Source organism: Bacillus sp. FSL L8-0193 (assembly GCF_037976065.1).
Taxonomy (GTDB): domain Bacteria; phylum Bacillota; class Bacilli; order Bacillales; family Bacillaceae; genus Bacillus; species Bacillus paralicheniformis.
On record NZ_CP150261.1, the window covers coordinates 480857 to 711542 of the forward strand.

209 protein-coding genes, 11 tRNA genes, 3 rRNA genes, 5 pseudogenes and 1 riboswitch (2 of these 229 cut by a window edge) are annotated in these 230686 nt (G+C 45.8%); of the genes and pseudogenes, 157 read left to right on the forward strand and 71 right to left on the reverse strand.

The window, feature by feature from the left end; translation table 11 throughout:
- Positions 1–210: the 5' portion of a helix-turn-helix domain-containing GNAT family N-acetyltransferase gene (locus MHH76_RS02430; RefSeq protein WP_043054056.1), read on the reverse strand. It extends 708 nt beyond the left edge of the window; 210 of the gene's 918 nt are visible here — the first part of the coding sequence; the start codon lies at positions 208–210; the stop codon falls past the left edge of the window.
- Positions 211–482: 272 nt separating this feature from the next.
- Here MHH76_RS02430 and MHH76_RS02435 point away from each other — a divergent pair, with 272 nt between their 5' ends.
- The gene (locus MHH76_RS02435; protein WP_035337226.1) at positions 483–2555 is read left to right on the forward strand and encodes a beta-galactosidase; all 2073 of its coding nucleotides are present in this window, start codon (positions 483–485) and stop codon (positions 2553–2555) included.
- 6 nt (positions 2556–2561) lie between these two features.
- On the opposite strand, the gene MHH76_RS02440 is transcribed toward MHH76_RS02435, so the two are convergent.
- The 4 genes from MHH76_RS02440 to MHH76_RS02455 all read right to left on the reverse strand — a co-directional run bounded on the left by MHH76_RS02440 (position 2562) and on the right by MHH76_RS02455 (position 6165).
- A complete protein-coding gene (locus tag MHH76_RS02440; protein WP_023855642.1) occupies positions 2562–2720 on the reverse strand; it encodes a hypothetical protein in 159 nt (52 codons plus the stop codon).
- Positions 2721–2796: 76 nt separating this feature from the next.
- Positions 2797–3942, reverse strand: a complete 1146-nt coding sequence (locus MHH76_RS02445; protein ID WP_023855641.1) for a phytase — start codon at positions 3940–3942, stop codon at positions 2797–2799.
- Between the two features lie 179 nt (positions 3943–4121).
- On the reverse strand, positions 4122–4580 hold the full coding sequence (locus MHH76_RS02450) for a GyrI-like domain-containing protein (protein ID WP_023855640.1): 459 nt from the start codon (positions 4578–4580) through the stop codon (positions 4122–4124).
- Positions 4581–4674: 94 nt separating this feature from the next.
- On the reverse strand, positions 4675–6165 hold the full coding sequence (locus MHH76_RS02455) for a peptide MFS transporter (RefSeq protein ID WP_023855639.1): 1491 nt from the start codon (positions 6163–6165) through the stop codon (positions 4675–4677).
- A gap of 290 nt (positions 6166–6455) precedes the next feature.
- Here MHH76_RS02455 and MHH76_RS02460 point away from each other — a divergent pair, with 290 nt between their 5' ends.
- Complete coding sequence (locus MHH76_RS02460) at positions 6456–8192, forward strand: right-handed parallel beta-helix repeat-containing protein (RefSeq protein ID WP_023855638.1); 1737 nt, start codon at positions 6456–6458, stop codon at positions 8190–8192.
- A gap of 22 nt (positions 8193–8214) precedes the next feature.
- Here the strand turns inward: MHH76_RS02460 and MHH76_RS02465 are convergent, their stop codons facing one another.
- Entirely contained in the window at positions 8215–8433 is a 219-nt protein-coding gene (locus MHH76_RS02465) for a hypothetical protein (RefSeq protein ID WP_023855637.1), read from the reverse strand.
- Between the two features lie 124 nt (positions 8434–8557).
- Between MHH76_RS02465 and MHH76_RS02470 the strand changes: the two genes are divergently transcribed.
- Genes MHH76_RS02470 through MHH76_RS02485 form a run of 4 tightly spaced genes read left to right on the forward strand, consistent with a single transcriptional unit; the run spans position 8558 to position 13323 of the window.
- Positions 8558–10201: a spore germination protein gene (locus MHH76_RS02470; RefSeq protein ID WP_023855636.1), complete on the forward strand. Its 1644-nt coding sequence runs from the start codon at positions 8558–8560 to the stop codon at positions 10199–10201.
- Complete coding sequence (locus MHH76_RS02475) at positions 10185–11408, forward strand: Ger(x)C family spore germination protein (protein ID WP_043054057.1); 1224 nt, start codon at positions 10185–10187, stop codon at positions 11406–11408. Before MHH76_RS02470 ends, MHH76_RS02475 begins: the two co-directional genes overlap by 17 nt.
- 24 nt (positions 11409–11432) lie before the next feature.
- Positions 11433–12539 (forward strand): GerAB/ArcD/ProY family transporter, encoded by a 1107-nt coding sequence (locus tag MHH76_RS02480; protein ID WP_035337219.1) that lies wholly within the window; start codon positions 11433–11435, stop codon positions 12537–12539.
- Between the two features lie 55 nt (positions 12540–12594).
- A complete protein-coding gene (locus tag MHH76_RS02485; RefSeq protein ID WP_035337217.1) occupies positions 12595–13323 on the forward strand; it encodes a MerR family transcriptional regulator in 729 nt (242 codons plus the stop codon).
- A gap of 32 nt (positions 13324–13355) precedes the next feature.
- Here the strand turns inward: MHH76_RS02485 and MHH76_RS02490 are convergent, their stop codons facing one another.
- Entirely contained in the window at positions 13356–14039 is a 684-nt protein-coding gene (locus MHH76_RS02490) for an ABC transporter ATP-binding protein (RefSeq protein ID WP_035337215.1), read from the reverse strand.
- A gap of 15 nt (positions 14040–14054) precedes the next feature.
- Complete coding sequence (locus MHH76_RS02495) at positions 14055–15494, reverse strand: ABC transporter permease (RefSeq protein WP_035337214.1); 1440 nt, start codon at positions 15492–15494, stop codon at positions 14055–14057.
- A gap of 217 nt (positions 15495–15711) precedes the next feature.
- Here MHH76_RS02495 and MHH76_RS02500 point away from each other — a divergent pair, with 217 nt between their 5' ends.
- Together MHH76_RS02500 and MHH76_RS02505 are read left to right on the forward strand one after the other, a co-directional pair.
- Positions 15712–16398 carry a response regulator transcription factor gene (locus tag MHH76_RS02500; protein WP_025810143.1) on the forward strand — a complete coding sequence of 229 codons (687 nt, stop codon included), beginning with the start codon at positions 15712–15714 and terminating at the stop codon, positions 16396–16398.
- Complete coding sequence (locus MHH76_RS02505) at positions 16388–17815, forward strand: HAMP domain-containing sensor histidine kinase (protein ID WP_035337212.1); 1428 nt, start codon at positions 16388–16390, stop codon at positions 17813–17815. Before MHH76_RS02500 ends, MHH76_RS02505 begins: the two co-directional genes overlap by 11 nt.
- A 32-nt stretch (positions 17816–17847) precedes the next feature.
- Here the strand turns inward: MHH76_RS02505 and MHH76_RS02510 are convergent, their stop codons facing one another.
- Positions 17848–19566, reverse strand: coding sequence for a methyl-accepting chemotaxis protein (locus MHH76_RS02510; protein WP_035337209.1), 1719 nt, complete (start codon positions 19564–19566; stop codon positions 17848–17850).
- Between the two features lie 135 nt (positions 19567–19701).
- On the reverse strand, positions 19702–21063 hold the full coding sequence (locus MHH76_RS02515; protein ID WP_020450169.1) for an aspartate kinase: 1362 nt from the start codon (positions 21061–21063) through the stop codon (positions 19702–19704).
- Between the two features lie 277 nt (positions 21064–21340).
- Between MHH76_RS02515 and MHH76_RS02520 the strand changes: the two genes are divergently transcribed.
- The 4 genes from MHH76_RS02520 to MHH76_RS02535 are packed head-to-tail and all read left to right on the forward strand — an operon-like array spanning position 21341 to position 24948.
- A complete protein-coding gene (locus MHH76_RS02520) occupies positions 21341–22294 on the forward strand; it encodes an ABC transporter permease (RefSeq protein ID WP_026580546.1) in 954 nt (317 codons plus the stop codon).
- A complete protein-coding gene (locus MHH76_RS02525) occupies positions 22284–23228 on the forward strand; it encodes an iron chelate uptake ABC transporter family permease subunit (protein ID WP_020450171.1) in 945 nt (314 codons plus the stop codon). Before MHH76_RS02520 ends, MHH76_RS02525 begins: the two co-directional genes overlap by 11 nt.
- The gene (locus MHH76_RS02530; protein ID WP_020450172.1) at positions 23228–23986 is read left to right on the forward strand and encodes an ABC transporter ATP-binding protein; all 759 of its coding nucleotides are present in this window, start codon (positions 23228–23230) and stop codon (positions 23984–23986) included. Before MHH76_RS02525 ends, MHH76_RS02530 begins: the two co-directional genes overlap by 1 nt.
- Before the next feature lie 14 nt (positions 23987–24000).
- On the forward strand, positions 24001–24948 hold the full coding sequence (locus MHH76_RS02535) for a siderophore ABC transporter substrate-binding protein (RefSeq protein WP_035337207.1): 948 nt from the start codon (positions 24001–24003) through the stop codon (positions 24946–24948).
- A 181-nt stretch (positions 24949–25129) separates the two neighbouring features.
- Here the strand turns inward: MHH76_RS02535 and MHH76_RS02540 are convergent, their stop codons facing one another.
- From MHH76_RS02540 to MHH76_RS02560, 5 genes are all read right to left on the reverse strand, one after another.
- Positions 25130–26551, reverse strand: a complete 1422-nt coding sequence (locus MHH76_RS02540) for an MDR family MFS transporter (protein ID WP_026580547.1) — start codon at positions 26549–26551, stop codon at positions 25130–25132.
- Between the two features lie 11 nt (positions 26552–26562).
- Positions 26563–27450, reverse strand: coding sequence for a TetR/AcrR family transcriptional regulator (locus MHH76_RS02545; protein ID WP_020450175.1), 888 nt, complete (start codon positions 27448–27450; stop codon positions 26563–26565).
- 94 nt (positions 27451–27544) lie between these two features.
- Positions 27545–28387: an isocitrate lyase/phosphoenolpyruvate mutase family protein gene (locus MHH76_RS02550; protein ID WP_020450176.1), complete on the reverse strand. Its 843-nt coding sequence runs from the start codon at positions 28385–28387 to the stop codon at positions 27545–27547.
- Positions 28388–28497: 110 nt separating this feature from the next.
- Positions 28498–29235, reverse strand: coding sequence for an NADPH-dependent oxidoreductase (locus MHH76_RS02555; RefSeq protein ID WP_020450177.1), 738 nt, complete (start codon positions 29233–29235; stop codon positions 28498–28500).
- 18 nt (positions 29236–29253) lie between these two features.
- Entirely contained in the window at positions 29254–29541 is a 288-nt protein-coding gene (locus MHH76_RS02560) for a putative quinol monooxygenase (RefSeq protein ID WP_020450178.1), read from the reverse strand.
- A 177-nt stretch (positions 29542–29718) separates the two neighbouring features.
- Here MHH76_RS02560 and MHH76_RS02565 point away from each other — a divergent pair, with 177 nt between their 5' ends.
- On the forward strand, positions 29719–30015 hold the full coding sequence (locus MHH76_RS02565; protein ID WP_020450179.1) for a metalloregulator ArsR/SmtB family transcription factor: 297 nt from the start codon (positions 29719–29721) through the stop codon (positions 30013–30015).
- A 64-nt stretch (positions 30016–30079) separates the two neighbouring features.
- Here the strand turns inward: MHH76_RS02565 and MHH76_RS02570 are convergent, their stop codons facing one another.
- Positions 30080–31510 (reverse strand): PLP-dependent aminotransferase family protein, encoded by a 1431-nt coding sequence (locus MHH76_RS02570; protein WP_039073208.1) that lies wholly within the window; start codon positions 31508–31510, stop codon positions 30080–30082.
- Between the two features lie 103 nt (positions 31511–31613).
- Between MHH76_RS02570 and gabT the strand changes: the two genes are divergently transcribed.
- Genes gabT through gabD form a run of 3 tightly spaced genes read left to right on the forward strand, consistent with a single transcriptional unit; the run spans position 31614 to position 35721 of the window.
- Positions 31614–32927, forward strand: coding sequence for a 4-aminobutyrate--2-oxoglutarate transaminase (gene gabT / locus MHH76_RS02575; RefSeq protein WP_039073209.1), 1314 nt, complete (start codon positions 31614–31616; stop codon positions 32925–32927).
- Between the two features lie 33 nt (positions 32928–32960).
- Positions 32961–34352 carry an APC family permease gene (locus tag MHH76_RS02580; RefSeq protein WP_043054059.1) on the forward strand — a complete coding sequence of 464 codons (1392 nt, stop codon included), beginning with the start codon at positions 32961–32963 and terminating at the stop codon, positions 34350–34352.
- Complete coding sequence (gene gabD / locus MHH76_RS02585) at positions 34327–35721, forward strand: succinate-semialdehyde dehydrogenase (protein ID WP_043054060.1); 1395 nt, start codon at positions 34327–34329, stop codon at positions 35719–35721. Before MHH76_RS02580 ends, gabD begins: the two co-directional genes overlap by 26 nt.
- A 44-nt stretch (positions 35722–35765) precedes the next feature.
- Here gabD and MHH76_RS02590 read toward each other — a convergent pair whose 3' ends face one another.
- Positions 35766–36650 (reverse strand): EamA family transporter, encoded by an 885-nt coding sequence (locus MHH76_RS02590; RefSeq protein ID WP_026580556.1) that lies wholly within the window; start codon positions 36648–36650, stop codon positions 35766–35768.
- 162 nt (positions 36651–36812) lie between these two features.
- On the opposite strand from MHH76_RS02590, the gene MHH76_RS02595 reads away from it, so the two are divergent.
- Positions 36813–37304: a hypothetical protein gene (locus MHH76_RS02595; protein WP_026580557.1), complete on the forward strand. Its 492-nt coding sequence runs from the start codon at positions 36813–36815 to the stop codon at positions 37302–37304.
- Between the two features lie 47 nt (positions 37305–37351).
- Here MHH76_RS02595 and MHH76_RS02600 read toward each other — a convergent pair whose 3' ends face one another.
- From MHH76_RS02600 to MHH76_RS02610, 3 genes are read right to left on the reverse strand one after another with little or no spacing between them, the layout of a single operon-like run.
- A complete protein-coding gene (locus MHH76_RS02600) occupies positions 37352–37996 on the reverse strand; it encodes a DUF1775 domain-containing protein (protein WP_026580558.1) in 645 nt (214 codons plus the stop codon).
- 2 nt (positions 37997–37998) lie between these two features.
- Complete coding sequence (locus MHH76_RS02605) at positions 37999–39645, reverse strand: copper resistance protein CopC (protein WP_075213483.1); 1647 nt, start codon at positions 39643–39645, stop codon at positions 37999–38001.
- Between the two features lie 19 nt (positions 39646–39664).
- Positions 39665–40237: a DeoR family transcriptional regulator gene (locus MHH76_RS02610; RefSeq protein WP_039073212.1), complete on the reverse strand. Its 573-nt coding sequence runs from the start codon at positions 40235–40237 to the stop codon at positions 39665–39667.
- 261 nt (positions 40238–40498) lie between these two features.
- Between MHH76_RS02610 and nirB (MHH76_RS02615) the strand changes: the two genes are divergently transcribed.
- The 5 genes from nirB (MHH76_RS02615) (at position 40499) to cobA (ending at position 49420) form a co-directional block, all read left to right on the forward strand.
- A complete protein-coding gene (gene nirB, locus MHH76_RS02615) occupies positions 40499–42802 on the forward strand; it encodes a nitrite reductase large subunit NirB (RefSeq protein WP_043054061.1) in 2304 nt (767 codons plus the stop codon).
- A gap of 1 nt (position 42803) precedes the next feature.
- Positions 42804–44963: a nitrate reductase gene (locus tag MHH76_RS02620; protein WP_035337190.1), complete on the forward strand. Its 2160-nt coding sequence runs from the start codon at positions 42804–42806 to the stop codon at positions 44961–44963.
- Between the two features lie 113 nt (positions 44964–45076).
- A complete protein-coding gene (nirB, locus tag MHH76_RS02625) occupies positions 45077–47497 on the forward strand; it encodes a nitrite reductase large subunit NirB (RefSeq protein WP_035337188.1) in 2421 nt (806 codons plus the stop codon).
- A gap of 30 nt (positions 47498–47527) precedes the next feature.
- Positions 47528–47848, forward strand: a complete 321-nt coding sequence (gene nirD / locus MHH76_RS02630; RefSeq protein ID WP_020450192.1) for a nitrite reductase small subunit NirD — start codon at positions 47528–47530, stop codon at positions 47846–47848.
- Positions 47849–47959: 111 nt separating this feature from the next.
- Positions 47960–49420: a uroporphyrinogen-III C-methyltransferase gene (cobA, locus tag MHH76_RS02635; protein ID WP_043054062.1), complete on the forward strand. Its 1461-nt coding sequence runs from the start codon at positions 47960–47962 to the stop codon at positions 49418–49420.
- 25 nt (positions 49421–49445) lie between these two features.
- On the opposite strand, the gene MHH76_RS02640 is transcribed toward cobA, so the two are convergent.
- Complete coding sequence (locus tag MHH76_RS02640) at positions 49446–50126, reverse strand: GntR family transcriptional regulator (protein WP_039073216.1); 681 nt, start codon at positions 50124–50126, stop codon at positions 49446–49448.
- Between the two features lie 227 nt (positions 50127–50353).
- Here MHH76_RS02640 and MHH76_RS02645 point away from each other — a divergent pair, with 227 nt between their 5' ends.
- The 22 genes from MHH76_RS02645 (at position 50354) to MHH76_RS02750 (ending at position 73156) form a co-directional block, all read left to right on the forward strand.
- Positions 50354–51994, forward strand: a complete 1641-nt coding sequence (locus MHH76_RS02645; protein ID WP_023857919.1) for a DASS family sodium-coupled anion symporter — start codon at positions 50354–50356, stop codon at positions 51992–51994.
- A 145-nt stretch (positions 51995–52139) separates the two neighbouring features.
- Positions 52140–52535: a 3-hydroxyacyl-ACP dehydratase FabZ family protein gene (locus MHH76_RS02650; RefSeq protein WP_023857918.1), complete on the forward strand. Its 396-nt coding sequence runs from the start codon at positions 52140–52142 to the stop codon at positions 52533–52535.
- Between the two features lie 15 nt (positions 52536–52550).
- Complete coding sequence (gene tsaA / locus MHH76_RS02655) at positions 52551–53015, forward strand: tRNA (N6-threonylcarbamoyladenosine(37)-N6)-methyltransferase TrmO (protein ID WP_023857917.1); 465 nt, start codon at positions 52551–52553, stop codon at positions 53013–53015.
- 170 nt (positions 53016–53185) lie between these two features.
- The gene (locus MHH76_RS02660) at positions 53186–55237 is read left to right on the forward strand and encodes a BglG family transcription antiterminator (protein ID WP_043054542.1); all 2052 of its coding nucleotides are present in this window, start codon (positions 53186–53188) and stop codon (positions 55235–55237) included.
- Between the two features lie 16 nt (positions 55238–55253).
- Positions 55254–55535, forward strand: a complete 282-nt coding sequence (locus tag MHH76_RS02665) for a PTS sugar transporter subunit IIB (protein WP_043054063.1) — start codon at positions 55254–55256, stop codon at positions 55533–55535.
- Between the two features lie 23 nt (positions 55536–55558).
- Positions 55559–56932, forward strand: a complete 1374-nt coding sequence (locus MHH76_RS02670) for a PTS ascorbate transporter subunit IIC (protein ID WP_026580565.1) — start codon at positions 55559–55561, stop codon at positions 56930–56932.
- A gap of 14 nt (positions 56933–56946) precedes the next feature.
- Positions 56947–57789, forward strand: coding sequence for a transketolase (locus tag MHH76_RS02675; protein ID WP_043054065.1), 843 nt, complete (start codon positions 56947–56949; stop codon positions 57787–57789).
- Positions 57786–58739: a transketolase family protein gene (locus MHH76_RS02680; RefSeq protein WP_026580567.1), complete on the forward strand. Its 954-nt coding sequence runs from the start codon at positions 57786–57788 to the stop codon at positions 58737–58739. The genes MHH76_RS02675 and MHH76_RS02680 overlap by 4 nt, the downstream gene beginning before the upstream one ends.
- 73 nt (positions 58740–58812) lie before the next feature.
- Positions 58813–59568, forward strand: a complete 756-nt coding sequence (locus MHH76_RS02685) for a Cof-type HAD-IIB family hydrolase (RefSeq protein ID WP_020450202.1) — start codon at positions 58813–58815, stop codon at positions 59566–59568.
- Positions 59569–59856: 288 nt separating this feature from the next.
- Positions 59857–60618, forward strand: coding sequence for a 5-oxoprolinase subunit PxpA (pxpA, locus tag MHH76_RS02690; protein WP_023857912.1), 762 nt, complete (start codon positions 59857–59859; stop codon positions 60616–60618).
- 24 nt (positions 60619–60642) lie between these two features.
- Entirely contained in the window at positions 60643–61854 is a 1212-nt protein-coding gene (locus MHH76_RS02695; protein ID WP_025810105.1) for an NRAMP family divalent metal transporter, read from the forward strand.
- On the forward strand, positions 61851–62651 hold the full coding sequence (locus MHH76_RS02700; protein WP_257419528.1) for a putative hydro-lyase: 801 nt from the start codon (positions 61851–61853) through the stop codon (positions 62649–62651). The genes MHH76_RS02695 and MHH76_RS02700 overlap by 4 nt, the downstream gene beginning before the upstream one ends.
- A gap of 76 nt (positions 62652–62727) precedes the next feature.
- On the forward strand, positions 62728–63462 hold the full coding sequence (gene pxpB, locus MHH76_RS02705) for a 5-oxoprolinase subunit PxpB (protein ID WP_025810103.1): 735 nt from the start codon (positions 62728–62730) through the stop codon (positions 63460–63462).
- A complete protein-coding gene (locus tag MHH76_RS02710) occupies positions 63459–64472 on the forward strand; it encodes a biotin-dependent carboxyltransferase family protein (RefSeq protein ID WP_043054066.1) in 1014 nt (337 codons plus the stop codon). Before pxpB ends, MHH76_RS02710 begins: the two co-directional genes overlap by 4 nt.
- A gap of 31 nt (positions 64473–64503) precedes the next feature.
- Positions 64504–65253 carry an IclR family transcriptional regulator gene (locus MHH76_RS02715; protein ID WP_023857908.1) on the forward strand — a complete coding sequence of 250 codons (750 nt, stop codon included), beginning with the start codon at positions 64504–64506 and terminating at the stop codon, positions 65251–65253.
- Positions 65254–65341: 88 nt separating this feature from the next.
- Positions 65342–65980 (forward strand): GDSL-type esterase/lipase family protein, encoded by a 639-nt coding sequence (locus tag MHH76_RS02720; RefSeq protein ID WP_020450209.1) that lies wholly within the window; start codon positions 65342–65344, stop codon positions 65978–65980.
- Positions 65981–66251: 271 nt separating this feature from the next.
- On the forward strand, positions 66252–67676 hold the full coding sequence (locus tag MHH76_RS02725) for a PTS mannitol transporter subunit IICB (protein ID WP_023857906.1): 1425 nt from the start codon (positions 66252–66254) through the stop codon (positions 67674–67676).
- A gap of 66 nt (positions 67677–67742) precedes the next feature.
- Complete coding sequence (locus MHH76_RS02730) at positions 67743–68183, forward strand: PTS sugar transporter subunit IIA (RefSeq protein ID WP_023857905.1); 441 nt, start codon at positions 67743–67745, stop codon at positions 68181–68183.
- On the forward strand, positions 68180–69319 hold the full coding sequence (locus MHH76_RS02735; RefSeq protein WP_039073224.1) for a mannitol-1-phosphate 5-dehydrogenase: 1140 nt from the start codon (positions 68180–68182) through the stop codon (positions 69317–69319). Before MHH76_RS02730 ends, MHH76_RS02735 begins: the two co-directional genes overlap by 4 nt.
- Positions 69320–69578: 259 nt before the next feature.
- Positions 69579–71657, forward strand: coding sequence for a BglG family transcription antiterminator (locus MHH76_RS02740; protein WP_023857902.1), 2079 nt, complete (start codon positions 69579–69581; stop codon positions 71655–71657).
- 110 nt (positions 71658–71767) lie between these two features.
- Positions 71768–72637, forward strand: a complete 870-nt coding sequence (locus MHH76_RS02745; protein ID WP_043054067.1) for an SDR family oxidoreductase — start codon at positions 71768–71770, stop codon at positions 72635–72637.
- Positions 72638–72652: 15 nt separating this feature from the next.
- A complete protein-coding gene (locus MHH76_RS02750; protein ID WP_020450216.1) occupies positions 72653–73156 on the forward strand; it encodes a D-lyxose/D-mannose family sugar isomerase in 504 nt (167 codons plus the stop codon).
- 16 nt (positions 73157–73172) lie between these two features.
- On the opposite strand, the gene MHH76_RS02755 is transcribed toward MHH76_RS02750, so the two are convergent.
- Positions 73173–73556 (reverse strand): DUF2283 domain-containing protein, encoded by a 384-nt coding sequence (locus tag MHH76_RS02755; RefSeq protein WP_025810091.1) that lies wholly within the window; start codon positions 73554–73556, stop codon positions 73173–73175.
- A gap of 84 nt (positions 73557–73640) precedes the next feature.
- Here MHH76_RS02755 and MHH76_RS02760 point away from each other — a divergent pair, with 84 nt between their 5' ends.
- The 3 genes from MHH76_RS02760 (at position 73641) to MHH76_RS02770 (ending at position 76430) form a co-directional block, all read left to right on the forward strand.
- The gene (locus tag MHH76_RS02760; protein WP_023857899.1) at positions 73641–74063 is read left to right on the forward strand and encodes a pyridoxamine 5'-phosphate oxidase family protein; all 423 of its coding nucleotides are present in this window, start codon (positions 73641–73643) and stop codon (positions 74061–74063) included.
- A gap of 451 nt (positions 74064–74514) precedes the next feature.
- Positions 74515–75324 (forward strand): lipid II flippase Amj family protein, encoded by an 810-nt coding sequence (locus MHH76_RS02765; protein WP_026580574.1) that lies wholly within the window; start codon positions 74515–74517, stop codon positions 75322–75324.
- 164 nt (positions 75325–75488) lie between these two features.
- On the forward strand, positions 75489–76430 hold the full coding sequence (locus MHH76_RS02770) for an LCP family protein (protein WP_023857897.1): 942 nt from the start codon (positions 75489–75491) through the stop codon (positions 76428–76430).
- Positions 76431–76461: 31 nt separating this feature from the next.
- Here the strand turns inward: MHH76_RS02770 and MHH76_RS02775 are convergent, their stop codons facing one another.
- Positions 76462–76755, reverse strand: coding sequence for a DUF3817 domain-containing protein (locus MHH76_RS02775; RefSeq protein WP_031305229.1), 294 nt, complete (start codon positions 76753–76755; stop codon positions 76462–76464).
- An 84-nt stretch (positions 76756–76839) separates the two neighbouring features.
- The gene (locus MHH76_RS02780; RefSeq protein ID WP_020450223.1) at positions 76840–77250 is read right to left on the reverse strand and encodes a carboxymuconolactone decarboxylase family protein; all 411 of its coding nucleotides are present in this window, start codon (positions 77248–77250) and stop codon (positions 76840–76842) included.
- A gap of 117 nt (positions 77251–77367) precedes the next feature.
- On the opposite strand from MHH76_RS02780, the gene MHH76_RS02785 reads away from it, so the two are divergent.
- Both MHH76_RS02785 and MHH76_RS02790 read left to right on the forward strand, forming a co-directional pair.
- On the forward strand, positions 77368–77796 hold the full coding sequence (locus tag MHH76_RS02785) for an Lrp/AsnC family transcriptional regulator (protein ID WP_023857895.1): 429 nt from the start codon (positions 77368–77370) through the stop codon (positions 77794–77796).
- A gap of 70 nt (positions 77797–77866) precedes the next feature.
- Positions 77867–80050: a DNA topoisomerase III gene (locus tag MHH76_RS02790; RefSeq protein ID WP_023857894.1), complete on the forward strand. Its 2184-nt coding sequence runs from the start codon at positions 77867–77869 to the stop codon at positions 80048–80050.
- A gap of 158 nt (positions 80051–80208) precedes the next feature.
- Here MHH76_RS02790 and MHH76_RS02795 read toward each other — a convergent pair whose 3' ends face one another.
- The 3 genes from MHH76_RS02795 to MHH76_RS02805 are packed head-to-tail and all read right to left on the reverse strand — an operon-like array spanning position 80209 to position 83577.
- Positions 80209–81126, reverse strand: coding sequence for a prephenate dehydrogenase dimerization domain-containing protein (locus MHH76_RS02795; protein ID WP_043054068.1), 918 nt, complete (start codon positions 81124–81126; stop codon positions 80209–80211).
- Complete coding sequence (gene pabB / locus MHH76_RS02800; protein ID WP_043054069.1) at positions 81123–83219, reverse strand: aminodeoxychorismate synthase component I; 2097 nt, start codon at positions 83217–83219, stop codon at positions 81123–81125. The genes MHH76_RS02795 and pabB overlap by 4 nt, the downstream gene beginning before the upstream one ends.
- Positions 83188–83577 (reverse strand): chorismate mutase family protein, encoded by a 390-nt coding sequence (locus tag MHH76_RS02805; protein ID WP_025810086.1) that lies wholly within the window; start codon positions 83575–83577, stop codon positions 83188–83190. The genes pabB and MHH76_RS02805 overlap by 32 nt, the downstream gene beginning before the upstream one ends.
- Before the next feature lie 996 nt (positions 83578–84573).
- On the opposite strand from MHH76_RS02805, the gene MHH76_RS02810 reads away from it, so the two are divergent.
- Both MHH76_RS02810 and MHH76_RS02815 read left to right on the forward strand, forming a co-directional pair.
- Complete coding sequence (locus tag MHH76_RS02810; RefSeq protein WP_035337173.1) at positions 84574–86295, forward strand: pyruvate oxidase; 1722 nt, start codon at positions 84574–84576, stop codon at positions 86293–86295.
- A gap of 138 nt (positions 86296–86433) precedes the next feature.
- Positions 86434–87039, forward strand: a pseudogene (locus tag MHH76_RS02815) (lytic polysaccharide monooxygenase); the annotation flags it as partial.
- 119 nt (positions 87040–87158) lie between these two features.
- Here the strand turns inward: MHH76_RS02815 and MHH76_RS02820 are convergent.
- The 5 genes from MHH76_RS02820 to aspA form a co-directional block, all read right to left on the reverse strand.
- Complete coding sequence (locus tag MHH76_RS02820; protein ID WP_020450232.1) at positions 87159–87410, reverse strand: hypothetical protein; 252 nt, start codon at positions 87408–87410, stop codon at positions 87159–87161.
- A 71-nt stretch (positions 87411–87481) separates the two neighbouring features.
- On the reverse strand, positions 87482–88033 hold the full coding sequence (locus tag MHH76_RS02825; protein ID WP_020450233.1) for a GNAT family protein: 552 nt from the start codon (positions 88031–88033) through the stop codon (positions 87482–87484).
- 53 nt (positions 88034–88086) lie between these two features.
- Positions 88087–89367 (reverse strand): Nramp family divalent metal transporter, encoded by a 1281-nt coding sequence (locus MHH76_RS02830; RefSeq protein WP_020450234.1) that lies wholly within the window; start codon positions 89365–89367, stop codon positions 88087–88089.
- Positions 89368–89549: 182 nt separating this feature from the next.
- Positions 89550–89810, reverse strand: coding sequence for a GlsB/YeaQ/YmgE family stress response membrane protein (locus MHH76_RS02835; RefSeq protein ID WP_020450235.1), 261 nt, complete (start codon positions 89808–89810; stop codon positions 89550–89552).
- A 94-nt stretch (positions 89811–89904) separates the two neighbouring features.
- Entirely contained in the window at positions 89905–91326 is a 1422-nt protein-coding gene (aspA, locus tag MHH76_RS02840; protein ID WP_043054070.1) for an aspartate ammonia-lyase, read from the reverse strand.
- Between the two features lie 306 nt (positions 91327–91632).
- Here aspA and MHH76_RS02845 point away from each other — a divergent pair, with 306 nt between their 5' ends.
- Positions 91633–92847 carry a macrolide family glycosyltransferase gene (locus MHH76_RS02845; RefSeq protein WP_043054071.1) on the forward strand — a complete coding sequence of 405 codons (1215 nt, stop codon included), beginning with the start codon at positions 91633–91635 and terminating at the stop codon, positions 92845–92847.
- On the opposite strand, the gene MHH76_RS02850 is transcribed toward MHH76_RS02845, so the two are convergent.
- On the reverse strand, positions 92844–93290 hold the full coding sequence (locus tag MHH76_RS02850) for a DUF2188 domain-containing protein (RefSeq protein ID WP_043054072.1): 447 nt from the start codon (positions 93288–93290) through the stop codon (positions 92844–92846). The genes MHH76_RS02845 and MHH76_RS02850 overlap by 4 nt on opposite strands.
- A 118-nt stretch (positions 93291–93408) precedes the next feature.
- Between MHH76_RS02850 and MHH76_RS02855 the strand changes: the two genes are divergently transcribed.
- Complete coding sequence (locus tag MHH76_RS02855; protein ID WP_023857886.1) at positions 93409–94230, forward strand: EcsC family protein; 822 nt, start codon at positions 93409–93411, stop codon at positions 94228–94230.
- Positions 94231–94273: 43 nt separating this feature from the next.
- Here MHH76_RS02855 and MHH76_RS02860 read toward each other — a convergent pair whose 3' ends face one another.
- Complete coding sequence (locus MHH76_RS02860) at positions 94274–95563, reverse strand: Na+/H+ antiporter NhaC family protein (protein WP_043054073.1); 1290 nt, start codon at positions 95561–95563, stop codon at positions 94274–94276.
- 128 nt (positions 95564–95691) lie between these two features.
- On the opposite strand from MHH76_RS02860, the pseudogene MHH76_RS02865 reads away from it, so the two are divergent.
- From MHH76_RS02865 to MHH76_RS02905, 9 genes and pseudogenes are all read left to right on the forward strand, one after another.
- A pseudogene (locus tag MHH76_RS02865) lies at positions 95692–96009 on the forward strand (cupin domain-containing protein); the annotation flags it as partial.
- A 33-nt stretch (positions 96010–96042) separates the two neighbouring features.
- A pseudogene (locus MHH76_RS02870) lies at positions 96043–96381 on the forward strand (YdbC family protein); the annotation flags it as partial.
- A gap of 101 nt (positions 96382–96482) precedes the next feature.
- A complete protein-coding gene (gsiB, locus tag MHH76_RS02875; protein WP_023857883.1) occupies positions 96483–96923 on the forward strand; it encodes a glucose starvation-inducible protein GsiB in 441 nt (146 codons plus the stop codon).
- 389 nt (positions 96924–97312) lie between these two features.
- The gene (locus tag MHH76_RS02880; protein WP_339223963.1) at positions 97313–98353 is read left to right on the forward strand and encodes an AI-2E family transporter; all 1041 of its coding nucleotides are present in this window, start codon (positions 97313–97315) and stop codon (positions 98351–98353) included.
- 69 nt (positions 98354–98422) lie between these two features.
- Positions 98423–98564, forward strand: a riboswitch (cyclic di-AMP (ydaO/yuaA leader).
- A 73-nt stretch (positions 98565–98637) separates the two neighbouring features.
- Positions 98638–99882, forward strand: coding sequence for a dicarboxylate/amino acid:cation symporter (locus MHH76_RS02885; RefSeq protein WP_043054076.1), 1245 nt, complete (start codon positions 98638–98640; stop codon positions 99880–99882).
- A 69-nt stretch (positions 99883–99951) separates the two neighbouring features.
- Positions 99952–100878, forward strand: coding sequence for an ABC transporter ATP-binding protein (locus MHH76_RS02890; RefSeq protein WP_043054077.1), 927 nt, complete (start codon positions 99952–99954; stop codon positions 100876–100878).
- Positions 100871–101638: an ABC transporter permease gene (locus MHH76_RS02895; protein WP_023857879.1), complete on the forward strand. Its 768-nt coding sequence runs from the start codon at positions 100871–100873 to the stop codon at positions 101636–101638. Before MHH76_RS02890 ends, MHH76_RS02895 begins: the two co-directional genes overlap by 8 nt.
- 121 nt (positions 101639–101759) lie before the next feature.
- On the forward strand, positions 101760–102098 hold the full coding sequence (locus tag MHH76_RS02900; RefSeq protein ID WP_023857878.1) for a hypothetical protein: 339 nt from the start codon (positions 101760–101762) through the stop codon (positions 102096–102098).
- 124 nt (positions 102099–102222) lie between these two features.
- Positions 102223–103371 carry an acyl-CoA dehydrogenase family protein gene (locus MHH76_RS02905; RefSeq protein WP_026580583.1) on the forward strand — a complete coding sequence of 383 codons (1149 nt, stop codon included), beginning with the start codon at positions 102223–102225 and terminating at the stop codon, positions 103369–103371.
- Between the two features lie 36 nt (positions 103372–103407).
- On the opposite strand, the gene fbpB is transcribed toward MHH76_RS02905, so the two are convergent.
- From fbpB to MHH76_RS02920, 3 genes are all read right to left on the reverse strand, one after another.
- The gene (gene fbpB / locus MHH76_RS02910; protein ID WP_023857876.1) at positions 103408–103563 is read right to left on the reverse strand and encodes a Fur-regulated basic protein FbpB; all 156 of its coding nucleotides are present in this window, start codon (positions 103561–103563) and stop codon (positions 103408–103410) included.
- A gap of 2 nt (positions 103564–103565) precedes the next feature.
- The gene (gene fbpA, locus MHH76_RS02915; RefSeq protein ID WP_023857875.1) at positions 103566–103724 is read right to left on the reverse strand and encodes a Fur-regulated basic protein FbpA; all 159 of its coding nucleotides are present in this window, start codon (positions 103722–103724) and stop codon (positions 103566–103568) included.
- Between the two features lie 413 nt (positions 103725–104137).
- Positions 104138–104458, reverse strand: coding sequence for a thioredoxin family protein (locus MHH76_RS02920; RefSeq protein WP_003179104.1), 321 nt, complete (start codon positions 104456–104458; stop codon positions 104138–104140).
- 160 nt (positions 104459–104618) lie between these two features.
- On the opposite strand from MHH76_RS02920, the gene MHH76_RS02925 reads away from it, so the two are divergent.
- The 6 genes from MHH76_RS02925 to MHH76_RS02950 all read left to right on the forward strand — a co-directional run bounded on the left by MHH76_RS02925 (position 104619) and on the right by MHH76_RS02950 (position 111843).
- Complete coding sequence (locus MHH76_RS02925; protein ID WP_043054078.1) at positions 104619–105704, forward strand: D-alanine--D-alanine ligase; 1086 nt, start codon at positions 104619–104621, stop codon at positions 105702–105704.
- A gap of 116 nt (positions 105705–105820) precedes the next feature.
- The gene (gene murF, locus MHH76_RS02930) at positions 105821–107191 is read left to right on the forward strand and encodes a UDP-N-acetylmuramoyl-tripeptide--D-alanyl-D-alanine ligase (RefSeq protein WP_043054079.1); all 1371 of its coding nucleotides are present in this window, start codon (positions 105821–105823) and stop codon (positions 107189–107191) included.
- A gap of 65 nt (positions 107192–107256) precedes the next feature.
- Positions 107257–107967 (forward strand): alpha/beta fold hydrolase, encoded by a 711-nt coding sequence (locus tag MHH76_RS02935; protein ID WP_023857871.1) that lies wholly within the window; start codon positions 107257–107259, stop codon positions 107965–107967.
- Positions 107968–108313: 346 nt separating this feature from the next.
- Positions 108314–109777 carry a DEAD/DEAH box helicase gene (locus MHH76_RS02940; RefSeq protein WP_023857870.1) on the forward strand — a complete coding sequence of 488 codons (1464 nt, stop codon included), beginning with the start codon at positions 108314–108316 and terminating at the stop codon, positions 109775–109777.
- Positions 109778–109889: 112 nt separating this feature from the next.
- A complete protein-coding gene (locus MHH76_RS02945; protein ID WP_035337159.1) occupies positions 109890–110369 on the forward strand; it encodes a PH domain-containing protein in 480 nt (159 codons plus the stop codon).
- On the forward strand, positions 110359–111843 hold the full coding sequence (locus MHH76_RS02950) for a PH domain-containing protein (RefSeq protein ID WP_043054080.1): 1485 nt from the start codon (positions 110359–110361) through the stop codon (positions 111841–111843). Before MHH76_RS02945 ends, MHH76_RS02950 begins: the two co-directional genes overlap by 11 nt.
- Here the strand turns inward: MHH76_RS02950 and MHH76_RS02955 are convergent.
- Entirely contained in the window at positions 111840–112439 is a 600-nt protein-coding gene (locus MHH76_RS02955; protein WP_020450255.1) for a rhomboid family intramembrane serine protease, read from the reverse strand. The two genes, MHH76_RS02950 and MHH76_RS02955, sit on opposite strands and share 4 nt — an antisense overlap.
- Positions 112440–112782: 343 nt before the next feature.
- Between MHH76_RS02955 and MHH76_RS02960 the strand changes: the two genes are divergently transcribed.
- From MHH76_RS02960 to MHH76_RS03020, 13 genes are all read left to right on the forward strand, one after another.
- Positions 112783–113742: an outer membrane lipoprotein carrier protein LolA gene (locus MHH76_RS02960; protein ID WP_165395380.1), complete on the forward strand. Its 960-nt coding sequence runs from the start codon at positions 112783–112785 to the stop codon at positions 113740–113742.
- 225 nt (positions 113743–113967) lie between these two features.
- Entirely contained in the window at positions 113968–115137 is a 1170-nt protein-coding gene (gene alr, locus MHH76_RS02965) for an alanine racemase (RefSeq protein WP_023857864.1), read from the forward strand.
- A 111-nt stretch (positions 115138–115248) separates the two neighbouring features.
- Positions 115249–115530, forward strand: coding sequence for a hypothetical protein (locus MHH76_RS02970; protein WP_006638778.1), 282 nt, complete (start codon positions 115249–115251; stop codon positions 115528–115530).
- A 4-nt stretch (positions 115531–115534) separates the two neighbouring features.
- The gene (gene ndoA / locus MHH76_RS02975; RefSeq protein WP_003179128.1) at positions 115535–115885 is read left to right on the forward strand and encodes a type II toxin-antitoxin system endoribonuclease NdoA; all 351 of its coding nucleotides are present in this window, start codon (positions 115535–115537) and stop codon (positions 115883–115885) included.
- A 117-nt stretch (positions 115886–116002) separates the two neighbouring features.
- Positions 116003–116830 (forward strand): RsbT co-antagonist protein RsbRA, encoded by an 828-nt coding sequence (locus MHH76_RS02980; protein WP_023857863.1) that lies wholly within the window; start codon positions 116003–116005, stop codon positions 116828–116830.
- A 3-nt stretch (positions 116831–116833) separates the two neighbouring features.
- Entirely contained in the window at positions 116834–117199 is a 366-nt protein-coding gene (locus tag MHH76_RS02985) for an STAS domain-containing protein (RefSeq protein ID WP_031305225.1), read from the forward strand.
- 2 nt (positions 117200–117201) lie between these two features.
- Positions 117202–117603, forward strand: a complete 402-nt coding sequence (locus MHH76_RS02990) for an anti-sigma regulatory factor (RefSeq protein WP_023857861.1) — start codon at positions 117202–117204, stop codon at positions 117601–117603.
- Positions 117604–117613: 10 nt separating this feature from the next.
- The gene (locus MHH76_RS02995) at positions 117614–118621 is read left to right on the forward strand and encodes a PP2C family protein-serine/threonine phosphatase (protein ID WP_020450261.1); all 1008 of its coding nucleotides are present in this window, start codon (positions 117614–117616) and stop codon (positions 118619–118621) included.
- Between the two features lie 58 nt (positions 118622–118679).
- Positions 118680–119006, forward strand: a complete 327-nt coding sequence (locus MHH76_RS03000; protein WP_020450262.1) for an anti-sigma factor antagonist — start codon at positions 118680–118682, stop codon at positions 119004–119006.
- On the forward strand, positions 119006–119488 hold the full coding sequence (rsbW, locus tag MHH76_RS03005) for an anti-sigma B factor RsbW (RefSeq protein WP_020450263.1): 483 nt from the start codon (positions 119006–119008) through the stop codon (positions 119486–119488). The genes MHH76_RS03000 and rsbW overlap by 1 nt, the downstream gene beginning before the upstream one ends.
- On the forward strand, positions 119454–120245 hold the full coding sequence (gene sigB / locus MHH76_RS03010) for an RNA polymerase sigma factor SigB (RefSeq protein ID WP_339224555.1): 792 nt from the start codon (positions 119454–119456) through the stop codon (positions 120243–120245). Before rsbW ends, sigB begins: the two co-directional genes overlap by 35 nt.
- Positions 120242–120841: a PP2C family serine/threonine-protein phosphatase gene (locus tag MHH76_RS03015; RefSeq protein ID WP_023857857.1), complete on the forward strand. Its 600-nt coding sequence runs from the start codon at positions 120242–120244 to the stop codon at positions 120839–120841. The genes sigB and MHH76_RS03015 overlap by 4 nt, the downstream gene beginning before the upstream one ends.
- A 77-nt stretch (positions 120842–120918) precedes the next feature.
- Positions 120919–123081: a Tex family protein gene (locus MHH76_RS03020; protein ID WP_043054081.1), complete on the forward strand. Its 2163-nt coding sequence runs from the start codon at positions 120919–120921 to the stop codon at positions 123079–123081.
- A 41-nt stretch (positions 123082–123122) separates the two neighbouring features.
- Here MHH76_RS03020 and MHH76_RS03025 read toward each other — a convergent pair whose 3' ends face one another.
- A complete protein-coding gene (locus MHH76_RS03025; protein ID WP_020450267.1) occupies positions 123123–123680 on the reverse strand; it encodes a TetR/AcrR family transcriptional regulator in 558 nt (185 codons plus the stop codon).
- A gap of 153 nt (positions 123681–123833) precedes the next feature.
- On the opposite strand from MHH76_RS03025, the gene MHH76_RS03030 reads away from it, so the two are divergent.
- Both MHH76_RS03030 and MHH76_RS03035 read left to right on the forward strand, forming a co-directional pair.
- On the forward strand, positions 123834–124457 hold the full coding sequence (locus MHH76_RS03030) for a GNAT family N-acetyltransferase (protein WP_023857855.1): 624 nt from the start codon (positions 123834–123836) through the stop codon (positions 124455–124457).
- 140 nt (positions 124458–124597) lie between these two features.
- A complete protein-coding gene (locus MHH76_RS03035; protein ID WP_043054082.1) occupies positions 124598–127717 on the forward strand; it encodes an MMPL family transporter in 3120 nt (1039 codons plus the stop codon).
- A 166-nt stretch (positions 127718–127883) separates the two neighbouring features.
- Here MHH76_RS03035 and cmpA read toward each other — a convergent pair whose 3' ends face one another.
- The gene (cmpA, locus tag MHH76_RS03040) at positions 127884–127994 is read right to left on the reverse strand and encodes a cortex morphogenetic protein CmpA (protein WP_023857852.1); all 111 of its coding nucleotides are present in this window, start codon (positions 127992–127994) and stop codon (positions 127884–127886) included.
- A 111-nt stretch (positions 127995–128105) separates the two neighbouring features.
- Here cmpA and MHH76_RS03045 point away from each other — a divergent pair, with 111 nt between their 5' ends.
- The 8 genes from MHH76_RS03045 to MHH76_RS03080 all read left to right on the forward strand — a co-directional run bounded on the left by MHH76_RS03045 (position 128106) and on the right by MHH76_RS03080 (position 129321).
- Entirely contained in the window at positions 128106–128567 is a 462-nt protein-coding gene (locus tag MHH76_RS03045) for a SprT family protein (RefSeq protein ID WP_043054083.1), read from the forward strand.
- 116 nt (positions 128568–128683) lie between these two features.
- A tRNA-Asn gene (locus tag MHH76_RS03050) sits at positions 128684–128758 on the forward strand.
- A 2-nt stretch (positions 128759–128760) separates the two neighbouring features.
- Positions 128761–128851, forward strand: a tRNA-Ser gene (locus MHH76_RS03055).
- 28 nt (positions 128852–128879) lie between these two features.
- Positions 128880–128951: transfer RNA gene (locus tag MHH76_RS03060), tRNA-Glu, on the forward strand.
- A 12-nt stretch (positions 128952–128963) separates the two neighbouring features.
- A tRNA-Gln gene (locus tag MHH76_RS03065) sits at positions 128964–129038 on the forward strand.
- Positions 129039–129046: 8 nt separating this feature from the next.
- Positions 129047–129122: transfer RNA gene (locus tag MHH76_RS03070), tRNA-Lys, on the forward strand.
- A gap of 12 nt (positions 129123–129134) precedes the next feature.
- Positions 129135–129217, forward strand: a tRNA-Leu gene (locus MHH76_RS03075).
- Between the two features lie 20 nt (positions 129218–129237).
- Positions 129238–129321: transfer RNA gene (locus MHH76_RS03080), tRNA-Leu, on the forward strand.
- Positions 129322–129543: 222 nt separating this feature from the next.
- On the opposite strand, the gene MHH76_RS03085 is transcribed toward MHH76_RS03080, so the two are convergent.
- From MHH76_RS03085 to MHH76_RS03095, 3 genes are read right to left on the reverse strand one after another with little or no spacing between them, the layout of a single operon-like run.
- Entirely contained in the window at positions 129544–130074 is a 531-nt protein-coding gene (locus tag MHH76_RS03085; protein WP_043054084.1) for a hypothetical protein, read from the reverse strand.
- 5 nt (positions 130075–130079) lie between these two features.
- Positions 130080–130886 carry an SAR2788 family putative toxin gene (locus MHH76_RS03090; protein ID WP_052500248.1) on the reverse strand — a complete coding sequence of 269 codons (807 nt, stop codon included), beginning with the start codon at positions 130884–130886 and terminating at the stop codon, positions 130080–130082.
- On the reverse strand, positions 130887–131780 hold the full coding sequence (locus tag MHH76_RS03095; protein WP_230459155.1) for a S8 family serine peptidase: 894 nt from the start codon (positions 131778–131780) through the stop codon (positions 130887–130889).
- Between the two features lie 112 nt (positions 131781–131892).
- On the opposite strand from MHH76_RS03095, the gene MHH76_RS03100 reads away from it, so the two are divergent.
- From MHH76_RS03100 to MHH76_RS03110, 3 genes are all read left to right on the forward strand, one after another.
- On the forward strand, positions 131893–132165 hold the full coding sequence (locus MHH76_RS03100) for a hypothetical protein (protein ID WP_043054085.1): 273 nt from the start codon (positions 131893–131895) through the stop codon (positions 132163–132165).
- A 255-nt stretch (positions 132166–132420) separates the two neighbouring features.
- Positions 132421–133464, forward strand: coding sequence for a PIN domain-containing protein (locus MHH76_RS03105; RefSeq protein ID WP_043054086.1), 1044 nt, complete (start codon positions 132421–132423; stop codon positions 133462–133464).
- 708 nt (positions 133465–134172) lie between these two features.
- Positions 134173–134814, forward strand: coding sequence for a glycoside hydrolase family 11 protein (locus tag MHH76_RS03110; RefSeq protein WP_023857845.1), 642 nt, complete (start codon positions 134173–134175; stop codon positions 134812–134814).
- A 1011-nt stretch (positions 134815–135825) separates the two neighbouring features.
- Here the strand turns inward: MHH76_RS03110 and MHH76_RS03115 are convergent.
- Entirely contained in the window at positions 135826–136854 is a 1029-nt protein-coding gene (locus MHH76_RS03115) for a fatty acid desaturase (RefSeq protein ID WP_043054087.1), read from the reverse strand.
- A 620-nt stretch (positions 136855–137474) separates the two neighbouring features.
- On the opposite strand from MHH76_RS03115, the gene cspC reads away from it, so the two are divergent.
- Entirely contained in the window at positions 137475–137678 is a 204-nt protein-coding gene (gene cspC, locus MHH76_RS03120) for a cold shock protein CspC (protein WP_003179166.1), read from the forward strand.
- 253 nt (positions 137679–137931) lie between these two features.
- Here the strand turns inward: cspC and MHH76_RS03125 are convergent, their stop codons facing one another.
- Positions 137932–138918: a zinc-dependent alcohol dehydrogenase family protein gene (locus MHH76_RS03125; protein WP_035337134.1), complete on the reverse strand. Its 987-nt coding sequence runs from the start codon at positions 138916–138918 to the stop codon at positions 137932–137934.
- 452 nt (positions 138919–139370) lie between these two features.
- On the opposite strand from MHH76_RS03125, the gene MHH76_RS03130 reads away from it, so the two are divergent.
- The gene (locus MHH76_RS03130; protein WP_035337132.1) at positions 139371–140756 is read left to right on the forward strand and encodes a PLP-dependent aminotransferase family protein; all 1386 of its coding nucleotides are present in this window, start codon (positions 139371–139373) and stop codon (positions 140754–140756) included.
- 97 nt (positions 140757–140853) lie between these two features.
- Complete coding sequence (locus MHH76_RS03135) at positions 140854–142149, forward strand: MFS transporter (protein ID WP_339224558.1); 1296 nt, start codon at positions 140854–140856, stop codon at positions 142147–142149.
- A gap of 620 nt (positions 142150–142769) precedes the next feature.
- On the opposite strand, the gene MHH76_RS03140 is transcribed toward MHH76_RS03135, so the two are convergent.
- Together MHH76_RS03140 and MHH76_RS03145 are read right to left on the reverse strand one after the other, a co-directional pair.
- Entirely contained in the window at positions 142770–143423 is a 654-nt protein-coding gene (locus MHH76_RS03140) for a hypothetical protein (RefSeq protein WP_035337128.1), read from the reverse strand.
- Positions 143424–143997: 574 nt separating this feature from the next.
- Positions 143998–144612 (reverse strand): YitT family protein, encoded by a 615-nt coding sequence (locus tag MHH76_RS03145; protein ID WP_035337126.1) that lies wholly within the window; start codon positions 144610–144612, stop codon positions 143998–144000.
- A 109-nt stretch (positions 144613–144721) separates the two neighbouring features.
- On the opposite strand from MHH76_RS03145, the gene MHH76_RS03150 reads away from it, so the two are divergent.
- From MHH76_RS03150 to MHH76_RS03160, 3 genes are read left to right on the forward strand one after another with little or no spacing between them, the layout of a single operon-like run.
- Complete coding sequence (locus MHH76_RS03150) at positions 144722–145174, forward strand: MarR family transcriptional regulator (RefSeq protein WP_035337124.1); 453 nt, start codon at positions 144722–144724, stop codon at positions 145172–145174.
- A gap of 25 nt (positions 145175–145199) precedes the next feature.
- Complete coding sequence (locus tag MHH76_RS03155) at positions 145200–145718, forward strand: GNAT family N-acetyltransferase (RefSeq protein ID WP_020450286.1); 519 nt, start codon at positions 145200–145202, stop codon at positions 145716–145718.
- Between the two features lie 22 nt (positions 145719–145740).
- Positions 145741–146358 carry an FMN-binding negative transcriptional regulator gene (locus MHH76_RS03160; RefSeq protein WP_035337122.1) on the forward strand — a complete coding sequence of 206 codons (618 nt, stop codon included), beginning with the start codon at positions 145741–145743 and terminating at the stop codon, positions 146356–146358.
- Between the two features lie 268 nt (positions 146359–146626).
- On the opposite strand, the gene MHH76_RS03165 is transcribed toward MHH76_RS03160, so the two are convergent.
- Positions 146627–147541, reverse strand: coding sequence for an arginase family protein (locus MHH76_RS03165; RefSeq protein WP_035337120.1), 915 nt, complete (start codon positions 147539–147541; stop codon positions 146627–146629).
- 105 nt (positions 147542–147646) lie between these two features.
- On the opposite strand from MHH76_RS03165, the gene MHH76_RS03170 reads away from it, so the two are divergent.
- Together MHH76_RS03170 and MHH76_RS03175 are read left to right on the forward strand one after the other, a co-directional pair.
- Positions 147647–147982 (forward strand): helix-turn-helix domain-containing protein, encoded by a 336-nt coding sequence (locus MHH76_RS03170; RefSeq protein WP_020450289.1) that lies wholly within the window; start codon positions 147647–147649, stop codon positions 147980–147982.
- Between the two features lie 314 nt (positions 147983–148296).
- Positions 148297–149169: a YitT family protein gene (locus MHH76_RS03175; RefSeq protein ID WP_025810048.1), complete on the forward strand. Its 873-nt coding sequence runs from the start codon at positions 148297–148299 to the stop codon at positions 149167–149169.
- Between the two features lie 121 nt (positions 149170–149290).
- Here the strand turns inward: MHH76_RS03175 and MHH76_RS03180 are convergent, their stop codons facing one another.
- The gene (locus tag MHH76_RS03180) at positions 149291–150403 is read right to left on the reverse strand and encodes a Gfo/Idh/MocA family oxidoreductase (RefSeq protein ID WP_023857829.1); all 1113 of its coding nucleotides are present in this window, start codon (positions 150401–150403) and stop codon (positions 149291–149293) included.
- A gap of 110 nt (positions 150404–150513) precedes the next feature.
- Between MHH76_RS03180 and MHH76_RS03185 the strand changes: the two genes are divergently transcribed.
- Positions 150514–151380: a LysR family transcriptional regulator gene (locus tag MHH76_RS03185; protein WP_023857828.1), complete on the forward strand. Its 867-nt coding sequence runs from the start codon at positions 150514–150516 to the stop codon at positions 151378–151380.
- Between the two features lie 364 nt (positions 151381–151744).
- Here the strand turns inward: MHH76_RS03185 and MHH76_RS03190 are convergent, their stop codons facing one another.
- A complete protein-coding gene (locus MHH76_RS03190; RefSeq protein ID WP_023857827.1) occupies positions 151745–152317 on the reverse strand; it encodes an alpha/beta hydrolase in 573 nt (190 codons plus the stop codon).
- Between the two features lie 83 nt (positions 152318–152400).
- Positions 152401–152730 carry a winged helix-turn-helix transcriptional regulator gene (locus MHH76_RS03195; protein WP_023857826.1) on the reverse strand — a complete coding sequence of 110 codons (330 nt, stop codon included), beginning with the start codon at positions 152728–152730 and terminating at the stop codon, positions 152401–152403.
- A gap of 163 nt (positions 152731–152893) precedes the next feature.
- Between MHH76_RS03195 and MHH76_RS03200 the strand changes: the two genes are divergently transcribed.
- Complete coding sequence (locus MHH76_RS03200; RefSeq protein WP_020450299.1) at positions 152894–153115, forward strand: hypothetical protein; 222 nt, start codon at positions 152894–152896, stop codon at positions 153113–153115.
- A gap of 174 nt (positions 153116–153289) precedes the next feature.
- Positions 153290–154516 (forward strand): MFS transporter, encoded by a 1227-nt coding sequence (locus MHH76_RS03205; RefSeq protein ID WP_023857824.1) that lies wholly within the window; start codon positions 153290–153292, stop codon positions 154514–154516.
- A gap of 97 nt (positions 154517–154613) precedes the next feature.
- Here the strand turns inward: MHH76_RS03205 and MHH76_RS03210 are convergent, their stop codons facing one another.
- Together MHH76_RS03210 and MHH76_RS03215 are read right to left on the reverse strand one after the other, a co-directional pair.
- Positions 154614–155396 (reverse strand): cyclase family protein, encoded by a 783-nt coding sequence (locus MHH76_RS03210; RefSeq protein ID WP_020450301.1) that lies wholly within the window; start codon positions 155394–155396, stop codon positions 154614–154616.
- A 129-nt stretch (positions 155397–155525) separates the two neighbouring features.
- Positions 155526–156908: pseudogene (locus MHH76_RS03215) on the reverse strand (amino acid permease).
- Between the two features lie 601 nt (positions 156909–157509).
- On the opposite strand from MHH76_RS03215, the gene MHH76_RS03220 reads away from it, so the two are divergent.
- Together MHH76_RS03220 and MHH76_RS03225 are read left to right on the forward strand one after the other, a co-directional pair.
- Entirely contained in the window at positions 157510–158142 is a 633-nt protein-coding gene (locus tag MHH76_RS03220; protein ID WP_020450305.1) for a DUF2306 domain-containing protein, read from the forward strand.
- 228 nt (positions 158143–158370) lie between these two features.
- A complete protein-coding gene (locus tag MHH76_RS03225; RefSeq protein ID WP_020450306.1) occupies positions 158371–158730 on the forward strand; it encodes a putative zinc-binding protein in 360 nt (119 codons plus the stop codon).
- 134 nt (positions 158731–158864) lie between these two features.
- Here MHH76_RS03225 and MHH76_RS03230 read toward each other — a convergent pair whose 3' ends face one another.
- Both MHH76_RS03230 and MHH76_RS03235 read right to left on the reverse strand, forming a co-directional pair.
- The gene (locus tag MHH76_RS03230; protein WP_052500250.1) at positions 158865–159689 is read right to left on the reverse strand and encodes an alpha/beta hydrolase; all 825 of its coding nucleotides are present in this window, start codon (positions 159687–159689) and stop codon (positions 158865–158867) included.
- A gap of 132 nt (positions 159690–159821) precedes the next feature.
- A complete protein-coding gene (locus tag MHH76_RS03235) occupies positions 159822–160085 on the reverse strand; it encodes a CD3324 family protein (protein ID WP_020450308.1) in 264 nt (87 codons plus the stop codon).
- A gap of 344 nt (positions 160086–160429) precedes the next feature.
- Between MHH76_RS03235 and MHH76_RS03240 the strand changes: the two genes are divergently transcribed.
- From MHH76_RS03240 to MHH76_RS03250, 3 genes are all read left to right on the forward strand, one after another.
- The gene (locus tag MHH76_RS03240; protein WP_020450310.1) at positions 160430–160927 is read left to right on the forward strand and encodes an RNA polymerase sigma factor; all 498 of its coding nucleotides are present in this window, start codon (positions 160430–160432) and stop codon (positions 160925–160927) included.
- Complete coding sequence (locus MHH76_RS03245; RefSeq protein WP_020450311.1) at positions 160927–161787, forward strand: DUF3298 and DUF4163 domain-containing protein; 861 nt, start codon at positions 160927–160929, stop codon at positions 161785–161787. Before MHH76_RS03240 ends, MHH76_RS03245 begins: the two co-directional genes overlap by 1 nt.
- Positions 161788–162015: 228 nt before the next feature.
- On the forward strand, positions 162016–163911 hold the full coding sequence (locus MHH76_RS03250; protein WP_023857818.1) for an acyltransferase family protein: 1896 nt from the start codon (positions 162016–162018) through the stop codon (positions 163909–163911).
- A 23-nt stretch (positions 163912–163934) separates the two neighbouring features.
- Here the strand turns inward: MHH76_RS03250 and MHH76_RS03255 are convergent, their stop codons facing one another.
- Positions 163935–164384, reverse strand: coding sequence for an NUDIX hydrolase (locus MHH76_RS03255; RefSeq protein ID WP_023857817.1), 450 nt, complete (start codon positions 164382–164384; stop codon positions 163935–163937).
- 197 nt (positions 164385–164581) lie between these two features.
- Between MHH76_RS03255 and MHH76_RS03260 the strand changes: the two genes are divergently transcribed.
- Positions 164582–165787 (forward strand): Bcr/CflA family efflux MFS transporter, encoded by a 1206-nt coding sequence (locus MHH76_RS03260; RefSeq protein ID WP_023857816.1) that lies wholly within the window; start codon positions 164582–164584, stop codon positions 165785–165787.
- Positions 165788–165825: 38 nt separating this feature from the next.
- On the opposite strand, the gene MHH76_RS03265 is transcribed toward MHH76_RS03260, so the two are convergent.
- From MHH76_RS03265 to MHH76_RS03275, 3 genes and pseudogenes are all read right to left on the reverse strand, one after another.
- Entirely contained in the window at positions 165826–166998 is a 1173-nt protein-coding gene (locus MHH76_RS03265) for an iron-containing alcohol dehydrogenase (RefSeq protein ID WP_023857815.1), read from the reverse strand.
- A 203-nt stretch (positions 166999–167201) separates the two neighbouring features.
- A complete protein-coding gene (locus tag MHH76_RS03270) occupies positions 167202–168281 on the reverse strand; it encodes a response regulator (RefSeq protein ID WP_308442921.1) in 1080 nt (359 codons plus the stop codon).
- 45 nt (positions 168282–168326) lie between these two features.
- A pseudogene (locus tag MHH76_RS03275) lies at positions 168327–169949 on the reverse strand (sensor histidine kinase); the annotation flags it as partial.
- Between the two features lie 493 nt (positions 169950–170442).
- Here MHH76_RS03275 and MHH76_RS03280 point away from each other — a divergent pair.
- From MHH76_RS03280 to tsaD, 16 genes are all read left to right on the forward strand, one after another.
- Entirely contained in the window at positions 170443–171525 is a 1083-nt protein-coding gene (locus tag MHH76_RS03280) for a response regulator (protein ID WP_023857813.1), read from the forward strand.
- Between the two features lie 286 nt (positions 171526–171811).
- Positions 171812–177724 carry a SpaA isopeptide-forming pilin-related protein gene (locus MHH76_RS03285; protein ID WP_043054089.1) on the forward strand — a complete coding sequence of 1971 codons (5913 nt, stop codon included), beginning with the start codon at positions 171812–171814 and terminating at the stop codon, positions 177722–177724.
- Positions 177725–177822: 98 nt separating this feature from the next.
- A complete protein-coding gene (locus tag MHH76_RS03290) occupies positions 177823–178455 on the forward strand; it encodes a class A sortase (RefSeq protein ID WP_020450319.1) in 633 nt (210 codons plus the stop codon).
- 569 nt (positions 178456–179024) lie between these two features.
- Complete coding sequence (locus MHH76_RS03295) at positions 179025–180446, forward strand: sugar porter family MFS transporter (RefSeq protein ID WP_023857810.1); 1422 nt, start codon at positions 179025–179027, stop codon at positions 180444–180446.
- A gap of 607 nt (positions 180447–181053) precedes the next feature.
- Positions 181054–181130 (forward strand) — tRNA-Arg (locus MHH76_RS03300).
- 12 nt (positions 181131–181142) lie between these two features.
- A tRNA-Gly gene (locus MHH76_RS03305) sits at positions 181143–181216 on the forward strand.
- 99 nt (positions 181217–181315) lie between these two features.
- A 16S ribosomal RNA gene (locus MHH76_RS03310) occupies positions 181316–182865 on the forward strand.
- Between the two features lie 171 nt (positions 182866–183036).
- A 23S ribosomal RNA gene (locus MHH76_RS03315) occupies positions 183037–185966 on the forward strand.
- Positions 185967–186099: 133 nt separating this feature from the next.
- Positions 186100–186215: ribosomal RNA gene (gene rrf / locus MHH76_RS03320) — 5S ribosomal RNA — on the forward strand.
- The 16S, 23S and 5S rRNA genes sit together here with 4 tRNA genes alongside, the layout of an rRNA operon.
- A 12-nt stretch (positions 186216–186227) precedes the next feature.
- Positions 186228–186304: transfer RNA gene (locus MHH76_RS03325), tRNA-Met, on the forward strand.
- A 36-nt stretch (positions 186305–186340) separates the two neighbouring features.
- Positions 186341–186417 (forward strand) — tRNA-Asp (locus tag MHH76_RS03330).
- Positions 186418–186613: 196 nt separating this feature from the next.
- A complete protein-coding gene (gene thiL / locus MHH76_RS03335; protein ID WP_023855530.1) occupies positions 186614–187588 on the forward strand; it encodes a thiamine-phosphate kinase in 975 nt (324 codons plus the stop codon).
- Between the two features lie 17 nt (positions 187589–187605).
- Positions 187606–188082: a tRNA (adenosine(37)-N6)-threonylcarbamoyltransferase complex ATPase subunit type 1 TsaE gene (gene tsaE, locus MHH76_RS03340; RefSeq protein ID WP_043054090.1), complete on the forward strand. Its 477-nt coding sequence runs from the start codon at positions 187606–187608 to the stop codon at positions 188080–188082.
- Complete coding sequence (tsaB, locus tag MHH76_RS03345; RefSeq protein ID WP_020450324.1) at positions 188063–188752, forward strand: tRNA (adenosine(37)-N6)-threonylcarbamoyltransferase complex dimerization subunit type 1 TsaB; 690 nt, start codon at positions 188063–188065, stop codon at positions 188750–188752. The genes tsaE and tsaB overlap by 20 nt, the downstream gene beginning before the upstream one ends.
- Before the next feature lie 12 nt (positions 188753–188764).
- Entirely contained in the window at positions 188765–189223 is a 459-nt protein-coding gene (rimI, locus tag MHH76_RS03350) for a ribosomal protein S18-alanine N-acetyltransferase (protein WP_023855532.1), read from the forward strand.
- On the forward strand, positions 189213–190238 hold the full coding sequence (tsaD, locus tag MHH76_RS03355) for a tRNA (adenosine(37)-N6)-threonylcarbamoyltransferase complex transferase subunit TsaD (protein ID WP_026578976.1): 1026 nt from the start codon (positions 189213–189215) through the stop codon (positions 190236–190238). The genes rimI and tsaD overlap by 11 nt, the downstream gene beginning before the upstream one ends.
- 239 nt (positions 190239–190477) lie before the next feature.
- On the opposite strand, the gene MHH76_RS03360 is transcribed toward tsaD, so the two are convergent.
- Positions 190478–192403: an ABC-F family ATP-binding cassette domain-containing protein gene (locus MHH76_RS03360; protein WP_020450327.1), complete on the reverse strand. Its 1926-nt coding sequence runs from the start codon at positions 192401–192403 to the stop codon at positions 190478–190480.
- A 146-nt stretch (positions 192404–192549) separates the two neighbouring features.
- Between MHH76_RS03360 and moaC the strand changes: the two genes are divergently transcribed.
- From moaC to tatC, 4 genes are read left to right on the forward strand one after another with little or no spacing between them, the layout of a single operon-like run.
- Entirely contained in the window at positions 192550–193056 is a 507-nt protein-coding gene (gene moaC, locus MHH76_RS03365) for a cyclic pyranopterin monophosphate synthase MoaC (RefSeq protein WP_020450328.1), read from the forward strand.
- Between the two features lie 3 nt (positions 193057–193059).
- Positions 193060–193704, forward strand: a complete 645-nt coding sequence (locus MHH76_RS03370) for a redox-sensing transcriptional repressor Rex (RefSeq protein WP_020450329.1) — start codon at positions 193060–193062, stop codon at positions 193702–193704.
- 38 nt (positions 193705–193742) lie between these two features.
- Positions 193743–193916 (forward strand): twin-arginine translocase TatA/TatE family subunit, encoded by a 174-nt coding sequence (locus tag MHH76_RS03375; RefSeq protein ID WP_020450330.1) that lies wholly within the window; start codon positions 193743–193745, stop codon positions 193914–193916.
- A 6-nt stretch (positions 193917–193922) separates the two neighbouring features.
- The gene (gene tatC, locus MHH76_RS03380; RefSeq protein WP_020450331.1) at positions 193923–194699 is read left to right on the forward strand and encodes a twin-arginine translocase subunit TatC; all 777 of its coding nucleotides are present in this window, start codon (positions 193923–193925) and stop codon (positions 194697–194699) included.
- 44 nt (positions 194700–194743) lie between these two features.
- Here the strand turns inward: tatC and MHH76_RS03385 are convergent, their stop codons facing one another.
- Positions 194744–194935 carry a YdiK family protein gene (locus tag MHH76_RS03385; protein ID WP_023855536.1) on the reverse strand — a complete coding sequence of 64 codons (192 nt, stop codon included), beginning with the start codon at positions 194933–194935 and terminating at the stop codon, positions 194744–194746.
- Positions 194935–195669 carry a CPBP family intramembrane glutamic endopeptidase gene (locus MHH76_RS03390; RefSeq protein ID WP_020450333.1) on the reverse strand — a complete coding sequence of 245 codons (735 nt, stop codon included), beginning with the start codon at positions 195667–195669 and terminating at the stop codon, positions 194935–194937. Before MHH76_RS03390 ends, MHH76_RS03385 begins: the two co-directional genes overlap by 1 nt.
- 225 nt (positions 195670–195894) lie before the next feature.
- Here MHH76_RS03390 and groES point away from each other — a divergent pair, with 225 nt between their 5' ends.
- From groES to MHH76_RS03415, 5 genes are all read left to right on the forward strand, one after another.
- Entirely contained in the window at positions 195895–196179 is a 285-nt protein-coding gene (gene groES, locus MHH76_RS03395) for a co-chaperone GroES (RefSeq protein WP_003179248.1), read from the forward strand.
- Between the two features lie 44 nt (positions 196180–196223).
- Complete coding sequence (gene groL / locus MHH76_RS03400; protein ID WP_020450334.1) at positions 196224–197858, forward strand: chaperonin GroEL; 1635 nt, start codon at positions 196224–196226, stop codon at positions 197856–197858.
- Positions 197859–198285: 427 nt separating this feature from the next.
- On the forward strand, positions 198286–198495 hold the full coding sequence (locus MHH76_RS03405) for a hypothetical protein (protein ID WP_026578971.1): 210 nt from the start codon (positions 198286–198288) through the stop codon (positions 198493–198495).
- A 142-nt stretch (positions 198496–198637) separates the two neighbouring features.
- Positions 198638–199555 carry a VanW family protein gene (locus MHH76_RS03410; RefSeq protein WP_020450369.1) on the forward strand — a complete coding sequence of 306 codons (918 nt, stop codon included), beginning with the start codon at positions 198638–198640 and terminating at the stop codon, positions 199553–199555.
- A 116-nt stretch (positions 199556–199671) separates the two neighbouring features.
- On the forward strand, positions 199672–200121 hold the full coding sequence (locus MHH76_RS03415) for a YfmQ family protein (RefSeq protein WP_020450370.1): 450 nt from the start codon (positions 199672–199674) through the stop codon (positions 200119–200121).
- 25 nt (positions 200122–200146) lie between these two features.
- Here MHH76_RS03415 and MHH76_RS03420 read toward each other — a convergent pair whose 3' ends face one another.
- Positions 200147–200413: a hypothetical protein gene (locus MHH76_RS03420; protein ID WP_025811980.1), complete on the reverse strand. Its 267-nt coding sequence runs from the start codon at positions 200411–200413 to the stop codon at positions 200147–200149.
- A 97-nt stretch (positions 200414–200510) separates the two neighbouring features.
- Here MHH76_RS03420 and MHH76_RS03425 point away from each other — a divergent pair, with 97 nt between their 5' ends.
- Complete coding sequence (locus tag MHH76_RS03425) at positions 200511–200972, forward strand: GNAT family N-acetyltransferase (protein ID WP_035337107.1); 462 nt, start codon at positions 200511–200513, stop codon at positions 200970–200972.
- 68 nt (positions 200973–201040) lie between these two features.
- Here MHH76_RS03425 and MHH76_RS03430 read toward each other — a convergent pair whose 3' ends face one another.
- Positions 201041–201715, reverse strand: a complete 675-nt coding sequence (locus MHH76_RS03430) for an SOS response-associated peptidase (RefSeq protein WP_035337105.1) — start codon at positions 201713–201715, stop codon at positions 201041–201043.
- A gap of 39 nt (positions 201716–201754) precedes the next feature.
- Positions 201755–201985: a hypothetical protein gene (locus tag MHH76_RS03435; RefSeq protein ID WP_020450373.1), complete on the reverse strand. Its 231-nt coding sequence runs from the start codon at positions 201983–201985 to the stop codon at positions 201755–201757.
- A 160-nt stretch (positions 201986–202145) separates the two neighbouring features.
- On the opposite strand from MHH76_RS03435, the gene MHH76_RS03440 reads away from it, so the two are divergent.
- Positions 202146–202760, forward strand: a complete 615-nt coding sequence (locus MHH76_RS03440) for a TetR/AcrR family transcriptional regulator (RefSeq protein WP_020450374.1) — start codon at positions 202146–202148, stop codon at positions 202758–202760.
- A 15-nt stretch (positions 202761–202775) separates the two neighbouring features.
- Positions 202776–205400 (forward strand): phosphoenolpyruvate synthase, encoded by a 2625-nt coding sequence (gene ppsA, locus MHH76_RS03445; protein ID WP_043054130.1) that lies wholly within the window; start codon positions 202776–202778, stop codon positions 205398–205400.
- Positions 205401–205426: 26 nt separating this feature from the next.
- Here the strand turns inward: ppsA and MHH76_RS03450 are convergent, their stop codons facing one another.
- The 3 genes from MHH76_RS03450 to MHH76_RS03460 form a co-directional block, all read right to left on the reverse strand.
- Entirely contained in the window at positions 205427–205711 is a 285-nt protein-coding gene (locus MHH76_RS03450; protein ID WP_020450376.1) for a hypothetical protein, read from the reverse strand.
- 65 nt (positions 205712–205776) lie between these two features.
- Positions 205777–206139, reverse strand: a complete 363-nt coding sequence (locus MHH76_RS03455) for a DUF488 family protein (RefSeq protein ID WP_020450377.1) — start codon at positions 206137–206139, stop codon at positions 205777–205779.
- Positions 206140–206222: 83 nt separating this feature from the next.
- Positions 206223–206987 (reverse strand): SDR family NAD(P)-dependent oxidoreductase, encoded by a 765-nt coding sequence (locus MHH76_RS03460; protein WP_043054131.1) that lies wholly within the window; start codon positions 206985–206987, stop codon positions 206223–206225.
- Positions 206988–207140: 153 nt separating this feature from the next.
- On the opposite strand from MHH76_RS03460, the gene MHH76_RS03465 reads away from it, so the two are divergent.
- The gene (locus MHH76_RS03465) at positions 207141–208616 is read left to right on the forward strand and encodes a carboxylesterase/lipase family protein (protein WP_020450379.1); all 1476 of its coding nucleotides are present in this window, start codon (positions 207141–207143) and stop codon (positions 208614–208616) included.
- Positions 208617–208636: 20 nt separating this feature from the next.
- Here MHH76_RS03465 and MHH76_RS03470 read toward each other — a convergent pair whose 3' ends face one another.
- Complete coding sequence (locus MHH76_RS03470; protein WP_020450380.1) at positions 208637–209914, reverse strand: MFS transporter; 1278 nt, start codon at positions 209912–209914, stop codon at positions 208637–208639.
- 369 nt (positions 209915–210283) lie between these two features.
- Between MHH76_RS03470 and MHH76_RS03475 the strand changes: the two genes are divergently transcribed.
- The 5 genes from MHH76_RS03475 to MHH76_RS03495 all read left to right on the forward strand — a co-directional run bounded on the left by MHH76_RS03475 (position 210284) and on the right by MHH76_RS03495 (position 215079).
- A complete protein-coding gene (locus MHH76_RS03475; RefSeq protein WP_020450381.1) occupies positions 210284–210964 on the forward strand; it encodes a PspA/IM30 family protein in 681 nt (226 codons plus the stop codon).
- Between the two features lie 35 nt (positions 210965–210999).
- Positions 211000–212025, forward strand: coding sequence for a TFIIB-type zinc ribbon-containing protein (locus tag MHH76_RS03480; RefSeq protein ID WP_020450382.1), 1026 nt, complete (start codon positions 211000–211002; stop codon positions 212023–212025).
- The gene (locus tag MHH76_RS03485) at positions 212025–212792 is read left to right on the forward strand and encodes a TPM domain-containing protein (RefSeq protein ID WP_025811966.1); all 768 of its coding nucleotides are present in this window, start codon (positions 212025–212027) and stop codon (positions 212790–212792) included. The genes MHH76_RS03480 and MHH76_RS03485 overlap by 1 nt, the downstream gene beginning before the upstream one ends.
- A gap of 20 nt (positions 212793–212812) precedes the next feature.
- Complete coding sequence (locus MHH76_RS03490) at positions 212813–213787, forward strand: SPFH domain-containing protein (protein ID WP_020450384.1); 975 nt, start codon at positions 212813–212815, stop codon at positions 213785–213787.
- A gap of 236 nt (positions 213788–214023) precedes the next feature.
- The gene (locus tag MHH76_RS03495) at positions 214024–215079 is read left to right on the forward strand and encodes an LLM class flavin-dependent oxidoreductase (protein WP_020450385.1); all 1056 of its coding nucleotides are present in this window, start codon (positions 214024–214026) and stop codon (positions 215077–215079) included.
- A gap of 35 nt (positions 215080–215114) precedes the next feature.
- Here MHH76_RS03495 and MHH76_RS03500 read toward each other — a convergent pair whose 3' ends face one another.
- Complete coding sequence (locus MHH76_RS03500) at positions 215115–215942, reverse strand: TrmB family transcriptional regulator (RefSeq protein ID WP_020450386.1); 828 nt, start codon at positions 215940–215942, stop codon at positions 215115–215117.
- Between the two features lie 147 nt (positions 215943–216089).
- Between MHH76_RS03500 and MHH76_RS03505 the strand changes: the two genes are divergently transcribed.
- The 4 genes from MHH76_RS03505 to ftsW all read left to right on the forward strand — a co-directional run bounded on the left by MHH76_RS03505 (position 216090) and on the right by ftsW (position 219872).
- The gene (locus MHH76_RS03505; RefSeq protein ID WP_020450387.1) at positions 216090–216722 is read left to right on the forward strand and encodes a homoserine/threonine efflux transporter; all 633 of its coding nucleotides are present in this window, start codon (positions 216090–216092) and stop codon (positions 216720–216722) included.
- Positions 216723–216915: 193 nt separating this feature from the next.
- The gene (locus tag MHH76_RS03510; protein ID WP_020450388.1) at positions 216916–217560 is read left to right on the forward strand and encodes a helix-turn-helix domain-containing protein; all 645 of its coding nucleotides are present in this window, start codon (positions 216916–216918) and stop codon (positions 217558–217560) included.
- A gap of 15 nt (positions 217561–217575) precedes the next feature.
- Positions 217576–218733, forward strand: a complete 1158-nt coding sequence (rodA, locus tag MHH76_RS03515; RefSeq protein WP_020450389.1) for a rod shape-determining protein RodA — start codon at positions 217576–217578, stop codon at positions 218731–218733.
- On the forward strand, positions 218730–219872 hold the full coding sequence (gene ftsW / locus MHH76_RS03520; RefSeq protein WP_020450390.1) for a putative lipid II flippase FtsW: 1143 nt from the start codon (positions 218730–218732) through the stop codon (positions 219870–219872). The genes rodA and ftsW overlap by 4 nt, the downstream gene beginning before the upstream one ends.
- A 666-nt stretch (positions 219873–220538) precedes the next feature.
- Here the strand turns inward: ftsW and MHH76_RS03525 are convergent.
- Positions 220539–220964 carry a VOC family protein gene (locus MHH76_RS03525; RefSeq protein WP_020450393.1) on the reverse strand — a complete coding sequence of 142 codons (426 nt, stop codon included), beginning with the start codon at positions 220962–220964 and terminating at the stop codon, positions 220539–220541.
- A gap of 94 nt (positions 220965–221058) precedes the next feature.
- Between MHH76_RS03525 and MHH76_RS03530 the strand changes: the two genes are divergently transcribed.
- The 8 genes from MHH76_RS03530 to MHH76_RS03565 all read left to right on the forward strand — a co-directional run.
- Complete coding sequence (locus tag MHH76_RS03530) at positions 221059–222006, forward strand: YafY family protein (RefSeq protein WP_020450394.1); 948 nt, start codon at positions 221059–221061, stop codon at positions 222004–222006.
- Positions 222007–222298: 292 nt separating this feature from the next.
- Entirely contained in the window at positions 222299–222976 is a 678-nt protein-coding gene (locus tag MHH76_RS03535) for a DUF3298 and DUF4163 domain-containing protein (RefSeq protein WP_020450395.1), read from the forward strand.
- A gap of 148 nt (positions 222977–223124) precedes the next feature.
- On the forward strand, positions 223125–224417 hold the full coding sequence (locus MHH76_RS03540; protein WP_339224002.1) for a polysaccharide deacetylase family protein: 1293 nt from the start codon (positions 223125–223127) through the stop codon (positions 224415–224417).
- Between the two features lie 130 nt (positions 224418–224547).
- Positions 224548–226086 (forward strand): alpha-amylase, encoded by a 1539-nt coding sequence (gene amyS / locus MHH76_RS03545; RefSeq protein ID WP_268441541.1) that lies wholly within the window; start codon positions 224548–224550, stop codon positions 226084–226086.
- Between the two features lie 167 nt (positions 226087–226253).
- The gene (locus MHH76_RS03550) at positions 226254–227204 is read left to right on the forward strand and encodes a LacI family DNA-binding transcriptional regulator (protein ID WP_020450398.1); all 951 of its coding nucleotides are present in this window, start codon (positions 226254–226256) and stop codon (positions 227202–227204) included.
- Positions 227205–227319: 115 nt separating this feature from the next.
- Positions 227320–229083, forward strand: coding sequence for a glycoside hydrolase family 13 protein (locus tag MHH76_RS03555; protein ID WP_043054132.1), 1764 nt, complete (start codon positions 227320–227322; stop codon positions 229081–229083).
- 94 nt (positions 229084–229177) lie between these two features.
- Positions 229178–230431: an extracellular solute-binding protein gene (locus tag MHH76_RS03560; protein ID WP_026578955.1), complete on the forward strand. Its 1254-nt coding sequence runs from the start codon at positions 229178–229180 to the stop codon at positions 230429–230431.
- 41 nt (positions 230432–230472) lie between these two features.
- A protein-coding gene (locus tag MHH76_RS03565; RefSeq protein ID WP_043054133.1) for a sugar ABC transporter permease crosses the window boundary here: on the forward strand, positions 230473–230686 show its start. The gene runs 1094 nt beyond the window's last position; the window shows 214 of its 1308 coding nt (coding positions 1–214); it begins with the start codon at positions 230473–230475; its stop codon lies off the right edge, out of view.

Here is a 230686-nt window from a genome sequence, read left to right on the forward strand (position 1 = left end):
CCGGCTGACATAGCCCCGGTCCAGACCGAGCGTATCTTGAATCAGTTTGGCTGTACAATCGGCCGTATTGTGAATTTCGAATAATATCCGGGTTTCCGTCAATGAAAAAGGGCTGTCATAAATATGTTCATTCAGAAAACCGAGCACATTTGTGTAGAATCGATTGAACTTTCTGAATTTTAACGTGATAGAATGATTGATTTCTGTCATCTCAAAACCTCTCTCCCTATAAATCGTTGCTTTAATCAATTATAATAAAATAGTTGATTTAGTCAAGTGTATGGAAATAAAGTTAAAAATGTTAATGATAGATTATATTTTACAAATAAAGAAAGATAAATTCAATCATACAGGAAAATTCATCCACCAGGCAGGAAAGAGGGAAGAAAACAGAGTATATAATCTAACAACCTGTTTTTGAAAGCGTTTAATGTCTGTCTCCGCGTCATATGAAAACGAGGAAGAGAGGATGAAACTTTACGATGGTCAAACCGTATCCCCCGATCAGCCGGAAAGTTCCCCGACTGTTGCATGGAGCCGATTACAACCCTGATCAATGGCTTAAATATCCGGACGTTTTAAAAGAAGATATCCGCCTGATGAAGCTGTCCCGCTGCAATGTGATGTCTGTCGGCATTTTCTCCTGGGTTTCGCTCGAGCCTGAAGAAGGAAGATTTACATTTGATTGGCTCGATCAGGTTCTTGATACTTTCAAGGAAAACGGAATTTATGCGTTCTTGGCTACACCGAGCGGCGCCAGACCGGCTTGGATGTCCAAAAAGTATCCCGAGGTGCTGAGAACGGAGCGCAACAGGATCAGAAACCTTCACGGAAAGCGGCACAATCATTGCTATACGTCGCCTGTCTACCGCAGGAAAACGGCGATCATAAACGGAAAGCTTGCGGAGCGCTATGCGCATCACCCGGCTGTCATCGGCTGGCATATCTCCAATGAATACGGCGGAGAGTGTCATTGTGAACTTTGCCAAGATAAGTTCAGAGAGTGGCTGCTCGCGAAATACAAAACGCTGGACCGCCTTAATCATGCATGGTGGACATCGTTTTGGAGCCACACCTATACAGATTGGGACGAAATCGAGTCGCCGGCTCCGCACGGCGAGGATGCCGTTCACGGTCTGAATTTGGACTGGAAGCGGTTTGTCACAGATCAGACGGTTGATTTTTGCCGGCATGAAATCGCCCATGTCCGTTCTTTTAACCCTGAACTGCCCGTGACGACGAATTTTATGGGAACGTATGCCGGATTGAATTATTGGAAGTTTGTCGATTTGCTTGATGTCATCTCGTGGGATTCTTATCCGGCATGGCACAACAGCCGGCAGGAAGACAGCCGGCTTGGAGCCGATATTGCTTTTGTTCATGACATCAATCGGTCTCTTAAAGGCGGCCGGCCGTTCATGCTGATGGAAAGTACGCCGAGCATGACGAACTGGCAGGATGTCAGCAAGCTGAAGCGCCCCGGTATGCATGAATTGTCATCATTACAGGCAGTCGCTCACGGTTCGGACACTGTTCAGTATTTTCAATGGCGGAAAAGCCGCGGCTCAAGCGAAAAATTTCACGGGGCAGTCGTTGATCATGAGGGATCAGAGCATACGCGCGTCTTTCAGGAAGTGAAAAAACTTGGGGAAAAGCTCGAAAAACTTGAGGATGTCGCAGGAACGACAGTCGAACCCGAGGCCGCGATTATATTTGACTGGGAGAATCGCTGGGCTTTGGAAGACGCCCAAGGTCCGCGCAATATCGGCATGCATTATGAACGGACGGCCAAATCGTTTTATGAGCCGTTTTGGCGGGAAGGTGTACCGGTTGATGTGATTCATATGGAGGCCGATTTCTCCCGCTATAAGCTTTTGGTCGCCCCGATGCTCTACATGCTGAAAGAAGGCACCGCTGAAAGGATTGAACAGTTCGTTCAAAACGGGGGGACATTTGTTGCCACTTATTGGTCGGGTATTGTCAATGAGGATGATCTTGTGTTCCTGGGAGGGTTTCCTGGAGGCTTAAGAAAAACGCTCGGCATTTGGTCTGAGGAGATCGATGCGCTTCATGACGGGCAGAATAATACCATCGTGCTGGATGCAGAAAACCGGCTCGGATTAAGCGGGAGCTATGAAGCCAGCGAGCTTTGCGATCTGATTCATTTAGAAGGAGCCGAAGCGCTCGCTCTGTACGGGGAAGATTTTTACGCGGGCCGGCCGGCGCTGACGGTCAATTTGTTCGGAGACGGGAAGGCCTACTATATCGCTTCAAGGAATGAGGCGGCGTTCCAAGAGGCGTTTATATCGAGGCTCATTGAAGAGTGCGGGATTGCCAAAGTGCTCGATACAGAGCTTCCGAAAGGCGTCACCGCCCAGCTCCGCACAGACGGCCGCCACGATTATATTTTCGTGATGAATTTTACAGCGGAAAACCGCACGGTCTCGCTTCCGGAAGAAACATATACGGACGTCTTAAAAGGAACCCGGAAAAAAGGCGCTCTCAAACTGCCTCCATACGGAACGAGCATTTTGCGGAGAAGCCGCAAAGCCTAGGAAGCCTCATTCTTCAGGCCGGCGCTTCGTGCAACATGCAGCAGCGAGCAGGAAGATGACAGCTGAAATATACGCCAACACACCTTGATCGAAAATAAAGAGAAGCACCACATTTGATAAAACCGCCAACATAATAAACACTACAGCATAAAGATTTAGACGCAATACTATCCCTCCATTAATTGTTATCTTAACATGAAGGGATGTAAAAAATCCGCGGGAAATACCCGCGGATCCGTCCTTATTTGGCTCGGTTTTTCAGTTTTCGGGGATTGACCTGATCATCGATATCAGGCTTGTCATCAAGCGCGTCGGCGATTTTTTCCCAGGAGACAATTTTGAAGTTCTGATTGACCGGTTGTCCGTTTTCCGTATTTTCGCCGTCTTGGGCGACAAAGATGCCGTATGGATATGTTTTGCCGAGACCGAAGCCGATGACGTCGATTCCATCGGTATCGCTTGTCCTGTCGATTTCTTTGCCATTATCAATTGAAAAAGCGGTGACATAGTCGTTTTTCCCGCGCCGGTCATAGATGGCATAACGGTTATCGCCCTGACTGGACGCGATCAAATACCCTTCTCCGTCTTCTCCGTAGTAAATCGTCAGCCCTTCAATATCAGCGGTTAGATGCGGTCCGTCGGCACGATCGACGATTTTTCCTTTATCTCCGCCGTCCGGCTCGGCGCTGAAAGACCAAATCGCAACATCTTCTTCGGCGATGTACATTTTGCCGTATTCATCATCTGCCGCAAGCCCTTCTGTTTGAGAGCCCATTTTGAATGAGCGGACCTTTTTGCCTTCGACTTGTCCTTTTCCGTTGTCAAACAGTTCATATTGCTCGAATTCTCCGTTCTTTCCGGTCACCATGGCGTAGAACTTGCCAGTTTTCTGGCTGTGATACAGGCTGAAGCCATATACCTCCTCGATATCGGTTTGAATAGGTTTTTGAGGATTGACAATGTTCTTCAGCTTGCTTTTTTCGCCGTCAAAGGCGTAAATTTCAACCGTGTTTTTGCCGTCTGACCGGTTTGAGGCCCCGGCAATATCAATTTTTTTGCCATCGAGCGGAAAATTGTAGCGCAGATCGACATTGTTTAATTTGCCAAATGGATAGGCCGCAAGCTGTTTTCCCTTCAAATCATAGACGATTAAGCCCGATTTTTTGTTTGTTGTGATGAGCCTGCTTTTTTCAGGCTGCTTCGGATGAACCCAAATCGCCGGGTCATCTGCCGCGTCGTCAGGGGTATCCACCGGCTCTGTCTCCGCATCGGCAGTCACCGTGAATTCTTTGTGAGCCGCAGCTTCGTTATGGGGGAGACTGCTCCATGAGGGAGACCATAAAGATGCTGCAAGTGTTGATAAGGCGAGCGTTTTGTAAAAGTTCATATATTAACCTCCTTTTGATAACACTTATCCTAGCAAACCAATGAAAATTATCATTTGCGGGGATGTAAACTTTTGTTAAAAAGCGATGGCTAAAAAAGACCGCCGATACTCTAGAGTGCGAAACCGCAAAGAAAACCCCCGGAATTTTTTCCGGGGGCTGCCTTTAACATCGCTATCTCTCATTGAATCGGAATGTATATCTCAAACGCAAGTTCGTTTAAATCCTGATCCATCGGGTAAAATTCCAATTGTGTAAAAGCGTCACAGTTTAAACGAAGACCTTGATCTTTGATCCATTGATAGACTTTTTGATAAGTCACTTCAGGCCGCTCATGCTGCGGATGTCTTGTATGAGCATATGTCAGAGCGGGCGCCTGATAGCTGATCATTCCTTCCGGAAGGGTTTCGGGGAGGCTCTCCGTCTCCATTAATATATAAAAAGTGAATTCCCCTTCGCCGTGATGATCCGATATGGCCCACATACCGCTGTCTTCTTGAACACCGACTATTTCTCCGCGCCGGTCTTTCAGCTGCTGAATGATGCCGTGGAGCTTTTTCGCCCGGGCTTCTTCGAATGAAACGGTTTGTGAAAAGCCAACACCAACAAATCCGGGCTTTGCTGTCTTTTTGATCGCCAAAATTTTATCCTCCCATCCTGCACCGATTGGTTATTCAGTTATTCGCCGGACAAGAAGCAAATCCTTCAGAAAAGGAGTATCGGCCTGTTGCTTTTTAATTGACACCCTTCATAAATTTCTGAATTTTCGGTGACAGCAACATCAAAATGATTCCGAGCAGGATGGATACACCGCCGATGACGCCGAAGTAGGCGATCTCTGTATCAGCGCTGTAAAATCTGACGATCTGTGCGTTGATGGCCTGTGCAGAAGCGTTTGACAGGAACCATAGACTCATCGTCTGCGCTGAGAATGCCGCAGGAGCCAGCTTTGACGTTGCGGATAACCCGACTGGAGACAAGCACAATTCCCCGAGAACGACGATCAGGAAGCTGAGCACAAGCCACATTGGATTGGCAAGCGATTCAGTGCCGTTGATATAAGCAGGGAAAATCATGACGACAAATGACAGTCCGGCTAAAATCAAGCCGAGTGAAAACTTCGTCGGCGTTGACGGCTGACGGTTGCCGAGCCTCATCCAAATCCATGCGAAAACCGGTGCAAGCACAACGATGAACAACGGATTCAGCGACTGGAACCAAGATGAGTGCAATTGGACACCTAAAAATTCTAAATGAGTGCGTTTATCTGCATAGGTGGCTAAAATATTGGCGCCTTGTTCCTGAATCGCCCAAAACATCATCGATGCGACAAACAGCGGAATGTAAGCTGTGAGACGGGAACGTTCATCACTCGTCGTTTTGGAGCTTTTAAACATGACGATGAAATAAATTAGCGGGATCAAAATACCGAGACAGCTGACGATCATCGTAAACAGCTTGATTGTCATCCAGCCCATAAAGGCGGAATAGCCAAAGATAGCAGCGATCACCAAAACACCGATTCCAATCCGTCCGAACACCGTTTTTCTTTCAGCGGGTGTCAGCGGATTCGGCACTGTTCTTCCAGCAGAACCGAGATTTTTCTTCCGTGTCGCCAAATAGGTCAGCAGCCCGAACAGCATGCCGATGGCAGCAAGGCTGAAGCCGAGATGGTAGTTGTATGACTGGCCGACTGTGCCGACGATAATCGGCGCAAGAAATCCGCCAAGGTTGATCCCCATATAGAAGATGCTGAAACCTGAATCGCGACGGGTGTCTTCAGGGCTGTATAAATCGCCGACAACGCTTGATACGTTTGGTTTTAAAAGGCCTGTCCCAATGATGATCAAGAACATGCTGATGAAAAACGCGGGGACGCTTCCCGGGAATGACAAAAGAATGTGTCCGAACATAATGAGCACGCCGCCGTAAAACACGGTGTTTGCAGTTCCGAGGAGCCTGTCCGCTATCCAGCCTCCGATGATGCCGGACATATAGACGAGGGAACCGTATACGGCCATAATCGAGTTCGCTGTGGTTTGATCAAACCCGAGGCCGCCTTTTGACACCTCTGTATACAAATAGTAGATAAGGATGGCTCTCATACCGTAGTATGAAAAACGCTCCCAAAATTCAGTGAAGAATAAAGTGAAGAGTCCGCGGGGATGTCCAAAAAACCCCTTTTGCGGAATGTTTTGAAAAGTTTCTTTTTGATGGTTTGACATTCGCAATACTCCTTCTCTTTCTATGTCTATTATAAAAATCATATTCTTATATAATGTTCGTGTCAATACACCTTCAATCGATTTGAATGTATGATCGATGATGCAACAAGTTGTGAAGCGCTTTACAAGCGGATAGTAAAAAGTTTTGAAAAAAAATTTGGATGAAAAGATTTTTTAATAAAATTTTATCTATCTCATGTACAAGCGGATTTTACTAGAATGGCATATATATATCAGGAACCGTTTTACAAAAGGAGGCTGAAAACAGCGTGCAGCAGCAACCTGAGGAAATGAGAATGACAGTGGTTGACGCGACAAAGTTCGGTGCTGTCGGCGACGGCAAAACAGATTCCACAAATGCAATCAACGAATGTTTGGCATGGACAAAGTCGATGGGATACAACACGGTATGGATACCGAACGGCACGTACCTGATTGACGGGACGAAAAACGGCGACCGGCGTGCTCCGTTTCGCGGCGCCGGCATCAATGTTCCGGGCAATATTGAAATTTTGATGGACGCGGAGGCCGTCATCAAGGTAAAACCGAACAGCTCATGGGGATACGCTGCTTTTTATATAGGCGGAACATCCAATGTGAAAATATCCGGAGGCAGCATCATTGGGGAAAGGGATGAACACACATATACACCGGCGCCGAGACCGACCCATGAATGGGGATTTGGAATTTGCATCGAAGGGGCGTCAAATGTCGTCATTGAACATGTGAGAATAGCCGATTTTACAGGAGACGGAATCATTATCAGCAACGGAGGAGACGGCTATAAGCCGTCGGAGCGTATTAAGGTAACCGATTGTGAAATCAGGCGCTCCAGAAGAAATAATTTGTCAATCACAGGGTGCGACAATGTTCTTGTTGAAGGATGCGAAATTGCAGATGCGGGGACAGGCAACGGCACGGCTCCGCGTTTTGGCATTGATATAGAAGGCTACGGTGAAGGAGACATTGTCTATGAAGAACCCGTCAATGTCATCATCCGAAACAACGTGTTAAAAGGCAATGTCAACAATGCCATTTCCAATTTCAACGGGACTTCTGTTATCATCGAAGGCAATATCGCAGACGGCACCATTTCATACGGATACGGGACGAGTACGACGATTGCAAACAATATCATCAAGAAAAACTCCGAATCCACCGGACAGGGCATCGGAATTAACGGCCTCGGTGTAGGGGCTTTGGAAGCAAGAAGCGATGCCGTTATCAAGGGGAATTTGATTTCCGGTTTTTCGACAGGCATCGATATCCGCGGAAAAAGCGTTTTTGTCACGGGAAATCAAATCCGTGATTTTGTAAATGCCGGAATTCTTGCTTATCAAGCGTCGCAAATCTTTATTGAAGGGAATGATATCGAAAACGACGTGCCTGAGCAAAGGTCCGGCACCGCTCTCAGCATTATGCAATCAGACAATGTAACGTTTTCCGGCAATCAGATCGCAAATGTCGTTCTTGCGGTCAGGAGCACAGGCAATGACGTTCAAATAAAGGATAACGTCATCAAGCAATTCTCCAGAGGCATCTGGATATCGCAAGGAAATGCTGTGATAGAAGGAAACTTTATTTCGCCGGCCGGCTTTCAAACGGTGACGGAGTCATATGCTGTCTCCATCACAAATACGGCTTCTGCAGTCATTCGGCAAAACACCTTCACCCGTTTCAGAAACTTTCCAATATACTGCTCGACAAATCAGCATACAAAAATAATCGGAAACGACATCGAAGATTCACCGCTGATCGTCACGATGTATCTCACCCGCGGAACACACGAGATTATCGGCAATACGATCACGCTCAGCAGGCCGTCCTTGCCGGCTATCCTCATTTATCTTGACCAATCGTCGGATTCGGCGATCCTCAACAACACGCTCCGCAGCAATACGGCCGCAAGGATAACGGCAATTCAAACCAATACGTCAAGACAAACCCTGATCATCGGCAATACGATTGTCAAAGGAATGATCCATTCCCACGAGACAGATACGGTTAATGGAAATATCGAAGTTTAGGCTCCCTTTGATAGGGAGCCTTTTATGTCCTTTTTTTCTTCTTGCGGAAGTTCGCCGAGGCTTCGAGAAAAATGATAAATAAAAATAAAAGGATCATGATCCACTCGCCCACTTCTAAGATGGCAAACGTCAGGGAGTTTAATACGGCCCTTTGCAGGGTCATGCCTTGAAATACATCCAGCATGACGGCAAAAGTCTCTAAGGAAACAAATAATAAAAGCCCGATTCCGATCAGTTTCAACTTTTCACCACTCTCCGTTCCCCGTTATTTTTTCTCTTTTCATAAAGCACTATTCCCCCGGGAATAGTATAAATGTGCTTTCGTAAGGAAAAATATGAAAAACGAAAAGGGGATTCTGACAGCCATGCCATTCTTTTTTAAAGGTCGTCATCAAAAAGATAACAAACAAGAATCTCTTATGAGCGGAGATAAAAACCCAGAAACCGTAAATGTATCCGGGTTTGTGCGCCCCTTGCTTGCCGAAAACCTGAGCGTGATTAAAGAAACGACCGGAAACAGCGCGGATATTGTCATCCGCAAATTAAAAACGGGCGCTGACGAGAAAATCGAAATAGCCGTCGTTTATGTCGGCGGCATTACAGATGAGAAAGCGATTCACGACTTTTTGCTGGAATCGATCATGAGCTCTGAAGAATTAGCGAAAAAGGAGTACGGACGGGATGTTCTTGAGACGATTGCAAGTGATGCCGTCGCACTGGGCGGTGTTGAAAAAGAAAAGCGATTGGACAAGATGCTTGAATCTTTGATGGCAGGGGATACGATCATTTTGGCCGAGGGAACGGAAACAGCGGTTATTACGACCACGAAAGGCGGGGAAAAGCGTTCGATCAAGGAGCCTGAAAATCAGCAGGCATTCCGCGGTTCACGTGAGGGATTTATCGAAGCTCTCGACACGAATATTTCTTTGGTGCGCCGAATCATTAAAAACCCGAATCTTTGGGTTGAAAAAATGACGATGGGAAGCGTCACAAAAACCGATGTGGCGATCATGTATATCAACGGAGTGTGCGACCCGAAAACGGTGAAAGAAGTCAAAAAAAGGATGGCTGGCATTGAGATCGACAGCATCCTTGAATCGGGATATATTGAACAGTTTATCGAAGACGCTGTATTTACGACCTTTCCAACGGTATATCATACCGAAAGGCCGGACATGGTCGCAGGGAATCTGCTTGAAGGAAGGATCGCCATCTTTGTTGACGGTACACCGTTTGTCCTGCTTGTCCCTGCCGTTTTTATTCAATTTTTTCAATCTGTTGAGGATTACTATTCACGTTTTGACATTGCGACGTTCATCCGCTTTTTACGCGTGTTGATCTTTTTTATTTCGCTTATTGCGCCTGCCGTCTACGTTGGTGCGACGACGTTTCACCAGGAAATGATCCCGACGGAGCTTTTGATCGTAATTGCCGCGCAGCGTGAAATCGTGCCGTTCCCGGCTGTGGTGGAAGCGCTGATCATGGAAATTTCGTTTGAAATTTTGCGAGAGGCGGGCATCCGGCTTCCGAAAGCGATTGGTTCTGCCGTTTCGATTGTGGGAGCCATCGTCATTGGACAGGCGGCGGTTCAGGCGGGGATTGTGTCGCCGGCGATGGTCATCGTCGTAGCGATCACAGCGATTTCAAGTTTTGCCACACCTTCCTTCGCCATGGCGATATCCGCGCGGCTGGTTCGGTTTTTCTTCATATTAGCCGCGGCGACAACGGGTTTCTACGGTATTATTCTTGGACTGATCATCATGTTTGTCCATTTAAGCAGCCTCCGTTCATTCGGTGTTCCATATATGACGCCTTTTGCGCCGTTTATTTTGAAAAACTGGGGCGACTCCATCATTCGTTTGCCTTGGTGGACACATGAGAAGCGGCCTGAACTGATCGGCAATGACAATAAGGTGCGCCAAGGAGAATACCAGAAACCCGAGCCTCCGGATTCAGGCGATATGAAGACAAAACAAGAAGATGGTGATCCAAATGAAACGAAGCCTTAAGATTGTGCTCCTGCTGGCCGCCATTGTTCTTCTTCAAGGATGCTGGGATAAAAGAGAGCTGACAGATTTGCTGCTGATCACTGCCATCGGTATTGATAAAGGTAAAGATACAGATTACGAATTGAGCTATCAGATCGTCAATCCGATCAATGTGACAGGCGGCCTTCAAGGCGGACAGGGAGGAGACAGGCCGCCGGTTTCAAGCTATTCTGTGACGGGCAACAATCTGACGGAAATGAGCAGGCACGCGTCGGCGAAAGTGTCGCGGGAAATTTATTACTCCCACACGAACCTCGTGGTTGTTGATGAAAAACTCGCCAAGGGAGAAGGCTTGATCAAAATTCTTAATGTTCTTGACCGGGACACCGACTTCCGTTCAACGGCGACGATTATTATTTCCCGCGGCCAAAAAGCGAAAACATTCATCCGGACGCTGACGCCGATCGATAAGATCCCGTCAAATAAAGTAAACAAGACACTGCAATTTACTGAAGAGCATTTGGGAGAACATATGAAAACGAGCGTGCAGGATGTCGTCAAGTGCTTGACATCGAAGGCAAAACACCCGATTATTTCTTCTTTTAAAGTAACCGGAAACAAGGAGAAGGGTGAAAAGATGGAAAACGTGCAGTCTACATCTCCTGAGGCAATAGTCGAAGCGGACGGGCTGGCAGTCATTAAAGAGGGCAAGCTCGTCAACTGGCTTGAAGGCAAAACCGCGCGAGGCGTTTTATGGCTGCGCAATAAAATCAGCAGAACGTATCTGACAATTACATTAAATCACGAGAAAGATGCCGTCACATTTGATGTCATCCGCCAAAAAACAAAAGTCAGATCTCACCTGAAAAACGGCAAGCCGGCGATTTCGGTTGACGTCGACATGGAAGGGGACATCGGCGAAACAACTGTGCCGATTCACTTGGATGATCCAAAAGTGCTGAGCGACATCGAAAGGAAGGTGGCAAAGGAACTGAAAAATGAATTGCAGAATACGATTGACATTGTTAAGCGAAACAAGACGGATGTTCTGCAATTCGGTGATATTGTGTATCGCAACCACCCGAAAGTGTGGAAAAAGATGGAGGGTGAGTGGAGCAACCGGTACTTTCCTGACACAGATGTCGACATTACGGTTAACGCATATATAAGGAGAACGGGTTTAAGGAACAACCCGAACATTTTGAATCATCACGAAGGGCGTTCTTGAATGAAAGAGAGAGGAGGGCTTTAAATGGAGAAAGCAAAAATCAGTGCTTCACAGCTGTTCGTGCTGATTGTTTTGTTTGAACTCAGCAGCTCGCTGCTGATTTTTCCGGGACAATCTGCAGAACAGGACGCCTGGATCGCGATCTTGTTCGGAACAGCCGGGGGACTGGCTTTGTTTATGATGCACCACTTTTTCTACCAAGTGAATCCTGATGCCTCTCCCTATGAAACGCTGATGAATATTTTTGGAAAACCGGTTGGCTGGGGCCTGACTTTTATCTACATTGTTTATTATTGTTATATTGCGGCAAGGGTTCTGCGCGATTTTGGCGAAATGCTGCTGACATCGGCTTATCCGAATACGCCGATTATCTTCGCGAATGGTTTGTTGATTGCAGTTTGTATTTTTACCGTGAGGAAAGGAATCGAAGTCCTGGCCCGTTCAGGGGAGCTGCTGTTTGGCATCATGTTTTGGCTCGCTGTCACGGGCCTCATCTTAATTGTTTCGTCAGGCTTGATTAAACCGAAAGAGCTTTTGCCCATTCTCGGAAACGGCCCCGGTCCGATGCTTCATGCCGTGTTCACGCAAACGCTGTATTTTCCGTTTGGCGAAATTATCGTCTTTACATTGATCCTGCCGTATTTAAAAGAAAAGAAACAGGCGAAAAAAGCGGGGCTGTTGGGAATCGCCATCAGCGGCATCATCCTGGCTTTTAATGTGGCATTGAACATCAGCGTGCTTGGCGTCGACCTCAATATGAGGTCGCGCTTCCCATTGCTGAGTACGATCCAGACGATTCAAGTAGCCGAATTTCTGGACAGGCTTGATGTATTTTTCATGCTCGTGTTGGTAATTGGCGGTTTTTTTAAGATGAGCATTTTCATGTATGCCGTAACCGAAGGCGTGACCGTCTTATTCAAGCTTAAAAACCCATCCAAAATCGTTCATGTCATCGGCATTATCATTTTGATTTTATCTGTCTCCATTGCCAGCAACATTTCGGAGCATGTCAAAGAAGGAATCGAGTTTGTTCCTTTATATGTCCATTTGCCGATGCAGGTGATCCTTCCCGCTTTTATTTGCCTAGTCGCTTATGTAAAAATGAAAAAAAATAAAAAAAAGGCCGTGTAATGGATTGACCCCGCCCTTAGGGCACCCTTTAACATGACAGACGAGGTGAAGTTTGATGCTCTATACGGTAAAAGAAGTGGCCGGGTTGGCGAATATCACGATCAAAACGCTGTACCACTACCATAAAATCGGCCTTTTATGCCCCGCGGAAGTGACGGATGCCGGCTACCGCCTGTACGGGGTAAAAGAGCTGGAACGGCTGCAGCATATCTTGTTTTATCGGGAGCTCGAATTTCCGCTCAAGGAAATTAAGCAAATACTGGACGGCAAAGCTGATCGGTTGACGATTTTGTCTGAGCAGAAACGTCTTTTTTCTGCCCGTTTGGACAGGATAAAACAGCTGATTTCTACGATCGATCTCTCGATTCAGCAGGCCGGGAAAGGAGAAGCAATGGATCAATCAAAAATGTTTAAAGGGTTTTCAAGCAGCAGGGAATGGGAGGACGCACTCGCTGAACAGAACCGCTATTTGAAGGAGGCATATGACGTCGATTTGTTGAAAGGAGAACCGATCATCGCGGAAGAAATGAATGAAAAAGCTGAAGAGGCGGCCCGTTTTATGAATGGAATGGCCGAAGCGCTCAGAGATGGAGTCAAACACGACCATGAACAAGTAAAGACCGCTATTAAACGGCACCTCAAGTTTTTAGGGATCACACCCGGTGATTTTCAGACGCAGACACGCTTCTTTATCGAAGATGATTTTCATCGCGGGATGCTTGAAAATCAGCAAACCGGCCTCTCGTATTATTTGGCGGCTGCTGCAGAAGCTTTTGCTTCATAATAAAAGAAGGGGAACGGCTCATGCCGTTCCTCTTATCCTGCGGATCTGCGGTTTTTGACGGTAAAGCCGCCCCTTGAAAGCCGGATGTTGACATCGGATACTTTTGCGATCTGTTCATCATGGGTGACCATGATGACACATTTGTTTTCTTGGTGGGCAAGGTTTTGGAAGAGCCGGACGATGTCCTTTGATGTATTTTCATCCAAGTTGCCTGTCGGTTCATCGGCGACGATTAAGTCCGTGTCACAGCAGAACGCTCTGATGATGGAGACACGCTGCTGCTGGCCGCCGCTTAATGTCAGTACTTTCTGTCTGGCCTGCTTTTCGCCGATGCCGACTTTTTCGAGCATCTCCAAAGCGTATTGTTCTTTGTTTTTGACCTGAGATCCGGTAATTTCCATGGCCGATGTGATATTTTGGAGAGCCGTCATATACGGCAGCAGGTTATACGATTGAAAAACGATCGATACATTTTGATTGCGGAAGCTGGTCAGCCCGATTTTTGAAATGTTTTCTCCTTTATACAGGATGTCTCCCTCTTTTGGTACATCAAGTCCGCCTGCCAGCGATAAAAAGGTCGTTTTGCCGGAGCCGGAAGTCCCGACAATCGTATATAAGAGCCCTTGGCTGAATTGAATGCTGATCTTTTCGAAAAGAGGCTGATTCTGATTTTTATACCAATAGCCGACATTCTGAAATTCTAAAATAGTACCCATGATCTTCACTTCTTTCTATTCTTGTTTTGATAAAATCGTTTTCGGATGGAGCCTTAAAACAGATATTGACGGAAGGAGCGTCGCGAACAGCGCGATTAAAAGGCCGATGCCGCCGAGTGCCATCAAGTCCCCGAAGGATACTTGGATGTCGAGCTGATCAATGGCTGAGACTTGAGCGGTACTTTGTCCGAATAAGCCTCCGCCGCCTGGACCCATCATTCCGCCTGCAGACTGGCTAGCTGACGTTTGTTCGATTTGCTGGCTCAAGAGCTGATTCCCGATTTGCCCGGCAATCAAGCTGCCGGTTAATGCTGAGATGCCGATGGCAAGCACTGCGATCATTAAGATTTCGGTCAAAAACTGTCCGACGAGTTTCCAGCGTTTTTCACCGATCGCCATCAGAACGCCCATTTCGTATTTTCTCTCCCTGATTGACATCATGACGATCAGTCCGAGGATCACCGCTCCGGCGATTGTGACGAGATAGACGACATTTTTCGAGAAGGACGCGACATTTTCAATCGGGCCGACCATCTGCTGGTACAATTGGTCATTGGCGTCCAATGTAAATGTATCCAAATCAATGCCTGTTTTCTTGGCAGCCGCAATGAAAGCGTCGATGTTGGAGGGGTCGTCCATATTGTAGACCGCTTCATCAATCGCGTTTTGATCATCGTCGCCTTTTAAGGCCGATGCCGCCGTATATGGTGTGTAGATTTTGTTATAAGGGTTTAGAAAGGCGAAGTTTTGCGCTTGATTATCACCGGATGAAGTCGTTTGATAGATTCCGACGATTTTTAAATTGATCGTTGCAGCTTCATCGCTGCTCGCTTTGACTTTGATCGTATCGCCGACCTTCAGATCGTTTTCTTCGGCAAGCGTTTCTTCAATCACGGCGACTTTTTTATTCACATCATCCTTTGTTAAAGCGCGGCCTTCTGTGATCTTGGACGTCCCGTCGGAAAATTCGTCGACAAGGGCTGTGCTTGTCACACCTTCGATTGATACGTCTGCCTGCATCATTTGCCGGCCGCCCTGTTCATTGCCGCCCGGTCCGGCCGGCTGCTCGCTGTTTGAGTCCGTTGAATCCTCGTCACCGCTTTCGATCGGATCGAAATTGTCCGCTAAAGCAGACGTTGAGGAGATGTAGTTATAGCTTTTGACATAATCAAGGCTCGCAAGCTTCTCGGCTGATTTGACAGAAACGGGGGTCGATTCAAACCTTTTCCGTTCTCCTGATTCCTGCTGTTCTTTCATCATTTTTTCCCTGTCAACTTTGAGCGTGACGCTGCCTCCAAGCTGTTCCCTTGCCAGTTCGCTCGATTTCACGGCCGCCGACTGGATCGTAATTCCTGTCAGCACGAGCACGCAAATCATCGTGAAAACAAACAATTGTAAAAGTGTTTTTCCTTTTTTCGCTTTCATGCTCCAAAAGGCTCGTTTGAAAAAATTCATAACGTGTGATTCCTCCGTATCTATTTCATTTATTATGGCTGCGAAGTCAAACGGCAGCAGGACTTTTGCCTTATGCTTGATTTCATCTTAGCCGCTACTTATGAATAAATTATGACCAAACTATTGCCAGTCCTTTAAATATTCAGAATGGAATTGAGAAATGGCTGAGCCCTGTGTAAAATGAATCTAATGTTTGTCAAGCGGAGGCATATTGACGATGAAAATATTAATGATCGAGGATAATTTAAGCGTATGTACAATGACAGAAATGTTTTTTGCAAAAGAAGGATTTGAAACAGAGTTCGTCCATGACGGACTTGAAGGATATAACCGTTTTAAATCGGATGATTGGGATTTGCTGATCATCGATATCATGCTGCCGTCGATGGACGGAGTCACGATCTGCAAAAAGGTCAGGGAAGAGAGCACGGTTCCGATTATTATGCTGACGGCAAAGGATACGGAATCAGACCAGGTGCTCGGTTTTGAGCTCGGGGCTGATGATTATGTGACAAAGCCGTTCAGCCCTTTGGCGCTTGTGGCGAGAATCAAAGCGGTGAGCCGGAGGTATCAAAGCGCCTGTCGGCAGGATTCCGCTGACAGCGACACGCTTGAAACGGAACATTTTAAAATCAATAAAAAAACGAGAGAAGTGTTTTTGGACGGTGTTCAAATTCAAAATTTGACGCCTAAAGAGTTCGATTTATTGTATTACCTGGTGCAAAGTCCAAAACAGGTTTTCTCAAGGGAGCAGCTGCTTGAGCAGGTTTGGGGATATCAATTCTACGGAGACGAGCGGACCGTTGATGTTCATATTAAAAGGCTGAGAAAAAAGCTTGGCAGCGACTCGCGGCCGTTTCTTTATACCGTATGGGGAGTAGGGTACAAGTTCGATGAAGATTAAGTATCTCTATCAGCTGCTGGCCAGTCACATCAGTATATTAATCCTGGCTTTTCTCATTACCGGGGCGCTGTTTTCCCACTTTGTCAAAGACTTTGCGTACGAGAGCAAAGTCGATGAGCTGTCTTCTTTCGGCTACCGCATCATGGGCGAAATGGAAATGCGGCCAAAAGGCGCGCCGGCCATTATGAAGCCGTTTGAAGAAATTTTGCGAAGCAGGAAAATCAGCTTCTTTCTATTTAATGAAAAGAAAGAGGTCTTGATGACGCCGGCCGATTTGCGGCCGCGAAAACTGTTGCTCAGTGATGAAGAATGGAAAGAGCTTAAAGATGGAAAGGCCGTTGTCGTCAAAACCGACTTTAACCGTTTTAATGAGGAAGTATCGGTTGTGGCGCTGCCCAATATCGTCAACAATGAATTTCAGGGAGGCATTCTGCTGACCGCTCCGATCAGCGGGACCGAGGAAATGATCAGCGATATGAACCGCTTTATGTTCTTTACGGCGGCGGGTGTTATCTTAGTCGCTATTCTTTTAAGCTGGCTGACGTCTAAATTCCATGTCGCCCGCATTCAGAAGCTCCGCGACGCAACGAAAAAAGTCGCCGCCGGAGATTATGACATCCATATCGAAAACCGCAATAAGGATGAAATCGGTGATTTGGGAGACGATTTTAACATTATGGCCCGCAAGTTAAAAAGCTCAAGCGAAGAAATCGACCGGCTTGAAAAGCGGAGACGGCAATTTATCACTGACGTCTCACATGAGCTGAAGACGCCGCTGACGACGATCAGCGGTTTAGTGGAAGGGATGAACAGCCAGACGATACCCGAAGATCAGCAGGATAAATGTATGAAGCTGATTACGGAGGAGACAAAAAGGCTGATTCGCCTCGTCAACGAAAACCTTGATTATGAAAAAATCCGCTCCAATCAGATTACATTGCAAAAGCTGCATTATCCGCTGATCGAAGTGTTTGAAATCATTAAAGAGCAGCTGGCGCTTCAGGCTGAGGAGAAACAGAATCAGCTGATCCTCGATGTGGAGGATCATGTGATGGTCAATGCCGATTACGACCGGCTCATCCAGATACTCGTCAATATTACGAAGAACAGCATTCAATTCACAACGAACGGAACCGTTTGGCTGAGAGGCCGGGAAGACTACAAGGAGACGGTGATCGAAATAGAGGATACCGGAATCGGCATTGATGAAGAGGATATCGAAAACATTTGGGATCGTTTTTATAAAGCAGATTTATCACGGACGAACACCCCTTACGGAGAATACGGGCTGGGGCTGTCGATCGTCAGACAGCTCGTCGCCCTGCACAACGGTACGGTAGAGATTGAAAGCGAGAAAAACAAAGGAACAAAATTTATCATCCGTCTGCCGCTGACAGCGAGAGATGATGATGAATAGAAACCCGCCAGACGCTGTCTGGCGGGTTTTTGTTAATCTTTAATTTTGAATTTCTGGATCAGGTGCTGCAGCTCTTCGGCGTTTTGCGCGAGGATCTGTGATGCGGCGGCGATTTCTTCCATTGAAGCAAGCTGTTCCTGGGTTGCCGCACTAACTGTTTGCGTGCTTCCCGCTGCTGTTTCGGCTACTTCTTTGACGCCGGAAATGGCGGTTTCGATTTCGCTTGCGCCGGCTGTCAGGTTTTTCACTAAGTTTGTCACGTCATTGATCTGTGTGACGACCTCCGTAATCGAGTTTTCGATTTTTTGGAAAGCGCCTCCCGCTTCATGAACGACGACAAGTCCTTCTTTGACTTCGCCGGTTGCCGAAATGACCGAATTCATCGTCTGCTTCGTATCGTTTTGAATGATCGTAATCAATCTTGTAATCTGTTCAGCCGACTGGGCCGATTGCTCGGCTAATTTCCTGACTTCATCCGCGACGACGGCAAAGCCTTTTCCTTGTTCTCCCGCCCGGGCCGCTTCAATGGCCGCGTTTAAAGCAAGCAGGTTCGTTTGTTCGGCGATGCTCGTAATCACTTCGGTAATATTTCCGATCTCATTGGAACGCTCTGTTAAATGTTTAAATGCTTCTGAGAGAGAGACGACCGTTTCATTAATAGACTTCATTTGAGTGCTCACTTTATTAATGGCTTTCGTGCCTTCAAGCGACATCATCGCCGTCTGGTCAGCGGTGGCGGCCGCTTTTTCGGCATTTGAAGAAATTCTTCCGGCAAACTCGGTCATTCCTGTAATAACGGTTCTGCTGTTTTCAACGCTTTCCACCTGCTGATCGGAGCCTACTGCAAGCTCCTGGATCGTTGTTGAGATGTACTCGCTCGCCTTTGTGCTTTCATCCGCGCTGGCGCTCAGCTCTTGTGATGAAGAAGCAACTTGGTGCGACGTTTCGCCGACCGTTTCAATGATCGAACGGACGCCTGCTACCATTTTGTTAAATGATGATGTCAGCAATCCCAATTCATCTTTCGATTGATATGTTCCTTTGACAGTAAAATCGCCTTGCTCGGTTTCTGCGAACAGCGCCTGAATGTCTTTGATCGGCTTTGTGATCAGCCTTGTCATTAAGAGGCCGATCGAGATGGATAAAACAAGCGCTGCAGCAATGACAATGATGAGAAGCGTGATGATTGAACCGGCTTCTTTAGAATCCCGCTGATAGATTGTTTTGGCGTTATCAGCATTTAAGGTTTGAATGTCTTCAATGAGCTGGTTGACCGTTTCTCTTTGAGGTTCCATCTCTTTTAGATAGACATCATATGCTTTATCATTTTCGTTCTTCACCGCCCAACTGAGCATCTCGCTGCTGATATCTTGCAATTTCTTGTATTCGGTTTTGAAATTCTCGTATTTTTTAGAGACGTTGTCCATTAATTTCAGCTGATCGATTTTTTCCATTAAGGTGCTGTTTTCTTCGTTTTTTTCCTTAATGTGTTTTTGCAATGTTTCATTTCGATCATTGTCTTTCGTCACCATCAGCTCGAATTTGTACGTGTCAAGATCAAGGTTGTTCGCTTTTAATTTTGCAAACAACTGGTTGGGAACCAATTGATCTTGATAGATGACCTCTGAACCTTTGGAAAGCTTGCTCAGCCCGCCTATCCCCTGGATGCCGACAATCGACAAAGCCAGCGCTGAAATGATAATGATGACAAATAGTTTGCTTCTGATTTTTATATTTCTCAACAGATTCATATGGTGTTCTCCCATCAACTTATTTACTTTACATATCGGCTTTCAAAACGGTTTTGTGAATGAATTTAAGGCAGGCAATTTTAGGGAAGGGGATATTTTCTGACAACAAAAAAACCCCATAAAAAAAGGGGTTTTTTAAACGAGAACTTTTGCGAAAAATTCCTGGTATAACGCGCGGACCGCTTGTTTTTCCTGAGCTTCCTTAACGCCGAACATCATGCTGACTTCCGAGGAGCCCTGGTTGATCATTTCGATATTGACGCGGGCATCAGACAATGCTTTTGACGCTCTTGCCGTCGTTCCGACGTTATGGCGCATGGCTTCGCCGACGACCATAATCAGGGCAATATTGTGTTCTATCGTCACTTCATCGGCATCGAGTTCTTCCTTGATCCGTTTGATCATCCGCTTTTCCGCTGCTTGATCCATTTGATCCTGCCTTAAAATGATCGTAATATCATCAATGCCGGACGGAATGTGTTCATACGTCAGCCCGTCATCTTCAAGGATTTGCAGAACGCGGCGTCCGAAGCCGATTTCGCGGTTCATCAAATATTTGCTGATATAAATGCTACAAAATCCGCTGTCGCTGGCGATACCGACGACAGGTCCGTTCGTGTTGTCGCGTGTGGCGACAACTCTTGTCCCCTCCGCGTCCGGATTGTTTGTATTTTTGATCTGAACCGGTATGCGCGCCCGGAAAGCAGGGATCAAAGCTTCATCATGAAAGACGGAAAAGCCGGCATACGACAGCTCCCTCATTTCCCGGTATGTCAGCTCGCGGATTTCTTTCGGGTTGGATACGATCGCCGGGTTGACAGAATAAACGGCGTCAACGTCAGTGAAGTTTTCATACAACTCGGCTTTCAATCCATTTGCTAAAATGGAACCTGTGATGTCAGAGCCGCTTCGCGAAAACGTCATGACTTCGCCTTCCCGGCTGAATCCGAAGAAGCCGGGAAAGACGATGATGCCCTTTTGCTGTCTCAGCTGAAACAGATTGTCATACGATTCGGGCAGGACTTGTGCGTTGCCTGGTTCGCTCGTCACAAACAGTCCGGCGTCTTTTGGGCTGACATAATGTGCTTCAACTCCCCGGTGCCTGAAGTAAGCCGCTACCAATTTGGCATTGTTATCTTCGCCGCTTGCTTTGACCGCATCGATAAACCGTTCCGGATTTGTTTTATCACCTTCGAGCAGCTGCAGCAGGTCGGCCCGGATCCGGTCGATCACGCCATCGTCAAGTCCGAGCTCAAGCGCGATATCGGCATACCGTCCGACAATCGCCTCAACCAGGCCGGGCGCTTTTTTGGATAATAAGTACTGTTCGGCGCATTCGATTAACAGGTCCGTTACTTTCGTATCCTCGGGGTGCCGTTTTCCGGGTGCTGATACAACGACGGCCTTCCTTTCCGGATCAGAAGTGACAATTTGAAATACTTTCTCTAGCTGAGCCCCTGACGCGAGCGAGCTGCCCCCAAATTTAACGACTTTCATTTGTTACATCTCCTAAAGTTTAAATTTTCGAAATAAATTTAATTTTAATTATTGCGCTTTTTACAAGAAGAATCAAGGTTTTTCTTTCAGGAACGAACAAATGTATTTTTGAGGAGGACTGAAAATAGGGAAATCGCATGGTTTCAACCTTTGTATCTATTCATCTTATTGACTATGTCAGAAAAAATGGTAAGATATATGAAGACCCTTATTGATAATGATAATCATTAACGTCAGCGGAGGGGTTTGCTTTGTTGTGCAAGGAGGCTACTGCAGCATGAAATTACGATACTTATTGCTAATGCTCATCATTCTTTCAATCAGCTCGATATTCATCGGCGTTAAGGAGCTTTCGCCTCTTGATCTTTTCCGCTTTAACGAGGACGAAATTCAAACGCTTTACATAAGCAGAATTCCGCGCTTGATTAGCATCGTGCTTGCGGGAATGAGCTTGAGCATTTGCGGGCTGATCATGCAGCAGCTAACGCGCAATAAATTTGTTTCACCGACCACCGCTGGAACGATGGATTGGGCGAGGCTCGGTGTGATCATTGCGATCGTGCTTTTTTCGTCTGCAGGAATTGTGGTTAAAATACTGTTTGCCTTTGTTTTTGCACTGTTTGGCAGTTTTTTGTTCGTCAAAATTTTGGACAGAATCAAGTTCAAAGATGCGATCTTCATCCCTCTCGTCGGTATGATGCTCGGAAGTGTTGTCAGCGCCATCTCCACTTTCATGGCTTATCAGTACAATATCATTCAAAACGTCAATGCATGGTTTGAAGGGAATTTTTCGCTGGTCATGAAGGGGAGGTATGAGCTCTTATTTCTGAGTATACCGCTCGTTATCATTGCCTATCTGTTCGCCAATAAATTTACGTTGGCCGGGATGGGGGAGTCTTTTTCCATCAATCTTGGATTGAATTATAAGCGGGTGGTCAATATCGGATTGATCATCGTATCTATTATTTCGTCCGTCGTCATCCTGACGGTCGGCACGCTTCCCTTTTTGGGATTGATCATCCCGAACATCGTGTCCATCTACAGGGGAGATCATTTGAAAAACAGCCTGCCTCATACGGCGGTTCTCGGAGCCGTTTTCGTCTTGTTTTGCGATATAGCGGGACGTCTCGTCATTTACCCGTACGAAATTTCGGTTGGTTTGATGGTCGGCATCATCGGGAGCGGCGTTTTTCTTTACTTGCTTTTAAGGAGAAAAGCCTATGCGTCATAAACAGAAAATGCTTATACTCATCGTGATAGCGGCAGCCTGCATCGGCTTGTTTCTGTTCTACGGATTGCCGTCTGTATGGGAATATGCGCTTCCGCGGAGGTTTGCCAAAGTTTTTGCGATCATCGTTGTCGGTACAGCCATTGCGTATTCGTCGATGATTTTCCAAACGATCACAAACAACAGAATTTTGACGCCGAGCATTCTCGGACTCGATTCTCTCTATGTTCTGCTGCAAACCGGGATTATTTACTTTTTCGGTGCAGCCAAACTTGCCGATCTTGGTAAAAACGGCAATTTTTTATTGTCAACCGGTTTGATGGTCTGTTTTTCATTTGTGTTGTTTTTCCTGATGTTTCGCCGCGGGGGAAGGCACATCTTCTTGCTGCTGTTAGTTGGAATCGTATGCGGCACATTGTTCAGAAGCCTGTCATCCTTTATGCAAATGCTGATCGATCCGAACGAGTTTCAAGTTGTTCAAAACAAGATGTTTGCCAGCTTCAACAATTTGAACACGGACATTTTAATGCTTGCTTCGCTCATCATTCTGGCGATTCTCGTTTACGCTTGGCGGTATAATCCGTACTTTGATGTCATTTCGCTCGGCAGGGATCAAGCCGTCAACCTCGGAATCGATTACGACCGGACGGTGAAGAAAATGCTGATCGTCGTCGCCGTTCTCGTCTCCGTGTCTACTGCACTTGTAGGGCCGATCACATTTTTGGGGCTGCTCGTCGTCAATGTGGCGCGGGAAGTATTTAAAACGTATAAGCACAGCGTCCTGATTCCCGGAGCGGTTTTGTTCAGCATCATTGCGCTTGTCGGGGGCCAGTTCATTGTTGAAAAACTGTTTGGTTTAACGGTGACGCTTGTTGTGATCATTGATTTTATCGGCGGGATTTATTTTATTTACCTGTTGCTGAAGGAGCGTAAATGATGATAGAAGTACGAGATATCATGAAACAATTCGGAGAGCAGACCGTTGTTCATCCCACGACTTTAACGATAAAAAAAGGAATGATCACGTCCTTCATCGGACCGAACGGAGCGGGGAAAAGCACGCTTTTGTCCATCATCAGCAGGCTGATCGGAATGGACGCCGGAAAAGTGCTGATTGACGGCAAGGAAATTAGCGCTTACAAAAGCAATGATTTAGCCAAAAAAATCAGCATTTTAAAGCAGTCCAACCAGATCAACATCAGGCTGACTGTCAGGGAGCTCGTCAGTTTCGGCAGATTTCCTTATTCACAGGGAAGGCTCTCGAAAGAGGACTGGGCATATGTCGACGAAGCGATTGATTATATGAAGCTGAGAGAGATTGAGCATAAACACCTCGATCAGTTGAGCGGCGGCCAATGCCAGCGCGCTTTTATCGCAATGGTCATCGCTCAGGATACCGACTATATATTGCTTGATGAACCATTAAATAACCTCGATATGAAACATTCAGTAGAGATAATGAAGCTCTTGAAAGACCTTGTCGAAAATCGCGGTAAAACGATCGTCATTGTCATTCATGACATTAATTTTGCCTCGGTTTATTCAGACAGAATCGCAGCCCTGAAAAACGGGCGGATTGTAAAAGAGGGGCCGGCCGAAGACATTATCCAAACGCCGGTGCTGAAAGACATCTATGATATGGACATTCCGATCCAACAAATCGGAGATCAAAAAATCTGTGTATATTTTAAATGATGAGGTGACTTGAATTGAAAAAACTATCTTTATTGATTATGGCATTGATAACCGTTCTTGTCGTAGCCGCCTGCGGAAACAAAGCTGCTGATACAGATGCAAAATCTTCCTCTAAAAAAGAAACCGTCACAATTAAACATAACAGCGGTACAACAGATGTACCGAAAAACCCGAAAAAAGTCGTTGTCTTCAACTTTGGAATGCTTGATACGCTTGACGAGCTTGGCTTGAGCGATCGCGTTGTCGGCCTTCCGAAACAAACCCTCCCGTCTTACTTGAAAAAATACAAAGACAGTAAATACGAAAGCGTCGGCGGACTAAAAGAGCCTGATTTTGAAAAAATTGCAGAGCTTGACCCCGATTTGATCATCATCGAAGGCAGACAGTCTGAGCAGTATGACGAGTTTAAAAGGATCGCACCGACGATCGACATCGAGCTTGACCAGAAGAACTACATGAACAGTTTTAAAGAAAATACCGAAAATATTGGAAAAATCTTCGGTAAAGAAGATGCTGTCAAAGAAGCTCTTGCGAAAATCGATGATAAAGTAGAGAAAGCCAACAAGCTTGCGAAAGAAAAAGGCGGCAAAGGATTGGTCGTCTTAACAAGCGATAAACAAATCAGCGCGTATGGAAGCGGCTCAAGATTCGGTTTGATCCATGATGTGCTCGGCGTTGAACCTGTCGACAAAAACATCGAGGCTTCCCTTCACGGCCAAAGCGTCTCTTCCGAGTATATTTCTGAAAAGAACCCTGATTACCTGTTTGTCATCGACCGAAGCGCTGCCATCGGCGAAAAAGGAACAGCAAAAGAAGTCATTGAAAATGAAATTGTAAAATCAACAAAAGCTTATAAAAAGAGCCATATCACATATCTTGATCCAGGTTACTGGTACCTGTCAGGCGGAGGTCTTGAGTCCGTATCTGAAATGGTGACAGAAGTTGAAAATGGATTAAAATAAAAGAGCGAGGCTGCCGGTGTATCCGGCAGCCTTTTTGTCTGTTCAGGAGAAGAATTCGAATGATATTCAAATCATATGAAAGGAGGCGCAGAGCAGGTCTTCATGCTTCTTACGCTGCAAGGGATCAAATATATCAAACCATAAAAAAACACGCCAGTTTGATTGAACTGGCGTGTCAGGATCAGCGCGCCGGCTGGCCTTGTTTGTCGGCCTGCGGCTTCTTTTTCAATGTGAACGAAAGGATAAATCCGATCAGCGCCAAGACAGCGGCCACGATAAAGGCGGAATTCATGCCGTGAATGAGCGCATTTAACGGGTTAGATGCGGCAGCGTTTTTGGCTGAATTGCTCATGACGGAAATCAAAACGGCCGTGCCGATTGAACCGCCGATCTGGCGCATCGTATTGTTCATCGCTGTTCCGTGCGGGATGAGATGCATCGGAAGTGCATTGATGCCAGCGGTTGTGAGAGGCATCATAATCATGGAAGTGCCCATCATCCGCAGCGTATAAATGACGATAATAAATGTCAGCGAAGTATCCATTTGCAGATCCGCAAACGGGATCGACGTCAGCAGCAAGATGGCAAAACCGATAATCGCAAGACCTTTTCCACCGATCTTGTCAAAAATCCGGCCGATGATCGGCGACATGATACCCATTGCTATCGCGCCCGGCAGAAGCATCAGACCGGAATCGAAAGCTGTCACGTCTCTGACGTTTTGCGTATACAGCGGCAAAATGGTTTCAGTACCGATCATTAATGCAAAAACGATCATACCGAGGAGCGTTGTTATCGTAAAAGTCCACGATTGGAAAACGCGAAACTCGAGTATCGGCCTTTTGATTCTTAGTTGTCTAGAGATAAAGAAGAACAGAGCGACCGCACCGACTGCAAAGGAAATTAAAACGGTATTGCTTCCCCAGCCTTCTGATCCGGCGTTGCTGAAGCCGTACAATAAACCGCCGAAACCCAGGCTGGACAGGATAATAGATAAGATGTCGACTGATGTTTCTCTCAATTTCGTAACGTTTTTCATCAGTAAGATGACAAGCACAAGATCAATCAGGGCAATTGGCAGAATAATATAAAATAAGTATCTCCATGTAAAGCTGTCGACGATCCAGCCTGACAATGTCGGTCCGATGGCCGGTGCAAATGCGATGACCAAACCGACCATACCCATTGCAGCCCCGCGTTTTTCAACCGGGAAAATCGTTAAAAAGATCGTCTGCATGAGCGGCATCATAATTCCCGCACCCGCGGCCTGGATGATTCGCGCCGCAAGGAGAACCGGGAAGTTAGGCGCAACTGCGCCGACGACCGTTCCCGCCACAAAGATGCTCATCGCGGCGATGACGAGCGCGCGGCTCGAAAATTTTTCGATTAAAAAGGCGGTAATCGGAATGAGAATCCCGTTTGTCAGCATGAACGCCGTTGTCAGCCATTGAGCTTTTGTAGCGTCTATGTTTAAGTCTGCCATAATATGCGGCAGTGCCGTAACCAGAAGCGTTTGGTTCAAGATCGCGATAAACGCCCCTGCAATGAGCAAACCTACGATGATATTTCTGTTGTATGTCTGTTGTTCAGTTCCTGTGTTCATATCAATCCCTCTTATTCTTTGATACTAATTGTTTGTATTTGTGAAACATCGCATTGGAGCGCCTCGATTTTTCCAAGGTAATCAAGGAGAGCCTTAATTAAATACGTGCGGGGCTCATTGGCGAAAAGCTCCTCGCTCAGCAAATCTGCGGCAGACAGCAATTCTGTCACGGAAACGTCGTCTTGTGGCAGCGAGGAAATCTTGTTTTTCAGTTTTTGCAAAAGGTCTTCAAGCAATTCCTCTTTTTTGGGCGGTGCCCAGCATGATGAGAAATTCGTATAGGAGGCAATAATGTCTTCATTTAATGAACTTTTCTGATCTTCGTTCAGCTTTTTCTCTATGAAGAGATCCAGAACCGACATAATGAATGGCGGAATCGTTTTAACGTCGGGCTGTGCTTTTCCAGTGCCGACTAAAAACAGGAATTCTCTCATCAAACCGTGGAAAATGATGACAATATCCCATATAAACGGTTCCACCTCTTCGCCGTACGCTTGAATGATAGAGTCTTTATGCCAGCTGATGATCAGCGATTTTGTTTCTTTCAGATGCTTTTTAAATACCGCGGTATCCGGAGACGATCCCTCATTGGAGAGGAAATTGATAAATTGGCGGTTTTCCCTGAATTCCGTAATCTCCAAAGCGATTTTTTTAGCGAGTCTTTCTTTTGGCGTCAGCGAGGTTTCCGTATTGATGATGGCGCTTTTGTTCAGCATTTCATGCTTTCTGAACTTGATCAATGCCAGCAGAAGATCTTCTTTAGATTGAAACAGTTTATAAATAGATGCTTTTGACATTTTGCATTCTTCAGCGATCGCTTGCATTGCAACGTTATGATAGCCTTTTTGGGCAAACAGCTTTTTGGCGGCCCTTAAGACTGCTGCTCTTTTTTCGTTCATTCCGGCTCCTTCTTTCGCAATGATAAAACTCATGGGTTACGAAAAAACCCATGAGTTTTCATAAATGAAATATTAACAGACCGAACTGTTTAGGTCAACGATTTTGTTTTGGGTTACGATGAAGGCTGATCCAATCGGCAGCTTCGCCGTATGAAAGGACTCCGTCCGTCATATGACTGAAGGAGCCGCGGGTGATGATGTCTTCACCGATCTTTTTCACCAGCGACAGGGCGGCTCTGAACGGGGCGGATCCGCAGCTGATTCTTTCGATCCCCAGTTCGGAAAGAATTTGTAAAGAGGGAGTGTGTGAGCCGGCCAGTACGTTGAGTGGTCCGGGTATATCTTTTCTCAGCCCGGCAATGGTGCCTGTATCATTGGCTCCGGGGATAAATATGCAGTTCGCGCCTGCTTGTCTGTACCGATTTGCCCGCCGGACGGCTGTTTGAAGCCGGGAACCGGGAGCGTCTGCATTGAGCCAGTATACATCCGTGCGGGCATTGATTAAAACAGGAAGGTTCAGTTTTTTGACAGCCGCAATTTTTTCTTCCATTAATGTTGCATCACAAAGCGGCCGGCAGGGGTCTTTCGTTCCGTCTTCAATATTCATACCGACAACGCCGGCCGCTGCGGCTTTTTTTGCGTTTTCAGCAACTGCTTCCGGTGATTGGCCGTAACCCGCTTCAAGATCTGCGCTGACGGGAATATCGACGGCATCCGTGATGGTTTTCAGGACGGAAAGCAATGTTTCAAAAGGGAGATGTTCGCCGTCGGGATAGCCGAGGGACATGGCAATTCCGGCGCTGGTTGTGCCGACTGCTTTAAAACCGCAGTTTTGAAACGCTTTGGCGCTGGCCGCATCCCAGGCATTCGGCAGAACGAACGGGCCTGACTGATGATGGAGGTCTAGAAATGCTTTATATTTTGCAAATGGTTTCATGTGTTCCACTCCTTTTTTACATAGTGTAAAGGTAAAGACCTTCGATGCTCATCGAAATGTGGAATGGAACGCATGAAAAAAGGCTATCGATCACCGATAGCCTAAAGTATCTATTTGAGTTTAAATCCTTGTTTCTCAAGCATCTCACGGATGTGAGGATAATACACTTTATTGTAATAAGCGGATATGCCCTGAGACCAGTTTCTTGTTTCCTGTCCGTTTGTCCGTTTTGTCATGTATTCGGATATTTCTTCATCGTACGCGTCGATCAGCGGTTTTAAGTCAGGTTGATAGGTTTCGCTGTGCCTTACCGCTTGTTCAGGAAGTCGCGGCTTTTTCGCGGAGCGGTCCGCCGGATGGCCGACGACAAGCCCTGCGACAGGGAAGACGTATTCGGGAATATTGAGCAGCTCGATCAGCTCTTCTGCACGGCCGCGGACAGCGCCGATCGGCACAGTGCCAAGCCCCATCGATTCAGCGGCCGCTGTGGCCGTACCGAGAGCGATGCCTGCGTCGACAGCTCCGACAAGCACGGATTCCATTCCGTCTGTGATCGCAAGCGTTTCGCCGTTTTTCTCAAGGGCGATTTTCGCACGGTTGAAGTCCGCGCAGAACAAAAGGAAAACGGGGGCCTGCTCGATCCAGACCTGTCCGCCGGCCAATTCGGCGATTTTCTTTTTCCGTTCTTCATCTTGAACCGTAATCACGGTGACCTGCTGGCCGTTGATTGAAGTCGGTGCGGCTTGAACGGCTTGAATGATCTTGTCCAGCTGTTCAGGGTTCACGGACTCATCTGTATAGCTGCGAATCGATCTATGGTCTGTCAATGATTTCAATACTTCATTCATTTAAACGTCATCCTTTCTTTAATCCGGTGTGTGCGTTTTAACCACATTCAGCGGTTCTGATAAAAGGTCGCCCGCGGCTTGAACGAAAGCTTGAAAATGCTCTGTCTGATTATGGGCGTCAATTGCGTTTTGATCTTTCCATTGCTCAAGCATGACAAATGTATTGGCATGTTCGGTATCTTCAAACAGCTGGTATTGGGCATTGCCGGCTTCAGCTCTTGAATGTTTAAGCAGCGGTTGTACGCTTTCGAGAAAGGCGTTGCGTTTTTCTGGTTTTACTTTCATATAGGCTTGCAATACGATCATCGGTTCAAACCTCCGTCATGTCATTTAGAATTCCTTTGCGTGTACGTTGTATACACATTGAATTGATTGTTCGAAAATCATCGAACAATTGCATCGTAACATGTCTTTGCTTTGGCGGCAACCTATTTGCCTTCTTGACGAATTGTCTTGAAGTTAGGATTATGATACATTTAACCCATGAAAACAAATGAAATGAAGTTAATATCTGTTCTCCATGCCTTGAGTGATCCATACAGGCTTGAGATTGTCAAAGCCCTGGCTGACACAGCCGAGAAAACGTGCGGTACATGCACAAATCTCAATATCGCAAAGTCTACGCTGTCCCACCATTTCAAGGTGCTGAGAGAAGCGGGACTGCTCAAAGTCCGCATTGAAGGGAAGCATCATTATTACTCCCTCTGCAAACGGGAATTGGAGGAGCAGTTTCCGGGACTGATTGAGGCGGTTCTCCAGGTAGAAAAGGAACGGTGGTAAACGGGCAGACGTTGGCTTTCTAAAGCCAAGCTGATACCGGCAGGAGCGAACCTGCCGGTATTTTTTAAAACTTCTCATCACCGCATACCGCTTCATAAAGCTTGGCAGTCCCTTTGTCGATCTGATCGGCAGCGATTTTAGCAAATCCAAGCACGAGCGATACTGTTCCTTCATGTTTTGTCTGCTCTTTCTTTAACGTAAACCGGTTCATGCCGTAAACCTCGACCCGTCTATCCTTTGCTCTTGATAAAACCTCTTCTTCACTTCTATCTGTTTCAAAATCGGCCACAAAGTGAAGGCCTGCGCTTTCGCCTTTAATTTTCACCCGGCCGTTAAAGGTTTTGACAAGGCTTCCGATCAGCCTTGTCCGCTTTTCTTCGTAAATCTGGTTCATTTTCTTGATGTGCTTTTGGTATTCCCCCGATTCGATCAATTCCTGCAAGGCGAGCTGTGTTAAAACGCTGCTCGATTGAATCGAGAAATGGTGCCTTTTTCTGTATCGCTTCAGCAGCTTTTGCGGCAGTACCATATAGCTGATTCTCAGACCCGGAAGAAGCGATTTTGAAAACGTGCCGATATAGATGACTTTCTCAGAGCGGTCAAGGCTTTGCAGGGCGGGGATCGTATCGCTCCCGTACTTGAATTCGCTGTCATAATCGTCTTCCACAATATAGCGGTTTTCCCCGTCGGAAACCCAATTTAAAAGCTGAATCCTTCTCGATACCGGCATAATGATTCCTGTTGGAAACTGGTGTGAAGGCGTGACAAATAAAACATCCGGATTCAGAAGGTGAATCTCGCTGATCCGCATTCCTTTATGATCGAGCTGAATCGTGGCCACTTCTTTCCCTTCATTTTTCAGCAGTCGATAAATGCGGCTGTATCCCGGCTCCTCCATCGCATAGACGGCTGAGGCGGGGAGAAGATCCTGAAGCGTATGAATTAAGGACTGCGTGCCTGCGCTGATCACGATTTGTTCGGGGTGACACTTGACGCCTCTCGTTAAAGCGATAAACCGTGCGATCGTTTGGCGCACTTCGTAGACACCTTGCGGATGCGTCATTTCTCCAAGTTCGTTTACATGAGAAGAAACCGCTTTCTGTTCACAGCGAAGCCATGTTTTAAATGGAAAATGCGCCGTATCGACGCTCATATGGGAAAACGATATCCAGCCGTCTTTGCGTGCCGGCTTTTCAACCAGTTCTTTTTCCAATTGAAAAGGGCCGGGATGGCGGCTGGCATGGAACGTTTCGATCTGCTCTACAAAAAAGCCTTTTCTTTCACGTGAATAAAGATAACCTTCTGCCAGAAGCTGCTGGTAGGCAGCGTTGACCGAATTAATGCTGACGTTCAATGCTTCGGCGAGCTCGCGCTTGGAAGGGAGTTTTTTTCCCGGCAAAAGATTGCGGCTGAAAATTTCTTCTTTAATCCGTTGATAGATTTGGTGATAAATATAATCCGCATCCTTGGAGCGGTCAATCGGTATCGTAATCATAGCGCCTCCCCCCTGGTACCATTGAAAATTAATGATTGGTACTTTTCATCATACCAAAAAATATTCAGAATTATAAGAAATAAGAGTGGGGGAGAGATTTTTTATGAGTCTGAACACAAAAGCATTCACAACGGAAGATTGGCAGGCCAAACGGGATCAATTTGTGGCAAGGGGTGTCTCCAACGGAAACCGTCATCTGGCCGCTAAAGGGGAAGGGGCCGTTTTATACGATATTGACGGGCGCCGTTTTATCGATTTTGCCGGGGCGATCGGTACATTAAATGTCGGGCATTCACATCCGAAAGTTGTAGAAGCTGTCAAGCAACAGGCCGAACAGCTCATTCATCCGGGTTTTAACGTCATGATGTATCAGGCCTATATCGAATTGGCGGAAAAACTTTGCCGGCTTGCACCGGGCTCACACGAGAAAAAAGCGATTTTCCTGAACTCGGGGGCGGAAGCCGTAGAAAACGCCGTGAAAATATCCAGAAAATATACGAAGCGTCAAGCAGTCGTTTCTTTTACCCGCGGATTCCACGGGCGCACAAACATGACGATGAGCATGACGAGCAAGGTAAAACCATACAAATTCGGATTCGGCCCTTTTGCACCTGAAGTATATCAGGCGCCGTTTCCTTACTACTATAGAAAACCTGAAGGGATGACTGATGAAAGCTACGATGACATGGTTATTCAGGCATTTGACGATTTCTTCGTCTCGTCTGTTGCTCCGGAGACGGTCGCTTGCGTTGTCATGGAGCCGGTGCAGGGAGAAGGAGGATTTATTATTCCTTCCAAACGGTTTGTGCAGCATGTCGCAGCCTTCTGTCAAAAACACGGCATCGTTTTTGTCGCCGATGAGATCCAAACAGGCTTTTCCAGAACAGGCAAATATTTTGCGATTGAGCATTTTGATGTCGTTCCTGATCTTGTGACGGTGTCAAAATCGCTGGCTGCCGGCGTTCCGCTCAGCGGTGTCATCGGCCGGGCGGAAATGCTTGATGCGGCGGATCCGGGGGAACTCGGGGGCACATACGCCGGAAGTCCGCTTGGATGCGTAGCCGCTTTGGCAGTGCTCGATATTATCGAATCGGAACAGCTCAACAAACGCTCTGAAGAAATCGGCAAAGCCATTGAAGAGCGAGCGCATGAATGGAAGGTGAAATATCCGCAGATTGGTGAAGTTCGCAGACTTGGCGCGATGGCGGCGCTTGAAATTGTCCGGGACGAAAAGACACGGGAGCCGGACAAAGCCGCTGCGGCCAAGATTGCCAAGTACGCCAATGAACACGGCCTGCTCTTGTTGACGGCAGGTATCAATGGCAACATTATCCGTTTTCTGTCTCCGCTTGTTATTACTGATGAATTGCTTGAGGAAGGGTTCGGCATCATCGAAGAAGCGCTGAAACAGCTCTAGTTTGACATCTTCTAAAGGAAGGGGCGGATATAGATGGGTAAACAGCAAATGAAAAAAACGATGTCGCAGACGGATGTGCTATTTTTAGCAATCGGGGCTATGCTCGGCTGGGGCTGGGTCGTCCTTTCCGGCGACTGGATTTCGACAGCCGGTTTTTTGGGCAGCACCATCGCATTTATCATCGGCGGCATACTGGTCATCTTAATCGGGTTAACATACGCGGAGCTGTCTTCTGCCATCCCTGAAACGGGGGGCGGCTTGGTTTTCGTCTACAGGGCGTTTGGCCGGAAAACGGCTTTTGTCGCCGCTTGGGGTGTGCTTTTCGGCTATGTTTCGGTGATCACATTTGAGGCGGTCGCATTACCGACCGTCATCGATTACGTCCTGCCTGTCGAACATCAAGGGTTTCTCTGGTCGCTTAGCGGCTGGGACGTGTATGTCACTTGGGTGTTGATCGGTTCAGGGGGTGCGGTCGTCCTGACCGCGCTCAATTACTTCGGCGTCAAGCCGGCCGCGATTTTTCAGTCGGTTTTTACGATCGCGATTATCGCCACGGGCTTTCTCCTTTTGGGAGGCGCTTTGGTAAACGGTAATGTTGAACATATGCAGCCCCTTTTTAAAGACGGATTCTCCGGGATGATGTCCGTCCTCGTCATGATTCCGTTTCTGTTTGTCGGATTTGACGTCATCCCTCAGGTTGCGGCTGAAATTAATGCCCCGAAAAAAATCATCGGCAAAATTTTGATTATTTCGATCGTCAGTGCGGTCGTGTTTTATTTGCTGATTGTTTTCGGCGTGACGATGGGACTGTCAGAAAGCGAGCTTGCAACGACTTCTTTGGCGACCGCGGATGCAATGGTCAATCTGCTCGGGAACCAGCTGTTCGGCACGGTGCTTGTCCTCGGCGGAGTCGCCGGTATCATTACGAGCTGGAACGCATTTATCATCGGCGCGAGCCGCATTCTGTTTGCGATGTCGGAAAAAGGCATGGTGCCGAAATGGTTCGGCTTCATCCATCCGAAGTATAAAACGCCGACTAACGCGATTTTATTTCTAGGGGCGCTGGCGTTTTTTGCACCGCTGCTCGGGCGCCCGGCTCTTGTTTGGATCGTTAATGCAGGGGGAACAGGTATTATAGTCGGATATTTGATCGTGTCGATTGCATTCATGAAGCTGAGAAAGACAGAGCCGGATTTAAACAGACCGTATAAAATCAATAAGTGGAAAACGACGGGTATATCTGCTATCCTCTTAAGTGTTATCTTTCTTGCCTTTTATTTGCCAGGCATGCCGGCCGCGCTCACATGGCCGTATGAGTGGCTGATCTTGGCAGGATGGACATTGATCGGTTTTCTTTTATACAACAGCAGTTCAAAACGTAAAGGGGAGGAGATTCAACATGACCAGCATGCTAGAAGTATATAATCCTGCGACTGGAGAAAAAATCAAATCGGTTCCCCAGCAATCCGCAAAAGAAGTCGAGGAGGCAGTCGTACGCTCGCATGAAGCATTTCAAAAATGGTCGAAAACATCGGCTTCAGAACGAGCGGGCTTACTGAAAAAATGGTTCGATTTGATTGTGGAGCAGAAGGACAAGCTGGCAAAATTAATTACGCTTGAAAACGGCAAGCCGTACGCTGAAGCACAGGGAGAAGTCATATATAGCGCAGGCTATATCGAATGGTATGCGGAGGAAGCAAAACGCATCTACGGAAGAACGGTTCCCGCATCTGTGACGAACAAGCGCATCATCGTCACGCGCCAAGGGGTCGGTCCTGTTGCGGCGATTACCCCGTGGAACTTTCCGGCGGCGATGATCACGAGAAAAGCGGCGCCAGCCTTGGCGGCGGGCTGTACTTTTATCATCAAGCCGGCGCCTGACACGCCTTTAACGGCGCTTGAGCTCGTTCGCCTCGGCCACGAAGCGGGCATTCCGAAAGACGTCCTTCAGTGTGTGATCGGCGACGGAAAAGAGATCGGTTCTATTTTTACAAGCCATCCGCTGATCCGCAAAATTACGTTCACCGGATCTACGCCTGTCGGCAAACAATTAATGAAAAACAGCGCCGAGACGGTGAAACATGTGTCAATGGAGCTCGGCGGCCATGCCCCGCTGATCATTGATGAAGATGCCAACATCGACCTCGCCGTTAAACAGACGATGCTGTCGAAATACAGGAATGCAGGACAAACGTGCGTCTGTGCAAACCGTCTGATCGTTCACGAATCGGTTAAGGATGAATTTGCAGAAAAACTCCGCGCGGAAGTCGCCAAGCTGAAAGTCGGGAACGGGCTTGAAGAGGGTGTATCAATCGGTCCGATCATCAATAAAAACGGCTTCCAAAAAATCGTTGATCAAATCAATGACGCGGTGGATAAAGGGGCGAAAGTTCTCATCGGCGCCGAATACGAAAGCGATGATGAGAAATCATGCTACTTTGTCCACCCGACAGTGCTGACGGATGTTGATCCTTCAATGACGATCATGCATGAGGAAACATTCGGTCCCGTTGCGCCGATTACGACTTTTAAAACGCTGGACGAAGCGGTCAAGCTCGCCAATGATACGCCTTACGGTTTAGCGGCATACTTCTTTACGGAAAACTACCGCCGCGGCATCTATTTGTCCGAAAACCTTGATTATGGCATTCTCGGCTGGAATGACGGCGGTCCGTCAACCGTTCAGGCGCCTTTCGGCGGCATGAAGGAAAGCGGCATCGGACGCGAAGGCGGACAGGAAGGCATCGAGCCGTATTTGGAAACAAAATATTTGTCTATCGGTTTGGATGAATAACAAGACAACATGAAAACCCGCCCGCATATCCACGGACGGGTTTTTTACGCTTTCACTTGTTCAGCGTTCATTTTATTCTTTTTGGGCTGATAGGAAATATAAAAAATGCCCAGCAGAAGCAATGCGATTCCGGCCCAGGAAACAAGAGGCAGCGATTCCTTGACAAGCACGGTTCCTAAAAGCGACGCTGTGAGCGGTTCAGCCAGCGACAGGGTCACCGCTGTTGAGGCGGGTACTTTTGCCAATCCTGTCGTAAATAACAGGTACGCGGCACCGGTTGCAATGACGCCGATATAGAGGCTGACAGCCGATCCCTGAACCGATAAGATCCAGCTCAAATCGTACAGAAACAACAACGGGGCAAGCAATACAGCGCTTAAAAAGAACACGGTGCCTGTGACAGCCTCCGGCTTCTGCTGTTGCAGGAGCTTTTTGCTTGTCAGCGTATAGACGGCAAAGGAAAGACCGGCGCCGAGTGCGAGCAATATGCCGAGAAAGCTCCCTCCCGATGAGGCGGAAGGGATGAATAACAAGGATACGCCTGCTATCGCTGCAGCCGTTGCGATCCACCATTTCGCTTGGGGTACTTTTTTGAACACGAGCCATTCGAGGCAGCCGGCGATAATCGGAGCGCTGCCGATGGCGACGACCGTTCCGACGGCGATCCCTGAGAGACTGACAGCTGAAAAAAAGAAAGGCTGATAAAATGCCATGCTCAATGCTGCGATAATCAGCGTTTTAACGGGCCAGCCGCTGCGTTTTAATTGACCGCGCAAAGCCGCGAACAAGAGCAGGGTGATGCCGCCGACCGCCATTCTGACAGCGCCGAACACAAGAGGCGCCGCTTCTTCAGGCGCGAACGCCTGGGTTGTTCCCGTCGTTCCCCATAAAATGGCCGCAAGCAAGACAAACAGAATCGATACTTTCATACTCCGATCTCTCCCTACTCAATCATTCAGAACTTTTTCTATTGTAAGATAAGTTTGTCAATTTTTGAATCACCGTATTGGAAATTTTCCTGCAAAGAGGATATTTTCAACGCTGGCCGAATTCATATAATTCCCTAAAACAATTAAAGTCGGAGGAAGCGGATGAAAAAACGAACAGTTTTATTATTTTTGGCGATCTTGGTTGCGGGTTGTGCGAGCGCCCAAGAAAATGATGAACAAACCAAATGGGTGAACAGCGAACAGGAAGCGATTGAGGACGGTATTCGTTACGAGAACATCACAAAAGACGATATTATAGACAAAATCGATTTAAACGGCGAACAAGTCGTCGTTTTTCGATTCGGCGATTCGGAGGGAGAGGGAATTTGCCTCGCTCACATCAAACGAGAAAACGGCAAATATCAATGGTACCGCGACTTAAATTACGCAATTGTAAAATCGGATCACCCGAAAACGGAGAGTGCGGAAGCTTCTTCACCGTTCACAACGCCTAAGGGAAGCAAGTACACGTTATATACAGGGGATGCCGCTCGCCTGAATGGAACATTTGAGACTGATGACGGGCTTCATTTAGAGGCGGTGGTCGATCAAAAAACGGGCATGTATTATCAGATCGTGCGGGATTCGAACTGAAATGGGCACAAAAAGGCTGTCGGGATATTCCCGACAGCTTTTCATTTTTACGATTTCTTTTTGCGCACTGTCAAGAGCAACGCAGCACCCCCAAGAAGCACGGCGAGGATCGACAGGATGAGGGAAGCGGTTTGAATCCCTTGTCCGGCTTGACCGTCTTCGTTTTCTGCGGCTGTGTTTTGTTTCGTTGAAGCGCCGTGTGCGTCAACCGTTTCGTGCCCGAGCTTTGCAGCATCGACAATGCTTGTGATCGCATGCGGGGTATCGGCGTTTTCATCGCCGGTCCACTCGACAATCGTGCCGTCTTTATAATATTGGTAAGCGTTCCAGGCGGCCTTTTGTTCTTTGTCAGGGTTTTTGGCGGTGAAAGTAAACTGTTGGAATTCACCAGGCTGAATGCCGCCGTTTTCGGCTTCCCACGTCACCCTTGTCACTTTCTCGTTTTTACCGGTTTCAGTGCTTGTTTTCCAGCCTGGCACCGGTTCATACTGCTGAAATTCAACACCGTCCGGCATGCTGAGAACGACCTTGGTTGTGGCGTTGTCTTTTTCAACCGGTACTTTGACGGTGTATGTTTCCCATGAGCCTGCTGCTGATTCTGCCGGTTTTACCGTGACATGTGCGCTGACAGGCACGGAGAAAAGCAAAAATGATGCTAGGATTGCACCCAGCCATAATGTTTTTTTAAACATAATCAAAACTCCTTTTTATTAATTTTTGCATTGAAAACCGTTCTGATCTCCTCAAATGACGCCGTTAACCCGTGAACGCGGATTTTCCAGATGCCGTCTTCGCTTAAATTTAAATTTTTCGTTTGAAAAACGCCGTCTTTATTTTTGCTGAGGCTGAACGTGCTCTCTTTGTCATCCTCGAAAAGCCCGGTTTTCTCAACGGTTAATTCGATTTTTTGAATATCTTTGACGACGTCTCCTTTTCTGTTTCTGACTGTGACTTCAAACGCATTTGAGCCCGGCATGTTCGGGCTGATTCGGAGCGACAGCGTGTTTCCTTCCGTCAATTGCTTCGTCTCACTGAAAGGCTGCGGCAGCGGCGCGGGCGGACTTGGAATATTGGTGAAAACAGCCGTGGTCACCAGGATGAGAAGTCCGACCGCCCATTCAGCCTTCAGCGAACGGGCGCCCTGCTGTTTCGGCGCTTTTCTAAAACGGAAATAGTGTAATGCCCCGAGTCCGATCATGAGAAGAACGAGGGCCGCTTTTACAAGGAGCGCTTTTCCGTAAGCCGTCCCTAGCAGGTTATCCAGTGTGTGAACAATGAAGAAGCTGTTGAAAAGGCCCGAGAATATAAGAAGCCCTGCAGAAGCGAGCGCCCATGGCGAGAAGCGCCGAATGGTTTCCCATATTAAACTTTTGTCAGGCTTCAGCCAGTCTTTTCCGAAAAACAGCACAAACATCGCGAGTCCGCCCGTCCAAATGGAAGCGGTATTCAGATGGATGAAGTTCATCACGATTGTCATATAGCCGGCGCTCGTCGAAGCGGCATGGCCGTCGAGCGATTTGACGAACAAAAGCCCGGCAAAAAGGAACAGGCTCAAGATCGCGCTCTTCAGACCTTTTCTGTTCGAACAAAAAACAAGCAAGGCGATGATGGCGATGTTGATCAGCCACAGCATTCCGCCCGTCGTATTCAGAAGCGTTTCTTGCAAAAGCGAAGGCTGGAAAGCCCCGATCCAGGAAACACCCGCGTTTACTTTGGTTTGCAGGGGCAGCTGAATGATGATGGCGGCCCCTGTCAATAAGAGCGCCGCATTCTTGATCCGCTTCAGACGGCGCCGTTTGCCACCCGGCCAGCCGTTTTCAGGGCGGTACCATACGAGCTGAAAGAGAGCGGCCCCCATGAACAGGGAGAAACCGGTATACAAAAGGACGCGTTCCATGACGGTATCGGCTGCCGGCAGGCCTGATGCTTGTTTTTGCTGATCTTTCGGCAGCCCGCCTTGAATGTTTCCGATGCTGAAAGGGATCGTGCCTGATACGGGATGCCCGTCTGCGGATACAGCTCTCCATTCGGCCGAGTAGATATCATCCTTCAATTTCGGTTTCAGCTTGACGGTCATGATTTTGGCGTTTTGCGGATCGATTTCCGTTTTGCCGGAATCAACGCGCTCACCCGACGAATTTCTGACCGTTATCGAATGAAACCCGTTCTGAATCGCTTCATTGAATTCGATCTTGATTTCTGCAGGCGCTTTTTTCAGCTCCTGATTTTCAGCGGGAGTTGATTTTACGATATATGCGTGAGCAAAAGCGGCTTTTGGCAGCAGAATGATACAAAGAACAGCGAGAACTGTCCAGAGTGTTGCTCTTTTCATCACATTCATCCAATCTTTTAACAAAATTTCACGTCTTCAGGCTGCAGCAGCTGTTCTTCATCGTTTTCTGGACGAGAAGCGCGGCATCGTCAAACGATAACAGCTGCCCGCCAAAGCCTTTTTTGAATTTCCGTGCATCCGCTTCAGAAGCGAAAGGGATCGCCTGCGGCTCGCAGCAGTTCAAATGAAGATTCGTATCCAGCAAAAAGACGGCGGCTTTGGCGCTGATCGTCGTATCTAGCAAAAAATCCCTGCAGATTATCTGTGAGACGTCATCTTTCACTTTCTCATAGCGGAGCATTGCGCAATGGGCACAGCAAAATTGTTCAATTTGACTGTCGTTTTTTACAATTTGCACGGAAAGCCTCGAGCCTGCCCCTTTTCCGCACACGACGCAAAGCTGCCCAAGCTGCTGCTTCGGCTTGTTTAGCGTGATTCCGCCTGCCGTCTTGATGACCTGTCCGTTTTCAACAAGCGGTTTAATGTCGCGGTAAACGGTCATTTCAGAGACGTTCAGCCTTTTCGAAATTTCTGAAATGCGCAGAGATTCTTCTTCTTTGACCCACGCCAATATCTGCTGTCTTCTTTTAATCGGTAGCATTCTCCTCCTCCATTCCTTATGTTCTTTACTTATAAGCCTAGTAGATTGCAGGAAAAGAAACAAGCAGAACGTGATAAAAAATGTGATAAAATGTTGAACTTTAACATCGGCGGCCAAAGCCGTTAAATCGTCATCAATGAGTACTGGTCAAACCGTCCTGTTTCTAAAATTTTTTGTCAGGAAATGTAACAGGTTTGAACGCTTTAGCGATGCAATGTGAAATAATAATCCAGAGCAAAGCTGCAGAGAGGAGGGGAGAAAATGGGGAAACAAAGGCTGGTTTTAATAGGAAACGGCATGGCCGGAGTTCGCACGGCCGAAGAAATTTTACAACACGGCGGGAACCAGTTTGAGATCGTCATCATCGGCAGCGAACCACACCTCAGCTATAATCGGATTCTGCTGTCTTCTGTCCTTCAGGGAGAAACGGATTGGAACGATGTGATGACAAAAAGCCGGAGCTGGTATGAAGAAAACGGGATTACACTTTATACAGGGGAAAAGGCTGTCGCAATCCATACGGTTAAACAGACGGTGGCAACAGATCAAAACCGTGAAATCGCTTATGACAAACTGATCATTGCGACGGGCTCTTCCCCGTTTATCCTCCCGGTTCATGGTGCAGACAAAGAAGGGGTATATGGTTTTAGAACAATAGACGATTGCCGGGCATTGATAAAGGCATCAAAGCGGTTTGAAAAAGCGGCCGTTATCGGCGGGGGGATTTTGGGACTTGAGGCGGCGCGAGGGTTGGCAAACCTCGGAATGAAGGTTGATGTGATTCACCACTCTTCCTGCGTCATGCAGAATCAGCTCGATCCGCCGGCATCTGCCATGCTCCAGAAAGAGCTGGAGCGCCAAGGGATTCATTTTCATTTGGATAAAGATACAGAGGCGATTTTAGGAAGATCCCGCGCCAAGGGTGTGCGGTTTAAAGACGGGACGAAGATCAGCGCCGATCTCATCGTCATGGCTGCCGGTGTCAGACCGAATATCGAACTGGCCAAGGCGAGCGGTATTGCAACAAACCGGGCGATCATCGTCAGCGACTATATGGAGACAAATGTTCCAAATGTCTACGCTGTCGGTGAATGCGCGGAGCATAACGGAACGGTCTATGGTCTAGTCAAGCCATTGTTTGAACAGGGGAAAGTGCTGGCCAGGCATATTTGCGGGCTCGAATGTGCCGGTTATCAGGGCTCCGTCCAGTCCGCAGCGCTAAAAATTTCCGGCATCGACGTCTTTTCCGCAGGGAAAATCACAGAGGACGACTCGACAACGGCTATTAAACTTTTAGATGAAGCGTCAGGAATCTATAAAAAAGCCGTCTTTCAAGGGGATATAATGGCCGGCGTGATTTTATACGGAGACACGAGCGGCAGCCAACGGCTGTTGGAAAGCATCATCAAACAAAGAGATATTACCGTTGTCAAAAAAGAGCTGTTTCAATCTGAAGAAGACAGTGCAGTCGTTTCTATGGCGCTTAGTGAAACGATTTGTCAATGCAACGCGGTTTCAAAAGGCGCGATCATGGAAGCCATACAGACGCACGGTTTAAAGACGGCCGAGGAGGTCAAAGGCTGTACAAATGCTTCCGGATCATGCGGCGGCTGCAGGCCGTTAGTCGAAGAACTGCTGCTCCATACCGCTGAACAGGATGATTATGTATCTGCGGCGGAACAGCCGATGTGCGCCTGCACTTCATTCACGGAAGATGAAGTCGTGAACGAAATACAGATAAGAAATCTTTCTTCCGTTCACGAAGTCATCTCGGCGCTCGGCTGGAAAAACAGCAGCGGCTGCCGGATTTGCTTGCCCGCGATTCACTACTATTTAAAAATGATCCGTCCGGACATCATCTATGAGGAGCGCGACAAGGAGACGGATATAATGATTCCGCAAATGTACGGAGGCCGAACGAATGCCGAAGAGCTGAAGCGCATTGCAGAAGTGATTGAAAAGTATCAAATACAAGAGGTGTACATGACACACCATCAGAGATTAAAGCTTGCTGGTATCAAGCCGGAGTATATAGAGCGCGTGAAAGAAGAACTCGGCATGCCGCATTGCCCGCCGCCTCAGCATGGGATTGCCGCGGTTAAAACGTGCACATGCGGTTCACGAGGCGAACCACAGATACAAACATTGGCGGCAGACTTGGAAAAAGCAGCAGAATCCCTCCTCATTCCGGCCAAGGTCTCGATCGGGGTGTCGGGCTGTTTGGATGATTGCGTGTACGCTTCAGTTCATGACATCGGACTTCTCAAAGTAAACGGGGGCTGGGAGATTTATGCGGGCGGCCAAGGAGGCCAGCATGCTTCTCCGGGAGAGCTGCTTTCAGTAGCCGACTCGGCGGAGGAAGCGGGGGAATTCATGAAAGGCCTTCTTCAATATTACCGGGAAACAGCAAATTATCTCGAGAAGGTCGGGCATTGGATTGAACGCGCCGGCATCATTCATATCCGGGAAGTTTTATTTGACAACGGACTTCGCGGCCAGCTGATCGAACGGCTTGAAAAAGAGAAGCGGCTGGCTCAGCAAGAAACGATAAAAGGGCTGATGTGAATTGACAGAACGATTGCTAAAGTACTTTCGCACGAAGCAAAAAGAAGTGCAATCCGAAAAAACGTATGACACCCAATGTCCATTTTGCAGCATGCAGTGCAAAATGCAGCTCATTGAACAGACGATTGTGACAAGAAAAAAATACACGGCGGTCGGAAAAGACAATCCGACGACAAAAGGACGGCTGTGCATGAAAGGGATGAACGCCCACCAGCATGCCTTTCATTCGGAGAGGATCACCCATCCGCTGATCAAAAAAAACGGCGACTTCGTCCGTGTGACATGGGATGAAGCGCTTCAGTACATCAAAGAGCAAGTAACAGCGATCCAGCATGAAGATGGCCGCGATGCTTTGGGTGTATACGGCAGCGCGTCCATTACAAACGAAGAAGCGTATTTGCTGGGGAAGTTCGCCCGCGTCGCCTTGAAGACGAAGCATATTGACTACAACGGCAGGCTTTGCATGTCGGCGGCCGCTACAGCTGCAAATCAAACCTTTGGAATGGACCGGGGGCTGACAAATGCCCTTTCCGAGATCCCCCATGCAAGGGTCATCATCCTCGCAGGTACGAATATCGCAGAGTGCCAGCCGACGATCATGCCGTATTTTGAAGAAGCGAAGCAAAACGGGGCCTACATCATTGTCATCGATCCCCGCGAAACGGCAACGGCCAAGATCGCCGATCTGCATTTGAAAATCAAGCCGGGGACAGACGCCGCGCTCGCAAACGGTATGCTGAAAGTCATCATTGAAGGACAGCTGACAGACGGAGCTTTTCTCAGAGAGAGAGCTGAAGGTTTTGAAGAGGTCAAGCGCCATGTGGCGTCTTTATCACTTGAAGACATTTCGGCCAAAACCGGGATACAAATCGAGCAGATTAAAAAAGCTGCAGTGAAATTTGCCCGTGAGGAGACGGGAATGCTGTTCACGGCAAGAGGGGTTGAACAGCAAACGGACGGAACGGCTGCCGTCAGAAATTTACTGAATATTCTAATATCAACTGGGAAAATCGGCAAATTTGCTTGCGGCTACGGCGCCGTCACCGGACAAGGAAATGGGCAGGGGGCGCGGGAGCACGGCCAGAAAGCAGATCAGCTGCCAGGGTACCGGTCGATTGAAAACGAAGCTGACCGCGCTTATATTGCGGATGTTTGGGGCATAAAAGCTGAAGACCTTCCAGGAAAGGGTGTATCCGCCTATGAAATGATGGAGAAAGTTCATGAAGGCGAAATTACCGGGATGTTTTTAATGTGTTCAAACCCTGTTGTATCCAGTCCGAACGCAGGCTTTGTCAAATCCGCTTTGGGAAAATTAAAGTTTTTTGCCGCCGTTGATTTGTTTCTTTCTGAAACGGCTAGACTCGCGGACGTCATTCTCCCCGCATCATCCTATCTCGAGGACGAAGGAACGATGACCAATCTGGAAGGCAGAGTGACATTAAGGGAAGCCTCAAAACCGTGCCCCGGTGAAGCGAGGCATGACTGGCAAATGATTTGCGATATTGCTGCTGCGCTTGGAAAAGGCCGTTATTTCTCATATCGATCGGCAGAGGATGTTTTTAATGAATTAAGAAAAGCGAGCCGCGGCGGAATTGCCGACTATTCGGGCATCACTTATGAACGTCTGAGAAAGGAAGGCGGCATTTTATGGCCTTGTCCCGAACAGGGACACCCCGGGACACAGCGCCTGTTTGAATCATCCTTTGCCCACCCGGACAAAAAAGCGAAAATGTGCGTCGTCCCGAACGAACCAATGATCAAAAAAGATGAACCGACTGAAGAGTATCCCCTTTATCTGACGACCGGAAGGGTGATGTCTCATTATTTAACCGGAGTACAGACGAGAAGGAGCGCTGCACTCAAGGCCAGACACTTTGAATCATTTATGGAAATTCATCCGAAAACGGCGGAAAAATACAACATTAGCGACAGGGTGCTGGTCAGGGTGGAGTCAAAAAGAGGCAGCATCATTGTCAGGAGCAAATTATCGGAAGCCATCAGGCCGGATACCATTTTTGTGCCGATGCATTGGGCAGATTCGCAAAATGTGAACGATTTGATAGCGGAAACGCTCGATCCGTCTTGCAGAATGCCGGGATTTAAGGTTTGCTCCGTAAAAATTCGTCCGTCAGTTGACAATTATGTGAATAAATTGTCATAAAAAGTCATAAAAAGTTTACAAAATTAACTATAATTTGTGATAGTTTTAAAGATGTAAACAGAATACTTGTTTAGGGCGTATAGTGAATTGTTTTGAAAAAGGGGAGGATCATAGTGAAAAAAAAGCAGCTAGTCCTGGTAGGGAACGGTATGGCCGGGGTCAGGGCCGTTGAAGAAATTCTTAAAATTTCAAGCGAAGAGTTTCAGATCACGATTTTTGGAAACGAACCGCACCCAAACTATAACCGGATTCTTCTTTCCAAAGTGCTTCAAGGAGATACGGATGTTAAGGACATTACACTGAATGATTGGGATTGGTATGAAGAAAACGGGATTCAGCTGTATACGGGGGAAGAAGTCGTTAAAGTTGATCCGGAGTCCAAAACCGTCATCACGGATGCGGGAAGAGTCCAGCCGTATGATGAACTGATTTTGGCGACAGGTTCTCTCCCTTTTATTCTGCCATTGCCCGGAGCGGATAAAGAAGGTGTAACAGCATTCCGTGATATCAAGGATACGGATATCATGCTCGAAGCTTCCAAAACGTACAAAAAAGCAGCCGTTATCGGTGGCGGATTGCTGGGACTGGAAGCAGCGCGCGGACTTCTTAACCTTGGCATGGACGTTACCGTTATCCACCTCGCGCCATATTTGATGGAGCGTCAGCTTGATGCAATCGCAGGACGGCTTTTGCAAAAAGAGCTGGAGAAGCAGGGCATGAAATTTTTGCTGGAAAAGCAGACAGAAGAAATTTACGGAGAAACACGTGTCGAAGGCTTAAAATTCAAAGACGGCTCAATGCTTGAAGCCGATTTGGTCGTCATGGCGGTCGGAATCAAGCCGAACGTTCAGCTCGGCAAAGACTGCGGCCTTCCGGTAAACAGAGGAATCGTCGTCAATGATTACATGGAAACCGAAGTTCCCAACATTTATGCTGTCGGAGAATGTGCGGAACATAGAGGCATTGCCTACGGACTTGTCGCGCCTCTTTATGAACAGGCGAAAGTGCTTGCCAAAAAAATCTGCGGCGTTGAAACAGCTCCGTATGAAGGGTCTGTTTTATCAACCCAGCTGAAGGTTTCCGGTGTTGAGGTCTTTTCTGCCGGTGATTTTAATGAGGATGACGGAGAAGACAAAAAAGCGCTTAAAGTGTTTGACGAACAGGACGGAATCTACAAGAAAATCGTTCTGCGCGGCAATCAGGTGATCGGCGCCGTACTGTTCGGAGACAGCAGCGAAGGTAACAGGCTGTTTTCCATGATTCAAAAAGGAGCAGATATTTCAGATACTTCTAAAATTTCAATCTTGCAGCCTTTGAATCAGGAAGAAGGCATGAGCTTGACCGCTGCGATGAGCGACGATGAGATCGTATGCGGCTGTAACGGCGTTTCGAAAGGAATGATCATTCAGGCGATCAAAGAGCAGGGCTGCACATCGACGGATGAAATTAAAGCCTGCACAGGCGCATCACGTTCTTGCGGAGGATGTAAGCCGCTTGTCGCTGAGATTCTTCAGCATACGCTCGGCTCAGAGTTTGATGCTTCAGCACAAAAAGAAGCGATTTGCGGATGTACGGACCTGTCAAGAGACGAAATCGTGGCCGAAATCAGAGAAAAAGGGCTGACCCATACGAAAGAAGTCATGAACGTGCTCGGCTGGAAAACGGCGGAAGGCTGTTCCAAATGCCGCCCTGCGCTTAACTACTACCTCGGCATGATCAATCCGAAGGAATATGAAGATGAAAGAGAATCCCGCTTCGTCAATGAACGGATGCACGCCAACATTCAAAAAGACGGCACATATTCAGTTGTACCGCGGATGTACGGCGGGGTTACCAATTCGAATGATTTGCGGCGCATCGCTGATGTCGTCGACAAATATGAAATTCCGCTAGTGAAAATGACCGGCGGCCAGCGGATCGACCTGATCGGCGTCAAAAAAGAAGATCTTCCGAAAGTATGGGCTGATCTTGACATGCCTTCAGGATTTGCTTACGGAAAAACGCTCAGAACCGTAAAAACGTGTGTCGGCGAACAGTTCTGCCGCTTCGGTACGCAAGACTCAATGGCCCTCGGAATTGACCTTGAGAAAAAATTTGAAGGGCTCTACACGCCTCACAAAATTAAAATGGCGGTTTCCGCTTGTCCGAGAAACTGCGCTGAATCCGGCATTAAAGATATCGGCGTCGTCGGCATCGACGGTGGCTGGGAAATTTACGTCGGCGGAAACGGAGGCACGCATTTGCGCGCAGGCGATCTGTTAATGAAAGTCAAAACGGCTGAAGAAGTCATCGAAATCACAGGCGCGTATCTCCAATACTATCGTGAAACAGCCAACTATTTAGAACGGACATCTGCTTGGATCGAACGTGTCGGCTTGTCCCACGTCCAATCCGTATTGAATGATAAAGAAAAACGCAAAGAGCTGAATGACCGCATCAATCAAGCGCTGTCTGTCCATAAAGACCCGTGGAAAGACTTTTTGGAAGACGAAAAGACAACAAAACAGCTATTCGAAAATGTTGTCACTTCTTAAAATGAGAAATCAACTTGAGGAGGAATTCACATGGTGAACAAGAACTTAACAAAGGTGTTTGTTTCGAAGATCGGGGATTTGCCGAATCAGCTTGGGAAGACAGTGCTTATCGAGGACAAGGAAATCGCGGTATTCAAGCTTTCAAACGGCAATGTCCGCGCGATTGAAAACCGCTGCCCCCACAAAGGGGGCGTGCTTGCCGAAGGAATGGTAAGCGGCAAATTCGTCTTCTGTCCGATGCACGACTGGAAGATCAGCCTTGAAGACGGCAAAGTCCAAGAGCCTGATACAGGGTGTGTTCAGACATACGAAACGGTCGTTGAAGGCGAAGATTTGTATATCGTTTATTAAACGGCTCAAAGACATGTATTGTCAAAAGCCTCAAGGGTCGCTGAATGTGCTCCCTCTTTATTAAAAAAACAAACGCGTTCACAGAATCGGCAGATGGAAGGATGACAGTTGATGGGGAATGGGAAAGTATATTTTGTCGGGGCCGGACCGGGCGATTCAGGATTGATCACATTAAAAGGAAGAAAGCTGATCGAGGCGGCGGATGTCATATTGTACGACAGGCTCGTCAATTCTCGGCTGCTTGAGCATGCAAAAGCATCATGTGAATTTGTCTACTGCGGCAAGCTCCCGGACCGCCATTATATGAAACAAAGTGAAATCAATGCACTGCTCATTGAAAAGGGGCTGCAAGGCCTCAAAGTGGTCCGGCTGAAAGGAGGAGACCCGAGCGTGTTCGGCAGAGTCGGAGAAGAAGCGGCAGCCGTCAGCGAACACGGCATCCCGTACGAAATGGTGCCCGGCATTACATCGGGAATCGCCGCGCCTCTTTATGCCGGACTGCCTGTGACCCACCGCGATTTCGCTTCATCCTTTGCCGTTGTCACCGCCCATGATAAATCGGGCAAACCGGAAATGAATTGGGAAGGGCTGGCCAAAGGCGTCCAAACCCTCGTCTTTTACATGGGGATCAAAAACCTTGGTTATATATGCGAGCAGCTGATGAAACACGGCAAGTCTCCCCTTGTTCCCGCGATGGTCATCCAATGGGGCACATGGGGCCGGCAGCGGAGCGTTAAAGGGACATTGCAGAATATCAGGGAAAAAATAACCGAGCATCAAATTAAAAATCCCGCGATCATCGTCATCGGCGACATCGTATCATTCAGGCAGAACAGCTGGTTTGAAGAAAAGCCTTTGATCGGGCTGAACATGATGGCGGTCAAAAGCTGTGAAGAAGAACGAGTCCCGTTGGAGACGCTTCGTGAACAAGGCGCTGAAGTTGTTGAATGGCCGAAATGGAAATCAGCCGAAACGGTGCCTGACGATACAGTTTTAGATCGAATTGCTTCTTTTGACAGCCTGCTGTTCACCTCAAGTGCGTCACTGCGCAGATTTTTCAGCCGGCTTGCCGCTTTGAAGATCGATGTCAGGGAAATGCGCGGCCGGCTCTACGCTTCAGATCTGCATGTAAAAGCAGCTCTTGAAGAACGGGGATTTTCCGCTTTTCTGCAGGCGGAAATGCCGGTTTCGGACAGCTGTTTGCTGATCGGCAGCCGGGAAGCCGTGCAAAATCAACCGCACTCCGGTTGTGAGGTATTGATTACACATGACAGGATGATCGACAGCCGCTTTACATCGATCATTAAACGGGAGATCGAGGAGTTTCCTGTTGATATCGTGATCTTTGCCAATCGAACATGCGTCGAGCTGTTCGTAAACGAGGCTGAGACAATCGGCCTCCATCCGGAAAAAACGGCTGCCCGGCTGCAGGCGGTCTGCCTCACGGAAGAAGCGGGGAAGAAGGCTGCAGCCGCAGGGTTTCAGCGCGTTCATATTGTGAATGAACGCGACCGCCTTCCTGATATCATCAAAGGGATCAACCGCACAGCCGAATTTGTCTGCCAGAGCTGAAAAAAGCAGGGGTAACGCTGCTTTTTTAGCGTGCGGAACTGCTTCCGAACAACACCTCTTTTAAATAGCAAAGGTCTGCCTCTATATGCTTCCTCATTGATTCGGCAGCCTTGGCGTCATTTCTGTCCTGCATGTGACGCAGAATCTCCTCGTGCTGATTGATGATGTCAAGGGTGCGCACCGGTTTTTCAAGGTTTTTGCTCCGGTAGAAAAAGGTCAGCGACCGCAAATCAAGCAGCTGTTTTTGCAGGCGTTCGTTTTCGCTCGTTTCGATGATGACATCATGAAATTGCGTATTTAGGCGAAGAAGTGCATTGGCCGACTCCGGACTTTGGGTTTCCTGGTGCTTACGCGCTTCAGAGAGCGTTTCGGAAATGAGCTCCAGTGTTGCATTTGAAGCAAGGCGGGTTGCCAATGAAACGGCCAGGGATTCGAGCGCCTGGCGGCATTGGTATATTTCTTCAAGGTCTTTGATTGTCGGTTCATAAACTGTAATTTTTGATTTATCATCTATCGATAATAATCCTTCTTGTTCAAGTGTCCGAATCGCCTCCCTGACGGGGCTGCGGCTCACTTGCAGCTCCTTGGCGATTTTGGATTCGTAGATCCGTTCGCCGGGTCGATATCCTCCTTTAATAATCATATCTTTTAAATAATGATGGACTTGATCATGATAAGAGACTGCACGTTGTATGGAAAACTTCACGCTGTTCACCTCGTTTATTTTTCACTGCGGAAATCACTAATAGTCTAGCAAAAAGAGAGAAATACCATCAACCTAAAATTACCATAATATTGAGTATTTTGTGACAAAAAAGTGTTGACTGCCATTAGCTGTCCGTTATAATTAAGTTATAACTGTCGACAGTCGGCAGCTTACTTTTTATTTACTATTGTAAGCGCTTTATCGATAGAGGGGAAGGGGGATTTTTGATGAAATCAAGCGTTGTGTCAGCATGGGATATGCTTTGGAGATCACACCGGGAAGCAAAGAGGCTGCTTTTGTTCGCCATGCCTGTCAGGGCGGGAAAAGATGCTGATTTAAAGATCAAGTCGGAGCAAACCATGAAGGAAGAAAAGCCGCCGAGCTATAAAACGCCTCAGAAAATCGGACTGCTGCTTGGTCCTGCATTGTTTTTCGCCGTCCTTTTGTTCTTTTTTCCCGAGGGTCTGAGCCATGAAGGAAGAATGGTATTGGCGACCACGTTGTGGGTTGCGGTATGGTGGATTACGGAAGCTGTTCCGATTCCGGCTGCATCATTGCTGCCGATCGTGCTGCTTCCGCTGACCGGGGCGCTGGAAGGGGCAGCTGTCACGTCAAGCTACGGCGATCCAATCGTTTTTTTATTTTTAGGAGGCTTTTTGATTGCACTTGCGATGGAGCGCTGGAATCTTCATAAACGGATCGCGCTTAATATCATTTCTGTAGTGGGAACGAGCACGTCAAGGATCGTCCTCGGGTTTATGGCGGCCACAGGGTTTTTGTCCATGTGGGTCTCAAATACGGCCGCTGTCATGATGATGCTTCCGATTGGAACCGCTATCATTCATCAGGTATCAGCCGTCATGAAATCTGAAAGAAAAGATTTAGCCGGAGAAGAAGCGAAATTTTCAAAAGCGCTGATCTTCAGCATCGGGTATGCGGGGACGATCGGCGGACTCGGTACGCTAATCGGCACACCGCCAAACATTATTTTGGCGGCCAATATTAAGAAGCTGTACGGAGTTGAAGTGTCTTTCGGGGGGTGGATGGCTTTTGCCGTTCCGGTCGTTGTCATTTTGCTTGTAGCGGTATGGCTGTACTTGACGAAAGTGGCGCATCCGATCAAGATGAAGGAGCTTCCGGGCGGAAAAGAATTGATTCTCGAAGAAAAAAGAAAGCTCGGAAAGATGAGCTTTGAAGAAACAATGGTTCTGCTTGTCTTCGGGTTTGCCGCGTTTATGTGGGTGACGAGGACATTTTTATGGGATGACAAAATACCCGGTATTGACGATACAATGATTGCGATATTCGCAGCTTCATTGCTCTTCTTGATCCCTTCGCTCAATAAAGGGGGCAGGGTATTGGACTGGTCGGTTTCGAAGGACTTGCCGTGGGGGATTCTCCTTTTATTCGGAGGAGGCTTGGCGCTCGCGACCGGTTTTAAAGAAACGGGTCTCGCCGAGTGGATCGGCGGAAGGCTTACGGTATTGGATGGATTTAACTTTGTGGTCATTGTTGTTATCTCAGCGGCATTGGTTCTCTTTTTGACGGAGATTACGTCGAATACGGCTACGGCGACTATGATTCTGCCTGTACTGGCCTCGCTCGCTTTAGCGCTGAATGTTCACCCGTACGCATTAATGGTGCCTGCTGCAATGGCGGCAAACTGCGCCTTCATGTTGCCGGTCGGCACGCCGCCGAATGCAATTATTTTCGCATCGGGCAAATTGAAGATCAGCGAGATGGTTCGAACCGGCTTTGTTATTAATATTTTCACACTGATTTTAATCGTCGGAGCTGTGTTTTACATTCTGCCGAATTTATGGGGAGTGGATCTAACCGTCTTCCCGGACAATCTGAAATCGAATTGATGAAGCAAAGCCCGGGGGCTTAGACCCCGGCTTTTTGTCATGGTGGAATGTTTGAGCGTTCAGCAGCTTCATTCTGTGTCATCGCGTTAAATAAAAGAGAAAAAAATGAAACTGCGGTATAATCATGTAAAAAAGGATGATCAGCGTGAACAATTCTCTACTGCCGCATCGATACCCGTTTCTATTCATTGACCGTGTTGTTGAGAGCGAGCCGGGAAAATGGGTGAAAGGATATAAATTCATAACGGAAAACGACTGGTTTATCACGGAAAACCAAAAGGAAATGCCATTTTCCATTATCATTGAAGCGCTGGCTCAAACCGCTGCATTTACTGCGCTCAAAGACCCGGCTGAGATCGGCTTTCTGTCTTCGGTGAAAAAAGCTGAATACACCGGCAAGGTCTTTGTGGGAGACAAACTTGATCTTTATTTTGAAGTTTCCCGCTTTAAAAGAGGGTTTTTATTCGGCAACGGAACCGCCTCAGTAAACGGAAAACCGGCAGCGAAAGCGGAGATCGGGATTTTTATGGAAGCGAAGTGAAAGCGGGGGATAAAATTGATAGAATTAAAGCCTGTCGCGTTTGTGAAAAACTTGCGGACTGTGCCGCAGGATGATCATTGGGGCGATGTGATTTCTGAAATTAATTTGGCTGAAGATATTCATCCGGACGCTTTAAAAGGGATCGAAGCATTTTCTCATTTGGACATTATCTTTTACTTTCATCAAGTAAAAGAGGATCAAATACAATATCAGGCGAGGCGCCCGAGAAACAATCAAAACTATCCTGAGACAGGCATTTTCGCCCAACGGGGAAAAAACAGGCCCAACAGGCTCGGCGCAACCGTTGTGACACTCCTTGAAAAATCCGGGAGCAAGCTTGTAGTGAAAGGGTTGGATGCGATTGACGGAACACCTGTAATCGATATCAAACCGGTAATGAAAGAGTTTCTTCCGAAAGGGCAAATCATACAGCCGAAGTGGTCGGAAGATTTGATGAAAGTATATTGGCATGACAGCTGATTGATAGAAAAAAACCTCTCAACACCTTTTGAGAGGTTTTTTCATGCTTGTACGATAAAAAAGAAGGATATCAGACCAATCTTGAAGATCGGAAGTCCCATGAATTGTACCCAATCGGCAAACAAAATGAAAACGCTTTATTATATGATGGCAATAAGGGGGGCGCAAAAATGATCAACGAGAAACGTCCGGCTCAATTGCTTCAATATTTGCTGCGTGTCAGAGAAGCGACCATGCATCAGCTGATTGATCATTTTCAATTATCAAAACGGCAAATCTGCTATGACCTGGACAAAATCAATCATTGGCTGACCGGCAAGAAGCTGCCTGAAATCGAATATAAAAGAAAAAACCGGCTGGCCGTTCCGGAAAAATTGCTTGAATTGCGGTTCTCCGAAGCCTGTTCAGACATCGGCCGCTCGTTTATTTTTACACAGGAAGAGCGGATCAAAGCCTTGTACATGTTCCTGTTTGTCCGCAGGGAGCCGATTTCATCCGCTCATCTCACACAGTTATTGCAGGTCAGCAAAAATACGGTCATGAATGATGTGAAAAAAGCGAATGAGGCGCTGGCTCCGTTTTTGGTGGCGATCAGATATACAAGACAGCGCGGCTATCATTTAATAGGAAGCGAGTTTGATAAAAGAGTTCCTGTCATGCACCACCTTTCTTATTTTCTGCAAAAGCCTTACGGCAAAGAAATCCTTCATTATATTTTAAAAGTTTCCGGCTCGTGCGATCACACACAACAAGAAACGAAAAGAGCGGTTGAACTTGTCTCGAAAGAATACAGGATTCAACTCGTTGAAGAAAGGCTCAATGAATTTGTTTACTTTCTGATGATGTATTCGATCAGAGTGGCCGAAGGAAAAATTGTTCGTTTTCACCAGGAGGAGGGGGAGCTTTTAAAGCAAAGTCCGCTGAAAAACGCAGCCGTAAGGCTTGTGAATGAACTTCGGATTCCCGTCTATGAAACCGAACTTTGCTACATTTTGATCCAGCTGCTCGGGCTTTCATTTGGACAACAGCCGGCGCATGATCCGCTTTATCAGCTGTGTGAAAAGCTTGTGTTTGAATTTGAATCAAGAGCATGCATCACATTTCCGAGGAGACGCGAGGTGGCGGAATCTCTTTATCGGCACTTGAAGCCGGCATATTTCAGAATGAAATACCGCATTCCGATTCACAATCCCCTGCTCAGCAAGATTAAGAAAGAGCACAAAGAACTGTTTACCATCGTTCAAAAGCTGATGCGGCACCTTGAAGCGCTGCTGAACAAACCGGTTCCAGAAGAAGAAATCGGCTTTATCACGATTCACTTTGGTGCATTGCTTGAGCAGCCGGTACAGTCCGGATCATCGAAAAAGACAGCTGTCGTCATTTGTCCGAGCGGTGTCAGCTCATCCTTGATGGTCAGGCGCCAGCTTGAATCGCTATTTTCAGAGATTGTCGTTGAGAAGGCGATGTCTTTGCAGGCATTCACACCTGACGTCTTTGACCGTTATGATGCCGTGTTTTCCACCGTTGAGCTTAAAACCAAAAAACGATACTACATGGTCGGGCCGCTGATGACGCCCGCTGAAAAAAGCAGGCTTGTCAATGAAGTGTATCAGGAACTGTTCGGCGTGAAGCAAAAGGAGCTTTTGACAGACGAATTTCTTCACATCCTCAAGAAGCACGCCAAAATCATAGACGAAAAAGGCCTAAGAGAAGCATTGAAAAATATTATATTTATTCAAAAAGTGACGGAAACAAGGGGGAAACGACCAGTGCTGAAAGATCTGCTGACAGATGAAACCATTCAAATGGCTGACCAAATCAAAAGCTGGGAAGAAGCGATTCAAACAGCGGCAAAACCTTTGCTTGATAAGGAGGTGATCTTGAAAGAATACACAGATGCCATGATCGACAATGTCAAAAAGATGGGACCTTATATGATCATCGGCCCCGAGATTGCCGTTCCTCATGCAAGACCTGAAAAAGGCGTCCGAAAGGTGGGAATGAGTCTCCTGAAACTGAAGGAGCCGGTCTATTTTTTGGATGATGAACAGTATCCGGTAAGGCTTTTGTTTTGCATTGCGGCGGTTGACCATACGACACATCTGAAGGCGCTTTCCCAACTGACCCGGCTTCTCAGCAATAAAGAAAATCAGGACTCCTTAAAGGAAACCGAGTCGTTGGATCATATCAAACGTTTAATCGAAGCCTATTCATCCAATTAAAAACAGGAGGGATAACATGAAGATATTGGCAGTTTGTGGATCAGGACTTGGAAGCAGTTTTATGCTGGAAATGAATATTAAAGATATTTTGCAGGAAATGGGGTTAATGGAGATCGAGGTGGATCATTCGGATTTGAGCTCAGCGTCTCCTGATCAAGCGGATTTGTTTGTCGTTGCCAAAGATATCGCGGAAGGAGCAGCCCACCTGCGGGATATCGTCGTGCTTGAAAGCATTATAGACTTGGATGAACTGAAAACAAAACTGGTTAAAACATTGCAGGAAAAAGGAGTGCTTTAATCACAGAAAAGGAGGAACTGCAAATGGGTGAAAGAGCGCTAAAGCTGATGATGGATGTGTTAAGCCAGCCGGCTGTATTAATTGCAGCCATTTCTCTTATCGGTCTTCTTCTTCAAAAAAAGCCGGCCAATGAAATCGTGAAAGGGACGACGAAATCGTTTTTAGGTTTTATCGTGATTTCTGCCGGGGCGGGTATTCTTGTTGGTTCGCTTGAGCCGTTCGGAAAGATGTTTCAAGCCGCCTTTCATGTGAACGGCGTCGTTCCGAACAATGAAGCGATTGTCGCAATGGCGCTCAACGAATACGGGACGGCGACAGCGCTGATTATGTTTTTCGGGATGCTGTCCAACATCTTAATCGCCCGTTTTACCAGATTAAAATACATTTTTTTGACGGGCCATCACACATTGTATATGGCTTGTTTAATCGCCGTCATACTGGCGGTGGCGGGTTTGAAGGGTCCATTTTTGATCGGCGTCGGAGCGGTTTCGCTCGGCTTGACAATGAGTGTGTTTCCGGCGATGGTTCAGCCTTTTATGAAAAAGATAACCGGCAATGATAAGGTCGCGTTCGGCCACTTTTCTTCAATCGGTTACGCTGTGTCCGGGTTAATCGGCAAAGCAGCAGGCAAGGGCTCGCGCTCGACTGAAAAAATCGGGTTTCCGAAGGGCCTCGGATTTTTAAGGGACAGTTCTGTCAGCATTGCGCTCACCATGACCATCTTGTACGTTTTGATTGCCTTATTTGCAGGGGCGGGCTATGTGGAGCGCGAGTTGAGCGGCGGTACACATTACCTTGTCTTCTCCGTTATTCAAGCGGTCACATTTGCGGCAGGGGTGTTTATTATTCTTTCGGGAGTCAGACTCGTGCTCGCAGAGATCGTTCCGGCTTTTAAAGGCATATCTGACAAACTTGTGCCGGATTCCAAGCCGGCACTGGATTGTCCGATCATTTTTCCGTACGCACCAAACGCCGTACTAATCGGCTTTTTTTGCAGCTTCATTGGCGGCATCACCGGCATGTTGATTCTCGGAGCAGCCGGAGCCGTCATCGTTCTTCCCGGAGTGGTTCCCCACTTTTTCACAGGGGCCTCGGCCGGCGTCTTCGGAAACGCTGCAGGGGGGATACGGGGAGCGGTCTTGGGGTCTTTTGTCAACGGTCTGATCATTACGTTTTTCCCTGTGTTTCTGCTGCCGGTCATGGGTGATTTAGGCTTTGCCAATACGACATTTTCCGATACCGACTTTGCCGCGACAGGAATCGTGCTTGGGCATGCGTTGAAACTGCTGGGGGCAGGAGGAGTTGTAATTGGAATTGCAGCGGTAGTGGCCGGTGCGGTCTTACTGGGCTTTAAACGCGGAAAGGCGGGGAAGTCCGATCATAAAGCTGAAGCATAAAGGAGTGGGCAATGATGTCAGTGAAGGAAATCAATATGGAACGTTTTCGTGACCAAATCAGGCTGCTGACACTGAAACAGCTTCATCATCTCGGTTTTGGGCATTATGGAGGCAGCTTGTCAATCGCCGATGTGTTGGCCGTTTTATATGGAAAGGTGATGAAAATAGATCCCGCCAATCCGTCGTGGGAAGATCGGGACTTTTTTATCCTTTCAAAAGGGCACGGCGGCCCCGCCTTGTATGCAGCGCTTCATCTTACCGGCTATTTTGAAGAAGATGTGCTCTATACGCTAAACCAAAACGGCACGGCTCTTCCGTCGCATCCTGACCGGAATTTAACACCGGGAGTCGATATGACGACCGGGTCGCTTGGCCAGGGGATCTCGGCTGCGGCAGGAGTCGCACTGTCGCACAAGCTTTCAGAACGCTCTAACCGGACCTTTGTTATTGTCGGCGACGGGGAGCTGAATGAAGGTCAATGTTGGGAAGCGATCCAATTCGCGGCACACCATAAGCTCCACAATTTTTATGTGTTTGTGGATGATAATAAACAACAGCTGGACGGTCCGACTAAAGATATTATTGATCCGCTGGATTTTGTCAGCAAATTTTCAGCCTTCGGTTTTTATTCCGAAAGGGTAAACGGACATGAACCGGATGCGATTTATCAAGCGACCAAAAGAGGAGAAGCCCAGCGGGAAAGGCCGGTTGCCGTCATCCTTGATACGGTGAAGGGAAAGGGCATCCCTTATTTTGAAAATATGGAGAACAGCCACCACATTAGAGCGAATGATGAACAAAATCGCATAATCGAAAAGATCATGATGACGCTTGAAGAAAAGGAAGTGAGGGCATGAATGAGGCGGCAGCAAATATCAAGCTGGATGCAGTCGAAATGAGGCAGGCATACAGCTCGGCCGTTTATGAACTGGCTCAGGAAAACGCGGACATCGTGGCGTTGGAAGCGGATTTGATGAGCTCGATTTCCATGGACAAAATTAAACGGCGCATTCCCGAGCGAGTGATCAATTGCGGGGTCATGGAAGCCAATATGATAGGGATTGCGGCCGGGCTTTCGTTAACCGGAAGAATCCCGTTTGTTCACACGTTCGCCCAGTTTGCGACAAGACGCTGCTTTGATCAGCTGTTTGTTTCAGGTGCCTATGCCAAAACAAACATCAAGATTCTCGGTTCAGATTCGGGAATTACGGCTGAACATAACGGCGGAACACACATGGCCTTTGAAGATTTGGGACTCGCCCGGCTAATCCCGAATGCCTTTGTTTATGAAGCGAGCGATGCGGCAATGCTCCAATTTTTGATCAAAAAGGCTGCGGCGGAGTACGGCATTCACTATATCAGGACGATCAGAAAAAAGGCGGTCAGACTTTATGATGAACATGAAACATTTGCAGATGGAAAAGCAAAAGTTCTCAAAGACGGCAGTGATGCGGCGCTGTTTGCCAGCGGCATCATGGTCGCAGAAGCTTTGCGGGCGGCAGAACTGCTAAAAGAAAAAGGGATCGATGCAGCGGTCATCGATATGTATTGCATCAAGCCGATCGATCAAGAAACCGTGATTCGCTACGCACAAAAAACGAATGCGATTGTCACAGCAGAAAACCATAATGTCATAGGCGGATTGGGAAGCGCAGTCGCGGAAGTGCTGAGTGAACATCATCCCGCTCCGCTCAAGAGAATCGGGGTTCATGAAGCCTTCGGACAGGTCGGGACGATCGATTATTTGAAAAAATATTACCGTTTGACCGCAGAGCATATCGCACGGGCGGCGGAACAGCTCGTTTAAGATTTCTTTGTCCTGGCCGATTTTTATATTAGAATAGATAAAAGCCTAAAAAAAGTGAGGTATCTTAAATATCGTGTCAGTCAGTCAAAGAGATCGAATCGATGTGAAGCTAGTAGCTCTGGATATGGATGGAACACTATTAAATGATGAACAGACCATTTCTGATGAAAACAGAAATGCGATTAAAGAAGCAGAGGAAAAAGGGATTTATGTCGTGCTCAGCACCGGCCGGACGCTGATGACGTGCCGGGAGTTGGCGGAGTCGCTCGAACTGTCTTCTTTTTTGATCACGGCAAACGGCAGTGAAATTTGGGATTCGTCTTTCAACCTGGTCGAGCGTCAGCTGCTTCATCCCGATCATGTCCAAATGATGTGGGATTTGCGCAATCTGCACAACACCGATTTCTGGGCCGCCAGCGTCGATAAAGTGTGGAGAGGCGAGTTTCCTGAGGATATTCAGGCGTATGAATGGCTGAAATTCGGCTTTGATATTCCGGATGACGACGTCAGAAACCGGGTCCTGGAAGAGCTGAAAAAGAACAAAGAATTGGAAGTCAGCAATTCAAGCCCGACCAATATTGAAGTAAACGCCATCGGGATCAATAAAGCGGCCGCTTTGGCAAAAGTATGCGAGCGCCTCGGCTTTACGATGGAACACGTGATGGCGGTCGGAGACAGTTTAAATGATATCGCCATGATCAAAGAAGCGGGTTTAGGCGTTGCCATGGGGAACGCCCAGGAAATCGTCAAAGAAACCGCAGACTGGATCACGGATTCCAATATCGAACACGGAGTCGCAAAAGCGATCAGGCATTGGGTATTGTCCTAGCCGAAAAAAGAGCCGATTTGCGGCTCTTTTTTTTGTGCAAAATAAAAAATATTCATGGACTGAAGCAAGTTGAAAAAACCTTGTGAAATCAGGTTTTTCAGCTAAAACTTTTTAGGAAAAATGATTTATTTTATGTGAGGTTTTCTAACAATATGATGCCAAGCGGGCAAATCCTTGATATAATCTATTCAAGTTTGATTATTCGGAATTAAGGTTCCGAAAATCGGAACAAAATGAGGGATATACTAAAATTCGACCGAATGTGCATCAATATATAGGGGGGATTTGATGAATCAAGTTGATTTAAACTGCGATCTTGGAGAAAGCTTCGGCGCTTATAAAATCGGGCTCGATGAGGAGATTCTCGAATTTGTTACATCAGCCAACATCGCTTGCGGATTTCATGCCGGAGACCCTGGCGTCATGCGCAAAACCGTCAAAATGGCGGCGGAAAAAGGCGTGAAAATCGGCGCGCATCCGGGACTTCCCGATTTAGCGGGATTCGGGCGCCGCAATATGGCGATTACGCCTGAAGAAGCATACGATCTTGTCGTGTATCAAATCGGTGCGCTTTCAGGATTTTTAAAAGCCGAAGGTGTGACCATGCAGCATGTGAAACCCCATGGCGCACTGTATAATATGGCGGCGCAAAGCCGGGAACTGTCGGATGCGATCGCGCGTGCAGTTTATCAAACAGACCCGGAACTGATTTTATTCGGTTTGGCGGGAAGCGAACTTGTGCTTGCCGGTGAAAGAGCCGGTTTGAAAACGGCTCACGAAGTGTTCGCCGACCGTACATATCAGGAAGACGGAACGCTGACTTCCCGCCGCCAGAATGATGCGCTGATTCATGATGATGATGAAGCCGTCGGTCAGGTGATCCGCATGGTCAAAGAAGGCAAAGTCCGCAGCCTGCAAGGAACGGATGTCAGCCTTAAAGCAGATACGGTGTGCATTCACGGAGATGGTGCACACGCGCTTCAGTTTGCGAAAAAAATCCGCCGTGAACTCAGAGCAGCAGATATTAAAATACAAGCTTTTTCTACATGATGTTGACAAAAGGAGGAATACCATTTGAAACAAAATAAAAAAACAAAAGCGTCATCAAGCAACTGGACGTTGCTTTTGGGCGCCGCTTTTTTAATGGCCACATCCTCAATCGGGCCGGGATTTTTAACGCAAACCACAGTCTTTACACAGAGCTTGGCTGCAAGCTTCGGCTTTGTCATCCTCGTTTCCATCATTTTAGATATCTTCGTTCAAACCAATGTATGGAGAATCATTGCGGTTTCTGAAAAAAGAGGGCAGGAAATCGCCAACCTCGTCTTTCCGGGACTCGGCTATGTCATCGCATTTCTCGTCGTTCTGGGCGGGCTTGCTTTCAACATCGGCAATATCGGAGGCGCCGGTCTCGGCCTCCAGGTTTTATTCGGCATTACACCGCAGACGGGTGCGATCATCAGCGCCGCGATCGCGGTTTTGATCTTTGTCATTAAAGAAGCGGGAAAAGCGATGGACCGGTTTACGCTGATCGCGGGCTTTGTCATGATTTTATTAGTGGTGTACGTTGCGATTACGACCGGTCCTCCGGTTGGAGAAGCAGTAACAAAAACGATCATGCCTGATAATATCGACATTCTTGCGATTGTGACGCTTGTCGGCGGTACGGTCGGCGGATACATTACATTTGCCGGCGGACACCGTTTGCTTGATGCGGGTGTTAAAGGGAGGGCTGCGATTCCTGAAGTAACGAAAAGCTCTGTTTCCGGCATTTTGATCACATCTGTCATGAGAATTGCGCTTTTCCTTGCTGTACTTGGAGTCGTCTCAAAAGGCCTGCACATTAATCCGGATAACCCGCCGGCTTCTGTCTTCCAGCTTGCTGCGGGAAATATCGGCTACAAAATTTTCGGCCTCGTCATGTGGGGAGCTGCCGTTACATCTGTAATCGGCGCTGCTTATACGTCGGTATCATTCTTTAAAACGTTTTCTCCGAAAATCGAAAAGAATTCGCGCGGCATTATAATTGTCTTTATTATTGTATCAACGCTTTGTTTTGTAACAATTGGAAAGCCGGTCAACCTTCTCGTTCTTGCCGGCGCATTAAACGGCTTAATTTTGCCTATCGCACTCGGATCCCTTCTGATCGGCGCGCATAAGAAGAATATTGTCGGCGACTACAGGCATCCGATCTGGCTTACAATTCCGGGTGTTCTGGTCGTTATTGTTATGGCCATCATGGGAGGCTATACGTTAATCAATGAAATTCCTAAGTTATGGGGATGATATCGTTGCGTCATGTAAATGAAATGCGCCCTGACGAAGTCAGGGCCCTGATTCGAAAAGGCGAAATAACGGGTCCGACAGCCGGGATGGCCGGGGGTTTTACCCAGGCAAACCTGGTGATTTTGAAAAAAGAGCTCGCTTTTGAGTTTTTGCTGTTTTGCCAGCGCAATCAAAAGCCGTGTCCGATTCTCGATGTCACAGATCCCGGATCTCCGGTTCCGTCCATCACGGCGCCGGATGCCGATATCCGCACCGATTTTCCGAAATACCGCGTATACAGGCGCGGCGAATTGGCGGATGAAGTGACCGATATCCATTCTTTATGGGAAAACGACATGGTCGGTTTTTTAATCGGCTGCAGCTTTACGTTTGAACAAGCGTTAATCAATAACGGAATCCCTGTCAGACACATTGAAGAAAAGCGAAATGTTCCGATGTATCAAACGAATATTCCTTGTGTCCCGGCAGGCCGTTTTCAAGGGCCGATGGTTGTCAGTATGAGGCCGGTTCCGGAAGAGCAGGCGGTGCGTGCCGTTCAGGTTACATCAAGGTTTCCCGCTGTTCACGGAGGACCTGTCCATATCGGCAGTCCTGAAGCCATCGGTATAACAGACATCGCAAAACCCGATTTCGGCGATGCGGTCACGATAAAAAAAGGAGAAGTTCCGGTATTTTGGGCATGCGGCGTCACCCCTCAGGCCGTCGCCATGCACGTAAAGCCGGAGCTGATGATCACGCATTCGCCCGGCCATATGCTTGTTACCGATGTTCGGGACGAACAATTTGGCGTGTTATAGGATCTCAAAATCAATACAGAGTGGTTTATCTGTATTGATTTTTGATTTAAGGGGATGAAAGGCAAGGTGAAACAGAATGAAAAATCTATCGAATGTGACAATGTCTCCGCTCGGCGACTCCGCGGTTATCATTCAGCTCGGAGAGGGGATAAGCGAACAGACGCATCGTGTCGTCAGTGCACTGACAAAGCGGATTGAAAACGATCCGTTTCCCGGTTTTATTGAGTGTGTGCCGGCTTTCACGAGTGTGACCGTTTTCTATCAGCCGTTTGAAGTATACCGCAAGATGGAGAGCGGCAAGGCTGTTGATTCTCCGTATGAAAAGGTAAAAGCCCTCATCGAACATCATCTCCAAGAGCTCACAATGGAAGAAGAAACAAATCAGCGTACGGTGGAAATTCCGGTTTGTTACGGCGGCCGTTTCGGCCCTGATTTGGAGGAAGTGGCCGACATCAACGGACTGACTGCACAGGAAGTCATCGATATTCACACCTCGGGTGAGTACCTCGTTTATATGATCGGCTTTGCGCCGGGCTTCCCTTACTTAGGCGGAATGTCTGAAAAGATAGCCGCGCCGCGGCGGTCCTCTCCGCGGACTACGATTCCCGCCGGCTCAGTAGGAATCGCCGGCATGCAAACAGGCGTCTATCCCCTTTCAACGCCGGGCGGCTGGCAGCTGATCGGCAATACGCCGCTTGAATTATTCAAGCCTTATGAACAGCCTCCGAGCCTTCTGAGAGCAGGGGATATCGTGAAATTTGTCAGCGTGACAGAAGAGGAGTATCACGCGCTGAAGGAGGGAAAATCTTGAGCATAGAAGTGTTAAAGCCGGGTCTGATGACGACGGTTCAAGACTTGGGCCGTGCAGGTTTTCAAAAATACGGCGTGCTTGTCAGCGGGGCCATGGATGCCGATTCTTTGCGGATTGCCAATCTGCTCGCGGGGAACAGCCAGAACGAAGCTGCGCTTGAAGTGACGCTGATGGGACCGGGGCCGTCTCTCCGCTTTCAAAAACCGGCTCTTATAGCGGTGACGGGCGCTGACTTTTCACTGATGGTAAATGACGAAGAAGTCCCGCTTTGGCGTCCGGTTTTCATCAAAGAAGGCAGTGTGTTGACATTCGGCATGTGCAAGCGCGGTAGCCGTGCATATATGGCGGTAGCCGGGGGGGTTGATGTGCCGCCTGTGATGGAAAGCAAAAGCACATATGTCAGAGCAGGGCTCGGCGGTTTTCAAGGAAGGGCGCTTCAAAAGGGAGACGTGTTATCGCTAGGCAGCCCGACGCCGTTGTCGGAAGCGATGTACAGAAAGCTTGCAGACCATGGCGATGGCTTAGGCTTTGGGGCTCCGAAGTGGGCTGTCGACCGCAAATATTTTCTCCCGTTAAAAAAGAATCCGGTCATTCGTGTCATCAAAGGCGATCAGTTCGCTTGCTTCACCTCATCATCGCAAGAACGCTTTTTCGCGGATACATTCCGGGTGACGGCCAAATCCGACCGGATGGGGTACCGTCTTCAAGGAGAAGCGCTCGAACTCACTCAGCCGCTGGAAATGATCTCTGAAGCGGTATCGTTCGGAACGATTCAGGTGCCGCCTGACGGCAATCCGATCGTTCTTCTCGCAGACAGACAGACAGCGGGCGGATATCCGAGAATCGCCCATATCGTATCCGCCGATTTTTCACAGGTGACGCAGATGATGCCGGGCGAGCAGGTACAGTTTCAGCTTGTCAGCCTTCAGGAAGCAGAGCGCATTTACATCGAACGGGAGACGAAAATCAGCGAACTTTCCGCCCGATTGAAGCTTGAATACATGTTATGATAGGTGTGATGTGTATCAGGAGGGGGAAGGCATGGAACATAAAAACAAAACAGTTGTCAAAGCTATGACCCTGCTCAATCTGTTCCTGACGAGAGAAAGGCTCTCACTGGGCGACATGATTGAGCTGACAGGCATGCCGAAAACATCTGTCTACCGCATGGTTTGTTCTCTCGAAGAAATGGGTTTTCTCGACCGTGACGAGAACGGGATGTATGCTTTAGGACTGCTGTTTTTGCAATACGGCCACCTTGTTTCAGAAAGGCTTGATATCCGAAAAATCGCTCTGCCTATCATGGAAGAACTCCGCGATGACGTGGATGAAGCCGTCCATTTGATCGTGAGGCAGGGAAATGAAGCGATGTATATAGAAAAAATTGAGGGCACGCAGACCGTTCGCCTCTATACAGCGATCGGGAGGCGGTCCCCTTTATATGCCGGAGCCTGCGCAAGAAGCATTCTGACATTTTTGCCTGAAGAAGAGCGGGATGCCTATATCAAGAAAACAGAGCTGGTGCCGATCGCTTCCGGTACGATCCGGGATAAGAACGAGCTGATCCGCATTTTGAATGAGTCGTACCGGAGCGGCTGCACGGTCAGTCATTCGGAGCTCGAAGACTACACCTCTGCGATCGCCGCGCCGATTTTCAATCATAAGCGCGAAGTTGCGGCGGGGATCAGCATCGCCGGGTTTGAAGCCCGCTTTCAGAAAGACCGTCTTCCTTACTTGACCGAAAGAGTGAAAAAGGCGGCGCTTGACATTTCGAGAAAATTAGGTTTTTAGGAAAAAAGAAAAGTATCCTTTCGAGCCTCTGCCGAGTACATATATGGTAGCTGCCGCGAAAAAACGGCATACCGGAGGGGGAAAGGATATGACGCTTCAATATACGGCTCTCGGCGATTCTCTAACCGTCGGGGTCGGTGCAGGTTTGTTTGAGCCGGGGTTTGTCCAGCGCTATAAAAGGAAAATGGAAGAGGATTTGAACGAATGCGTTTCTTTGCTTGTATTTGCGAAATCGGGTCTTGAAACGTCGGACATTCTGGCGATGCTGAACGAGCCGTTCATCATGGAACAGGTCAAAAAAGCGGACGTCATCACGATAACGGGCTGCGGCAATGACCTTCTGCAATCGCTGGAGATATATGAAAAAGAAAAGGATGAACACGTCTTTTTGGAAGCTTCCTCACACTGTCAGAAAAACTACTCAGGCATGCTTGAGAAAATCGGAGACATAAAGGGAGACAAAGATACGCGTTACCTCGTCCGTCTTCTCAATTTATACAACCCTTTTCCGTCGATCGAATTAGCGGACAAATGGATTTCCGGCTTTAACAGGCATTTAAAACAGCTCGAGTCCGCTCCGCAAATCAAGGTGATCGATACTTATGCTGTCTTTAAAGGACACGAACAAGAATATTTGTCAATTGACCGCGTACATCCAAACAGCAGAGGGTATGAAGCGATGGCGGAAAATTTGCGAGCGGCGGGCTACGGGCCGCTGAAAAGCTGAATATGATGAAGAAAGACCATTCCAATCAGGAATGGTCTTTTTTTATGCAATTCTTCAGCGAGCCTTTATTTTCCTCGAGTCGGCCGCGGCAGCCGAAACCAGACTAAAAAATGAAACTATTAAATTTTGTCACACGGCTCCTGCCAAAGTGCCGTTTTCTTTCAATTGAGCAGTCATCTGTAAGCGTTTTAATATAAAGACAAGGAGCCGACATTATTCGACATCATTTTTTTATCACAGGCTTTAAAGGACAACAAAGGAGGGTTATGAAATGGAAGAAAGACAAAATCCAGATTTCAAAGTAAAGATTCAACGTTTCGGAAGCTATTTGAGCGGAATGATCATGCCGAATATCGGTGCATTTATCGCATGGGGGATCATTACCGCCCTGTTTATTCCGACGGGATGGATGCCGAATGAGGCGCTTGCTTCATTGGTTGATCCGATGATCAAATTTCTGCTGCCGCTCTTGATCGGATACACGGGCGGTAAGATGGTGTACGACCACCGCGGAGGCGTCGTCGGTGCGACTGCAGCGATGGGTGTTATTGTCGGTGCGGACATTCCGATGTTCCTCGGCGCGATGATCATGGGGCCGCTGGGCGGCTTCCTGATGAAATTGACGGACAGGCTTTTCAAAGATAAGGTCCGTTCCGGATTTGAAATGCTGATCAACAACTTTACAGCCGGAATTCTCGGTTTCGTTTTGGCAGTGCTCGGCTTTCTTGCGATCGGTCCGGTGGTGCTCGGCTTGAACAAAACATTGGCGGCCGGCGTGGAAGTGATCGTCAATGCGAATCTGCTTCCATTGGCAAGTATTTTTGTAGAGCCTGCGAAAGTTCTTTTCCTTAACAATGCGATTAACCACGGTATTTTGAGCCCGATTGGTATTGAACAGGCCGCCCAGACAGGAAAATCGATTTTATTCCTTTTGGAGGCGAACCCAGGTCCGGGTCTCGGGATTCTTTTAGCTTACATGATTTTTGGAAAAGGCACATCAAAGCAGACCGCCCCGGGCGCTGCAGTGATTCACTTCCTTGGCGGGATTCACGAAATTTATTTCCCTTACATTCTGATGAAACCGCTGTTAATCCTGGCTGCAATAGCGGGCGGAGCGAGCGGTGTGCTGACATTCTCCATCTTTAATGCGGGGCTGGCGGCTGTTCCTTCACCGGGAAGCATTATTGCGGTGCTGGCGATGACGCCGAAAGGCAACCACATCGGTGTGATCCTTGGTGTTCTCGTCGCGGCAGCCGTTTCATTCATTGTAGCTTCTTTGATTTTGAAAACGTCTAAAGCCGGCGAAGAAGATTTAACAGCCGCAGCGGAAAAAATGCAGCAAATGAAAGGTAAGAAGAGCCAAGCCGTTTCTGCATTGACTTCGGCTGATGAAGCGGAAGAATCAGAGGCAACTTACGAAAATGTCGGCAAGATCATTTTCGCGTGTGATGCCGGAATGGGCTCCAGTGCGATGGGGGCATCGATTTTGAAAAACAAAGTCAAAAAAGCAGAACTCGATATCGACGTATCCAATACATCGATCAATAATCTGCCTGGAGATGCCGACATCGTCATTACGCATAAAGACTTAACGGAACGCGCAAAAGCGAAGCTTCCAAACGCTAGACACATATCAGTGGAAAATTTCCTTAACAGTCCCAAATACGATGAACTGATCAATCAGCTTAAAAAGTAAAGTTTGAGAATCCGTGAGCCTGTCAATCAGGCTCACACAACATGTATGAAAGAGAGTGATTTCCCAATGAAACCAGTACTTGCAAAAGAAAACATTCATCTCAATCAATCTGCCGCAACGCAGGAAGAAGCGATCAGGCTGGCCGGAAAGGCGCTGGTTGACGCCGGCTATGTGACCGCGGATTATATCGAGAAAATGTTGGAGAGGGAAGGCCTCACTTCCACTTACATGGGGAACGCAATCGCTATTCCGCATGGTACGGAAGACAGCAAGCGGGATGTTCTTCACTCCGGAATATCCGTGATCCAGCTTCCGGAAGGTGTCGAATACGGCGATGGCAATATCGCTAAAGTGATCTTTGGCATTGCCGGGAAAAATGATGAGCATTTAGACATTTTGTCAAAGATAGCGATCGTCTGCTCAGAAGCGGACAACGTCGAACGGATCATCAATGCGAAAAATGAAGACGAGTTAATGGCGGTTTTTGAAGAAGGTGACCAAATATGATTGCACTGCATTTCGGTGCGGGGAACATCGGCCGGGGATTTATCGGAGCCTTGCTCTGCAAATCGGGGTATGATGTCGTGTTCGCCGATGTAAACGATGCCGTGATCAAGGAACTGAACGACAAGGGCCGCTATATCGTCGAATTGGCCGATGCCGGAAGGAAGCAGGAAACGATTGGCCCGGTTCGGGCGATCAACAGTGCGACCCAGCTTGACGAATTGTATGATTTCATAGCGAAAGCCGACCTTGTCACCACTGCGGTGGGCCCTGCGGTTCTTAAGCTGATCGCAGAGCCGATTGCAGAAGGTTTGAAGCGCCGGATAAAACTAAATACACAGCCTTTAAACATCATAGCTTGCGAGAATATGATCGGAGGCAGCGCTCATCTTCGCGAGGAGATTTTTGCCCGCTTAACTGAAACAGAGCGCGCCGCAATCAGCGATTCAGTCGGTTTTCCGAACTCGGCAGTCGACAGAATTGTGCCGATCCAGCATCATGATGATCTGTTGAAAGTAACGGTGGAGCCTTTTTTCGAATGGGCCGTCGATCAAACGGAATTCGCGGGAAAAGTGCCGGATATTGAAGGTGTGACATATGTACCGGATCTCGCGCCATTCATCGAAAGAAAGCTGTTTACGGTCAATACCGGACATGCCATGGCGGCGTATGCCGGCTATAAGAAAGGTTTGAAGACGATAAAAGCCGCGATTCACCACCCGGAGGTCCGTCAAACGGTAGCAGGCGCGCTTGAAGAAACAGGCCGGTACCTTGTTCAGACATACGATTTTACACAGGAAGAGCACCGGGCATATATGACAAAAATTATCGGGCGCTTTGAAAATGAATGCCTATCAGACGATGTCACCCGTGTGGCCAGGTCGCCGCTTCGCAAGCTTGGCAGGGATGACCGTCTTGTCGGCCCGGCCAGAAAGCTTTGCGACCTCGGCTTTGAACCTGTCCGCCTTGCAGAAGGTATTGCCTTGGCGCTGCAGTTTGATTGTGCCGATGATCCGGAAGCCGTTGAGCTTCAAAGCATGATCGCTGAAAAAGGCTATGAAGGCGTGCTTCGAGATGTATGCGGACTAAAAGAGGATCATTCTTTATTCAAACTGGTGATCAGCCATTTGAAAGCATAGTTTCAGATAGAATCGGGAAAAGTTCGGCAGCCGGGCGGGGGCTGCCGAAACAGAATGTATGAACAGGGCGGCGCAGATGCAACCTAACCTGGAAACATCAGCTGTGGGCTGATGTTTCTTCACTTCTTGAAGATTTTAATAAAAAATTAATTAGTTCGAATTGAAGATTTCTTAACAGCGTTTTATGATAGGGATACCGTTTCAACCGCCGGACCCCCTTTCACTCCCGCAAAAACGACAACACCGGAGGCGGCGTTTTATGTATATGACAGCAAGGGAACAAAAATTGATGAAATACCTTTTGCATCAAAACCGCTATGTCAAAGTCAATGAAATTGCCGACTATATTGAAGTCAGCACAAGAACGGTCCACCGCGAGCTCAAAGCGGTTAAATCCGTTCTGGACAAGTACAGTCTTCAACTTGATAAGCAGCCGGGAAAAGGCTTGAAACTGGTAGGTGTCTACAGAGACAAACAGCGGCTTCTTGAAGATCTGTCCCGGGACAGCCATGTCGAATACAGTGCCGATGAACGAAAGCTTTTGATTTTATGCGCGATGCTTGAAGCGGGAGAACCGATCAAGCTTTATACAATCGCCAATGACTTGCAGGTGACGACGGCAACGATCAGCAACGATCTTGACGAGCTGGAGAAGTGGATCGCTCCGTTCGGCCTGTCGCTGATCAGAAAAAGAGGCTACGGCATAGAGCTGAGGGGGCCGGAGGATGCCAAGCGAAAAATCGTCGGAAACTTGATGGCCGACAAGCTCGATGTTCAGCAGTTTCTGGAAACAATCGAAATGAATATTAAAGGCAAGAACGAAGCGCCGGAGAAAATATTCGGTGTCGTCAGCAGGGGGAAATTGCTGAAAGCGGAAAAAGTGCTGTTTCAGATGAAAGAAAAGTATGGGCTTTCCCTTTCCGACAGTGCATACATCGCTCTCGTCGTCCACTTGACGTTTGCGATCGAGCGGATACAGCTCGGTGAAATGATTAATATGAATGAAGAAGAATTGACGGACCTGAAGCGTACGAAAGAGTTTGAACTGGCGCTTGCGCTTGCAAAGGAGCTTGAAAATGCGTTTCACGTGAAGATCCCCGAAGCTGAGGCGGGTTATATAACGATGCATTTAAGAAGTGCCAACAAAAGCTTCAAAATCGACTACAGAGCGGAAGATATCGAGCTGGATACCGCCCTCAGGACGAAAAAGCTGATCGATTTCATCTCGCAAAAAACGGGCACGAATTTAACAGGCAACCATTCGCTTTATGAAGGATTAATCGCCCACCTTGAACCGGCGATCATCCGGATCAAAGAAAAGATGTCGGTGCATAATCCGTTAACAGAACAGGTCAAAAAAGATTATTTTCTCTTATATATGGCCATAGAGGAAGGCGTCGAAACATTTTTTCCGGAAATCCGGTTTCCAGATGAAGAAATTGCTTTTATCGTCCTTCACTTTGGATCGGCGCTTGAGATGAGCAAACAAAAAGTAGACATCAGCGCGCTCGTGATTTGTTCGAGCGGAATCGGTTCATCAAAGATGCTGGCCTCGCGGCTGAAAAAAGAGCTTCCTGAAATCGCTTCCTTTGAGATATCCTCGCTGATGGAGCTGAAATCGAAAAATACCGGTGCCTATGACATCATCGTTTCAACCGTGCCGATCCCATATGAAAACATTGACTGCGTCACCGTCAGTCCGCTCCTTGACACAGAAGATGTGAAACAGATCAAACACCAGCTCACCCGGAAAATCCCGCTCATCCTTCGGAAAAAGCGGATGGCTCCCAAAAAACCGGAGCCGTTTCCTGATATGCTTCAGATTGCGCGGAAAATCGGCCATTACGCAGCCGGCATTCAACATTTACTGAGCCATTTTACAGTTGAAACGCTGGAAGCTGAATCAAGCCTGGAACATACGGTCAAACGCCTTTGCAGCACCCTTGAAGATCAAGGTCTGGTTACGGATGCAGGGCAGATGGCCGGCGGGCTGATGACAAGAGAAGCACAGGGGGGCCTCGGCATTCCCGGAACCACCTTCGCACTGTTCCATTTAAAAAGCGAAGCGGCCGCGATTCCCCTCTTTAAAGCTTATGATCTATCCAAACCGTTCGAGATCAAAGGGATGGACGGAAGCGTCATGAAGATGACGCGGATGCTTATCATGCTGGCGCCGGCCGATCTGTCTCCGGAAGGTTCCGAGATTTTGAGCTTGATCAGCTCTTCGATGATTGAAAGTGACGAAAGTATAAAAGCGTACCAGACCGGAGACCGCGAGCAGCTGTACGGAAGGCTGAACGTGTTGTTTCACCGGTTTATACAGGATAAAGAGTGGTAAAAGCCCCGGTCACCCGGGGCTTTCTTCATTTTTCGCGCACACGGTCATGTTTAAACAAAAATTTCTCCGGTTAAAAGTCTAGTAATATCAGCTAAAGGGAGGAATCACAAATGGATTTGCGCAATCAGCAGACAAACGGACAGCCGGCACAGACGCAAGACCGTCAGCCCGGCATCGAAAGCGTCATGAACCCGCGTCCGATCTATGAAGATGAAAATTACAAAGGGACGGATAAATTGAAAGGAAAGGTCGCACTGATTACAGGGGGCGACAGCGGAATCGGCAGGGCAGTTGCCGTTGCCTATGCTAAAGAAGGCGCGGACATCTCGATCGCCTACTTAAATGAACATGAGGACGCTCAGGAGACGAAAGCGCGGGTTGAAAAAGAAGGCGTCAAATGCATGCTGCTTCCCGGAGACGTCAGAGACGAAGCATTTTGCAATGACGCGGTTGAACAGACTGTAAAGGAGCTGGGCCGTCTTGATATTCTTGTCAATAATGCGGCCGAACAGCATCCAAAAGACAGCATTAAAGAGATTTCCAGTGAACAGCTTGAGAAAACATTTAAAACAAATTTCTTCTCTTATTTCTACTTTACAAAAAAAGCGATCGATTATTTGGAGCCGGGCAGCGCGATCATCAATACAACATCGATCAACCCTTACCGGGGCAATCCGCAGCTGATTGACTACACGGCAACAAAAGGTGCGATCAATGCATTTACACGGTCGATGTCACAGGCGCTCGTCAAAGACGGCATCCGTGTCAATGCCGTTGCACCGGGACCGATTTGGACGCCGCTGATCCCGTCCACATTTTCAGGTGAGGAAGTGGCGAAGTTCGGTACAAATACACCGATGGGCCGTCCAGGTCAGCCGGTGGATCATGTGGGCTGCTATGTGCTTTTAGCATCTGACGATTCTTCGTATATGACAGGGCAGACCCTCCACGTCAACGGCGGAGACTTTATCACGACATAAAAGGGGGAAGCTCGTGTGAAGGTGACAAAGGAAGACGTAATCGAATACTACGAAAAAGCGGGCATCGCGTTGAGCGACGATGATAAAGAAAACATCCAAATCATGGACTACGGTTTAAATAAGCTGAATAAGCTGGGACTTCAGCTGTTCGTCTATGTCAACACAGACCGCTACTGTGCCAAAGAGCTTGTATTATTCCCTGAACAAACATGCCCCGAACACCGGCATCCTCCCGTAGACGGGCAGGAAGGGAAAGAAGAGACATTCAGGTGCAGATACGGAAAAGTGTATTTGTATGTAGAAGGAGAAAAAACGGAAGTCCCGGCCGTTCTGCCGCCGCACGAAGATATCGAGCATTTCACCGTTTGGCACGAAATTCAGCTCACACCCGGCGAACAGTACACGATTCCGCCGGATACGAAACATTGGTTCAAAGCGGGGAGTGAAGGTGCTGTGGTTACGGAGTTTTCTTCAACAAGCACCGATGATCACGATGTGTTCACAGACCCGAGAATTTAGCGAATGGGAGCCAATCTCATTCGCTTTTTTCCGTCCGATCAAACACATCAAAGCCGATGAAGCGTTGTCCGTCATGATCGGCAAAATAAAATTGAACACCGTTCACACAAAGTGTTTTGACCGCTTCCTGTGACGTCGGTCGAAACCGATGAACGCGGGCGCCGTTTAGGAAAGCCGGTTCAAGTTTGTGTTTTCTGCCGGTCAGCGTTCCAAGCCGCGCTATTTCCGGAGCCGCCTTCCCCGGAAATTCGACACCGATCATCCGCTGATGGCGGTCAAAGTCTGCAGCCAAAGCCGTATTGCCGATATCATCGGTTGCTGCGGCAGACCCGGCACGGTTTTCCGTCAAAGCAATGTAGCCCATATCAGCCTCAGCATCAAACGATATGAAAATATTCACGTCAAAAACCTCCGTTCAATTGTTTAATATACAAGACATTGTGGAAAAGTAACAGTGGAGACGATACAAAGGAGGGAACTTAAAATGGATCAGCAGCAATTGAAGAACAAAGTGCTCGACATTCTCGATCATCATAAAATTGGTTCGCTTGCAACGGTCGAAAGCGGCAAGCCTCATTCCCGCTACATGACCTTTTTCCACGACGGGCTGACGCTTTATACACCGACAAGCGATGAGACGCACAAGGCAGAAGAAATTGATAACAATCCGAACGTCCACGTGCTGTTGGGTTATAACGGCGAGGGATTAGGCGATGCATACCTTGAAATCACAGGTACGGCAAAGCTCAACCATTCAAAAGATTTAAAGGACAAAATCTGGGATGAAAAGCTTGAGCGCTGGTTTGACGGAAAAGACGATCCGAACTTGACCGTGCTTGAGATTGAGCCTTCGGAAATCAGACTGATGAATGAAGGTGAAAGCACCCCGGTCACGCTGGATCTGTAGCGCGCTGTGCTTAACAGTTTGTCATCAAGGACGAACTGTAGTATAATAAAAAACAGGAACACGCAAAAGAGCAAATAAATGGAAAGTAGACTTCTTTTTTCTTTCTTAGAAGATACTGATTTCTTCCTCTGACCCGCCCCTAACAGGATAGAGGGAAAAAAGACTTTTTGTTTCACAATTCACACTGGCGCGGCTTCGGAGCCGCAAGGACGAATGAGAGGTAGGGCTTTCGTTGTCTTGTATCAGAAATTCCATGGTGTTTACTTTCAACTCGGAACGATAGATGCTGATCTTTTACGAAATTCAAATGACCGCCTTTGGCAGCGGATAAATTATTTGCTCGAATAAATATGATAATTGAGACCGCTTCGGCTTTTGCCGGGGCGGTTTTTGATTTGCCGAAACGTTTGCGTTTTGAAAACAGTCTTACCTATAGACTGGAGGAAGAGAAATGGACTTTTTAACATCTAAGGTACTATTGATTTTTTGTTTTCTGTTGCTGATCCATTCCATCGAAACGCTCGCATACGCCGCTCGTCTGTCAGGCGCGAGAGTCGGATTTATCGCATCGGCGCTGTCATTATTTAATGTGATGGTCATCGTCTCAAGAATGTCAAATATGGTTCAGCAGCCTGTGACGGGGAAGCTTGTCGATGTTGCGGGTGCGGACGCACTTTCCCTCGTCGGCAGCCAATTTCGGTTTTTAATCTTTGGTTCAACCGTTGGCACAATTTTCGGAATGCTGCTTCTGCCGACGTTTGTCGCCGTATTTTCGAGAGCGATTGTTCATTTGGCAGGGGAAAACGGCTCCGTTTTGCAAGTGTTTCGCAAGGCGTTCTCAAAAAATATCTTCAAGCATGCCAAGCATTATGCGAGAAGACCGAGTCTGGAATATATGAAAGACTTTCGGTTCCGCTACATACCGAAGCGGCTGTTTGTCTTGAACATGGCCATCACGGCGATTTATACAATCGGCGTTCTTGCCGCTCTTTATGCGGGCGTCCTCGTGCCCGAAAGGCATACGACCGCGGTGATGGCTTCCGGCCTTGTCAACGGGGTGGCGACGATGTTGCTGGCGCTGTTTGTCGATCCGAAGGTTTCGGTACTTGCAGATGACGTAGCAAAAGGGAGGCGGAGCTACACCTATTTGAAATGGGCTTCGATCACGATGGCAACATCGAGGGTGGCCGGGACGATTTTTGCCCAAGTTCTGTTTATCCCGGCTTCTTACTATATCGCATGGATGACGAAGTGGATGTAGTCGATTTTTGACGAAAAGATCAAAATTCGATCATTTTTCTTTCAAAATGAAACAAATGAAAACAAAAGATTATCTTTTTCGACACGATTAGACGGCTTGATCTTTCTTTTATTAATTGCCCGCTGTTTGATCCTGTGATAGTCTTATGTGTGGCGGTGATAAAAGTGGAGAGGGTTAGAGTAAGAGTAAGAAAACCGAAAAGAAAAAGGCGAAAAATCATAAAGCGCCTGTTTACCTTAATGTTGCTGGTTATCATAGCAGCAGCGGGTTATACCTACTTTGAATACAAAAAAGGCTTATCCGAATCTGACGGGGATTTTAAAGAAGACGGTCAGTTTGAATTTAACGGGGAAGGCTCTGATCTTGATGAAGTGAACATCCTCGTTCTAGGGATCGATTCAAGAGGGGAAGACCATTCAAGGTCTGACTCGATGATGGTGATCCATTATAATAAAAAGCAGAAACAGCCTAAATTGATTTCGATTATGAGGGACAGCTATGTCGACATACCGGGATATGACAAGCAAAAAGTCAATGCGGCTTATGCATACGGAGGCCCGGAACTCGTCAGAAAAACATTAAAAGAATCCTTTGATTTGGACATTAACTATTATGCCATCATCGATTTTAAAGGTTTTGCCAAAATCGTTGATGCGGTGGCGCCTGACGGCATCGAAGTCGACGTTCCGAAAAAAATGTCGTACGGAATCGGCATGACACTGCAGCCGGGAAAACAAATTCTTCACGGTGATAGGCTGCTGGGCTATGTCCGGTTCAGGCATGACAGAGAAAGCGATTTTGGACGGGTCAGAAGACAGCAGGAAATCTTTTCAGAGCTTCAAAAAGAAGCGATGAGCATCGGAAATATCGCCCAGCTTCCGAAGCTGTGGGGGCTCGTCGATCCGTATATTGAAACAAACATTCCGAACGGCGTCATCTTCTCCCTCGGCAAAGACTTTTTGCTCGGAAGCGTAAAAGAAACCAAAAGCTTCAGGCTCCCGGTTGACGGATCATTCACGAACAAAGACGATCCAACATACGGGGCGGTCCTCGATTTAGACCTTGAACAAAACAAGGAAGAGCTGAAACGCTTTTTAAATGAGTGATCAAAAAAACCGCCGGGTTTCCCGGCGGTTTTTACTGATCATATTTTTTTAGTCCCCGGTCATAAAGGAAATTGCCGAACGGAACAAATGCGGCCACAAGACCGGCAGCCGGCCATTTCACAGACCACCTCAGCACAAAAGTCGCATACAACAGAACAAACAAATACAAAATAAACAATCCGCCGTGAAGCGATCCGACAATCGTAACGGCCATCGGATAATCCGCCCAATATTTAAGCGGCATGGCGATAAACAGCAGGATTAAAAGCGAAATGCCTTCAATAAAACCCATCAACCGAAGGCGGCCAATCGGCGTTTGCAGCATAGTATACCTCCTGTGGAGTGATAGTCTACCTTTATACTATAAACCAAAAGGGGACAAATATGACAGGTTTTTTCTCCGTTGGATTTATGCGTCTGCCGGAAGCTTCATTAAAGCGCCGAAATATTGCTGGGCAGTCGTAAAACAAATAAATGCGGTCAATTCCGTTATTTCTTCTTCTGAAAACACTTCTTTTAAAACATCAAACTGCCTGTCTGAAACGCGCTCCCTCTGCGCTAAAAAGACCTCTGCAAACCCCATTGCAAAGCTCGTTTTCTGCTGATTCGGGATCTCGGGTTTCCCCTTTGCCTTGCAATATTCGCATCCGTTTCCCTGAGCCAGCACGCGGCGCACCTGCTCCTTCAGTTCCTTTGATAAAAAGCCGTCTCCTGACAGCTCCTCAGCTAAAGCCGTCCAGTTTGACATCAGGCTTTCGGAGTGTCCGAGCAGCCGCTGAAACGGCGTCTCTCCTCTGTCTGAAAAATTGATTCTTGTCATATGATGATCACCTCTTCATAATCATATATAAGCAGAAGTGAAAAATGAATTTCGAACGAAAGAATTTTCATGATAATATTAAAATGATGAAATAGAATGAAGGGAATAAAGTTACATATGAAAATTGATGACCTCGATTTTAAAATCATAGCCGAATTAAAGAAAGACAGCCGTTTATCGATGCGGGAGCTGGGCAGGAAGATCAGCCTTTCCGCGCCGTCTGTGACCGAAAGGGTCAGGCGGCTCGAATCGTTCGGCGTCATTAAAAAATATACGCTGGACATCGATTACCAAAAGGTCGGCCTTCCCGTATCCTGCATCATTGAAGCAACGGTGAAAAACGGGGAATACGAAAGGTTTAAAGCATATATCGAACGCCTCCCGAATATTGAATTCTGCTACCGGATCGCGGGAGCCGCCTGCTATATGCTGAAAATCAATGCAGAGAGCCTGGCGCAGATCGAAGCGTTTATCAATGAAACATCACCATATGCCCAAACCGTGACACACGTCATTTTTTCTGAAATTGAAATAAAGGAATCATGAACATTAGAGCTGCATCTGTATCATCTGTTATAATAAAAGGATGCATGAACAAGAAAGTGATGTGATGGACTTGTCTAAAACAGTCGTTTTAGCAGAAAAACCTTCAGTCGGCCGTGACTTGGCCCGCGTGCTGAAGTGTCATAAAAAAGGAAACGGATATCTTGAAGGCGACCGCTATATCGTGACATGGGCGCTCGGCCATCTGGTCACATTGGCGGACCCTGAAGGATACGGAAAGGAATTCCAGTCTTGGCGGCTTGAAGATCTGCCAATCATCCCCGAGCCTTTAAAGCTCGTCGTCATTAAAAAGACCGGAAAGCAGTTTCAGGCGGTTAAATCGCAGCTGATCAGAAAAGACGTCAAAGACATCGTCATAGCAACCGATGCCGGCCGGGAAGGCGAGCTTGTCGCCCGCTGGATCATCGAAAAAGCAAAGATTACGAAGCCATTGAAGCGCCTGTGGATTTCATCGGTCACAGACAAAGCGATTAAAGACGGATTTAAAAACTTAAAGAACGGCAAAGACTTTGAAAACCTTTACCATTCAGCCGTGGCTCGAGCTGAAGCCGATTGGATCGTCGGCATCAACGCGACGAGGGCGCTGACAACGAAATTCAACGCCCAGCTTTCCTGCGGACGCGTACAGACGCCGACATTGGCAATGATCGCGAAAAGAGAGGAAGATATCAAGAACTTTAAACCCGTCCCTTATTTCGGCTTGCGTGCAGCGGTTGACGGTATGACGCTGACGTGGCAGGACAAGAAAACGAAGCAGACCCGCACTTTCAACGCGTCTGTGACGTCACAGCTTGCAGGAGCGCTGCAAGGCAAACCGGCCGCTATCGTCGACTTGAAAAAAACGGCGAAAAAAAGCTTTGCCCCCGGACTTTATGATCTGACCGAGCTGCAGAGGGACGCCCATAAACGCTACGGATTTTCCGCAAAAGAAACGCTGTCCGTTTTGCAGAAGCTCTATGAGCAGCATAAGCTCGTCACCTATCCGCGGACGGACTCAAGATTTCTTTCTAATGACATCGTCCCTACGCTGAAAGACCGTTTGGAAGGCATGCAGGTGAAGCCTTATGCTCAGCATGTGACCCGGATCTTAAAGCATGGCGTTAAAGCCAATAAAAGCTTTGTTAACGATGCGAAAGTATCCGATCACCACGCGATTATTCCGACGGAAGAGCCGCTTGCGCTCGGCGCGTTAAGCGAAAAGGAAAGAAAGCTTTACGATTTGATCGCGAAGCGCTTCCTCGCCGTTTTAATGCCGCCGTTTGAATATGAAGAAACTAAAGTGTTTGCCGAAATCGGCGGAGAAACCTTTACGGCAAAAGGGAAAACCGTTCAGTCGCAAGGCTGGAAAGCGGTGTACGATTTCGCAGACGAAGATGATGACGAGGAAGAAAAGGATCAAACCCTTCCTAAACTCGCAAAAGGCGACACGCTGTCCGTCCGGTCTTTGACAGAGACGAAGGGTGAAACAAAACCGCCGGCGCGGTTTAATGAAGGAACATTACTGTCTGCGATGGAAAATCCGGCCGCATTTATGCAGGGAGAAGAAAAAAACCTTGTGAAAACTCTCGGAGAGACGGGCGGACTCGGGACGGTGGCAACACGCGCCGACATTATCGAAAAGCTGTTCAACACGTTCCTGATCGAGAAAAAAGGAAAAGATATCTATATCACCTCAAAAGGAAAACAGCTCCTTGAGCTTGTTCCGTCAGATTTAAAATCTCCTGCCCTCACCGCTGAATGGGAGCAGAAGCTGTCAGGCATTGCGAAAGGAAAACTGAAATCCTCCGCCTTTATCAAAGAAATGAAGGAGTACGCAAAGCAGACGATCAGAGAAATCAAAAGCAGCAATCAAACGTTTAAGCATGACAATATCACAGGGACCCATTGCCCTGACTGCGGAAAACTGATGCTGAAAGTAAACGGCAAACGCGGCACAATGCTCGTCTGCCAGGACAGGGAGTGCGGCCACCGCAAAACAGTCGCCAAACAGACGAACGCCCGCTGCCCGAACTGCCATAAGCGCATGGAACTGCGAGGACACGGAGAAGGCCAGACATTCGCCTGCGTCTGCGGCCACAGAGAAAAACTCTCCGTTTTCGAAAAGCGCAGGGCAAAAGACAAAAATTCAAAAGCATCAAAACGCGATGTACACTCCTACATGAAAAAGCAAAACAAAGATGAGCCAATCAACAACGCGCTCGCCGAACAGCTGAAGAAGCTGAAGCTTGATCAATAATCATCAAAAAGCCTGCCGGAAACGGCAGGCTGTTTTAATGTGACCAAATATCACAAAACTAGCGAACTTGTCAGTGGAAAAGTCGGGAATCTACACGATATTTTCATACTTCTATTTATCCCGGAAAGCTGTTCAAAGGAATCAGTTGTTTTTAAAATTCAATTAACCGGGGGATTGGTTTGGCTGTGCTTTCCCTCCTTTGGTGCGATTGGACCTTCAAAGATACTAGTACAGAGATCTTGGTAATGGGCTATTTCAGATCCAAATACCTCTCGGGATTTACGCATCAGTTCGGTGAATACGGACTGATCCCTCACCGATTCATTCAACGATGCAACTGCTTCAGCCAGTGCAGCACGCGCCGTCATTGCTTGGTGGTTCACGGATTGGACGTCCCAATACACATCCGGTGTTCCAGAACTAATCCGTGCCAGTAGCGCAAGCATAGTTGCATGCGGAGGGGGTGCAAGAGAACCAAGTTTTGCAATGTCAACATCTAATTCCGCGAGCGCCAATCCAAAGGTGAGTATCGCTGCATGAGTGAGTGCCTGCAAAGCCGCGGCCAATTGATCATGCTCCTCAGCTTCTAATAGCACCGGACGACCTTTCCAATCTAAAATCATCTGAATCAAATGACTTCCTTTAGGCCCATCGTTTTGAACGATGACAGCTACCGGTCTACCCACGATACTAAGGCTGGGAGCAAACATAGGGTTAAGACCTATGCTTTCGAAAGGCAAACCCAAAGCGTGTATTTTGTTAAATATGGGTGATTGTACAGAAAGAGTGTGCGCCAAGAGAGAATCAGGCTTCATTAACGCCCCGACAACTTTTACTGCTTGAAGAGCCGCGGTCTCTGGTAAAGCGAGCATCACCATGTCGGCCTTTTGGATCTTATCTTTGGCCTGTGGAGTCGGAACCGTAATGTCACATTTCATGAATTGTCGACGAACGGAAGGAGGATTCATATCGATAATACATACTTCAACACCCGATTCTTCAAGAAGGTCTGCAAACATCCCGCCAATGCCGCCGGCTCCTCCCGCAATCACACACTGCCTTATTTCCTGACTCATCTTGAACCTCCCACTGCAGAGACTTCCACTGCTGCGATAGCTGAGACCATAGCTCGCGCTTTAACCTGAGTTTCTTTGAATTCCTCTTCTGGATCTGACAATGCTACGATCGCTCCTCCGACACCAAAAGTCGCCTTGTCATCGGTCACAACAACTGTGCGGATAACAATACTAAGATCCGCAGCTCCACTCAGTCCAAACCAGCCGAGGCTGCCCGAGTAGACACCGCGGGGGCCCTTCTCGAGTCGGTCTATGATTTCCATCGTCCGAATTTTCGGAGCACCGGTCATCGAACCGCCTGGAAAAGCAGCGCGGACGCAATCAACCGTTGATTTGTCCGGACGTATAGTGCCGCGAATCGTCGAGATCAACTGGTGAACTGGTGCATATGTTTCTACATCGAAAAGCTTAGGTACATGAACAGATCCTATTTCACAAACAGTGTTAAGGTCATTTCTGACTAAGTCAACGATCATTAAGTTCTCTGCGAGATCTTTTTCATCACTTAGCAACTCATTTCGTAATTGGTGATCTTCAGCAGAAGTCCTGCCTCTCATCCGGGTACCCTTGATCGGTTTGGACTCAACGATACGATCAGTACCGATTGAGAGGAACCGTTCCGGAGAGGCACTTAGTACTGCTGCATCCGCAAAGTTTAAAAATGCCCCATAGGGAACCGGACTGATTCTTCTCAGATGCGTATACGTAATCCAAGGATCTATAGGGGTATAAACAGTTGCGGAATTAGTCAAACATATCTCATAGGATTCACCATTGCGGATTTCTTCTAAGCAATTGTTGATCAGTTGAAGATAAGAAGGCCGGTTATGCCGAAACTCGATTGGGATATTGTGGTCCGGCACGGATGTAAGGACTGAATCCTTGTCCGAATCGTTTGCTGCAGCAGGAATGTCATTCAAGATTCGCTCTGCCGTATTTAGCCAGTTGAGTGCTTGCTTATCCTCATCCCCAGTCGAAAGACACAACAGATAGGCTTCCTGTTCAAGATGATCAAAAACAAGCATGCGGTCAACGAAAAGCAGGGCTGCATCAGGAATCTCAGATTGATACCGGCTGCTCCCGCAAGTTTCAGCTTTTAGCTCATAGCCAATGTAGCCCACATAGCCGAGATTGAAGTCAAAGGGAAGGCCTTCCGGAGTAGATGTTGCCCGACGGCAGATTTGCTCATCAAGATAATCATAAAATGACTGTTGAATGAACTCCGTCTCTTGACCCGAACGTTGTACTTTTACAACACCCTCTGCTACTCTATAGGTCAAATATTCAGCATTCTCTCCCGCACCATCGCCAAGATAGGAAAATCGTGACAAGCCTTCGATGACACTGCTGCTGTCAAGCCAGAATCCATGAGGTGCATCAGCAAATAGTGTCTGGTAACTTAACTGAGCGTCAGGAAATCTCGATAATTTTCGAAAATGGATCCGGTAGAAATCGCTTTTAGAATGGGAAGGCTCCTTTAATTTGGGAGACGGTCTGGATCGTTCAGTGCGCTTCGGAGTCAGGTCTCTAAAGTTGGCAAGCAACTCGTGCCCATAATGACTGCAGATTGACTCGGGGTGGAATTGCACACCCCAAATCGGCAGATTGCGGTGTCGAAGCCCCATAATCAACTCATCTTTTGTCCACGCAATCGCTTCCACATCATCACCCAGATCAGTAACGACAAGGGAGTGATAGCGTACGACAGAGAACTCAGGAGGAAGCCCGTCAAAGATATCAACCCCTGAATGGTGAATGACTGATGTTCGTCCATGCATAGGCTCAGAAGCGTGGTTCACCTTCCCGCCAAACAAATGAGCTATGCCTTGATGTCCAAGACAGACTCCGAGGACTGGCAGCTTAGCTTCTTGAATAATAGTTGCATTAATACCAAAGTCCTCAACCCGTTCCGGTCGACCGGGGCCTGGGGAGATCACGATGTTGTCAATCTCATCAATCGGCACTTGTGACCAGTCCATATCATTACGGACAACTATTGGCGGTCGGCCATTTACTTCGCCGATCAATTGATACAGGTTGTAAGTAAATGAATCATAGTTGTCAATTAGAAGTGTTTGTATCCCTGCCCCCATTAAACAATTCCTCCCTTTTTCTTTTTTGGCCGGCCAGGCTTGAAGAAATGTCCTGTCTCCGATTTTCTGAATGGTCAATTACGATATCCTCAACCCTGCACGTTTCAGAAATAATGAGCTCATAAAGGTTACGCAAAAACTCTTGACTTAAACCATTCTCGTCAGCGTATCGAGCTGCCCGTTCCTGGACAAAGTTAATTCGGTGCGGCTGCATCATCGGAATATTATACTCGCGTTTGTATAATCCAATCTTAATGCAGCATTCTAAACGTTCTTTCAATGTATCCAACAGTTGTTCATCAATACGATCAAGTTTTACACGCAGGCCCTCAAGCCCCTTTTCTATTTCTGATAACATGTAAATGCCTCCAATTCTAAATTCTTTTGATAAAAGAGAGGGACTTTACCTTGACGATCCGCGTCTCTCCTTTTCACCCGAAACTTAGACTATGAAGTATACGGTTAATAAGATAAGAAGATTTGAGTGTTTCGACTATAGTTTCAGTGAAATTACCTTCAGATCGCAACAACCGAATCTCGAAGACAGATGGCTTCCACAGCACTTGAAACTGATAATCTGCAGCATTATGAATATCTAACGTGCCGAGGAGACTTAACAAGCGGATTGAAATTGTCGTGGTATCTGCATTAATAGAATAGACCAGCTTGTCCTTCTAAAATGGAGTAACCTTGATACAATGCCGCATGACAGGTGGATTCACATACGTACGAGCACTGCTGACCCAACAGATCAGGATGATTGGATAAACAATCCAGTATCAAATGCTAAAAATTTTATAAAAGCAGATTATAATAGTTGCCGCCACGACCACCCCTGTGTTTGACGAAGGATTTAACAATCTTAACTTTCATCGATGCTATGCAAATTCGGTTTATTTCTGTTAAATTATAACTCCGAACCTAAATTATAACAATTTAAATATTAAAAAAAGTTTCAACACTTGTGTGAATGAACTGCGCCGCAATTGCTCTAAAGGATGAAGACCAAATGAAAAGGCATGAGTGCCATACAATTCCGGACTCATGCCAGTCTAACCGCTTCATGACATTTTATTGTCTAACTTCGCTGGGGCATATCAAAATGAGCGGCAGCCTTTTAGTAGATTTGATCATGTATACATGGAGTGGTGCTTAGGATAGGTGCCGCCGGATTTACCGGGCATGGCTTCAAGTTCAGCAGTGTGGCGGAGAGATCTTTATGCGAGATGAGTACGGCTGGGAACACAAAGCATGAAACAGCCGCTGTCGTGGTTTCCTTCACTTTCGTCAGCATGCCGGATCACGTTTCCCGGCAGCGAAAAAGTGGTATGGAAGAAACAAAGGAGGACGTGATATGGCAAACAAAACCGCAGGAAAAGTAGCTGCAGAACTGCTGAAGGAATGGAATATTGATCATGTTTACGGCATGCCGGGGGACAGCGTCAACGAATTTATCGATGAATTGCGGCATGAAGAAAACAGCCTCCGCTTCATTCAAGTGCGCCATGAAGAAACCGCTGCTCTCGCTGCCGCAGCTGATGCGAAGCTGACAGGCAAAATCGGCGTCTGCCTTTCGATAGCGGGCCCGGGTGCCGTTCATCTGCTGAACGGATTGTATGACGCGAAAGCTGACGGGGCGCCTGTGCTGGCGATTACAGGGCAGGTGTCTTCGAATGAAATCGGAAGAGATTACTTTCAGGAGATCGGTCTTGAACGAATGTTTGAGGATGTGGCTGTCTTTAATCAGCAGGTTCATTCGGCCGAAGCCCTGCCTGATCTTTTAAATCAGGCGATCCGTACCGCCTACAGCCAAAAAGGGGTCGCCGTACTGAGCGTATCCGATGATCTGTTTGCGGAAAAGATTAAGCGGAAGCCGGTTTATACGTCTGCGCTTTATATTGAAGGCGATCTTCAACCGAAGCAAAGCCAGCTGATGCAGTGTGCACAATTGATTAATCATGCGAAAAAGCCGGTGATTTTAGCCGGAAAGGGAATGAAATCGGCAAGAGATGAGCTGCTCGAGTTTGCCGATAAAGCGGCCGCACCGATCATCGTTACGCTCCCCGGAAAAGGAGTCGTACCCGATCGGCACCCGCACATGCTCGGGAATCTCGGACACATCGGTACAAAACCCGCATATGAAGCGATGGAGGAAAGCGATCTGTTGATCATGCTGGGGACTTCTTTTCCGTACCGCGATTATCTTCCGGAAGATGCGCCGGCTATTCAGCTTGATAACAACCCGGCGAAAATCGGCAAACGGTATCCTGTCACCACCGGCCTTGTCTGCGATGCGAAAAAAGGGCTTATGGAACTGACGAAAACCATTGAACGGAAATCGAACCGCGCATTTTTGGAAAGCTGTATACAACATATGAGGAAGTGGCGCTATGAAATTGAAAAAGACGAACAGGTGGCGACAGAACCGCTCAAGCCTCAGCAGGTGATTGCAAGGCTTGAGGACGCAGTCGCCGATGATGCGGTCCTGTCTGTTGACGTCGGAAATGTGACGGTTTGGACGGCGCGCCATTTTAATATGACCAATCAGGATTTTCTGATTTCAAGCTGGCTTGGCACGATGGGATGCGGTCTTCCAGGCGCGATTTCCGCAAAGCTTTCCAATCCGGAGCGCCAAGCTGTAGCCGTGTGCGGAGACGGCGGCTTCAGCATGTCCATGCACGATTTTCCGACTGCTGTCAAATATGACCTCCCCATTGTTGTCGTGATTTTAAATAATCAGAACTTGGGAATGATTCAATATGAACAGCAGGAAAAAGGGCATGTTAATTATGCAACAGCGCTCGAAAATGTCGATTATGCCAAGTTTGCCGAGGCCTGCGGCGGGAAGGGCTTCAGCGTGACAAAGCACGAAGAGCTCATTCCGGCTTTGAAAAATGCCTTTCAATCACAAAAGCCGTCGATTATCGATGTGGCCATAGCAGATGAACCGCCGCTTCCGGGAAAAATATCTTATACACAAGCTGTCAACTACAGCAAATATATGATCAAAAAACTGGTTGAGAAAAAAGAGCTCGACTTGCCGCCGCTGAAAAAAAGTTTAAAAAGGATTTTTTAGTATGATGCCAAGGGAGATCGTCCCTTGGCTTTATCATGTTCAGATGTTAAAATTTGATGGATAGTATTGGGATATCCGCGTTTTTTCTTTTTGCATCAAAACCCGTCTCAACACAATAAAAAGAGAGGGGATTGAAACGTGGATTATTTTAAGAAAAGTACCTTCAGTACAGCTTTCATACTATCAGCCGGATTGCTGTTGATGTCAATCATTCCTCAGCACGCCTTCGCTCATGGTTTTGTCGAAAAACCAGGGAGCAGAGCGGCTCTGTGCAGTGAGGCTTACGGACTTCTCAATCTGAACTGCGGAAGCGTGATGTATGAGCCGCAAAGCCTGGAAGCGAAAAAAGGGTTTCCGCATGACGGCCCGGCAGACGGACAAATAGCATCCGCGGGCGGACTGTTCGGCGGGATTCTTGATCAGCAGTCGGAAAATCGCTGGTTTAAACATATCATGACCGGCGGAGAACACACCTTTACCTGGACATATACCGCCCCCCACAACACCAGCCAATGGCACTACTATATCACCAAAAAAGGCTGGGATCCTGACAAACCGCTAAAGCGTGCAGATTTCGAACGGATTGGAACCGTTCCGCATGATGGTTCCCCTGCATCCCGCCATTTATCTCACCAAATTTACATTCCAGAAGACCGCTCCGGGTATCATGTGATATTGGCCGTTTGGGATGTGGCTGATACTGAAAACGCTTTCTATCAGGTGATCGACGTTGATCTAGTGAACAAATAAAGCCCAGTCGTCTGAAAACCGATTTGTGAATCAGCGGGTTTTGGTGCAAACAGAGAAAATAAGTAATCAAAAACCCCGGCATGTTTTGGGAAAGCCGGGGTTTTTGGTATTCGTTATTTCTTTTTCTTCATGGCGGCAGCCATGAACGGCAGCAGGGTGCCGAACAGCATTGTGCCGCCGAAGAAATTCCCGAGGTAAGGCTGTCCGATCAGGTAACAGACGGCAAATACAGCCGCAGCAAGACCGATCATGATATAGCCTGGATAAAACCTTTTTTTAAAGCTTGTCCGCTGGGTCACCCGGAAAAATATCAGCCCGATGACGAGCGGGACAATCCATAGGTAAAACAGTATAAATACTTTCATAATCAAAACTCCATATTTTTTTATCTATCATACCAGATTGCAGTGTAAAATGCGTGTGACAAATCCCGGACTCATTTGCTGCGGGCGAGGTATTCCTCCTTCAGGAGCCCGTATACGAAATGGTCGGCGAAGTGGTCGTGGAGCCACTCGCATTGCCTGAGGCAGCCTTCTTTCGTGAAGCCGAGCCTTTCCGGAATAGCCTGGCTTTTTACGTTTTGAACAGCGGCTCTAATTTCAATTCTGTTTAAATCGTATTCGCTGAAAAGCGTGTCGATCAGCGCCCGGCAGGCATCAGTCATCAGCCCTTTTCCTTGAAAAGGCTCCCCCAGCCAATAGCCGATCGAAGTCGTACGGTTGATCCAATTGATATAATGGAGTCCGATGATTCCGGCAAAATGGCCTTGATGCCATATTCCCGCTTGAAACCCGTTGTTCGCAGCGGCCTGTTTCATGCATTCTTCGATAAAAGCTTCGGTATCCTCCAGCTGCTTTGTGCCGTCCACCCAAAACAGCCATTTCCGCAACACATCTTTAGACTGCTGGATCTGCATATAAACTGCTTTGGCATCTTTTGGTTCGAGCATTTTTAAATAAAGATCATCACGCACCATTAATTTAAACATCCAGAATCCCCCTTTTCTTCAGTATAATATAAAAAAGCCGACCAAGGTCGGCTTTAACCAGAAAATGTATCGTAAATCAAGAAAATATTAAGGGCGACGATTAAGGCGGCGATCAGCCAGGAGACGGCTGTTATCCACTTCGCATTTTTCAGGCTCCCCATAATGCGTTTATTGCTCGTAAATAAGATAAGCGGGATAAGGGCAAAGGCGATCCCGAATGACAGGACGACCTGGCTCAAGACAAGAGCGGTTGTCGGATTTACCCCTGAAGCAATAATAGCGATAGGCGGCAACATCGTAATGAACCGTCTTAAATAAAGCGGAATCCTGAAATTAATGAAGCCCTGCATGATAATATCTCCTGAAAGCGTTCCGACAGACGAACTTGATAAACCGGCGATTAACAGGCCGACGCCGAACAGTACGGCGGAAAGCGGACTGACCATGCTGCTGAAGTGGCTGAAGGCTACATCAAGGTCTTCGACAAAAATGCCGTTCTTATAAAACAGTGCAGCGGCGACGATCAGCATGCTCGCATTGATTGCTCCGGCAATCAGCATGGCGATTAAAATGTCGATGAACTCAAACCGGAATATCTTCTTCTTTTCCGCTTCCGTTTTTCCGATCACTCTCCGCTGGGTGAGAGCGGAATGGAGGTAGATGGCGTGCGGCATCACGGTCGCTCCCAAGATTCCCGCCGCCAGCAGGATGCTGTCTGCACCATCGAAGCGGGGAACAAACATGCCCTCCAAAACCGAACCGATATCAGGTTTTGCAAAAAAGGTTTGAAAGGCAAAAGCGATCACGACGATGAACAGCATTCCTGTTATCGCCGCTTCTAGCGGCCTGACGCCGCGCCTTTGCAGTTCCAAAATCGCGAAAGATCCGGCGGCTGCAATAATCGATGCTTCAAGCATCGGTATGCCGAACAGCAAGTAGAGACCGAGAGCAGCTCCGATAAATTCAGCCAAGTCGGTCGCGATCACGACAAGCTCTCCCTGAATCCACAAGCCGATGGAGACCGGTTTAGGGAATTCTTCCCTGGCGACTTCGGGCAGATTTTTACCCGTTGCAATTCCGAGCTTGGCAGACAGCGACTGAATCAGCAAAGCCATAATATTTGAAAAAAGAATCACCCATAAAAGCAAGTAGCCGTATTTCGAACCAGCCGCGATATTTGTGGCGAAATTGCCGGGATCAATATAAGCTATAGCCGCGATAAACGCCGGACCCAAAAAAGGGAGCAGCCTTTTGAAGCCTTTGCTTTTTCCGTCCAGTGCATCTTGAGCTTCTTTTGATATTTGCGAGTGTTTGGACAAATCGTGACTGACCATTTGATTCACCTAGATTCTCAGTTGTTTTTCCTTGCACATAAAAGTTTCCTTAGTGCAAAAATTATATCATCATCATATGCCCGCGATGATCAATTGTCAACCATAAGATGTTATAGTATATGCGCGAACGGTTTCGCCCAAACAAAAAACCAGCACCGCTTTTGGGCGATGCTGGCCGGATATTATGCCTGAGAACCCATTCTCCCGCGGAAGATTAGGTTTAAAATGAAGACGAGAATTGCGGCTCCGATTATCGCCGGAAAGATGGCGAATCCCGCAATATCAGGCCCCCACGTTCCAAGCAGCCCGTGGCCGATCCAGGCTCCGATAAAGCCGACAACCATGGAGCCGATAATACCTCCTGGTGCACCGTGGCCTCCGATTGCGCCTCCTATTAAACCGATGACAATGGCTACGATTAAAGAAACGAGAAATCCTAACATTGTCTTTCCACCTCTTTCAATTGATTTATATTACATGTTTAGCCCGTCTCGGGCGTCTATAAACGCTTGAAAGCATATTGAGAAAGACGGCTGGCTATTCCTCGAGAAGCGAAGCGCCTGCGATGCCCGGATGCGTCATTTCATACGGATCCAGAATGAGATCCAATTCTTCCTCTGTCAAAACATCATGGAGCAAACACAGCTCGCGCACTGACCGTCCTGTGGCGATCGCTTCTTTTGCAATTCGTGCGGCAGCTTCATAGCCGAGGTGCGGATTGACGGCCGTAATCGTTCCTACGCTTTTTTCGACGAATTCTTTCAGCCTGATCTCATTCGCTTCAATCCCGGTGATGCAGTAATCGGTAAATACGCGAAATCCGTTGTTCATGATTTTAATCGACTGCAGCAAATTAAAGACGAGTACGGGCTCCATCACGTTTAACTCAAGCTGCCCCGCCTCTGATGCAAGGCAGATGGTATGATCGTTGCCGATCACCTGAAATGCGATCTGGTTCATCAGTTCAGGCATCACCGGATTCACCTTGCCGGGCATGATGGAGGAGCCGGGCTGGCGGGGGGGCAGCCGGATCTCGGCAAGCCCTGCCCTCGGGCCTGACGCCATTAAACGCAAATCGTTGGCGATTTTGGACATGTTCATCATGCCGACTTTCAATGCAGCCGATACTTCTGTGTAGGCATCCGTGTTTTGTGTGGCATCGACAAGATGGTCAGCGCCTTTCAGCTGATAGCCGCTGATATCTGATAGGTGTTCGACAACGCTTTGAATATATCTCGGATCAGCGTTTAAACCTGTGCCGACTGCGGTTGCTCCCATATTGACTTCATAGAGATGATGCTGAGACTGCTTGATCCGCTGAATATCGCGTTCGATGACCCGGGAATAGGCTTCGAATTCCTGACCGAGCCTGATCGGAACGGCATCCTGAAGATGAGTGCGGCCCATTTTGATAACGGAATCGAACTCCTCCGCTTTTTGGCGGAAGGCATCCAGCATATGTTCCATCGTCGATATAAGCTGTCTTAAGTGATTCAATGTGGCCAGATGAATGGCTGTCGGAAACACATCATTCGTTGATTGGGCCATATTGACATGTGTGTTCGGGCTTAAATGGAAGTAATCACCTTTTTCTTTTCCTAAAAGCTCCAAACCTCTGTTTGCGATAACTTCATTTGTATTCATATTCATTGAAGTGCCGGCGCCCCCTTGAATGGGGTCGACAATAAAATGATCGTGCCAGAGCCCTTCCGCTATTTCGCCGGCCGCTTTTACAATGACTTCGCCGAGCTCTTTATATAAACGTTTAATATCCATATTGGCGAGAGCCGCCGCTTTTTTGACCATTGCCAAAGCTTTAATCAGCTCTTCATCAATCCGGTAGCCTGTAATCGGAAAGTTCTCCACGGCCCTCATGGTTTGTACGCCGTAATAGGCGTCAGCCGGAACTTCTTTTTCGCCTAGAAAATCCTTTTCGATCCTGGTTGCTTTCGTATCCATGGCAAAACCTCCGTAGGTTGTTTCTTATGATGTATTGTGCCTCGATCGGCCGTGTTTTAATTTGCTTTTAAAAAAAGGAAAATCGTCTTCTGATTGGGGCTGTCAAGTAATAAAGAGCCTGTTTTCTCTAATAATATACGCTCATTTGCATGGCAAAAAAATTTAAAGGAAAGATATGCAGAAACAGACAAATGGTCATATAGTTATGTTTATGTATTATTAACTTAATTAAATTTCTTTACTTCATTTATCTTTTTGTAGTAAATTTCCTTATATAAATTTTCGTATGAGAAAGGAAGAGCTGTGATGGGACATGTACTGATGATCAATTTCCCGGGAGAGGGGCACATCAATCCCTCTCTTGGCGTCACAAAGGAGCTGCAAAGACGAGGAGAAAGCATCGTCTATTATGCAGTTGAGGAATACGCTGAAAAAATTAAAAAAACAGGGGCGGAAGTCCGTTTATACCCGGATTTCAGAGAGGCTTTATCACCCGAAAAAGAAAGAGAAAAGATGGACTTTGCCGAGTTGGTATACAATATGTCAGGTAAAGTCGATGAGATCGTTCAGCTCATCTGCCAGGAAGTCAGGGACGAGTCTTATGATTATGTGATATATGACCATCACTTTTTGGCGGGGAAAATCATTGCTGAAATGCTTGGGCTGCCGAGCGTTTCGTTATGTACGACATTTGCAATGGACGAGACGTTCGCAAAAACGTTTACGCTGCAAGGCGACCTTGAAAGCTCGCCGTATTTTGAAAAATTGAAGCAATCCCTTGGCGAATTAAGTGAGCGGTACCCCGTCAGTCTCGACAAGCCGTTTGACGTATTCTCCTGTCCGGGGGACATTACGATTGTCTTTACCTCCAGGGAGTTTCAGCCTCATGCCGAGCGATTTGGAAATGACTATTTGTTTGTCGGGCCGTCGATTACGAGCAGACAGGATCCAGGCAGCTTCCCGTTCGCTGAGCTGGAGGGGGAAACCGTCATCGTGATCTCGATGGGCACGATCTTTAATCAGCAAAAAGAGCTGTATCATATGTGTATCGAAGCGTTGAAAGACTTTGACGGCAAGGTGGTTATGGCTGTTGGGAAATCAACGGACCCCGCGGATCTCGGCACCATACCGGATCATTTTATCGTGAGGCCGTATATCCCGCAATTGGAGGTTTTGAAAAAAGCCGATGTATTTGTCACCCACGGCGGCATGAACAGTACAAATGAAGGCCTGTATTTTGATACGCCGCTCATCGTCATTCCGATGGGTGCTGACCAGTTTTTCGTCGCAGCTCAGGTGGAACGGACAGGGGCCGGGATCAAGCTTGATAAAAATGAACTTTCTCCGGCTGTTTTACAAAAAACGATTAAAGATATGCTTGAAAACCGCTCCTATAAAGACGGAGCCGCCAAAATCGGCCGCTCGCTCCGCGATGCCGGCGGCTATCAAAAAGCAGCTGATGCTGTATTGGAGTTGGCGGGGAAAAAAGTAAGACGCTCCAAAAACGGAGCGCCCCGTTAATTCATCCTGATCTTCCGCTCCACACTGCCGTCTTTTTTATGGACGATGACGGCAGTGCCTTTGTTTTCGGCGATTTCTTTCGCCCGTTCGACGGCTTCTGCTTTTGTATCCTTTACTTCGCTGGCCCGCTTGGCGTCTTCGGCTTTGACTGCCCAGCCTTTTTCGTGTTTAATGACATGCTCGCACTTTTCCGCAAGCTCCGGCCTGCTGCTCGAACCGCTGTCACCGCGTACCGTTTCATCAGCTTCCCCCGCATAGGATTTGAGTTCGCTTTTGCTCCTGTTATCCGCCCATTCCTTCGCCTGACTCGTCGCGATCGGAATCGCCCGGCTTTCGTCGTATCCTTCGTCTACCATTGCATTCGCAATTTCAATGGCTTTCTTTTTTACCGGTTTGTCCAAATGCTTCAATGAAGCGGGATAGTCTTCCATTGACCATGGCATTTGATCATTCCTCCTTTTACATAAAGGTTTACCCTCCGGCTGCCGATCAAAAAACACGGATTCATAAAGTGAATCATTGTATACTATAAAAAAACACGATTGAGAGGGCGAACCTTCTGTGCGCAACGATAAAACAGATTTGGAAAACGAACTGAAAAAAATTGAAAAATGGGAAAAAGAACAGCAGAAAGCGTGGTTTTGGGAAAGGATCGGGCGGCTGCCGTTCAAGGTTCTGGACAAGCTTACACCGGCATTCATTCAAGATAAAATCGGTCTCTTGCTCGACGAAATCGGCGGCTTTATTCAAAACGGCGGCCAATATTTAACGTCCGAAAAACATCTGATCCGCCAGTTTCAAAAAAAGCTGCCGGATGAAACGATCGAAACGGTCGAAGATATTCAAAGGGCTCCTTTGGAAGTGATGGATCAAATGTGTGAAAACCTCGGAAAAAACAGGGCGAATACCGCGGCTGTCCAAGGAGCGACAACAGGTGTCGGCGGCTTATTCACGCTTGCCGTCGATATTCCCGCCATCCTCGGCCTTTCATTGAAGACATTACAGGACATCGCGGTGTCTTACGGCTACGATCCTAAAGAAAAAACGGAGCGGATGTTCATTATTAAATGCCTGCAGCTCAGCGCCGCTGATATTGTCGGGAAAAGGGCGATCATTCAGGAACTCAGCCGATACCATCTACAGTCAGGCTCACGGGAAAATATGATTTCGCAAATTCAAGGCTGGCGGGAGGTTGTTTATACATACCGCGATTCTTTCGGATGGAAAAAGCTGTTTCAAATGGTGCCCGTCGCAGGCATCCTCTTTGGCGCAATCTCAAACCGTTCAATGGTGAACGGCGTTGCCGAAACAGGAATGATGATGTATAAAAAACGGAGGATCATGGAAAGGCTTGCGGAGCTGGACGCCGCAGAAACAGAGTGATAAAAATGCTGCCGTTTCGATAACGGCAGCATTTTTCATGGAGTTACGCTTTTTCCGTAAAGCGAGGCAGTCTGAAGATAATCGCGCATATGCCGCAGACGCCGATCAAAATCGGATAAAAAGAATAAGGAAGAATGCTGACAGGCGATATTTTCGCGATTTGTGCAGCTGACAGCATTTGCGCGCCGTAAGGAATCAATCCTTGTACCACACAGGAAAAGATATCGAGGATGCTCGCCGATTTCCTATTGTCGATTCCGTACCGGTCGGATAAATCTTTTGCCAGCGGCCCCGCTGTAATAATGGCAATCGTATTGTTGGCCGTCGCCAGGTTTGCCGCACTGACAAGGCCGGCAATGCCCGCTTCCGCTCCTTTTTTTGAACGGATTCTCCGCGATACAAATTGAAGGAGAAATGCGATCCCGCCGTTTCGCTTCATCATTTCCGCCATTCCGCCAATCAGAAGCGATAAAATGATCAGTTCGGACATCCCGCCGATGCCTTCGGTGATCGCGGTTAAATACGTATGAAGCGTCAGGCTGCCGTCGGAAATACCGATTACTCCGGCTAACACGATGCCGCCGAAAATAACGGCCATAACATTAAATCCGAGAAGGGCGAATATCAGAACCCCGAGATACGGCAGCACCTTCACCCAGCTGTAAGTCCCGGCTTGTGCGGCAGGATGCCCTCCGGCTGAAAACACCATCAGCAGGATGACCGTGGCAACCGCGGCAGGCAGGACGATCAGGAAATTCGTTTTAAACTTGTCCGACATTTTCGTCTTTTGTGTGCGGACAGCGGCAATGGTCGTATCGGAAATAAATGATAAGTTATCACCGAACATCGCGCCCCCCACAACCGCAGCAACCGAATAGGCCGCCGGAACGCCGATTTCGGCGCTGATCCCTGCTGAGATCGGAGCGAGCGCAGCAATCGTTCCGGTTGACGTGCCCATCGACACAGAGATAAACGCAGCGATGATAAATAAACCGGCAACCATAAACTGCCCCGGTACAAACGAAAGCGCAAGATTAACGGTTGATTCGACGGCCCCCATCGCCTTTGCGGCTGATGAAAACGCGCCGGCCAAAATAAAGATCATCACCATGATCATAATATCGGGGTGTCCAGCGCCTTTCGCAAACCACTCCGTCTTTTGGCTGAGCTTCTCCTTACTGTTCATCGCCAGTGAGACAACCGATGCCGCAAGCGCCGCGGCCACGATTGGCAGGCTGTAAAAATCGCCTGTGATCAAGCCTGATCCAACGAATAAACAAACAAATAAAAACAGCGGCAAAAGCCCTGAAGCTTTTCCGTTTTGATTTTGCATGATGTACACCTCTTCTATAGGTTCAAACCGTTTTTTCACCAATATCCAACACTTTAAAAGGCGAACGCTCAAAAGTCAAATGGTAAAATAAGTTCGGGAGAAAATCAAATGAAAGAGGAGTGAAGCTGATGGATCGCAAAACGAGTCTTCTTGAATTGACAAAGGAAGTCACAGAAAAGCATGCCAATTTTTCCGTTTCGGAAGTGAACGACCATTGTATGCGAATTGCTGTTTTGGAGGGCGAATACGTATGGCATTTCCATCCCGGCTCAGATGAGCTGTTTATTGTTTTGGAAGGAGAGCTGTTGATCGACTTTCAGGACCGTCCCACAGAAGTCCTGAAAGCGAACGATTCCCTGCTGATTCCGAAAGGCGTCATTCACCGGACGCGCGCTGATGTAAGGTCGGTTAACCTTTGTATAGAAAAAACTAATGCGGAAACCGTCCCGTTCGCGGAAGGGAATGTGCTGAAGCTGATACGGTGCAAACCAGCCGGACAACAGCTTCATGCATTCAGCGAGGCGCAGGCCAAATGGGCTCCGCTGCAAAACGTCAGCGGATTCATCAGACAGTGGGGCGGATGGATGGAAACAGAAAACGGGCCGGAAGCCCTTGTCCTCGTGCTTTGGAAATCAAAGCGCGATTATTTGAACTTTATGGCCGATCATCATGATGCAATATATGAAAGAACGAATCAGAAAGGTACGTTCGAATCCATCAACATTACCCTGTTTGAAGAGCCTGCCGAGATATCTAAGACGCTGCAGAACAATACGCCGGCTCCGGTACCGGAATGGACGGTAAAAGGCAGCGGATGATTGCATGATTCCCGGACTCTTTCGTGAATGTGCTATTTGTGTTTACTCTTTTTGAAATGTGGAATGTAAAAACCATAACACTTCAAAAGGAGGAATCGAAAATGGCAAACAATAATGACAACAACAAAATGAGCAGGGAAGAAGCAGGCAGAAAAGGCGGAGAAAAAACAAGCCAAAACCATGATAAAGAATTCTACCAAGAGATCGGTCAAAAAGGCGGAGAAGCAACAAGCAAAAATCATGACAAAGAATTCTACCAGGAAATCGGCGAAAAAGGCGGGGAAGCCACAAGCCGTAATCATGACAAAGAATTCTACCAGGAAATCGGTGAAAAAGGCGGAGAAGCCACAAGCCGAAACCATGATAAAGAATTCTACCAGGAAATCGGTGAAAAGGGCGGAGAAGCCACAAGCAAAAACCATGACAAAGAATTCTACCAGGAGATCGGTCAAAAAGGCGGAGAAGCCACAAGCCGAAACCATGACAAGGAGTTCTATCAAGAAAACGGTGAAAAAGGCGGACGTCAAAGAAGAAGCGGTTAATGTACAGTGAAGAGAGGGGCTGACAAACAGTCCCTCTCAGCGTGTCGACAAACCCTCGCATTCGTTGTCAGGCCTGCGCGTCGGTGCTCACGAATTGCAACATTCGCTCCGCCCCAATGCTCGGCCTTCCTAGACTGCAAGGGTTGAGGGTCACGCTGAAAGGATTTTGTCAATAATCTGGAGGGGCTGAACATCAGCCCCTCCTTTTTTATGGAAGATGCCTGCCGCTGCCGCACGAGCGCTCATATTAAAATATTATTAATTATTGATCTTCTGAAGAGATTTCCGGTCTGTTTTGTTATATAATTTACAGATGATGCATCAAATTGTAATTATAAAAGTTTGAATGCTAAAAGTTAAGGACTAAAGTACTGGTGGGAGTGTACCGAATGGCAGCGTTGATTAAATTTTTTCAGCATCCTGGGGTCAGGCGTTTTTCAGTTTTTGTTGTATTGGCGGGAGTTTTATATCTGTTCCGCAGCATGATGAATCTCATATTGCTCACATTTATCTTTACGTTTTTGATGAACCGTCTGGAAAATGTGATCCGCGGTTTTTTAAACCGCTTTATTAAAGTCAGCCAGAGACTGATTATTTCCTGTTTGTATGCGGCTCTTGCCATCGCGCTTTCGATCGGCGGTGTGGTCTATTACCCCGTGATCGTCACCCAGATTCAGCAGCTGATCAAACAAGGAAAGTATATTGCTTCTCACCCTGACAGCATTCCTTTTCTCGATATGATCACCGGTATGTTCGGCGATATCAATTTGACATCCTATTTGGAAAAAGGTCTTAACTTTATCTATACATATATCACAGATATTAGCGCGTTTGGCCTGCAGGTGGTTATGTTATTGGTTCTCAGCATGTTCTTATTGATCGAAAAAGACAAGGTCTTGAGCTTAATGGATAAATTTAAGACGAGCAAAATAGCCATTTTCTACGAGGAAATTGCTTACTTTGGTAAAAAATTCACGAGAACGTTCGGAAAGGTGCTTGAGGCTCAGTTTATTATCGCCTCCATCAATTGCGCATTGACGACCATTGCCCTCGCGATTATGGGTTTTCCTCAGCTATTCGGCCTTGCCGTCATGGTGTTTTTCCTCGGGCTGGTTCCGGTCGCAGGCGTTGTGCTCTCCCTTATTCCGTTAAGCATTATCGCCTACAGTATCGGCGGAATCGCTTATATCGTATCACTGGTATTGGTCATCATGATCGTCCATGCGATAGAGGCCTATTTCCTCAATCCGAAACTAATGTCCGCCAAGACGGAGCTGCCGATTTTCTTCACGTTTATCGTGCTGATTTTTTCTGAACATTTCATAGGGATTTGGGGTTTAATTATCGGTATTCCGATATTTGTTTTCCTGCTTGATATCCTTGATGTCACAAGTCAAGAGAAAAGCCGAACAGCGGGCACCGGAAAATAGCATATATGTAAATCAGAAAATTTGGTTTACATATTTCGAATTTTCAGGTATAACTGTTATATAACGAAATAGCGCCACACGTTTAATCCTTTAGTAGGAGTGGGGGACCCGATCATTTGGGGTGAATTTTTCTGTTCCCGTGCGAACTGAAAGACGGACATCTCTTCGTCCGAACCCGTCAGCTAACCTCATCAACGTGAAGAGAGTCATGTGGAACCAATTTTAATGGTAAAAGCCCATGGGAGATCTCTCATGGGCTTTTTTTGGAAAGGGGAGATATGTTTATGAAGTTAGCAACAAAAATTATTATCGCTCTATTACTCGGTGCAGTCGTCGGTATTATACTGAACGTCACTTCGCCGGATTTATTTAGCAAGCTTAATACATTTTTATTCGGGCCGCTCGGCACGATCTTCCTCAACTTAATTAAAATGCTCGTTGTACCGATTGTTTTCTTTTCTCTCACTTTAGGGGTAGCAGGACTTGGAGATCCAAAGAAACTTGGCAGGATCGGTGCCAAAACGATTTCTTTCTTTTTAGTTACAACTGCAATTGCCATTATTATCGGACTTATTTTAGCGTTGGTCATCAAACCGGGAACCATCGGAACGTATGATACAAGCGCAGCGGAATATTCAGCTGAGAAGGCGCCGAGCATTGCCGAAACGCTTTTGAATATCATTCCGACAAACCCGGTTCAGGCAATGGCTGAAGGAAATATGCTGCAAATCATTGCTTTCTCCATTTTGGTCGGTCTCGGAATTACGATGCTCGGCAAAAAAGCGGACGCTCTTCTCAAAGTGGTTGAACAAGGTAACGATCTCATGATGTATCTCGTCAATCTCGTGATGAAGTTCGCGCCGTACGGTACATTCGGCTTGATTGCCGGGGCGATCGGAAGCCAAGGCTGGGACGCCATTAAAGCAATGGGGCTTTATATGATCGTCGTCATTCTGGCGCTTTTCATACACACCATCGTCACATACGGCGCAGCGATTGCGTTTTTGGCAAAGCGGAACCCGCTCACATTCTTTAAAGATTTTTCAGAGGTTATGCTTGTTGCCTTCAGTACGTCAAGCAGCAACGCGACGCTTCCGGTTTCGATGGATGTCGCTCAAAGAAAGCTGAAAGTGCCAGAGCCGATCTCAAGCTTTGTTCAGCCGCTTGGAGCTACGATCAACATGGATGGCACGGCGATTATGCAAGGGGTAGCGACGGTCTTTATCGCTCAGGTGTACGGCAATGACCTGTCACTCACACAGCTGTTGATGGTTGTTCTCACCGCAGTGCTTGCCAGCATTGGAACAGCGGGTGTACCGGGTGTCGGACTGATTATGCTCGCCATGGTTCTTCAAACAGTTGGCCTTCCAGTTGAGGGAATTGCGCTAATATTGGGAATTGACAGACTTCTGGACATGATTCGTACGGCTGTCAATACAACAGGCGATGCAGCATGCGCTGTCATCGTCACCGAGACGGAAAAGAAACACGGCAAAATCGAAGCCCCTCATAGTGAAGTGTCCGTGTAACTCAAAAATGATATAATCAAACAGTGCCTTTTCGGCACTGTTTATTTTTTTGGGAAAGAGGAGGGGGCTATGACAAAGCAGCCTGTTTTACATATAGAAAATGTTGATAAAATCATAGACGGCAAAACGATATTGAAGGATATCCGCTTAACGGCGAATGAAGGGGAGATCATCGGCCTGCTTGGTCCGAACGGATCAGGAAAAACGACCCTCATTAAATTGATCACCGGGTTAATTAAAATGAAGAGCGGATCAATTGTCATAAACGGCTTTCCGATTGACCGCCAATTTGAAAAAGCGATCCGATCGGTCGGAGCCATCGTTGAAAATCCTGAATTTTATCCGTATCTGACAGGCTATGAAAACCTGAAACACTACGCAAATATGCACGCTGGAATCGGTCGGGATAGACTGGCGGAAGTGATCAGCAGGGTCGGGCTAGAAGATGCCGCAGAAGACAAGGTCAAAACATACTCGCTCGGGATGAAACAGCGCCTCGGTATTGCCCAGGCGATTCTTCACCGTCCGAAGCTGCTGATTTTGGACGAGCCGACGAACGGATTGGACCCGGCGGGAATGAAAGATTTCCGCGAGCATCTGCGTGAGCTTGCCGAAGAAGAAGGAACGGCGATCCTGTTTGCGACCCACTTGCTGAAGGAAGTGGAAGATTTGTGCGATCGGGTCGTCATTCTTCAACAAGGGAAAATCAAATCAACCGTCGTCCTCAATGATGCAGATGAAAAGCAGGAAAAGGCGATGCTGGAGGTACAGCCCTATGACAAAGCGCTTCAGTGGCTGAAAGACCAGGGATACGAAGCCCGCGCCGAAAAAGGTTTGCTCGCCGTAAAGGTCGCGAAAGCGCAAATTCCTGCTTTAAATCAACAGCTTGTCGCCAATGAGATTGACGTCTATTCGATCGCTCCGTTTAAGCAGTCTCTTGAGGATGAATATATGGCGCGGACGAATGGAACGGAAGAGAGGAATACTGATGTTTAAACTGATTCAAAACGAGCATGTTAAATTGCTGAAGCGAAAAGTAACATTTGTATCGCTGGCGCTGATCGCAGTCTTTCAATTTCTCCTCGCGCTCATAACGAAAAGAATCCTGATGAGCGCCGGGACAGAGGATCATTTCATCGGCTATTTTTCATTCACCCCAAACCTGAATATCCTCTTGCAGGGGCTTTCGATTGTGGTGGCGGCTTCAATTATATCTTTTGAATATGATAAAAAGACGATCAAATTTTTGCTGATCCGCCCTGTCAGAAGAGAAAAAATTCTTGTTTCAAAATACGTGACGAGCGTGCTCGCAAGCATTTGGCTCTTTATCATTTACTACGGATTTTCTTTATTGTTCGGTCTGCTCTTTTTCGGCGTGAAGCTCGACGAAAAAGCGGAGCCGCTCTTTATCAATACGGTGACAATGATCGGTACGCAGTGGTTTGAAGTATGGATGATGGTTTCCTTTGCGTTTTTATGCTCTGCATTGTTTAAAAGCAGCGCGCTCAGCATCATGGTGTCGATCGTCGTGCTGTACGGCGCCAAAATGCTTGTGACGATCATGTCTTATTTGGAAAAACCGCTCGGTAAATTTTTGTTGTTCGCTAATACTGATTTAACGCAATACGCCGGTGAGGCCAAGCCGCTTTTTAGCGGGATGACGCCTTTGTTTTCACTCGTCATCGTCTTTCTCCATCTCGTGTTTTTTCTCGGAACGGCGTGGTGGGCCTTTTGTAAACGCGATATGAAAGTATAAAATATTTTGTCTAAAGTGTGACAAAAGGAATGACATTTTTGTGAAATATGTCGTAATTACCGTGTGAATTTCCTATTCTAAATTATAATTTTAGGATAAGGGAATGGGGGATGAGACATCCATGAAAAAATTTATTACGGCATTGCCGATTGTATTGCTGTTGTCATTTTCATTTGTTTCTTTTGCCTTTAATTTCGATCATCTTGTCTATTTTAGACTTGCGCTCGGGCTCTTTTCGCTCGCAGGTTTGTTTCTGCTATATAAATTGAAAAACGGCGTCCGCTTCTTTATGGCGTATCTTTATGGAAGCTGGGTCGTGCTGGCCGGAATCGCCGCATATGAAGAACCGCTTTTTTCCGATTTCTTCTTCGGCGGTCTCACGATCACGATGGGCTACTTAACCTACATGCTGATTTATCTCGGTATGAAGGTTGACCGTCGCGGCGGTCAAGCCGTTTAGTCAAAAGCGCACCTCGCTGAAGGTGCGCTTTTTTGTTTTGCCAAGGGTATCATTTGCACAACAAGCCGTGAACGAACTATAATACTTATTAAATCTATCGGAATTTGGTCAGGAGGATGCCGGTGTGTGTTCAATATTTGTGAAAACGGAAAGGCAGCAGGAATGGCTCGGTAAAATCGGGAAACTGGCGGATGAATTTGAGAAAACAGCAGCGTATTATGACGAACATGCCCAATTTCCCGCAGAACATATTCAAAAGCTGCGGGATTCAGGCTACACAGCGCTGACGGTCGGAAAAGAATACGGGGGAGAAGGCATTTCACTCTACGATATGCTTTTGTTTCAGGAACGGCTTGCCAAAGGAGACGGACCGACAGCTCTCAGCATCGGCTGGCACTTGAGCGTGATGGGAGAACTGGCGGAAGGAAACAGCTGGGACCGGCATGTGTTTTCATCGATTTCACATGAAGCATTAAAGGGCGCGCTGATCAACAGAGCTGCAAGTGAAGCGCAGACGGGAAGCCCGACAAGAGGAGGACGCCCCGGAACCCATGCGGTTAAAAAGAATGGCGGATGGATTGTAAACGGACGTAAAACATTTACAACGATGTCTCCGGTTCTCGACTACTTTCTTGTCACCGCTTGGATTGAAGAGAAGCAAACGATTGGCGTTTTCTTGATCCATAAAGATGCGGAAGGCTTGGCAATAGAAGAAACGTGGGATATGGCGGCGATGAGGGGTACGGGAAGCCACGATTTGGTGCTGACCGATGTCCGTCTCGACGAATCCATGCTTGTCGAGCTGTTGGCGGGTAAAAGAACGGATAAAGTCAACGGCTGGCTGCTTCATATACCGGCTGTTTATCTAGGTATCGCGCAAGCAGCGAGAGATTATGCCGTCCAATTTGCAAAAGACTATCAGCCGAACAGTTTGAAAGGTCCGATTAAAGAAGTGCCTGCTGTTCAGCGTCATATCGGCGAAATCGATTTGGAACTCATGAAAGCCCGCCACTTTATGTATCATGTCGCAGAGCTTTATGATGACCCGGAGCGCCGCGCCTTTTTAACAGGTGAGCTTGGAGCGGTTAAACATACAGTAACGAATACGGCCATTGCTGTCGTAGACAGGGCGATGAGAGTCGTCGGAGCGAAGAGTCTGGCGAGAACGAACCCGCTCCAAAGATTCTATCGCGATGTCCGGGCGGGCCTCCACAATCCGCCGATGGATGATGCGACAATCGGCAAGCTTGCTGGTATTGCATTCAGTGAATAGTAAAAAAGAAGCCGTTCAAAATGAGCGGCTTCTTTTTTAAGTTTGTTTTGCTTTAGACATTGCCAAAAGGCGGTTCTCGTGTCTGCGGTCGATCTTGTCATAAATGACTTCCATTTCTTTCGGGTTCTTGGCGATTTCTTTCTTATATTCTTCGACAAGCTGATGAAAGGTTTTAATCTTCCGTTTTGACATGATTATCCGCCTTTCTTGTTGGATTGGTATTCGCTTTCGAGTTCGCTTAAAGACAATTCGTAAAGGTGGCGCTCTTCTTTTTTATATATGCCAAGCTGGATAAGCCGCTGAATGAGTTGTTTCTTTCTCATTTCCACCGCTTTCTTTAATTGAGGGGCCATGTGATCACCTCGTCAACCATTAGTGATATTGATAATCATTATCAATAAAGGATATTATACTAAATAGTATCACCAAATGTAAAGAGACATCCTTAAAATAATATTGAAAGAAATTGAAAAATATGAATTATTATCCAAAAACGTATATAAAAAAAGAAGCCGACAAGGGCTTCACAACTAGAAAAAATAATTGCAAAATAGGAACAAAAAACATTCTACCTGAATATAAAAAACGAATCAAGAACTTTTTGCGAAATTTCGACATTTTCGTTTCCCGGGAAATACTCGTGTCGAATTATTAATGAAAGCTCACTTTTATGAAACAAATATTGCTGCTGTCCCGTCTTGTATAAAAAGGACATGGGCGCTCCCATGTCCTGCGGTTCAGACAAAAAATCAGAACTTTAAACGAATTAGCTAATATGTTCAGCCAGGAACTCGTTCACTTCTTCAGGTGTTTTGGCATTTGCGCTGTGAAGGTGACCCGTTTTTTCGCCGTTTTTGAAAATCAACAGGCTTGGAATGCCCATGACCTGATACTTATCGGCAAGTTCAGGAAGATCGTCTTTATTCAGCTCATACCAGTCATTTTCCTGATAAGCCTCAAGAATGTCTCCAATGAACATGTTCATGCGTGTGCAGTCCGGGCACCAGTCAGCATAAAATTTGACGATGATTTCTTTATCGGATTGGATCAGTTCATTAAATTGTGCTTCTGTTGTGATTTTTTTCAATTGCAACCTCTCCTTTTCAATGCCATTTTAATATAAAATGAAAAGGATTTACATACAAATGCTTTTTATATGCTGTTTTTAGACCGTATTAAAATAATTAGATCATTTTCCCGGGAAAGTGATAAGATAGTAAAGATGAATCCAGTGGGGGGAGTACGAATTGAAGACAAGATTAGGATTGGTATACGGCGGAAAATCAGCGGAGCATAACGTTTCTCTGCAAACCGCGCTGGCCGTCACGAAAGCATTAGATACTGAAAAATTTGATATACACCCGATTTATATAACAGAAAAAGGCGAGTGGGTGAGAGGGCCGCAACTGACAGAACCGGTTTCAAATGTGAAAATGCTTCAGTTTGAACAGACGGGCCAGACATTTTCTCCGGCATTGCTGAACCGCGATATGTTTCCGGGCGAAGCTGATGTAAAAGAAGACTCGATTGATGTTGTTTTCCCGCTTTTGCACGGACCGAATGGGGAAGACGGCACCATTCAAGGCATGCTTGAACTATTGAATGTGCCATATGTGGGCAACGGAGTCTTAGCTTCCTCTGCGGGCATGGATAAAGTGGTCATGAAGCATCTGTTTGCACAGGCAGGGCTTGACCAGGCGAAATACGTTTCATTTGTGAAAAAAACATGGAGTCACTCCAAAGAAGAAAGCTATGATCAAGTGGAAGCTGAGCTTGGTTATCCGTGCTTCGTAAAACCGGCTAACCTTGGATCAAGCGTCGGGATCAGCAAATGCAGAAACCGTGAAGAGCTTGACCAAGCCTTTGGGCTTGCATTTCAATATGACCGGAAAATTGTCGTTGAAGAGGGCGTCATCGGCCGCGAAATAGAACTCGGCGTTCTGGGGAATGATGAACCTGTCTGCTCAGTCGCGGGGGAAATCGCTCCGAAGAAAGATTTTTATGACTATAAAGCAAAATATGAAGACGGCGACACTGATTTGATTATTCCGGCTTCCCTGACAGAGGACGAATACGAAACAATGCGCAGCATGGCGGTCAAAGCGTTTCAGGCGATTGACGGCTCAGGCCTTGTGAGAGCGGACTTTTTCCTTACAAACGAAGGCAGGGTCCTGATCAATGAAGTCAATACGATGCCGGGATTCACACCGTTCAGCATGTTCCCGCTTCTCTGGAAGCAATCAGGGGTTGAGTATGCTGAACTGATTGAAAAACTTGTCGCTTTGGCAATCGATCGGCACGAAGAAAAACAGCAGATCAAACATACATTTTAACGGGACGGAGCGGACCGAATCCGGGGGAAAGCGGTTCGCCCTTATATACAGCTGCAGACACTATCCTTATTTGTGGTAGTGTCTCTTTTCCTTGCTGGAGAAAGAGAGGGACATACATGATAACGAGAACGGTAAAAGAAATTGCTGAAATGTCGGAAGGCGTTTTGACGAATGAAGCTTTTGAAGGGCGTCTCGTCAAAGGCGTCTCAACCGATTCGAGAAAACTGGCGAAAGACCAACTGTTTATTCCGCTTGCAGGCGAGCGGTTCAATGGTCACGTTTTTGCAGAGCAGGCTTTTCAGGAAGGCGTCGCAGCCGTGCTGTGGAACCGGAGCGAACCGAATCCTCCGGAAGGGAAGCCGGTCATTTTAGTTGACGATACGCTGGAAGCGCTGCAGAAGCTTGCGAAGGCATACAGGCATCAGCTGGACGTGAAAATCGTCGGCGTGACCGGTTCAAATGGGAAAACGACGACAAAAGACATGATTCATGCTGTGTTGGGCACCGAGTATAAAGTGCATAAGACAGAAGGAAACTATAATAACCACATCGGCCTGCCCCTGACGATTCTGGCGATGCCGGAAGATACGGAAATCGCCATTTTGGAGATGGGGATGAGCGCCAAAGGGGAAATTGATTTTCTGACACGTCTGGCGCGTCCTGATATCGCCGTCATCACAAACATCGGCGAATCGCACCTCCTTGAACTCGGATCAAGAGAAGGAATTGCAGAGGCAAAGCTCGAAATTGTCAATGGGCTTTCAAAAGAGGGCACACTCATTTATATCGGAGATGAACCGCTGCTCGCCGAAAGGCTGAACCAGCCGCCTTACGAGACAAAGACGTTTGGAGAGGATCCGGCTTTCGACTATCAGCTTGAGGATATGACGCAGACGGAAGAGGGCACGGCATTCCGCGTCAGAGGGATCGAAAACCGGTTCTTCATCCCGGTGCTCGGAAAGCATAATGTGAAAAACGCTTTAGCTGCGATTGCGGCCGGAGACCTTCTGAATGTCAGCAGGACTCATATTGCAGAAGGGCTGACGAAACTGAAAGTGACCGGTATGCGGCTTGAGCTTGTAAAGACACGGGCCGGCGTTGCGATCATTAATGACGCCTATAATGCAAGTCCGACATCGATGAAAGCTGCGATCGAGCTTGTCGACCAGATGAAGGGATACGGCAAGAAAATGCTCGTTCTCGGCGATATGCTGGAGCTCGGCGAAGGAGAGAAAGCGTTTCATGAAGACATCGGGCAGGCAGTCAATCCGGACTCAATCGACTTTTTATTTACGTACGGGGATCTCGGTGCATATATTGCAAAAGGGGCGCTTAAACATTTTCCCGAACACCGCGTCCTTCATTTCAACCCGGAAAACAAAGACGGTTTGAAAAAGATATTGAAAGAAAAAGCGAATACAGGGGATCTGATCCTTGTCAAAGCGTCCAGAGGCATGCGTCTTGAGGATGTTATAAAAGATTTGTAAGGGAACATTGAATCATAAAGTCGTTTTTTATGTGATCATCAGTAAAAGAAAACGGGTGAATGGTCATGATAGGATGTTTATGCATTCACGGATTTACCGGAGCACCGTATGAATTGGAACCGCTGGCTTCTCATTTAAAACAAACGGCCGATTGGCGAGTCGAAATGATCACGCTGCCCGGGCACGGGGAGATGCCGGTTTTAAAAGGCGTCTGTTTTCAGGAATGGATCGCTTGCGCAGAAGTGGAGCTTGTCCGTTTGTTGAAAACGTGTGATACGGTATTTTTAATCGGATTTTCAATGGGCGGGATGATTGCCGCCTATTTAGCCGGAAAATATCCGGTCAGCCGCCTTGTCCTGTTGAGCGCGGCTGCCCAGTACATCAGCCCGGGACAGCTGATCCAGGATTTGAAGAATGTGATCAAAGATTCTTTGCAAGGCAAGCTTGAGGATAATCTGCTTTACAAAAGGTACAAACAAAAGCTGACAAGCACCCCGGTGTCTTCAGCATTTCAGTTTCGCAAGCTCGTTAAGATGACAAAGCCTGCTTTGAAAAACCTCCGCATCCCTGTGCTCATTGTTCAGGGGGAATGCGATTCAATCGTGCCGCTGTCAAGCGCGTATTATCTTTATGAAACCATACCTTCCGAAGAGAAAGAGCTGTGCCTCTTGCCGGAATCCAAGCACCATGTCTGCCTTGAAGAAAACTCCGCTGTCCTCTTTCAAACCGTTGAGGCGTTTCTCAAAAAAACGCCGATTGAATCCATAAAAAAATAAATAATTGAACGGCAATCTGCAAAAAATAATCGGGGATGCGGGCAGAGAAAAATGAGTGTATGCTGTCGAAAGCCGCACAAGCCTGTGTTACAATGTGTAAAAGACGTCAACAGGCGGGCTTGACGTTTCGCGGACGGTTGTCCCAGAGGTCTATAGATGGCTGCCGAACCGGCGAGAGAGCACACTGCTCATTTTCATCTTGTTGAAAAACGTATAACGGAATGGTAATATAACATGTAAAGTAATTCGGGCTTTGCATAAGTATGGACCTGTCCTTTGCACAAAGGGCAGTTTTTATTGATAAAACACGATTACTGAAACAGTAAGCAGAAGGAGTTTGAATACATTGACAATAACGTTTCAAGATTTTCAATTAAGTTCTGATCTCACAAAAGCGATCAAGCGTATGGGATTTGAAGAGGCAACACCGATTCAGGCACAAACGATTCCGCTCGGCCTTGCAAATAAAGATGTGATCGGACAAGCGCAAACGGGAACAGGAAAAACGGCTGCATTTGGCATCCCCCTTGTTGAGAAAATCAACCCCGAGTCTCCTAACATTCAAGCCATTGTTATCGCACCTACTCGTGAATTAGCCATTCAAGTTTCTGAAGAGCTATATAAAATTGGACAGGATAAACGCGCTCGCGTGCTGCCGATTTACGGTGGACAGGATATCGGACGCCAGATTCGCGCGCTTAAGAAAAATCCTCATATTATCGTCGGAACACCTGGCCGTTTGCTTGACCATATCAACCGCCGCACAATGCGTCTTCAAACAGTGAACACCGTTGTGCTTGATGAAGCGGATGAAATGCTGAACATGGGATTCATCGAAGATATCGAATCCATCCTTTCCAATGTGCCCGCTGAGCATCAAACATTGCTGTTTTCTGCAACAATGCCTGCTCCGATTAAACGGATTGCAGAACGTTTCATGACCAACCCGGAGCACGTGAAAGTGAAAGCGAAGGAAATGACAGTATCAAACATTCAGCAGTTCTACCTTGAAGTACATGAACGCAAAAAGTTTGATACGCTGACACGTCTTCTTGACATCCAGTCTCCTGAACTGGCGATTGTATTCGGCCGGACAAAGCGCCGCGTCGATGAACTGACAGAAGCGCTTAATCTGCGCGGTTATACAGCTGAAGGAATCCACGGCGATTTGACTCAGGCGAAGCGGATGGTGGCACTCCGGAAATTTAAGCAAGGCGCAATTGAAGTGCTCGTTGCGACAGACGTTGCGGCGCGTGGCCTTGATATTTCAGGGGTAACGCACGTCTACAACTTCGATGTGCCGCAAGATCCTGAAAGCTATGTTCACCGCATCGGAAGAACGGGACGCGCAGGCAAAACAGGAATGGCGATGACCTTCATTACACCGCGCGAAAAAGACATGCTCCGCGCCATCGAGCAGACGACAAAACGCAAAATGGACCGCATGAAAGCACCGACTCTAGATGAGGCGATTGAAGGACAGCAGCAGGTGACGGTTGACCGCCTCCGGACGATCATCGAGGAAAATAACCTGAACTTCTATATGACGGCTGCAGCGGAATTATTGGAAGACCATGATTCTGTGACAGTTGTTGCGGCTGCCATTAAAATGATGACCAAAGAGCCGGACAACACGCCTGTCCGTTTGACGGAAGAGGCTCCGCTCAGAACGAAGCGAAATAAAAGTCACCACCCCCGTTCATCAAAACGCAGAGACGGCGGCGGCTACAGAGGAAAGAACAATCGTTCATCTTATGATAAAAAGCGTTCTTCGAATGACAGACGCCAAAAAAAATCATATAATTCATAATCAAAAGGCGGATCCTTTTTTACGGATTCGCCTTTTTTTAAAAACGAAAGTCTTTATCCGAAACATTTTCAGCCTAAGACCGTAAATAGAACTAGATTGGGGGAATCGAGTTTTGAGAAGCGAGCCGAAAAATCAAATAAGCCGCGATGGCGTAAAAGTCTGGAGAATTACAGCTTGTATCACATCATTCGTTTTAATGCTGGCTGCAGCAGGCCTTGTTGCCGCAGGGTTGATATTTAAATGGCCGGTATGGATCGGCATTTTGTCAGCAGCCGTTTGGCTGGTGATTTCATTTGTCATCATTATTATTATTCCGAATATCCGCCACAGAATATGGCGCTACGAAGTCCATGAGAACGAAATCGATATTCAGCACGGCATCTTTGTGGTGACCCGCGTGATCGTTCCGATGGTCAGAGTCCAGCATGTTGATACATCGCAGGGCCCCATCCTCAGAAAATATAATCTCGCCTCCGTGCAAATTTCAACAGCCGCGACGACCCATTCCATTCCCGCTCTGGATGTTGAAGAGGCGGATCAGCTCAGGGACTCCATTTCCAGGCTGGCAAGGGTGACTGAAGATGATGTCTGAACCGAGACGCATGCACCCCGCCGCCGTCATTCTCAACTTTATCAAAGGCCTTGTTGAGACCGTTAAAAACTTTATCATTCCATTTGGCGTAGTGCTTTTTTTAAATCAGTCGCACACAGTCAAAATGCTGGCGATCGCCGCGGCCGTGCTGTTTTTCATTGCTTTGGTCGTGACGAGCATCATCAAGTGGAGCAAATTTACATACCGTATCGAAGAGGATGAATTGCGAATAGAGGAAGGCCTGATTAATAAGAAAAAAAGGTATATTCCGATCGAACGGATTCAAACGATCAACACGAGCGCAGGCCTCATTCAGCAAATATTCAAGCTGGTGAAGCTTCAAGTCGAAACGGCAAGCGGAGGAACGGAAGCGGAAGTTTCCTTGGTCGCCATTACCCAGGCAGAAGCCGAACGTATTCAGCAAGCGCTTTTCGAAAGGAAAAAAGCGGCGGAAAGCACTGGAGCCGATGTCACGGATCCGCAGGAAGAGACTGCTGCAGAGGCGGAGGAAACAGCGGAAGAACCGCAAATGATGTACAAAATGACCGGGCAGGAGCTTTTAACTGCAGCGTCAACATCAAGCGGGATCGGCGTCATTATTTCAGGGGTATTCGCTTTTTTCACTCAAGTCGACGACTTCTTTGATTTGGACTGGCTGTATGACCGTTTTGCTTTTTTGAATAGCGCTGGAGCGACTGTCATCGCCTTAGCTGCTTTTGTTGCCCTTTTCATTGCATGGCTTCTCAGCATTGTCGGGATGCTTTTGAAATACGCGAATTTTACAGTCGTGCGTAAAGAGAAAGAAATCGTCATTTCCAGAGGGCTGATTGAAAAGCATCAAATCACGATTCCGCTGCAGCGGATTCAAGCGATTAAAATTAAGGAGAGTCTGATCAGGCAGCCTTTTGGACTTGCAGCTGTCACGATCGTCAGCGCAGGCGGAAACGTTTTGGAAGAAGATAAATCTGCCGTCCTATTTCCGATTATCAGCAAAAAAATGATCAAACAGCGCCTCGGAGAACTCATTCCGGATTATGCGCCGGAAGACGATTTGAACCGCTTGCCGAAACGCGCACTGCGCCGTTATATCCTGCGCGCATCCTGGACGGTTCTCGCCGTCGTTCCGCTTTCTATTCTGTTTCCGCCGTGGGGCTATTTGTCCGCTGTATTGATTCCTTTTTACTGGATCATCGGCTACTTATCATACCGCGATGCCGGCTGGAAGATCAGCGGCAGCAAAATCATCATGTCATCGCGCTTCATCGGCAGAACAACCGCTGTCATTCAGCGCAGGCGCATGCAGGTGTTCGAAGTCAGCCGCTCGTATTTCCAGCGCAGAAGACAGCTTGTTTCGATTCATACATCAACAAAATCGTCTGCTTTAATGGAGAAGTTTTCGGTGGCTGATGTCGAGGAGAAAGATTCGGACGATATTTTTGCATGGTATTCTTATGAAAAAAGAGTGAACGGTTAAAAGCCGTTCACTCTTTTATTTAACAACGGAGGAGCCAGAGCGAGTCCGCCCAGCAGTCCGAAGATGTGCGCCATGATATTGATATTTTGGTTGACAAACGTCATCAAAACCGAAATGGCGAGGATGGTGACGATGATTTGGGAATTGGCGCTTCCCATCAGCTCTTTTCTAAACAGCACGATGTACAGGTACACGCCGAACAGGCCGAATATCGCTCCCGAAGCGCCGACATGCATATACTCCAGCGGTTCGATGAAATATGTGCCGATATTGCCGATCACTCCTGCCCCGATATAAACGATGAGAAACTTGAGTTTCCCGAGCATTCGTTCCAGCCCGGGAGCAAATAAAAAGATCGACATCGAATTAAAGAGCAGGTGGCCGAACCCGGCGTGAATAAAGATCGGCGTCACAAACCTCCACCATTCTCCATTCGCTATCCCCCAGTTAAATCCAATCAATAAATCAGACCACATCTGTACGGCCGTCAACGGAAGTAAAAAAAGAATCCAGATGGCAAGCTGCAGGGCCAGTATGGCGGATGTGACCGGGTAGAGCCTGATAAACGTCTGAAAATTTTCTGTTCTGATAAACATGCTTATGATTTAAGCCCCTTTACAATGATCTCGTACATATATAGTAACACGTTTATGAACAGGCAGCGGCGATTAGTACGGAGGAGAAAAATGATTTTGAAAGGTTGTCATGCTAGTCTGCATATTGTCTGAGACACGCTCATATATTGGGTAGTGCAATAAGGGAGACGAGTCGTTGCAGGCTTTTATGGTACGCACGCCGATACAGCCGGCCCTGTTCTTATGGCGTACCGTTAAAGTCGAACAAGCGGTTTCTTCCTTTTTACATCAATGATTAAAAAGGGGTTGAAAAAAGGTGAGAAAAAGCTTTGTTTTGCTTTTAACGGGGCTGCTTGTAATCCTTATGCTTTCTGCCTGCGGCCAAAAATCGCAAGAAGATGTTGTGACGGGGCTCGACAAGAAGGCAAAAGAATACACGTCCTATAAGGCAAAAGCGAAAATGACGATTGAAACGGGAAATGAACCGCAGGAGTACAATGTGGAAATCTGGCATAAAAAACCTTCTCTTTACCGGGTCTATTTGGAAAACCCGAAAAAAGACCAGAGCCAGGTGATCTTGCGCAATGAAAACGGCGTGTTTGTTTTGACTCCGTCGCTGAATAAAAGCTTCCGCTTTCACAGCGACTGGCCCAATAACAGCAGCCAAGTATACTTATTCGAATCGCTCGTAAAAGATGTCAAAAATGATGGGGAAGCTTCTTTTTCCGCAAAGGATTCAAAATACATTTTTGAAACGAAAACGAATTATCAGCATAATCAGATGCTGCCGACCCAGGAAATCGTTTTCCATAAAAAGACCATGGCTCCTTCATCGGTTAAAGTGATGGATACGGACCGCAAACCGATGGTAAAGGTTGAGTTTACAAGCTTTGAATTCGATAAGCCGCTCGATAAAGACGCATTTGATGAAAAGAAAAATATGACGCTGTCTCAAATTGACGTAGCGACAAGCGCAGACGTGTCAGACTCTTTCGCCGTCAAAACGCCGCTCGATGTGCCTCAGGGCGTGAAAAAGCTTGAGGAGAAAGAAATGGCGACTGAAGACGGCAAACGAATCGTCATCACATACGGCGGTGAAAAATCCTTTACATTGATTCAGGAAAAAGCCCGCGTCGCCAAAACGTCCACTTCCGTGTCAATGAACGGAGAGCCGGTTGACCTCGGCTTCACGGTCGGCGCACTGACGGATAAATCGTTGTCATGGACTTATGACGGAGTCGACTATTTCATCTCATCAGAAGACCTTTCTCAAGATGAACTTCTGATGGTTGCCAAAAGCATGCAGGGCCAGTCTTCAAAATAGACTGTGCCGTATCCGGCAGCCTGTTTTCCGCCCGGAAGCGGAAAGCAGGCTGTTTTTATATTTCCGGTGCAAGCGTATGTTTTCTACAGTTTTTCCGTAAAATGTATAGCGTGCCAGCAATTTTTCTCTTGTTCTGGGCAGTTGTTCCCGTACAAAATTTCCCTTTCTCCGAACTTTTTAGTATGATGGGAAGGACGATTGAAACAAGGAACAGGAAGTGTCATGATGAGCTTAAAACCATTCTATAGAAAGACATGGGCCGAAATCGATTTAACGGCTTTAAAAGAAAACGTGCGCAATATGAAGCGGCACATCGGCGAGCATGTCCACTTGATGGCCGTCGTTAAAGCGAATGCCTACGGACACGGGGATGCACAGGTAGCGAAGGCGGCTCTTGCAGAAGGGGCGTCCATTCTTGCTGTGGCTTTACTGGATGAAGCGCTTTCGCTGAGAGCGCAGGGGATTGAAGAACCGATTCTTGTCCTCGGCGCAGTGCCGCCCGAATATGCCGGCATTGCCGCGGAAAAGCGCATTACCGTGACGGGCTACTCAGCCGGCTGGCTGAAAGACGTGCTCGGTTTTCTCGGTGAGACCGAAGCTCCTCTTGAATATCATTTGAAGATCGACACGGGCATGGGCCGCCTTGGCTGCAAAACGGAAGAAGAGATCAAAGAAATGATGGAGATGACCGAATCGAGCGATAAACTCAATTGTACGGGCGTGTTCACTCATTTCGCGACGGCGGACGAAAAGGATACCGATTATTTCGACATGCAGCTTGACCGCTTTAAAGAACTGATCAGCCCTCTCCCGCTTGACCGTTTAATGGTGCATTCGTCAAACAGCGCCGCGGGTCTGCGCTTCAGGGAACAGCTCTTTAATGCCGTCCGCTTCGGCATCGGCATGTACGGTTTGGCGCCGTCAACCGAAATAAAAGACGAGCTGCCGTTTCGTCTGCGGGAAGTGTTTTCGCTTCATACCGAACTCACCCATGTGAAAAAAATTAAAAAAGGCGAGAGCGTCAGCTACGGGGCGACATATACGGCCAAACGCGACGAATGGATCGGGACAGTTCCCGTCGGGTATGCTGATGGATGGCTGAGGCGCCTGGCCGGGACGGAAGTGCTGATCGACGGAAAACGCCAAAAAATAGCAGGGAGAATCTGCATGGACCAGTTCATGATTTCCCTCGCCGAAGAATACCCTGTCGGCACAAAGGTTACCTTGATCGGGAAGCAAAAAGACGAATGGATTTCAGTCGACGAAATCGCCCAACATTTGCAGACGATCAATTATGAAATTACCTGTATGATAAGTTCAAGGGTGCCCCGTATGTTTTTGGAAAATGGGAGTATAATGGAAATAAGGAATCCGATCTTGCCTGATCAATCCTGAAAATTGATGAATTAGCGGAAAAACAACTTTGCTTGCGAAAAGAATAATGATATCATTATGGATGGAATGGATAGAGTGTTGTATCCGTAAGTTTGGTGGAGGTGTATGTTTTTGTCTGAATCCAGCGCAACAACTGAAATATTGATTCGCTTGCCAGAAGCTTTAGTATCAGAACTGGATGGTGTCGTCATGCAAGATAACGGGAGCAGAAATGAACTGATTTACCAAGCCACAAAAATGTATTTGCGCGAGCGCAAAAATCGACAAATTCGGGAATCGATGAGACGCGGTTATATGGAGATGGCCAAGATTAATTTGAACATCTCTTCTGAGGCTCAATTTGCAGAGTATGAGGCTGAAAACACAGTAGAGCGCTTAGTAAGCGGAGGATAATCATTTGATTGTTAAACGCGGCGATGTTTATTTTGCTGACCTATCTCCTGTTGTTGGCTCAGAACAAGGCGGGGTGCGCCCGGTTTTAGTGATTCAAAACAACATCGGCAATCGCTTCAGCCCAACTGCTATTGTTGCAGCCATAACAGCCCAAATACAGAAAGCAAAATTACCTACCCACGTCGAAATTGATGCGAAACGCTACGGTTTTGAAAGAGATTCCGTTATATTGCTCGAACAAATTCGGACGATTGACAAGCAAAGATTAACGGACAAAATCACCCATCTCGATGATGAAATGATGGAAAAGGTCAACGAAGCCTTACAAATCAGTTTGGCACTCATTGATTTTTAATATTGATGAAAGTTGCTCGAGGCGAAAGAGCAACTTTTTTTGTGTTCAAAAATAACAAACGATATAATGGAACTGTTAGTCCAAAAAATGTTATCAGATGTAGTTAGGGGGATGAACATGTCGAATCAAGCAGTGTTAAAATTTATCTCGGAGAACCAAAATGTACTCGCCGTGAATTTGGCGGATATTCTGAAAGACCTAAACAGCAACATGACAAACGTGAAGCTGACTGAACACATGTATGAGACGATCAGCAATGAATACATTCATATCCTTATGAATGAGTCCGGGGACGGGAATGAAAAATCGATCGACACCATCTACCAGTTTTCTTCAAAAGCCGTACAGCTCGGCGTTCCGCTGAAGCTTCTGTCGTCGGGATTATCAGCTTTTTGGAAGCACCTGTACTATGAAATGAACAAGGACGTCCCGGAAGATCAGCAATGCTATGATCTGATATGGGAAATCGATAAATTTATCGAACCGATCAACAGCGAAATCTTGAATCAGTATGCGATCTCCTGGGAGAAAACCGTCGCTCTTCAAAAGGTCGCATTACAGGAGCTCTCGGCGCCGCTGATCCCGGTTTTTGAAAATATTACGGTGATGCCTCTCGTCGGCACGATCGACACGGAGCGGGCCAAAAAGATTATGGAAAACCTGTTGAGCGGCGTCGTCAAACACCGGTCCGAAGTCGTCCTCATTGACATTACGGGCGTGCCTGTCGTAGATACGATGGTCGCACACCACATCATGCAGGCTTCCGAAGCTGTCAGACTGGTCGGCGCAAAATGCCTGCTCGTTGGAATCCGCCCGGAAATCGCGCAGACGATTGTGAATTTGGGAATCGATTTAACTCAGGTTATTACAAAAAATACCCTGCAAAAAGGAATTCAAACCGCATTAGAAATGACAGACAGAAAAATTGTTTCATTGGAGGAATAAGTTTTGAGGATACCTAACATTCCAATTTTGAAGCTATATAACTGTTTATTGGTATCCATTCAAGTGGAGCTCGATGACCAAACCGCCCTGAAATTTCAAGAGGACCTGCTGAACAAAATATATGAAACCGGTTCGAACGGAGTGGTGATCGATCTGACTTCGGTGGACATCATCGATTCATTCATCGCCAAAGTACTTGGCGATGTTATTACAATGTCAAAACTGATGGGCGCCAAAGTCGTTCTGACTGGTATCCAGCCGGCTGTTGCGGTGACATTGATTGAACTCGGCATTTCTTTGGACGAGATCGAGACGGCGCTCGATCTCGAAAAGGGGCTCGAGACATTGCAGCGGGAATTGGGGGAATAAATATGGCAGACCAATCCTGTGTGAAGATTTTGACAGAATGGGACATAGTGGCCGCCAGACAGCTCGGGCGAAATGTCGCCAAAGAACTGGGGTTCGGCACAGTGGACCAGGCCAGAATCACAACAGCCATCTCAGAGCTGGCGCGTAATATTTATTTGTATGCCGGAAAAGGCCGAATCTGCATCGAACAGGTTCAGGAAGAAGGTAAAAAGGGGTTGAAAGTCATAGCGGAGGATGAGGGGCCGGGAATCGCTGACATCAAAAAAGTGATGGAAGACGGTTTTTCAACCTCAGGCGGCCTCGGAGCGGGCCTGCCGGGGGTAAAGCGTCTGATGGACCAATTTGAATTGCATTCGGACGCGGAAAATGGAACGGATATACAAGCCATAAAGTGGCTGCGGTAGGAGGGAAGGAATGGATTTCAGGGAAGTGATTGAGCAGCGCTATCGACAGCTGCTTAGCCGTTATATATCTGAATTAACAGAGACATCCCTTTATCAGGGGCAGAAATTCAGCAGAAAAACGATTGAACATCAAGTGCCGCCGGAAGAGATTATCAGCATACACCGAAAAGTTCTGTCTGAATTATATCCGGATCTTCCGGACCATGTGTTCCATTCTCTCGATTTTTTAATTGAAGTGATGATTGGATACGGTTTGGCCTATCAAGAACATCAGACATTAAGAGGAATTCAGCAGGAAATTAAATCGGAAATCGAAATTGCCGCAAATGTCCAGCAAACGCTGCTCGAAACGAAGATCCCGAAAGTTGAAGCGCTTGAAATCGGAGCGGTCAGCGTTCCGGCTAAGCAAATGAGCGGTGATTATTATCATTTTGTACGGGACAAGGAATCGATTAACATCGCCATTGCAGATGTGATCGGAAAAGGAATACCGGCCGCGTTATGCATGTCGATGATCAAATATGCGATGGACTCTCTGCCGGATTCGGGCACGTCTCCTTCACAGGTGCTGAAAAACCTGAACAGGGTCGTCGAACAAAATGTGGACCCTAGCATGTTTATTACAATGTTTTATGGCAATTATCATCTCCAAAAACACCTATTTACGTTTTCATCTGCCGGTCATGAACCTGGCTTTTATTATTCTTGCAGGGAAAATAAATTTTACGATTTAAACGCAAAAGGCCTCGTTCTTGGCATTTCATCACAATACGACTATGAGCAGTACGAGCAAAAACTGGATATTGGCGATATGATCGTTCTTTTTTCAGATGGTGTAACCGAATGCCGGACAGACAGCGGATTTTTGGAGCGGTCTGACTTGCAGAACCTGATCACTGTACATATGGAGAAACCGGCTCAGCAAATGGTTGACTGTATATACGAACATCTGCTCAAGCTTCAGGATTTTCAGCTTCATGACGATTTTACTCTCATTGTTTTCAAAAGAAAGGTTTAAAGTTTCTCTTCGCTGGGTAATAAACCAGTAGCTCATTAAGAGAACCAGAGGTGATATTGTGAATTTGGCAGTTGATACGAAAAAAAATGATCATGTGATAGAAGTAAAAGTGGCGGGCGAAATTGATGTGCATACGGCCCCGGCATTGCGGGATGAGCTGATGCCGCTCGCGGAAGAAGGAAAAGATCTCAAAGTTTCTCTGAAAGACGTTTCATATATGGACAGTACAGGGCTGGGTGTATTTGTCGGCATTTACAAAGCGGTAAACAGAACTGGGGGTTCTTTAGTGCTTGAAAATCTGTCAGAGCGTTTGATCCGTTTGTTTGATATTACAGGCTTAAAGGACATCATTGATATTTCTGGAAAGTCAGAGGGTGGATTATAATGAAGAGAGCAGCTGATTACATTGAAATGAAGTCACCTGCCAAACCTGAATACGTAGGAATCATTCGTTTAACCCTGTCGGGGATTGCAAGCAAGATGGGGTATTCTTATGATGACATCGAAGATTTGAAAATTGCGGTCAGCGAAGCGTGCACAAACGCTGTGCAGCATGCTTATAAAGCAGACAAAACTGGAGAGGTCTCCGTCAGATTCGGCGTGTTTGAAGACCGCCTCGAAATCATCGTCGCAGATCAGGGAGACAGTTTTGACATTCACGATAAACAGAAAGGGCTGGGGCCATATTCCCCTGAACATACGGTAGATCAATTGTCAGAAGGAGGGCTCGGTTTATATTTAATGGAGACGCTCATGGATGAAGTGCGTGTCCAGATTGACTCAGGCGTAACCGTCTCGATGACAAAGTTCTTAAACAGGGAGCGAGTTGATGATGGCACAACCGTCCAAAACTACGAAACTAACTAAAACCGAAGTCGACACGCTGATCAAAAAATATCAGGATAGCCAGGATGAAGACGCTCAGCTGACCCTTGTTCAGACATATAAAAATCTGGTGGAAACACTCGCCAAAAAATACTCAAAAGGAAAAAGCTTTCATGAAGATTTATGCCAGGTTGGGATGCTCGGATTGCTTGGAGCCATCAAACGCTATGATCCCGATGTGGGAAAATCGTTTGAAGCGTTTGCGATTCCGACCATTATCGGAGAAATCAAACGGTTTCTCCGTGATAAAACCTGGAGCGTCCACGTTCCGAGAAGGATCAAGGAGCTCGGGCCGAGAATTAAAATGGCGGTGGATCATTTAACGAATGAAACGCAAAGGTCCCCAAAAGTCGATGAGATTGCCGAGTTTCTTGACGTCACAGAAGAAGAAGTGCTGGAAACAATGGAGATGGGCAAAAGCTATCAGGCGCTTTCCGTCGACCACAGCATTGAAGCGGATGCAGACGGCAGCACGTTGACGATCCTCGACATCGTCGGCTCGCAGGAGGAAGGCTATGAAAAGGTGAACCAAAAGCTGATGCTTGAAAGCGTATTGCACGTACTGTCCGACCGCGAAAAGCAAATCATTGAGCTGACTTACATTCAAAACAAAAGCCAAAAAGAAACCGGTGACATGCTGGGCATATCGCAAATGCACGTCTCACGTCTGCAGCGCAAAGCTGTCAAAAAGCTGCGGGAAGCGTTGGCTGAAGATCCGTTTATGGAGCTTAAACCATGATTTGGACTGAGTCGAATGAACATATGCAAGCGCTTGTTTATCAGCTTCCTAAAGAAGGAAAAGCCGTCTGCGGAGACAGTTTTTATTTCCATGCGACTGACGAAACTATGGTGTGCGCGCTGGCCGACGGGCTTGGCAGCGGTGCGATGGCACAAGAATCCTCCGCGGTTATCAGCGAAGTTGTCGAAGAGCACGGTCATGAAGAAGTCGCAAGCTTGATGGAACGGTGCAATCAAGAGCTGAAACATAAGCGCGGCGCAACTGTGGCGATTTTAAAAGCCGATTTTCGAACAAGAACGATTGCTTACAGCTCTGTAGGCAATATCCGCTTTATCTTGTACGCTCCTTCGGACAAATATATCCACCCTCTCCCTGTGACGGGATACATGTCGGGAAAGCCGCAAACATACAAAACATTCACCTACACGTATGAAAAAGGGTCAAGATTCATCATTTATTCAGACGGATTGGAAGTACCCGCTCTCCGGTCTTATTTAAAACAGCACCACACACCTGGAGATATATCGAATCAGCTAGAATCATACACACTAATGGGAAAAGACGATCTCACCTATATCATCGGACAGCTTTTTTAAAGAAGCTGCCCTTTGATATAGGTGTTTTTCTGTTTGTTTTGGTACACTAAGAAGACAACATTCTTTTGGAGGCTACAATGGATACTTTAGCGTTAATCGTCAAACAAATCGCAAAAGAAACAGGGCTTGCGTCAAAGCATGTCGAGAGTGTCATTCAATTGTTAGAGGACGGAAACACCGTTCCCTTTATCGCGAGATACCGCAAAGAACAAACGGGCTCCATGGATGAAGTCCAAATTCAAACAATCTCCGAACGCTGGGGATACATCCAGCATTTAAATCAGCGGAAAGACGAAGTCATCCGGCTGATCGACGAACAGGGTAAGCTGACCGGACAGCTGAAGCTCGATATCGAAAAAGCGGACAAGCTCCAGGAAGTTGAAGACTTATACAGACCATTTAAACAAAAACGAAAAACGAAGGCGACGATCGCCAAAAGCAAAGGCCTTGAACCTTTGGCTGATTTCATCATCGCGCTCCCGCGCAACGAAGACGTAATAGCCGAAGCACGCAAGTACATAAATGAAGAAAAGGAAGTCATGAGCGCCGAAGAAGCGCTTGAAGGAGCAAAAAACATACTGGCTGAACGGATCTCAGACGAACCGGAATACAGAAAGTGGATCCGGCAGGAGACTTTTAAAAGAGGAACGCTGAAATCCGCGGTGAAAGACGCCGAAGCCGATGAGAAGAAAATCTATGAAATGTATTATGAATATGAAGAGCCGATTCAAAAAATCGTTCCTCATCGCGTGCTTGCGGTTAACCGCGGCGAAAAAGAGGAGATTTTGAGAGTGTCGGTCGAGCCGTCGGCAGACCGCATTCAAGCTTACTTGGAAAAACGAATTTTACAACACAAGCAAACAAGTGCTCAAGATGTGCTGAAAAGCGCAATCGAAGACGGCTATAAGCGCCTCATTCAGCCGTCCATCGAAAGAGAAATCAGAAAAGAATTGACGGAAAAGGCGGAAGATCAAGCGATTCACATTTTTGCCGAGAATCTGCGCAAGCTGCTGCTGCAGCCGCCGATGAAAGGAAAGCTCGTTCTCGGCGTCGATCCGGCATTCCGCACGGGCTGCAAGCTTGCAGTTGTCGATGAGACGGGAAAGATGCTCAAGATCGATGTCATATATCCGCACCCTCCCGTCAATAAAAAAAGCGCGGCCATTGAAAAAGTGAAACGCATCATCGAAGATTTTCAAATTGAGGTCATCGCCATCGGGAACGGAACGGCATCAAGAGAGACGGAACAATTTATCGCCGATCTTTTGAAGGACATCGACAGAAAGGTGTACTATCTGATTGTCAATGAAGCGGGAGCCAGCGTCTACTCGGCATCAGAGCTTGCGAGGGAAGAATTCCCGGATCTGCAGGTTGAAGAACGGAGCGCCGTGTCGATCGCACGCAGACTCCAGGACCCGCTCGCCGAACTTGTCAAAATCGATCCCAAATCGGTCGGTGTCGGCCAGTACCAGCACGATGTCAGCCAGAAAAAACTAAACGACTCGCTCCGCTTCGTGGTGGAAACCGTCGTCAACAAAGTCGGCGTCAACGTGAATACGGCGTCAGCCGCGCTCTTGCAATATGTAGCCGGACTATCGAAAACAGTCGCGGCCAACATCGTCAAAAAGCGGGATGAAATCGGAAAATTCACGAGCAGGAAAGAGCTGAAAGACATTCCACGCCTGGGCGCGAAAACGTATGAGCAATGCATCGGCTTTTTAAGGGTGCCTGACGGCGGTGAACCGCTCGACCGCACAGGCATCCACCCTGAGAGCTATAAGGAGACGAGAGAGCTTCTGAAAAAGCTCGGCCTATCAACAGCCGACATCGGTACAAGAGAGCTTCAGGACAAAATCAACGAACTGAATATTTCCGAAGCAGCAGAACAGCTTGGAATCGGGGAAATCACTCTGAAAGACATTTGCGCCCAGCTGACAAGGCCTGAGCGCGATCCGAGGGATGAAGTCCCTAAACCGCTCTTAAAAACCGATGTGCTTCAATTGGAGGACTTAAAAGAAGGGATGGAACTGCAGGGGACAGTGCGGAACGTCGTTGACTTCGGGGCATTTGTCGACATCGGCGTGAAACAGGACGGGCTCGTCCACATTTCCAAGCTCAGCCATTCCTTCGTCAAGCATCCGCTTGACGTGGTATCGGTCGGGGACATTGTTACCGTATGGGTGGAAGATGTCGATGCTGCAAAAGGAAGGGTATCCTTATCAATGGTGAGGGATCGATAGTCCAGCTTGCCGGAGCTTTGTTTCTCCGGCGGGCTGATCTTTTACACTCCGATTTTTAACAGAATGCGGTGGATGACGCCAGCCACATGAGCCGGCGTCTGAACCATCCCTTCATTGATCCATTCCTCCAAAACGCCGACTACTCCTGAGACGACAAATGATATTTCCATTTCATCGCATGTAACCTCGTTTTCCGATTGCTCTATCATGCTCAATTCTTCAAAAATTTTCCTCTGGAAAAAGTCTTTAAATTTATTGATGGTCAAAATGTTTCCTTTCGGTTTCGTCAATAAAGTGAAAATCGCAGCGTTTTGATAAATATATTCGGTCGTTTTTTCGATGAAGGTGAGCAAATTGTGCGGATCTTCGCTCGGAAAATAATCATCGTAAAATCTCCCCAGCTGATCAAACAATTCATTTTCTATTTGTTCATACAAGTCAAAAATATCTTTATAATGAAGATAAAAGGTTCCGCGTCCTAAATCCGCGCGCCTCGATAAATCAGAAACGGTGATTTTATTGATTTCTTTCTCATGGAGCAGTTTTAAAAAAGCCTCTTTTATCGCTCTTTTCGTCTTGATTGATCTTCTGTCCTCCATCGTTTTGCCCTCCGTTTATAGACAAATTTTCATGTGTTGTTCATTATTGAACAGCTCAATCACGATTGCCGATTGAACATTGCTTTTGCTTCAAATTATAATGAACATGTGTTTATTAATCAATAGCTGTTCATATTTTCGAGGAGGTTTTCAATGATTCAATATCGTCTGGCTTCAGCTGATCACTTGGACGAGGTGGCACAACTGTTTCATGAGTCTTTTGACAACTATCCGTTTATGGATTTGCTTGTAAGACCCGAAAAGAAAAACCCCGAATTCTTTTATGAACTGCATAAAGTCATCACTCAGGCATATATAAATAGGCGGGGGTGCTTTATCGGTGTTGTGAATGGTGAAATCGTCACCGCGGCCCTCTTAAAACATCGGGATGATCCAGACGTTGGAGTGATGGATTATATATCAGCCGGAGGAATAAAGTTATTTATAAAAGGGGGCCTTTCCGCGGTATGGAATATGGTGAATGTGGCGGAAGAGGCGAAAAGATCGTACAAGGGCATCAAACAGCAGAAATGGTATTTGGAGGCGCTGGGGGTCTCCTGCTTCCATCAGGGCAAAAGTTTCGGCAGCAAGATGATCAATGACTGCCTGGTCCCTTTCATCCGAAGAAACGGAGGCGGGATCCTCGCTTTAATCACCAACACGAATTTAAATCGATCGTTTTACAAAAAGAACGGATTCGATGAATTTAGTGCATTTCCCCTTAAGCGATTCGGCCGTGAAATAGGAAATTGGAGTTTCAAAAGAACAATTTACTAATGTATTAGAAAGCCGATATAAAAAGTACGACGGCTTTCATGTTGATCAGCAAAACATGAATGTTTTGTCTGACGGCAGCAACCAGCCGTCTTTTTTTAATGAAAAACCCGCACAGCTCATAGAGGAGGAATAAAACGTCAATGAGAACGATTATAAAGGCGAGATGGATCATTGCGGCGCTCTGGATTGCAATGGCCGCCGTCTTATTCATCACGGCGCCTGATATGGGGCAATTAACAAAGGAGAAGGGCCAGATAGCGGTCCCTGAAGGCTATCCGTCTTCTTACGCGAACAAGCTTCTCGAACAAATGTCAAAAGACGGGGATACGGACAAATCGGTTGTTATCGTATTTCAGGACAAACAGCTCCTGCCGAACCGGGAGGCGGCTTTAAAAAAAGCGATCACCATTTTAGAAAAGGATTCCTCCCTTCACGTCTCAGATATTACATCATACTTTGACGCGGAGGAGGATATTCAAAAGCAGCTGTTGTCAAAGGATCGAACGACGCTGCTTGTACCTGTCACATTTGATGCGAACAAAATCAGTGCGGCCGATTTTAAAGCAAAGGTAAATGAAAAGCTCAAACCTTTAAAGCTTGACTACGAGATGACCGGACAGCCGCTCATTGATGATGATGTTATAACAAGCTCACAGGAAGGCCTGAAGAAGACCGAATATATCACGGTCGGTTTTATTTTAATCGTATTGATTCTCGTCTTCCGTTCTGCGGTTGCGCCTTTTGTCCCGCTCTTGGCGGTCGCGCTTTCCTACCTTGTGAGCCAGTCCGTCGTCGCCTATCTTGTCGAATACGCTGATTTTCCGCTGTCCACGTTTACGCAAATCTTCATGGTGGCGATCATGTTCGGAATCGGGACAGATTACTGCATTCTTCTTTTAAGCCGTTTTAAGGAAGAGCTTGCCCACGGGAAAGACAAGATTGAAGCTATCCTGACAACGTATAAAACGGCGGGAAAAACCGTTCTGTTCAGCGGATTCGCCGTTTTGATCGGTTTTACTTGCATCGGCTTCGCCGAATTCCAGCTTTACAAATCTGCGGTCGCAGTAGCGGTTGGTGTCGCAGGCTTGATTTTGGCGCTTTTGACGATCGTGCCGTTTTTCATGGCTGTTTTGGGAAAAGTGCTGTTTTGGCCCATCAGAGGGAATATCGGGCATCCGCAGTCAAAACTATGGGAAACCGCCGGGCGTTTCGCATTCAGTAAGCCGCTGATCAGTCTGTTGATCGTAGCGGCCGTGGCCGTTCCGCCGATCTTAATGTATAAAGGAACGCTTTCCTACAACAACCTTGATGAAATCGGAGATCAATACGAATCCGTCAGTGCATTCAACACCATCTCCGACAAGTTCGGGCCTGGGGAATCTTTGCCGGTCACGGTCGTGCTTAAAACATCGGATGCGCTCGATACCAATGACGGGCTGATCGCGATTGAAAAAATCAGCCGCGCCATTGAACAGACAAATGGCGTCAGTAAAGTTCGCAGTGCGACCCGTCCGGTCGGAAAAGGACTGAGCGACCTGTATGTCAAAACACAGGCAAACGAACTGAATAAAGGGCTTGAGAGCGGCAATAAAGGTCTGAAAAAGATCAAAGACGGGCTTGCCGAGGCGAGCAAGTCGATCGCGGATCAGAAGCCGCAAATCGAAGCATCCGGAAAAGGAATCAATCAGCTGATCAAAGGAACCGAATCGATTAAAGCCGGCATCAGCGACGTTGAAGCCAATATGAGAAAGCTGAAGGACGGTACAGACCAAAGCAAAGAAGGCGTCGCCCGGGCGAAAAAAGAAATTCAAGCTGCGAAAAAACAGCTGACGGCGCAGGTCGATCAATTAAATGGACAAATCGAAAACTACAAAGAAATATCGAAAGTCTTGAAAGCAGCATTGTCACAAGCAGAAAGTGCCCAAGGCATAACGGCTGACGTGCAAAAGATGATCGAGCAGACAAATCAAAATTTCAAAAATCTTGAAAGCGAAATTCCCGAAGTGAAGGAGAATCCTTCTTATTTAGCGATCAAAGGCTCTTACACAGAGCTTGCATCGGCAATCAAGCAGGGATCACAGAAAGCGGCCGTTTACACGAAGCAGGCGGCAAACGCGAAAAAGCAGCTTGAAGCAGCAGATGCATTTATCGCAAAAACGCAGGAAGAGCAAAAAGTGTACACAAGCAAAATCGATGCTCTGATCAACGGCCTCGGCCAAATCGAAAAAGGACTTGAAGAGACATCGAAGGGGCAGGGACAGCTCGCCGATTCGCTGCCTAAGCTCGAATCAGGAGCGGGCGATGTCGCTGAAGGCCAAAAGCAGATGAAGGAAAAAGTCGGAGAATTCGCCGGCCAGCTCGATCAATTAACAAAAGGTTTGAATTCAAGCGTGGACGGCCTCGAAAAAATTTCAAGCGGTCTGATGGGGGCAGGCGACTACCTGGATCAGCTGAAAAACGCATCGGATCAAGAAATGTCCGGCTGGTTTGTCCCTAAAGAAGTCCTGAAAAACAAGCAGTTTCAGCAGGTGTTTAATTCCTATATGTCAGACGACCGCCATATCACGACGATTGATGTGATATTGGAAGGCAATCCGTACGGAAACGGAGCAATTGCTAATGTTAAAGATATTGAAGCGTCCGTAAAACGGGCTCTTCCCGATACGCATTTGAAAGATGCATCATTTGGCGTCGGCGGCGTTTCCAGCATCAATGCCGATCTGAAGCAGCTGTCAGACCAGGATTTCAGCAACACGGTGATCTATATGATGATCGGAATTTTCCTGATCCTCGTCCTGCTGTTCCGTTCTATTGTCATGCCGGTGTATTTGGTCGGATCGTTGATCTTGACGTACTTTGCGTCCATCGGTATAACCGAGTTTATTTTCACGGCGTTTTTCGGCTATCCCGGCCTCAACTGGGCGGTGCCTTTCTTTGGATTCGTGATTTTAATGGCGCTTGGTGTGGACTATTCGATCTTCCTGATGGAACGCTTTAACGAATACCGGGGAACGGATATTAAAACGGCTATGACGGAATCGATGAAAAATATGGGGTCCGTTATTATTTCAGCTGCTGTCATTTTGGCGGGAACCTTCGCGGCGATGCTGCCGTCCGGCGTTTTATCGCTTCTGCAAATCGCCACCCTAATACTGACGGGTCTCTTGCTGTATGCATTCGTCATGCTGCCGCTGTTCGTCCCTGTGATGGTTCGGATCTTCGGCTCAGCCAACTGGTTTCCGTTCAAAAGAAAAGAATAAACGGCTCGTCCATCCGCAGAAGAATCATTCGCCCATGCTCCCCGAAATCGGGCGGTCAGCTCCATTTGGGGAGTAACGGGCGCCATTGTGTGAGATGATAAAAGGACCGGTGAAGATGATGAGGAAACAGAAGAAATTCCGTTCGGGCTCCGATGAACACTGTCTATCAGCAGTGTTTTTTTCTGTAAAAATACCAGCACTGATTCAGCAATTTAATCTGGTAATGATCTTTTTCATAAAAAGCTCTCTGCATCTGGCTTTTGAGCCAATTCGGCATTGCTCATCCCTCCTCAGGCTCTTATCATAAGAGTATGGGTGTTGTGTATTAGTTTATGCCGCCCGGAATTTGTCCTGTTCAATGTTTTTAAAAATGAGGTGGACCGAAGCAATGGACGAACAACAACTGCAGCAGCTGACAGAACAGCTTTCGCTCACATATTTTAAAAAACCGTTCCGGCACCGCGCTTACTTCAACAGCCGCCTGAAAACGACCGGAGGCAGGTATTTGCTGAATTCCCACAATATCGAACTGAATAAAAAATACCTGACAGAGCACGGGCAAAATGAGCTTGAAGGCATCATCAAGCATGAATTGTGCCATTACCACCTCCATCTTGAAGGAAAAGGCTACAAGCACCGCGACAAAGATTTTAGAACGCTATTAAAGGAAGTCGATGCGCCGCGATTCTGCACGCCGCTCGCAGGAGAGAAAAAGCCGCAAAGAAAAGTACGCACATACAAGTGCGAAGCTTGCGGACAAACGTTTCTCCGAAAGCGGAAAATGGATACAAGCCGTTACGTTTGCGGCAAGTGCGGAGGGAAAATAAAAGAAATCATAAAAAAGGGTTGACTGATCAGGCTTGTCTATGATAAATTATAAAAGCCGTCGCAAGACGAGCCACAAAGACAAATTGTTCTTCTTGACACATTTTGTCGACATATTTATAATAAAATGAGTCTGATCATTCCACAGTAGCTCAGTGGTAGAGCTATCGGCTGTTAACCGATCGGTCGCAGGTTCGAATCCTGCCTGTGGAGCCAATGGAGAAGTACTCAAGTGGCTGAAGAGGCGCCCCTGCTAAGGGTGTAGGTCGCGTAAGCGGCGCGAGGGTTCAAATCCCTCCTTCTCCGCCATTAGGAAAATATGATGCTGACTTCATATGGCCCGTTGGTCAAGTGGTTAAGACACCGCCCTTTCACGGCGGTAACACGGGTTCGAATCCCGTACGGGTCATTTCTCATATGTTGGGCTATAGCCAAGCGGTAAGGCAACGGACTTTGACTCCGTCATGCGTTGGTTCGAATCCAGCTAGCCCAGCCATTATATTTGAGCCATTAGCTCAGTTGGTAGAGCATCTGACTTTTAATCAGAGGGTCGAAGGTTCGAGTCCTTCATGGCTCACCATTGTTTTTTCACGCGGGTGTGGCGGAATTGGCAGACGCGCTAGACTTAGGATCTAGTGTCTTTACGGCGTGGGGGTTCGAGTCCCTTCACCCGCACTTTAAAAACAACATATCATGCGGTCGTGGCGGAATGGCAGACGCGCTAGGTTGAGGGCCTAGTGGGTGAATAACCCGTGGAGGTTCAAGTCCTCTCGGCCGCATCATAGGAATACCAAGGGTTTAAGTGCCCTTGGTATTTTTTTGTTTCTTCAAGTTTTTTGATTCTTGTGACCAAATAGTGTCCAATTGGTTAAAAATAAGTCATTTAACTTGTGAGCTATTTGAAGAGGAAAAAGCTCCTTCGGATCGAAGGATTTGCACGGAGTTTGGAATCTGTTGTGCTTCTGTGAAACATAAAAAGCCCTCAACTCGAGGGCTTTAGTTCAATACTCTTTGTTTTCATAGTACTTATCATGCACTTCTTCATATTGTTTTTTTAAATTGTGTATAAGATTTTGATCATGTGAAATAATGTCAAGCACATCGGTACTAACATAGACGAGATAGCTGTCATTATAAAAAATCATGTATGGTGTGTTAATTCCTCTTGCTACACTTTTTATATATTGATACGCCTCATCAAATCTAATGTTTCTTACAGTTGCAAAAATAACGTTTGTACCAATTTCTTCATCATGAACGATTGTCTCTAACCAGTTGTGTATGGTCACATATTTCCCTATATTTGTTTTCTCCCGACACCTGCGATCATTAACTATATAACCAGATATAAAAGAAACGTCGAGTGTTTCAGGTTTATTCAGTGTCTCATTTAATATGTTCTTAAGTAATTTAAATTTTCCGTTTTCAAACAATTCTACCCCGAATCTAACTCTTAAATCAGGGAGAACTTGAAAAAATGGGGCTACACTATTTTTTGTGAAATCGATATGAAATTTCTTTGTTCTTTCCATAATGTTTAATCACCTATTCTTCTTAATTCAGCATCGTAAGTTCCTGATCTAGTCTTTTTACTTCCTAAATTTTTGACTGATGAGGCACCTTTCCAAACTCCGCCGTTATGTCCGTCTTTATCTCTAGTAATGTACTTAGGCCCTTTTCCCTTTACTCTTTTATAAACTTTGGCACCATGAGATACATATTTTGTTGCAGAATAGCCTAATTCCTTAGCGACTGCTTTTGCCACTGTTTCAGAACTTGCTATCATTCCTCTAATAACGCTAGGTCCCCATTTTTTTATTGCCTGCTTCAGCCCTTGCTTTGCAATAAAACCTATTAGAGCTCCAACAACTGGCCAAACTGATGCAGTCATTTGAGCAGTATTAACATTGTATTGTTCACCAGTGTCTTCATCGATAAAAATCGCTTTCAGATCAGTACCATCTGAACTTAATACAATAATAGAAAAATTTTTTTCTACATCGTTCCCATAGCTATCCTTCAATAACGCATTAACTGTTATTTCACCAGTTTCGTTATTATAATCTAATACACTTTTTAAATAAACTTCTTCATTATCTAATGTCGACTCATAAGTATCAATATTATCTTCCGTGAATTGTTTAGTAGTTACTTCATCTTCAGAAATATTCAGTTCTTCTTCTAAATCAATTTCTGTCGTTTCAATATTTTCGTCAGATTCATTAGATGTTATATAAATGGGATCATCTGATCTCTCGTTTAATTCACGTGCTAACACAAATCCTGTTGGTATATATGCTGTAAATAAAGCCAAAACAATAAGTGAAATAAAATATTTTTTCATTTAATCTCCTCCTATTTTATATCGAAGCAGGCCTTTTCCGTATGTTGACTCTTTTCCTAATTTTTCAGCTCTAAGTATGATCTCGTTCTTATTTTTAAGTCCATTTTGAATCAATAATGAGATCACTCCTGTCACATAGGCAGTTGCAAAGGAAGTTCCGCTTTGTCTTTCGATAGAGCCTTCTGCATTAATTACCGGTACGTCTACACCAGGAGCAACAAGATCAACCTTACCTTTGCCGGCATAAGCAAATATTTTTTTTCTTTTATCAATAGCCGAAATTGATAAAACGTTTTCATATTTTGCTGGATAGTCTGTGGACATCCCCAACGTGTTACCAGTTGAAGCAACGATAATGATTCCTTTTGAATGAGCTTCTTCGATAGCATCCTTCAAACGTGGGTCATCTTTTGAAAAGCCAAGACTCAAATTTATGATATCGACTCCCTGTTCAATACTCCATTGAATACCTTCAACAGTATCAGCGGGTTTACCATGCCCCCTTTCATCTAAAACCTGTACATCATAAAGTTCTACATTTCCGTTAATCCCAATTTTAGTATTTTTGATTTTTGTATTGGTGATTATGCTTGCGATCATTGTTCCATGCGGAAAAACCGGTTTAGTTACAGGTTTTTGCTCAATTGCATTATATCTTTTTTTAACAGCCTTTTTGATTTCAGGGGTATCTTGTTTAATTCCACTGTCTAAAACTGCAATTTTTACCGGATCAGATTTTTTAATTTGAATCTCCCTCTCAGAAAAGACCATACAAATCGCCCAATTATTCTCACAATCTGTTTCTGATAAAGTCAATTTACTAGATTCATTTCCATCACACCCAACTATACATAGAACACATAAACATAATGAAGCAATACCTTTCTTTATCACCAATTATCACTCCAACGTCAAAATACAACATTATTAATTGTATACGGTAAAATTGTAATTTTCAATAATTTATGGATAAATTATTTTTATTATCCAATTAAGGTAAATTAAGATGACATTTAACTCTATCAATTATATGATTTCGAAGAATTTAATTATTGATTTGTTGAAAATAAAAAGGCTAAGGGGATTGTATTTAAATCAAGACTGCTTTGATTTAATTGATGCTGCCTTTGATTTTTTGAAATCGAATGAAATATATGGAGACATTGACGGATTTGCTTTTGAAGTCGGTGTGGTGCTTTTAAAGAGGAGAGAGGTCGCTCGCTCCTCAAAGTATTATCAAAAAGTTGTAATGGCCAAAAAAATGAGAAATGATAAATGAAACTCAAATTGACAATCTGCTTATTAGTCATACTCATGAGGGTGGGGTTTTCTGTAATCATTAGTGATCTTGATACTCAATTAAAAAAAGAAGTGCGGGTTACTGATAGGGTAGCTACTTGAAAATAGAAGTGTTCGGTTAGGAATTGCACACGGTTTAGCATGAAAACATGTTTAAATGAGTTAAAAAATGTATAAAAAAAAGGAAAATATATTTCTTTTGGAGAATATATTCTTACTTAAAGGAGGTTTTTTAGTGCAAACTAAACACGTTTTTTTAGATACTTCAATATACATACAAAATAACTTTGATTTTGATGGAAAAACGTTTCAGTCATTAATCGATTTAGTTTCTGAAGAAAGAGTAATTCTTTATAATACTTCTATAACAGAAAATGAGGTGCTTTCAAATATAAAACGAAGGGTTGATGAAACAAGGGAACGAGTTAATTCTTTAAAAAAGGCTTACGTGTTGAGGGGTACTTCACCATTTCAATCAATATTTATTGAAAAAAACCCTGCAAATAAGGCTTTTGATGAAATAATAAAGAAGTATGAAAGTTTCAAAAATAATGCAGAGTTCAAAGATATCCCATTAAAAAATGCTAATATTGATAATGTTTTTTCTAGATATTTTAACGAGCTTCCGCCCTTTAGTTCGAAGAAAAAAGATGAAATTCCTGATGCATTTACCCTAAGTGCTATAATAAACAAATTTGAAGAAGAAGATGAAAATTGTTTTATTATTAGTACTGATTCCGATATGAAGAGGTTCTGTGAGGAACATGACAGGTTGATATACTTAAATTCAATTGACAAATTGTTGGACTTAATATCAAGTGAAGACGAGGAAAGGTATGAAAGAGCAGTAAACTTATTTGATTCCAAACGAAATGAAATTTTAGAGGAGATTAAGGAGAATCTTTTTTACCATTCGTTTGAGTTATTGGATACTGAAGGGGATGTTAATGAAGTTAGGTTAGGAGATGTTGAACTAATAGATGAACCTTTAATAACCGAAATTGAAGACTCTAGAATTAAATTTGTTTTGCAGATTTCATTTGATTTTATTGCATCTTGTAGTGTATTTGATGAAGACTCGTCACCTTATGACAGTGAAACAAAGGAATATTTTTGGAAAACATACGAAGATGAAGAGTACCATAGAACAGAAGACATAGAAGTGAAAATAGATTTATTAAATGTGAATTTTAATAAGTTGAATGAAGAAGATATAGATTTTGAAATTGAACAAATTAATAATGGTGAACCAATCTTTATTTATAATGATTATTGTTAATCGTTTTGAACAAGATCTGGTAAAATTCGGGATTTCACCAGGTTAATGGTGCAGTCGGGTGATGATATTCACCAGAGAAGCTTTCTCCATTTTTACTCCATAATTAATAAAAAGCAATGAAATTTTGTGTAATTGGTGTAAAGAGATACAATGAAAATAAGCTTTCATAAATGGTGATAAGCTTTCACTTTATTGAGGGCCACCCCGTGGAGGTTCAAGTCCTCTCAGCCGCATTATAGGAATACCAAGAGTTTAAGCGCCCTTGGTATTTTTGTTTCTACAATGAAAATGTGTTTTTGTGTCCAAAAGTTTCCACTAATTTAAAGTAAGTCATCTAATTTATCAGCTATTTCCTTTTGTTTGTTGCGAAAAAAGTGTCCGTAACTTCACAATCCCTAATGTATATCTCCTTCATACGAAACGATTCGAATGGGCATTAATTCCAGATATTACTCCATCAGATTTAGAATCAAGAATTGTGATTCTGCGAAAAGAGGATAAGGCTATAGTTTTACAAGAACACTTATAATGTGATTTTTTAGGTCTTTGTAATTAAATTACATTTATTTATGATATTCACTCATGAATTCATGGTATTATATTGAAGGGAACGATCAAAAGCTTTGGCATTAGTAATTATTAATGTTTTTAATCTATACGAGTGCCACCTCATGTCAAAGTCAGAATAATTTTTATAGGAGATAACATATGTTTAAGTTTAAAAAGAATTTTTTAGTTGGATTAACGGCAGCTTTAATGAGTATTAGCTTGTTTTCGGCAACCGCCTCTGCAGCTAGTACAGACTACTGGCAAAATTGGACCGATGGGGGCGGAACAGTAAACGCGGTCAATGGGTCTGGCGGGAATTACAGTGTTAATTGGTCTAATACCGGAAATTTCGTTGTTGGTAAAGGTTGGACTAAAGGTTCGCCATCTAGAACAATAAATTATAATGCCGGAGTTTGGGCGCCGAATGGCAATGGATATTTGGCTTTATATGGTTGGACGAGATCACCGCTCATAGAATATTATGTAGTGGATTCATGGGGTACTTATAGACCTACTGGAACGTATAAGGGTACTGTATACAGTGATGGGGGTACATATGACATATATACAACTAAACGTTATAACGCACCTTCCATTGAGGGCCAACATTCTACTTTTACGCAATATTGGAGTGTTCGCCGGTCTAAGAGACCAACTGGAAACAACGCTAAAATCACTTTCAGCAATCATGTTAAAGCATGGAAGAGTCATGGAATGAATCTGGGTAGTATTTGGTCTTACCAAGTCTTAGCGACAGAGGGATATCAAAGTAGTGGAAGTTCTAACGTAACAGTGTGGTAAAAGATCATCTTTAATCAGGGGTAGCGGCTGTTGATCGTTCCTTGAGACATTTTATAATCATTGTTAATGTGAGTGACTAAGAAGCGACGGTCTTTTAGTTGGGATTCCAATGTATTCCTCGGAGTGGGGAAAACGATTGTTTAGGCCTTAATAGGAAAACACTGGATTAAAGGGAAAGCAAGGTTATAGAATTTGAACCAGTATAAATTTTAAAGCAGGCATATGCCTGCTTTATTTTAATGCGCTATTAATGATTTTTGCATGTATTCCATCTGATTTGTACCCTGCAAGTATTCCTCAGTTGCTTCATTCGTAAAGTGAGGAATTCCTTTTATTTCGGCTAATTTTTCTGTAAAATTTTCAACCGAAGAGCAAATTGATAAATACAAAGAACGAGCAAGAAGTACAGAATACGATCATTGGAAGGATTGAATTATATTTAGACTTTTCTGTTGTGAAGGCACGAGCTTTTACAACAAATATAAAAGGGTTCAATCGAGGATTCCGTCAAATAAAAATAACTCCAGGATAGCGGTCGAGGGTTCGAATTAACGAAAAAAAAAGACAATAGTGAAATCTCTTTTTTGTCATCAATCTCATGGATAGACCATGTTAAAAAAGCAAAAAATCTTAATAACCACTTTGGTAAACTTCGGAATTCGTTTGAAAAGCTTACTCCATAATTCTTAAAAAACAATGAAGTTTTATGTAATTGGTGTAAAGAGATACAATGAAAACAAGCTTTCATAAATCGTGATAAGCTTCCACTTTATCGAGGGCATAGTGCAACCCCGTGAGGGTCAAGTCCTCTCGGCCGCATACCAATAATACCGAGGGTTTAATTACCTTTAGTATTATTTTTTTGCAGAAAATACGGCAATAAATGTACCGTGTGGTGGAATCTGCAAGTATATTTGGCACTAAAAAAGTGCTGACCTCTGCACAAAACCGTTGTGCGAGTCTGCACTTTTATTCTGCAAGATACACTGCCGGTTATCATCGATTAGTTGTTTAATCCGTTCTTAGGTGTACTGATATTTGGTTTTTAGAAGCTTTTTTTAAGTGGCTAAAACCAACAAATTTTTTGCTTTCTTCATCCCACAGGCGGAACTTTAATGATTTAAGACTTGTTGCCAGTGTAATGGTCGGAACGTTTTGCAATGGTTTAATGTTGTTATGCACTTCTTCAAGCTTATAGTTTGGGACTCTCGGGCTTAAATGATGAACATGATGGAAACCGATATTGCCTGTTAGCCATTGCATGACTTTTGGAAGCTTATAAAAAGAGCTTCCTTCAACTGCTGCTTTTACATATTCCCAATGCTCATCTTCTTCAAAATAAGAATCCTCAAACGTATGCTGAATATAAAACATCCAAATTCCGAGAGATCCCGATATCATAAAAATTGGCGCCTGAACCAGCAGGAAGTTTTGCCAGCCAATAGCCCAGCATAAAAGTGCTGTCAAAGCGACGATTCCCACGTTCGTTACATACGTATTCATCCGTTCTTTGAGTTTTGCCCCTTTACGATTAAAACGATTGGTAATCCCGAAGACGTAAATCGGCCCAATCACAAACATAACAAACGGATTTCTGTACAAACGGTACATTATTTTTGTCTTAGTTGAGGCTTCCTTATATTCTTCAACGGTCAGTACCCAAATATCGCCTGTACCGCGTTTGTCCAAGTTGCTGCTTGTCGCATGGTGGACAGAATGGTCGCGTCTCCAGTGATCAAAAGAATGCAAAGTCAGAATTCCTGTAATTGTTCCAAGGATTCGATTCGCCATTTTGTTTTTAAAAAAGGAGTAGTGGCAGCAATCATGAAAGATGATGAAGGTTCTCACTAAAAAACCTGCCGCAACGATAGAAATAGCTAATGTAAGGAAATAAGAAATCGACAAGCTCTTATATGCCAAACACCATAACAGGAAAAATGGTGCCAATGTGTTAATGATTTGAGAAATACTTTTTTGTAAATCGGAGTTTTCATAAGGTGTAACCAGTTTTCTCAAAGTCTTTAGGTTTTGGTCATTCATTTTTTTAAGTTTCCCCTTCCCTGATGAGTTTCTAAGTGTACGTTTTATTGCCTTTGAAGTCCCAGTGTCATACATCATATAAGTATCGTTCTTAGCCCACTTTATTGGAAACTCGAAACTGATTTGCAGAGTTGGCCGGGATACAAAAGGCGTATGAAAATTATACCCGGCTCTTTATCGGGCAAAACTCTCTCCCTGTTTCCCTATGGGAATTGTTCTTTTTAGACCGTGAACATTGATTGTTTGAGGAACAGACATCATGAACAAGAAACAGCAGAGCTTTTTAAAGAAAATCAATTTTAGCAAAGAAAAAGGTTTGAAGACACTCGCGATTCATTTTCACGGGGTTTTCAAACCTATTAGACCTCTTAGACATGTTATATATTTGATGCAGAAGAATTGACGCCTACCGCTTCTGCACTGCTATCCACACGTTTAAGAAAAAATGCCATGAATAAAACGATAATATGATTTGCAATTATTTCCGTTTCCTGTTATGATAAAGAAGAATTATTTTTGTTCGGTGTAAAGGATAGTATGAATATTGACTTTTCGTCTTGATGATACTTTGGGCAAGGATAGTAATACAATGTGCGGTAACGCACTAGGAGGCAACAAAAATGGAACAAGGTACAGTTAAATGGTTTAATGCAGAAAAAGGTTTTGGATTTATCGAACGTGAAAATGGAGACGATGTATTCGTACACTTTTCTGCAATCCAAAGTGACGGATTCAAATCATTAGACGAAGGTCAAAAAGTAACATTTGACGTTGAGCAAGGTCCTCGCGGAGCTCAAGCTGCTAACGTTCAAAAAACTGCTTAATCTTCAATCGTTTATACAAACAGGCTCTATATATAGGGCCTGTTTTTTTATGTTCTCTGTATAATGCTTAATAAAAAACCCTACTCAACGTTCGAGTAGGGAGGTGGTAAAAGGTAATAGAAAAAGATTTAACGCTTCAAAGGTTGTTTACAGTATAACATAATCGATTGACAAAATGCGGAATTTATATAAATTTTTTATTTTTCTTTTCAATTACAACTACTACTTTTTCTTTCTTTTGGTTACATCTCCTTCATGCAAAGTTCAACAGTATTTTTCCATTCAAACCCGGTTGTTCATAATGCTTCAACGCATCATAGAAGTCTTCAAAATCATATACTTTTTCTGGAGCATTGATGACCATTCTTCCGCTCTCAACGAGCTTAATCACCTGCGAGAAGCGATTGCGGTATTCAGAAACGGAATGTCTCTCGTTCCAAAGTCTTAAGGCGAATAATTGTGGTGACACATGGTATACATTGTGTAACTTTCGCCAATCGTTTGGTATACCTGACAACAGACCATAACTGACAAACGTTCCTTCAGGTTTTAACGTCCTCGCCAGCAGTTCGCCGCTTTCTCCTCCAATAGAGTCAATTGCATGGTCAACCCCGATGTCGCAAGCATCAGAAATCTGTTCATATATAGAACCGTTGGAAGCGTCGATGACTCTCCATGCCCCAAGTTTTTGAAGTTTTTCTATCTTGCGGCTGTTTCTTGTAATGACAATTAAACGGAATCCTAGTATAGTAGAAATTTGCGCAAACAAACCTGCAATAGATGTACCTCCGCCATTCATTAACACAATTTCATTCGGCTGAACACGCAATGATTCCGTACAAATTAGCCAGGCTGTTAATGGATTAATATACAGTTGACTGGCGTCGTGATCACTTATTGATGGAGGCAGCTCTATTGCATAATCAGCTTTGGTGGTTACATATTGTTGCCAAGTTCCCTCTCCTCTTACAGGGAGGACCCTTTTTCCAATCAATGATGGTGATACATCTTTGCCCTGATCTATGACAATTCCCACACCATCATATCCTGCAACAGCCGGCAGCTTAATTCTATGAGAATAGGCCCCTCTAATTGGAAGCAAATCTGATGGATTAATTGGACTGGCAATCATTTTAACAAGAATTTCATTTGGCTGAAGGGGAAGCTTTTCTCCGGTATATAGCTGTAATTTTTGAAGCGGATCACCAAATTCCTTATATATTAATGAAACATTATTCATGATTTGTTATTGGCTCCTTAGTTTAATACTTCTATAAATAAACTTGCACTCTTTTGAGATTATGTCAATATTGTCTTTGTTTTTAGCTCCTAGTGTAAGTGCAGCTTCTACTACAGCGCAGACACAACAAAGAAATATCACCCAGACTGTTAGCTATCCATCTGTAGGACAACTGTCTCAAAAAGAAATTCATATTATGGCGCTCATGATAATCCTAAACATCAATTATGCCAAAAAGGCGAAAAACGGTTTTTATAAAGTAGCAAACTACATTGAAAAAGTTCAACATTCAAGAAAAATGAATTGCTGCATTTATAAAAGCCGGACTTCCACCTGATGTTGTCGATTTAGTACCTATTACTTAAAGTCGCAGTCTAACTTGTCCGTAATTTCTTATAATTGTTTTATAAACAGCACAACCATATAATAGAACGAAAAAAGGATGGCGTATCATGCCGATCAATTCTTTTGAAAACTATCCGATGAGCTGGAAGCCATCGATTGATAAAACTGAAAAGCCCATTTATAAAGCACTTGCAAGGCAATTGGAGCAGGATATAGTAAACGGAGTTTTATTGCCTGGAACAAAACTTCCTCCTCAGCGGGAACTGGCTGATTATTTGGATTTAAATTTGAGTACCATTTCAAAGGCGTTTAAAATGTGTGAGTTAAAGGGCCTGTTAAGTGCAACTGTTGGGAGCGGCACATTTGTATCGTATGATGCGTTATCGAATGCGTATTTACTTGAGGATACAAAGCCAAAGCTCATTGAAATGGGCGCAACACTGCCGGATCATGCTTCTTACGAGCCGCTCATGCTCCATTTGAGCAGCATGCTGCAAGAGACAGATTATGAAAAATGGTTTGGTTATGGCCGGGCGGGCGAAAGCCTTTGGCAAAAGGATGCAGCTGTAAAGCTAATTCGAAGAGGCGGTTTTGAAACAACCGTTGAGCACATTTTATTTGCAAATGGGGGACAAAATGCGATCGCTGCCGCATTGGCGGGTCTTTGTAAGCCTGGAGACCGCATTGGTGTTGATCATCATACATATCCCGGATTAAAAACTGTTGCATCAATGCTAAGTGTGCAAATTGTACCGATAAAATCCGAGAACGGTGAAATGAAGCCGGAGTCACTTGAATATGCTTATAAAAATGAAAACATTACAGGCATTTATTTGATCCCGGATTACCATAACCCGACAGCTTCCTTTATGTCTGTAGAGAATCGAAAGGTCATTGCAGAAATTGCAAAAAAGTATAATTTGTTTATTATTGAAGATGCATCGTACCATCTTCTTGGCAAAAATCCACTTCCAGCCCTTGCATCATTCGCGCCGGAACAGGTGATCCATATCGCAAGTTTATCTAAATCATTGGCACCGGGGCTGCGACTGGCGTATGTTGCAGTGCCGTATCAATTTAAGGAGCCGGTTTCGAGGGCGCTTTATAATTTAAATATAACGGTTTCCCCGCTATTAGCAGAACTTGCTGCGCGCACGATTGTATCAAATCAATTTGAAGTCTTAATTGAGGGGCATCGTGAACAAACGATTTGCAGAAACCAAATCGCAAATCGATATTTTGCTGACTATACGTGTTTAGGTGGTGAAACAGGCATCTTTCGGTGGTTGTTGTTACCGGGTGGGATTACAGGTGCTGAATTTGAAAAATTAGCTGCTGAACATGGAGTGCAAGTGTATGCGGCTGAACGCTTCGTAGTTGGGAATAGTTGTCCGGAAAGGGCGGTAAGGGTTTCTGTATGTGCACCAGAAACGCTCGAAGAGCTTGAAAAAGGATTAATAATCCTTAGGCGCTTGCTAAACGATCTTGCCTAATTATTGTCCGCCATACAATTTCAATATTGTATGGTTTTTTTGCGCGTGTTATGATGATTCAAATCTAGTTGGAGGTTGATCAAGGAAGGCAGGTTAGATCATGCTGCACAAAGAAAGTGTAAAATCGTTAGACGTTCAATCAGCTTCATTAAAAAGCTACATTGATTCCCCAGAAAAACAAAAAACGTTATACAAGCGTACATTATTTGTTGTAAGTGTTTCACAAATTTTTGGCGGTGCAGGGCTGGCGGCAGGAATTACTGTCGGTGCCCTTATTGCTCAGCAAATGCTCGGAACGGATGCTTACGCAGGGGTCCCGACAGCTTTATTTACTTTAGCAGCGGGGGCAGCCTTATTTGTAGGCAGACTTTCTCAACGCTATGGTCGTCGTGCAGGCCTTTCAGCCGGTTTTGTGATTGGCGGTCTTGGAGCAATAGGAGTTATCATTGCAGCAATCATAAATAGTATTTTCTTGTTATTTGCTTCATTGCTTATTTACGGTGCTGGAACAGCGACAAATTTACAAGCTCGTTATGCGGGTACGGACTTGGCAAATCGTAAGCAGCGGGCGACTGCTGTCAGTGTGACGATGGTTATGACAACATTTGGCGCGGTTGCGGGTCCGAATTTAGTGAATGTGATGGGGGATTTCGCCCATTCTATCGGTGTTCCGTCATTAGCGGGCCCTTTCATTTTAGCCGCGGCGGCATATATCTTAGCAGGTGTTGTCCTATTCATCATGCTTCGTCCAGATCCATTAGTTATCGCAAGAACAATCGAATCGAGCAAGCAAGAGCCAAGTGATAAAGGACATTTGACAACAACTGAACACACAGAAAACAAAAGAGGCGTAATCGTTGGTGCGGCAGTTATGGTTCTTACCCAAATTGTAATGGTCGCTATTATGACAATGACACCGGTTCATATGAGACATCATGGACATGACTTGGGTGCTGTCGGTCTTGTTATTGGCTTTCATATAGGTGCCATGTATCTCCCTTCACTTGTTACAGGGGTTCTTGTTGATAAGTTGGGACGTACTGCAATGGCAATTGCATCTGGAACTACGCTGCTTCTGGCAGGCTTAATAGCAGCATTTGCACCGGGAGATTCTATGGTTCTTATCGTAATTGCTCTTTCTTTGCTGGGATTAGGGTGGAATTTTGGTTTGATAAGCGGGACTGCACTGATAGTTGATTCAACTGAAACGGCCACACGGGCGAAAACACAAGGTACGGTGGATGTTCTGATTGCGTTGTCAGGAGCTGCCGGCGGAGCATTGTCCGGAATGGTTGTGGCAGGCTCAAGTTATCTAACATTATCACTTACTGGAGGAATTTTATCCTTATTACTCATTCCTGTGGTGGCATGGTCTCGTGAAGGTAAAAGATAAGCCGGATGCATTCAATTCGGGAGTCCAAGACAAATGGCTGACATGTGGTATGGCATGTACAGCATTAGAGATCGAGTTGAATAACGGAAGATCAACATTGGGTGTTTATTTCCGTTTGCACCCAACGTGTACATGAAATGATGCAAATGAGCATAATGCACAGCAATGCCTGAAATGGAAATATGGCTACGCTTTACAGAGGGAAACCTCGTGAAGATTTAAATCCCCTCGGCTGCATCATAGGAATACCAAGGGTTTTGATGACCATATTAGTTTTTGTTAAATCAACAAAAATATGTTTTTGTGTCTAAAGGTGTCCATTAACTTAAAGTAAACATCTAATTTGTAAGTATTTTTTATTAATTCCCAAGTGTTCCTTTATGGTTGTGATTTTCTCTTTGAATTGTTAATAAAAGCACGTAAATAATCATATAGTATTTGTTTTGTTTAAAGCGGTACTCGTTGAACATTTAAATTTTTTGACTTGAAATTTCTTTGACGAAGGGGTGTTCTTTATAGTAATAGCTTTTAGTGCAGGCAGGTCGTTTGAAATTTTATACAAAACGCCAGAAATAAAAATGAAAGGAAAATCTTAAAGCAGGCAATATGCCTGCTTTAATTCAATCTGTTACATAATCTTTATAGACAATGTATTCTTTGCCGATTTTTTTCTTTCGATTACTATCTTTGTACCACTGTACATAGTCCTTTTCATACCATATACCTTTAACTTTTTTCATATATATAATTTTTGTGTAGTAAGCCATAGTAGGTGAAACACCAGCAAAATAGGAAACTAAGCCACTGCCAGCAGCTATAGCAGTTCCGGTAATAGAAGCCAAAACAGCTGCTACAGCTCCTGTATAAATTTGAGCTATTTTAGTACTCCCGTATTGGGTATGGCTATATTTCCATCCCCCTTTACCGACGCCTACACCGCTTCCCTCGGGAATCTTTGTAATACTAAATGAACCGCTGGTTGAAGTTTGATAATTATTTTGAACAATAGATTGAGTTATTACTTTTGAGCCTTGTAATCCTTCAGAATTTTTTGAGGTAATTTTAATATCTCCAGTCGTTTTGTTATAAACAGCTGTATAAGTTTCTCCTGTTTCATCAGTTACTGTTGCTGTGCGTGTAGCAACAGTATCAATAATAAATGTTCCTTTGGTGTGCATTTCTTCCTGAATTTGCTCCTTTGCATTGGCAAAAGATATAGGAAATGCTAGAGTTAATGATGAAGCTACAAGTAGAGATTTTGCTAAAACTTTCAAAATAAGATCCTCCATTCATTTAGAAATATTATACAATGCAAGTATATCATAAATTTCTATAAAAAGGAGAATTAATACTAATTATGCCATTGGAAAATTTGTTGAGTCCTCTATTGTTGTTGTTGTTATGTATAATATGCTTAATAAAATCTTTTACGTACCGTAAAGAGAATAAAAATAAGGTTATGATTTTTTTTGCTGTACTTGGAGTAGCCAGTCTAATCACATTTATTTATAAAATAGTTTCTTTATAATTTGATATCATTTATATAGTAAATAAATTGAAAAATTTTCTGATTTTAAAATAAAAATAATCCATTTTCAGATAAAGGTGAGGTGTCAAAGAAAACTATGATATTGGGAGGCTAAAGCAGGCATATTCCTGCTTTTTTTAATATTAATCTTACAGTGACATAATGAATGTGATCAATCGGGATAGTTAATATAGCAGTCAGTAGTGTGAAAGAGACTATTCCCTACAAAATTTTATTCCTCATTTAAAATAACTCCCTAATTTGAATATTATTAAAGATTAGAAGGAATGCCAGTAGTTAAGAAGTGAACGCTTTTAACTTTATAGTGGCGAACCGGAATGTGTTATTAAGCGCCCCAATACTTTTCCAGCAAACGGCATAAAAAAATGAAGAACAAGCCCTCCTAAACAAACGGTTAATAAAGTTCCGATGCCAATCGGTCCTTTTAAGATGACGGCCGCTGTCAAGAAGACGAGGTAAATGATGGTTCTCGAAACAAATATGTTGGTTCTCGTTAATTCTTTTATGATGAATGTGAATCGGTCAATTGGCATCGGAGCAAAATTTGTGTATAAGTATGTCGCGGTTCCTAAACCTGTAACAACCAAGCCGATTCCAAAACAAATCACTTTGCTCCACCATTGTTCTGGTGTGATAAAAAAGTGCAGGAAAAAAAGCCACATATCAATGCCGATCCCCGTTATAAACGCCGTTAGCATCCCTGAAACTTCCGGTCTTTGGCTTTTTAAAAAAGAATTGCAGCCTATGAATAGCAAAGCAATGATGACTTCCCAACTTCCCACAGTAAGCCCCACATGTATGGACAGTCCCACCAAAAGTGCGTCAAAAGGCGAAGCGCCAAGATCTGATTGAATCGTAAAAGCAATCCCAAGGGTTAAGATTAAAATTCCTAATACATAAAAAACATATTTCACTTAACTCGCCCTCTTTATTTTTATTGCAAATACAACAAAATTTCGGTATATTTAATGTACGCCATTTATGTTGTATTTGCAACAAAAACATGTTCGAAAGGAGTTTATGATGAAGGATATTCTTCGTGAAATTGGGATGATTGCCCGGGCTTTGGATTCTATAAGCAATATCGAATTTAAAGAACATGACCTGACAAAAGGGCAATATTTGTACCTTGTCCGAATATGCGAAAACCCGGGAATCATTCAGGAGAAGTTAGCTGAAATGATTAAAGTGGACCGGACCACCGCAGCCCGCGCTATAAAAAAACTTGAAATGAAAGGCTTTATTGAACGGAGAGATGATGAATATAACAAAAAAATAAAAAAACTCTTTCCGAAGGAAAAGGGGAATGAGGTATTTCCTTTTATAAAAAGAGAAAATGATCATTCGAATTGTGTGGCATTAGAGGGGTTTTCCGAGGGGGAAGCGGAGACCATCTTCAATCTTCTTCAAAGAGTAAGAAAAAATGTAGAAAAAGACTGGGAGTTTGTGAAAAAGGGGAACAAGAGAAATTATTGACGGCATAAAGGAGCGGCAGATTGAAATGACAGTAAATATAAAAAGGTGCACCCTTGAAGACTTACAAAAGCTTCAAGAAATTGGTTGTGAAACTTTTAATGAGACATTTAAGCATCAGAACTCGCCGGAAAATATGAAGGCCTATTTGGAAAAGGCGTTTCACTTAACACAATTAGAAAAAGAACTATCCAACAAAGCTTCGCAATTCTTTTTTGTCTATTGTAACAATGAAATCGCTGGATATTTAAAGGTCAATACTGATGAGGCCCAAACTGAAAAAATGGGTGATGAATCACTTGAAATTGAGAGAATTTATATCAAGAACGAGTTTCAAAAACATGGGCTTGGCAAATATCTGTTCAATAAAGCTATGGAAATTGCGAAGGAACTGAATAAAAAGAAAATCTGGCTGGGCGTATGGGAAAAAAACGAAAACGCAATTGTTTTTTATAAGAAAATGGGGTTTGTTCAAACCGGTGCTCACTCTTTTTATATGGGATATGAAGAACAAACGGACTTGATCATGACCAAAACACTCCTATAACTTTTTTGAAAGGAGGATGACGATGTATATTCCAAAATATTTTAAAGTCGAAAATGTTGATGAAATTTTGGATTTTGTCCAAAAAAACTCTTTTGGCACGATTGTTACGACAGAACAAGGGAAGCCAATCGCTACTCATTTGCCTTTGGGATTCAATAAAAAAGGTGATGATTACTATATCACCGGCCATGTCTCTTTTGGAAATCCGCAGTGGAGAACTTTTGAAACCTGTCAAGATGTGCTTGTTATGTTTCAGGGGCCGCACGCATACATTTCTTCTTCCTGGTATGGGCATGAGGATGTTCCAACATGGAATTATCAAGCCGTCCATATATACGGTCAAGCAAGCATTCTAGAGAGAGATGAATTAATAGAAGAATTAACAATTATGATGGGAAAATACGAAAAACACCGAGAAAATCCAATTTTATGGGATAACCTTTCTCCTCAACTTTTAGAAAGACAACTGAAAGCGATTGTCGGGTTTAAGATTAAGGTGGAAGACATTCAGGCTGCATATAAATTAAGTCAAAACCGAAATGATACAGACTACATGAACATCATTGATCAATTGCAAAATGAAGGAGATCCCCATGCGGAGCAATTGGCGGCAGTGATGAAAAAGAGGCTGGAAAATTAAATATAAATCCACCTTCAACCCCATGCAGGAGTTAAAGGTCGGAATCAGAGCCGTCATTTATGCAGCATCTTAAAGATCGAGCGGGAAATAAAAAGGCAGGCCGAATGGTTAGGCCGAATCATCTTTGTCGAAGACTTAATGGGGTCGCAGCCCGCGAAAGTTCAAGTCTCTCGGCCGCATCATAGGAATACCAAGGGTTATGACCCCTTGGTATTTATTTATGGAGGGTTACCGACTCCATTAATTTGTTGTTGTCCCGTTTATGAAATTATTGATTTAAAATAGGGATTTCACTAAGCAATTTCTTCAAATGAATAGAGTCCCACGGCAAATGTTCGGTTATACCTAATCCAACTACATCCGTTTCGGAAGAGAGTTCTTTCAGAAGATGAAGCAGGTGCGGCATTTGCATTGTTCCCTCAGGAGAAAAAGTTACAGGTGCTTCAGGATTGGCGAATAATAAAGAACGAAATGCCTTCGGATCAAGCACGTCTAAATCAAGGTGTATGGCCAGATACTTGATGTTGCTTTCTTTTATCCATTCTTTTATAGATTCGGTACTGGTCATTAACTTTTTAGTTCCGGCTGTTCTAATCCCAAGTCTTTTAATCACATCAGTGTCTGGTTCTGTGAAAGCTATACCTTGTCTTTGAAGTTCTTTTGATATCACTTTTGTTTCTTCTTCTGTGGGAGCTGCTAATCCAGCAATAAAGACATTTTCAGGTTTAAGGGGAATGTTCACATGTTTTGCGAACTCTTCATCTCCTTCTCCCAAAAGATTTCCGAGCGGTAATGTATGACCGTTATCATATCCGGCATATCTAACTAAATCGCTGTGAGCATCAATCCAAATTAAACCTAAGTCCCCGCCGTATCTTTCGTTTAAATAAGCAAATGGTGCTTGTTCGACTAAGCAGTCACCGCCAAACATGACAATGCGATCCGGCTTATGGGCATGAATGATATGCTGAGCAGCCTCCAATTGTTCCAGCAGTTGTTTTCTCCCGTTTATTCCGTTTTCGTTTTCAAGCGGAGTTCCATCATAAGTTTGAACCGGAACATGAATAAGGGGCTGATCATTTTCAGGAGCCAGCCAAGCAAGCAGTTCCGCTCCAAAAGAGTAGTTGGGATTGTTTCCCCCTTGCCATTGCGGCATCAACAGACGTATCGTTTTTTTAGCCATGTTATCGTCTCCTTTACTTCAAATTACGGTTAGTATAAAATGAACGCAAACAAAAAAACAGTACGCACTTTATTGATAGGTACTATCCGAAAGGGAAGTGTTAATATGAGTATGGCTGAATATAAAGGCAAAGTTAAAAATATTCAAGATACACCTTTTGGCTACACATTGTCCGTGATCGGCGGCAAATGGAAAATGGTTATTATTTACCTCCTCGCGGAAAATCAACCGGTTCGCTTTAATGAGCTGAAAAGACAAATAGGGGCTATTACTTATAAAACATTGAGTTCACAACTTAAAGAATTGGAAGCGGATGGTCTGGTGAAGCGGAAAGAGTACCCTCAAGTTCCCCCAAAGGTCGAGTACAGTCTCACTGGTAAAGCGGAATCACTATTGCCGGTTTTAGAGGGGTTATGTGAATGGGGGGTGAAAAACCAATAAAGTTAAGGATTCATTCATCTTGGAGAGAGAAGAATCAAATGCTTCGTTCTATTGCCGACAATCCTTTTGCCTGGCCGGGAATGTCCATAAACATTAGGGCCTTTATTTGTTATTCACCAGTTGCGAAACGGGGTGCTTGCAAAATAGATCCAACCACTGGCACATGAATGTTCCAAGTCTAAAAGGGTTACCTTAATCCAATGTAATGATCGGTATTTGCAGCAGCCGCTCAAAAAACGTGATTGAACTTTTGAACCTAGAAAAACTGTTATGGTATATTTAAATATAACGTAAAATTTGAAATGAGGAATGGCATGAATAAAATCGAAAAACATAAGAAATTTAAAGCGAAAATGATTTTCAAAGTTATAATGGTCATGATCGGAGGAATCATAGCGGCCTATGGATTGGAAACAGTGCTGATTCCTAACAATGTATCTGATGGCGGAGTGACAGGACTCAGCATTGTTGGTTCACAACTATTTGACTTGCCGCTTGGTATACTTATCGCAGCTTTAAACATCCCGTTTGTCTGGCTGGGATATAAGCAAATCGGGAAAAGCTTTGCGTTATTATCGATTATCGGAATCGCATCACTTGCAGCAGGTACAAGTTTTATGCACCACACTCCGGCTATAATCGAAGGGGACACCTTGTTAGTCACTGTTGTGGGAGGGATCATCCTTGGTTTTGGAATGGGGCTGGCGCTGCGTAATGGCGGAGCATTGGACGGAATTGATATGCTTGCTGTGCTGTTATCGCGCAAATTGCCATTTGGAACGAGCGATCTCATTCTATTCTTTAACCTTTTTGTGTTTATTTTTGTTTCCGCTGTATTTGGCTTGCAAGGGGCATTGCTATCAGTCATCGCCTACTATATTGCGTCCAAAGTCATTCATGTTGTCGAGGAAGGATTAAGCGGTTCTAAAACCTTTCAAATTATTACAACAGAACCTGAGTTGATGGTGGAGACAATTCGCGATCAATTGGGCCGAAGTGCTACATATAAAGAAGCTTACGGTGGTTTTTCCCACGAAAAGTTTAAAGAAATTACATGTGTCATCAATCGCTTAGAAGACACCAAATTAAAGGAAATCATTAATGAAGTTGATAAAAATGCTTTTGTCACTGTATATGACGTAGCTGAAGTCAAAGGCAGTAATTTTAGAAAACCTAATATTCATTAATCAGGGATTTCCTAAGAAAAAACATACCAAAGCTTGTTGGTATGTTTTTTTATATCATGTCGGTTTCCGAACAATTTGCTAATGCTGGACAGGCATGTGCCAGGGCAAAGTTATAAGGTTCCTACTCATTTTTTAAGAGTACTTTTTTACCGGTCTTTGCCGACTTCCGAATGGCGTCTAACAACCGGTGCAGTTTGACAGCGTCATGAAAGTTTGGGATTTGATTTTTATGTTCAAATATATCTTCCGCTAAAATAGTATAAGCAGTTTCAACATAGCCTCTTGCACCATGATCCTTTACTGGGGAAATTTTTACTTCTTCAGAATAAACATCTTCAGCATTTAACAAATTATGAGGATGTGTAATCTTTTTGACTTTGAGATTGCCAAATTGTACGTGTCCTGAGGAATTATGCTGTGTTAAACGCAAAACACCTTTTTCCCCTCTAATCTCTAATTGAAAAGCTGGATAAACTCCGCCCTGAATATGGACAGAGGCTGAAGCGCCATTAACGAGCGTCCCCTGGATTAAAATTTGGTCAGCTGTGTTTTTTGGTATTTTCATCCCTGTTTCTTGTATAACGGCTTCTGTATAATGACTGTTCATTGCAGCTGATAATTCTTTAAAATCACCCAGGATATGACAAAGAACATCAAGCGAGTGACCACCGTTGATTGTAAGAAGGTTCGCCCCATTTTCTCTTTTTAAAAGGTAACTGCTTTTTTCATCTGTTATTCCTCCCTTTCCTTGTGTTGCTACCTGCATCGTGCAGGAGATGACCTTGCCGATCTCCCCCTGTTTGATTGCCCGCTTTAAATAATTGACTTCTGGAGATTGCCTTCCCTGTAATCCAATCGCATGATGAATGTTTGCGTCATCTGCCAATTTTGCCAGTTTTTCAGCCTGCACAGTATCTTTGCCTAAAGGCCATTCACAATATATATGTTTATTTTCTTCTATGGCTGCAAGCGAAGCTTCATAATGGAAAGGAACCTTTATACTGACGACTACCAAATCAACATCTTTTGATTGTGCTAATTCCTTATAATCTGTAAAAGCAGAGGCAGCCTTAAGCATCATAGCGCTTTTTTTTGCGGTTTCCATTTTTGATGTTCCAATCGCCGTTATTTCATAAAAAGGATTTTCCTTCAATACCGGAATATGTGTTTGACTAGCCCATTGATTATTCAAAGATCCGCCTATAATCCCTGCTTTTATCACGTTGTTCTTCATTAGCTATCCCTCCAAAACTCTTTAAACCGAGTATAATTAAAATTAGAGATCATTTTAAATGTTAAGTTATGATGGTTATATCACTTTTTTTGATGGGGGTTGAAATATGAATGGATATTGAAAACATGAAAGCTTTTGTTTCAGTGGCGGAATTAAAAAGCATATCTGCTGCTGCAATTAAATTGAATCACCTTCAATCCAATATGACTGCGAAAATAAAAAAAATCGAAACTCATTATCATCAACAACTGTTTATCAGAAATTCAAAAGGAGTCAAACTAACGAAAGGGGGAGAAAAATTATATCATCAATACAAGAAAATCTTGTTCGTTTGGGAAGAAACCGAAAACATCATGAAAAAACACGATGAAAAACTCCGTATTGGCACGATGATATCTGTTGGTGGAACTCAATTCTCAAGTGCTTTAAATAAGCTTTATCATACATATCCTGATTTATCGGTAACATTAAAAACAGGTTCAACAGAATATATTGAAAATCAAGTTCTCCTTGGAAAAATCGATGTTGCTTATACGATTGGATCGCTAAACAATAAAAAGATAAGTTATCAAAAAGTGGGATATGAAGAATTGGTTATCATAGGCCAAGGTATAGATCAATATACGAGATTTGATGATTATATAAACGGAAAAAACGTACTTGTATTATCAGACAAGTGCTTGTATCTAACATTATTATGTCATATTTTTGAAGATTCGAACATCCAACAGGGGGAAATCATTGAAGTGGGCGATCCAGAATCCTTAGTGCAATTTGCATTGATGGGTATGGGAATTTCCTTAGTATCAAAGCGCATAGCAGATCGCTACAATATCCATCATTATTTAGAAGTTCCATCACCTTATAGATACGTCGATTTATATTTCATTACAAGACTAAATCATAAATTTACACCTATAGAGAAACAGTTTATTGAATTAAATAACTCCCTGAGCGACATCATTGAAGGAATGTAAGGTTGATAAAAAAGTTATGCTCTCTTAAAACCAATACAAAAAGGTGTACCCTTGTGCGTGAAAGATATATCAATGAACGGGATTCATTTCTTTTGGGAACTTGGTTAGGTAATATCCCTGATCTAAATTAGAGATGACTCATTTTGAAGCTTTAAGTGCTAAGCCTTTACAAGAAACATAACGCGCTTTCATTCAAGTGCCTTCAACAAAGCTATATTATACACATTTTCAATTGGCATGACGTAACAGACCACTTCAAAACAGGGAACTTTGGCATCGATTTTTTCCACACTTATTAAGAAATTGGAGAAGGGCGGCTTCTAAGCCCTTTGCCGCCCTAAAATCCGAATATCCTTTATTGTTTTTAGCAAGTTTCTTTTGAGAAATAGGAGTTTAAAACATCATAAACAATCGGCAAAGAAGTAAATCCGTCAGTTTCTAAAAAGTGCCCCCCGTGTTGAACTTCGTAAAGCTTAGCGTCAATTTGTTGCGCCAGATCTTTGCTCCATGCAAATGGCACAATTTGATCGTCTCTAGAGGCAATGACAGCACGATGCTTAGCTGACTCAATGATGTTTTGAAAATCAAACGATTCCTCGGTAAATTCATCTAACATCTTTAAATCGGGCAGTGACTTGGCAAAGCCGGAAACGAGCAAGATTCCGCCAAGTGGTTGACGCAATTGCGTTTGTTCCAAAAACCTCAAAACGGCGGCGCACCCCAGGCTGTGTGCAACCAGATAAGTATGTTTATTTAATGTGTGCTTATTTAAAAAGAGCGTATCAAGCCAATCTTTAAGCCTTGGCTGGTGAGGATTAGGCATGTCTAAAATTTCTGCGTGTATTCCGTCTGCAAGCAGACGTTTTTTCAGCCAAGGAAACCAGTGGTTGGTTGAGGAGGCTCTGTAGCCATGAATGATATAAATTTGTTTTGTCATCCTGTTCTCCTTACAAATAATTTTTATTCAGTATAAAATCCCTCCCGTCGGGAAACAAGTACGCACTTTTTAGTAAGTATTTTTTACTCATAAGGCAAACCTTCTCTTTGTCCCCATCTGCACATTTCATCTATGAGAGGGTATAAAGACAGTCCTCTGTCTGATAACGAATACTCTACTCTGAGGGGATTTTGAGAAATCTCCACCCGGTGAATCAGACCGTCAGTTTGCAACTCCTTCAGCTGGGAACTTAACATTTTATGGGTGATTAACGGCATAGCCCGTTTGAGCTCCCCGTATCTCATCGTTTTTTCACACGCCAGCTCATAGAGGATTCTCATTTTCCATTTACCACCTATAAGAGATAAGGTGTATTCAAATGGAGCTTGTTTGCTGCGGCATAAGGTATTCATGGTAATCAAACCTCCTTTTTTAAGATCATAACAAAAATCAATATTGAGCCTGGCTTCAACATAAATAGCAAAAGATTCACTTGTTTTCCTTATTTTGTTGAGGAGATGTGATATGATACAAAAAAAGGGAGCGGATTTCTTCTGAAAAAGGGCGGGAATACTTTTGCGCGAATTTGCACCTCAAGTTTTTCAAACGATAGGGATTATTGGTTTTATTTTAGCTTTTGTCCAGATTCCAATCGGCTGGTTTATCGGATTTTTCTTTTCCGGTTTGTTCTTCATGATGTTGAAATCAAACAATGAAAAATCGGGAACCTTCAATGTGATGGCTGGAGCCGCGTGTTTCTTGTATTCATTTCATTGTTTGTTTACGCAAGTGTTGTGACTGAATGGAGAACCAATATAAAAGCAGGAGGATGTCACTTTTATAAATAACGAGTTTTAAATATGGAGCGTGATGAAATGAAAGAAAACAGCCTTTTCCATTTTGAACCCACAAATCTATTTTTTTGTCTATTTTCTTCTGTGTATTTGGAAATCAAAAATGGGTGATTTATAATTGCGAAAGTTGAAACTATTGCTAGCCGCTAATTTGATTTCCACCGTAGGTACCGGTATCACTTCCTATTTAATTGTCTGGCTGCTGATTGATCAATTGAAACAATCCGTTTTATATGGGTTATTGACGATGACAACGATGATTTTAGTGTTTTTTGCTTCACCTTATTTAGGGAGTTTGGTGGATCGATATTCTCGAAAAGCGATATTTCTCTATTTAGAAATAATAGGAATAGTGGTCTTAGGCGTTTTTTCTGTTCTATTCAATATTTCCGCCGTGTTGGACATCACCCTTGTTGTGATACTGATTTTTTATCATACGGCTTACGATTCGATAAAGTATCCTGCTTTAGCCGCTTTAACTCAGGAAATGTTCAAAAAAGAGGACTATAGTAAGGTGAACAGCAGTCTTGAAGTTCAGGGGCAGGCGGCGCTGATGATTAGTTCGGGGCTGGCTGCCATGATGATCGGCAAGATGGATGCGACAGTCATTTTGGTCATAAACATCGCTACATTTATAGCAGCTTCCATCCTCATCTACAAACTTCCCTATCAACGAAATGCTGAAGCAGAAGAGCATTCCAATACAATGAAAAATGAATCTTACTGGCAAAACTTTAGCTCCTCACTCCAATATTTATCTCATCGAAAAGTTTTGTTTGCTCTTTTATTGACTTCTTTTATACCAAGCATCGTGATTATTGTCGCAAACTACTTGGATCCGGTTTTCATTTACGACTATTTAAACGAAGGTCCGTCAGTTATCGGCATTGCCAATATTGTTTACGCCATTGGAGCTATGGGCGCCGGTTTTGTCACATATCAAATATCAAAGAAATGGCCCGATATGCAAGGTGTTATATTGTTTATGACAGTATTTGCTCTAGCAACCATTGTGATCTTCCTCGTTCCGAATGCTGTGACATTTATAGTTGCAAGCCTCTTTTGGGGGCATTCAAATGCTGCGATCAGAGTATTTAGGAAAAGTTATATGTTCCATCATGTCGATAATGCATATATGGGACGTGTCAATTCGTTGTTTAATGCGGTAAAGCTGTTGGGACAAGTTGCTTTAATAGGCATCTTAACGATTACAGTAGTGCCGGCGGGTCAAACTGTTTACGGATACTTCGTTTTATTCATCATTGTAATTGCTGCTCTTTTAACAACAACTTATTTATTTAACAGAACTTATAACAAAGATAAAGAAAAGCGGGTATCTTTATAGAGTAGCTCCCCCCCGTAGAGGAGGCATAAAAAAGCATTGCTGTTTAAATACGATGCTTTTTTATGCCATAGGAGCCTCCCGTGATGATCTCAAGGCTTCATTCACCGCTAAGAATCGCAACCGGGCGCGCCCAGCCGGCAGACGCTTTTTCAACTTTTACCGGAAAAGCCATGACGTAAAATCCAGTGGAAGGCAATTGATCAAGGTTGGCGAGCTTTTCAATTTGGCAGTAAGGAATGGTGCTGCCTGAATAATGACCTTCCCAAATAATGGATGGGTCTTTTTCCTGTTCAAAGCGCTTGGCGGTCATGCTGAATGGAGCGTCCCAGCTCCAGGCGTCAGTTCCGACAAGGCGTACGCCGCGCTCCGTTAAAAATAGAGTGGCTTCACGCCCCATCCCGCAGCCGCTGTGCAGGTAATCGTTTTGTCCGTATTTGGCGCCAGCCGACGTATTCACAAGAACAATGTCGCCGGGCGCGAGTTTATGATTGATGCGGTGAAGCTCCTGTTCGATTTCTTCAGGGGTAATGATATGCCCGTCTTTCAAATGTCTGAAATCCAGTTTAACGCCAGGGCCATGAAACCAGTCAAGCGGCACTTCATCAATCGTCATCATCCGCTTGCCGTCGTCTGTAACAGAACGGTAATGATATGGAGCGTCGATATGCGTTCCGGCATGCGTGGACATCTTCACTTTTTCCAGCGACCAGCCTTCTCCCCCGGGAAGATCTTGCGAGGAAAGGCCGGGAAAGCTCTGGACCATCTGTTTAGCTCCTTGCTTATGATCCGCATATTCGATTTCAGGGACAAACCCCGGCGGATCAGACGGTATATCACCTCTTAACGATACCGACAAATCTACAATTTGATTGATTTTCATCTGTTTTCCCCTTTCTGCCTAAGCGGCTGACCATTGAAATTGTAGGCGATCAAGCTGTTATCTTTTTTATTTTACATGATGAGCCATACAAAAAGCCTGCAGAACATTTTGCAGGCGATTCGCATTTTTCTACACTTGCTGTGACTTAGGTTTCCTCAGCTTGTAAATCGCGATCAGCATGATAAACCAAACCGGCGTGACAAATAAGGCAACGCGGGTGTCCTGCGCCAGTGCAAGGACGATGAGGATAAACGTAAGAAAACCGAGAACCACATAATTTGAAAACGGGTAAAGCGGCATCTTGAATTTGTTTGTTTTCGCTAAATCCGGTCTTGTTTTGCGGTATTTCAAATGGCAAATGACGGTGATTCCCCAAATAAAGATGAAGCATATCGTCGAGATGCTTGTAATCAGCGTAAACACTTGTTCAGGCATGATATAGTTCAGCATGATGCCAATCAGAATTACGACCGCTGAGAAAAACAACGCATTGCTCGGCACTTTGCGGGAGGTCAGTTTGGTCATAGCGCCGGGCGCATTATGTTCTTTCGCAAGCGAGTATATCATCCGGCTCGTGCTGAAGACTGCGCTGTTGCTTGCCGAAGCCGCCGATGTCAGCACCACAAAATTGATGATGCTTGCAGCCGCAATGATGCCGACCGCTGCAAAGACTTGGACGAACGGACTCTCATTTGGGTTGATGACATTCCACGGATAGATGCTCATGATCACAAGGAGAGCACCGATATAAAACAGCAAAACACGGACGGGGATATTGTTGATCGCTTTAGGAATGACCTTTTCCGGATCTTTCGTTTCCCCCGCTGTCAGTCCCACAAGTTCGATGCCAACAAACGCAAAGACAACCATCTGGAATGAAAGGAGAAAACCGTGCAGTCCATTTGGAAACATGCCGCCGTGGCTCTAAAGGTTGTGAAAGGCGGCAGCGCCCGAATGGGTGGGAAATCCTTTGAAGATCATGAAAAGGCCGATCACGATCAGCGCCAAAATCGCAATAACTTTGATTAATGCGAACCAGAACTCCAATTCTCCAAAAAGCTTGACGGTCGCCAGGTTCATGATCAGCAAAATGAGCAGGGCGATCAATCCGGGCAGCCATTGCGGTACATCAGGCAGCCAGTATTGGGGATAAAGCCCGACCGCGGTTAAATCGGCCATCGCGAGCGAAATCCAGCAAAACCAGTATGTCCAACCCGTTATAAATGCCGCCATGTCGCCTAAGTAGTCCCTGACAAAGTCGACAAACGAATGGTATTCCAAATTGGATAAAAGCAGTTCTCCAAGAGAACGCATAATGAAAAAACAAATGATTCCCGTAATCAGATAAGCAAATAAAATCGACGGTCCTGCAAAATGGATTGATTTCCCCGAACCAAGAAACAGCCCCGTTCCGATCGCTCCGCCGATGGCGATGAGCTGAATATGCCTGTTTTTCAGGCCTCTCGATAATTTTTGTTCGTGTATATCGTTGTCAGTTACATCTTCTGTCACTTTATGTATGCCTCCATTTTTATTTTTTAGGCCCGATCCCCGCATGTTTTAAAATCTATAATAACATTAAAATTTGAAGTAACAGATAAGATTCGCCTGATGCGTTTGTAAAGAGGTGGTTTGCGTGGAAGTAGACTGATCCTTCTTTTTGTAACCAGATCTTTATAGAATGGTCGTTGTTCATTAATCATATTTGGTTCGGAATAAGAAGCGGGAATGAATCCGTCCGTAAGTATTGTCATACCCGCTGCAAAATACATATCCGTCTGTTTGGACAGCGTGCTGAGGCAACTCCTTGAAATTGTTGAAGCCATTGTCATCGACTCGCGATTTCAGCAGAGACATCATTCAAAAGTATGCCGCAAAAGATGACAGAATTATTCCGGCTTTCCAGAAAAACGGGAGGCTCGAGCCAAGCAACAAATCGTACTTGGCCTGTTTTTAATGGGGAAGGTTTTGTCATTGAGGGCTTGATATGCCAAGCTGCTGCGCACGTCCGCTTTCGTGATACAATATAGGTATTTCAGAGAGCATGATGTATTAGGAGGAACGAAAGCTGAACAAAAGGAAATCTCAACGCAGTCAATCGGTTTTTTCGGCAATGCTGATCGTAATCGCGGTGTATGTTCTGTATACCTTGTTTGAAAATTTAATTCTTGATCCGCAATCAACATCTTTTCTCAGCCATAAATCTCACCTGAGGGACTCCTTTCATCTCCCGGTCTGGCTGAAGGTGATGTATGTTCACGTTGTTGCCGCTTGTTTGGCGATGGCTTCGGGCGCTGTCAACTTCTCCAGCGCCTTGTTGACCAAAAGCCGCAAGATTCACCGTTTTAACGGCTGGCTCTACGTCGTTTGCGTGCTGATTGTGACGCTGTCGTCAGGCTATATGGCACCGCATTCTACCGGAGGGAAGGCCGTCAGCATAGCCTTTAACATGGTGAATATGTATTGGCCTGCCGCCACGGTTATTTCCGTCATCAAAGCCCGGCGTAATCAGTTTATCAAGCACCGGAATTGGATGATTCGCAGCTATCTATTCTGTTTTACCAATATGTTCATTCACTTGATCACTTTCGTGTGTCATAAAGGACTCGGCCTGATATATGACATCAGCTACACGATAGGCGTTTTCGGAGCGATTGTGCTTTGCATCGCGTTGGCCGAATGGATCATTCGGTTCGCCTTTAAAAAGCCGGCGCAAATTTTTTATACAAATCACAGGGGCTTTTAAGCCCCTGCTCTTTTTCCTGAGGATTCCATATAGATCAAGGAGGCGAGTATTCTCATTGAATACGGGAAAGGAGTGTGAAGCAGTTTTGCTTTTGCTTGGGCTGTTTGATTCAGCTCATAGAGTAATAGAAAAAGTGATCTGGCTCACAGTTTTCATCACGCACCTCCTGTAAAGTAAATGATAGTTTTTTGCCGGCGAAAATAAAGAAAAACAGGGATGTGTCAACCGATGAAAAGAACTGATCTGCCTCTAGTGTATTCGTGCTCCGGATGTTCCTCGGCCGCGCAAACGGCCAATATGATTGCCATTAAAATGGATCGGGAGAAAACGGCCGAAATGTCGTGCATTGCCGGAGTCGGCGGCGATGTGAAACCGCTTGTCAAAACAGCAAAATCCGGGCGGGATATCATTGCGATTGACGGCTGTCCTTTATGCTGTGTCAAGAGCTGTTTAGCTAAGCATGATGTTCAGCCGAAGCATCATTTTGTATTATCGGATTTTAACGTGCCGAAGAAAAAAGGAGCAGATCCCGACCCTGTCCTTTATATGAATGCGTATGAACAAATTTTGCAGCTCTTAAAATGCTAAGCCTTTTGGGAATGTTTATTTAGGGTGCTGTTTAAAGCATCAGTGAACGGATGCAATTGAATTGAAAAATCGAATGCCGATTACAGGCCATAAGCTTTCTGCGAACGGCGGATCGATTAAAAATACCGAGGGTTTCATCCCTTGGTATTTTTGTTGTTACATCTTCTAAAAACCATGTCCAGCCTTTCGGCAAATTCCTCCGGATATAAAACGCATCCCACATGATTGCCTGGAAAATCGACCACTTTCGTTTTCAAATGATCAGCCAATGCTTCTGCATACCTGTACGGGAGACAGCCTTGCGAATCAATGCCGCCGGCAGGAACGACTGTAACCGGTGAAGCTTTAAGCCTGCCGATGTCGGGTGAATATTCTCTTAAACCCGGCACCTCGGACAGGATAAAATAGTCAATGTTGGCCATGAGCTGCTCCGTCCGGGTTTTTGGACGGTCCGGCTGAGCTGTGGACGTAATGCCCATCGCTTTCGCGAATGCTTCTAAAGCCTGTAATCCGCTTCGTTTGTATTGTTTTTCAAGGTTCTCCAAGCTCTCGAACCCTTTGGTGCGGTCACTGCCGGCCAACAATTGCGGAATCGGAGGCTCGTGTGCGACCAACATGCGGATTTGTGCAGGATGGCGGATGGCAAGATCAAGGCCGATGACCGCGCCGGAGCTGCAGCCGAATACATGGGCCGGTTCATCCGTCAGAGCGGCCAGCAGCCGGCTCGCATCATCGCTGTGTGCGGAAACCTGGTAATTTTCATTCGGATCTTCCAGCCTGCTGCGGGAATGCCCGCGGCGGTCGTATGTGATAACCGTGTAACGGTCGGATAGGCGGTCTGTAATCGGGTATGATTCTGCATCGCCGTTGCCCCCGTGAATCATAAGCAAGATAGGCCCAGAGCCGCGCACTTCGTAGTAGAGCTTTGCTCCGGGTACTTCCAATACACCGTGTTTCATGACAATATTCTCCTCTCGTTGCATGATCACTTTTACATTACATGACGGAGAAAGCATAGAAAATGCAGAAATCAGCTAATAAACAAACTCGCCATATTAAAAAGCACCGATCACAAGGATCCGTGCTCCAGTTTATTTTGTGTAAACGATTTTTTTAATCGTTTCGATGGAAAGATGATGTTCCGCTGCTAAGTGCTCAATAGTTTCGCCATTTTTAAAGGCCCTTTTTATCGCGGTGTTGCGATCATCGATCAGCTTTCTTGCTCCTGAACGTGCACCCCATTTTTTGTGGGCGGATTCAGTCTTGGGAATGTAGATCGTTTCCCCTTGAACATACTTTTGAATTTCCGATAGCAGCTTTTCAGGTAGAACAGCGGCAGCCTTTACGTATGCCATGTTTGCCAGCTCCTTATTCCTTTGATTGTAAAATAAGGGGCAAAGCCAATTACCAGAAAAGCTTACTTCAGGCGATTTTATTTGTCCACCCCATGCAAAGTATCGCCTTTTCCGATAACAGGCTTTGCATGAGACGCTGCATGATCCGGCATTCTGATGCTTGCCATGTGATCACCTCCTTCGAATTTGCTATTCATTATAAATGAAATCGAGATTGGCGGCACTTGATGATAAAATATTTTTAAAAAGAATGACCAGTCCGCAAACTATTTTTCACGCTCCCGCGTCTATCCTAATGTAACAGCCGTATATACGTATATTCAAAAAAGGAGTTCTTTATTGCAATGAAGAAACAAGCAGCCAGAGCGTCTCTTGTCGCTTGCATAACAGACCGGAAAGAAGACTTTTACCGGCTGGCGTACAGCTATGTGAAAAATCAAGAAGACGCCTTAGATATTGTCCAGGAATCAATCAAAAAAGCGCTCGATTCCGTCGATTCTGTTCGCAATCCGGATACGATTAAAAGCTGGTTTTACAAAATTTTGGTGCGGACGGCAATCGATTTTTTGCGCAAACGGAAAAAACTAAAGGTTATGGATGATCAAACGATCGAATTTTTAAGCAAGGGCAAGGAAGATATCTACCGGGATACAGACCTTCATGAGGCGCTTGACGAGTTGCCGCATCCCTACCACACCATTATTGTTCTGCGATTTTTTGAGGATCTCAAACTGGAAGAGATTGCGGAAATCACAGGCGAAAATTTGAATACGGTCAAAACGCGCCTTTACAGAGGATTGAAGCTTATGCGCATCCAATTGACGAAGGAGGATCTTTCTTAATGGAAAAGAAATTGGAACAGCTGAGAAAAGCATATCAAAACGTCCCCATTCCGAAGGAACTGGATCAGGTTGTCGAAACTGCGCTTCAGCATAAACCGAAGAAGAAGAGAAGGCTGGTGGTATGGCCTGCATCAACGCTTGTCGCGGCGGCTGTACTATTGGCTGCCGTCGTGAATATCAATCCCGGAGCAGCCCAGGCCATGTCGCGTTTACCCGTCATCGGCAAGGTCGTTAAGGCCATCACATTCACCGAGATCAAACAGAAAGATGGAGAATCGAGTATTGACGTGAAAACACCGGCTCTGTCCGGCTTGAATAACCGGGAGCTTGAAAATGGCATTAACGAGAAATATGTAAAGGAAAGCCGTCAGCTTTACCGGGAATTCATGAAGGAGACGTCCCGGAATAAAAAAGGGCATCTCAGCATCTACAGCGATTATGAGACAGTCACGGATACGAAGGATTTGATTTCGATTCGGCGAAGCGTCGAAAGAACGGAAGCGTCCAGCTATACCGAACGGCGCTATATCACCATTGACAAAAAGAATGAAATTCTGCTTACCTTGAAGAGTTTGTTTAAAGACGACCGGTATATTACGGCCATCAGCGAAAACATTAAAGAACAAATGAAACAGCAAATGAAAGATGATCCTGATAAAATATATTGGATCAATGACGAGGAAGTCGAGCCATTCAAACGAATCAAGGCCGACCAAAATTTTTATATTACAGAGAATCATAAACTGGTGATTTCATTTGACGATTATGAAGTCGCACCCGGATATATGGGCGCGGTAGAGTTTGAAATTCCGACTAAGGCGATTTCGAGCCTGCTGATCGGCGACCGCTACATCCGCTAGTCAAAAAATCCATGATTCGCTGAAATCATGGATTTTTTACTTTTTACAACTTTGTAACACCATATTCAGCTTGAAACTTTTATACTAGAGAGACGGCATCATTCAGGGTAGATAAAAATGACGATTTTTTGAAACAAAAAACGGTCCTGACTTCGTCTATAATATCGGAGCCGTAAAAGGCGCGAAACATAAAGAAGAACCGTACGTACATATCATTGGAGGAATACCATGCGAGATCAGACACAACAACACCGTTACATACCGGGGTTAGACGGGCTTCGGGCTTTTGCCGTTTTGGCGGTTATCGCTTACCACCTCAACATGAGCTGGGCCGACGGAGGCTTTATTGGCGTTGATATCTTTTTTGTTTTATCAGGATATTTGATTACATCGATTATCCTGCCGGCGTATGGAAATGACATTTCCCTCACATTCAGAGATTTTTGGGTGCGCCGGATACGGCGGCTGCTTCCAGCGGCGACGCTCATGATTTTCGCAACCGTCATATGGGTCGCTTTGTTTAACAGAGAGCTGATGCATACCGTGCGGGGAGATGCGATCTCCTCTCTTTTATATGTCAGCAATTGGTGGTTTATCTTTCACGACCTCTCATATTTTGATAGTTTCGGATCGCCGTCTCCTTTAAAAAACTTGTGGTCACTGGCGATTGAAGAACAGTTTTATTTCATCTGGCCGATCATTTTGCTGTTGGGCATCTACATATTTAAAAAGCGGGAGAGGCTGGCTGCGGCGGTTGTGCTGTGTGCGCTTTGTTCAGCCGTATGGATGAGCATCCTGTACATCCCTGGCGGCGATCCGAGCCGCGTATATTACGGGACTGATACGCGCGCCTTCGAGCTGTTGATCGGATGCGCATTAGCCCTTGTGTGGCCGATGAAAAGACTATCTGGGAACAGGCTCCCAAGCAGCCTGAAGCACGCGTTGCACGGAACTGAGCTTGCCGCTTTCGCGCTGCTTATGATGAGCATTTATTTTGTCGATGAATTCAGCCCGTTTCTCTATCACGGCGGAATGCTTCTGATCAGCATAATCGCAGCGATTTTGATTGCATGCGTCAGTCATCCGAGCAGCTTCTTGGGCTTTGCCCTTTCCGTGAAGCCGCTGCGCTGGATCGGGAAAAGGTCGTACGGCATTTATCTTTGGCACTATCCCGTCATCGTGCTGAGCACACCTGTTCAAGAGATTGGAAATCCGGTGTTCTGGCATGTTGCGATTAAGGTCGCTGTTACGTTTATTCTGGCGGAACTTTCGTATCGCTTTATCGAGAAGCCAATCCGACAAGACGGTTTTAAACCGTTTGTCAGCCGGGTTTTTCTGGATAAGATCACGGAATGGAAAACCGCTTCCGTTCCCAGCAAAATATCAATCGGACTGATGTTTGCCGCACTCCTCATTTTTGCAGGAGGCCTGTCGGGATTGGCCGACGAAAAGAAACAGCCGCAACAGGCCTATTCCAAATCTTATGAGGAAACAAGCGCCTCAGCGGATCAGCCGGCTGACAAAAGTGAAGAACGGAAGGATGATAAGAAAGCACAAGCTGAAAGCGGGAAAGATGATGAAACTAAAAGCCGGCAGAAAGCCGGCGGGGATGAATCGTCAAATACAAAAGATGAGCAGTCTGCGGAAAAAGAGCCTGATCATATCGAGAAAGAGGTATTGGCTGTCGGGGATTCGGTCATGCTTGACATTGCTTCCAGCCTGCGTAAGAAAATTCCGGGAATTACAATCGACGGTCAGGTTGGAAGGCAAGTGAGGGAAGCGCTTCAATTGACATCAACCTACGCTTCCTTTAATCATTCGGACAAAGCCGTCGTAATTGAACTGGGAACAAACGGCTATTTTACGGACAGTCAGATGGACGCTTTACTTGATGCGTTCTCAAACGCTGATGTCTATCTCGTGAACACGCGCGTCCCCCGTCAGTGGGAGAGCAAGGTGAATGAATCGCTTCGGAAGCAAGCGGACAGCCGTCAAAACGTGACATTGGTCGATTGGCATACTGAAGCCCTGAAACATCCCGAATATTTCACCGCTGACGGCGTACACCTGATGCCGAAAGGGACCGAAGCTTTGGCATCGCTTATCGTCAAAGCGATGAAATAATGCTTAAACATAAAAAGAGGCTGTTATTTCTTGAATCTCGTGATAAATCTAATCAAATAAGGTGTTTTTAAAGTTTCTTTTACTAGTTTGTTATGATGTTTTGTAAAATTTTTTATTTGTTTTCTTCTATGGGGAACCATTAACAAAGGTAATCTATCTTTGCGAAACCATCCGATTTTTGCTGTTTCCGGCCCTTGTTTAATGGGTTCCCCACCTAGTAATTTTCCTGAATAGATGTACTGTATGTCATGATATTGCGGTTGATCGTACTCTCCTATTTTGCACATAATAGAAATACGGTAGCCTGTTTCTTCTTCCATTTCCCTCATGGCGCATGTTTCCGGCTGCTCGTGCTTTTCCATTCTGCCTCCTGGCAAGTCCCAGACAGGATAATCTTTTCTTTTAACCAGAAGTATTTTTCCTTTGCTATTTTCCACAATTGTAAAGCAACCTACAGTGTTTACTGCATTCAAGTTAAGATAACTCCTTCCTGTGTTTCACTTCAATTATAAATCATCTGACCGATTCGATCTCCGATCTTAACCGGTCATGAGCAATCCTCTTTCACAGCCAAAAAAATATGTTACAATATACAAATGTTTTGCGATCCTCCAGTTTATTTCATGATGAAACAATATATTTTACTAGCTTGAAAGAAAGGTTTGATACTATGCTCCATAATCCAACAGGAAAGGAACGCCTTGCATTGGCTTTTCTGCTCGGCATGCTTGCGATACTGGGCCCGCTGAATATCGATATGTATTTGCCAAGCTTTCCCGAAATTGCCGATGATTTATCAGCTGGAGCCTCGCTCGTACAGCTAAGCTTAACAGCGTGTTTGATCGGGCTTACGTTTGGTCAGCTCGTTATTGGGCCGGTCAGTGATGCACAAGGAAGACGGAAGCCCTTATTAATATCCATCTTTTTATTTGCGTTGTCTTCTTTGTTTTGCGCGCTTTCCCCGAATATTATTATGCTGGTCATTGGTCGTTTTTTACAGGGTTTTACCGCTTCGGCGGGAATTGTGCTGTCGCGCGCCATTGTACGGGACGTGTTTACAGGCAGAGAGCTTTCTAAATTTTTCTCGCTTTTAATGGTGATCACCGCGGTTGCGCCAATGGTCGCACCAATGACGGGGGGAGCCATCCTGCTTTTGCCGTTCGCTACTTGGCATACGATTTTTTATACTCTATCATTGATCGGATTGTTCCTAGTGCTCGTTATCTCAATGAAATTGACTGAAACATTGCCGCCTGACAAACGGATTCCAAGCTCAATCGGTTCGTCTCTCAAAACGATGGGAAGCTTGTTGAAGGACCGGTCTTTCATCGGCTATGCGCTGACTGTCGGTTTCATTCACGGAGGCAGCTTTGCATACGTGTCCGGAACCCCTTTTGTATATCAGGACATCTATGGGGTTTCTCCTCAAGTGTTCAGCGTGCTGTTCGGCATTAACGGCCTCGCTATTATTTCGGGAAGCTTTATCATCGGGCGTTTCGGGGGAATCATTCATGAGAGGAAGCTCTTGCGGATCGCGGTTATTACCGCTGTCATCGCGACATCCGTTCTCCTGACGATGACGATTTTGAAAGGACCGCTTGCAGCGATTGTCATTTCCATCTTTATCTACATGATAACCATCGGAATGACGTTGACAAGCACATTTACGCTGGCGATGGAAAACCAGGGACACCGTGCGGGCAGTGCAAGCGCGATGCTCGGCATGCTTCCGCTTCTGCTCGGTTCGATCGTTTCGCCTCTCGTTGGAATGAATGAAACAACGGCCGTTCCAATGGGTGCGATCATGTTTATTACAGCTGTGATCGGATCTTTCACCTTTTTTGCCTTAACACGGGAAAGACAGGGGGAGCGGTAAAGATAAGGACGGAATCACTTGATTCCGTCCTTTTGTTGTTATAGAGAAGCCCGGAGAATGGCGAGTACGTCATCTTTGTTTAGTTTTTGGAAATTGGCGAAGCCGCCGTGCTCGATTTCTTTAGCGGCGATGTCTGCGATCAGATCGAGCTTTTCTTCGCCGATGCCGTAGTCGGCAAGGCGGGAAGGAGCGCCAAGGCTTGTCCAGAACGCGGACAGCTTATCGATTCCTTCAAGCGCGATGTCTTTATCGGTTTTGCCTTCTGTGTCAATGTCAAACATGTTCAGCATAAGGGCTTTGAAGCGGCTGACATTCGTATCAAGCGTATATCTCATCCAGTTCGGGAACAAGATCGCAAGGCCGCCCGCATGCGGAATGTCGTAAACGGCCGAAACGGCGTGCTCCATTGTATGGGAAGCCCAATCGCCGAAATAGCCCATTTGCAGCGTGCCATTCAAAGCGATTGTGCCTGCGTATAAAATGGTTTCCCGGTGCTCATAGTTTTGCAGGTCTTCCAACAGCTTCGGTGCCGTTTCGATGACCGTCTGCAAAACGGAAAAGCACATTCTGTCCTGAAGCGGCGTGTTTTTGACATTATGAAAATATTGTTCAAACACATGGCTCATCATATCAACAATGCCGTAAACCGTTTGGTTTTCCGGGACGCTGAACGTATTTTCAGGGTCTAAAATGGAGAACTTCGGATGCGTGACATCGCTTCCCCATACATATTTTTCATTCGTTTCCCAGTTTGTAATGACGGAATCGGGGTTCATTTCAGATCCGGTTGCAGCTAAGGTTAAAATCGTACCGAACGGCAGGGCGTCTTTTGCTGTCGTTTTTTTGCTGAAGATATCCCAAGGGTCGCCGTCGTATTTTGCTCCGGCAGCAATCGCTTTTGTGCAGTCGATGACGCTTCCTCCGCCGACAGCGAGGAGAAAATCGATTTCATGCCGGGCACACAATTCGATCCCTTTTTTAACCGTAGCAAGACGCGGATTTGGTTCTACTCCGGAAAGCTCGTGCATGTCAGCGCCTTCTTCTTTCAACACGCGCGTAACTTCGTCATAAAGACCGTTCTTTTTAATACTGCCGCCTCCATAAACAAGCAATACATTTTTTCCGTATTCCTTTAATTCTTTTCTTAACTGTTCAAGCTGGCCTTTTCCGAAGATCAATTTCGTTGGATTGTAATAGCTGAAATTTTCCATTGATGAACAAACCTCCTATGGTATATGTAAAAACAGTTTTCTACTATAACATATTGAATCGTATAGAAAAAGAGGCCGTGTTCTTACAAAGGACAGGGTCAAATTGTACAGAGGGGAGGAAGCACACACCTGATTTACTGCGTAAAAAAGCTTGCCGACTTTGCCGGCAAGCTGAGGAGGCCGTTCTGTCTTCAGGTTAAAACCTATACTGAGACGTCCGCCGATTCGTTGATAGAAATGACCATTGAGACAGCGGTTCCGTCATCCGGCGCACTCTCGATATTCAGTTCGCTCCCGCAGAAGTGCTTCAGTCTTCGGTTGATATTTTTCATACCGACGCTATGAGTGAAATGAGAGGAAAAGATATCGTGTTGTTTTTCCGGCGGCATGCCGATTCCATTGTCCTCTATCTTGATATAATAGCGGTTTTCGCTTTCTTTTTTTGCCGTCAGCTTGATCCAGCCTCCGCCTCTTTTTTTGCTGATCCCGTGGTGGACGGCATTTTCGACAAGAGGCTGAATCATTAATGGCGGAAGGGCAAAGTCAATGTCTGCGTCAATATCGTAAATGACGTCCAGCCGATCGCCGAAGCGCGTTTTTTCAATAGAAAGATACGAATTCACAATCGACAGTTCATGTTTGAAAGAACTCATCCCTGATGTATTTTGAAAATCAAAACTCATTCTTAAGTAGTTTGTAAAATCAGCCGTTACTTCGCGCGCTTTTTCAATATCCAAATGACTGAGCGCGATAATTGTATTTAATACGTTGAAAAGAAAGTGCGGCTTGATCTGCGATTGGAGGAATGCCATCTCCATATTGGTCGCTTGGGCTGCCGTATCTTTCATCATGATCAGGTTTTTAACGCGGGCTGCAAATTCAGTGTAGTTGTACGGTTTTTGCAAAATGTCATTTGCCCCGGCGTGAAAAGCCTTGTATTTATCATGATCGATGATGGCTGCCGTAATAATGAGAACCGGAAGTTCCACCATTGTGAATCTTTCACGGATTTTCATAGAGACTTCAAACCCTGTCATATCGGGCATCATCAGATCCAAAATCACCAAGTCAAGCTTTGATCGGGAGGCGACTTCGAGAGCCTCTTTGCCGCTTTTTGCTGCGATGACTTGATAAGGAACGCCTTTAAGCATATCGGCCAAAATTTTTAAGCTTTCAATGTTATCATCGACGATCAGAACAGTTGGAGCATCCATTTTCTTTGAATAATACGGCGTGCTGATTGAAACATCGGGCAAACTCCTGACGGCTTGCTGTTGAGGCATGTTCACTTTATCGTCAAGAAGCGAGTCATCCTTTGCGACAGGCAGTGTGAAATGAAATGCCGATCCTTTCCCTTCTTCCGATTCTACCCAGATCTCCCCATTTTGAAGCTGAACGAGCTGCCTGACGATGCTTAAACCGAGCCCGGCTCCGTCATCTTTATGGTTTTTTGCTTGTTGAAAAGATTCGAATATCGATTGACGGACGGCCTTTGGTATGCCGACTCCTGTATCCGCTACAGTGATTTTGACCTTCTCTTGGTTGATCCTCTCGGCAGAGAGCGTAATTTGTCCCTCCGGCGTATACTTGATTGCGTTATCTACCAGGTTGGTCATGATTTGCCGGAAGCGGTTTTCGTCAGCTAAGACGAGCGGCAGTCCGGATGGAACCCGGTTTACAATCTGGACCTGTTTATTTTTTGACAACAGCCGATAGAAGCCCATTTCCGTACTGATCGCTGAATGGGTATCGACAGGAACGGCTTGAATCTGCAGCATGCCCTGCTTCATTTTTTCCAAATCGAGAATGTCATTCACCAGGCTGGAGAGCCTGTATCCCATGCGGATGACCAGCTGCAGATTTTCTTTTTCTTCCTCTACCGTCCTTTTGCTTTTCCTTGCCAAAAGGGTCTGGCATATATTAATCATGCTGTTCAGCGGCGTTTTAAATTCATGCGATGTTTTGGCGATAAATTCGTCTTTTAATCGATTCATTCTGAGCAATTTCAAGGATAGGACTTCATTCTCGCGGAATGCGCCTGCGAATTGCTGTGCCATCATCAGAACAGCCGCCAGCAAAGCGATGATTGACGGCACGGCATAGAGCGAATTGAACGAAAAGCCTCTTTTGCCGCTGTAAGCAGAAACGGTCGTTAAAATGACGAATGCGCTCATTGAGATCGCTGCAATCGTAAGATAAAGACTGCCTTTCATTTTCCGAAGGGCAGCAATCGCAAACACATACGTAATATAAATCAAAGTCGTGACGGCAAGAACGGAATGCAATACATATGCGAGACGGTCTGTAAAACCCCATGATATAAAATCAATCAACAAAACCAGTGCAGAAAATGCAGTCGCGCCGATTATCCATTTTTTCGAAACGATTTCTCTGTAAGCGAAATAGAGATAGAGAAAAACCGCTATACTGACAAGCACCATTGTGGTTGCCCTCATTACGCTTAAAGCCGAGAATGAAACAGACGGAAAGAAAAGAAAGATCATTCGTTCTCGTCCGATTAAAAGCACAATGACTGAAAAAAGAAGACACATCGTGGAAAAAAAGAATAAGTGCTTATCCTTTTTTCGATGCAGGAAAAAGCCGAGAAAGTATAAACCGGTAATGAAGAATGCCGTGATCATGCTGGTTTCATTAAAGAAAGAAATTTTGCTTTGGTGTAAAATGTGCTGCTGCGTTCCGAAGGTAATCGGTTTTTCTATTCCCCATGAAGGTGTTTTTTTGAAGTTCGAAAATTGTACAATCAGTTCGTTGTCCCCGCGGTGAATCTCGAAAAAACTCGTATAAGGCCTGTTTTGAGCCCTGAAATTCGCTTTACTTGAAGGAGTTCCGCTCTGCCCGATCAATTTGCCGTTGAAATAAATTCGGTTTGCGCTGTTAATAAAAGAGGTGCTGATTCCGAACATCTCATTGTCCTGCTTTGACCGGATCATCAGTCTGTATGTACCGTAATCCACGTTTTCCCCTGAATCGGTAAGTTTGACATTGTTAGGCACAGCGGAATAAATGGGGGCTTTTCCAATGCCTGAATGGATCGCCTTTGGCGAGAGAAGCTGGTTTCGATAGAGTGTCCATTCCCCGGTGAGCGCGATGTTCCCATCTTTCTGAAAATCCCATGTTTCCAGATTGATGATTCCTTGCTTTGCTTCAGGGTAATTCTGATCGGACAGTTGATTGTTAATGAATAAGAAAATAAAAAAGAAGCCGGCATAGCCGAGAATAATCGAAAGGAAAACAAATAGCTTTTTCAATATCAGCACTCCTCATTCAGCCTGCTGCAGTGTTGTCGAATCCATATGAATATTGTACTCTTAAATGTTAATAAACGACAAGAATAAGAAAATGAATCCAACTAAGTAGGGCCATTGACATGATATAATCATTATAATAATTTCCAGATGACTCGATGAAATTGGGGTGGGTGTCGTGAAAGCGTTAATTGTGGATGATGAGGAATTGGCATTGCTTCATTTTAAAAATATGCTTGAACGAACAAATTGTTTTCGATCCATTGAAATGTTTCAAGATCCGGCTGATGTTATGGAGTATCCGGATATTCAGGATATAGACACGGTGTTTCTTGACATTGAAATGCCGGGGATCAACGGGATTGAGCTCGCTGAAGCGATTCAATCGATGAATGAAAACATTCAGGTTGTTTTTATCACGGCCTATAACGATTTTGCTATAAAAGCATTTGAATTAAATGCGATGGATTATTTGCTTAAACCCGTCGATTACGTCCGGCTCGTGAAGACGGTTGAACGGATCAGAGAAAACAGCTTGCTGAAGGCTTCCGCGGAAAACGGCGGAGGAGACTATTTCATTCAATGTTTTGGGAGTTTGCAATTTTACAAAACGGAGAAGGATGTTAAAACATATATACCCGTAAAGTGGAGAACGTCCAAAGCACGCGAAATTTACGCGTATTTGCTTCATCATCACGGCCATGTGATCAGCAAAGACGTGTTGATCGACCTGTTCTGGCCTGACCATGATGTCTCTAAAGCGAGCACCCAGCTGTATACGGCGATTTATCAAATCAGAAAATTAATCGAAAGGCTTCCTTTTAGCCAATCCATCGAGAAGACTGACACCGGATATGTCCTCCGGATTTCCGGTGTGAAAGTGGATGCTGACGAATGGGAAAAGTCGCTGAAAGAGGCTCCTCCAATTCATATGGCGACGATCAACCGGCACATGGAATTGCTGCTTGCATACGAAAACCATTACTTTATGGAACACGGTTATTTGTGGGCCGAACCCGAAAAGACACGGCTTGCCCGGATATGGCTTGGAAAAGCTTATGAACTGGTCGATTGCCTTATTCGTGAAAAAGACTACCGCCGGGCGCTTGATATATGTCTGCAGGTCGAGAAATTCGAACCGTACGATCATAAAATCATCCAATACAAGATGCAGCTGTTTAATAAAACCGGGAATGTAGAAGAAGCGATCAAGGAGTATGAGCGCTACAAACTCATCAAGGACAAAATGAATGAAATGTAAACACGAGGACCGGATCAGCCGGTCTTTTTTTTATGCCATTTTCAGCTTACATGCCGATGTTCAGAAATTGTATAGTTCCATCTCATACAATGTAGTTTGGTTCGGATGATCTCAGCTGACATAAAGCAAAATTCATAGCCGCGATATCTTGATTACCGCCGCTAAACATACAGCAGCGAATTTAAAAGCCTGTCATTCTTCAAATAGAAAAGTATTTTCAGGGATTCATTTTCCAGGCTCAATCGATCCGTACACAAAAACATGATAAAAGGGGAGGAATCACAATTTGAGATCGAAAAAATATTCGTTCAGCCTCAGCAAAAAAAGAGGGCTGAAACCATTTTTGATCACTTGCCTGGCATTGTATTTGATCTTCAGTCAAGTTGTCGGCTTTACGCTGACGGCAGTGGCTGCCGGCACATCAACAGGGAGCAGCGTGTTTTTTAATTCAGTGACAATCAAAAACAGCGAAGATCAAACGGTTGACGGGTCAAAGGGAGACGACCCGGCATTAAAACCGGGTGACAAAGTGACACTCACATACGAGTGGGCGTTAAAAAACGATGAAGAAGCCGGCACCGAAAAAAGCTTCACTGTAGAGGTGCCTAAAAGCTTCGAATTCGCTCAGGATGCCAAGGGAGATGTGAAATCGGCAGATCAGCAGATCATCGGCAGCTATGAGGTGAAAGCGGACAGCAACATTTTGACCGTAACCTTGAACAGCACTGCAGAGGCAAAAGGGTCCATCACTCTGGAAGCAAAGTTTGCCGCTGCCGTGAAAAGCGGTACAAAAACGGTCACCGCTCTCTTTCAACTCGGAGCAGGCAAGACGCAGCAAGCAGTCATCCCTGTAAATACAGGATCCGAATCGGAAACGGCGAAAAACGATTCTCCGTCATCTGAGGATGATCAGGCAGCAGCTGACGATCAATCAAAATCTTCAGGGGAGCAGGACGAAGAGGAAACGAAGACAAAAGCTGCTGACACTGAGAGCAGCGATTCAAAACCGCCAGCATCTTCAAGACTAGCGGCAGCCGGGAGCCTTGCGTCCGGAGGTAATCAAATCACCCAAAATATTTTAACCGGCGTGACGCTGACAGATGAACACGGAAAGCCTTATGACAAAAGCAACCGGGCCGACACGAATTCTCCGGCAAAAATTTCAATCACTTGGGACATCCCGGATGAGCTCGGAAAGACGATAAATGACGGCGATCGCTACGAATTTGATCTGCCTGAAGCTTTCATTATGTACAACGATATTACGAATCAGCCATTAAGCTCAGGCGGTATCACGTACGGCTATTTTTCAATTGATACAAAAGGCCATGTTGTGATGACGTTTAATGGTGAAGTGAAAACAGATTCGAAGGTCAAAGGCACGTTGTTTGTCAATACGCAGTTCAACGCGCAAAAAATAAAAGGATCGACGACTCAAAAGATTCCCTTCCCGGTGAAATCAGACACTCCGGAGGTAACGGTTTATTTTAAACCAAACGTAAGCAAAACCATCGATAAATCAGGAATTTTTGATAAAGGCATCAATCCGGGGCAAGTCACATGGACAGTCGACCTCAACAAAAAATTGGATCAAGTCAAAAATGCCAAGTTGACCGAGAACTTTCCGGAGGGGCTGATCTATCGTTCTGTCAAAGTTTATCAACTCGATGTCAACATAGATGGTTCAGTCAGCCAGGGAGATGAAGTTCTTTCAGGCTACACTGTAGACGCAAATGGGAATGTCACATTTGACGGTGAGATAGATTCGGCTTATCGCCTGATCTATGTGACGGACATCGATGACTCCGCAAAGCCGGACGAAGGCGGAAATGCTGCATTTACGAACAAGGCGACATTCGGCGGAGACAATCTGGAACCGGCTTCTGCAGAGGCCTCTGTCACAGCCAAATACGGGAAAATGATCGAAAAATCGTCGACAGGTTATAAAAGCGATTCACAGACTTTCAGCTGGACGATTTTATATAACTATGGTGAGAAGAAGATTGACGAATCCAAGGCGAGCATAACAGACTCGTTTGGTTCCGCTGATTTGCAGCTTGTTTCAGATTCCTTGAAGGTGATTCCGATTACCTTCAATCAGAACGGAAGTGAACAGGCGGGAACGCCTCTAACGGAAGGCAAAGACTATACGCTCTCCGATAATGGAAGCGGGTTTGAAATCAAATTTAACCAAAATGTTACCGGAGCTTACAAAATCACATATCAAACCGAGGTCAACAGCGGAGTGATCATCGATAAATCGACAACGTATACGAACACCGCAGTGACCGGAACAGGGGAATCAAAGAAAGCTTCCGGTACAGCCATTCAACAGAATTTGATAAAAGGCTATTCAAACATTGATTACAAGAATAAAACGGTCGATTGGACGATCGCAATCAACAAAAACAACTACACGATGAACAATTGGAAGTTGGATGATAATTTCGAAAGCGGCGGGCTCGCGCTCCTCGATGGATCATTCCGTCTTCAGGATGTGACGAATAACAAAACGCTTCAAGAAGGCAAAGACTATACATTGACAATAAAACCGGATCATGAAGGTTTTCTTCTGGAACTCATCGGAGATTATGCAACAACAAACAGCCAATTTAAGATCACTTATACGACGAATATGAATGCCGACTTTTCAAACGAAAATGTCAAAAACACGGCTGAATCAACCTGGACAGATCACAGCAGCACTGAACGCAAAAATAAGGAAACGAGCAGTTTTACACCGAATCGCCAGACATCCCACAACGGTTTCAAAAACGGCTCATATAACGCGGTTTCAAAAGAAATCACGTGGAAAATCGGGATCAACTATAATGGTGAGCCGTCAAAGAATCCTTATATTAAAGATGCTTTAGCAGATGACCAGCAATTTGTTAAAGGTTCAGTGGTCGTCAAGAGCTATGCAGTCAATAAAGACGGTTCCATCACAGAAGGAGACATCCTGCCCGCTTCACAATATGATGTGGAGGAGCCGTCGGCTGACAATAAACAAACGCTGACTGTCCATTTGAAAACGGACGATTCCGTCCCGTATCTTATTGTATTTAAAACTTCGCTTAAAGGGCAGGTCATTAAGCGTGACCCTTACACCAACAAGGCGACGTATTATAATGCCGGATACTCAGAGCGTGAGTTGACGGCATCCGTTTCGGTCGCCGACGGAGGAAGCCTCGTTTTCAAAGGAGGCAAACAAAACGGAGGTTATGTCGATTGGAGTATTAATGTCAATGCGAGCCAGTCGGTATTGGAGGATGTAAAAGTCACCGATACTCCGGATACCAACCAAATTTTAGCTGAAGATTCTTTTAAAGTTTATCAAGCTAAATACGATGAAAAAGGTGCAGTCAAAGACAGCGGAGGAAATCTTGTCCCGGATGATGTTCAGCTTCAAAAAGGCGAAGACTATACACTGGACATCAAGACCGACAATGCAACCGGTGAACAATCATTTGTCCTGAAATTTACAGGTGATTACAAAAAAATCGACCGCGCCTATGTGATTCAATACCAATCATTAATCAATATTGCCGGCACGAGCGGTCATGTTCACAACAAAGTGTCGATTTCGGGAACGAATGTTCAGGAACAAACCCAGGAAAACAACAGCTCGGTCTTTGTTGCCGTTTCAAGCGGCGGCGGTTCAGGCTCAGGTGAAAGAGGCAGCTTGACAATCCTTAAAACGGGGGAAGGCGGCACACCGCTTTCTGGAGCAGATTTTCAATTGCGGACAAAAGATAATGAGCGGCTTCTGCGGACAGGAACGACTGACGACGACGGCAAGCTGACATTCGGTAATATCCGCTACGGGACTTACATTTTAAAAGAAATCAAGCCGCCTGACGGATATACGATCAGCGACGCTTATGCAGACGGGGTCTCCGTTGAGATTAACAGCAGCTCTTCCAGTGCCGGAGCGCTTTACAAAGTCGTGAATGAAAAGAATAAGGTGACGCTTATCAAACAAGACGAACAAAAGAATCCTTTGGAAGGAGCCGTGTTCAAGCTGGAGAAAAAATCCGGCGATGGCACCTTTACAACAATACGTACGAGTATTAAGAGCAATGAAAACGGAAAAGTAGAAATCAACGGTTTACCGCCCGGCAATTATCGTTTGCTGGAAACGAAAGCTCCAGAAGGATATCTCTTAAATACAAAAGAAATCAGCTTCTCCGTCAAAACGAATGATAAGAATCAAGTACCTGACGTTGATTTAGGAACATTGATCAACTATAAAGGCAGAGCACATTTAACGAAAGAAGATGCAGAAGGCCGTCAATTAGAGGGGGCTGAATTCAAGCTCATTGATCATGAAGGCAAAATCGTTCATGAAAAGCTCACCTCAGATCAAGACGGGAAAATCGCAGTATCTGATCTTGCGCCTGGCCGCTATGCCTTTGTTGAAACCAAAGCCCCCGAGGGCTATGTGATAAACAGCAAGGCAATCGAGTTTACCATATCTGAATCGGCAAAAGAAAAACCGGAATCCGTGGACGCAGGCAAAGCCGTCAACTATAAAGGTTCGGTTTATTTGACAAAAGAGGATGCGGAAGGCCGTACGCTGAAGGGCGCTGAGTTTAAGATCGTTGATCATGAAGGCAAAACCGTTCATGAAAAGCTCACTTCCGATGAAGACGGAAAAATCGCAGTTTCAGGCCTGGCGCCTGGGCGCTATGCTTTCGTGGAAACGAAGGCGCCCGAGGGCTTTATGTTAAACAACGATCAAATAGAATTCACCATCCCGGGCTCAGCTGAAGGGAAACCGGAGCCAGTTGATGCAGGCGCCGCTGTTAATTATAAAGGCTCGGTTCATTTAACAAAAGAAGATGCGGAAGGCCACAAGCTTGAAGGAGCCGTTTTTAAGATCGCAGATCAAAACGGGAATACCGTACAGGAGGAACTGGTCTCAGATCGAAATGGAACTGTTACGGCTTCAGGCCTGGCGCCTGGGCGCTATGCTTTCGTAGAAACGAAAGCGCCTGATGGATTTGTATTGAACAGCGGGAAAATAGAGTTTGTCATCCCGGATGCCGCTGAAGGAAAACCTGCCCATGTAGATGCGGGTAAAGCCATCAACTACAAAGGTTCGGTTTATTTGCAGAAAGAAGATGAAGACGGCAATGGATTAGAAGGAGCCGTGTTTAAAATCATTGACAGCGAAGGCAAAACGGTCAAAGACGATTTGATCTCTAAAGAAGGCGGCAAAATCGAGGCTGGCGATTTGGCGCCGGGAAGCTATCAATTTGTTGAAAAACATGCGCCTGACGGTTACCTGCTGTCAACAGATCCGATCCCATTTTCCATTACCGGGAAACACGAAGGTGAGCCGAAACAGGTTAAACTGACGGCTCTCAACAAGAAAAACAGCGTTGTGCTCACAAAAGTCGGCCAGGATGACAAGAGCGCCGGACTTCAGGGAGCGCAGTTCGATTTGACAGATGAAACCGGCAAGGTGCTGAAAACCGGTTTGGCAACAGACGCAGACGGCCGGATCACAGTGTACGGTCTTAAGCCCGGTAACTACCAATTTGTCGAAACAAAAGCGCCTAAGCATTATCAATTGGATAAGACGCCAATATCGTTCACAGTCAAAAATACTGATACAAAGCCAATTGAAATGACTGCAGAGAATCAATTGACACCGGGCGATGCGAAACTGACGAAAGTGGACCGCAACGATAAAAAAGCTGTGTTGAAAGGAGCAGAATTCAAGCTGCTCGATGCCGATGGAAAGCCTGTTAAAGCCGCAGGCAACGGGAAAAAGCTGCCGGCAGTCTGGACTACAGATCAAAACGGTCAATTTATTGCGGAAGGTTTGGCACCTGGGCGCTATCAATTTGTCGAAACGAAGGCGCCTGACGGTTATAAGTTGGATGAAACGCCGATTCCTTTTGAAATTAAAAAAGGACAGTCAAAACCGGTCGAGATCACAGCATCCAATGAAAAGCTGAAAACGCCGGCTGTTGACAAAGGCACATCGAACCCGAATTCGGGAGACCCTAAAACAGATAACAAAGGCACACCGGACCGAAATTCGAACGGAGATCCTAAAGGTCATTTGAAAGATACGCTTCCGAAAACCGGTGATAGAGACAGCATCATTCCGATCATGATCGGCATCCTGCTGATTCTGTCTGGAGGAGTCTTCGCTTTCTACACAAGAAAGAAACAAAGAAAGGCGTAAACGAATCATTTATGCACCTGATCATGAAACCGGTCAGGTGCTTTTTTGAAAAACGGCATTCGTTCAATTGACATAAAGGTTAGAAAGGACTGTGGGACATGTATAAAAAAATGATCGTTGCCGTACTTGTCATATCAGGTATACTATTCGTCTTGTCTCCTTTTATTAAAGAAAGCATCATCATCAATCTCAGCAAGAATAAAAGTTTTGAATTGACTGCTGAACAGGCGGAACAAAACAATACGCAAAAGGCGTCATTTGATTTTGAAGCGATTCAGCCGCCTTCTTTTATGGAAGCAGTAAAAGCCGGCCTCGATCGTGAATCGAAAGCGGTCATCGGCCGGATCACCATAAGCAGCGTCAATATCAAGCTGCCGATATTGAAAGGCACAACCAATCAAAATCTTCTCTACGGAGCGACAACAATGCGTCCCGATCAGAAAATGGGCGAGGGCAACTACCCGTTGGCCGGACATCATATGAAGCGGGAGAACCTCTTATTCGGCCCTCTTATCCATATTAAAAAAGGGGACACCGTTAAAATCACAGACTTTAAAAAAGACTATATATACACTGTGACATCCAAACAATTCATTTCTGAAACGGACACAGATGTGATTCAAGAGACGAAAGAAAAAGAAATTACGCTGATGACATGTGACAAAGCCGTGAGAACCGAAGGGCGCCTTGCGGTTAAAGGAAAGCTGATTCATGTTGCTGTTCACAGATAATTGAAATGTCCGCTGCAGGCAGGAAAAAATACTGAGGGAAAGCCCCTTGGTATTTTTTTATTGGGACTAAAATTCTACACATCACAAAAAAGTGACAAAAAGATCACTATGAAATGACAATAGTGAAAAAATGCTGATAAATAATAAAAAAAGAAATGGAATTATGTGAGTTGGATGAAATTCCTATCATAACGCCCTTAATTAGGCTTTTTAAAATGAAAAAAAGATAAATTTTCTGAAATTTATGTTGACTGAAAGCGCTTTTAAAATTATGATAATATCAGACATAACAAAGATATACCAAAAACATAACTATAATATAACAATGTATTTAAACGGCATATAAATGAAAGCGATTCCAAAATATTCCGTGGTAGGCAATTGGTTGTGCGGAAGCTCCGGCTTCCATCAAAATAAAATTTTCAATTTTCTGTTAAGGGGGTGGTTGGCGAAACTTTCGAAAGTTGGGAATGAGTCTTTTGGGAAAAGAAATGAGCTCCTTTTAAGGATGTTTTCGAAAACCTTTGGAAATAAATCAATTTTTAAAAACAAAGGCGGGGGAAATCAATATGAATGAACAGGGAAATCAGAAATCATTTTTGCGTACTGTTATTTTAGTCTCGACGTTCGGCGGACTTCTATTCGGATATGACACCGGAGTGATCAACGGAGCTTTGCCTTATATGTCTGAAGGAGATCAGCTGAACCTGACTGCCTTTACAGAAGGGTTGGTCGCAAGTTCGCTTCTCCTGGGAGCGGCATTGGGGGCGGTATTCGGCGGAAGGCTCTCCGATTATATCGGGCGCCGCAAAAACATCATTTTTCTAGCTGTGCTTTTCTTTTTCTCGACGCTCGGATGTACGCTTGCGCCTGATGTGACGATTATGGTCATCTCTCGGTTCCTGCTTGGAGTTGCTGTAGGGGGAGCATCTGTTACGGTACCGACTTATTTGGCTGAAATGTCTCCTTCAGAGAAAAGGGGACGAATGGTTACCCAAAATGAATTAATGATTGTCTCCGGACAGCTCTTGGCATTTACTTTCAATGCCATCCTCGGAACCACAATGGGGGATAGTTCCCATGTTTGGCGTTACATGCTGGCCATTGCCGCAGTCCCGGCTGTGTTCTTGTTCTTTGGTATGCTGAGAATGCCCGAAAGTCCGCGCTGGCTTGTCTCTAAAGGGAAAAATGAAGCGGCGCTGGGCGTTCTGAAAAGAATCCGCGAGGAAAAAAGGGCGCATTCGGAAGTTGCTGAAATCGAAGCTGCGGTCATGAAAGAATCTGAAATGAAAAAAGCGAATTATAAGGATCTGGCTGTTCCATGGGTGCGCCGAATCGTATTTCTCGGAATCGGGATCGCTGTCGTTCAGCAGATTACCGGCGTAAACTCTATCATGTATTACGGTACAGAAATACTCAAAAATGCCGGATTTGAAACAAAAGCTGCACTTATCGGAAATATTGCAAACGGTGTCATTTCAGTTTTGGCGACATTCGTGGGGATTTGGCTTTTAGGGAAGGTCGGGCGCAGACCGATGCTGTTGACCGGTTTAATAGGGACGACCTCAGCTTTGCTGCTGATCGGCATCTTCTCAAACGCCCTTCAAGGTTCAGCTGCTCTTCCGTATGTCGTACTTACGCTGACAGTAACCTTTCTTGCATTCCAGCAAGGTGCTATTTCTCCTGTAACATGGCTCATGCTTTCTGAAATATTCCCGCTTCGCGTTCGCGGTCTAGGGATGGGCGTCACCGTGTTTTGTTTGTGGATCGTCAATTTCTTTGTCGGATTTTCATTCCCGATATTGCTTGATGCGATTGGACTGTCATCGACATTCTACATTTTTGTCGGACTTGGACTTCTTTCCATTGCATTCGTGAAAAAATTCCTTCCTGAAACAAAAGGTCTCACACTTGAACAGCTTGAGCATAATTTCCGCAACTACAAATCGGAAAAAGCACCAAGCGACGCGAGCGCTAAAATCAGCGGATGACAATTTTGTTGAGGGACATACAGGTCGAGTCCCATCGGTGGAGAATATAGATGAAGGATTTGAAGTTTGCAGGCAGAAATCTTCCTATAACAAGATTTCTGCCTGTATTTTTGTATACGATGCGGAAAAGCAGCCTATTGGAGGCGCCTTTAGAATATCTTAAAAGACGTTCGTAAAATAAAAGCTTCATTAAATGATCGTGCAAGAGTGATGTCGAAGTTAACGATTTACAGCTTCGGTTCCGTATATAACTTGATGAAGCGGGGAACATTCAATAAAACATCACATAAGATGAAAAGGGCAGGTAAAACGTCATCTATTATGAATGGCTGTAAGCATAATTTTTTTAGAAGTATAAAAAAACGAAAAAAGTGTTGACGGATGAATTGAAGGCATGATATATTATTATTCGTCGCTAAGACAACGAAGTTACAACTTCGAAATGCCGCTATAATATTCATCATTTAAAGGGTGTACAAAAACCTTAAAATGTGTATAATGGATAAAGTCGAAACAAAAAAGCTTCATCCTTTCGGTAGAAAAACTTCAAAAAAACTTCTTGACTTTAACTGATATTCATAGTATTATAGTTAAGTCGCCTGATGAAGCGCCCGTAGCTCAATTGGATAGAGCGTTTGACTACGGATCAAAAGGTTAGGGGTTCGACTCCTCTCGGGCGCGCCATATATTCGCAATGCGGGTGTAGTTTAGTGGTAAAACCTCAGCCTTCCAAGCTGATGTCGTGAGTTCGATTCTCATCACCCGCTCCAATTTTAGAATGATCTTTGAAAACTAAACAAGACAAAACGTACCTGTTAATTCATTTTTTTATAAATCGCACAGCGATGTGCGTAGTCAGTCAAACTACTTTATCGGAGAGTTTGATCCTGGCTCAGGACGAACGCTGGCGGCGTGCCTAATACATGCAAGTCGAGCGGACAGATGGGAGCTTGCTCCCTGATGTTAGCGGCGGACGGGTGAGTAACACGTGGGTAACCTGCCTGTAAGACTGGGATAACTCCGGGAAACCGGGGCTAATACCGGATGCTTGATTGAACCGCATGGTTCAATTATAAAAGGTGGCTTTTAGCTACCACTTACAGATGGACCCGCGGCGCATTAGCTAGTTGGTGAGGTAACGGCTCACCAAGGCAACGATGCGTAGCCGACCTGAGAGGGTGATCGGCCACACTGGGACTGAGACACGGCCCAGACTCCTACGGGAGGCAGCAGTAGGGAATCTTCCGCAATGGACGAAAGTCTGACGGAGCAACGCCGCGTGAGTGATGAAGGTTTTCGGATCGTAAAACTCTGTTGTTAGGGAAGAACAAGTACCGTTCGAATAGGGCGGTACCTTGACGGTACCTAACCAGAAAGCCACGGCTAACTACGTGCCAGCAGCCGCGGTAATACGTAGGTGGCAAGCGTTGTCCGGAATTATTGGGCGTAAAGCGCGCGCAGGCGGTTTCTTAAGTCTGATGTGAAAGCCCCCGGCTCAACCGGGGAGGGTCATTGGAAACTGGGGAACTTGAGTGCAGAAGAGGAGAGTGGAATTCCACGTGTAGCGGTGAAATGCGTAGAGATGTGGAGGAACACCAGTGGCGAAGGCGACTCTCTGGTCTGTAACTGACGCTGAGGCGCGAAAGCGTGGGGAGCGAACAGGATTAGATACCCTGGTAGTCCACGCCGTAAACGATGAGTGCTAAGTGTTAGAGGGTTTCCGCCCTTTAGTGCTGCAGCAAACGCATTAAGCACTCCGCCTGGGGAGTACGGTCGCAAGACTGAAACTCAAAGGAATTGACGGGGGCCCGCACAAGCGGTGGAGCATGTGGTTTAATTCGAAGCAACGCGAAGAACCTTACCAGGTCTTGACATCCTCTGACAACCCTAGAGATAGGGCTTCCCCTTCGGGGGCAGAGTGACAGGTGGTGCATGGTTGTCGTCAGCTCGTGTCGTGAGATGTTGGGTTAAGTCCCGCAACGAGCGCAACCCTTGATCTTAGTTGCCAGCATTCAGTTGGGCACTCTAAGGTGACTGCCGGTGACAAACCGGAGGAAGGTGGGGATGACGTCAAATCATCATGCCCCTTATGACCTGGGCTACACACGTGCTACAATGGGCAGAACAAAGGGCAGCGAAGCCGCGAGGCTAAGCCAATCCCACAAATCTGTTCTCAGTTCGGATCGCAGTCTGCAACTCGACTGCGTGAAGCTGGAATCGCTAGTAATCGCGGATCAGCATGCCGCGGTGAATACGTTCCCGGGCCTTGTACACACCGCCCGTCACACCACGAGAGTTTGTAACACCCGAAGTCGGTGAGGTAACCTTTTGGAGCCAGCCGCCGAAGGTGGGACAGATGATTGGGGTGAAGTCGTAACAAGGTAGCCGTATCGGAAGGTGCGGCTGGATCACCTCCTTTCTAAGGATATTATACGGAATATAAGACCTTGCGGTCTTATAGACAGGTACGTTTAGATCTTGTTTAGTTTTGAAGGATCATTCCTTCAAAGCGTGTTCTTTGAAAACTAGATAACAGTAGACATCACATTCAATTCGTAATGCAAGATATCACGTAGTGATTCTTTTTAACGGTTAAGTTAGAAAGGGCGCACGGTGGATGCCTTGGCACTAGGAGCCGATGAAGGACGGGACGAACACCGATATGCTTCGGGGAGCTGTAAGCAAGCTTTGATCCGGAGATTTCCGAATGGGGAAACCCACTGCTCGTAATGGAGCAGTATCCATATCTGAATTCATAGGATATGAGAAGGCAGACCCGGGGAACTGAAACATCTAAGTACCCGGAGGAAGAGAAAGCAAATGCGATTCCCTGAGTAGCGGCGAGCGAAACGGGAACAGCCCAAACCAAGAGGCTTGCCTCTTGGGGTTGTAGGACACTCTGTACGGAGTTACAAAAGAACGAGGTAGATGAAGAGGCCTGGAAAGGCCCGCCATAGGAGGTAACAGCCCTGTAGTCAAAACTTCGTTCTCTCCTGAGTGGATCCTGAGTACGGCGGAACACGTGAAATTCCGTCGGAATCCGGGAGGACCATCTCCCAAGGCTAAATACTCCCTAGTGACCGATAGTGAACCAGTACCGTGAGGGAAAGGTGAAAAGCACCCCGGAAGGGGAGTGAAAGAGATCCTGAAACCGTGTGCCTACAAGTAGTCAGAGCCCGTTAACGGGTGATGGCGTGCCTTTTGTAGAATGAACCGGCGAGTTACGATCCCGTGCAAGGTTAAGTTTGAAAAGACGGAGCCGCAGCGAAAGCGAGTCTGAATAGGGCGCATGAGTACGTGGTCGTAGACCCGAAACCAGGTGATCTACCCATGTCCAGGGTGAAGTTCAGGTAACACTGAATGGAGGCCCGAACCCACGCACGTTGAAAAGTGCGGGGATGAGGTGTGGGTAGGGGTGAAATGCCAATCGAACCTGGAGATAGCTGGTTCTCTCCGAAATAGCTTTAGGGCTAGCCTCAAGGTAAGAGTCTTGGAGGTAGAGCACTGATTGGACTAGGGGCCCCTACCGGGTTACCGAATTCAGTCAAACTCCGAATGCCAAAGACTTATCCTTGGGAGTCAGACTGCGAGTGATAAGATCCGTAGTCGAAAGGGAAACAGCCCAGACCGCCAGCTAAGGTCCCAAAGTATACGTTAAGTGGAAAAGGATGTGGAGTTGCTTAGACAACCAGGATGTTGGCTTAGAAGCAGCCACCATTTAAAGAGTGCGTAATAGCTCACTGGTCGAGTGACTCTGCGCCGAAAATGTACCGGGGCTAAACGTATCACCGAAGCTGCGGACTGTTCTTACGAACAGTGGTAGGAGAGCGTTCTAAGGGCTGTGAAGCGAGACCGGAAGGACTCGTGGAGCGCTTAGAAGTGAGAATGCCGGTATGAGTAGCGAAAGAGGGGTGAGAATCCCCTCCACCGAATGCCTAAGGTTTCCTGAGGAAGGCTCGTCCGCTCAGGGTTAGTCGGGACCTAAGCCGAGGCCGAAAGGCGTAGGCGATGGACAACAGGTTGATATTCCTGTACCACCTCCTCACCATTTGAGCAATGGGGGGACGCAGGAGGATAGGGTAAGCGCGGTATTGGATATCCGCGTCCAAGCAGTTAGGCTGGGAAATAGGCAAATCCGTTTCCCATAAGGCTGAGCTGTGATGGCGAGCGAAATATAGTAGCGAAGTTCCTGATTCCACACTGCCAAGAAAAGCCTCTAGCGAGGTGAGAGGTGCCCGTACCGCAAACCGACACAGGTAGGCGAGGAGAGAATCCTAAGGTGATCGAGAGAACTCTCGTTAAGGAACTCGGCAAAATGACCCCGTAACTTCGGGAGAAGGGGTGCTCTGTTAGGGTGCAAGCCCGAGAGAGCCGCAGTGAATAGGCCCAGGCGACTGTTTAGCAAAAACACAGGTCTCTGCGAAGCCGTAAGGCGAAGTATAGGGGCTGACGCCTGCCCGGTGCTGGAAGGTTAAGAGGAGCGCTTAGCGTAAGCGAAGGTGCGAATTGAAGCCCCAGTAAACGGCGGCCGTAACTATAACGGTCCTAAGGTAGCGAAATTCCTTGTCGGGTAAGTTCCGACCCGCACGAAAGGCGCAACGATCTGGGCACTGTCTCAACGAGAGACTCGGTGAAATTATAGTACCTGTGAAGATGCAGGTTACCCGCGACAGGACGGAAAGACCCCGTGGAGCTTTACTGCAGCCTGATATTGAATGTTGGTACAGCTTGTACAGGATAGGTAGGAGCCTTGGAAACCGGAGCGCCAGCTTCGGTGGAGGCATCGGTGGGATACTACCCTGGCTGTATTGACCTTCTAACCCGCCGCCCTTATCGGGCGGGGAGACAGTGTCAGGTGGGCAGTTTGACTGGGGCGGTCGCCTCCTAAAAGGTAACGGAGGCGCCCAAAGGTTCCCTCAGAATGGTTGGAAATCATTCGCAGAGTGTAAAGGCACAAGGGAGCTTGACTGCGAGACCTACAAGTCGAGCAGGGACGAAAGTCGGGCTTAGTGATCCGGTGGTTCCGCATGGAAGGGCCATCGCTCAACGGATAAAAGCTACCCCGGGGATAACAGGCTTATCTCCCCCAAGAGTCCACATCGACGGGGAGGTTTGGCACCTCGATGTCGGCTCATCGCATCCTGGGGCTGTAGTCGGTCCCAAGGGTTGGGCTGTTCGCCCATTAAAGCGGTACGCGAGCTGGGTTCAGAACGTCGTGAGACAGTTCGGTCCCTATCCGTCGCGGGCGCAGGAAATTTGAGAGGAGCTGTCCTTAGTACGAGAGGACCGGGATGGACGCACCGCTGGTGTACCAGTTGTTCTGCCAAGGGCATCGCTGGGTAGCTATGTGCGGACGGGATAAGTGCTGAAAGCATCTAAGCATGAAGCCCCCCTCAAGATGAGATTTCCCATTCCGCAAGGAAGTAAGATCCCTGAAAGATGATCAGGTTGATAGGTCTGAGGTGGAAGTGTGGCGACACATGGAGCTGACAGATACTAATCGATCGAGGACTTAACCTAAATGTTTGTGAATTGTCTGACCGTTATCTAGTTTTGAGAGAATGCCTCTCAAAAGCCAAAGGCAAGGAAACTCGGCTAAAGGCCCTCACATCCTGTGAGGAACGCCCAGTACCTTCGTCCTGAAGGCAAATAGTTTGGTGGCGATAGCGAAGAGGTCACACCCGTTCCCATGCCGAACACGGAAGTTAAGCTCTTCAGCGCCGATGGTAGTTGGGGGATTCCCCCTGTGAGAGTAGGACGCCGCCAAGCTGTTTATATTATCGCGGGGTGGAGCAGTTCGGTAGCTCGTCGGGCTCATAACCCGAAGGTCGCAGGTTCAAATCCTGCCCCCGCAACCAAATCTAATTTCCATACAAAGAAAATAAATAAAAAGTGGTCCGGTAGTTCAGTTGGTTAGAATGCCTGCCTGTCACGCAGGAGGTCGCGGGTTCGAGTCCCGTCCGGACCGCCATGTTGTACACAAACGAAATCTTTGAGGTTTTCGTTTTTTTTTATGTCTTCTTTCAGGTCTATGCTGAAAACTTGGCTTCATCGGCGTTTTTCACAATGTTTGCCGAGTTTCTTTATTTCTTGGATAATTGGTGAGAATTCGATAAACTAATGATAGTGTTTTGATTGGTTGCAACAGCAAAGGAGCAAATGATCTTATGGACGAATTTGAATTGATTCAAAGGATTACGCCCCGTTCGCTTTTTCACCGAGAAATAGAGATCGGTATTGGGGACGATGCCGCTGTTTATCATACAAAGAACGGTTATCAGGAGATTGTTGCGGTCGATACGATGGTCGACGGTATTCATTTTTTATCATCCCATTCATCGCCTGCCGATATCGGATATAAAGCATTGGCTGTGAATATTAGTGATATTGCCGCGATGGGAGGCAGCCCCAAGTATTATCTTGTGTCCATTGCTGTTCCTTCCGGCTGGCACGCGGTGGATATTGAAGCCATGTATGAAGAAATGAATAAACTGGCGACACTATATCAAATGGACTTAATCGGCGGTGACACCGTATCTGCCAACGGGCCGCTCGTTTTGACCGTAACAGTAATCGGCGAGATTGAAAAGGGCAGAACTTGTTTAAGAAGCCATGCCGAACCCGGGGATGTCGTTTTTGTGACGGGAGAACTTGGCTCATCTGCTGCCGGTCTGGCTTTTATATTGGGCCAAGCAGAGATGAAAGACGAGAAGCAGTCTCAATATTTTATAGAGCGGCACAAGAGGCCTTTGCCGAGGGTTGAGGCAGGTTTGCTCTGTTCAGGCTATCATCATGTGGCACTTAATGATATCAGCGACGGGCTTGCCAGCGAATTAAATGAAATTGCCGAAGCGAGCCGTGTTTCCATTGACATATATAAAGAGATGATTCCGGTCCATTCGGATTTACATACACTGAACACAAAATGGGAAGAGTGGGTCCTTTTCGGCGGCGAGGATTTTGAACTCGTCGGTACGATTTCTAATGATCAATGGGAACGTTTTAGTCAGGAATGCTCTGAACGTCATGTGCCGGTTTATCAAATCGGCCGCGTCACACAACAAGGGCAGGCGGACGTGTTTTATCATAATGGACAGGACCGCGTTCTTCTCGAAAAAAAAGGATATAACCATTTTAAATAAGACAGGTGACAAGTAAAGTGAAAACGTTAGAGTGGAAAACGACAGAGCCTGAAGAGACAAAAAACATTGCCAGACTGGCAGCAAAGTATGTTCTGCCCGGTGATGTCATCACATTGGAGGGCGACCTTGGAGCAGGCAAAACGACTTTTACAAAAGGATTTGCCGAAGGGCTCGGAATCAAGCGGGTTGTCAGCAGCCCGACTTTTACCATTATCAAAGAATACCGGGACGGCTCTCTTCCGCTGTTTCATATGGATGTTTACAGAATGGAAGATGAAACGGAAGATCTCGGATTAGATGAATATTTTGAGGGAGACGGCGTCTGCCTTGTGGAATGGGCGCATTTGATTGAGGAGCAGCTTCCGAAAGAGCTCCTAGAGGTGGTCATTAAGCGGCTTGGCGATGATGAACGAAAGCTGACCTTTACCCCTAAAGGCAGCCGCTACGAAAATCTTTGCGAGGAGATCAGCAAACATGACGATACTTGCGATTGATACATCCAATTTAACGCTCGGCGTGGCATTAGTTAAAGACGGAAAAGTGATAGCCGAGCATATATCCCACTTAAAGAAAAACCATTCAGTCAGAGCTATGCCGGCGATCGACGAACTCCTTAAAGAGTGCGGTTTAGAGCCGAATGACCTGACCCAAATTGCAGTTGCCAAAGGTCCGGGTTCATATACAGGCGTGCGGATCGGTGTTACGATTGCCAAAACGCTTGCATGGTCATTAAATATTCCGATTAAAACCGTTTCAAGCCTTGAAGTGCTGGCGGCAAACGGCCGTTTTTTCCAAGGCTTGATTTGTCCGTTGTTTGATGCCAGACGCGGTCAGGTTTATACGGGACTATACCAGTATAGGGACGGTAAACTGCATGGCTTGGAAGAGGACCAAAACATTCTGCTTGAGGATTGGCTTAAAAAACTGAAAGCCATGGATCAGCAAGTCCTTTTCATAGGAAGTGACACAGAGATTCATCAGGAGATGATCGAACAGATTCTCGGTGAACAAGCGGTCATTGCTGGCCCTGCCCTGCAGCTTCCACGACCTTCAGAATTGGCTTTAATCGGAGAACTTAAAGAGGCCGAGCCTGTGCACAGCGTTGTTCCAAACTATATTCGTCTGGCCGAAGCCGAGGCCGTCTGGCTTGAAAAACAAAAGTAAACGGGTGAAGCCATGAACACGCAAATGGTCATACGCGATATGAATCCAAAAGATTTGGACCAGGTTTTTGAAATTGAAAAAAGCTCTTTTTCTTCTCCGTGGAAAAAAGAATCTTTTCATCATGAGCTTTTTCACAATATGTATGCTCATTACCTCGTTCTCGAAGTTGAGGAGCAAGTTGTCGGCTACTGCGGGATTTGGATCGTCATGGATGATGCCCAGATCACCAACATTGCCGTTTCACCTGCATATCGGGGCCGCCGTTTAGGAGAAGCTCTTTTGAAAGCCGCGATGAAGCTTTGCCGGATGAAAAAGGCGGTTCAGCTTTCTTTAGAGGTAAGGGTATCGAATCATATTGCACAAAGCTTATACAAAAAGCTCGGCTTTGAGCCGGGAGGAATTCGTAAAAATTATTATACCGATAATGGGGAAGATGCATTATTAATGTGGGTGAGACTAAATGAATCATAAAAAAGATCTGTATGTATTAGGAATCGAAACAAGCTGTGATGAGACGGCCGCCGCGATTGTCAAAAACGGAACGGATATCATTTCAAATGTCGTAGCGTCGCAAATCGAAAGTCATAAACGGTTTGGCGGCGTTGTTCCCGAGATCGCATCAAGGCATCACGTGGAACAGATGACGATCGTGCTTGAGGAAGCCTTTGCACAAGCGGACATGACATTTGATGACATTGATGCCATCGCAGTAACGGAAGGACCGGGGCTTGTCGGCGCTTTATTGATCGGCGTGAATGCCGCGAAAGCGCTCAGTTTTGCCCGGGGCATACCGCTCGTAGGCATTCATCACATTGCCGGTCACATCTATGCCAACAGACTTGTTCAGGACATTCAATTTCCGGCGATTGCCCTTGTCGTCTCAGGCGGCCACACCGAACTCGTGTATATGAAAGAGCACGGCTCATTTGAAGTCATCGGAGAGACGCTCGACGATGCGGCAGGCGAAGCCTATGACAAAGTGGCGAGAACGATGGGGCTTCCTTATCCGGGAGGACCTCACATTGACAAACTTGCGCAAAAAGGCGAGGCAAATGTGCCGCTGCCGCGCGCATGGCTTGAAGAAGGCTCTTATCATTTCAGCTTCAGCGGATTGAAGTCTGCAGTCATCAACACGCTTCACAACGCTTCACAAAAAGGTGAAACGATAGCTCCGGAAGATTTGTCAGCCAGCTTTCAGGAAAGCGTCATTGATGTCCTCGTCACAAAAACGGAACGCGCTGCGAAAGCTTATGGCGTCAAACAGGTGCTGCTTGCCGGAGGAGTTGCTGCAAACAAAGGGTTGAGAGCGGCGCTTGAAAAAACGTTCAGCAGCCATCCGGAGATTGAGCTTTTGATCCCGCCGCTTTCGCTGTGTACGGACAATGCCGCGATGATTGCCGCCGCAGGTACGGTTGCTTTTGAAAAAGGAATCAGAGGAAAATATGATATGAACGGTCAGCCTGGCTTAGATCTGACGTCTTATTAAAACCTCACGCTCTGTGAGGTTTTTTTGCCCGGGAATAGTTATTAACAGGTTATTAACATATATCCACAGTCTTGTGTATAATGTTAAAAACCTTAATTTACAGACCTTTTTTATCTGTTAATAATGTGTATAAATATTATGTTTTTTGTGGATATTGTGGGTAAATCGCTTTCTTTCTTTTAAATAAAGGATTTTAATTGTGGACAAAAAAACCGCTCCGGCTTGGAGCGGTTCATCCTTTATTCATTTGTAGAGAGTGTTTCCCATTCTGTTAACAGTTGTTCAAGCTCCTCATTCAGCCGTTCATTTTCAGAGTGGATTTCCTGGACCTTCTCATGGTCTTGGAAGACGGCGGGGTCACACAGGAGCTCCTCATTTTTTTCGATCTGTTCTTCAATGTCCGTAATTCTTGTTTCGATTTCTTCAATCCTTCGCTGCCGCTGGCGTTCTTTTCTTTTCAGCTCTTTTTCTTCCTCATAGCTCTTTTTTGCGCCAGGTTTTTCGGAAGCGTTTTTCTGATGCTCTTCCGTCTGTTTTTCTAGTTCTTTCAGTTCAAGCTGCTGCGCTTTTTTTTCTGTGTAATAATCGTAGTCGCCTAAATATTCTTCTGCTTTGTCGCGGGAAAGCTCCAGTACTTTTGTCGCGATCCGGTTGATAAAATAGCGGTCATGGGACACAAATAATATCGTTCCCGGGTAATCGATCAAAGCGTTCTCCAAGACTTCCTTGCTGTCCAGGTCGAGATGGTTTGTCGGCTCATCAAGAATAAGGAAGTTCGCTTTTTGGAGCATCAGCTTGGCGAGGGCAAGCCTTGCTTTTTCGCCGCCGCTTAACGCGTGTACAGGTTTTAATACGTCTTCTCCCGAAAACAGGAAGTTGCCGAGGCAGGTCCGGATATCCTTTTCATTCATTTCCGGATAATCGTCCCAAAGCTCGTCAAGCACGCGTTTTGACGACGTCAATTCAGCCTGTTCCTGGTCATAGTAGCCGATTGAGACATGGGAGCCTGTCGCGATTGTTCCCGATACCGGCTGCAGCTTTTGAATCAATGCTTTTAAAAGGGTTGACTTGCCGATTCCGTTCGGTCCGACCAGTGCAACGCTTTCCCCGCGGGTAATGCGAAAGTTCAATGAACGGAGCAGCGGGGGCTGCTCCTGATAGCTTACTGTCAAGTCTTCCACCCGCAGTACATCGTTTCCGCTTTGCCTTGTAATTTCAAAGCGGAAAGACGCCGACTTTTCATCTCCGAGCGGTTTATCCATGATCTCCATCCGTTCAAGCTGCTTTCGTCTGCTCTGCGCCCGTTTCGTCGTCGAAGCTCTGGCCAGATTCCGGTCGACGAACTCCTGCAGCTTGGCGATTTCGTCCTGCTGCTTTTCATAAAGCTTTGTTTCCTTTTCCAGCTGTTCGGCTTTTAATTGGAGATAAGAGCTGTAGTTCCCGGTATATTTTTTGCTTTGGGACCGGCTGATCTCGTAAACTTGGGTAACCACTTTGTCAAGAAAGTACCTGTCATGGGAAACGATTAAAATCGCTCCGCTGTAATTTTGCAAATATTGTTCAAGCCATGTCAGGGTATCGATATCCAAGTGGTTTGTCGGTTCGTCCAAAATGAGGAGGTCGGGTTTTGTCAAAAGCATTTTTCCGAGGGCAAGCCTTGTTTTTTGACCTCCGCTTAAGTCCTGGACGCGGACGGAGTCGTCAAATCCCGCAAAGCCGAGCCCGTGCATGACGGATCTGACCTCTGCCTCATATTGGTAGCCGCCTTTGTCCTTGAACTCCTGCTGAAGCCTGTCATACGTCTTCATCAATGATTCAAGCATGTCCGGTCCGGCCTGCGCCATCTTTTCCTCGATCGTGCGCATTTCTTTTTCCATTTTTTTTAGAAAATCAAATACCGACAGCAATTCCTCTTTGAGCGTCAGCTTGGAATCGAGGCCGGAATGCTGGTCAAGGTAGCCCATCGTCAAATCTTTCGGCTTGATGATGTCCCCCTTTTCATATGAAAGTTTTCCTGCGATAATCTTTAGAAGAGTCGATTTTCCGGCGCCGTTGCGTCCGACGATCGCAATCCGGTCCCGAGATCTGACTTCGAGTTTTATATTCGTTAAAATCGTATCGGCTCCAAACGATTTTGAAAGTTGGTTCACTTGTAAAATCATCATGATCTTTCACCTCTTGTCTGCTATTTTAAGTGTAGCCTATCACTGCGCAGTCAGCAAACAATTAAGTGAAGTCTGGAAGATTTTAGCCAAAGAAAAAGACAGAATGAAAAAAATAGTGTATGATCGTTATAAGGAGAGTTCAGAACATGAATGAGTTTACACATTTTAATGAACAAGGCAGAGCCAAGATGGTTGATATAAGCGAAAAGGAAGCTTCAGTACGTACAGCTGCGGCTGTTTCAAGCGTGTCTATGAATCGAATAGTACATGAAAAAATCAAAAACCGGGAAATCGGAAAAGGCGATGTATTGTCGGTGGCGCAAGTGGCCGGAATCATGGCCGCAAAACAGACATCCGCCATCATCCCGATGTGCCATCCGATCGCTCTGAAAGGAGTCGACATCGCCTTTCGCTGGGAGGAGAAAGAACAGAAGAGCATCCTGCATATTCAATCTAAAGTGAAGACCAAAGGGAGCACAGGTGTGGAAATGGAAGCGTTAACTTCGGCCTCCGTATGTGCGCTGACCGTATATGACATGTGCAAAGCGGCGGATAAGGGAATGGTGATAGGACCGACCTTTCTTCTCGAAAAGACAGGCGGGAAAAACGGTGACTATAAAAGGGAAAAAGCTGATGTAGACATGGAGGATTAGTTTATGAACATGGATCATTCAAAAATTCCGCAAGCGACAGCGAAACGGTTGCCATTATATTATCGTTTTTTAAAAAACCTTCATGCATCCGGAAAACAGCGTGTATCTTCCGCTGAGCTGAGCGATGCCGTCAAAGTCGATTCTGCGACCATCCGTAGGGACTTCTCGTACTTCGGCGCGCTCGGAAAAAAAGGATACGGCTACAATGTCAATTATTTGCTGTCCTTTTTCAGAAAGACGCTTGATCAGGATGAAATGACGAACGTAACGCTCATTGGCGTGGGGAATTTGGGGACAGCCTTTCTCCATTACAATTTTATCAAAAATAATAATACAAAAATCGCCATGGCGTTTGACATCAATGAGGAAAAAATCGGAACCGAGGTCGGCGGTGTTCCCGTCTATGATCTGAATAGACTTGAAGAGCATATGACGGATGATATCCCCGTCGCCATTTTGACGGTACCGGCTCAAGCCGCACAGTCGATTACAGACAGGCTGGTGGAGCTTGGCATTAAAGGCATTCTTAATTTCACGCCGGCCCGCTTGAATGTGCCGGAACACATTCGCATTCATCATATAGATTTGGCGGTTGAACTTCAGTCGCTGGTGTATTTCATGAAACATTATTCAATGCAGGAAAAGTAAAACGGAAAACGAAAAATAAAGGAAAGGGGGCAGGCTTTATGCCAATCGGTCCTGGAAGCTTTATTTTAATTGTCGTGGTGGCGCTTTTGATATTCGGCCCGAAAAAACTTCCCGAGCTGGGAAGAGCAGCGGGAAACACGCTGAGGGAGTTTAAGAATGCGACAAAAGGTTTGGCTGACGACGATTCCGATAAAAAGAAAGAAGATCAGTAGGATAGGATGACATTTATGAAGGAAAGAGAAATGTCGCTGATAGAACATATCACAGAACTACGCAGACGGCTTGTGATCACTTTTTTCTTTTTTGTTTTATTTGTTGCGGCAGGCTTTTTATTGGCAAAGCCGCTGATTATCTATCTGCAGCAGACGGATGAAGCGAAGCTGCTGACGCTCAACGCGTTCAAGCTGACCGATCCTTTATTTGTGTACGTGCAGTTCGCTTTCATCATCGGCGCCGTCTTGACTTCGCCGCTTGTTTTATACCAGCTGTGGGCTTTCATCAGCCCGGGGCTGTATGAAAAGGAACGAAAAGTGACGCTCAGCTATATTCCGATATCGATTATTCTTTTTTTAGGCGGCATTGCCTTTTCTTACTTTATTTTATTTCCGTTTGTCGTGGACTTTATGACGAGAGTCTCAGATGATCTGAATGTCAACCAGGTCATCGGAATACACGAATATTTTCAGTTTCTGCTTCAGTTGACGCTTCCTTTTGGCTTATTGTTTCAGATGCCTGTGGTCATCATGTTTATCACAAGGCTCGGCCTCGTGACGCCGATGTTTTTGGCGAAAATCAGAAAATACGCATATTTTGTGTTGTTCGTCATCGCGGCCCTCATTACACCGCCTGAGCTTTTGTCGCATTTAATGGTCTCAGTGCCATTGCTCATTCTTTATGAAATCAGTATCGTGATTTCAAGAATATCCTACAGGCAGGCGCAAAAAACAATGATTCAAGAGGAAAATCAAGCGTTTTTGAACGACCATACAAAATAAGAGCCATTCTTTTTCAGAATGGCTCTTTTCCTTCACAAAAAAGGCTATTGATCTTTTCGCTTCATCTTGCCGGCCAGGGCGAACATTTTAAAGGAAATGCTGATATTATAGGCTGCGAAAAGCATCAGCAGGATCGTGTAAAAAGACCACATGCTTCCGGGCGAGGTTGCCGCCAGATATGTAAACAGCACACCCGTTAATAAATAAATCGCTCCCCAGAATTTAGGGCTTCTCATCATAGAAATCCTCCAATAATCATTTGCATTTTCTCGACGTGTTTCAAATATTCTTCAATAGGCTCCCGGAATGTCTGCAGTAAGACGACGAGCGTATTCATGGCGACATGGGCGAAAATAGGCACGATAATCCGGTTGGTTCTGACATATAAAAAGGAGAATGTGAATCCCATTGCTGTATAAATGAGCAGATGGCTGAAATCCAAATGGACGACCGAGAAGAGCACCGAACTGAACAAAGCGGCAATGAAAAAATTCGTTTTCTCATAGATTGCACCGAAAATGATCTTTCTGAAAATGATTTCTTCAAGAATCGGTCCGAATACAGAAGAGACAAACACCATCAGCGGCAATGCGGTGATGATTTCCATGATCCGCTGCGTATTTTCCGATTCCGGGTTGACCCCGAACAAGTACATTTCGATCGAAGCGGCAATTGACTGCGAAAACAAAGCGAGAAAAACGCCGGCTACCGCCCATCCGATTGACGCTCCAACCGATGCTTTCGGGCGGTTGCGAAGCGTCGTCTTCGGCACCGTCCGCAAAATCAGCAGCACGATAACGAGACAGAGGGTAAACGCGATGACAGACCAGACGCCTGTCAATGTAAGCTGGGCTTCAGCCTTTGGCTGTCCTTTGCCCACTCCCAAAAAGTAAAGAAGAGGCAAGCCGACAGCGGCCGACAATTGCATGAGAACGTATGCCAATATAATAAACCAGTATTGTTTTCTCAAGCTTTATGTACTCCTTTTCTAAAAATCTAATTCAGACTATGTTTATTGTAACACACTCTTTTTAAATTATAGGATGATAAGGACATGCGGAGAAATGTAAGCGCAAAAAAATTTGACCTTATCACTTGAAATTGCCTGGGAGATTCTTTATTATAAGAATTGTGTTAGCACTCACCGAGTGCGAGTGCTAAAATTACATATGAAAATATTGAGGAGGTTGTTTCATTGTTAAAGCCATTAGGTGATCGCGTTGTCATTGAGCTCGTTGAGTCTGAAGAAAAAACTGCCAGCGGAATCGTACTTCCTGACTCCGCAAAAGAAAAACCACAAGAGGGTAAAGTGGTTGCAGCCGGTTCAGGCCGTGTGTTAGAGAGCGGAGAGCGCGTTGCATTAGAAGTTAAAACAGGCGACCGCATCATCTTCTCAAAATATGCAGGTACCGAAGTGAAATATGAAGGTACTGACTACTTAATCTTGCGTGAAAGCGACATTTTAGCTGTTATCGGCTAAGTCATAAATAAAAACGAGACAATTATATAGGAGGTTCGAATAACATGGCAAAAGATATTAAGTTTAGCGAAGAAGCCCGCCGTTCAATGCTGCGCGGTGTAGATGCATTGGCGGATGCTGTAAAGGTAACTTTGGGACCTAAAGGACGCAACGTCGTTCTTGAGAAAAAATTCGGTTCTCCATTAATCACAAACGACGGTGTTACCATCGCGAAAGAAATCGAGCTTGAAGACGCGTTCGAAAACATGGGCGCAAAGCTTGTTGCTGAAGTTGCGAGCAAAACAAACGATGTTGCCGGTGACGGTACAACAACAGCGACAGTTCTAGCTCAAGCGATGATTCGCGAAGGTCTTAAAAACGTAACTGCCGGCGCTAACCCTGTAGGCGTGCGCAAAGGTATTGAGCAGGCTGTGGCTGTAGCGGTTGAAAGCCTGAAAGAAATCTCCAAACCAATCGAAGGCAAAGAATCAATCGCACAAGTTGCTTCAATCTCCGCTGCTGACGAAGAAGTCGGAAGCCTGATCGCTGAAGCGATGGAGCGCGTCGGCAACGACGGTGTCATCACGATCGAAGAATCAAAAGGATTCACAACAGAGCTTGAAGTGGTTGAAGGTATGCAGTTTGACCGCGGATATGCGTCTCCTTACATGGTGACAGATTCCGATAAGATGGAAGCGGTTCTTGAGAACCCGTACATCTTAGTAACAGACAAAAAAATCACAAACATTCAAGAAATCCTGCCGGTGCTTGAGCAAGTTGTTCAGCAAGGCAAACCGTTGCTTCTGATTGCTGAAGACGTTGAAGGTGAAGCTCTTGCAACATTGGTTGTCAACAAGCTTCGCGGAACATTCAACGCAGTGGCTGTTAAAGCGCCTGGATTCGGAGACCGCCGCAAAGCGATGCTCGAAGACATCTCGATCCTGACAGGTGCCGAAGTGATCACAGAAGATTTAGGTCTTGACCTTAAATCAACTCAAATCAACCAATTGGGACGCGCTTCTAAAGTTGTTGTGACAAAAGAAAACACAACAATCGTTGAAGGTGCGGGAGATACAGAGCAAATCGCGGCACGCGTCAACCAAATCCGCGCTCAAGTTGAAGAAACAACTTCTGAGTTCGATAAAGAAAAATTACAAGAGCGCTTAGCTAAGCTTGCAGGCGGCGTAGCTGTCATCAAAGTCGGCGCTGCGACTGAAACAGAATTGAAAGAACGCAAGCTTCGCATCGAAGACGCCCTGAACTCTACTCGCGCTGCGGTAGAAGAAGGAATCGTATCCGGCGGTGGTACAGCTCTTGTCAATGTTTACAATAAAGTAGCTGCCCTTGAAGCTGAAGGCGACGAACTGACTGGTATCAACATCGTTCTTCGCGCTCTTGAAGAACCAATCCGTCAAATCGCGCACAATGCGGGTCTTGAAGGATCTGTCATCGTTGAGCGCCTGAAAGGCGAAGCTATTGGTGTAGGCTACAACGCTGCAACAGGCGAATGGGTGAACATGATCGACAAAGGTATCGTTGACCCTACAAAAGTAACACGCTCAGCTCTGCAAAACGCAGCATCTGTAGCGGCTATGTTCCTGACAACTGAAGCAGTTGTTGCCGACAAGCCTGAAGAAAACAAAGGCGGCGCAGGAATGCCTGACATGGGCGGCATGGGCGGTATGGGCGGCATGATGTAAAGCCCAGCGTCCAAAACGCTGATATATCAAGGAAAAGAGGCTCTTTTGAGAGCCTCTTTTTATTTTAACTTGCGATGACATATAATTACTACTTTAATCCATTGTGGTATAATTGGAACCTGGATTTTTAACAGAAAGGCTAAACAATTGATGTCGCACAACAAACTAATGTTTTTGCTTTTATCATTTTCATCTATTATACATCTGCTCGGTACAATTTTTGACCCTGCGTCCAGCTGGAAGTCCTGGTTGGTGAACGTTGCTTTTACTTTATTGGCCCTTCTATATTTAAATCTCACTTTAAAAGAAAATCAACAGAACAAGTAGCGACATGCCTTTCTCAAAGAGAAGGGCATATATTTTATAAAGAATGAGCAGTCGGCCAGTGCCTAAGAAGTTATTGTTCCTTTCGGGAGGTTTTAAAAAAATGGTCAAAAAAATTGTAAATCGATTGAATTCATTTTCCCTGCTGGGGACAATCTTTTTTATCGGCAGTTATTTTACGTATAAATTTAATGGCGTAGAGCTGATTGGGTTCCTGTACTCAGGTATCATTTTTTTGACAGTTCTGATCGCAACCACCGTAATGTTATTCAGGCAAAAAAGCAAAGGAACCAATGAAAATAAACAGGCTTAATGCATGCTTTATACTATTTTTAACTTCCCTCCATTAGTGTAACCTTTCTCATCCATAATATAGATGATCATTAAAGCATCATACGTCCAGTACATCAAATATCATCTCCTGTTCATACTAATAGCGGGAGGTACATCGACTTATGCTGAAAATTTGGATGACTGGACTTTTATTATTAGCGCAGCCTGCGGGGCATTCTGACAGCTTAACGATCACCCAGCAAGGGAAGAAAGTGGCCGTTGTGAACCGCGAAGATTTTACAATGCCGCTTCCCGGGACACCGTTGATTGATGATAAAAAATACGCCGAGTTCGTTGACAGGCTTGAGCGGAAAGTACACAAGGATCCCGTCAACGCCGTGATCAATGATCAGGGAAGGATCGTTCCCGGCAAGGTTGGCTACAGCCTTTCCAGGAAGGGGGTTAGAGAGCAGTTTTATGCGTATTTTTATGGGGATGGTCCGTCCACGATAGAAGTGCCTGAATTGAACATTTACCCGAAAGTGGACAGCGAACTGCTTTCCCATATCCGGACACAGCGGATCGGTCAGTATGTGACGTATTTTAATTCCGGGAATAAAAGCAGGACGCACAACATTTCACTCGCGGCAAAAGCGATCGACAATCATGTTGTGTTTCCTAATGAGACGTTTTCATTTAACAAAGTTGTCGGTATGAGGACGCCGGACAAGGGGTATATGAAGGCTCCGGTGATCGTGAGAGGCGAATTGTCTGAAGGGGTTGGCGGAGGCATTTGCCAGGTTTCGTCAACATTGTTTAATGCGGTTGACCGGGCAGGACTGGAAATCGTCCAGCGTTATTCCCACAGCCGGCGTGTCCCTTATGTTCCGCCGGGGCGCGACGCGACGGTCAGCTGGGGCGGGCCTGATTTGCGCTTTCAAAATAAATATAACCAGCCGGTCTTGATCAGGGCGAAACGGCATGGAGGAACGATGATTGTTACACTTTATTCCTCTGATGTGGTCAATCATCAGCTGCGGAAAGTTCCGAAGGCTCCTTCTGAAATCCCAAAAGAAGAGCATCAGGGCGGGGATCACTGAAGGCGAATGTTCATCTGGGCTGCACTTGTTCACACAATGTACAATAAAATCCTTTAGTCTGTATGATAGGATGAATCAAGGACATCTTTAAAATTCAGACAAGAGGAGATGATCGAGTGACATGGCTTTTTGTAACCTTTTTGGTTATCTTCAGTCTTTTTAAAATATTGGTCACTTGCCTTCCGAGCGGTGTCGTAGAGTGGCTGACCGGCAAATTTCAAGTTCATGTTAAGCTTGAGGAAGCGAATGTTACAGTGACGTTCGGAGGAGAGCGTTTAGAGGGATCTGACAAGAGTCAATTTATTCAAAACTTTAATGAGGCCGTATTTATGGAGCGGTATTACATCTACCCGGGAGACGAGCCGCTTTTTGTAAATCCGAAAAACGCCGGGACACCGTTTGTTATCGAAACAAAAAGAGGGAAAAACGCTGTGAAGCTGTTGGTTTACAGATACGATGATCATATAGACGTCGTTAAACAATATAAGAAAAAGACGGCCGCTTATTGTCTGCGTTCTGACGGTCTGCAAAAATGCAGGGGGCTCAAAACGGCGGATTTGGTTTAAAAAGCAGGGAAAACCTGCTTTTTTATTATGATATGAAATAAAGCCTGACAGCGCTGTAACCGATCAAAAATAAACAAGCAGCGATCGTAAAGATAAATTCTCCTTTTTTATTCTTCTTCAAAAGAACGAATGAACGCACACCGATGTTCAGTCCAAACAGGATGAATCCCACATTCAAATAAACGGGATTGAACCCGGATGGAATGATGAGAAGAAATATCCCGGCAAGCGTGATATAATGGAATGCTTTGCCAAGCGGCGGTTCTTTTTCCCGCGCTGTACGGCTGTCCATTTCACCATCACCTTTCTTTAGCAGTAAAATCCTTGTATTGCATATTATTCTAATTTAAAATGTGATTGATGAAAAGTCTTGCACAGGGAGAAACGCCATGACCATACATATTCAACAGCTTGATGCCCCTCTGAAGCCTGAGTTTGTTGATGAACTGATTAATTTGTGGAATGATAATGCATTGGAAACGGCTGATTGCACATTGGATGATCAAGATAGACAAATGATACAGCAGCAGTTGAAACAATATGTTCAGTCCGCATACGGAGCGGTTTTTGCCGTCGTGAATGAAAAGCAAGAAGCGGTCGGATACGGGCTGGCCTCTATTAAGAAAGATTTGGTCAGCGATTGTCTGAGCGGGCACATCGATGAAGTGTACATAGCCCCGGTCTATCGAAGAAACAAGCTGGGAAAGCTTGTTGTAGATCGTATGATGGATTGGTTTGAAAGGCATCAAGTGTCTCACGTTCAAGTATCGGTTGATATCGATAATCAATCGGCGCTGCGTTTTTGGGAAGGCATCGGCTTCAGCAGTGAATTTTATCTTTTGACACAATAAATATTTTTAGAATCATGGAGGCGGTGCCCTCACCATTATGACCCGGCCGCCTCGCTAAAAAGCCCCTTTTAAGGGGCTTTTTTGATGAGCTCAGGAGAATTATGATGCGGTGAATTGACGAGAGGCGCGACTTCATACGCTTCCATCTCTTTTGACGCATATGGTTTTAAAAGGCTTTCTAAGTATGCAAGGTCTTGATTTTTCGGATTCAGCCATTCTTTTTCAGCTTGACGATCAAGAATGACGGGCATGCGATCATGAATATCTTTCATTAAATCGTTGGGCATTGTCGTAATGATTGTGCATGTATAGACGGGCTTGCCGCCGGCAGGCTGCCACTTCTCCCAAAGCCCCGCAAACGAAAACAGTCCATTTGTTTTGAGCTTGATCCTCATCGGCCGCTTTGTCTTTGCATCGGTCCGCTTCCACTCATAAAAACTGTCTGCCGGAATGAGACACCTTTGTCTGATCAGCGGCTTTCGAAAGCTCGGCTTCTCAGCCAAAGTCTCAGCGCGCGCATTGATCATTTTATAACCGATTTTCTCATCCTTTGACCACGGCGGAATCAATCCCCACCGCAGCCGTCCTAACCGGTTATGGGAACCGTCGCTGATGACGGCGAGAATGCGCTGGGAAGGCGCGATGTTATAACTGGGGCTGTAATCTTCAACCGTCATTTGATCAATCTCGAAACGGTCAATAATCTCATCAAATTCAGAAAAGAGCGTAAACCTGCCGCACATCTTAGTCACCCTTGTTTGTTTATTGGAAGTTTGAGGCTTTTATATATAAATGGCCAACAAGGCCGCTGAAACAGCCATGACAAAGCAGTCATCGCCCGTCATGGCCACGCCGTTTTTGATGAATACGCTGCAGGTCCAGTTGAGCGCCGATCCTTCTGCGGTCCGGTCAATCAGCTTTTTACCCGCTGTGTAAACACATGCTTTAAATAAAGAAAACGAAATGGAACATAAAATAAAGAGCAAAATAAACTTTACCACCAACATCAGCATTGGCTTTTCACCCCGGAATATTTTGTAAGCTCTACCTTCATTTTACCAATAAATTCATATGTTAAAACCATATTCTTGTTTTATTTTATTGACCGACTGGTCAGCAAGCGCTACAATTTATACTAACCGATTGGTCAATAACGAAAAGGAATGATGATCAATGCCTTTACAGCTTTATGAAAAAGAACAAATACTCGATGCCTGTTTGGAGATTTTTGCCCGGCATGGCTATGCAAAGACTTCGACCGGAATGCTGGCGGAAGCGGCCGGTATTTCAAAGGCGCTGATTTTTCATCACTTTAAAAGCAAAAAAATTCTGTACTTAACTGTGCTCGATTATTGTATTGAAAAGGTAAAGTCGCGCCTTTCCCTTGATGACCTGTCGTCTTATCATGATTTTTTTGAAGCGAAAGAAAAAATAAGTTTGGCTAAGCTTGAGTTTTTCGCGGATTATCCAAATGTATATAAGCTCACGAAAGAAGCCTTTTTTTCGCCGCCTTCCGAATTAAAAGAAGAAATCGCCGCAAAGTATGGGGAGCAATTTGCCGTTAGAAATCGTATTCTAAAACAGCTTTTTGCGAAAGTTCCGTTGAGGAAAGGAGTCGATCGTGAAGAGGCGTTCGAACTCATCATGGTCATGATGGGACATTTTGAACAAAAGTTTCTAGCGAAAGTAACGGCTGAGAACGATTATGATCCAGCCTGGAGCAGACGTCTTCTTGAAGAACGAAAACGGTTTTTGGATATGATTCGTTTCGGAATTGAAGGCGAATAAAAAGGGGGATTTCTGATGGGACGCTATGTATTGGGCTTTCATGAGGTCGATCGAGCCGATTTGCCGCTTGTCGGGGGGAAAGGGATGAACTTGGGCGAATTGTCCAAAATGGGCGGCATTCAAGTGCCTCACGGCTTTTGTGTAACCACAAAGGCATATGAAAGGATGATTGGCGAAAACGGCAGAGTCAGTGAACTGATTGATCAGCTGTCACTTTTGAAAGTGATCGATCGAGAGCAGATTAACGAACTCGCCCTCCAGATCCGCAATGGTATTGAAAGGGCCGAAATCGCCGAAGAGATCAAAGAAGCGGTTAAAAGCGCTCACTCAAATGCTGGCGGCGGTGCATATGCCGTCCGATCAAGCGCTACGGCGGAAGATTTGCCTCATGCCTCTTTCGCCGGGCAGCAAGATACGTATTTAAATATAAAAGGAATAGAGGCGATCTTGAAGCATATCAGCAAATGCTGGGCTTCATTGTTTACAGAGCGGGCCGTGATCTACCGGATTCAAAACGGTTTTGACCACCGTAAAGTTCAATTATCGGTCGTCATCCAGCAGATGGTGTTTTCGGATGCGTCCGGCATTATGTTTACGGCAGATCCCGTTACATCCAACCGGAAGGTCACCTCGATTGATGCGAGCTTTGCTTTGGGGGAGGCGCTTGTATCTGGTACGGTTTCGGCAGACAACTACAAGGTTCGCGAAGGAGAGATCGTTCAAAAAACGATTTCCGAGAAAAAGACGGCAGTCTATTCTTTGGAAAGCGGCGGCACTGAGGCGCGTGAAGTCGAAGCGGGACGCCGGAAAAAGCAAACATTAACAGATGAACAGATCATACAGCTTGAAGCACTGGGAAGGAGAATCGAAGCTCATTTCGGTTTTCCGCAGGATATTGAATGGTGTCTGGCTGATGGCGAATTTTTCTTTGTCCAGAGCAGGCCTGTAACGACATTGTTTCCTCTTCCGAAACAGAGAGATGACAAGCTGCGCGTCTATATGTCTGTCGGGCATCAGCAAATGATGACAGAGCCGATCAATCCGCTTGGGATATCGTTTTTCGGGTTGATCTCGGATTATGAGCTGACTTGTGCCGGCGGAAGGCTTTTTATTGATTTATCACACGATTTGGCATCTTTTGCTGGTCGGAAAGTCGTCCTCAGCACGGCGGGGAAAAATGATCCTTTCATGCATAGCGCTCTTGTGAATTTTTTGAAAAGAAAGGAGCTTGTCAAAACCCTGCCTAAAGGGAAGCGGATGTTTAGATTAGGGGCTGAGGGGCTGTCATGGTCGCTGCCTGGTCATGCGCTGAAGATTTACCGGAAAAACGACACAGGTGTAGTCAACCGGCTCATGTCCAAAGCGGAAGCATCCATTCATGAGGCTGAACAGCGATTGAAAAATGCATCGGGTGAAACGTTATTTGCACAGATAGAAGAGGATCAAAAAAACTTGAAAAAAGTTCTCTATGATTCAGAGAGCATGGCTGTGATTATGGTTGGTTTATATGCGGTATACTGGCTCAATCGAAAAATGGAGAAATGGCTTGGCGAAAGAAATGTCGCCGATACCCTTTCTCAATCGGTATTGCACAATGTCACATCTGAAATGGGATTGGCGCTTTTGGATGTTTCCGATGCTGCCAGAGGATACCCCGAGGTTCAGAAATATTTAGCGCATGCCAATGATGAAACCTTTTTCGAAGATCTCAAACAGCTTGACGGCGGTCCCGCTTTTATCAGCGCATTGCGGGCATTCCTTGAGAAATACGGCATGCGCTGCACCGGTGAGATCGATATGACCAAGACGCGCTGGAGCGAACGCCCTTCCATTCTTGCTCCAGTGATTTTGAGCAACATCAAAAACTTTGAACCTGGTGCGCGAACGGTCAAGTTTGAACAGGGGCGATTGGAAGCGGAGCAAAAGGAGAGGGATCTGTTAAGCCGTCTGCAACAACTAAAGGGAGGCAGACAAAAGGCAAAAAAGACAAAGAAGATGATCAGCGTTTTGCGGAATTTTATCGGTTATCGGGAATATCCCAAATATGCTCTGATCAAACGCTATTTTATATATAAGGAAGCGTTGATGAAAGAAGCCGCCGTTTTGCAGCGAAAGAAGCTGATTCAAGCGAAGGAGGATATTTATTATCTGTCTTTTGATGAATTGAGAGAGGCCGTTTGCGCTAATCGTCTCGATGTGAAGAAGATCGAGGAAAGAAAAGCAGAATATCAGCATTATGAAAAATTAACGCCTCCGCGAATGATGACTTCAGAAGGCGAGGTCATCACGGGAGAAGTTCTGGGAGACCACATTCCGGCGGGAGCATTGGCGGGCGTTCCTGTTTCATCGGGAGTCATCGAAGGTAGGGCAAGAGTGATTCTGAAATTGGAAGAAGCCGATATCGAAGAGGGGGATATCCTTGTCACGCCTTTTACAGATCCGAGCTGGACACCGCTGTTTGTCTCAATCAAAGGTTTGGTGACGGAAGTGGGCGGCCTCATGACACATGGCGCCGTCATTGCGCGGGAATACGGGCTTCCGGCGGTGGTGGGGGTTGAGCATGCGACGAAAGAAATTAAAGACGGACAGAAGATCAGGATTAACGGATCGGAAGGCTATGTTGAAATACTCGAATCATAAAAGTGAGCGCAGCTTCAAGCTGCGCTTTACTGTTTATAAAGGTCGGCGGACAACATCCAATCCATCAAATGCTGATACGGATAATAGGTTGTGCCATTTAATTCAATTTTAGGTATGTCAGGATATTTACTCAGCATTTCTTTCGTTTCTACTTTACTTAAACCTAAATAATAATGTAAATCGCCTTCTTTGACTAAATAGGGATAGCCTGAATAACTCCCTTTTGGGTTTTTAAAGTTTTTCAAGCCGTCACCGATAAAATAGCCTAAAGCCGCTAAACCAAGCCCGATCCAAAACAGGTTCATTTCCATGTTTACCATCCTTTTCGCATATTGCTTTATCTGTCATACGAAAAGCGTTGAAAAAAGTTTCAAGGTCAAAGGCTTTGCCGGTTCAGCATCTCATAAAGAACGACGGCATGGTTATGGCGCTCATCCTTTGCACCGTAAAGCAGAATAACGGTTTCGTCCGCAGCCATTTCTTTTAATTCCTTGAAGCTTCTCTGTTTTTCAGGGTGTTGTTTGATTTCATTTTGATAGGCTTCTTTAAACGATTCGAATTTTTTCGGGTCATGACCGAACCATTTTCTTAAATCAGGACTTGGAGCGATTTCTTTCATCCAGCAGTCAAGGTTCGCTTTTTCTTTTGAAATGCCGCGCGGCCACACAAGGTCGATTAAAATGCGGCGTCCTTCTGCATGCTGGTTTTCTTGATAAATGCGCTGGAGAATAAACGGCATTTGGATCACTCCTTCTCATTTTATGATAAAACGGCCGTCTGGAAGGAACAACCTCTATTGAAATGACAATGCCAACATTCCTTTTATTCGATGGAATGTTTTAAAGAACTGTACATTTGGCTGACGCTTTCATCGATTTCATCTCTTGACATCCGCAAGGCTTTTTCCGATCTGGCATAGCCGATTTCTAATCGGCCTTCTTCCAGCCCTTTAAAAATCGCATCGGCAAATTCATCCAAAGGAGCTCCGGAATCATGCAGTCCGACACCGCCCAGATCTGTATTGACCGCGGGAGGAGCGACCTCTATGACATCAACGCCGGCCTCGGAAAGCTGATGTCTTAAACTCATCGTAAAAGAATGGAGAGCGGCTTTTGTCGATGAGTAGATCGGTGCGATCGCCATCGGTGTAAACGCCAGGCCTGATGTCACATTGATGATCGCTGTTTTCCCCGGTTTTTTGGCAAAGTATTGGCTAAAGAGCATGGCCAGGTGGATCGGCGCCTCCATGTTGACGGTGATTTCTTTTTTGTAGTCAGCCCAATTGTCTATGACATCTGCTTTTAAAATGTGGTAGCGCTGCTGTATACCCGCATTATTCACAAGTACATTTACGCCAGGGTGACGTTCTTTGACCCATTCAAATAATGCCAGTCGTTCCGTTTCATCGGTTACATCGCATACACGCGTGATCAGCTCCGGATATTTTTCCTTTGCTTCTTTCAGCTTGCTTTCCCTTCTCCCGCAGACGATGACCGTATTTCCCGATTTCATAAATCGTTCGGCAAAAGCAAAGCCGATTCCTGATGCGCCGCCTGTGATCAGTATTGTGTGTCCCGACAGTTTCATTGAAACCCCTCTTTTCCGTCAAATTTTTAAACAATAGGTTGAACATCTCTTCTGATCCTATACTAGACCCTTCATTTTCCAAAATGCAAGTATTCCGATTAGACGGTATCGTCCGATTCCATTATCATTGAAAAGTGAAAGGGGTGGAATAAAATGTATGAAACGACTGTCCAAACGTGCTTTGGAAAGCTGAAAGGCAGAACGGAAAACGGTGTCCGTATCTTTAAAGGCGTACCTTTCGCAAAACCTCCCGTCGGCAAGTTAAGGTTTCGGGAACCGCAGCGAATGGAAGCCTGGGAAGGTGAGCGGGAGGCTTTTCAATTTGGTCCGGTTTGTCCGCAGCCTGACAGGGGGTTGCCTGGTGAGTCAACGGGGGTTGAAAAGTCTGAGGATTGCCTTTATTTAAATGTGTACGCACCTGAAGAGGCGGATGGGGATCTGCCTGTTATGGTGTGGATTCATGGGGGCGCTTTTTATCTCGGAGCCGGCAGTGAACCGTTCTATGACGGGACTCAGCTCGCAAAGCAGGGAAAGGTGATCGTGGTCACCATCAATTATCGCCTCGGTCCGTTCGGTTTTTTGCATCTTTCTGCAATTGATGATTCCTACACAAGCAACCTTGGCCTCTTGGATCAAATCGCGGCCCTTGAGTGGGTGAAAGAAAATATCGCTTTCTTTGGCGGAGACCGTCATCATATTACGGTATTTGGAGAATCGGCGGGATCGATGAGCATCGCTTCGCTCTTGGCTATGCCGAAAGCAAAGGGGCTTTTTCAACAGGCCATTATGGAAAGCGGGGCGTCCGCAACATTGTCTGAAAAGCTTGCGAAAGCCGCAGCAGAAAGATTCTTAACGATTCTCGATATTGATCATCATCATCTGGAGCGCCTTTGCGATGTATCTGATCAAGAACTTCTTCAAGCCGCCGATCAGCTGCGTACTTTAATGGGAGAAAATATTTTTGAATTGATCTTTCAGCCTGCACTTGACGAAAAAACCCTCCCGCTGAAGCCGGAGGCCGCCGTCGCGAAGGGTGCGGCAAAAGGAATCGGTCTATTAATCGGAACAAACTGCGATGAAGGCGCTTTGTTTTTTGCCTCTGATTCGGAACTTTTGCCTGAGAGGAAGATTAATGAGATTTTAGAAGAATACATGGGAAAAGAGGCCGCTGAAGCCGCCGCGCCTCTGTATCCGAGATCATTGAAAGGCCATGTTGATATGATGACAGATCTAGTCTTTTGGCATCCGTCCGTTGTGTTCGCTTCGGCTCAATCACGACATGCATCTGTCTTTATGTACCGGTTTGACTGGCATGCCGATTCGGAGCATCCGCCGTTCAACAAAGCGGTGCACGGCTTAGAGATTCCGTTTGTATTTGGCAATATGGACAGTTTGGAACAGCTGACAGGTACGAAGGCTGGGGAGGAAGCGCATCTGCTTGCTAAACAGATCCAGGTTGCCTGGGTGTCTTTTGCCCGCTCCGGAAATCCGAGCACCGATGATGTCAGCTGGCCTGATTATGATGAAGATTCACGGAAAACGCTGATTTTTGATCAAGAGATCGCGATTGAAAACGACCCGTATTCAGAGAAGAGGAAGCTGTTGACAGCCTCAAACCTGCAGGTTTAGAACAAGCGGCTGACCACAGGTCAGCCGCTTTGGTGGTAGCGTTCGCTTTGAATGGCTTCAAGCGATTTGCCGCGCGTTTCCGGCGCCATACGGAGCCCGATGATCATATGAATGACGAGAAATGCAATCATGACGGCGCCGGCTGTTTTAAAGCCCAATCCCGTAATCATCGCAGGAACGATCAATGAGATGAGCCCGACGCCGATGCGGACGATGAAGAACATAAAGCCTTGGGCGAGCGCCCTGTATTTCGTATGAAAAAGTTCTGCCGCCCACAGCCCGTAAAACGCCTGCGCTCCAAATCCCGCAGAAATGCCCCACAGGCATACGAATAATAAAAGCTCCGTGATGTTCATCGTACCGAAGGTGAGGATGACCCATGCGGCGGTTGCCATGGCTGCTCCTATGCCAAAAAGCGTTTTCCGATTGACTTTATCGCCGAGACGGATAAAGACGAAGTATGTGGACGCCACTGTCAAAATCCATAAAAATGCCTGCAGCAGGTTGGCTTGCGCCGCTGTTAAACCGCCGACCGTCTCATAAATATACGGCATGAAATATCCCATTGTTCCGGCAACAAGGTTCCAAAACGCGTAAATTCCGATAAGGAGAATCATGGCGTGGAGGTTCGCTTTGTTGGTCAACAGCTCTTTGATCGATGCCTTTTCTGCAACTCCTTTTGCTTTGTCTTCAGCTTCTTTTCGCTTTTGCTCCTCCCAGATGGACGATTCGTGAATCTGCTGCTGCAAAATCCACGTGATGACCGCGACAACGAATAATTGGGCAAAAATCAACCGGCTTCCCAGCAAACCGAGCGGTGCCAAGGCAACCGATAGTAGCAGCGTAAGCGCCGGTCCGACCGACCATGCCAGCTGCCCCCAGCCGACGCGTCCGGCACGTTCGTGATCAGGCGCCTCCTCGGCAATATAAGTCCAAGCAGCCGGAATCGCTGCGCCCACCGCAATTCCCGTCACGATGTAACCGGTTAAAAGCATCGGAAAATTAAACGACACGGCAATCAGCAAAACGCCAAGCATATAGACTAATAGATCGTACTTGTATATGAATTTTCTCCCGTAACGGTCGACTAAAAAACCGCCGAGAAAAGCGCCGATCGCCGCGCCGAAACCATTTGCGCTTAAGGCGCCGAGAAGCCCGACCCGGGCGTCGTCCAACCCTAAATATTCAACCCATAACGAAAGCCCGCCGGCCCCTGCGACGATTGATCCCGCCTCCAAATAGTTGGACATGGCAACCGTGATCGTCGACTTCAAACTGCCTTTTTTTCTCCCTGGCATGATTCGCTCCCCTTTCAAATCAGAATTCTTTTCTGACAGAAGCCGGATTGATGCGTTGAATGCTGGATTTTTCTTTCGTGAGGCATGCGGATATGTAAGCGCTGTCATTTTCTGGTGATACCGACCCTGCATCCGTTCCAGCTTGCATGCTGTTCCGAATGTTTTTCATATAGTATTACTTTATTCCGAAATCAAAAATAAATCAACATATAAATCAGAATATTCCGTCTGAATATTTTTGTTTTTGTTTGAAAATTTTTCTCGAAAAACTGCCATTATATCAATTTTTTATTAAAAAACCGAAACTTTTCCTCTGGAAAAATAGTATATTTAAACTAAGTATATTTTACTATGAGGAGGAGTTTTTAGATGAGTATATTAAGCAGGTTCAAAGACATTATGGCCAGCAATATTAACGCTTTGCTTGATAAAGCGGAGGACCCGGAAAAAATGGTGGATCAGTACGTCAGGAACTTGAACAGCGACTTAAACAAAGTAAAGGCGGAAACGGCGTCTGTCATGGCGGCCGAGCAAAGGGCAAAAAGAGAACTGGCGGATTGCCGGGCGGAAATCGACAAGCTTGAGCGCTATGCAATGAAGGCTTTGGAAGCCGGTAGCGAGGCGGATGCCCGAACATTTTTAGAAAAGAAAGCGGTGCTGGAAACGAAGGCGTCCGAATTAGAAACTGCATTACAAACGGCGTCATCCAATGCGCTTCAAATGAAAAAAATGCACGATAAGCTTGTTTCCGATATCGGAGAGCTTGAAGCGCGCCGGGCCGCGATCAAAGCGAAATGGACAGCGGCGAAAACACAGGAAAGAATGAATAAACTCGGTGCATCTGCAGCGAATGCCAACCATTCAATGTCCGCTTTCGGCAGAATGGAAGAAAAGGCCAACCGGGCGCTTGATGAAGCGAATGCGATGGCTGAACTGAACGCCGCTCCTCAAGATGACGTAGAAGACCTGAAAGCTAAATATGACAGCCCCTCTGGTGTGGATGATGCGCTTGCCGCACTGAAAGCAAAAATGGCGGGTCAAAAGTCATAACAATTTGAAATGAATAAAGTGAGAGGTTAAGAGACATGGTGATTTCTTATAAATGTCCGGGCTGCGGGGATGACATGGCCTTTGACGCTGAATCCGGCACGCTGGCCTGCCGGAGCTGCGGGAGACAGGACAAGATTGAAAACATTCCGGAAGAATTAAAAACAGCGAGATTTACTGAAGACGAAGCAACAGAATATCATTGCCAAAACTGCGGCGCTATTTTGATCACTGAAAAAGAAACGACGGCTACCTCCTGCAGCTTTTGCGGGGGAGCGGCTGTGATCCCCGACCGCCTGTCCGGAAACCTTGCCCCGGCAAAGGTCATTCCTTTTACGATCAGCAAAGAGGAAGCGGCAGACGCGTTTCGCAAGTGGTGCAGAAAAGGGCTGTTAACACCAAAGGGCTTTATGTCGGCGGACCGGATTAAAAGCATCACAGGCATGTACGTTCCTTTCTGGATGTACGATTTAAACAGCAAAGTGCAGGTCAGCGCCCGCTGCACAAAGGTACATAGGTATACACAGGGCGACTACATCTATACGAAGACCGAACATTATGATGCGTTTCGCGATATCAATCTCGACTACATCAAAGTCCCGGTGGATGCATCAGAAAAGATGAACGATGAATTGATGGACAAATTGGAGCCTTATCCGTATGATCAGCTGAAAGATTTTAAAACGGCCTATTTGGCAGGCTACATCGCTGAAAAATATAATTACGATGATGAAGAGCTTTTTCCGCGGGCGAAAAGCAAAATCAGCGGCTACATCGAGTCATATATCGATTCCACCTTATCCGGATACAGCTCCGTCGATGTGAAAACGAAACACGTCGATACGCAAAAAATGAAAAGCTTTTATGTGCTTTTGCCCGTCTGGATGGTCAATTACAACTACAAACAAAAGGATTACATTTTTGCGATGAACGGACAAACGGGAAAAGTCGTCGGCAAGCCGCCGATCAGCTCATTTAAAGAAAAGATGTGGTTTAGCGGACTAGCTGTCTCCATATTTGCGGTCTGGAAAATCATCGCTGCTGTGATGGGAGGCGGGGCATGATGAGAAATTTATTGAGAAGCGCAATGATCCTATGTATGATTTTCCTTGTCTTCATCCCTATAGCCTCCGGTGCGGCAGCCTCTGAACAGAAGCGGTATGTTTATGATGAAGCCGGGCTTCTGACCAAACAGGAAATCGAGAAGCTGGAGACGCTGGCAGCTAAATTAGGCGCCGAACGGGAAACCGACTTTATCATTGTGACGACCCATGATACGAATAGCCGCGATGTGAAGAAATTTACTCAGGACTTCTATGACGAAAAAGCGCCCGGCTATCAGAAAAAGCATGGAAATGCAGCCGTGTTAACGGTTGATATGGAGCATAGAGAAGTCTATCTTGCCGGCTTTAAAAAGGCTGAAGAATATTTGAATGACGCCAGACTGGACAAAATTAGAGAAAAAATCACGCCGGATATATCTGACAATCATTATGAGACCGCATTCGAAATGTTTATGAAGGCGGCGTATGATGATATGGAGAAGAAACCATGGGCGGACAGCATCTTTTTTAAGACATGGTTTCAATTGCTTGTGTCAGCAGTCATCGCGGGAATTGCCGTCGCCATTATGAAATACAATTCAGGCGGCAGAGTGACCGTAAGTGCAAACACGTATATGAACGGTGATACTTCCGGAGTGATCAGAAAGAATGACGAGTACATCAGAACGACCGTCACAAAACAAAGAAAACCGTCCAATAATAAAAGCTCAGGCGGCGGAACGACGAGCGGAGGACATTCGCACAGCGGCAGCCGGGGAAGCTTTTAGAAAGGGAAAGGAAGAGCTCAATGGTGTTTTTTAAAAATCAATTTGCAAATGTAGTAGAGTGGGATGAATTTCGCGATGATATGATTTTCTACAAATGGAACAACCGCGAAATCAAAAAGGGGAGCCGGCTGATCATTCGTCCCGGTCAGGATGCCGTCTTTTTAAACAATGGAAAAATTGAAGGCATATTCCAAGATGAAGGCGACTATGATATTGAATCTGAAATTATTCCTTTTTTATCTACTTTAAAAGGTTTTAAATTTGGCTTTAACAGCGGGATGCGCGCCGAAGTCCTGTTTGTCAATACGAAGGAGTTTACCGTCAAATGGGGGACGAAGAATGCCATCAATATCCCGGCTGCAGGACTACCGGGTGGCATGCCGATCAGAGCGAACGGCACATTTAATTTTAAGGTGAATGATTATGTCGCATTAATCGATAAAATTGCCGGTGTGAAAGATCAGTATGTTGTGGAAGATATCAAAATACGGATCACATCTATCCTTGATCAGCTTTTGATGAAGTGGATCACAAAAGAAGGAAAAGATATGTTCAACCTTCAAGCCAACGCCTTTGATATCGCAAAAGGGATCAAGGAAGACCTTGATATGGAGATTGTCAGCGACGGCATGACGGTTACAGGCTTTAACATCATGAGTTTCAATTATCCGAAAGAAATCCAGGACATGATCACGAAGAACGCTTCCCACGGCATGGTTGGCGATCTGAACAGATATCAGCAGATCTCCATGACAGACGGCATGGCGTCAGGAAAGATGACAGGCGGCAGTGCCGCATCCGATATGGCCGGCATGATGATGGGAATGAACGTAGCGAACCAAATGATGAATCAGATGAACCAAAATCAGCAGGCGCAGACACCAACGCCCCAAAGCACGCCGCAGGCAGGGACAAAGCCGAACTTCTGTCCAAACTGTGGAACGAAAACGGGGGAAGCCAACTTCTGTCCGAACTGCGGGCAGAAACTTGTGTAAGCTGGTATCTTCTTTGTGAATGCATGAATACCAGACCGGCATGATTGCCGGCAGACCAAGCTGGAAAACAAATGGAGCAGAAGCTGATCCTGTTTCACAAGTCGGATCAATTGCATGATCAGAACGCCCGCCGTATTCTATATATAACAATGTGAGTGCCGGGTGAAAAGAATACGGCATACATCAATCAACGATGTACAGAATAATTAAAGGAAACAATGTGGAGGAAAAGCGACATGGAATTAGGCATCAGCACCTTTGTAGAAACGACCCCTGATATCAAAACCGGAAAAGCCATCAGCCATGCAGAGCGGCTGCGCGAAGTAGTGGAGGAGATCGTCCTTGCCGATCAGGTGGGCTTGGATGTATTCGGAGTTGGAGAGCATCATCGTCAAGATTACGCAGCTTCTTCTCCTGCCGTCGTCCTGGCCGCAGCGGCTGCACAGACGAAGCGCATCAGATTAACGAGCGCGGTCACCGTGCTGTCGTCGGCTGATCCCGTCCGTGTTTTTCAGGATTTTGCGACGCTCGACGGGATTTCAAACGGCAGGGCGGAAATCATGGCGGGCCGAGGGTCTTTCATCGAATCCTTTCCGCTGTTTGGATATGATTTAGATGATTATAATGAGCTCTTTGAAGAAAAGCTTGATCTGCTGCTCGAGCTGCAAAAGTCGGAAAGGGTCACATGGAGCGGCAAACATCGTCCGGCTATTCAAAATACAGGCGTGTACCCGCGCCCTGTTCAGAATCCGCTGCCTGTATGGATCGGAAGCGGCGGAAACCAGGAATCCGTCGTGCGCGCCGGCCTGCTCGGCCTGCCGCTGGTTCTCGCGATTATCGGGGGGAGTCCGCAGCATTTCGCCCCGCTTGTTGAGCTTTATTACAAAGCGGCGGAACATGCAGGGCATGATGCCTCAAAGCTGACAGTCGCTTCCCATTCCCACGGCTTTATTGCGGAGGATACCGAGACGGCCGCCGATCTGTTTTTCCCTTCCACCCAGCAGGCTATGAATACACTTGCGAGGGAGCGGGGCTGGGGGCCGTACAGCCGGTCGAGCTTCGATGCAGCCAGAAGCTTTGAAGGGGCGCTCTATGTAGGCGATCCCGAGACGGTGGCGGAAAAAATTATTCACCTGCGCAAGAATGTCGGGATCACCCGCTTTTTGCTTCACGTTCCGGTCGGTTCGATGCCGCACGAAGATGTCATGAAGGCGATTGAACTTTTTGGAACAAAAACGGCGCCGCTCGTCAGGGAAGAAGTATCCCGCTGGGAGGCAACCGAAAGATCATAATTATAAAAGGCCCGCGCTTTCTTTGCGCGGGCCTTTTATTTCATATAATGCTTTTTGAAATCCGGATGAATCGAAAATTTTCGGCGCAAATGGATCAGGTTTTCGCCGAAACTTTCCTCCAATACCTCTCTGTGCTTCTTCATGATTTCCATCAGATACAGATCATGAATCATCACTTCGGTAATCGGCATCACCAAGCCTACATGCATCGTCCAGGCTGCGCGGCTGTCTTTCCCGTGCGAGACAATGCCGGCCACGACTTCCGAATCGTCGACGCTGAATACAAGCCAGCGTCCGTCGTACTCTTCTGTAATTTGCGTGCTGCTGTCATGGAGATAGACATTGGCGAAATCAGCTTCAATGTCGCCGTACGCAATGATGGTGACGATGACGCCTTTTTTTGCGGCCTGCTTGAGTTCCGGCTCCAATTCAGGAAAATCCTCTTTCCAAATTTCGAGGAGAATCCTTTTTCCGGCTGATGATATACAAGCCTTTACTTTATCGATAATCTCGCTTCGTCCGGTGATGTTCCAAATATTTTCCCGGTCATTTGCAGTGCGCTCAAACTTCTCGAAATATTTTTCTGCCTGTTCAAAAGTCTCTTCCGCTTTCAGCCGCCGGTTTTTAATCAGTTCCTTGGCGGGAACGGGGATGTACTGCGGTGTGCCGCCGTAGCTGACAAAGATATCGCCGCGGATCACGAGGCTCTCCAGCACTTCGTATATTTTCGACCGGGGAACACCCGATTTTTTTGCCACCGCATAGCCTGTCAGCGGCGATTCTTCCAAAAGCGCCAAGTATGCTTTCGACTCATACTCGGTGAAATTCAGGTTTTTCAGTACGTCTAATATGTTTTCCTTCATAAGCCCTCCAGCTTCAACAAGAGTCGCTACCTTTGTCACTCATATTTTGCTGGATGTATTGATTTATTTCAAGTCCGCTGATACACTTTTTAATAAGTGGTTACTAAAGTAGTCACTATATAAAACCAGTATGGGGGGAGACATCTGATGGATAGCCTGCTGTCATACATATCGATTGCCGCCATGATGGTGGTGATACCAGGAGCAGATACGATGCTTGTGGTGAAAAACACGCTTCGCTACGGGCCGAACGCCGGGCGCTGCAATGTTCTCGGTTTGGCGACAGGGCTTTCTTTCTGGACGCTGATTGCCGTTCTCGGCTTAGCGGTGGTGATTGCGAAATCGGTGATTCTGTTCAATACGATCAAATACTTGGGGGCGGCCTATTTAATATATTTAGGCATTAAAAGCTTTTTCGCGAAAAAAATGTTTTCTTTGGAGGACATACAAGCCGAGAAGAACAAAACCGAAAACGCATCAAGCCGGCATTATAAGGATTCGTTTATGCAAGGATTGTTCAGCAACGTTCTCAATCCGAAAACTGTTTTGGTTTATATCACGATTATGCCTCAATTTATTAATTTAAGAGAAAGCGTCAACCAGCAGTTGATCATCCTCGCTTTAATCCTTACCTTTCTTGCTGTGTTTTGGTTCCTCATCCTCGTATATTTGATCGATTTCGCAAAAAAATGGCTGAGAAGCGTGAAATTCCAGAAGGTCTTTCAAAAAGCCGCGGGGCTGGTGCTTGTCGGGTTCGGCGTTAAAACGGGTTTGGATTGATATCGGTGAAGGAGTGAGTTTTGACTCGCTCTTTTTTTGTTTATTTGTCAACAATTATAGGGTGGAATAAGTGAGATAAAACAGATGTCTATGGTTATTCGTTGACATTTTGACAACGGTTCTATATATTTATACCGACTTGGCCTTTTGGCTGATAGATTGATACATTTTTAGTGTGAGAGGAGAAAGGCTCGTGGATGAACAAAAGAAAAATCAGCTGGGGGCGCTGCTGAAAGAGCATTTGCGAAAAAGATCATTATCTTTAAGAGAATTGAGCGAACGCACTCAAATCGATAAAGCGACCATCTCAAGAATCATCAATGGCAAAAGAAAAGCAAACCTGAACCATTTGCAAAGGTTTTCAGAAAGTCTCGGCGTTTCTTTTGATGAGATGATGACAGCGGCCGGCTATGCGATCGAGAAGACGAGGGAAAGCGAACGTCAGGATATTCACTCGTCAGTTGCCGAAATTGAAGATGTTTTGCAAACCTCAAATGTCTATGATCGGTCCTTTACCACGGAAGAACTGAAAAACAAATTGAATGAGTACGAACAATATTCCCAGACGGAAGAAGGAAAGCGTACCATTCTGGCTGAGTTTGAATCCAAAGTCGAGAAAGTCGCCGGCATTGGTCCTTTTCTGACCCGTTTGCACGACATGTACAGCCGATTTACCTCAGGGCGGGGGACGCCGCGTGAATTGCTGCTGATGGGCGGCGCTTTGCTGTATTTCATCGTTTCTGTTGATGTCATACCGGATTATATTTTTCCAATCGGCTATATTGATGATGCCGCAGCGGTTCAATTCGTTTTCAACCAGCTGTCACATAAATCATGATGGAGCATGTTACAGATGAAAAGAAAGCCTATCAACATTGACGTCAGCCTTCTGCTCATTCTATTTTGTTTGTTTATCATTAGTCTGCTGGCCGTTTACAGCGGGTCCGGCCAGTATGAAACACAGGACCCTTTTTATTTTGCGAAACGGCAGGTTTTTTGGTATCTTGTCGGGTTTGGCGTCATGGCGGGAACGGCCTACATCGACTATGAGCTGCTAGAACGATTGGCGCTTCGTTTATTTGCGGGAGCCGTTTTTCTTCTGATTCTCGTTCATTTTTTTGGAACTTATAAAAATGGTTCACAAAGGTGGATCAGCTTCGGAGTCATCGAAATCCAGCCTTCAGAATTTATGAAGATCATTTTGATTCTTCTGTTGGCTTCGATACTCAACCAATTTCAGCATAAAAGGTTCTCCTTCACGGAGAGCATCATACCGACGGGGAAAATCATGGTGTACACGGTGATTCCGTTTTTCTTCATATTGGTACAGCCTGATTTAGGGTCCGCATTGGTGATTTTGTCGATCGCATTCACGTTGATGCTTGTCTCGGGGATTTCGGGGAGAATGATCATGTCCTTGTCGCTTGGATTCATGGGATTGGTCGCCTTTTTGACGTATTTGCACAATCATTACTTTGAGATTTTTTCAAAGATAATTAAGCCTCACCAGCTTGACCGGATATACGGCTGGCTCAGTCCTCATGAACATGCTTCTACATATGGATACCAGCTGACGCAGGCGTTATTGGGGATCGGATCGGGCCAGATGTCAGGAAGCGGCTTTACTCATGGAACCCAAGTGCAGGGAGGGAAGATTCCGGAGGCTCATACCGATTTTATTTTCGCCGTGATTGGTGAAGAATTCGGCTTTTTGGGTGCCGTCACATTAGTCTGTCTCTATTTTCTGATGATCTACAGAATCATCAGGATCGCGATCTCGTCCAACAGTCTGTTCGGTCTTTATATATGTGCGGGGGTTGCGGGGTTGATTGTATTCCAAGTGTTCCAAAATATCGGGATGACGATCGGGTTAATGCCGATCACAGGGCTCGCTCTTCCGTTTATCAGCTATGGCGGCAGCGCGCTGCTGACCAACATGATCGCCTTAGGTCTCGTTTTCAGTGTGAATATCAGATCTAAACATTACATGTTTGGGAATGACTGGGGATGAAGGTGCACAAAATGATTCTTTCCCATCTAAAGAAACTGGATTATGTATTGATTGCTTCGGTTCTGTTTTTATCCTCGTTTGGCTTGCTGATGGTATACAGTGCCGGCTACCCCCTCGGATATATGAAGTATCATGATGGCAGCTATTTTTTTATGAAGCAGCTGCAGTGGCTGCTCATCGGTTTGACCTTTTTTTCGGCTGCCGTCTTTTTCCCTTACAAAGCTTACAGCAAACTCATCCGTTTTTTGGTGAAGCTTTCTTTTTTGCTGCTGATTCTCGTTTTGCTGCCGGGAATCGGGATGGAGAAAAACAATTCTCAAAGGTGGATTCAACTCGGTTCGCTCATGATCCAGCCGTCCGAGGCTGTGAAGCTTGTGATGGTTATTTATTTCGCCTATGTGTATGCAAAAAAGCAGAGATACATCGCCGATTTTGGAAAGGGCGTCATGCCGCCGCTGATCATTTTGGCCGCTGTGTTTTTTTTGATTTTAAAACAGCCCGACTTGGGCACCGCTGTTTCGATCCTGTTAAGCTGCGGAGCGGTTCTGTTGTGCGCCGGTCTCAGAATACGGCACTTGCTGCTTCTCGGAACAATGGCAGGGGCGGGCATCGCATATTTTGCTATGACAGCGTCGTACCGGTTAAAAAGGCTGACATCGTTCAGCGATCCTTTTCAAAATGAAAACGGAGACGGCTACCAGTTGATCAATTCCTACCTTGCCATTGATTCGGGCGGGGTATGGGGGAATGGATTGGGGAACAGCGTTCAAAAGCTGGGGTTTCTTCCTGAAGCCCATACGGATTTTATCATGGCGGTCATCAGTGAAGAACTCGGCGGTGTCGGGCTGTTGATGATCATCGGGGCCTACCTGTTGATCATGTTAAGAGGTGTTAAGATCGCTGCGCAAATCGATGATCCGTTTGGAAAGCTGCTGGCGGTCGGCATTACATTTCAGATCATGATTCAGGCATTATTTAACCTGGGCGCTGTTTTCGGCCTTCTTCCCATTACCGGAATTCCTCTTCCGTTTGTCAGCTACGGAGGTTCTTCGTTAATGTTCATGCTGACGTCAGCCGGGATATTGGTCAACCTCTCCTCACATGTGCAGCGGGGAGTAAAAAAAGAGGGGCCTTTCTGATGTAGAAAGGCCTTTTCCCGATTTTGAAGTTACGATTGACCAGATGATCCTGTCATCAGGAATTTATCTTCTCATATCGCATTTGACCGTGACTCCATTTTTATATAAACGCATCCATATTGATAAATAAAGGAAATCGTGATATATTCAAGGTGTGAAACAGAATAATCTTTAGATGAATGCGTAAACTGAAAAAAACCGGAAGATGCGGCAACATCTCCCGGAAGCAACAGAGAGGCTCCGTAAAAAGGAGTCGGCTCTATTTTTAGATCCCAATTAAAAAGTAAGATCGTCTTGGTGTGGGAATCAAGGGCGATCTTACTTTTTTTTGTCGTTCGATGACAGAATTGCCACGACAAGAATGCCGAAAGAGACCATGAGTTGCAACGCCTCTGATACTGTCACATGCTCACCCCCTTTCTCTCCAAGAGATGGAGGGTGAGCCGACCGCCCTTATATAGAACCGAACTGTTGCTACCCCTTATTATACCAAAAAGAAGAGGCGTTTCCATAAATGCCCTTTGTCAAGTGAATTTGAAAAAACGCAGTTTTTTAAATTTTTGTGGTCAAATACCGCTTTTTAGCCAAAAAACCCTGCAAATTTTTCCGTGCAAAAAAGGCCGGTTCATGAAACCCGGCCTTTTTTGATCTGTCTCATTTGTTCATTTATGCGGGACGCGCGGCAAAAATTTGAAAGGTAACGCCGAACGGATCGGTGACAATGCCGTAAGCGGGACTGAAATAAGTCTCCTTCAGCTCAAGCTTGACCTCGCCCCGCTCGCTCAGCTTGCCAAACAGCCGCTTGGCCGAAGAAACGTCAGCTGCCGTTACGCAAATGGACAATTGGTTTCCACTTTGGAAAGGCAGTTCAGGAATGATGTCGGCGATCATCATGACGGCGTCGCCGATTGTCAAAACGGCGTGTGCGATGAAAGCCAATTCGTCATCCTTAAAATTCGCCGCCTCATCTGCGGGGCCTTCGCCAATCGTCTGACTGAACTTTACTTCAGCCTCGAGTACATCACGATAATAATCAATCGCTTCCTTTGCTCTTCCATTCATCAGGATGTAAGGTGTAAATTGCGTTTTCATAGAGCGAACATCTCCTTTTTTTGTTGATCTAAGAAGATTGTATATTATAATAGTGACAACTTATGTCATGGTTAAAAAATGATTGGAGGTTTTCATGTCTAAAGCGAAACGATTGAATGAAATGATCATGATGGTAAACCGGAAAAAACGATTTACGGTCGGGGAGCTGGCGCAGGAATTCGGCGTTTCCAAGAGAACGGTTTTAAGGGATTTGCAAGAGCTCAGCGAAATGGGGGTGCCCCTCTATTCTGAAACCGGCCCCCACGGAGGGTATCAAGTGTTAAATGAAAGGATTCTTCCTCCCATCGCCTTCAGCGAGAACGAAGCGATCGCCATCTTCTTTGCGATCGATGCGCTGAAGCATTATATATCCCTGCCGTTTGACGCTCAGTACGACTCCATCAAAAAGAAATTTTATTTGAACCTTACAGGAGACATCCGGAATGCGATTGACAGTATGAAGGATCGCGTTGCTTTTTATACGCCTTATGAGCAAAAAGACGACATTCCGGTCTTAAAGGTGCTGCTTGAAGCGGCAGTTCAGCAAAAGGTGTTGATCATCGAATATGAAGCAAATGGCGCAGCAAGCAAGAGAAACATTCAGCCGATCGGAATCTATGCCAATCAAGGGAAGTGGTATTGCCCGGCTTACTGTTTTTTAAGACAAGACTACCGCATCTTCAGGTGCGACCGGATTAAGCGGGCCGAACTTGATGAACATACGGCCCCGCTTGATTTGACCGGTCTTAATTTAAAGAACCGTTTTTCAGCTGTGTCCCGGCCAAGGGAGACATTGGAATTATCAGCGGAGCTGACAAAAAAAGGAGTAGAACGGCACGGTTCACTCAAATGGCCACACCTTGAGCTGGATGTAAAAGAAGACGGGTCCGGCGTGCTGAAAGGAGAAATCGCGCCGAAGGATATTGATTTTTTTGCGGATTATTTCATTTCATTCGGCCGGGAAGCAATTATTCAGAAGCCTTCCGAATTAATCGAAAGGATGAAGCGGACATTATCCGACATGCTGAAACAATACGGCTAAAATGAAGACTCCGGTCAGACTGATCACGAAGACCCCAGCCTGCGTTTTTCCTGCATTTACAGCCCCTCAAAAAAAGCGTGAAGACGCACGTCTCATTCATCATTCCGTTAACGACACTCTCAGGAATTGAGAGTGTCTTATTTTTGCCGTCAGAAGAAATTTTTACCCAAAAAAGTTGACGGGGGATTTAAAAGTGGGTATCATTACAAATATGAAATAAATATTACATTTGTGTTACAAAAGAAAATGATATGTTACGAGTTTAAAAGAAGATTGACAAAGGAGCATGCTTATGAAAAAAGCGATGGCTATTTTAGGATTCCTTGTACTCACAGCATCGCTGCTATTCATCATCAATAAAGGAACATCTCAAATAAACGCTTCACAAAATAGAAAAGCCGCGATTCACACGGAATATTACAAAGACATCAGTTCGCTTTCTTTTCCGGTATTCAGCGATTTGAAGGAAGAAGATGCCCAGCTGGCCAACGAAGCGGTAAAACTTCATTTAAAAAACTCTTATAAAGAATTTCAAAAAATCGTTAAAGATGCCGAAAAGAAGGATAAGGACGAGGAGAACGTCTATGAAACGTCCTACAAAGTCAAATACAACGAGGAAGGCAAACTGAGTTTTTTAATCTATGACTATCAGTTCTCCGGCGGCGCGCACGGCATGTACACCGCTACATCCTACAACTTTGACTTTGACAAGCGCAAACAAGTCGTGCTGACTGACGTATTAAACAATCAGGCAAAAATCGAAAAAGCAAAAAACTATATTTTCAGCTATATCAACGAACATCCGGAACAGTTTTATTCTGATCTTAAAAAGAGCGATATCCGCTTGGATGAACACACGGCTTTCTATTATACAAGCAGCGGAATTTCAATTGTATTTCAGCAGTATGATATCGCCCCGTATGCGGCCGGAAATCAGGAAATAAAGCTTCCGTCGACGCTTTTATATTAGTCCCGGTATGAGAAACAATATTTGTAATAGAAACAGAGAAAGCAAGTCATGAAACAGGAGAGTGAGCAGCGATGTCTGGCAAACCATCATTTCGATGGGTTAAAATGTTGATTTTTTTAACGGTTTGGCGGGGTACTCTTACAATAAGGTGTCAAGCAACAGTCAAGAGCCCCCTCAACCAAAAAAAGACGGCGCACAATCCGGCCTCGGCGTCGAATCCATGGTCAGCGACAGCAAACAAGAGCGGTATGCCATCCACTATCCGGTATTTCGCATAAAAGAAATCGATGAACAAATAAAAGATTATGTGAATCAAGAATTGGCCAGTTTTAAAGAGGATAATGCAAAGGCCCAGGCTCAGCATGAAGACGGGCCTTTTGAACTGAACATCAAATATAAGGTTGTCTATTACACAAAAGATGCAGCCAGTGTGGTGCTGAATCAATACATAGAGGCCGGGGGCGTTTCGGGTACAACGTCTGTCAAGACGTTTAACGCCGATTTAAAACAGAAAAAGCTGCTGTCCCTTCAAGACCTGTTCGAAGAAAATTCAGATTTTCTGAACAGGATTTCAAGCATTGCCTATCAGGAATTGAAAAATCGGAATCCGTCTGCCGACACGGCTTTATTAAAAGAAGGGACAAGCCCTCAGGAAGAGCATTTCAGCCGCTTCGCGCTCCTGGAAAACGAAGTCGAATTTTATTTTGAGAAAAAACAAACCGGTCTTGAGCAGTCTGTAAAAATAAAAAAGGAATGGGTAAAAGATATTTTAAAAGACCAAAATCAGGATATGAAAAAGAGCCGTCTTCAGGCCAAACGAGAGCAGGAGCCTGTCCCCCTTCCGAAACAGGCGAAAATAAATCCTGATGAAAAAGTGATTGCTCTCACATTTGATGACGGCCCGAATCCCGCTACAACGAATAAAATATTGAATGCTTTACAAAAGCATGAAGGGCATGCGACCTTCTTTGTGCTTGGAAGCAGAGCCCAATATTATCCCGAAACGATAAAACGGATGCTGAAGGAAGGAAACGAAGTCGGCAACCATTCCTGGGACCATCCGTTATTGACAAGGCTGTCAAATGAAAAAGCGTATCAGGAAATTAACGACACGCAAGAAATGATCGAAAAAATCAGCGGACACCAGCCGGCACACTTGCGCCCTCCATATGGCGGAATCAATGATTCCGTCCGCTCGCTTTCCAATCTGAAGGTCTCGTTGTGGGATGTTGATCCGGAAGATTGGAAGTACAGAAATAAACAAAAGATTGTCAATCATGTCATGAGTCATGCGGGAGACGGAAAAATCGTCTTAATGCACGATATTTATGCAACGTCCGCAGAAGCGGCGGAAGAGATTATTAAAAAGCTGAAAGCAAAGGGCTATCAATTGGTAACTGTATCTCAGCTTGAAGAAGTGAAGAAGCAGAGAGGATATTGAATAAATGAGAAGAAAGCGCCATATCGGCGCTTTTCTGTTGCAAGAAAATATAGGGAAAACGATATTTGCTAAAAATTCCAAATATTTATACAATAGCATGTGTTTCACTTTGAAAGGGGAGAGGAAAATCATGAAACAACACAAACGGCTTTATGCCCGATTGCTGCCGCTGTTATTTGCGCTCATCTTCTTGCTGCCTCACTCTGCAGCAGCGGCGGCAAGTCTTAATGGGACGCTGATGCAGTATTTTGAGTGGTACATGCCAAATGATGGCCAACATTGGAAACGCATACAAAATGACTCGGCATATTTGGCTGAACACGGTATTACTGCCGTCTGGATTCCCCCGGCATATAAGGGAACGAGTCAAGACGATGTAGGCTACGGCGCTTACGATCTGTATGATTTAGGGGAGTTTCATCAAAAAGGGACGGTTCGGACAAAGTACGGCACAAAGGGAGAACTGCAATCTGCGATCAACAGTCTTCATTCCCGGGACATCAACGTTTACGGCGATGTAGTCATCAACCACAAAGGCGGCGCTGATGCGACCGAATATGTAACGGCTGTTGAAGTCGATCCCGCCGACCGCAACCGCGTAACATCAGGAGAACAGCGAATCAAAGCGTGGACACATTTTCAATTCCCGGGGCGCGGCAGCACATACAGCGATTTCAAATGGTATTGGTACCATTTTGACGGAACCGATTGGGACGAGTCCCGAAAGCTGAACCGCATCTATAAGTTTCAAGGAAAGGCATGGGATTGGGAAGTTTCCAATGAAAACGGCAACTATGATTACTTGATGTATGCCGACATCGATTATGATCATCCTGATGTCACGGCAGAAATAAAGAGATGGGGAACGTGGTATGCCAATGAGCTGCAATTGGACGGATTCCGCCTTGATGCCGTCAAACACATTAAATTTTCTTTTTTGCGGGATTGGGTCAATCATGTCAGGGAAAAAACAGGGAAGGAAATGTTTACGGTAGCTGAATATTGGCAGAATGACTTAGGTGCGCTGGAAAACTATTTGAACAAAACAAACTTTAATCATTCAGTGTTTGACGTGCCGCTTCATTACCAGTTCCATGCTGCATCGACACAGGGAGGCGGCTATGATATGAGGAAATTGCTGAACGGAACAGTCGTTTCCAAGCATCCTGTGAAAGCGGTTACGTTTGTTGATAACCATGATACACAGCCGGGGCAATCGCTTGAGTCGACTGTCCAAACATGGTTTAAGCCGCTGGCTTACGCTTTTATTTTGACAAGAGAAGCAGGCTACCCGCAGATTTTCTACGGGGATATGTACGGGACGAAAGGAGCCTCGCAGCGCGAAATTCCTGCCCTGAAACACAAAATCGAACCGATCTTAAAAGCGAGAAAACAATATGCGTACGGAGCACAGCATGATTATTTCGATCATCATAACATTGTCGGCTGGACGAGGGAAGGCGACAGCTCGGTTGCAAATTCTGGTTTGGCGGCGTTAATAACAGACGGACCCGGCGGGACAAAGCGAATGTATGTCGGCCGGCAAAACGCCGGTGAGACATGGCATGACATCACCGGAAACCGTTCCGATTCTGTTGTCATCAATGCAGAAGGCTGGGGAGAGTTTCACGTAAACGGCGGATCGGTTTCGATCTATGTTCAAAGATAGAAGAAAAGAGTGATAGGACGGATTTCCTAAAGGAAATCCGTTTTTTTATTTTCTCCTTCTTATAAAATTTCTTTGATTCCATCTTATAATTAATTTTAACAAGGTGTCATCAGCCCTCAGAAAGGACTAGCTGACAGTTTGAATCGTATAGGTAAGGCGGGGATGAAATGGCAACGTTATCTGATGTAGCAAAGAAAGCAAATGTATCGAAAATGACGGTATCGCGGGTGATCAATCATCCTGAGACTGTGACGGATGAATTGAAAAAGCTTGTTCATTCCGCAATGAAGGAGCTCAATTATATACCGAACTATGCAGCAAGAGCGCTCGTTCAAAACAGAACACAGGTCGTCAAGCTGCTCATACTGGAAGAAATGGATACGACTGAACCTTATTATATGAACCTGTTAACGGGAATCAGCCGCGAGCTGGACCGTCACCATTATGCTTTGCAGCTTGTCACAAGGAAATCTCTCAATATCGGCCAGTGTGACGGCATTATAGCGACGGGGTTGAGAAAAGCCGATTTTGAAGGGCTGATTAAAGTATTTGAAAAGCCTGTCGTTGTATTTGGCCAAAATGAAATGGGCTATGATTTTATTGATGTTAACAATGAAAAAGGTACCTATATGGCAACACGCCACGTCATTGGGCTGGGCGTCCGCAATGTCGTCTTTTTTGGAATTGATTTGGATGAACCCTTTGAACGGTCAAGGGAAAAAGGCTACCTTCAGGCGATGGAAGGCAGTCTGAAAAAAGCGGCGATTTTCCGGATGGAAAACAGTTCGAAAAAAAGTGAAGCACGCGCACTGGAAGTGCTGGCATCCCTTGATGCACCGGCAGCCGTGGTTTGCGCTTCCGACCGCATCGCACTCGGGGTCATCCGCGCGGCGCAATCGCTCGGCAAAAAAATTCCGGAAGATGTCGCGGTTACCGGCTATGACGGGGTGTTTCTCGACCGGATCGCTTCGCCTCGCCTGACAACGATCAGACAGCCTGTTGTAGAAATGGGAGAGGCTTGCGCCAGAATCCTGCTGAAAAAAATCAATGAAGACGGAGCGTCGCAAGGCAATCAATTTTTTGAGCCGGAACTTATTGTCCGGGAATCGACTTTGTAAGGGTCTCATTCTGTTACCGGTAACAAGCTGAAAATGATTGTTCCTGTTATGCCGTCATGATAATTTCAGAATAAAAGCCGGTTTATCACAGCCGGACAACCAAAAAGGGGGAAACATGATGGAATATGCAGCGATTCATCATCAGCCTTTCAGCTCTGATGCCTATTCTTACGATGGAAGGACATTGCACATCAAAATCCGTACAAAAAAGAATGATGCCGATCACGTACGCTTGATTTGGGGAGATCCTTACGAATACACCGGCGGCACATGGAAAGCGAGCGAGCTTGCGATGGCGAAAATTGCCGCGACAAGCACGCATGATTACTGGTTTGCCGAAGTGGCGCCTCCATTCAGGCGTCTGCAATACGGGTTTATCCTTACAGGCGCTGATGGTCAAGACACTTTTTACGGAAGCAGTGGTGCCTGTCCGTTTGCCGGAAAAGCGGCAGATATGGCCAAGTACTGTTTTAAATTTCCGTTTGTTCATGAGGCAGATACGTTTAATGCACCCGACTGGGTCAAATCAACCGTCTGGTATCAAATTTTTCCGGAGCGCTTTGCCAGCGGCCGAGAGGATTTGTCTCCGGAAAACGCTTTGCCGTGGGGAAGCAAGGACCCCGAAGTGGACGATTTTTTCGGAGGGGATTTGCAGGGGATCATAGACAAACTGGACTATCTGGAAGACTTGGGGGTAGGCGGCATTTATTTGACGCCGATCTTTGCCGCGCCTTCCAACCATAAATACGATACATTGGACTATTGCTCGATCGATCCGCATTTTGGCGATGAGGAACTCTTTCGCACGCTGGTCAGCCAGCTTCACGAGCGGGGAATGAAGATCATGCTTGACGCTGTTTTTAATCACATCGGCAGCGCTTCGCGAGAGTGGCAGGATGTCGTCAAAAACGGTGAAAAGTCCCGTTATAAAGACTGGTTTCATGTTCATTCTTTCCCTGTTAAAGAAGGCGGCTACGATACATTTGCGTTTACGTCCGAGATGCCGAAGCTCAATACCGCCAACCCGGAAGTTCAGGCTTATTTACTTGATATCGCGCTGTACTGGATACGCGAATTTGATATCGACGGCTGGCGTTTGGATGTGGCAAATGAAGTCGATCATGCGTTTTGGAAGAAGTTCCGTCAAGCTGTTACTGCAGAAAAGCCCGACATTTTTATATTGGGCGAAATCTGGCATCAGGCTGATCCGTGGCTTAGAGGAGACGAATTTCATTCGGTTATGAACTACCCGTTCACAGAACCGATGATTGACTATTTTGCAGACGGATCGATTTCAGCTTCGCAAATGGCGAGCCGCATCAATTCGCATCTCATGAGCGGGATGAAGCAGGTCAATGAGGTGATGTTTAATTTGCTGGACAGCCATGACACGAAGCGGATTTTGACAAGATGCGGAGGAGATGAGAAAAAAGTACGCTCTCTTTTGGCATTTATGTTTGCTCAGACAGGCTCGCCGTGCATTTATTACGGAACCGAAATCGGGCTGGACGGCGGGGATGACCCATTGTGCCGGAAGTGCATGGTTTGGGAAGAAGAGAAACAGAATCAAGAGATGCTCACATTTATGAAACGGCTGATCGCTTTGCGAAAACAAGAAAATGATGTATTGACGTATGGAGCGCTCGAGTGGAGGCTGGTTGACGACGAAAACGATTTTGTCAGTTTTTCCCGAACGGATGAAGGAAAAGAGCTGATCTACTTCTTCCACCAGGGCAGCGAGGTGCGCCGTGTCAGATTGCGGGATTTGAAGATTGCAAGCGACAAAAGAATATATGATGCGTGGTCGGAAGAAGCGCTCCATCATGATGATGCGGTCGACATACAGCCAGGCGGGTTTTTCATTTTGGGGGCGGTTTAAATTCTGTTACCGGTAACAGAATTTAAACTATTGTAACCGCTTTCTATCGAGGATTACAATTGTCTCAGATTCTAAGATAGAAGGGGGAAAAAAGATGCAACATTTAAAAAAAGGATTTTTAGCGATGCTGGCGACAGTTCTGCTGTTCGGTCTTGCCGCCTGTTCAAGTTCAAAGGAAACGGGGGGCAACGGCGGGAAAAAAGTGCTGACCGTGTCTGTAGAAGAGGTCTATAAACCTTACGTTGAAAGCATAAAGGAAGGTTTTGAAAAAGAGAATGATGTGACAGTCAAAATTGTTGAAAAGCCAATGTTCGATCAGCTTGAAGCGCTTCCTCTTGACGGCCCGGCAGGCAATGCGCCCGATGTCATGCTTGCGGCATACGACCGTATCGGCGGCTTAGGACAGCAAGGGCATTTGCTGGAAGTCAAACCGTCTGAGACTAAAAGCTTCGGCGACAAAGAAATGCAGCAAGTAACAGTTGACGGAAAAGTCTACGGAATCCCGCTTGTTATTGAAACTCTCGTACTCTATTACAATAAAGACCTGTTAAAAGCGCCGCCAAAAACCTTTAACGAGCTTGAGGATTTAACAAAAGACAAGAGGTTCGCTTTTTCTTCGGAAAAAGGAAAATCGACCGCTTTTCTCGCAAAGTGGACGGACTTTTACATGTCATACGGTTTAATGGCGGGATACGGGGGATATGTATTCGGAGCTGACGGCACGGATTCCGGAGACATCGGTCTGAACAACAAGGGGGCCGTGGAAGCGGTGGAATACGCCGAGAAATGGTTCAGTGAATATTGGCCGAAAGGCATGCAGGACAATACGAGCGCTGACGATTTTATCCAGCAGACCTTTATGGACGGAAAAGCAGCTGCTGTTATCGGAGGTCCATGGTCGGCTTCCAATTATAAAGAAGCCGGTTTGAACTACGGTGCCGCGAAAATCCCGACATTGCCAAACGGAAAAGAATATGCCCCGTTTGCAGGCGGAAAAGGCTGGGTCGCCTCTAAATATACGAAAGAGGCAGAGCTTGCTGAAAAGTGGCTGCAATATGCCGCAAATGACGAAAATGCTTACCGTTTTTATGAAGATACGAACGAAGTTCCGGCCAACCTCGCCGCACGAAAAAAAGCAGGGGAGCAAAAAAGCGAGCTGACGTCGGCGGTCATCACACAATACGAAACGGCGACTCCGACTCCGAACATTCCGGAGATGGCCGAGGTGTGGACAGGTGCAGAAAGCCTGATATTTGACGCGGCAGCAGGGAAAAAATCGGCACAGCAATCAGCGGATGATGCCGTCCGTGTAATTAAAGAAAACATTAAAGAAAAGTATGTGAAATAAAACGGCGGTTTTAGCGTCCGGAAGAATAGAGGGCGAAAAAAATGAACAAAGACCAAACACTTGCAAAACGGAGCCGGAAGGCAGCGCTGTTATCGATTATTCCCGGTGCTGGCCAGATTGCAAACCGGCAGTTTTCAAAGGGGATCCTTTTTCTTGTCATCACAGGCTTGTTTATTTGTGAGTTAGCGGTTTTCGGTTATCAGGCGCTGATCGGCCTCGCGACGCTGGGGACTGTCCCGGGAGAAGATCATTCGC

What these genes read in the sequence shown, in the direction of transcription:
- MHH76_RS02825 (WP_020450233.1), bottom strand. Translation starts at nt 88,033, where the DNA reads ATGTTTAAATTAATGGTGCGTGATGATCTTTATTTAAAAATGCTCGAA.
- MHH76_RS02485 (WP_035337217.1), top strand. Translation starts at nt 12,595, where the DNA reads ATGCTCTATACGGTAAAAGAAGTGGCCGGGTTGGCGAATATCACGATC.
- MHH76_RS02830 (WP_020450234.1), bottom strand. Translation starts at nt 89,367, where the DNA reads ATGGTCAGTCACGATTTGTCCAAACACTCGCAAATATCAAAAGAAGCT.
- MHH76_RS03025 (WP_020450267.1), bottom strand. Translation starts at nt 123,680, where the DNA reads ATGGAGGACAGAAGATCAATCAAGACGAAAAGAGCGATAAAAGAGGCT.
- MHH76_RS02515 (WP_020450169.1), bottom strand. Translation starts at nt 21,063, where the DNA reads ATGAAAGTCGTTAAATTTGGGGGCAGCTCGCTCGCGTCAGGGGCTCAG.
- MHH76_RS03500 (WP_020450386.1), bottom strand. Translation starts at nt 215,942, where the DNA reads ATGAAGGAAAACATATTAGACGTACTGAAAAACCTGAATTTCACCGAG.
- MHH76_RS03425 (WP_035337107.1), top strand. Translation starts at nt 200,511, where the DNA reads ATGACCATACATATTCAACAGCTTGATGCCCCTCTGAAGCCTGAGTTT.
- MHH76_RS02595 (WP_026580557.1), top strand. Translation starts at nt 36,813, where the DNA reads ATGAAAAAACGAACAGTTTTATTATTTTTGGCGATCTTGGTTGCGGGT.
- MHH76_RS02435 (WP_035337226.1), top strand. Translation starts at nt 483, where the DNA reads ATGGTCAAACCGTATCCCCCGATCAGCCGGAAAGTTCCCCGACTGTTG.
- MHH76_RS02775 (WP_031305229.1), bottom strand. Translation starts at nt 76,755, where the DNA reads ATGCTGCAAACGCCGATTGGCCGCCTTCGGTTGATGGGTTTTATTGAA.
- ftsW (WP_020450390.1), top strand. Translation starts at nt 218,730, where the DNA reads ATGAAGGTGCACAAAATGATTCTTTCCCATCTAAAGAAACTGGATTAT.
- MHH76_RS02765 (WP_026580574.1), top strand. Translation starts at nt 74,515, where the DNA reads ATGGACTTTTTAACATCTAAGGTACTATTGATTTTTTGTTTTCTGTTG.
- MHH76_RS02505 (WP_035337212.1), top strand. Translation starts at nt 16,388, where the DNA reads ATGAAGATTAAGTATCTCTATCAGCTGCTGGCCAGTCACATCAGTATA.
- MHH76_RS02895 (WP_023857879.1), top strand. Translation starts at nt 100,871, where the DNA reads ATGTTTAAACTGATTCAAAACGAGCATGTTAAATTGCTGAAGCGAAAA.
- moaC (WP_020450328.1), top strand. Translation starts at nt 192,550, where the DNA reads ATGAATGAGTTTACACATTTTAATGAACAAGGCAGAGCCAAGATGGTT.
- MHH76_RS02540 (WP_026580547.1), bottom strand. Translation starts at nt 26,551, where the DNA reads ATGAACACAGGAACTGAACAACAGACATACAACAGAAATATCATCGTA.
- nirB (WP_043054061.1), top strand. Translation starts at nt 40,499, where the DNA reads ATGGGGAAACAAAGGCTGGTTTTAATAGGAAACGGCATGGCCGGAGTT.
- MHH76_RS02950 (WP_043054080.1), top strand. Translation starts at nt 110,359, where the DNA reads ATGATGTCTGAACCGAGACGCATGCACCCCGCCGCCGTCATTCTCAAC.
- MHH76_RS03170 (WP_020450289.1), top strand. Translation starts at nt 147,647, where the DNA reads ATGAGTATGGCTGAATATAAAGGCAAAGTTAAAAATATTCAAGATACA.
- MHH76_RS03235 (WP_020450308.1), bottom strand. Translation starts at nt 160,085, where the DNA reads ATGGCATACGTAAAGGCTGCCGCTGTTCTACCTGAAAAGCTGCTATCG.
- fbpB (WP_023857876.1), bottom strand. Translation starts at nt 103,563, where the DNA reads ATGTCAAAACGGAAGATTAAAACCTTTCATCAGCTTGTCGAAGAATAT.
- MHH76_RS03210 (WP_020450301.1), bottom strand. Translation starts at nt 155,396, where the DNA reads ATGAAAATCAATCAAATTGTAGATTTGTCGGTATCGTTAAGAGGTGAT.
- MHH76_RS02760 (WP_023857899.1), top strand. Translation starts at nt 73,641, where the DNA reads ATGGATCAGCAGCAATTGAAGAACAAAGTGCTCGACATTCTCGATCAT.
- MHH76_RS03440 (WP_020450374.1), top strand. Translation starts at nt 202,146, where the DNA reads ATGCCTTTACAGCTTTATGAAAAAGAACAAATACTCGATGCCTGTTTG.
- MHH76_RS02560 (WP_020450178.1), bottom strand. Translation starts at nt 29,541, where the DNA reads ATGATCGTATTGCAAGCCTATATGAAAGTAAAACCAGAAAAACGCAAC.
- murF (WP_043054079.1), top strand. Translation starts at nt 105,821, where the DNA reads ATGATAACGAGAACGGTAAAAGAAATTGCTGAAATGTCGGAAGGCGTT.
- MHH76_RS03555 (WP_043054132.1), top strand. Translation starts at nt 227,320, where the DNA reads ATGATGGAATATGCAGCGATTCATCATCAGCCTTTCAGCTCTGATGCC.
- MHH76_RS03030 (WP_023857855.1), top strand. Translation starts at nt 123,834, where the DNA reads ATGATTCAATATCGTCTGGCTTCAGCTGATCACTTGGACGAGGTGGCA.
- MHH76_RS02735 (WP_039073224.1), top strand. Translation starts at nt 68,180, where the DNA reads ATGATTGCACTGCATTTCGGTGCGGGGAACATCGGCCGGGGATTTATC.
- MHH76_RS02850 (WP_043054072.1), bottom strand. Translation starts at nt 93,290, where the DNA reads ATGCCATGGTCAATGGAAGACTATCCCGCTTCATTGAAGCATTTGGAC.
- MHH76_RS02590 (WP_026580556.1), bottom strand. Translation starts at nt 36,650, where the DNA reads ATGAAAGTATCGATTCTGTTTGTCTTGCTTGCGGCCATTTTATGGGGA.
- MHH76_RS02880 (WP_339223963.1), top strand. Translation starts at nt 97,313, where the DNA reads ATGGCAGCGTTGATTAAATTTTTTCAGCATCCTGGGGTCAGGCGTTTT.
- MHH76_RS03180 (WP_023857829.1), bottom strand. Translation starts at nt 150,403, where the DNA reads ATGAAGAACAACGTGATAAAAGCAGGGATTATAGGCGGATCTTTGAAT.
- MHH76_RS03430 (WP_035337105.1), bottom strand. Translation starts at nt 201,715, where the DNA reads ATGTGCGGCAGGTTTACGCTCTTTTCTGAATTTGATGAGATTATTGAC.
- MHH76_RS03435 (WP_020450373.1), bottom strand. Translation starts at nt 201,985, where the DNA reads ATGCTGATGTTGGTGGTAAAGTTTATTTTGCTCTTTATTTTATGTTCC.
- MHH76_RS02665 (WP_043054063.1), top strand. Translation starts at nt 55,254, where the DNA reads ATGAAGATATTGGCAGTTTGTGGATCAGGACTTGGAAGCAGTTTTATG.
- MHH76_RS03240 (WP_020450310.1), top strand. Translation starts at nt 160,430, where the DNA reads ATGAAGAAACAAGCAGCCAGAGCGTCTCTTGTCGCTTGCATAACAGAC.
- MHH76_RS02845 (WP_043054071.1), top strand. Translation starts at nt 91,633, where the DNA reads ATGGGACATGTACTGATGATCAATTTCCCGGGAGAGGGGCACATCAAT.
- MHH76_RS02680 (WP_026580567.1), top strand. Translation starts at nt 57,786, where the DNA reads ATGAATGAGGCGGCAGCAAATATCAAGCTGGATGCAGTCGAAATGAGG.
- MHH76_RS03150 (WP_035337124.1), top strand. Translation starts at nt 144,722, where the DNA reads ATGAAGGATATTCTTCGTGAAATTGGGATGATTGCCCGGGCTTTGGAT.
- MHH76_RS03185 (WP_023857828.1), top strand. Translation starts at nt 150,514, where the DNA reads ATGGATATTGAAAACATGAAAGCTTTTGTTTCAGTGGCGGAATTAAAA.
- MHH76_RS03405 (WP_026578971.1), top strand. Translation starts at nt 198,286, where the DNA reads ATGGTCAAAAAAATTGTAAATCGATTGAATTCATTTTCCCTGCTGGGG.
- MHH76_RS02990 (WP_023857861.1), top strand. Translation starts at nt 117,202, where the DNA reads ATGGCAGACCAATCCTGTGTGAAGATTTTGACAGAATGGGACATAGTG.
- tsaD (WP_026578976.1), top strand. Translation starts at nt 189,213, where the DNA reads ATGAATCATAAAAAAGATCTGTATGTATTAGGAATCGAAACAAGCTGT.
- MHH76_RS02600 (WP_026580558.1), bottom strand. Translation starts at nt 37,996, where the DNA reads ATGTTTAAAAAAACATTATGGCTGGGTGCAATCCTAGCATCATTTTTG.
- MHH76_RS02675 (WP_043054065.1), top strand. Translation starts at nt 56,947, where the DNA reads ATGTCAGTGAAGGAAATCAATATGGAACGTTTTCGTGACCAAATCAGG.
- MHH76_RS03475 (WP_020450381.1), top strand. Translation starts at nt 210,284, where the DNA reads ATGAGTATATTAAGCAGGTTCAAAGACATTATGGCCAGCAATATTAAC.
- MHH76_RS03115 (WP_043054087.1), bottom strand. Translation starts at nt 136,854, where the DNA reads ATGAATGACCAAAACCTAAAGACTTTGAGAAAACTGGTTACACCTTAT.
- MHH76_RS02785 (WP_023857895.1), top strand. Translation starts at nt 77,368, where the DNA reads ATGAAAATTGATGACCTCGATTTTAAAATCATAGCCGAATTAAAGAAA.
- MHH76_RS02960 (WP_165395380.1), top strand. Translation starts at nt 112,783, where the DNA reads ATGCTTTCTGCCTGCGGCCAAAAATCGCAAGAAGATGTTGTGACGGGG.
- MHH76_RS03110 (WP_023857845.1), top strand. Translation starts at nt 134,173, where the DNA reads ATGTTTAAGTTTAAAAAGAATTTTTTAGTTGGATTAACGGCAGCTTTA.
- MHH76_RS02520 (WP_026580546.1), top strand. Translation starts at nt 21,341, where the DNA reads ATGAAATTACGATACTTATTGCTAATGCTCATCATTCTTTCAATCAGC.
- gabD (WP_043054060.1), top strand. Translation starts at nt 34,327, where the DNA reads ATGACCAGCATGCTAGAAGTATATAATCCTGCGACTGGAGAAAAAATC.
- MHH76_RS02955 (WP_020450255.1), bottom strand. Translation starts at nt 112,439, where the DNA reads ATGTTTATCAGAACAGAAAATTTTCAGACGTTTATCAGGCTCTACCCG.
- MHH76_RS02565 (WP_020450179.1), top strand. Translation starts at nt 29,719, where the DNA reads ATGAAAACAAATGAAATGAAGTTAATATCTGTTCTCCATGCCTTGAGT.
- rodA (WP_020450389.1), top strand. Translation starts at nt 217,576, where the DNA reads ATGAAAAGAAAGCCTATCAACATTGACGTCAGCCTTCTGCTCATTCTA.
- MHH76_RS02475 (WP_043054057.1), top strand. Translation starts at nt 10,185, where the DNA reads ATGAAACGAAGCCTTAAGATTGTGCTCCTGCTGGCCGCCATTGTTCTT.
- MHH76_RS02745 (WP_043054067.1), top strand. Translation starts at nt 71,768, where the DNA reads ATGGATTTGCGCAATCAGCAGACAAACGGACAGCCGGCACAGACGCAA.
- MHH76_RS03505 (WP_020450387.1), top strand. Translation starts at nt 216,090, where the DNA reads ATGGATAGCCTGCTGTCATACATATCGATTGCCGCCATGATGGTGGTG.
- MHH76_RS03230 (WP_052500250.1), bottom strand. Translation starts at nt 159,689, where the DNA reads ATGAAACACGGTGTATTGGAAGTACCCGGAGCAAAGCTCTACTACGAA.
- MHH76_RS03560 (WP_026578955.1), top strand. Translation starts at nt 229,178, where the DNA reads ATGCAACATTTAAAAAAAGGATTTTTAGCGATGCTGGCGACAGTTCTG.
- MHH76_RS02995 (WP_020450261.1), top strand. Translation starts at nt 117,614, where the DNA reads ATGGATTTCAGGGAAGTGATTGAGCAGCGCTATCGACAGCTGCTTAGC.
- MHH76_RS02860 (WP_043054073.1), bottom strand. Translation starts at nt 95,563, where the DNA reads ATGCAAAATCAAAACGGAAAAGCTTCAGGGCTTTTGCCGCTGTTTTTA.
- MHH76_RS03195 (WP_023857826.1), bottom strand. Translation starts at nt 152,730, where the DNA reads ATGAATACCTTATGCCGCAGCAAACAAGCTCCATTTGAATACACCTTA.
- MHH76_RS02580 (WP_043054059.1), top strand. Translation starts at nt 32,961, where the DNA reads ATGGGTAAACAGCAAATGAAAAAAACGATGTCGCAGACGGATGTGCTA.
- fbpA (WP_023857875.1), bottom strand. Translation starts at nt 103,724, where the DNA reads ATGGCCCCTCAATTAAAGAAAGCGGTGGAAATGAGAAAGAAACAACTC.
- MHH76_RS02610 (WP_039073212.1), bottom strand. Translation starts at nt 40,237, where the DNA reads ATGCTACCGATTAAAAGAAGACAGCAGATATTGGCGTGGGTCAAAGAA.
- MHH76_RS02700 (WP_257419528.1), top strand. Translation starts at nt 61,851, where the DNA reads ATGATATCGTTGCGTCATGTAAATGAAATGCGCCCTGACGAAGTCAGG.
- MHH76_RS03525 (WP_020450393.1), bottom strand. Translation starts at nt 220,964, where the DNA reads ATGAAAACGCAATTTACACCTTACATCCTGATGAATGGAAGAGCAAAG.
- MHH76_RS03125 (WP_035337134.1), bottom strand. Translation starts at nt 138,918, where the DNA reads ATGAATAATGTTTCATTAATATATAAGGAATTTGGTGATCCGCTTCAA.
- MHH76_RS03085 (WP_043054084.1), bottom strand. Translation starts at nt 130,074, where the DNA reads ATGGAAAGAACAAAGAAATTTCATATCGATTTCACAAAAAATAGTGTA.
- tatC (WP_020450331.1), top strand. Translation starts at nt 193,923, where the DNA reads ATGACATTTATGAAGGAAAGAGAAATGTCGCTGATAGAACATATCACA.
- pabB (WP_043054069.1), bottom strand. Translation starts at nt 83,219, where the DNA reads ATGGGGGCAGGGATACAAACACTTCTAATTGACAACTATGATTCATTT.
- MHH76_RS03480 (WP_020450382.1), top strand. Translation starts at nt 211,000, where the DNA reads ATGGTGATTTCTTATAAATGTCCGGGCTGCGGGGATGACATGGCCTTT.
- MHH76_RS03100 (WP_043054085.1), top strand. Translation starts at nt 131,893, where the DNA reads ATGACATTTAACTCTATCAATTATATGATTTCGAAGAATTTAATTATT.
- MHH76_RS03245 (WP_020450311.1), top strand. Translation starts at nt 160,927, where the DNA reads ATGGAAAAGAAATTGGAACAGCTGAGAAAAGCATATCAAAACGTCCCC.
- MHH76_RS03130 (WP_035337132.1), top strand. Translation starts at nt 139,371, where the DNA reads ATGCCGATCAATTCTTTTGAAAACTATCCGATGAGCTGGAAGCCATCG.
- MHH76_RS03175 (WP_025810048.1), top strand. Translation starts at nt 148,297, where the DNA reads ATGAATAAAATCGAAAAACATAAGAAATTTAAAGCGAAAATGATTTTC.
- MHH76_RS02780 (WP_020450223.1), bottom strand. Translation starts at nt 77,250, where the DNA reads ATGACAAGAATCAATTTTTCAGACAGAGGAGAGACGCCGTTTCAGCGG.
- MHH76_RS03490 (WP_020450384.1), top strand. Translation starts at nt 212,813, where the DNA reads ATGGTGTTTTTTAAAAATCAATTTGCAAATGTAGTAGAGTGGGATGAA.
- MHH76_RS02460 (WP_023855638.1), top strand. Translation starts at nt 6,456, where the DNA reads ATGAGAATGACAGTGGTTGACGCGACAAAGTTCGGTGCTGTCGGCGAC.
- MHH76_RS02720 (WP_020450209.1), top strand. Translation starts at nt 65,342, where the DNA reads ATGACGCTTCAATATACGGCTCTCGGCGATTCTCTAACCGTCGGGGTC.
- MHH76_RS03290 (WP_020450319.1), top strand. Translation starts at nt 177,823, where the DNA reads ATGTATAAAAAAATGATCGTTGCCGTACTTGTCATATCAGGTATACTA.
- alr (WP_023857864.1), top strand. Translation starts at nt 113,968, where the DNA reads ATGAGCTTAAAACCATTCTATAGAAAGACATGGGCCGAAATCGATTTA.
- MHH76_RS03420 (WP_025811980.1), bottom strand. Translation starts at nt 200,413, where the DNA reads ATGGACAGCCGTACAGCGCGGGAAAAAGAACCGCCGCTTGGCAAAGCA.
- cmpA (WP_023857852.1), bottom strand. Translation starts at nt 127,994, where the DNA reads ATGCCGAATTGGCTCAAAAGCCAGATGCAGAGAGCTTTTTATGAAAAA.
- MHH76_RS02980 (WP_023857863.1), top strand. Translation starts at nt 116,003, where the DNA reads ATGTCGAATCAAGCAGTGTTAAAATTTATCTCGGAGAACCAAAATGTA.
- MHH76_RS02530 (WP_020450172.1), top strand. Translation starts at nt 23,228, where the DNA reads ATGATAGAAGTACGAGATATCATGAAACAATTCGGAGAGCAGACCGTT.
- MHH76_RS02900 (WP_023857878.1), top strand. Translation starts at nt 101,760, where the DNA reads ATGAAAAAATTTATTACGGCATTGCCGATTGTATTGCTGTTGTCATTT.
- MHH76_RS02605 (WP_075213483.1), bottom strand. Translation starts at nt 39,645, where the DNA reads ATGAATGTGATGAAAAGAGCAACACTCTGGACAGTTCTCGCTGTTCTT.
- sigB (WP_339224555.1), top strand. Translation starts at nt 119,454, where the DNA reads ATGGCACAACCGTCCAAAACTACGAAACTAACTAAAACCGAAGTCGAC.
- MHH76_RS03090 (WP_052500248.1), bottom strand. Translation starts at nt 130,886, where the DNA reads ATGAAAAAATATTTTATTTCACTTATTGTTTTGGCTTTATTTACAGCA.
- cspC (WP_003179166.1), top strand. Translation starts at nt 137,475, where the DNA reads ATGGAACAAGGTACAGTTAAATGGTTTAATGCAGAAAAAGGTTTTGGA.
- MHH76_RS02455 (WP_023855639.1), bottom strand. Translation starts at nt 6,165, where the DNA reads ATGTCAAACCATCAAAAAGAAACTTTTCAAAACATTCCGCAAAAGGGG.
- gabT (WP_039073209.1), top strand. Translation starts at nt 31,614, where the DNA reads ATGAGTCTGAACACAAAAGCATTCACAACGGAAGATTGGCAGGCCAAA.
- MHH76_RS03385 (WP_023855536.1), bottom strand. Translation starts at nt 194,935, where the DNA reads ATGAGAAGCCCTAAATTCTGGGGAGCGATTTATTTATTAACGGGTGTG.
- MHH76_RS02890 (WP_043054077.1), top strand. Translation starts at nt 99,952, where the DNA reads ATGACAAAGCAGCCTGTTTTACATATAGAAAATGTTGATAAAATCATA.
- MHH76_RS03375 (WP_020450330.1), top strand. Translation starts at nt 193,743, where the DNA reads ATGCCAATCGGTCCTGGAAGCTTTATTTTAATTGTCGTGGTGGCGCTT.
- MHH76_RS03165 (WP_035337120.1), bottom strand. Translation starts at nt 147,541, where the DNA reads ATGGCTAAAAAAACGATACGTCTGTTGATGCCGCAATGGCAAGGGGGA.
- MHH76_RS03530 (WP_020450394.1), top strand. Translation starts at nt 221,059, where the DNA reads ATGTCTAAAGCGAAACGATTGAATGAAATGATCATGATGGTAAACCGG.
- MHH76_RS03410 (WP_020450369.1), top strand. Translation starts at nt 198,638, where the DNA reads ATGCTGAAAATTTGGATGACTGGACTTTTATTATTAGCGCAGCCTGCG.
- MHH76_RS02645 (WP_023857919.1), top strand. Translation starts at nt 50,354, where the DNA reads ATGAAATCAAGCGTTGTGTCAGCATGGGATATGCTTTGGAGATCACAC.
- MHH76_RS03535 (WP_020450395.1), top strand. Translation starts at nt 222,299, where the DNA reads ATGAAAAAAGCGATGGCTATTTTAGGATTCCTTGTACTCACAGCATCG.
- MHH76_RS03045 (WP_043054083.1), top strand. Translation starts at nt 128,106, where the DNA reads ATGGACGAACAACAACTGCAGCAGCTGACAGAACAGCTTTCGCTCACA.
- MHH76_RS03470 (WP_020450380.1), bottom strand. Translation starts at nt 209,914, where the DNA reads ATGCCAGGGAGAAAAAAAGGCAGTTTGAAGTCGACGATCACGGTTGCC.
- MHH76_RS02510 (WP_035337209.1), bottom strand. Translation starts at nt 19,566, where the DNA reads ATGAATCTGTTGAGAAATATAAAAATCAGAAGCAAACTATTTGTCATC.
- MHH76_RS03360 (WP_020450327.1), bottom strand. Translation starts at nt 192,403, where the DNA reads ATGATGATTTTACAAGTGAACCAACTTTCAAAATCGTTTGGAGCCGAT.
- MHH76_RS03265 (WP_023857815.1), bottom strand. Translation starts at nt 166,998, where the DNA reads ATGGAAAATTTCAGCTATTACAATCCAACGAAATTGATCTTCGGAAAA.
- MHH76_RS02555 (WP_020450177.1), bottom strand. Translation starts at nt 29,235, where the DNA reads ATGAATGAAGTATTGAAATCATTGACAGACCATAGATCGATTCGCAGC.
- MHH76_RS03190 (WP_023857827.1), bottom strand. Translation starts at nt 152,317, where the DNA reads ATGACAAAACAAATTTATATCATTCATGGCTACAGAGCCTCCTCAACC.
- MHH76_RS03260 (WP_023857816.1), top strand. Translation starts at nt 164,582, where the DNA reads ATGCTCCATAATCCAACAGGAAAGGAACGCCTTGCATTGGCTTTTCTG.
- groL (WP_020450334.1), top strand. Translation starts at nt 196,224, where the DNA reads ATGGCAAAAGATATTAAGTTTAGCGAAGAAGCCCGCCGTTCAATGCTG.
- rsbW (WP_020450263.1), top strand. Translation starts at nt 119,006, where the DNA reads ATGAAGAGAGCAGCTGATTACATTGAAATGAAGTCACCTGCCAAACCT.
- MHH76_RS03020 (WP_043054081.1), top strand. Translation starts at nt 120,919, where the DNA reads ATGGATACTTTAGCGTTAATCGTCAAACAAATCGCAAAAGAAACAGGG.
- MHH76_RS03460 (WP_043054131.1), bottom strand. Translation starts at nt 206,987, where the DNA reads ATGAAACTGTCGGGACACACAATACTGATCACAGGCGGCGCATCAGGA.
- aspA (WP_043054070.1), bottom strand. Translation starts at nt 91,326, where the DNA reads ATGGATACGAAAGCAACCAGGATCGAAAAGGATTTTCTAGGCGAAAAA.
- pxpB (WP_025810103.1), top strand. Translation starts at nt 62,728, where the DNA reads ATGAAAAATCTATCGAATGTGACAATGTCTCCGCTCGGCGACTCCGCG.
- MHH76_RS02935 (WP_023857871.1), top strand. Translation starts at nt 107,257, where the DNA reads ATGATAGGATGTTTATGCATTCACGGATTTACCGGAGCACCGTATGAA.
- MHH76_RS02835 (WP_020450235.1), bottom strand. Translation starts at nt 89,810, where the DNA reads ATGTTAGGATTTCTCGTTTCTTTAATCGTAGCCATTGTCATCGGTTTA.
- MHH76_RS02805 (WP_025810086.1), bottom strand. Translation starts at nt 83,577, where the DNA reads ATGTTATCAGAAATAGAAAAGGGGCTTGAGGGCCTGCGTGTAAAACTT.
- MHH76_RS02500 (WP_025810143.1), top strand. Translation starts at nt 15,712, where the DNA reads ATGAAAATATTAATGATCGAGGATAATTTAAGCGTATGTACAATGACA.
- MHH76_RS02670 (WP_026580565.1), top strand. Translation starts at nt 55,559, where the DNA reads ATGGGTGAAAGAGCGCTAAAGCTGATGATGGATGTGTTAAGCCAGCCG.
- MHH76_RS02740 (WP_023857902.1), top strand. Translation starts at nt 69,579, where the DNA reads ATGTATATGACAGCAAGGGAACAAAAATTGATGAAATACCTTTTGCAT.
- MHH76_RS03015 (WP_023857857.1), top strand. Translation starts at nt 120,242, where the DNA reads ATGATTTGGACTGAGTCGAATGAACATATGCAAGCGCTTGTTTATCAG.
- MHH76_RS02525 (WP_020450171.1), top strand. Translation starts at nt 22,284, where the DNA reads ATGCGTCATAAACAGAAAATGCTTATACTCATCGTGATAGCGGCAGCC.
- MHH76_RS03155 (WP_020450286.1), top strand. Translation starts at nt 145,200, where the DNA reads ATGACAGTAAATATAAAAAGGTGCACCCTTGAAGACTTACAAAAGCTT.
- MHH76_RS02820 (WP_020450232.1), bottom strand. Translation starts at nt 87,410, where the DNA reads ATGAAAGTATTTATACTGTTTTACCTATGGATTGTCCCGCTCGTCATC.
- MHH76_RS03455 (WP_020450377.1), bottom strand. Translation starts at nt 206,139, where the DNA reads ATGCCGTTTATTCTCCAGCGCATTTATCAAGAAAACCAGCATGCAGAA.
- MHH76_RS02885 (WP_043054076.1), top strand. Translation starts at nt 98,638, where the DNA reads ATGAAGTTAGCAACAAAAATTATTATCGCTCTATTACTCGGTGCAGTC.
- tsaB (WP_020450324.1), top strand. Translation starts at nt 188,063, where the DNA reads ATGACGATACTTGCGATTGATACATCCAATTTAACGCTCGGCGTGGCA.
- MHH76_RS03370 (WP_020450329.1), top strand. Translation starts at nt 193,060, where the DNA reads ATGAACATGGATCATTCAAAAATTCCGCAAGCGACAGCGAAACGGTTG.
- MHH76_RS02545 (WP_020450175.1), bottom strand. Translation starts at nt 27,450, where the DNA reads ATGAACGAAAAAAGAGCAGCAGTCTTAAGGGCCGCCAAAAAGCTGTTT.
- MHH76_RS03295 (WP_023857810.1), top strand. Translation starts at nt 179,025, where the DNA reads ATGAATGAACAGGGAAATCAGAAATCATTTTTGCGTACTGTTATTTTA.
- MHH76_RS03225 (WP_020450306.1), top strand. Translation starts at nt 158,371, where the DNA reads ATGAAAAGAACTGATCTGCCTCTAGTGTATTCGTGCTCCGGATGTTCC.
- ppsA (WP_043054130.1), top strand. Translation starts at nt 202,776, where the DNA reads ATGGGACGCTATGTATTGGGCTTTCATGAGGTCGATCGAGCCGATTTG.
- rimI (WP_023855532.1), top strand. Translation starts at nt 188,765, where the DNA reads ATGAACACGCAAATGGTCATACGCGATATGAATCCAAAAGATTTGGAC.
- MHH76_RS03250 (WP_023857818.1), top strand. Translation starts at nt 162,016, where the DNA reads ATGCGAGATCAGACACAACAACACCGTTACATACCGGGGTTAGACGGG.
- MHH76_RS03450 (WP_020450376.1), bottom strand. Translation starts at nt 205,711, where the DNA reads ATGGAAATGAACCTGTTTTGGATCGGGCTTGGTTTAGCGGCTTTAGGC.
- gsiB (WP_023857883.1), top strand. Translation starts at nt 96,483, where the DNA reads ATGGCAAACAATAATGACAACAACAAAATGAGCAGGGAAGAAGCAGGC.
- MHH76_RS02725 (WP_023857906.1), top strand. Translation starts at nt 66,252, where the DNA reads ATGGAAGAAAGACAAAATCCAGATTTCAAAGTAAAGATTCAACGTTTC.
- MHH76_RS02730 (WP_023857905.1), top strand. Translation starts at nt 67,743, where the DNA reads ATGAAACCAGTACTTGCAAAAGAAAACATTCATCTCAATCAATCTGCC.
- MHH76_RS02550 (WP_020450176.1), bottom strand. Translation starts at nt 28,387, where the DNA reads ATGAAACCATTTGCAAAATATAAAGCATTTCTAGACCTCCATCATCAG.
- MHH76_RS02660 (WP_043054542.1), top strand. Translation starts at nt 53,186, where the DNA reads ATGATCAACGAGAAACGTCCGGCTCAATTGCTTCAATATTTGCTGCGT.
- thiL (WP_023855530.1), top strand. Translation starts at nt 186,614, where the DNA reads ATGGACGAATTTGAATTGATTCAAAGGATTACGCCCCGTTCGCTTTTT.
- MHH76_RS02495 (WP_035337214.1), bottom strand. Translation starts at nt 15,494, where the DNA reads ATGAATTTTTTCAAACGAGCCTTTTGGAGCATGAAAGCGAAAAAAGGA.
- MHH76_RS03035 (WP_043054082.1), top strand. Translation starts at nt 124,598, where the DNA reads ATGAGAACGATTATAAAGGCGAGATGGATCATTGCGGCGCTCTGGATT.
- pxpA (WP_023857912.1), top strand. Translation starts at nt 59,857, where the DNA reads ATGAATCAAGTTGATTTAAACTGCGATCTTGGAGAAAGCTTCGGCGCT.
- nirD (WP_020450192.1), top strand. Translation starts at nt 47,528, where the DNA reads ATGGTGAACAAGAACTTAACAAAGGTGTTTGTTTCGAAGATCGGGGAT.
- MHH76_RS02470 (WP_023855636.1), top strand. Translation starts at nt 8,558, where the DNA reads ATGCCATTCTTTTTTAAAGGTCGTCATCAAAAAGATAACAAACAAGAA.
- MHH76_RS03160 (WP_035337122.1), top strand. Translation starts at nt 145,741, where the DNA reads ATGTATATTCCAAAATATTTTAAAGTCGAAAATGTTGATGAAATTTTG.
- MHH76_RS03270 (WP_308442921.1), bottom strand. Translation starts at nt 168,281, where the DNA reads ATGCCTCAACAGCAAGCCGTCAGGAGTTTGCCCGATGTTTCAATCAGC.
- MHH76_RS02715 (WP_023857908.1), top strand. Translation starts at nt 64,504, where the DNA reads ATGGAACATAAAAACAAAACAGTTGTCAAAGCTATGACCCTGCTCAAT.
- MHH76_RS02445 (WP_023855641.1), bottom strand. Translation starts at nt 3,942, where the DNA reads ATGAACTTTTACAAAACGCTCGCCTTATCAACACTTGCAGCATCTTTA.
- MHH76_RS03495 (WP_020450385.1), top strand. Translation starts at nt 214,024, where the DNA reads ATGGAATTAGGCATCAGCACCTTTGTAGAAACGACCCCTGATATCAAA.
- cobA (WP_043054062.1), top strand. Translation starts at nt 47,960, where the DNA reads ATGGGGAATGGGAAAGTATATTTTGTCGGGGCCGGACCGGGCGATTCA.
- MHH76_RS02480 (WP_035337219.1), top strand. Translation starts at nt 11,433, where the DNA reads ATGGAGAAAGCAAAAATCAGTGCTTCACAGCTGTTCGTGCTGATTGTT.
- MHH76_RS02490 (WP_035337215.1), bottom strand. Translation starts at nt 14,039, where the DNA reads ATGGGTACTATTTTAGAATTTCAGAATGTCGGCTATTGGTATAAAAAT.
- MHH76_RS03485 (WP_025811966.1), top strand. Translation starts at nt 212,025, where the DNA reads ATGAGAAATTTATTGAGAAGCGCAATGATCCTATGTATGATTTTCCTT.
- MHH76_RS02570 (WP_039073208.1), bottom strand. Translation starts at nt 31,510, where the DNA reads ATGATTACGATACCGATTGACCGCTCCAAGGATGCGGATTATATTTAT.
- MHH76_RS03465 (WP_020450379.1), top strand. Translation starts at nt 207,141, where the DNA reads ATGTATGAAACGACTGTCCAAACGTGCTTTGGAAAGCTGAAAGGCAGA.
- MHH76_RS03550 (WP_020450398.1), top strand. Translation starts at nt 226,254, where the DNA reads ATGGCAACGTTATCTGATGTAGCAAAGAAAGCAAATGTATCGAAAATG.
- MHH76_RS02810 (WP_035337173.1), top strand. Translation starts at nt 84,574, where the DNA reads ATGGCAAACAAAACCGCAGGAAAAGTAGCTGCAGAACTGCTGAAGGAA.
- MHH76_RS02795 (WP_043054068.1), bottom strand. Translation starts at nt 81,126, where the DNA reads ATGAGTCAGGAAATAAGGCAGTGTGTGATTGCGGGAGGAGCCGGCGGC.
- amyS (WP_268441541.1), top strand. Translation starts at nt 224,548, where the DNA reads ATGAAACAACACAAACGGCTTTATGCCCGATTGCTGCCGCTGTTATTT.
- MHH76_RS03220 (WP_020450305.1), top strand. Translation starts at nt 157,510, where the DNA reads ATGCTGATCGTAATCGCGGTGTATGTTCTGTATACCTTGTTTGAAAAT.